A 230,686-nucleotide genomic window follows, 5' to 3' on the forward strand; every position below is an offset into this window, starting at 1 on the left:
TGCCCTGCATGCGGAGGCAGAGCAGATAAGATCGATACTGAGGAAAATGAAGGATAAAAAAGCAGCCTTTTCGGTAAAGGATCTTGTGGATATAAACCGAAGTGTAGAAGAGAAGATGAGGAATATAATCAAAGATGAGATCCTCCTTCATTTTAAGCTTGAAAATGCCATGGGACTACATAGTAAAAATCCTTCGGGCGATCAATGCCTATAATACGGGACACACTACTCATCTGCTATTTTTCAACGTGGTGTGTCCCTTATTTTGTACTGCTTATTCAAGGCTGCCAAACCCTGCCAGCAGCTTGGCATAGTACAGTCTCCCGGCTTTCAGAGAATAATACAGCTTCCAGTCATTGATATTTAGCGCTATAGTTGGATCCGGGTCCCGGTTATTGATTTCTATAAGCCATAGGTTACCCTGGCTGTCTATGCCCACATCCACTCCGAGATCTCCGCAGTTTATTCCATACTCATCCAGTGTGTTGCAGGTTCGTACTGCAAAATCCCGGATTTTTTCCTCCATGGACAGGACTTCATCTTCGGACGAAGACATGGCCCTTTTTAGAATCTCCACCGCAGGAAACGCTGTTCCTCCGCTGGAAATATTGCTTACAACACTTTCCCTGTCTCCACACCGTCCGATAATAGCTTTGCATACCCATTTCCCGGATTGATCCTTTTGCACAACACACCTGAAATCAATTATCCGGCCTCTGTATCTCAATAGGTCTATCCCCTGCTGAATAAGATATCTTCCCTGATAAAAACGCTTGGTTATGAAATCGATTATTTCATCCGGATCCTTCAGCTCAATTCTGTAATTTTCCCCCTGCTCGCGGTACTGGAAAACCATTGCTCCGTCTTCCCTGCTTATCCGGACAACTCCTCTTCCCTGGAGCCCTGAGACCGGCTTTACATATATCTTCCCGAATTTTTCAGTCAAATCCAGTACATCCTGGTAGGATTGGTATAGCTGAGTATATGGGATGTTTATATGGCTTTCATATCTACCCATATCCCCGGAAAACCATTGATACATCTCCCACTTGCTGAAATACCTGCTGTTGAACATTTTATCTCCTATGACCGACAAAAAGTGATTTTTCCATTTTTCGCTGAGTCCAATGCTGCGGTAAATTGCGGAAGGGTATGGAAATACTCCCCTCTGCCAGCAGTCTTTGACCGGGTTGAAGCAATATCCCTCCACCAGCCGGTTTGCTGTGTCTACGCGGTCCAGGGCAAAGACCACAATGGCTCCATGCACCCTGGAATATTCCCTGACATAGGTCATCATCTTATTCAGGCGCCCTTCCGTCAGGTTGGAATTCTTTGCGCTGGCCAGAAGCCCGATATATGGGCCTATGTTTATCTCATTTCCGTTGACGCGCACCTCATATACTGGATAATCAGGAATGCGCAGCTCCTCCATTAGTTTATGCGAGAGCAGGATGCTATCTTCGGACACCTCACTGCTCATTTTGATATCTGTATAATATTTATGGCTGCCAAAGCATGCATAGGCAAACTTCTTCCTACCAAGCCCTATTTGCTCTGCCGTTTCCGGATGTATAACCAGTTTTGCATTTTTATCTTCACATGCTTTTACTGTAAATACATTACTCATTTCTCACACCCCTGCTTAAAGTCCGTCGCCGAATTCTGTAAGGGAAAGAGCGTACAAAAGCGGAGTATAGCGTATGGATAGGTAAGTCTGCCGGTCCATTATTTTGAACCCTTTAAAACTGGGAAATACATTGGCTTCAATCAGCCATATATTTTTTTCCGTATCCACCGCGATATCCATGCCAAACTCTGCAAAATGCTCTCCCATTTTATCCATATATGAACAGAATTTTTGACAGAACTCGTTTATTTCCTGTGAAAGGAATTCACAATCTTCGGCAAATGCCCGGTACAACGCCTCTTCCAAGGTTAATGCATAACCTCCCCTGGATATGTTGGTAAGATGGCTGTTGCTGTTGGAGACCCTGCACTCAATGCCCGTGCATCCCCATGTATGATCAGGTCTTTTTTGCATCACGACCCTGATGTCAAAAAGGGAATTGCCTATCCTCGCCAGAGATAAGTACTTCTGGATCAGATACCTGTTGAACAGGTTCGGATTGTTGGCAAAAAATTCCCTCAACGATTCATTGTCATGGAGCACGGAAACCACAGGATTTTTATATCGGTAATCGGTAACTTTGTATGCATCGTCAATCTTTTCAATAATGCAAATACCCCTACCCCTGGACAAATCTATCGGTTTCAAAATCACCTTGGAATGGCTGTCAATAAATTTTTTCACCTGTTCAAAATTAAGAGACAGATCTGTTGGCGGAAGATATTTGCTCAGCTCATTGTTTTCTTTTACAGCCTCATACATCTGATACTTGGAAAAGCGGTAGGAATTAAACAGCCTACCTCCGGTAAAATCCATCAATTTATCTATATGTTTTGGACTGGAGTGAAAATCCCTCCTGTAAATCACGTCTGGAAGAGGAAAGCAGCCATACTCCCATGATGCCGTGGCGATATTATAATAAAGGCCGTAAGCTGAATTCCTATTCCAGTTGACCGATTTAGGCGAAAAGGCATAAATTAATCCGCCGACTTTGTTGTATATTCCAAGACGGTCGGAATATTTTTTCATATGCCTTGGATTGTACCGGTGGGTATGGACCCCCAGTAAAAGACCTATAACAGGTCCTATCGATATGCGGGTATCGGTGATAACAATCCGATAAACCAATGATTCCGGGATCAGCAGCTTATCCTTCAGTTTGTTTGACAGCCTGATTTTCCCGGGATTCTCAAAAGAGCCTTTCTCCAATTTCAAATCATCGGTATATAGAATTTTTGCTGTGGCAGTCTTTCCACCGAATTTAACCTCTATTGACCGGCTGCTGTCCGCTTCCGTTGATAATGATTCAGGTAAGTAAATAATCTCGCGATCCGAAGGTACAACCTCTATTTTAGCCCACATAACCCCACTCCTTTGCATTTTGACCGCTGTTAAATGTCCAGTTGTCCTGAAGTAAACATCTCAGCATATTCCAGTATATTCCTGCACAGAGCAATGCGTACTTTCCTGTTCTGCTTTTTGCTCAGCAATTTGCTGTCCCATCCGCCAAAACTCAAGAAGTACGAAATTCCGTGTCTGTCCAGCACAAAATCAACATATCCTATTCCCAGGTCAGGAATATAACATTCTATGCATTTGATTATCCTTTTGGCATATGCATCTATCTTTCTTCCAAGCTTGTCATAAACTCTTTCACCATGGGGAATTATCGTCCTTTGCAGGACCTTCCATTCTCCGTCATATGTTCTGAACAGGCAGGCCCTTATTATAAAAAGCCTGTTCCTATAAGCAACCAGATCGGGAGTCTTCAAAAGAAGCCATCTCTTACCCCGCATGGCCGGATGAATTACGCTCTGAATGTCAAACCTGTGACAGCGCATGCTGCCATGTTCTCCAAACAGATCAAAACCGACATCCGACTGTCTGCCGTAAATAATCCTGCCCGGACTTGCTCCCTTTTCAGGTTTTACCAGGAAATTTCCGACTTTTGTGAAATCAAAGTAAAGGTCTTCCTTATCATAATGGATATAAGGAAGAACATATTTTCTGGTTTTACGGCTGGAAATCAGCATCTCCATTATGGACCATTGATTATATTGATTTACCCCGTTAACTATGCGGATGCCTTCAACCTCCATCAGGCTTCTCATCTTTTTTATATCAGATCTGGTGCGCTGTCTGGCAAAATTAAAAATGAGAGAAGGCAGTGCGGTTTTCACAGGCGTAATTTTATCCTCCGTGATAATGCTTCCCACCGCTGTTCTTTCAGGAATACTGATGTTTCCCAGGCTCATTACCATTATCGATATGCCCTTGCCCTTTATCAGAGGCTTAAAAAGAGCATACAGGCGTTTGGTATAAGCCCTTTCCTTTTTAGCATTGCATAATATCCCCACCATATAAATTCATCCCCGCTTCGCCATTATATTTCGATCACTCTTCCAGTTCATCCATATCTTCTACTGCCCGAAGCAGTGCTTCTACATTTTCCAGCTCAAACTGGAGCAGCATCTGTAGTCTTGTTACGTTCCTCATAACACTGTTCACCGATTCATTTACATTTATGAACGCATCGGTATTTCCAGATATCCTCGTAGCCTTCTGCAGCATCTCTCCTTCGGCGTTAAGAATCCTGGAAAGGGCGGTGTCCTTCATTGCTATGGATTCCATGATATCTGCCAGCGCTTGCTCCGTGTCGATTATGGGAATAGAAAATTGCGGCTCATAAGATTGCATAATAAAACCTCCGTGTTTAATATTGACATTCATTATAAGGTATGCAGCGTTAACATAAGATGATACAAGGTTTAGAAATTCTTTCTTAAGGTTAAAACGCCTGTCTGCTGCCGTCATAAACTACCTCAGTTTAAGCCTGTACCTTTTCAAACTCAGCACCGGCCTGAATTTGTCCTTATAGGCGCGGAGTCCTCCCGGTCCCAAGTCGCTCCCGGTATTCATGTATTCAATTTTCGGGTTAATCTTATTAAGCTCTTGGGCAAATTTCACTATCATAAATTCTGACAACCCGTCATAATTCTTCATAAACTTAGTCAGGCATCCCCACGACTGACCGGTAGGCAGTTCACCCCCCGAAACCATCCCGATGATCTTGCCCTTCTCCTCCACCACCAGGATGATGTGGTTGAGCTCATCGCTGTGTTTGACTATTTCGCGGAAGTAAACCTTATCAAAAATGGTGGTGTATTTTTTACCGGACGTATCGCTCCAGTGTTCCCCCAGCTGCATCACCTGATCAAAATCATCCTTGGTGTATTTTCTTATGGATGCATCGGGATAATAATTGCAAAACCTGTTCACCTTTTCCCTTACCCTTCTGAAATCCTTACCTTTCAGAGAGACAAGCATCGGAACCGAAAAATGCTTCTCCAATCCTACCATAGGCACTCTTATAAAGTGCTTTTCAAATTCCGGTGTTTTTTTCAGAAAATCCAGCTGCATACTGTTAATTAATCTCACAACGGATTCTGAAGCGTCGTAATCATCAATTTTGTAGCAGAACCCGAGGCATTTTTTCAACACCTCCACCACCTTATCCGGGCCGCCTTTTCCAAAAGGCAGGCACATCAGATAAAGCTTGTTTTTATTGGTATAAGCAAAAGTGACCAGCATTCCGTCTATCTCCTTCCAGAGGATTTTTTTCCTGCTGGACTGGCCTGACGCCCACAGATAGTCAAAATTGGATGACCATAGATTTGCCGGATATTCGGTGACTTTTATATATTCAGAATACATGTCTTTATCTTTCAGATGGATTTCATTAAAGATCCAGTTGCCTATCTGAATATTGCCTGATGAGATCTCAAACAAAGGAATGCGCCTCCTGTTGCAAATATATTTCTAAAGGTAAATCTTTTATTTTTACAGCAAAACACAGCATGTTCCATCAGAAGCAGCACCGGTTGATTTTTATGTCCCGGCCGGTCACCGATGGAACGGCAATGATCAAGCTTCCTTAGGCGTATAGACATATGCAAGGTTTAGCTTTACATTTCCTTTATACATCTTATTAGTTATAGTCCCATACTGTGCATAATATGTTTACATAATTTTATTCCGTTAACACGAAAAGAAAGATGTTATTCACATTATTTGTTGCACTTTGAAGTATAAGAGTTTGTGCCACATAAAACTGGCACATAAAAAAGAACCTGGCATCTTATCCGCCAGGTTTTACATAAATATCTTAATTATTTTTCTATCACTATTTTGTCCACCAAATCATCAAAAGAAGACAACATGGATGTTTTGACGAGCACCACGGTATTCCCATCCAGGCTGTCCTTAAGAACTCTATAGGCTTCACCGGAATCCTTGCAAAAATGCACATGGTCCTCTTTCATGCCTTTTCGCAAAGCACCTTTGCCCAGCTCTCCGGCCCCTTCACCGATCACAATCAGCCTGTCAATACCCATATCGGCAATTTTCTCGCCTATTTTTCGATGGTATTCGCTGCTGCTTTTTCCCAGGAGGGACATCTTTCCCAGAACAGCTATGGTCTTCCTGCCGTTGGAAAAGTCCTTAAGAAGCTTTAAAGCTGCTTCTGTAGAAGTTGGATTGGTAGACCAGGTGTCATCTATCACGGTGCTTCCATTTATGCCTTCTTTTATTTCAAAATGCTTCTCCACATTTTTATATGAAGCAAGCCTATCTCCGGCTTCCTGCACATCATATCCCACCGCATGGGCGGCTGCGATGGCTGCAATGGCGTTGTACACATTGAAGTCGGCATACAGGGGAATATAAATATTATACCTCCTGCCTTCGTGCTCCAGCGTGAATTCCGTACCATGCCCGACATGTCTTAAGTTGGAAGCTTTGAAATGGGACCTGTCGCTAAAGCCAAAATAAACCACATCGCCTTTATATTTGCTCAGATCGATTTTTTTGATATTTTCATCATCGGCATTTAATACGAGGGTGCCTTCATAGCCAAGACCTTCTATAAATTCCGCTTTTGCCTTTATATAGGCATCCAATGTTCCAAAGGCCTGAAGGTGATCCACTCCGATATTGGTAATGACTCCTACCTGGGGTTTGAAATACCGGCATGTATATAATAAATCTCCGGGATAAGCAACGCCCATTTCCATGACTACCATTTGCGTATTATCATTTATATCCAGAAGATATCCGAAATTGCGAAACGATGCGTTGTAGCTTTTATAAGTGGCATTAACTCTATATTTGCCCGAAAGGATATGTTTGATCATTTCTTTTGTGGTCGTTTTACCACATGTGCCGGTAACCCCTATAACCGGGATGTCAAAAAGGCTACGGTAAAACTCAACGAATTTCCAATAGGCATCGTCTATATTCGCCACTTTTACTACTGCGACATTTTTACCCAGGGATGAAAAGTTCTCCGGGACATCGGTTATTATGCCAAAAGTGCCGTTTTTTAAGCCTGTCAGGAAGCTTTCATCCTTATCTCGGTATAAGTCAAAAAGCAGATAGCCCTGTCTTATTTTTCTGATTCTGGTCACCACATCATTGACAACCAGGTCACCGGTTCCCTGTATTATTTTCCCTCCGGTTTTTTCCGCTATTACAGACAAAGGTAAACTCTTCATGGCATCATCACTCTTTCTAAAATAATCTGTTATTATATTATGTTAATGATGCCCTTTGTGTTAAATATCATCAGGTCCTACGCTTGAATTATAAGTATAGTAAGGCACAAAAGCCGACGTTCCGGTTATCCGGATTCCTTCTAATCCGAATCAATGGTCCTATTATGCTACCATCTCCAGGAATCTTTTCATGCAGATGGAGTACTGGATCTCCCGGGCAAGTTCCCTGTCCCTTGTGAAACCTACTTTTTCAAATGCTTTTATGGAGCGCACATTATCATATCTTATCTTGGCAATAACCTCATTGACCCTCCACTCAAAAAATGCGTGCTTCAGCCCTTCAATGATGGCATTAGGCCCTAAGCCCTTGCCCCATATCTCCTTTTCACCAATAACCACCACTATTTCCGCTCCTCTTTCCTTGGGAACAAGCCTTAAAAATCCAATGGACTCTTCCTGGTTTGTAGTTATCATAAAAAAACTTCCGTTCTGGTTGAACACATGGGTAAGAATAGGCATATTCAGCCGGTATATGACCTGTCGGATGCTTTTTCCAACGTTTTGCCTTTCATTCAGGTACTTCGTTACTTCCTCATCCTCCATCCAGTCAATAATTTTATATGCATCAGATTGGAACACTTCCTGACGCAGTTTTACACTACTGAGCTTCATAAGCAAAAATCCTCCCGGAATAATATGATAACGCCTTTATATCAAACAGCAAAAACAATCCTGGAAATTCCTTCATCATGAAATATGCTGATTCATTTTTCCAGTTAATTCTACTTTGCTGATGTGGTATTGCATGGAAAACAATTGCCGGAAGGCTTGCTTCACCTTAAGGGCGGTATATTGGGGCGTAAATATACCTGTGCTATTTTGGTGCTTCAGCAGGTGAATTTTGTGTAGCCAGGGAAAGTTAAAGAAGCCTTAACAGCAAAGTTTTCCAATTAGCAATGTTGTATCAACACAAATATAGAATTATCAGATTATATCTAATCTTTAATTTTAAGCTTTTTAAAAAAAATCAAAGAAATCCAAACTAAGGAAGAGCTCTTATTTTCTCTTCATAAAAAAAGCCTGAAAATGTGCGTAAATCGCCCATAATTAACAGGTTTTCTTTGCTCATGCCTATGATACCATCGGCACCCATTTAAATCAAATGCTGTAAGCTGATTTAAATGAGTTTAATTGAGTTTACGACGTGAAACCTGCAAAAAGGGGTGCTTTCCTCAATTTATCTATATGACTGGTTTTTTAGCTATGAAAGGATGAATTTTTGAGATCAAAGCTTAAAAAGCTTTTTCCGCGGCATGTTAATGTTGGTGACATATTATTAATTTTCATGGAAGGCAGACATCGAAACTATGAAAATCATCAGGGGAGATATTGCTCTTGGCATACTCCCCTGCATGTTTCAGTTTGAAATGATCAGTTCGTTTTTTCTTTGCTCAACAACCGTCAGCCGATTTTTTATATCGGTCTTGTTTTTCTCAAGACGGCTTATTATGCTTTGAATTTTGCCGGACAAACTCCTTAGCTGTTCCATATCGTCACGAATCCTGTTTCGGACGTTTAAATCGGTAAAAATATTGTCAAACCAGAAGTCGACCGCCCTTGTGGCCGAATCAATTTTTCCTATTTCCGGATCTATATACAAGCTTACGTCCGAAAGCTCCTTCTGCAAATCCTTCATCTGCGAATGCAGCCTGTGGAAATCCGCTTCGGCATCATCAATATGTCCATATTTGGCCATATGGCTGATTATGCCTCCTTTAAACCATACATCATATGTAGCCCAGCCTTCAGCACTATCCAGATGTTTCATCGCGCTGTTTATTGTACTTTTTACCCTGGCTGCGGCCTTAAGGGCTTCTTCCGTTTCCACCATCTGCTTCATCAGGGCTTCTCTTTCTTTTTCCAGCTGCTGATATTCAGCATAGATTTCGGCGTTGACATTGTTCTTTATGGCCTCCTCACGCTTTCTTATCTCATCCTCATAAGACCGCTTTTCCCGGCGCAGCTCCGAAATCCTCCTGGCCAAATCGTCCCGCTCGTTTTTCAGCTCACTGACTCTTTGGCAGGCTTTATCATATTCCACTTTTGCTTTCAGCACTTCCTGGGTTTCCTTGTTGAGCCTTCCTTCGTATATCCCTATCAGCTTCATTAGAGTTGCCGAAAGGGATTTCTTTTTCAACTCTTCCACATCCATGGATTCCGCTTCATATTTACGCAATAATGAACGAACTTCAGCTTCAGCATCATAAATGCGCCGGCCAATCTCCTCCAAACGCTTCTCCAATGTCGGCAGTGCTGCTACCCGGTATTTTATTTCCAACAACCTTTCGTTATCCATAATATCACTCCCTTCTAGATATTCCCTGGTAATTCATACGCTTATTGTATCATAAATAATTCTTATAAAAGAACTCCTGTAAAAGAAAAAGCCTTGAACTAATTGTCTCAAGGCTCTTAAAGGATAAATATAAAGAGGTTATTGCCCTTATCCCCGTTTACTCTTCAAAACTGTCTTCATCCAGACCGGCAAGGATTTTCTTAAGCTCTGCCACTTCACTTGCCGTAAGGGTGATTCCCTTACTCATCTTTTCATGGTTTTCATCCCATTCACGGATATCCAGCTTAGGTTTCCGGCCATTCCAACTGACCAGATTTACTTCCTTCTTCCATCCGTCCTTCCCTTCACTTATAACTCCGAAGCTTTTCACAATATCGAACTTGATGTCTGCCATAAAATCCTCCTGTATGCACCGGGATTGTCCCTAACTCTAATGATTAATATCATTCTATCAGAACGCACGTTCGAAGTCAATACATTTTTGTAATTTTTTAGCATAATTTCTTTTATTATGAATATAAATGTTTGTGCCTTGCCATCAGGCTCCAAATTCCCTTTCCTGCATTTTTGTGCTGGTAAGGGTTTTCCTTTAATATTGGTGATTCTATCAAACCAGACCTTTACAGGGCTATCTTTTTCTGAATAACGCCGTCAGCTTTTCGAAAAAACCAGTTTCTACAGCCGGGCTGTCCTGTACCGGGGATTTTTCTTCAGGTGCTGCGATTCCGGGAGTCCTCAGCAGGAATTGCACCGAATTGACAGAAGCCTTCCGGGGTGAAACAAAGGAAACCAAGTTTTTTTCCTTTGATGCTCCTCCGGATATTTCCTTTATGGTCTGTTCGGCTTCAGCCACCCCGTCCTTAATCCTATTTTGACCGTCAATCAGCTTTTGTATACCCTCCGGCACTGCCTTTGCCTCCTCATTTAAAGCCGACATGCCGGACTTTAAGGAAGACAGCCCTCCTATAAATTGCTTGTTCCCCTCCAGCAGGGAAGAATATCCCTTTGACAGCTCTTCTGCAGCTTCCGGAAGCCGGCTTATGCCGCTGTCGAAATCTCCGTAATTGTCGGCAATCTCCGAGACTCCGGATGTATATTGATCAAGTCCGCTGTTTAATGTGCTTATGGCATTATAAAGCTGTTCGATTCCTTCTATCTGCTCCAGCATGGATAAAGCCATACTTCCCATCCGCGCTGCAGCTTCATCGGAGCTGTCTGCAAATTGAGCCACCCATTTCAGCTGTTCCTTTTCCTCCCGGGTTGGAAGCTTTGCCTTCAGGGTCTCCTCAATTTGCCTGTATCCGTCGGTCAAAGCTTTGCCTTTTGGAGCTATCTGAGAAAGGCCGCTTTTGATTTCCTTGGAGCCTCCTGCCAGGGAAGCCAGGGACGAGCTAAATTCCCCCAGCCCGTTTTTATAATCCTCCATCCCATTTATAATAGCCGAACCGTTATGAGACAGGCGTTCATGCCCGTCCAACATCTCTCCGATCCCGCCTGCAAGCTTTTCCATTCCGTCTTTTAGTTTCGAAGTTCCGCTTATCATCTCGCCCATGCCGTCGCTCAAGGAGGCAAAGCCTTTTGAAATATCTCCGGTATCTATAACGGAGGAATAGTCCGCTGCCAAAATCCCGATGTTTATGCCGTCCATTTCAAAGCATTCCGTCTCCAGGGTGATGCTATATGTTCCGGATGTTCCCGGCAAAACGGTATATGTAAGAGTCTCCGTACTGCCGGTAACAACTCGGGTAGCTCCATCGGCATTAATGACGGTGCTGCTGCTGAGATTGACAGGCACCTGCATCTGTATGGCATAATTATCCCTGAAATAAGCTTCAGACTTCTCATCCGGCGATACGGTGATGATAATACCGACCTTTCCTTTTTTTCCTGCCAGATCCTCTGCTGAAATCTCCGATCCATCCAGCGTATAACGGATATCAAAATCCCATGGCAGCTCCTTGGTCTTGAGAACACCTTTATAATAAAAGCCTCCCGAAGACTTTTTGAGATTCCATTGAATAGCATCTCCTGAAATCTCAGGCTTCTCTCCATCAGTAAGGTTCTCTATTTCGGCATAATCGCCAAAATCCGTATACACTCCACCTTTTAGCACATTAAAACGATTGACCACATAAAGGGAGTCCACCGTTCCGTCATGGTTTAAAATTCCATAAACCGTTTCGTCCTTTAAAGCTTCTGCCTTTTCAACCGGCTCACCGGAGCTTTCCTTCTGGGCTGCAAAGGATCCGGATGTATTAGAGCCCGGAACCGTAAGGACGCACATTATGGAAAAAGCAGTAATGACTGCTGCCAGCAATAATGGGCGCAAACATATTCTTTTCATGACCATTTTCCTTTCTCTCCCGCTAATTTTGCTCAACTTAGTTATTTTGATATTATATAGAAAGCATATGCCGGAAGGCTTGCTTCACCCGAAGTGGCGCACATTGGCCTGAATCAACCCGCCATGTTCTTGCAGCCTGAACAGGTTGATTCAAGCGCCGCCTGGGGAAGTTGAAGGAGCCATAAAGCCATCGCTTTCCAATGAAGCAATTTGCTATTAACATATTTTCAGGCAATATGTTACTGACAATTTTTTATATGTGATTGTTATATTCTCCTGCAGTAGAATTTGTAAAATATCTGCCGCTTCCGGTAGTCTTCCTTATAAGCCTGTCAAAAACCACCAGAAGCTGAGGTATGACCAAAAAAGCCATGGCTCCGCTCAATGCCGCTCCCCTACCCACAAGCAGCCCCAGTTCCGCAACGCCTTTGATGGATGATACTATGCTCATTCCCATCCCTGCCACAAATAAAATGAGGGCTGAAGTTATTACCGACCATCCGGAATCACACAGGGCCTTAACAGCAGCTTCCCTTTTCCCCATGCTTCTCCTGTTGTCGACATACCGATTGGTAAGGAGTATGGCATAGTCAATGGTTGCCCCCAACTGGATCGCGCTCACAATCATGTAGCCGATAAAAGAAAGGGATGAATCCATAAAATAAGGTATCGCCATATTTAACCATATGGCCGCCTCAATTGCCATAACCAGAAGCACCGGCAGGGACAGGGAACGGAAGGTGAATAGTATAATCAATGCGACGGCTGCTATGGAAATCCAGTTTACCACAGCGAAATCCCTGTCCACAACCCTCTTGATATCCGAAACGCTGGTGGATGAACCTAGAAGATAATAGTCCTCCCCATAGTATTTGGCGACGGTATCCTGGATGTCCTCCACCGCTTCAAAGGTTATTTCGCTTTCCACCGGGATGTTCAAAGTCAAAATCATCCTGCTGTAGTTTTCCGACGTGAAGTTCTCCAGCACTTCCGTAGGCAACATCTCCTGCGGTATCGAAGGATCGGCCAGAGTTACCAAACCCTGCACACCGGATATGTACCCTTTGCCCGCAAATTCTTCGGAAAGCGCCGTTTCATTGGCGATGCTGCCCTTTGGCACAAGCAATACCACCGGATTGTTGATTCCGAACTTCTCTTCTATCTTTTTCGCCTGACGTCCGGCATTAGTATCCTCACCCGAAGTTAATGCCGTCTCCCCGTAAAGGAATTTATTGGACTTCTGGGCAAGATAGGCCGGAACAAGCAGCAGGCAAACGATTATAAGGAAAACAACCCTTGCCTTGATTATACCTTTGCCCAACTTCTTATGGGAAAACAAAAATGATGAATGGCGCATGCGTTCTATCAGTTTATATGCGCACAGGGTTATACTGGGAAGGAGAAACAGCACGCTTATCAAGCTCAGCAAAATTCCCTTTCCCAGAACAAGGCCCATATCCAGCCCAATCCTGTATCGCATGAACATCAGAGCCGCAAAACCCGCCAATGTGGTAAGGCTGCTGGCCAACAGGGAGGAAAAGGAGCTCACGATGGCCGATACCATAGCTTCATTGGCATCCATGCCCTTTTGCCGTTCTTCAATGAACCTGTGCAGCAAAAACAGAGAATAGTCCATGGATAGGGCAAACTGCAGAATAGCGGCGCTGGATTGGGTGATAAAGGATATATCTCCAATCATGATATTTGTGCCCATATTGATAAGGACCGATATGCCTATGACCAATAGATATATGACCGGTTCAAACCAGGATTGGGAGGTGAGCAGCAGTATTATGATAAAGATGGGCACTACCAGCGCTGTAACGGTTAATACCTCTTTAAAGGTGCTTTCACGCATAACCTTGGTATTTACAGCGGTTCCCGCCATGGCTCCCCTGTCGCCTACTATCTCCTTTATTCTATCCAAGGCACTTCCGGTTTTGAGGCTGTAATCGTCCTCACAAAACTCTATTTGAAAAAGTGCCGCCTTATCCTTGTAATAGTTTTCTACGGTCTTTTTATCAAAAAACTCCACGGGCTGGTGCAGATCTACCACGTCATCCAGCCATACGACGCTTTTTACCCCATCAACGCTTTCGATTTCCCTTTTAAGCTTTTGGGCTTCAGGAATAGTCACATTCTCTACCATAACCTGGGCGGTGCCGGCCAGGGTAAATTCCTCCTTCATGACATCCATAGCCTTCTTGGTGCTCATATCCTCCGGCAGATAGGTGCTAAGGCTGTAATTTACTTTGACCAACGGAATGCAAAGAAGGCTCGCAAGAGCTAATAAAGCAAAAACAACTATGATTCCCTTTCTTTTTTCAACTATAAACCGGGCAAAACTTTTCATCGTTTCAATCCTTTCAAATCTGACATCTGCATTATTGAACATAAATTAACATGTGTTCATTATTGAATTTAAAACAAAAGCTATTACGAACACATCCATAATAGCTACAGTCTATGATAGAGATCCTTTGCAAAGACAGTTATCATTTGCTTGGTCAAAGCTTCAACTCTTACATAGTCATCACCACACTCCTTCATTATTAAATATATGCTTTCCACCACAGCGTTAGAAATTATATTAAATATGAATGTATCCTTTACCTCTCTGTTGTCCGCCTTGAAAAAAGGTGCCATTTCGTCCTCAAGCCGTTTTGAGATCAGGCTTACAAGCCTTTCCTTGACATTTTCATATTTTGAGCCCTTGCTGTTATTAAGAAGTATGAAAAGCTCAGCATTAAACCTCTTATATATATACATGATGGAATTGATAATTTCCGTTATGGGAAAAAAATCCTCGGTATACTCATAATTATCGAATATGATCCTCGTAACATCCTTCCATACCGGATCCATTATATAGTTAAACAAGTCATCCTTGCTTTGAAAATATCTGTATATATTGCCTGCGGTAATTCCCGCATTTTTTGCAATCGTCCTCATGGATGCCTCAAGATAGCTTTTACTCTTAAACTCCATCAAAGCAGATCTGACTATAGCTTCTTTTACATCATCCTTCAAATACTGCATTAGTAAACTCCTGTTCATTATTTATCATAGATTATACAGGTATAAATTTCAAATGTCAACAACAATCTGGAAAAGCAAGGAATATAACCGTACAGCTCTGATCCCGCAAGATCCATTTAAGCACCCTTAAAAGGTCCCTCCAAAAGCGAACTGCCCTTTAGGAGATACGAAATTTCCCACTTTTACCCGTCGGTTTTTACCAACCCATCGGTCCTTACATCCAGTCTTAAGGCTGCCTTAGCGCATGGAAAGCCCGGTATAAAACCGATAATTGTCCTTGTCCTGTCATGTATAGTAATTTAGACTCATTTTGATCATGTACTAAAATAAATGCTTGATTTTCTATATATTGTGAAATATAATTAGTAATGCACAAGATATAGTGGTAAAATTATCTAACAACAGTATCATTATACATCAATGTTTCAGCAATTGCCATAGGTGCTGAGGGAATTGGCATCCTAAGTCTGCTTTGTTATTGTGGTATTTATGTGAAAACAATCGCTGGAAGGCTTGCTTCATCCGAAAGATATTAAATCGGCTTAAAATTCACCTGCCATGCTCTTGGTGCTCAGCAGGTTGATTTAAGTATCGCAAGGTGAAGTTAGAAAAGCCGTGAAGCCATTGTTTCCAATTAAGCAATGTGGTACTGACGGATAATTCCCAGAAATGACTTTTAGAAGCGGTATTGTAAAGCAACATAAGATAAATGTAATTGGATACTAACGAAATGAATAGAACCGGGGAGGTATTTTAATGATTACAATGATTAAAAAACGCGACGGAAGAGAAGTACCCTTCAATATTGAGAAGATAGCCAATGCCATATTTAAGGCCGCTACTGCCACCGGAGGCAAAGACTATAACACAGCCCTTAAATTGGCCGAAAAAACAGTAGAGTACATAGAAAAGAATTTGGACAAAAAAATACCCACCGTTGAAGATATTCAGGATGCAGTGGAAAAAATCCTCATAGAATCCGGCCATGCCCGGACTGCAAAGGAATACATCCTTTACAGGGCGGAAAGAACCCGCGTCAGGGAAATGAACACCCGCCTTATGAAGGTATATGAGGATCTGACTTTTAAAGAAGCAAAAGATAACGATACCAAACGTGAAAACGCCAACATAGACGGCGACACGGCCATGGGTACCATGCTCAAATATGGCTCCGAAGGGGCAAAGCAGTTTTATGAGATGTTCATTCTAAAGCCCGAGCATGCAGCCGCACACAAAAATGGTGACATTCACATCCACGACCTGGATTTTCTCACCCTCACCACCACCTGCTGCCAGATCGACATAATTAAGCTATTCAAAAACGGCTTCAGCACCGGGCACGGACACCTGAGAGAACCCAATGATGTTCAAAGCTATTCGGCACTTGCCTGCATAGCCATTCAATCCAACCAGAATGACCAGCACGGCGGCCAGAGCATACCCAATTTTGACTATGGAATAGCTCCCGGCGTTGCCAAAACCTATTCCAAGCTTTACAGGCAGAACCTTTCAAAAGCTCTGGAATTGATGACCGGAAATGACGATATGTCCGACCTGGTAAACGATGTATCCAAAAAGATTGCTGACATGCATGGAATGCGCCCGACCCTGTCGCCCAGTGAGGAATATGCAAATTTAGAGCGGGAATATCTGATGGAAGCCATAAGGGATGAGGATATCATACGCAAAGCTCAGACTTTCGCAGTACAAAAGGCCCATATTGAAACCGACAGGAGCACATACCAAGCGATGGAAGCCTTTGTTCACAACCTGAATACCATGCACAGCAGAGCAGGAGCCCAGGTGCCTTTCAGTTCCATCAACTACGGTACAGATACCTCTCCGGAGGGCAGAATGGTAATTAAAAATATATTGCTGGCAACAGAAGCGGGTCTTGGCAATGGAGAAACTCCGATTTTTCCGGTGCACATATTCAAGGTAAAGGAAGGTATAAATTATAACCCCGGAGATCCCAACTATGACATGTTCAAGCTTGCTTGCAGGGTCAGCGCCAAAAGGCTGTTCCCCAACTTCTCCTTCCTGGATGCGCCCTTCAACCTGAAATACTACAAGCCGGGACATCCTGAAACCGAAATAGCTTACATGGGCTGCAGAACCAGGGTGATAGGAAATGTGTACGATCCTTCCCGCGAAATAATATATGGAAGAGGAAACTTGAGCTTTACCTCCATAAACTTGCCGAGGATTGCCTTAAGAAGCAACAAGAATATAAATATTTTCTTTGAGGAACTGGATAAAAAAATAGATCTGGTGATCGATCAGCTTCTGGAAAGGTACGAAATACAAGCCCGTAAAAAGGTGAAAAACTTCCCCTTCCTCATGGGACAGGGCGTATGGATAGACTCGGAAAAACTGGGATGGGAGGATGAGGTAAGAGAGGTACTAAAGCACGGAACCCTCACCACCGGCTTTATCGGCCTGGCTGAATGCCTGAAGGCACTGACAGGCAAGCATCACGGCGAATCCGAGGAGTCCCAGAACCTTGGCCTTGAGATAGTGGGATATATGCGAAAGCGAATGGACGAAGCCAGCAAAAAATACAACATGAACTTCACACTGATTGCTACCCCCGCCGAAGGGCTTTCCGGCAGATTTGTGAGAATGGACCGCAAAATGTTCGGATCAATTGAAGGTGTCACCGACAGGGATTATTACACCAACGGCTTCCATGTGCCGGTATATTATGAGACCAGCGCCTTTGACAAGATAAGGATTGAAGCTCCCTATCATGAGCTGACCAACGCCGGACACATCACCTATGTGGAGGTGGACGGAGACCCGACTCAAAACCTGCAGGCTTTTGAGAAAATCATCAGAGCCATGAAGGAAGCAGGCATAGGCTATGGCTCCATAAACCACCCCGTAGACCGGGACCCTGTATGCGGCTTCACCGGAATAATAGGCAATACATGTCCATCCTGCGGCAGGGAGGAAGGAGACATCCCCTTTGAGAGGATAAGACGCATTACCGGCTATCTGGTGGGTACCCTAGACAGGTTTAATGACGCAAAAAGAGCTGAGGAGCATGACAGGGTCAAGCATATGGCTATTGCAAAATAAGCCGGCAAAACTCAAGCCATATCCCGCAAAATCTTCCGGGATATGGCTGTCCGGCAGATAGTCCGGAGCACATGCCATATAAATTCGGTTATGAAATATCTAATTGAATTGATGATTGCTGCAATTCACTTAAAGGTGAATAATCTCATAATCCGTGTTCCATAGCGCAATTTTCTTGAATTGGCTATACAGCTGCATAGATTCAGCATTTTCATCTTGGCAGCGCGATATTAACAGATATTTCAATTCATAAATTACATAATTAGTCACAAATAAAAAGGTTAACCAGGCGGATTTCATGCGATATACTTTGACTACCCTGCTCTTTCCGCCTGCCATACCCGTATAAGGTGGAATTTTTGTGGATACTCAAATCAGAATCGCAGGAATAATCAAAGAATCAATAGTGGACGGTCCGGGAATACGCATGGTGGTCTTTGCTCAAGGATGCAAACACAACTGTCCGGGCTGTCATAATCCCCAGACCCATTCCTTTGAAGGCGGTACCCTTGTGCCAATCGATCACATCCTGGAAATAGCAAGAAAAAACCCTCTGCTGGATGGCATAACCTTAAGCGGGGGCGAGCCTTTTGAGCAGGCGGAGGCCTTAGCTGTCCTTGCCCGGGAGGCAAAAAAGCTCCATCTGGATGTGATGACCTATACCGGTTATACCTACGAGTATCTCGTGGCAAAGGCATCAGACCATAAAGGCTGGAAAGACTTGCTGGATGAAAGCGACATACTGGTTGACGGCAGGTTTGAACTGGATAAAAGAAACCTGCTTTTAAAATTCAGAGGCTCGGAAAATCAGAGGATTATAGATTTGAAAAAAACCAGAGAAAGCGGCAAGGTTGTTGAAGTCAGTTGGAAATGAAGTTTTTATATCAGCATACATATCACAATCATTCCTGCTGCAGGTATCCCCGACAGCAGGAATGATTTTTTTATGTTAATGCATTCACGAAACCACTTTTTTAAGTGTCTCCCCTATCCTGTCTTTGATGAGAATATCCGCCTGACTGTCATATGGGGTGGGAGACTTATTTATCAGAACCAGATGCTTTCCTCTAAAATACTGCACCAATCCGGCTGCCGGATAAACCGTGAGGGACGTACCTCCCACTATCAGCACTTCAGCCTTGGTAATATATTCTGCCGATTTTTCCAAAACATAGGAATTTAGAGATTCTTCATACAGAACTACATCGGGCTTGATTATTCCGTTGCACCCGGTGCACCGGGGAATTCCTTTGCTGCTGACGACAGCCTCTACCGGATAGAACTTTCCACAGGACATGCAGTAATTTCTATGGACAGAACCGTGCAGCTCCAATACCTCTTTGCTGCCTGCCATCTGATGAAGGCCATCTATGTTCTGTGTGATCACAGCCTTCAGCTTCCCCCTTTGCTCCAGCTTTGCCAAGGCAATATGGGCATCATTGGGCTTTGCATCCAGATAAATCATCTTGCTCCTGTAAAAGTCGTAAAACTCCCCGGTATGGCTTACAAAAAAACTGTGGGACAATATCTCCTCCGGGCGATACCGGCTTTTGGTCTTTTCATTATAAAGCCCATCGGCACTCCTGAAATCGGGAATATTGCTTTCGGTAGATACCCCTGCTCCTCCGAAGAACACTATATTGTCCGAACTATCTATTACTTGCTTTAGCTTATCCAAACTCATGAACTCATCACCTCGTCATTTTTTATTATACTACTTCATGACAAGGAAATGCTCATGCATTCTATTTTTTTACAAAAAATTTCCCAAAAAATAATCTCCCCCTTGCATAAGGGGGAGATTTCCAAACTCATTGTATTATCTTGCAACAGCGCCCATTGCAATATCTTACGACAGCCGGTTTTTGAAATCCTCATAGCCGAACCTTCTTATAACCTTAATCCCTTCCTTTTCGCTGTTAAGAACTATTGAAGGCAGATTAACGCCATTGAAGGTGTTATTCTTAACCATGGTGTAATGAGCCATATCGCAGAATACCAGCCTATCTCCGGGCTTCAAAGGCTCCTTGAAGGAGTAGTCGCCGATCACGTCCCCGGCAAGGCATGTAAGCCCTCCGAGCCTGTAAGTGTACGGGTATTCGCCTGGCTGACCTGCATCAATAATATTGGGTCTGTACGGCATTTCCAGGACGTCGGGCATGTGGCATGCCGCTGAAGTATCCAGAATGGCAATTTTCATTCCGTTCTCCATTATATCAAGAACCTTTGCCACGAGGAATCCGGTGTTCAATGCCACTGCTTCCCCTGGCTCCAGATAAACATCCACCCCGTACTTATCCCTGAAGTACATGATGCAGCGGACAAGGGTTTCGATATCATAACCCGGACGGGTGATATGATGCCCACCGCCGAAATTGATCCATTTCATGTTCTTAATATATTTTCCGAACTTCTCATCCACTACTTTTATAGTACGCTCGAGGGTATCCGATCCCTGTTCGCACATCGTATGAAAATGCAGCCCGTCGATGCCGTCCAGCTCATCAGGCCGGAAATTTGCCAAAGTGACTCCCAGCCTGGAATTTTCATAACAGGGATTATATATGGGAGTTTCAATTTCCGAATACTCAGGATTTATCCGGATTCCGCATTCAATTTTCTTTTGTTTGTAATTCTTCACCCTGTCCTTATACTTGTTCCATTGGTTGAAGGAATTAAAAACAATATGGTCGCAGTATCTCAGGATTTCATCAAATTCCTCCTCGATATAGGCCGGTGAAAAGATATGGACTTCCTTTCCCATCTCCTCATAACCGAGCCTTGCCTCAAACAGCGAGCTGGCAGTTATACCTTTCAGGTATTTACCTATCAGCGGAAATACGGAGAACATGGAAAATCCCTTTTCTGCAAGCAGAATCTTGCATCCCGTGCGTTCCTGCACGGAATTCAATATCTCCAGATTTTTCCTAAGCAATTCTTCATCGACTATATAGCAAGGTGTTGGTAAGCTTTTAAAATCTATCTTCATATCATACCTCAATCCAACAGAGCCGGTGAAAAATCTTCATGCCATGGAAGTCCGTACTTGTTCAGCGCTTCCATGAATGGATCCGGATCAAACTCTTCGACATTGTAAACTCCGGGCTTCTTCCAGATACCTTTTAGCATCATCATGGCACCTATCATGGCCGGAACTCCCGTAGTGTAGGAAATTGCCTGGGATCCTACTTCCCTGTAGCATTCTTCATGATCACATACATTGTAAACATAATAAGTCCTCGGCTTTCCGTCCTTTACTCCCTGTATGATGCAGCCTATATTCGTCTTTCCCTTTGTCCTGGCTCCCAAGGTAGCCGGGTCCGGAAGCACGGCCTTCAGGAACTGCAAGGGTATTATCTCATGCCCTTCATAATTTATCGGCTCAATAGAAGTCATTCCGACATTCTGGAGCACTTTCAGATGGGTGAGATAATTGTCCGAAAACGTCATCCAGAACCTTATTCTTTTCAATCCTTTAATATTCTTAGCCAGCGATTCCAGCTCCTCATGATACATCAGGTAAATGTTCTTCGGGCCTATCTGAGGAAGATCGTAAACTTTTTTCACAGAAAGAGGATCTGTCTCTACCCATTCCCCATTCTCATAGTACCTTCCCTTTGCCGTCACTTCACGGATGTTTATTTCAGGGTTGAAATTCGTTGCAAAGGGATAACCATGATCTCCGGCATTGGCATCGACAATATCAATGGTATGGATTTCATCGAAATAGTGCTTTTGAGCATATGCTACAAAAACTCCGGTAACTCCCGGGTCAAATCCGCATCCGAGCAATGCCATTATGCCAGCCTTTTCATATTTTTCCTTGTATGCCCACTGCCACTTGTATTCAAACTTAGCCGTATCCGGTGGCTCATAATTGGCAGTATCAAGGTAATCAACCCCGGTGGCAAGGCATGCGTCCATTATGGACAAGTCCTGATAAGGAAGGGCGACATTAATCACAATATCCGGCTTAAAATCATTAATGAGTTTGATAACCTCATCAGTTTTATCAGCATCCACCTGGGCGGTACGGATTTTAGTGCTGGTTTTTCCGGTCAATTTATCTTTTAAAGCATCGCACTTCGATAAAGTCCTGCTGGCTATGCAGATTTCTTCAAAAACATCTGGGTTCTGGCAGCATTTATGAACAACAACACTTGCAACGCCGCCAGCACCAATAATCAAAGCTTTTCCCATATCAATACCCCCAATTCCTTCGTAAATTATTGATAATTCAATAAGGATGATTATACAAAAATTACCCCAAATAATCAAGAAAATCGGTAAATAACATAAAATCAATTGTTTTATGCAAATTATACGCATAAATTATTAAAAATACTATGCATGCTTTGGCGTTATATAGTATACTCTTTTATAGATTGCTGCTTAGATCTGCAAATTATACATAAGTGAGGAATGCGACATGGAAAACTGGATTACAAATTTTATGGAACGCTTTGGTTATATAGGCACCTTTCTCATGATTTTGATTGAGAATGTTTTTCCGCCCATACCTTCAGAAGTAATTCTTACCTTCGGGGGATTCATGACTACAAACACAAGCATGAATATTCCCGGTGTGATCTTATTCGCCACCGCCGGTTCTGTCTTAGGAGCAATTCTTCTTTATGGAATAGGAAGATTGGTCAATGTAAAACGCCTGGAAAAGATAATTGAACGGTGGGGCTATATCCTCCGGCTTAAGGTGGAAGATATAGAAAAAGCCAACGCCTGGTTCAACCGCCATGGCAATGGGGCTGTTTTCATCTGCAGAATGGTGCCTCTGATGCGAAGCCTTATCTCCATCCCTGCCGGCATGTCCGGAATGAATTTCAGCATTTTTTTGATTTATACCCTGGTGGGAACTTTGATTTGGAACACTGTGCTGGTGGTTGCCGGTTCAATCCTTGGAGAATCCTGGGGAAAGATCGTGGAATTTATGGATGTCTATTCCAACATAACGTATGTAATCCTGGGGCTGGCTGGAATAGCTGTAGTGGCCTTGTGGATTGTCAAGAAAAAGCCCTTTAGGAAGGAAAGCTGAGGAAGTTCAGAAAATTTATATTGCAAATACTTACAAAACAGGTACTGTCTTTGCAGTGCCTGTTTTTTCATGCCCTCATCTGTCTTTTTGAAATACCGTCCTGGATATTTTTTATAATAAAAGCAGAGAATATATTATGAATGGAAACGGTAAAGACTATGCTACCGCCAGATTTATGACCATAAAAACGGTGCAAAGCCTTTACCCCGCATAACATTTTTATATACATGGAGGAACTAGCATGAACTTAAAGGAAAAGCACTTTTTGAACAAACCGCCCCGGTCCTACTGGATGGCTTCAACAGAGAGCCAGGATTATCCGGCGCTGGACAGAGATATAAACGTGGATGTCCTGATAGTTGGAGGAGGATTAACGGGCATAACCTGCGCATATTTTCTGCAAAAAGAAGGCATGAGAGTTGCCATTCTCGAAGCCGACCGCATTGCCCAGGGCACTACAGGACATACCACCGCGAAGATTACTTCCCAGCATGATATCATCTACAGCAAAATTAAAAATCAGCTGGGGGACGAGCTGGCAAAGCAGTACGCCGACGCCAATGAGACTGCCATCCGGGAGATAAAAAAGCTCATTGATGATAACAAGATAGATTGCGAATATATCCCGCAGTCGGCATTCATATACACCCAGCAGGATGAGTACGTGCAAAAGATTGAAGATGAGACGGAAGCCGCCTCAAGCCTCGGGATAAAAGCATCCTATGAAGACAACATACCTTTGCCCATACCCGTCAAAGCAGCGGTGCGTTTCCATGACCAGGCCCAGTTCCACCCTTTGAAGTATGTACGGAGCCTGGCGGACATCATCCATAAAAACGGAGTGGCTATTTTTGAGCAAAGCCGGGCAGTGGCTTTGGATGAAGGCAGCAATTATACCATAACGACCGATCAGGGAAATAAGGTGGTTGCCAAAAAAGTTATAATAGCTTCCCATTATCCCTTCTATAACAAACATGGAATGTATTTTGCAAGGATTTATCCTGAAAGGTCTTATGTGCTTGCCATCAAGGCAAAAGAAAAATATCCCGGCGGAATGTATATAAATGCAGAAGATCCGGCCCGATCCCTCCGGCATCAGAGCTCGGGAGAAGGCGAACTCGTGCTGGTGGGAGGAGAGCACCATAAAACCGGGCAAAGCAAAGATACCGTAAAGCATTATGAAGCTTTGCTGGGCTTCGCCAAAGATGTGTTTACAGTGGAAGACATCCCCTACCGCTGGTCCACCCAGGACTGCATGACCCTTGACGGATTGCCCTATGTAGGTCACTATGCTTCCGACACCCCCAACCTGTATATTGCCACCGGTTTTGGAAAATGGGGCATGACCAACAGCATGGCTTCCGCAATGATTCTGAGGGATTTAATCGTCAAAGGAGAAAGCCCATGGCAGGATGTGTATAATCCTTCCCGCAAAACTATAGCAGCCTCAGCCAAAAATTTCGTGGTGGAAAACCTTAATGTGGCCGAGAAGCTCATTGAAGGAAAGCTTTCCACTCCCCCCGAGGATGTGGAAATTAAGCCCGGAGAGGCAAAAACAATACTGATTGACGGTGAAAGAACCGGAGCATACAGGGATGAACAGGGCACTCTCCACCTGGTGAACACAACCTGCACGCATATGGGGTGTGAACTCAACTGGAACTCAGCTGAAAAAACCTGGGACTGTCCCTGCCACGGTTCAAGATTTTCGTACGAAGGGGATATAATTGAAGGCCCGGCGGTTAAAAAGCTTAGTAAAAACAATAATGTAAATACCATCGGGAAATTGTTCACGGAAGATTTTTAAATAGTTCATATGAAGCCTATTCGACAATAAAGAATTTATTTACCTAAATAACTGCGTTGATTATTTTAGAAATAAAAAGTATAATCTTTATAATGATATAATGATGAGATTGCCATCGGCAGACGAACTGGTGTGGTATTTATGCCACCCATTGATAAATTCTTTGTGAGGAATAGGCTGGACATGGAGAAAATAGAGATAATCAAAACATATTATGAATCAAACATGGGAAAAGGTTTGCCTGAGTATGGCATACTTGGGTGGGAAAGTGCAGAGGCTCAGCGTTTGAGGTTTGAAGCGCTGGTATCTTCCGTAAACCTGCAGGGGAAAAGATTGCTGGATGTCGGCTGCGGCACAGGCAATCTTTACGAATATATCAGAGAAAAGGGCATCAATATCGAATATACGGGAGTCGACTTGCTCCAGAGCATGATCGATATCGCCAAAAGCAAAAAACTGGATGCGGAATTTCAGTGCGTGGATATATTCAAAAACAACCCCTTTGAGGAAAATTCTTTTGATATCGTATATTCCTCAGGGATTTTCAACCTGAATCTGGGTAACAATAAGGAATTTTTGACAAAAGCGATACGGCTGTTCGTCAGTCTTGCAAAGGAGACGGTGGCTTTCAATCTGCTGGATATCGCCTCTCCGGACAGGGAAGACCCGTACTTTTATTTTGACCCCGATGAAGTGCCGAAAATAATAGAAAAGGCTACGGACAAAATCGCCAAAATCAACATCGTAAAACAGTATCTCCAAAATGATTTTACGGTGATATGCCATAAAAATCCGAAATGAGCTTATAACCTTATTTGGGACCATGACTGCCCGGCCTGTTGCGACATGCTCCTTTCATAGGATGAACAGCTTTTTATTTGACTGCCATAAAGAAAAAATATGAATATGGGTTATTTACCCTGCGGAACTATACTATTAGGGATAAATCCTGATTATTAGGTATAGATACTGCTAATAAGAATCGTTGATTATGCAGAAAGGAGCTGCAATCCTTCATTCAATTAGCTGGAACCAGGCCTGTTTTATATCAGGTTTTCCATGCCGTGTTCTGCTGTCTGAATACAGCCGGGCTCACAAACACATATCTTTTAAAAAGCTTGAAGAAATGGGATTCATTTTCGAAACCGCATTCATACTGGATTTCCTTGATGCTTTTTTCTGTTTCAACAAGCAGCCTCTTGGCTTTATTAACTTTGCACCTATTGACATAATTAATCGGTGACTCCCCCAGTATCTTCTTGAAAGTTCTACAGAAGAAATACCGGCTTAGTCCGGACATTTCTGCAAGTTCATCCAAATTGAAATTTTGATGCACATTCCTGTCTATATATTCTTTTACCGACAGAATTTTGTTATGGTTCTGGCGTAATGACCTTCCAAGCATTTCAAAACGGCTCTTCGACATCCACTGCCTATACATATAAAGCAATATTTGCATCAGATATGTCCTTATAATAAATTCCCCGATATCCCGCTGGCATATATATTCATTATATAATTGGAAAAAAAGGTCTTCTATATAGTTATGGCTGTCAATATTCATGACTGCTGGGAATTCAATCCTTTGCCCGTTCTTCATGCCAGCATCGTCCCTGTGCATTTTAAACACAACATAATAGCAATGATAGGGGGAAATGCCTTCAACAACCATACCCGGTTTTCTAAAAAACAAACTCCCCTTTTTGGCAGGAATCTTCTGCCCATCCGTAACAATATAGCCTTCACCCCAGGTTATATAGTCCAACTCGTAATTCATGACGGTCCTTTTTCCCATGCTTGCTCCAGGCGGAGGGCAGTTCAATTCATTGACATTCGCAACAGATATCAAGCAAGGTTCTACAGTATTTAAGCCTGTAAAATTCATAATACAACATCCCTTCGAATAATCCAATACTTTAATTGTATTTATTTTGAGCAATATAGTAAAGTAAAAAACAATATCATCTATTATCTGTTTTAAACAAAAAAGATATAATAGAGCTATGCAAACGATGTCTTAAGAATGCAATCTTAAATTTGAATCGGGAGTTGATTTTGTGAGTTATGAAGCATTGACCAGAGAACAGATGATATCTGTTATTGAAGGAAAGGGCTGTGCCAGCAGGATACCGATGATATACCATTTTTGGACGCATGCGGACACGTTCGGTGAAAGAAAACAGGAAGCAGCTCTTTTGCTGGACGAATATCCCAACGATGCTCTGACCATCCCCTTTAATATGCCAGCAGTGTTCGATGCCCCGGAAGATGATCCGGAATACAGATGGGTTAATTTTTCAGACCCATATAAAGACCAAAATGTGGCCCTCGATGCCAAAACAGCCATTACCGACTGGTCACTTCTGGATGGAGTAATGGAAAACTTTCCAAATCCTTATTATCCCGGATTATTTCCTCACAATCCTGCGGAAAATGGCAAATACAGGCTTGGCACCTTCTGGTATTTCTATTTTGAACGGCTCTGGTCCCTCCGCGGCATGACCAACTCCTTGATGGACTTTTATACAGACCCGGAAAGCGTACACAGGCTTTTCAGAGGATTTACCGATTTTTACAAGGTTGTGCTGGAGCGCTCAAAAAAGGAATTAAATCTGGACGGCATATTAACAAGCGACGATATAGGCACCCAGACAGGCCCCTTCTTTTCTCTTGCTATTTTTAGAGAGTTCTTCAAACCATATTACAAAGAAATAATCGATAAAGCCCATTCCCTCGGCATGCATTTCTGGCTGCATGCCTGCGGAAATATAGAGCTTTTCCTGCCGGACCTTATAGAGTTAGGCATTGATGTTATCCATCCCATCCAGAAATACACCATGGATGAAAAGAAAATAGCGGAAAAGTACGGCAAAGACATATGCATATGGGCAGGCTTTGATGTCCAGCAAACAATACCTTATGGAACACCCGATGAAGTAAGGAAAGAAGTAAGATTCATGATTGATACCTATTTCCGTCCCGATGGCAGATTAATGCTTACCGCCGGCAACGGCATCACAAGCGACTGCAAGGTTGAAAGCCTTGAAGCCCTTTTGGATGAAACCTACCATTATGGAATTGAAAAGGTAAGGGATGCAAAACTGCTGTAGCAGCTTGACTTACACAAAACAGCATTAGCCGCCTTTTTGCCTATTAAAGACCGGTTTGAATCCATCTAATTAATCAAGTGATTATTGCCCCTGTAGGATTTAAATCACTTATTATTAGATGGATTCATTCCTTAAAAAGCCGGACAGTCCTTAAGTTCAACGTTATCCCACATTTATGGAAGCCTCGGCATTATTTTATTCAACCACTTCAAATCCGGATATCTTAAATTTGATGCCGAGATAATTGCCGGTTCTGACCGCTTCAAATCCGCCTTCCGTATTAAAGCTCAACTTAACTTCATTATAGATACCCTTTTCATAATCAAAGGTTGTCCCATCATCCTCGAACAAAGTAAAATTCCTGCAATTGTACCCATAACATTTTACTGTTATTTCAAACGACGTATCCGGAGTCACATACTGGACAGGCTTTGCCAATGGCAGCAGCGTGCCGGCCTTAACAAAAATTGGAATCTCATCCAATGCTGCATTGATATTATAAGTCTTGCTGCCTTCAAACTTTTTATCCGACCAAAAATAATACCAGTCTCCTTCCGGTAGGTATACCTCTCTGCCCATTTGCCCGGCAATTACCGGTGCTATCATCAGCGAATCGCCCATCATATATTGGTCGTCAATACCGTAAGTGTTTTCATCTTCAGGATATTCCATTACGAGCGCTCTGAAAGGCGGGAGCCCCTCAAACCGGTATCGGGCGAAGCTGGAATAAAGGTACGGGATCAAGCTCATCCTCAGCTCAAGAAATTTACGGCATAAATCCTGTACTTCAGTATAGTTTTCAAGGATCTCTCCCCTTAGATTTTTATCATAATCATATTGAAGCCATGGCGGGTTGGGAATCATCCATGCATTAATGCAGGACTGGGGCGATAATACGGACAGTTGAATCCGTCGGACAAGATCCTCTACCGAAGAGCACTGCCTGACCTCGGGATTCCACAAAATCCCGCTGAACCCGGAATTTACAAGGCCGCGGATGAAGTCCTTATGATCATAAAGATCACTGTATAATACATACGGAAAAGATGCCGCCAACGCGTGGGATGAACGCACCTGCCCGTATGTTCTTATATTCTTCTCCCTATATATGGAGAGTAAAGTATCCTGATAAAACATACCAAGAAGGCTATGCATCAACTCCCCGTCCAGGCCTGAAGGAAATTCGGCGCAATTTGGGAAAGACCATCCTCCGGTATAGTCGGAACTGTCGCATTCATCCAGCTTGAATCCTGCAATGCCTTTTTCCACCAAAGCCTTTCTGTGGTATTCAGCAAATGTTTTCTTTGCATCCTGAATGGATAAATCAGGCACAAGCCCGTTCCATACCTCGTAGTCCCCTGAATACTGCTTCAATTCGTCATAAATTGGGGACGTCGGATGAACAAAGACATGTTCCCAAAGATTGATATTTAAATGCATATCCCGCATTTTCCCGATAAATTCCTCCGGCGCGCTGAAATTTTCCTTATGCCAGGTATAGGAGCAGGAGTATTTTTGACTCTGCCAGCCTGGCTCTACGCCAAACACATCACAAGGCAAGTCTGCAGCCCTGATTTTTTCAGCGAGTGCCAGCACATCCTCCGCATCCGCTCCGGTATATGACCTGTACCAGTTTCCCAGGCCCCAAAGCGGAGGCAGGCATCCGCCTCCGGAAAAAAGGTTATACCTTTGTACTGCGGTTCTCATGTCGGGGCCGGCAAAAAGATATATCTCTACTCCCGATGCATGTGGGATTTCAATAGTCATTACGCCGGCTGTATCCATATCCCGGACAGCATACAGATCCCGGACATTATTCGCAACGGTCTTGTTTGCATCATCTTTGCTTGTCTTTGCCGTTCTTAGCTTCCTGCTGCTTCCGCAATAAAATGAAACATAACGGGCCGTATCCACCAGAACGCCATATCCTTTAGTCGATACATAAAAAGGTACCGGCGCATGGGTATCCCCTGTGTCTGCAACCGGATCCGCATTTGTCCGCAAGTGTTTTTTCCTTCCCGTTTGGTTGAAGGATTTCAACTGCAGTCCAAAACCATATATCTTTTCACAATCATCCAGAGGAAGCTCAAGCACAAATCCCCTTTTCGTCGATTTATATAGAATCCGATCCGTTTCGATCGGAGCTTCGTCCGAATGGGGCAGCTGACTTAATAATTCCAGCCTGTCCTCATGTTTTACCATCTTGACCGGTGTGTAATCTTCCGGTTCGCCAAACTTGATTTTCCATATTCCCGGCGCAACAATATTCATAAAACACCTCTTATAACTTATTTGCATCTAACTTAACTCATTGTGCTAGTGTTTACATCTTTTTTATTATATCCAAACTCCACAACCCTGTCTATTTCCAGGCAGAGATGCGTTTTAATACTTCGTCCGCCGTATAGCGGTCATTGATGCCTGTTATGCTGGAAAACCATATACCCTCCGGTTTCAGTGTCTCAAATACCAGGGGCAGTTCCTTTACCGAAATAGTGTGAAGCTGTACAGATTTGCCTGCAGCCTGAATTTTCGTGTAGATATGAGCCCATTGGGCAAAACCTTCCTGTCCTGCGGTGGGAACCCACTGGACGGCATCCAGCTCCTTGATCGAAAGAATAGAATCCAAATGCCTTATGGCTCCCGGGCCATCCAGGTGATAAATGGACCGGTCATAGAATCGGCATTCTTCGATAATTCCCGGAATAAAAAACTCTTCAAACATCTCAGTGCTTATCATGCAGGAAAAATCGTTGCTCGGTATATAAAACCGCTTGTCGTGAATCAGTGGTGTCCAGGAAGTAATCGGCATTCCGGCACTCTTAAGCATATTGTAGAAAAAATCATATACATGGAAAAAATCATCCTGTGTGTTTTTGAGCTGTGTTTTCACCTCTTCAGGATGTTCTATCAAGTCTACAGCCAGATTCTCCGCGCCCCTCAAAGCAGCAAGGTGGTCTCCCCCCGGGTGGAAATCCGTCAATCCGACAATGAAATTGCCTTTTCCAAGCTCCAGCAGCCTTTTAGTATATTCGACAGTTGCTTTAAACAGAGGATGTTCTTCAGAGAAGGATACTTTTGGGGCATCCGTGCTCCAATCCCGGATACAGGGTTCACTCCAGGCGGTATCTTCCCCGAAATGATATCCGCATCCACACCAGGCGCTGAAAATTCCAGGTCCCATGTTAGGCCATACTATTGGCAGTGCGTCCGCATAATATTCATAATTTCTCACTCTGATAGCGTCTGCTTCTGCCCTGATATCAATATCAAGCCAGCGTTCCTGCTGACTTGGATATTCTTTTTTAGGAACTTCCATGGGTTTTTCCACGGGAAGCAGTATGCACACCGGCGGACGATCAATCACCTCCCTCTCCCAGAAAGCCTCATATCTTTTAAAGGATTGCTCATAATCAGGTTTCAGGCTGAAAGACATGTTTCATAATCCTCCATTTTTTATATTACTCAATGCTTCTACACAGATGCAAATATTTAACAGCTTTTATCCCTTAATTTCGGGAAATAGAACTCATTATAAGAATAAAGTCAAGTCCTTGAAGGAGCCTCCTCAAAATATAGATCGGGAAATTGTTAATCGGTCTATAGCAGGCTCCAAAGGAAATATTCCTACTTTTTATCAGCATTACCTCTCCCGGAGTAAATGACCCTGCCGCTCGCTGCGCAAAAGATTGCCGCAAAACGGACTATGAGTTACAGGGATTTGGGAATGATATCAAGGCAGCTACGCATTGTATCCGAAGGATGTAAATAGTATAAAGGGGTTCAGGAAACTCCGGTTTCGTGAACCCCTTATGACATTTTATAGACCCCATCTTAGTTAAATTTGTCTTTTGCAGGTAGTTTTTTTCATTTATCATTTGTAAGAGCATCTTGTCAAAAATTCTTATGAGCCTATAAAATATTACAAAGCATACTCTTAAGTCTTTAAGATATACTTGTACAACGACATAGAAGGAAAATCAGTTGGCATGAAATCCTTTACGCTTCTGTCAAATTCATGGTTTTTTGTTCAAGCCTCGAGATTTTTGTCCACTGATGATCCCACTTCTACTCTTACAATTTTAATAACCAATCTTTATAGTCTTAATCTCAAACGGCCGGAAAACCAGTTCAAAGGTCTGAGCAGCGTCCATTGATTCCAATGTTTCTTCCAGCATGTTTGTTATTTCAACAGACACAGGCACTCTGTCCAAAGTTACTTTTGTGCGTGTAAAGGTGCCTTCGGATTCATATAACCTCATGACAAAGGCTCTCTGGTTTTCTTCACAGCATTTAACCGTTTCGATGATGATATTGCTGCTGTCCACTTTGGCAAAGGATTCAAAATCTGCCCTGCCGGCTTTTACGATTGGCCTGGAATTAAGGCTGTAAGCCGGAAGCACTACATTTTCGGCACTGAAACCTCCAATATGGGGCAGGAAGGAATATACACATTCGTGCACGCCCTCATCCCCTCTGGGATCAGGCCTGCATCCGCCTTTATGCAAAGACAACCGCATATCCGATCCTTCCACCGAAATACCATACTTGCAGTCATTTAGCAGAGCCACTCCGTAGCGTGTCTCCGAAAGGTCGGTGAACTTATGGTTCAGCACTTCAAACATAGCCTGCTCAAGGCTGTTATTGCGTGTTGTCGGTTTCAGGCTGTGTCCGAATTGTATTTCATGCCTTGCAAAGTTGGTCATGATAGTGGTATCAAAATCCACTTTGAGGAAACGGTGCTTGTCCTTCCAGTCTATAATTGTTTCAAAATCGACCCTTGGGGTTGTGGAGTAAAACACCATGTCCTGTACTATGGTGGATTTTTCTGAAAGCTTATAGGTACTGCGGATGCGGAATTGCACCTTTCCGTCAGATACCACTTCCCGTTTGACAAGCTTTGCACAGGCTTTAAACTTCATCTGGCAGTCCGCATCTATATCCCAGTTATCCCATGATGAAGGCACATCCTCTGCCATCAAAAAGGTGTTAAGAGGCAGCCCTTTTCCCCTAAGCTCACGGTTTACGCGGGTATCTATGAAGGATTCTATAGTTCCGTCCGCTGCAAAGGTGACCTTGGCAAAAGGCGTGGTCAGAACATCGCCTTCGTAGGTGAAGGCGGAACCGCCATTATCAGACGGCATTTCTCCCTCTTCAAACTCAATGGTTCTTGCTCCCATGGAAGGAAGGTGAAGATTTGCAATGCAAAGCTGGTCCTTTCCATGGACATTTTGTACGCGCTGGATGATCAGATTCTTATCAACAGGCACTTTTCCCTGGAAACCGTCAATATATATTATCTCATCCCTGTCGAAGCCCAATGTGTTTACCACTGTCAATGCATTTTCTTCAGGGGTCGTGCTGACGGTATCATCAATCATCTCACCGGCTTTTTCCAGTAAATCCTCCATTTCGCTGTAGCACTGATCATGAGCTTTCGCTATGCATGTGCCCGGCAGGATGTCATGGAACTGGTTGACCAGCAGGGTTTCCATAAGCGGCCTGATATTTGCATCTTCCGCAACAGCACCCTCTGCTACAGCTTTGCGCACCGTGAGGAATTCCAGATCCCTCAAAGCCAGCTCAGCCTTGCGGTTGTTGCGTTTTATCCTATGCTGGTTGGTGAGGGTAGCGCGATGCAACTCCAGATAGAGCTCTCCCTTATACACAGGAGGATTTATACATTCTTTCTCCAGCTCCGTCATGAATTGCCCCACATTCACATGTTCAGCCCTGGGGCATCCGTCAAGATCCTTTACGCGCCTTGCCATCTCTATCATCTTCGCTTCCGGGCCACCACCCCCGTCACCGAAACCATAAGCCACCAGGCGTTTTTTGGATACATTCTTGTTCTGAAGATAATTGCCGCTTCCCCTTCCCTCCAGCTGCTCAATAAGAGCTTTTGGTTCAGGCCAGCAATGGGTCGTGTTGAAATGCGCAAATACCCTTGTTCCGTCTATTCCTTCCCAGTAGAAAGTCTCATAGGGAAATCTGTTGGTATCATTCCAGGATATTTTTGTCGTGAGGAAATAATCCACCCGGCAGCCTTTCATGATCTGAGGAATGGCGGCACTATACCCGAAGGTATCGGGCAGCCAGAAGCAATTGGACGTATACCCGAAGTGCTTCTGCGTGTATTTCTGGCCCCAGACAAACTGGCGGATCATGGATTCCCCGGACGTAATATTGCAATCACATTCAACCCATACCGCTCCGTTGGGCTCATAACGGCCTTCTGCAATCTTTTCCCGTATCCTTTCAAACAGCTCAGGATAATTGCGGCGAATTATTTCAGTATGATAAGCCGAGCTTTGCATGAAGCGGTATTCAGGATATTGATCCATCAGGCTTATAACATTGGAATAAGTTCTCGCGCATTTTTTTACAGTTTCAGGAATATGCCACAGCCATGCCGTATCCATATGAGAATGGCCTACAATGCCGGCAAAGGGAGCAGATTCCGCATTTTGGGCCTCCAGCACCGGCTTCATGATCTGCCTTGCTTCTTTCAGTGCAGAGCGCCATACTTCCTCTTCCACATTCTCAACGGAATAATAAACTGTTTTATGCACTTCCATAAGGCAGTTTATGATGTCAGCACGCCTGAAACTCAAAGGGTCCATTTTTTCCACCATTTGGTTTAATGCGCGCAGATCCAGGATGAAGTCCAGAACATCCTGGTTCTTCAGGCAGGTGTAAATAGAATCAAAGGTATAGCGGAAATCAGGTTTAATCTCTGTTTCAAAGGGCTGCGTTCCAATAACATAATGTCCCGCATAGAATTCCAGAGCTATATCTATTTCCCTGGCAGGATCAAACTTATCCACCAGCAAGCAGCAGTAATGGTTTCCGCTTATGGCTGTAGTGGCATATTTGCTGGTAAATATTCCGCAGGGAATCCCGTTTACCCACAGCATTCCCTCATAGCCTCCGACTTTAGGCATTATGTAGATGCTTTGCCCGCGATACTCATCAGGAAGGCTGAGTTTGCCTTTGAACCAGCAGTAAACTCCTTCTCCTCCCCATGTATCCCCCTTTGCTGTATCCACAAAAAGGCTGTCATCCTGAGGTATCTTATGATATTGCTCTGTTGTCTCAAACCTTTTTACCTCTACCTCGCCAATGCGAGTAAAAATGTAAGGTTCAAGGGTCTGTTCCAGGCGGACAAGCTTTTGCAACATGCGTTTAATTTGCGGCTCGTTCATTATCAGGTTATCCTCCTTAAATTTATCCTTTTATTCTTAATTTATTGTGCACCCCTACGATCAAAATCGCAGGTTTTCCACGCTTCATCAACTTCGCAAACCGGCATCTCTGCAGTATTTAATTCGGACAGTTCCTGCCCTATTGCGTCCTTGCCCGTGGCTAAAGTCATGAGCTTATGGGCACCGATACTTCAATAATAAAGGGTTTCTTTTTTAAAAGCAAGCTTCATGAACAGATATGAAGCACCAAACCATAACAGCGTTCTCATATACCCCGCGGCATTGCATCCAGTGCCCATCATCACAGCCGCCTTCGTTCCATCTTTTGTATAGCATCTTCACTTTTACAGCATTCCCTCATCTTTTACATAGCATTTCCTTTATCTTTTGTACAGTGTTTCTTCATCTTTTGCATAGCACTTCCTCATCTTTTGTATATTATTTCTTCATCTTTTGCGTAGCATTTCCTCATTTTTTGTATAGTGTTTCTTTACCTTTTAACATAGCATTTCCTCATCTTTTGCACAGTGTTTCTTCACCTTTTGCATAGCGTTTCATCATCTTTTACATAGTATTTCTTCATCTCTTGTATAATATTTCTTCACCTTTATTTTTCTGAACTTTGTGCTCTGGTCACATGCCTTAAGCTGGTCTCGTTCATTAACCCAATAATGTACTCAAAATGCCAATGGACTGAATTTAATTTACGAAAACCATCATATTATTCTCAGCACTGTGTCAGGCGTAATCTCAATTTTTTTGCCAAAATCTATTATGGTGCATTTTGGTTCTTCCTCCACCTTAAAGCTCACTGCTCTGTCGCCTGCGAATACCTGGCCGACATCTTTTTCGATATTGATAATAAGTTTGCTGAAGCTGATGCTGCCATATGTGCATACCAGCACAAATTCCTTTTGGTTCTTCCGATAGTAACCAAACCCGGAAGGCGAAAACCACGGCCCTGTTATGCTTTCCACCGGTGGAATAAACTCAAGGATACCTCTGGGGACATCAAGCCTGAACCCCGTTATGGATAGCAGGAGGGACCAGCTTGACATTGCCCTGTAATAGTAATTGCCGCATTCTTCATGGTTGAACATCCTTCCCGCTTTGAAATATCTCCGGTCAACGTTCCTCGTGATTTCCGTCGCCTCTTTGACCATTCCATTCTCCAGCAAGGCTGAAGCAAAAGCGAACTCAATTCCCGACCAGTTGCTCTCCGCCTGGACATTTCGGTACGTGTGCAGAGTCGGCTTGGTATGCTTCGGATAGGCGGCATTTATAAGTCCCGTCTCCGGATGGTAATTATATTTGATAACAGCTTCTAAGGCGCCCAAAAGAAGCTCTTCCGGTATGAAATTTCCCAATCCCAGGAGCTGTGCATACCACTGTCCGTCAATCTGATCCGTCATACAGCATTCATCCCTTGCTTCCTCATCCACCCACAAGCTGAAATATTCATTATTCCATAGCTTTGCTTTAAAGCTTTCCTTGCCTTTTTCCAGTATGGCCTGCCATTTTTGCTTTAGATGCTGTTCGCCCAAATCTTCGGCCATGCGTGAAGCTGCCAGCACCGCTGCCAGCCACAAGCTGGATATATATGAAGAAGTGCCTCTGAAAGACCATGCATCATAAGTATTCCTTTTGGTTTCTCTGTCGGGAAGTCCGTCGTTGTTTCCGTCCAGCTTTTCTATGCTTTCCATGGCCTTTACCACATGACTCCACATTTTTTTCAGATAATCCTTATTTCCTGTCCATAAATAATCGCGGCACACCAGCAGGACAAACTGCGGATTCATGTCCACCCTGTCAAAGCCATTATCTACAGAGTAAAAATCGGGGGTGAAAAAGTGATGAACCCTTCCGTCTTCTCTTTGAAATCTGGCACCCATCTTCATTTGTCTCAGCTGTAAATCCGGAAACAGCGCCAATATTCCAAAGGAACCCTGATAGGTGATGTCCGTTGTATGAAAGCCACAGCTCCCGTAGCCCTCCCAAAGGGCAAAATCACCCTCTTTGGACCACCATGAGCACTTTAGCAGCGTATTTAATTGGTTTCTCCAGCTGTTTACAAAAGAAGCATCAACATCCGTATGCCCCAACACGCTGGAGAAGGCTCCCACCTTGCTTAAAATTTCCTGGGAATGAGCATACATAAAATCATTTACTTCCCTGGCATCCTTAAACCAATTGGAGTACATATGCCCTACAAAGCGGCCGGCATCGCTTATATGATGAGGAAAGTACCAGGAAACAATGAACTGCACCTTCTTCCTCTCCCCGGGACTCAGTACAAAACTGGAGCACAGGGCAGCATCTCCCCATGCTTCCTGCCCTTTCTCATCTATCGCCAATGACTTCATTTTTTTTATAACTGAGAGTATAAACGCGATTTTTCCTTTACGGCAGGAAAATATATCTCCGTCAATTTCAGTTATACGCCGGAAGGGACGGTTTACACTTGCCATCTTAAGAAGCTGCTCCATTACACTGTCCACTTCTCTATCCCCCAGAAGCTCTATTTCTTCAGCGGATAAATTTAAAATCCATTGGGGCAGCGTCTCGACGCCCAGGTCGGGCAGCACTCCCTTATCCCGGAAGTCGAAGAGGTAAGATTCCTCCGTAGTTCCAAAATCAGTGTACAGAACATAGTTGGCAAAGAAGAGCGAGAAATCGCTTTGAATAAAACTGGTCCTTGTATTTTCACCGCTTACGGAAAAGCAAATGCTGCCGTTTTGCGGATGCGGCTCAAGGCTATCGCTTTTCATATGCAAGACAATACGGTCACCGTCTTTTTGAAGAATGTTTCTCAACTGGCGGTTCATCAATCCTCTGTTAACAGGGTTTTTAAGCTTACCGAGCAGTGAGACCTCCACGTCCTGATTAGATATGTTTTCCACAAAAAAAGATGCAAAGAAACCTGGCGTTCCGCTTATTCTTGAATCCAGAGGCACAAAAGGCGATGTAAATTCGGAGCAAATATTGACAGGCAGGCTGTCATCGATATATTTAAGCTTGCAAACAGGAAAGGAAGGATCATAATGAATTTCTGAAACCTCCTTGTGCCATGAATACATCATGGAGCGGAATTCCCCACCATCCACATCATGGGATAGCTTCCTGACCTTGGGCAGATCATTCCCCTGTTTTGTCCTGATATAGAAAGGCATCACATTCTTTTCATAATCATATAGATTTTGCATTTGCCTCTTTGGATCTGCGCTTGCCCATTTACCAAGATTAAAAATATGCCAGTCTGTCAAGGTTCCGTTCTGATTGATTTCCACGGTGCCGGTCCCTATCCCGCCAAGCGCCATACCATGCTGTTGGATTTTTTTATCTATAATCGTCGGCATAGCCTGTTACCCCCTTTGATCGTCAACAATCTTTAAAAGCGCGTGTCTTTCATAAACTCAAGCTGCACATACATTTAAGTATATCATCCTTTCAGAGAACCTACCATTATTCCCTTCACAAAATATTTCTGGAGAAACGGGTATATGAATAAAACCGGCACAGTGGCTATAACGATGGTCGTATACTGCACCAGCTGGCGATACAAATCCTCTGTCTGGGCTGTGATGCCATTCAATACCTGGAGCATATCCCCCTTGTCATTTGTAATAAGTATCTCCCGGAGGATCAACTGAATAGGATAATACCTCCTGTCACTTAAGAATATGGATGCATTAAACCAGGAATTCCACATACCTACTGAATAGAAAAGAATCATTACTGCCATTATAGCTTTTGACAATGGTATGATAATTCTGAACAGTATGGTGAAATCATTGGCTCCATCTATCTTTGCCGATTCTTCAAAACTTTCGGGGATCTCCATGAAGGAGGTCCGCATAACAATCAGATTCCATGTGCTTATGGCACTGGGAATAATGATGGCCCACCGGGTATTAAATAACCCCAGGTTTTTGACCGTCAAATAAAAAGGGATAAGACCTCCGCTAAAAAACATCGTTATCGTAATAAAAACCAGTACATATTTTGCAAAGAAAACTCGCTTCCTGGACAGAGCATATGCACCGAAGCAAGTCAGAAGCATGCTGACAGCCGTTCCGGCTATAACATAATAAACCGTATTCAGAAATCCAACTTTTATATTGGGATTTTTCAAAACCAGATCATACCCTTTTAATGTGAATCCCTTGGGCAAAAGCAGTAGCCCCTCATGCTGCATCAACAGCCTTGGATCGCTGAAGGAAGCAAAAACCACATACATCAGAGGATATACACATACCAGGGCAAGCAGGGATAAAAAAATTGCATTTACTATACTAAATATTCTTTCTGAAAATGTATACCTGGTTACCATAAAAACCACCCCTCACCATAAGCTGCTTTCGGTATATCTTCTTGAAAGCCAGTTAGATACCACGAGAAAAAGGAAGTTGATGACGGAATTCATGAGTCCGATTGCCGTGCTATAGCTGTAATCCGCATTTAACAAACCCTTCCTGTACACATAGGACGCGATTACATCGGCGGTTTCGTAAGTGAGCGGATTATAAAGCAGTATGATTTTCTCAAACCCTACGCTCATTATTGAACCCATTCTGAGTATCAACAGCACTATTATAGTAGAAGCAATACCTGGTAAAGTAATGTGGATCAGCTGTTTCCACCTTCCTGCACCATCTATTACAGCTGATTCATACAGCTCTGGACTAATATTTGTAAGAGCTGCCAAATATATAATGCTACCCCAACCCACATTCTGCCATATTCCACTGCTGATATATACTGTCCTGAAAAATTCGCTTTTACTCAGCAGATTTACCTTTTCAAAGCCGAAATTGGAAAGCAGCTGGTTAATAATTCCGTTTGTGGACGTGAAATCAACAATAATGCCACACACCACAACCATCGAGATAAAGTAAGGCAAATAAGACAAAGTCTGTATAGTCTTTTTGAAATATTGATTTCTGACTTCATTTAAAAGCAATGCCATAATAATCGGAGCCGGGAACCCCCACAAAATATCGTATATGTTGATCAGGAAAGTGTTTCTTACAACACGCATGAAGTTTATGTCGCTAAAGAATGAAACAAAGTGTTTGAAACCAACCCATGGGCTGTTAAAAATACCCTTGCCTATGGAATAATCCTTGAAAGCAATAATCGCTCCATACATGGGCACATAGCAAAAGATCACATACCATGCTACAACTACCAGCAGCATGATGTATATGTATTTATTTCTTTTTATATCCAACAAAATGTAATTACCTTTTCGAGGCTTTGTCATATCCTTCAAAAGGGATCATCCTTCCACAAAAAATTAATATATGAGGAGGATTTTCACCTCCCCATATTACTAGTTGTCAGGAACTCTAATCGGTCCTATCTGTTCAAGTATCTGTTCAGCTGATCCTGTCTGGCTTTAATAACCTTATCTATATTCAGCTTCTTGATTTGTTCCACATATTTTTCAAAATTGCTTAAGGGTTCTGCTCCTATAATGAATTTCATCATCATTTCATCTTTGTAAGTGGTAATTTGCGACATGTAGTCACCTTCCACCTGTGCTTCTTCACTGGTTACCGAAAGAGGAGGCAGTATATAGTCCTTGCCGGGTTTGCTCCAAACATCCATAGCTTCATATACCGCGTCGGACAATGCAAATGACAACGGATTCCTCAGTTGGGCTACATAAGGTCCTTTATACTTGTCGGCAGCAGTATTGGTATCGACTCCGTCAGGATTATTTACCATCAAATCCGTATATTCCGGATGCATTGTCTTAATCTTTTCCTGAAGCTCAGGATGGAAGAAGGCAGAACCATACTTGGGGTCCAGCGGGCCTTCCACCCAATTATATGTAACACCTTCAACGCCATAGTTGAAAAGCATGAATCCTTCAGCTGAATAACGGTAATCTATCCACTTAACTGCCGCTTCGACATTCTGGCACTTTGTGCTGATGGCCAGGTCGCAGCCTTTGGAATACCAGTTCTTATTTCCAATATGCAGAGCTTTCGAAACATCGTCTCCTTTATTCAATACCGGATAGGGAGCCGGCACAAGGTTGAAATTGGGGTCTGTGGCCTTTCCTGCCATATCATAGGAGCTGAAGCTTCCATAGAAGGTAACGGCGCATGCCCCAGCCTTTCCTGAAGTAATCTGGGCGTCAAGGCTCTTATCATCTCTTGTAACAAAATCCTTGTCAATAAGTCCTTCCTCATACCACTGATGCATCAATGTAAGAAAATCCTTAAATCCCGGCTCAATCGGTCCGTAAACCACTGTGCCGTCCTTATTCAGGAACTCACCGGTGGAGGCGCCATATGTTCCCGCAAAAGCATCGCAGGCATAAAACCTTCCTAACGGAAGCAGCATCGGTGTCTCAACATTTCCCTTCTCCTTGAAAGCCGTCAGTACTGTATGCCATTCTTCAATTGTCTCAGGCATCTGCAAACCCAGTTTATCAAGATAGTCCTTCCTTATAACGGGACCTGCCCAGGATGGCTCCTCAGCTATCTGAATTGATTTGAAGCTCCATATGGTTCCGTCGTCTTCCTTTACCTGTCTTGCTATATCAGGATTTATCTCCATAACCGCTGTGTAGTTCGGAGCATACTGCGCGATAAGATCATTCAGTTTCAAATACACACCGTCTTCTACCGCTTTAATACCTCCCCCTCTGTATGCCCTGCTGTTTATCAGGTCGGGATAGTCACCGGAGGCTATCATAAGGTTAAACGCCTCATCTTCCTGTCCGGCAGGCGGTGTTATGAATTCTACCTTGATTCCGGTTATCTTTTCCATTTCCTGCATTACTATGTTTTCATCCAATGATTTAATATAAGATGAGCTGAAGGGATGCCAGTAAGTCAATTTCACTCCTTTAAATTTAGCAAAAGGGGAATCTTCGCTGGATCCGGCAGTTGTTTCATTAGTGGTGTCACTGGCAGTTGTACCGGTTTTGTCTGCCGCTGTTCCTTCTTTATCATTACCACAGGCTGTAAAAGAAAGGATCATTAACAGTGCTAATATAAAGCAAATATATTTGGACTGACGCTTCATTGTACTACCTCCTTTAAGAATATAGATGATTCTTTTTTTGCTGATTTCGGGTACCCAGTCAAGATTATATGGACGGTGGAATGTGCTTGTAAATCATCATTTTGAAACAGAATCATCTATAATATACCTTTTGCTTTCAGCCTTAGGTATCAAAGCATTCCCAGCAGTTAACACATTATTGGAACCGGATGATTGGAACAGTCAATAATCACTTTTTTAATGCATCGACTAAATTTAACTATTATTCTGAGCATCCAATAACTCCCGATATTTTCCCGGGGTTATGCCTTCATACTTTTTAAAGGTACGAATAAAGATGGTACTGTTCAGGAAGCCTACCATTTCCGATATGTCTTTGATTTTAAGGTCAAAATCCTTCAAAAAGACTTTTGCCTTTTCAAGGCGGATTTTATTAATGGTATTCAAAATCCCATCCCCGGTATGTTCCTTATAGAATCTGGAAAGATACACAGGGTTTAGGTCAAATTCCGATGCAATAGAAGCTACACTCAAGTTGTGGTCAAAATAATGGGATTCGATATATGCATTTATATCTTTGATTTTACTTGAACAGGTTGTCTTTTTCTTTGCGTGGTTGTAGCTCTCTATCTCCCCAAGTATGAACTCCATCTGCTTCTGCATTTCAAACACGGTTTTACATTGAATCAGCCTCTGCATGGGGTTGAGGTTTTCAAGGAAGCTGCTGTCAACTTCGGTATAAATGTCATCAATAGCGTTCACCATGGTATTGATAATGGCAAACAACAGACACCTGGCCATATCCAGCGAAATATTGGAATTTAAAATGTTGCGTTTGAAAATCTGGTCCATGACCTGTTTTGCCTGTATAAAATCGTTAGCCCTGATAGAATTAATAAATTGCTGCTGTATTTCTATAGGATATGCGTTGGAAAAGCTTCTGTTTTCATATGCATGAATATCCCTGAAAAGAATTATATTGTTGCTTCCTACGATAAGCTTGTACTCCGCCGCCTCAAGGCACTCCCTGTATGCGTTCGGTATTTCATCCAGCGGATGGATGTTGCTGACCGAAGCTGTAAAAATGATGTGGAACTTGTCCATTATAAATTCTTTTCCGGAGATGATAATGTTTTTGATTTCATCCAGGACATCTACCGACCTGTCACTTGATTTTGCAGGATTTACAAGGCATGCGACAGCCTGATCCACTTCGAAAAATGAGCTGTTATATTCCTTGCTGATCAACTCCTCCATTATGTTGCTAATGATAAAATTGGCCAGCTCTATGGCATTTTCCTCATTGTCATCCTCTTCAGGAGAGTATACACACCCCAGCTCCTCCAGATAAAACAATATAAGAACAAAGTTTTCACCTTTGAACTCAATGCCATAGCTCATACATATATCATCCAGAGATATACGGTTCATAATATAGCCTTTTACAAGCTTGTTTAAAAAGTCGTTTTTGAGGATCGGTTTCTGCTTTTCCAGAGTTGATGCAATACTTCTGTTTTCGTTTATTATATCAAGCATGGAATCTTCTATTATTTTAAGCTCATTTAGCTTATTATCAAACTTAAGCTTGCCTGACTTTGAAAAAAGCTGAAGCAGATTGTCGATGGGGTTATAATTCTTTCTCGCAAACAGAAAAGCTGCAATAATCCCACCAGCTATGCATACTGTAGTACACAACAGTATTATATTGATTACATCCTTGGCCTTCCCTGAGAATACCGAGCGAGGTATGATGGTTATATACCTCCAATCCACAACATCGGATTTGATATACACCAGTTCAGCCTCCAAGCTGTTGCTTCTGAAAGGCTTAATACCATAATTATTTTCAACGATAAGGTCTGAGACATCGAAATCGATATCCTTCTTTAAAGCAGCCACAATCTCATTGCTGCCGTTTATTATAATGGAATTGCTCTCCGGTATACCGTTGAAGCTGCTCAGCGAATTCTCTAAAAATGTGCTGCTCAAGACTATCCCCAGTACGGCATAATCCTTTTGCCGGGTGTCATAGGTAATAGATTGAAGAAAGACAATGCCTCCCATATCCGGCTTATCGATATTTATCGATGACATGGGACAGAACTCCTTGACATGCTTACCCTTCAAGAAGTTTTTCCATTCCTGCATATCCTTAATCTTGCCGGGATAGTATATGTTGAAATATTCATCGGCTTCACAGGTGCCATTTCCCGACGCTACTATATTCCTGTTGGGATAGTAGATAAATATGTCTGATATATGGCTGTTTGCAATCTCACAGGCTTTAATGGTGTTAATGCCATAATACAAAGAGAGATGATATATCGGGTTACCGCTTTGTGAGTTTATATTTTTGTCCAGCATGATTGTTGTCTTGATTTTTTCAATATCGCTGAGCTTTGCATCCACAGTTTGCCGAAGCTGCTTCAGCATCGCGAGATACGATTCATCGATTTCTGTTTTTATCACGTTTATAGACTGAATATACGCCACAGAACTTATAAGCAATGATATGAGTATAATTAGCAGATATGAATACAGCCATGAAAAAAACAGTCTTCTTTTCTCTTTAAGATATTTAATGATCATGCTCATTTCAATCTCCTAAATAGCTAAATAGTAAAAGCTGGTATTTAGATGAATTAATTTAAATCCAGGACCAGTTTATGGCAAATAAACGGAGTGCAGTTTTACCCTTACCTTTGCAGTAAAGCTTAACACCACTTTGTAAAACTTCACTATATAAACTTGAATAATGTTTAGAAGTTTCCAAGCAAAAAACATCGCCCTTTGCTTGTATAAAAATTATATCATATAAAATACATTCGTGGAATATGAGCAATTCTTTAAATCATATGATTATTTTCAGGCTTCCGGATAATAAGAAAGGCCGGAAATTCAGCTTTACCAAACTTCCGACCCGTCGATCCAAAACCTTTTCTTACGCTTTATTCTATTTATGTTTGCGCTTATCCAGCGCTTCATCCCTTATTTCTGCCCTCATGGCATTTAAGGCATCTCTTCTTCTTTTATTCTTTTCTTCCAGCGTTTTCTTCATCTTTTGGTCATCGGTTTTTGCGATCATATCCTCTGCCAGCTCAATATTCTCAATAGTCTTGTTGATATTGAACTGGATCCTGTCCACATTGTCCCTTCTGTCATCCGGTTTGGGCTTATTTTTCATGTGCCGCATCTCCTTTTTTAACTGGTTGTGCTTTTATATAATTCAGGATGACCCCGGCTGATATCAATTTCCAGGAGTAATGTACTTAAAGAATGCTATAAGCGGATATTCATCCAAAACATGTTTTAGGGGGCGTAAAGACTTGACAGGCATTATGTTTATATTAGTCACCTTCCGCTACTGGCGCGGCGCCTGCAAATCTTTACTGCCTGCTGGTTAGTTTGTGCCTTTTTATTATGCCCCGATATATTTTTAGTAAACTGAAAGAGAATAGTTTTATTGCTAGTAGAAGGGGATGAATTTCATGAGAGCTTTATTTAGCCCTCATATAAGCAACGAAATTATTATTTTTGATTTGGTTATTATTCTAATAAATAATTATTTTAGTTCATAAAACATTTTGCTTCTTTAGATGAGTAATTTCAAAAGAGTAATTTTTACAATTTAAAAAAAGATACACCTAACCTATATAATTACATCAATTTTTAGATGTTCATACCAAAGCATTATGTGGAGCAGGTCATGCAGCTGCCTTGTCATAAAAAATTAACAAGCAATATTTAAAGATAAAAATGCCACCTATACATTAAAAACCTGTACTCCGGCACAAAACCAGAAAACAGGTTTATCTGCATAATAGTCTCAACTGTCAAATTTTCTTATGAATTCTTCATAATAACGCTTTCTATAACATTGGAAACTTCCTCACACGCGTCGCAGCACCTTTCCAGATAGTGGAACAGCTGATCCCATGCTATTACTTCCAGAGGGTCCTTGCAGCTTACATACAGATCCCTTGTCGCTTCTGTAAACAGCTTATCCCCTTCTTCCTCAAGGAAATTGATCTCAACTATCAGTTGATGCAGTTTCTGAGATTTGCGGAAATTATGAAATTCGTCCAATGCAAGCTTCAACGCGTTGCAGCATTTCACGATAATTTCCGTCATCTTTAGCGCATGCTGCCGGACGCTTTTAATATTAAACATGTACATACGCATCAGCACATCTTCTATGGTGTCAGTAACATCATCAATTTGATCCGCCATTGCCATTATGTCTTCTCTCTCAATAGGAGTGATGAATTCCCTGGCCAGCTTTTTCACCATAGCATGCCTTGCCAAGTCTCCATCATGCTCTATAGCATGCATCTCTTTCATTTTGGCTTCCAAATCTTGTGCTTGGAAGTTGTTCATAATTTCATTTAATAAGTTTGCAGCCTTGCAGGAATACCCCGCTAATTCCACAAAGGTATTGAAATAATTTACATCCTTTTTATGAGCCATAATTCCTTTCCTCTCTTAACTAATGATATTATTATGAGATGAATTTTAAGTTTAACTCCTACAGGTTAAAATATTCTCATAAACAACAACGCCATCAGAAAACCTATCAGCCCGCATCCTGGGAAGGTCAACACCCAGGCGAGCACCATTTCCTTTACCACTCCCCAGTTTACGGACGACACACGCTTTGCAGCGCCTACACCCATGATGGCAGTAGTCTTGGTATGGGTTGTGCTTACCGGTAAACCCAAAACCGATGCTGTGAACAGAGAAATAACTCCTGCCATATCGGCGGAAAAACCTTGGTAAGTCTCTAACTTTACCATATCCATTCCTACTGATTTTATGATTCGGTAACCTCCTATGGAAGTTCCCAAAGCCATTACCACAGAGCAAAGGATAATCAGCCAGATTGGGATTGTAAATTCCGTTGCCTCTGCTTGTCCCTGAGCCAAAAATACGCTCAGCATGAATATTCCCATGAATTTTTGCCCATCCTGAGCGCCGTGCATGAATGCCATGCCTGCACCGCCCAAAATCTGAGCATTCTTAAAAAACACACGGGTTTTTCTTCTGTCAAAGCCTCTGAAAATCAGTTCTATTACTTTTACCACGAGTACGCCCATTCCAAAGCCCATTACTGTGGAAAGCACCAACCCGTATAATACTTTCACCCATTCATTGGGATTGATTCCGCCTATACCCCTCTGGAGGGCAATAGCGGCACCGGAGACTCCCGCAATCAGCGCGTGACTTTCGCTGGTCGGGATACCAAACCACCAAGCTGCGGTAGCCCAAATAACAATAGCAAAAAGAGCTGCACATAGAGCTACGAGAGCTTCGTGGGGATCTCCTCCGAAGTCCACCATCTTGTAAATTGTCTGTGCTACTGTCGCATTGATTACAGTCATGACAAAAACACCAAAAAAATTGAAAAAGGCTGCCATTAGGATAGCCATGCGTGGACTCATTGAACGGGTGGAAATACAGGTAGCAATAGCATTGGGGGCATCTGTCCAGCCATTTACAAAAACAACGGCTAGAGTTAAGGTAGTTATCACCATCAATGCCGGATTAGTTATAAATTGATTTAAAAAATCGACTAATGAAAGAGTCATCAAGTACCTCCATTTCCACTAATACTCTCACTTTCCTTGTCCAGTGAGTATTTTCCCAAACGTAATTATCATAGCATTTTTTCGGGAAATATACAATTCTTTTTTAAGATTATGTCGTCCGCATATATCTGTTCATAGTATTACCGGAATTTGACGCAAAATGTCTATCCTTCTTTCTGCAATATCTATTTTGCATGCGTAGGCATCCAAGTCCACACCGGCTTGTCGGGCTTTTCTCAAGGCATCCCCAAAATCCCTGTCTGTTCTGTCATTGGGTCTCATAACATCGACATCTTCCCTTTGAATGATGAAAATTACTCCAGCTCCGTTTCCCTCCTGTTTTATATGGATTAAATCTTCAATATGCCTGGTTCCCCTTGTGGTAGGAGCATCAGGGAAATATGCCTGCCTGTCCTCTACCAGAGTGACGCCCTTAACTTCTATGTAGTACTCATAACTTCCCGAGAACAGCCCGAAATCCAGGCGGCTGCCGCCTATTGTCACTTCGCGGCGAATTTCATTGTAATCGGTAAATTTATCAAATTTCTTCTGCTTGAGCAGTTCATATGCTATCCTGTTGGGAACATTGGCCGAATCGATGGATACCCATATTTCGCCTTTTTTGACCAGAATCAAACCAAACTTGGTTGAACGGTTGGGATTATCATATTTCCTTACCATCACCGTTGCCCCTTCTGTCAGCAATTCCCTCAGCCTTCCGGTATTGGGAACATGGGTAAACTGCTGCTCTCCGTCAATTTCAACAACCGCCACAAAGCGGTTTAACCGTTTTACAAACCTTGCCTCCACTAAATCTCCTTCAATTTTCATGGGGACGCTCCTTTTTTTAATTTAAAAATTTCGCATTATAGTTTGCTTAAATTTGCAGTAGCAACTTTGGATAATATGCTATTTCCCCTAATTCGGGGGAACTCATTATCTTTATCGTCCAAAGCATAAAATTTATGAAAGCAAATACTCAAACACCGAACTAATTCAGGATATAACTAGCGATTTTGATTAAGATTATGATTTGTTAAGAATTTTGATTTTATTTAATTCCTTATTTTGACCCTATGAATTACACGTCAATTCAGAAGTAGCAAAATAACCTAGCTCTTTATACAAGACATATGAAGAGTGTTTCTACAAGCTTTCAATATTACTGCTATGCAATTACTTGTAACTTCTGTGATTTTCTTCTATTCTTTCTTTTGAGGCTACGTAAAAGCCATTTCACATGCCAAGGCATGTCCCTAGCCCATATGAATTAAAGAATTGAAAATATTTCTGTATCGCATGTCCTCTTTTGTAAGCCTGAACCCTTCATTGGTAAGCCTTGATATCCCGGACAGCGACATGTTGCCTATATATTCACATAGACTTTTATATGTATACCCACATATCGATCTCATTACATATGTCGTGAATGCCCTGATTTTACTTGCTTCCCTGCTATATTTCGCCCTTAGTTCTTCAAATACTTTCCTTCCTAATAAGTGGCCCATCTTATAGATTAATTCCTCTGGAACTCTGTTCCTCACTATGTACTGTTTTTCGCTGCTATACACATTTTCAGTGTAGGCTTTTACTATGCTGTCGTCTACTTCCTTCATTATGCCTGTTTCTTTCATGGATTGTGTAAACGCCTTGTACTTCTGCCGCGCAGTCTTCCCATCCCTTCCGAAGTGACTAAGTATAAATTCCGTATCCACTATACCGTCGGTGTCCTTCCGGCATCCTGTGTAAATACCATAGGACGAATAGCGGTAATATTCCTCCCTGCCGGCAAACCCGGGCAAATCCTTAGGATTGTTGTGGATATAGGCCGACAGGGTAAGGCTGTAAGTATCATTGTCTACTATCGTACTGGCAAAACGCCCCTGAAAAAGGTGTCCATGGCGGCCATACTTCCTGTTGAAATAAGCAACGTAAGCATTGTTCAGACAGCGCATGAACATGGAAATATCAAAGCCGCAGGGGTTGATGTAAATGTGAACGTGGTTGCTCATCAGGGCATAGCAATATATCTTGCAGTGGTACTTTTCTTTATAGCGCTTCAGCAGCGACAAATAATAATCCTTGTCCTCATCACACTGGAAAAGATCCACTTCGCTGATGCTCCTGGACATCACATGATACATGGATTCTTCTGACTTTTTCCTGGCTGCTCTTGGCATGATAAACCACCTCTGGATATCATTTGTGGTTATATCATACCATATAATACATTAATTGTAAAGAACAAATGTTCTATGCGAAGGAGCGTCCCCTATTTGTATTTCTTCTTAAAGAATATTGCGGTGATGATCGCTCCGAAGGTCCAGGCCACCAAAAGAGAAATAAAGGTGGATTCCGGCCTGCCGGTAGGATAAGCTTCACTTCGTGTAAAGTAAGCAATGCCATAAGCAACCGGTACGCGCAACACGATGGTGGTAATAAGGGAAATCCACATGGGTGTCATAGTGTCGCCCAAGCCACGCATTACGCCAGCTAGGCTCTGTGTCACAGCCATTGCAATATAACCGACTGCGAGTATCCTCATCATGTGCATGCTTAAGTCCACCAATTCAGCCGTGTCGGTAAAAATGCTCATGAGATACCTACCAAAGAGCAGAATGATAACCGTTATGGCAGCTGATACTCCTACAGCTATCTTCACACCGTCCCGAGTACCCTTTTTCACCCTGTCCATCAAGCCCGCTCCAATGTTTTGCCCGGCATAGGTCGTCATCGCGCTTCCGAAAGTGAAATTAGGCATCATAGCAAATCCATCCACACGCATGACAATTACGTTGCATGCGATGACCATCTCCCCAAAGCTGTTGGTCAAGGACTGCACTGCAACCATCGCCAGGGAGAATATAGCCTGGGTCAAACCTGACGGCATCCCTAGTTTTAAAAGCTTAACAGAGTATTCCTTCTCTGGTTTCATCATTTTTAAATTAAAATCAAAGATATCCTTCATCCTCATCAACTTAATTGCGCACAAAACTGATGATATACCCTGGGCCAACACGGTTGCCAGCGCCACACCGGCTACCCCCATATTGAATCCCGCTACGAACCAGATATCCAGCCCCACATTGAGAGCTGTCGAAATCAGCAGAAATACCAGTGCCGACAAGGAATCCCCCAATCCGCGCAGAACACCTGACAGAATATTATAGTAAAAGAAGCCTGCAACGCCGACAAAAAAGATAATAAGATACTCCTCACACCAACCGATGATGGATTCCGGCGTATTAAGAAGCTCAAGCATCGGGCGGGTTGCAAGCGGTCCTATTATCATGATTATTATCGATGCAACTGCTGTCAGTGTAATGCTTACACCAATAGTGCGGGAGAGCTTTTCCCTGTCTTTCGCCCCGAAATACTGGGAAACCATGATGCCCGCCCCTGTAGCAATACCTACAAAGAGCACAAGCAAAAGATTCAATATGGGAAATGCGCTGCCTACCGCAGCCAGAGCATTGTCGCCCACATATTTGCCGACAACAATGGAATCTGCAGTATTATAAAGCTGTTGAGCGACATTACCAATCAACATTGGTACTGCAAATTCAACGATACGTTTCCAGGGCGCTCCCTCTGTCATGTCCCTTGGAGCAAATAACTTCATTAATTTTGTCATGCTAATATCTCCTGTGATTTTAGTGATTTTTTTAGAAATTTAATTTTACATCATTGCTTGTCCTAAATTTAAACGATTAGCCTCGAGCAAATTGACCTTATAAATTATACTAATAAAATCCTCAGGAATCAATAATAGATTTGTTGGAACGCTCTTAAAAACACGGTCAGAAGCTTTGTACCCAGAAAGCAAAAATAGAATTCATCCATGAGTCGATTACCACCTTTCAGTAAATACAAGCCTTTTGGCAATTGACTCCCACGCTATAACACGAAAGAAAACAAGTTTCTTTTGCGATCCAACTTGCCGCATCTCGGCTAAAGCAAGCTTTCTAATGATTGTGTCCCTCGCTATAACCATGAAATAAATTCATTTGTGAACTAATTTGCTGCATTTCAGGTAAAACAAGGCTTCCCATGTTTATAATAATAACTAAGAAAAATAGAAAATCAAAAAAGGGCTTTACGCACAAAACAGGAGCAGATTGCTGCTCCTGTCGGCAATGGGCACAAACACTTAAAATCCAGCACCAGCAAGTTTATACGATGGATTTGACTACCTCCACACCGTTAATCATCATATTATATAACGCCATCACGTTCACCAGATCGGCATCATGTACTCCTAAATCATAGGTTTCAACGGCATTCACCGGGACAATAATCCTGGATTTCATATTCTGCTTGTTAAACCAGGTCTTCAGCGTTATCGAAAACTGCTGTACGCAAATGTCCGTACAATCACCGGTAATTATGAAAGTGTTTATATGGCGGTTTTCCGAAAGCCATTTTTGAAATCCTTCTTCCAGAAAACCATTGGTAGAATTTTTAGGTATCAGCGTATACCCCCCTACTTCCTTAATCTCATCCACAATTTCGCTCTCATGGGTTCCCGTCATGCAGTGAGGCGGATAGGAATCAAATTCCGGGGAAATCTCTGTATGGCAGTCGGCAAAGGCGATTTTGGCAATCCCCAATTTATCGCACATCTTGGACAGTTCTACAATTTCAGGGATGAGCTCCTCGATTCTGGGGCTTTTCAATGCGCCTTCTCTGACAAAGCCGTTTATCATGTCAACTATCACAAGAGCAGCCTGATTGGCCTGTAAATCCCTCAACTCCACTGTAGGGAGCTTTGCCAGCATATCATGAATTTCTCCGAGAGTTTTGACGCTCCTATTCAGAAAATCATTTTTATTTGTGAGTTTCATGTGATACTCCCCTTTCCTTATTATTAATCGACCTTTTCAATGGCCTTCGATACCGGTCACAGTCTTTCCTTCATGACTTCAAAAGATGCTTCTGCCCCTGATATTATCAGTATATCATTTTTTAATCTTCCCTGCCTGTCAAAATATCTTTCATCAAAACTATCGGATCTCATGCAGGTTAAAAGGTATCGACGGATATACCGCTAATTAACCTATTATGCTTTAAATAACCTGTTATTACTTATTTGACCCATTATGCAGATGATTTATTATAATCATTTCCCCAAGTTGGCAGACATTTAAACGGATGGGAATACTTTTTCATAAGGAGTATACAGGCAAATTCTATTCTTAGCAATATATGGCTTTGAACCCCATCCCAACATCCACCACCCGCTCAATTAGATGATTCAATACGAATTTTTGTAGTTAAGCAATATAGCCCACAAACACACATATTTGCATTGCGTTTATAGTTCTTATTTATTTTTGCAAACAGGCAAAACTATAATATAATGTAAGCAGATATTGATAGCAGAGGTGAGCTTTTATGAGTCTGCAAGGCTTTTATTTACTCCCCCATCCCCCTATTGTTTTGCCTGAAGTGGGAAAGGGAGAAGAAAAAAAGATTCAAAAAACGATGGACAGTTTTCATGCCATAGGAAAAGATATTTCTCAGAAAGCTCCGGGCACCATTATCCTGATTACTCCCCATGGCACAATGTTTCAGGATGTAATTGCCTTAAGCTATGAGGATGAAATCGCAGGAAGCATGAAAAACTTCAGAGCCCCCGATGTCTCAATGAAGCTTGTGATAAATAAGTCCCTCACCCGAAGGATTTATGAACTGGCTTCGAAAGAGGACATCCCTTCCGTATTGGTGACCAACTCACTGCTGAAAAATTACAAGGCTTCCCTTTATCTCGACCACGGGGCCATGGTTCCGCTGTATTTCATAAACCAGTACTATAAGGATTACAAATTCATACACGTCACCTATGCCCCGTTAAGCGATATGGACTTATATAAATTCGGAATCATAATCAACAGAGCAGTGGATGAATCAGAGGAAACCGCCGTCCTTATCGCCAGCGGAGATTTATCCCACAGGTTGCGGGAAGACGGACCCTACGATTACAGCCCCTTCGGTACGAAATTCGATACCGAATTCCTTCATAATCTGGAGCGAGGCGATGTGGCCGGCGTATTCGGCATGGATAAAGAGACGGTGATTAATGCCGGCGAATGCGGAAGGCGGTCGGTTGCTATTTTGCTCGGAGCACTGGACGGTAAAAAGTTTAATGGAAGTTTATACAGCTACGAAGGAACCTTCGGAGTCGGTTATGGTGTCATGAAGTTTAATGTCCTTTCCCACAGCACCTCCATGCTGGGACAACTGGAAGCGATTAAGAAGGCTGCCTATGAGAAAAAGCAACGACAGACAGACCCCTACGTGAAGCTTGCCCGGGAGAGCTTAACTAAATATCTAACCGAAGGGAAGAAAATCAAGGAGTTGCCCGACTATGTAACGGATGAAATGAAAAACAGCCGAAGGGGAGTTTTTGTATCTCTTAAAAAGTTCGGAGAATTGAGGGGATGTATTGGAACCATATTTCCTACCACAGGTAGCATCGCGGAGGAAATCATCCGAAACGCTCTGGAAGCAGGGCTCAATGACCCCAGATTTGATGAGGTAGAAAAGGAAGAGCTTCCGGATATAGATTTTTCGGTGGACATTCTGACCGAGCCCGAGCCCGCCTCCAAAGAAGACCTGAATCCCAAGGAATACGGCGTAATCGTAAAATCCAATGGAAAAACCGGGCTTTTACTACCAGACCTGGAGGGTGTAAATACAATCGATGAACAGCTGTCCATTGCTTGCAGGAAGGCAGGCATCAGACCCAATGAAGAGTATTCGATACAGAGATTTAAAGTGATACGGCACAAAGAAGATTAATTGATAAACTCAAAACTTGTTATGCGAGGATTGATGCCATGAAAACCCAGGCCATGTTTTATGAAAAAATCAAGGACAAGGTTCACTGCTATCTCTGTCCCCACAATTGCGTGATGGAGGACGGTCATTTTGGGAAATGCAACGTGAGGGTGCATCAAAAAGGTGAGCTTTTTACCATAAACTACGGAGAGATAACTTCAGCAGCCCTGGACCCCATAGAAAAAAAGCCTCTTTACTATTTCAGGCCCGGTACTCATATTCTGTCGGTGGGAAGCTTCGGCTGCAACTTCACTTGCAGTTTCTGCCAGAACCATGGCATCTCCCAGTTTAATCCCGTATATGCAAATGAGTACAGGGATAACAGTGGCAAACCCCAAAAGGCTCTGAACAGTTCCTTACATGAAAGGGATTTTGCGGCAATCAGCGACTTTGTGCCCAAGGAGGATCTGGTTAAGACCGCCCTGGCGACAAAAAATAACATAGGGATAGCCTTTACCTATAACGAGCCCAGCATATGGTTCGAATATGTGTATGACTGTGCAAGGCTCCTGAAGGAAAAGGATTCAAAAGCGTCCGTAGTGCTGGTGACCAACGGATATATCAGTGAAGAGCCTCTTAAGATGCTCCTTCCTTATACCGATGCAATGAACATCGATTTAAAAAGCTTTAGAAATGCCTATTACAGGAATCTTTGCGGAGGCACCCTTAAACCTGTTCTCAAAACTATTGAAATCGCAGCAAAATCCTGCCATGTGGAGGTCACCACTTTATTGGTTACCGGTGAAAATGACAACCTGGATGAGGTGGAGGAAATAGCGGAATACCTCAGCACGATAAAAAGCGATATCCCCCTGCACCTTACCAGGTACTTCCCGAGATATCGCCACATGAGTCCTCCCACCGATATTGATTTTATGAAAAAAGCGGGGGAAGTCGCCGGCAGGTATCTCAGCAGAGTGGTTTTAGGCAATTTGTGAGCAAAAACCTGCCGGTTCCATCCTCTTCCACTTATTACTCCGCAGTTTTCTTGTCCGTAAGCTCCGCCAGAGATGTTGCCAACCCTGCCAGGCCTTGAATCTCTGAGGGAATTATAATCTTGGTTGACTTTCCTTCGGCAACCTTCTGCAGAGCTTCAAGACTCTTGATGGCAATGACGGCTTTGTTCGGATTTGAGTCGTTGAGCATTCTCAGACCCTGGGCCGTAGCCTCCTGTATCCTGAGGATAGCTGCCGCCTGTCCTTCCGCCTCTCTAATAGCCGCTTCTTTTTTGGCTTCGGCTCTAAGGATGGTGGCCTGCTTTTCAGCTTCTGCTTCCAAAATTGCCGCTTCCTTTTTACCCTCTGCAATCAGTATGGCAGATTTCTTTTCACCCTCCGCCTTTAAAATGGCTTCTCTTCTTTCTCTTTCCGCTTTCATCTGCTTTTCCATAGCATCCTGGATCTCTTTTGGAGGAATGATGTTCTTGAGCTCAACACGATTGATTTTTATGCCCCAGGGGTCCGTGGCTTCATCCAATATAGCCCTCATTCTTGAGTTGATCGTGTCCCTCGATGTCAAGGTTTCATCCAGCTCCAGATCTCCTATAATATTCCTCAAGGTGGTAGCTGTGAGATTTTCTATTGCCGACATGGGATTGCTCACCCCATACGCATACATTTTAGGGTCAGTTATCTGGAAATAGATAACAGTATCGATCTGTATTGTTACATTATCTTTGGTTATAACCGGCTGAGGCGCAAAATCCCATATCTGCTCTTTCAGCAGCACAACCTTTGCAACCCTGTCAATCAACGGAATCTTAATGTGAGGCCCTACGTCCCAGGTAGTCAGATAAGCCCCCAGCCTCTCAATGACATAAGCATTGGCCTGAGGTACAATCCTGATGCTTGTGATTGCCAGAAGAATTAAAATTACGGCTAAAATTATAAAAATCCAAGGCATTGCTTACTCCTCCTTTAAATCCAAATCATTCCCAACTCTCTCAACTATCAGCTTAACACCTGTGATGCTCTTTATTTCCACCATTTCTCCAGCTTCAATATCCTGGTTATCTGCAGATCTTGCAGACCATATCTGTCCGAAAATCTTTACCTGACCGGTTCCGTTAATCACATCAATCCTTTCGGTTACCAGCCCCTTTTCTCCTATAAGTCTATCTGCATTGGTGCGAACGATTCCAATTCTTCCATACTTTTCTAATATCGGTTTGGTGAAAAAAAGCAGGATTAAAGACGATGCAAAAAAAACTATGATTTGTATTGGAACAGGCAGCTCGAACATTGAAATGAGCATGGCAATCAGAGCTCCTGCGGCAAACCATATCGTAGTTAATCCTAAAGTCACAGCTTCGATAATCCCCAGCACAATTGCGATAATAAGCCAAACATAAGTGGCAGAAATATTCAGGAAGCACACCCCCTCTGTTAATACCTATCGGTACCTCTTCACTATTACCTATTATACATTATACTAATATAAAGTTATTCCTTCAATGGATATACCAGTCATCGGTGTAAATATGCAAATATTCCGGCAAATCAACAAAGCCTTCTGTGGGTGTGCGATGGGATCATAGGCCGAAAAACTTACTGCGTTGCAAGCCTTGGTGATAAAATTCAAGCCATAAAAAATTAACTCTTTTTATTAAGCATTTTCTGAGAATAAGTTCCATGTTAAAGAGACAGAGATGGTTTGTAAACCTTTAGTTGTTAGTATGGTTCGATGCTTTAAATTAGTATGGTTCGATGCTTTAAAATAGAGTAATTTTAACAACGGAGTCAAAAACCATTAAAACAGGTTATGGAATTAGCAAAAGCTTTAGTCCGGCACAGATGCCCTTAATCTTTTGAGCAATTCCCTGCCTTCTTCAATGGAACCTGCCTGAGCCTCTATGATAATATTCCTTTTCTTTGGCCAGTCTCCTTTAAGCAACCTTTCAACCGTTGACTGCTGCGCTTCCGGCGGGTCTCCCCATTGTAAAAGGGTTATGTTTTTAGGTATCTTGTCGCATATGTCCCAGAGGTTATGATGGTTTGCATCATAATCAAAACCCGCCAAGTCATCTATTTTAAACATTTGATCCATAACCTTATCACTGGTACCGCAATAATGTATTCTTCCTCCACCAATAGCCTTCAAAAGCTTCTTATCCCTGGGCAGTATGTGCTTCGTATAAAATTCAGGACTTATCATGTGCAATGAACAATTGCTGATGCGCGCAGCTCCTTTCCACATGGCTCCCCAGTCAAAAAACCATTCTCTGTCATCACTGATCATATTTTTCAGATAAGGTACCAGTTCAATCATATAGTCAGTTACTACATCCAGCAGATAACCTACCGCATCAGCATCGTCATAAAAGTCCAGAAATATATCATTACCCCTTATCATATATGCATTATTAAACGGGCTCTGTATGTCAGGATGCTGTATATGCACCCCCGGGGGAAGATTCTCCTTAAATATTTCGGTAAATTCCTTAAGTTTTCCGTACCATCCGCTGTCCAGTGCTGGCTTTCTAAGCTTATAAATGTCTTCAATGCTTTTAACTACATGATTGCCTGCAGCAGGCAGGCTATTTTCAAAAACATGCATCCGGCAGCCGAAGGCTGCTGCTACCTGAGCGGTACCAAACTGTACTCTGACGGAAGGTACTCTGTCATCCCCTATTTCAATATGGGACCTTAAAATGTCCAGCTCCGCTTTCAGCATTGCAATGGGGTCCTCTACTCTTTCCCTGACTGTAGAGCTTAACTTGACAGGTGTTCTGATGATAAATTTGGGAGAACAGTTGTCAGGATCCTCATACATTCTTTTATAATCCCTGTACAATTCATCAAACCTGGCCAGATTTTTGTCATCAATGAGAAGATAATTTTTTAGCATCATATGTTCTCCTTTCAATACGAATGTACGCTTGTAGAGCAGGATATATGCTTAAATGTACAAAAAACAAGAGGACTTGCAGCATCTCACCGACCGGAAGCTTGGCTTCGAAATGCTGCAAGCATAAAAGCTTATATGGTTAGGATATGGATCATCCGGTATCGGATATGTTGATTGAGATGAAAATGAGAATGTCATTTTCATTATTGACTGTGCTTTGCAGGCATGAGTGGCTGTGCAGAAATGAATTTCCGCTTGAGCCAAAAGCATCCCTTTCAACAACCGAATCCAGACAGCTCTTTCTAAATACCTACTCTATACTTTTAGCTAACCATTGATTTATAATTACTCCCGCATCGTACCTCAGGACTGCCTCTCCTTCTTCCGGTATCCACCCCTTATGCGAGCTTTTATCAATAAAGCTGATAAATTGCTCCATGTGTTTTATTGCCTGCTTTATGTGTCCTTTTGCGTAATGGTCCTGCGCCTGGACAAGCTTCTGCTTCATGGCATTCGCAAAGGGCCCGTCGAGCATGCCGTTATCGAGATAACGATCTATGATTCTCGTCATTGATTCCGTGCTTGTCGTAACGGTAAAAGTCTTTGCCTCCTCCATGCTGTTTCCCGCATTGTCTGTTACCAAAACATTAATATAGTGTGTTCCGGTCATGCCCGCCAGATCAATTTCAGAATCATTAACATACGGTACCCCGTCAATGGTCAATTCTGCCTTATTCACTCCCGATGCACTGTCCAATGCCGATAAATTAAAGCTGATTACCCTGTAATCCTCAAAGCTCATAGAATCACCATATATAGCCTGATTTACACTAAGGCAGCAGGTTGGTGCAGTCTTGTCAATGCTGATTACTATTTCTTTGCATTCTTCCGTGTTGCCTGCCATATCTATGGAACGGTACAGCATTGAATTCACTCCTTCCGATGATATGATCACCGGAGCCGTATATTCGTTCCAGGTCATTCCGCCATCCATGCTGTATTCTGTGAGCTTAACCTCCGATATGCCATCAGAAGCATTCAAAGTAACCGTCACATCTGAATTGAACCATCCGTTGATGGGAGTTTTATCGATAAAAGCAGTTGTAACGGGTGGTGTATTGTCTGCATCCACAACCTGATAGAGGGTAATATCATCAAAGTATATATTTTGTGAATACCTTCCGTCACTCCACAAATCACCTATCATGAAGTTCTTCAATCCATAACCCGGATATTGCCCTACGAGGGTTCCGTCAATATATGCATTGATTTTGCCTGGAACACTGTAATTATCCAGTATTACCTTGTGCCAGCCTTTAGTCCTTTCAACGGCAGTTGTAAAATAGGAGTATATATTTCTTACCATGTAATGGGCCGGATTATCAATGATGCCCACCATCAGCACAGAAGTTCCGGTATTTGAAGGGTCGGCAGAATTCTTCCTGTCAGTTGAAAATACATTTCCATTAGTGGTCACGCCATCATCATAAAACCATCCTTCGATGATTCCTACATACGGTTCATCCAGGCCAAATTCCATGGACAGCACCGTATAATCTTTGTTAACTTTGAGACTGTATATGCCGCTTCTTGGATTTTCCGTGTTAATGGTATTGGAATCCCCCTGGAGACCCCACCGGGTCAAGGTTTCTTCCGGATTCTCAAAGGTTTCCCTTACAACATAACCATTGTGTACGACAAAGGTGTTTTCCTTGGTTTTGGTGGCTCCACCCATGGATACCTCTACCTTTATAACGGTAACGCCCAAACCCACCGGAGCAATCCGGCCATTGCTGTCAATGACCGCTACATCAGGATTGCTGCTGGTGAATTTCACTTCGGCATTATAAAGACTCTTAAGCTGCTCTATAGAGTAAGTTTGATTATTATTCAGTGTGCCCAATACTTCATATAAAACTGGTTGGTCATAAATCCCCATGCTGCCTATACTCCGGCTTACATCAAGGGATTCAAGGCTTAATGGTTCAACATGGATCTCCATTGCGTCAGTATAAACCCTTCCGTTCAAATGCACACTGACAGTAATGGTTGCAGTCCCAGCCTTTACTCCATGGACCACGCCGTTGTCATCCACTACCGCAACTGCCGGATCACTGCTGCTGTAGAATATCATTATACCCTCAATACTTTCAATATCTACATTACCGGGCATTCCTGATACTTTAAGAGGTATATCGGCTCCTTCACCGATCCTGTCTTTGCCGGCTGAAAGCTCAATGGATAAGAAAGGTGCTTCCAGCAGGTATAATGAGTTAAACACTGCCTTGCTTGCTTTTGTGTTGTCATGGGATGTAACGGCCAGGCCGACATAGGCCTCGTTGCTGAAACCGTTGATATTAGCTGTGCCAACAGGGGTCCAATTCACACAGTCCGGTGAAACATATCCTGTCATGGTATCTCCCCACCTTTCCAGCTTAAGCCAGTAAGGTGCCGTGATACCGGATAATCCTACACTGGTCGCATTGGTACCTTGTGCAGTTCTCCTCTGGAAAGTGGCCCCGTTGGATGGTGTGACCAGCATAGCTGCATACCGGGCATCGCTGGTTAAGGCTTCACGGATCATAACTCCTGCTTTTGCCCAGGAATTGGTATTTTGCTGGCTTACTACATGCGCTATGAAAACACCGTTTCCTGTCATGGGCCTGTAAGCATAATGGAAGGCATCGTTTGCATACCATATGTCCGACCCGGAGCCAATCACTGTATAAAATCCGTCTTGTTCACCATAGCTGCCCGGTACCCCTGTATTGCCAATATCCATGCCCGAAAACTCCAACCGGGATACTGCATTGATGATGACTGAATTATTAAATTCAACTCCGTTTATCACAACGGTTGCAGTAATAATAGATGCTCCGGCACTCTTGGCTGTCACAACGCCGTTTGGATCTACCGATATAACATTCTCATCGCTGCTTGTAAATGCAATCTCAGCATGCTGGGGCAAATTGCAGAGTATTCCGCCGGCCATGCCCTTTAATACCAAAGTGGTGCTGTCTCCTATATTAGGAAGAAAAGTCCTGTCCGTTGTCATGGTAACAGCAGTGATGGGAAGGTCTTCATACTCGATGGATACATCGGAAAAGACGGCTTCTGTCATTCCGTTATTTTTCCCTGCCATGACTGCAAGGCCGATCATGATTTCATCGTCCATGTCCAGGGTTTTTGAATTCGGGAACCTCTTCCACTCACCATTGATCATATAATAACCGATGACTTCCGTTCCGTTAATGACCATCCTTATATAACTCGGGAATTCCGGCTTGTCATCCAGGGATCTTGTATAAGTTGTTTCTCCGCCGTCCACTTTGCGTTCTGTAAAGAATACTTCTTTTTGGCTGGCACTCTGTCTTAGGTATATATGCCTTGAATCGGGACTGTCATTTACCCTCACATCGATTCCAAACTGGGTGCCAGGTGTGGTGGTATCGGTGATATCCAGTTTTGCTGTAATGGCGATTTTCCTCGGGTTATCTTCCAAATTCACTTTCTGATATACATACAACGTTTCATCGACTGTTCCCCAGGCATCAGCTGCATCGGTAAAGAATGTAAAGGTACCGCTGTCAAAGGAGACATAACCGTCCGCATCCCCATAATGCCTTATTTCCCATGGAGACGGCAGCCGCTGCACATCCGAAGGATAAACGAACTGGGTATAGCTGGCTGAAACTTCTTTGCCATCTATGACTGCTTTTACATTAATATAGGCCTTTCCATAGGAGATTGCCGTGATTTCTCCGTTTTCGTCCACAACAGCAACCTCAGGATTGGATGATGTCATTTCAAGCTGATCAGGCTCAACGGTTACCACCGTACCATCCGACATGGTAACTTCTGCTTTCAGCCTGTTGGTTTCTCCCGGGTACAGCCCCTGCTTTTCGGCCGTAACCTGAAGGGAACTGGCCACCATTTCCCGGACTTTGATGGGCAGCTGGGCGGATTTTTCATTGCCCTTGTTGTCTTTTACCAACACCGATACGATGACTTCGCCCTGGGATACGGCTGTCATATTTCCGCCGGCATCAACGGTCAACACGAATGGATTGCTGCTTTCAAACAGCGTATTGCTCGGATTTAGCTCCAGGTTTTGCCAAAGCTCGGATACCGCACTTACATGCAAGGGGATATTGGTCTCGCCGGTCAAAAGAACCTCTTTTTTTGTCTTGAATTGAATATCCCTGATACTGTCGTCAACAATGACATAGACGTCCTTGAATTTAATCAAAGCACCGTTTTTGCTTACGTCCACTGTAATTTTGGCAATTCCCCGCCCTTTGGCGGTGATAAAACCGGTACTGCTTACTTTCGCGACAGATGCATCATCGCTCCTATAAGCAATGTCATATCCCTCAAGGTCTGTGAAAAATCCTGTTTTCGTCCTTCCTGTCACCGTCAGCTGAGCTGTGGAATTTTCTGAAGCATCCAGGTTGATATTTGCTCTGATACCAGCTATATCGGATTCTATGTAAATTCTGTCCAGGTCCTCATATTTGTCAGTAAACTTAAAGTCAGGCTTAAGTCCGGCTTTTTGTACATCAATGTCCTCAATCCCAAGGGTATAGGCCGGGGAGTTATACATGAACCGGTAATCGTCCTCTTCTTGATTCACAAATAAAGGATCCGCGGTGATGGAATACTGGTCATAGCTTTTATCCCGCCATTCCCTCCACTGATTCAGATCCTGCACCTCTGGATGGCCTGTGAACTGATAAATATCCGATGCGTTTTTATACAGGTTGGACTCGAAACTTGAGAACCTGTCTTCCGAGAAATCATTAAACTGGATGATTTTCGGGTTTTTCGTGCTGTAAAATACATTTCTGTTCACAACCTGCTCCCGGATGATATGTCCCATGGCATGAGACAAAATATAGGGAGTGTTGTTGTCAGTAACGACGATATTGTTTATGCAATCCACCTTCATTCCTTTCAGGATGAAAGGAAATGCCGTTACATTGGAAGCCACATTATTGCGGAAAATGGTATAGTCGGACATATCATCATTATAAAAAGCCATTCCGCGGGTATCATGAACCCAGTTGTTTTCAATGATATTGTTTTTTCCATTTCCCCACAGGTTTATGGCTCCTGAATCATTGGCTTCCGTCACCACATTGGTCACTTCGTTGTATTTGATCACATTATCTCTCGAATAGATATAATCCCAATGATTCAGGTATTTTATGGCTTCCGGGATATAATCCACCACATATCTGTCCCCAAGCAGAGCGATACCGCTCCTTCTCATATCGGATACCCTGTTATAGGACATTTCATTCCCGCCGCTCATAAGAATTTCTATGCCGGCGCCGTGTAAAATCAGTTGGCCTCCGCGCCTCACCAGATTATTGGAAATCAGATTGTTTTTGTTGATATAACCTGCTTTGTTGGGGCCCAGCGCCACCAGATAAATGCCATGATAACCGAAATCTTCAACCAGATTGCCATAAATGGTATTATTCTGGGAATATTTATTGAGCACTACGGCCGATAATCCCGAAAGGAGGATTTTGCAATTCCTGACCGTAATATTGACCGCATTTTCCATAAATACGGTACCGTCCCTGCAGTCATCCCTTTCAAGGCCACCGTTGCCGGCTGTTTTGCTGGAAAGATAAAGACGTCCCATGTCCGTGCATTTTATGGTCAACCCGTCAAATATGATGTTTTCTACAAGCTTGGTGCTGTCAGAGCCTACAAGGTTTAGAATCCGCTTTGTAGCAGGAGCGATGATTTCCTGCTCCCCTATCGGAGTGGTTGAGTCTTCAGGCCAGTAATATAAATATCCACTGGTCCTGTCGTAATAATATTCTCCGGGCATGTCAAGAAAAGACCGGGAACCCGTCAGGTAATACCCGTTTTGACCTGCCGTCATTCCTCCATAGGGACTGTGGTCCACTTTGATGATATTTTCCACATAGTCTATATCCACAACGGATGAAACGGTTGTAACGGTGAAAGCCTGCCCCGGCATGCAAAATGCCCTTACATTCGTCAGATCATCCAATGGCTCGGGAATCTGGCCTTCCACATAATGAATATTTGTGTTATTGGACGATACTGCCGGGAAAAAATATCCCTGATTGGGAATTCTCGCTTCCGTTGCCCTTTTTCCGTTTGCATACATGGTATAAAACTCATAGCCTACGTATGCTTTATAGATATTTCCGGAATCCGGCTCCCATCCGGTTATTTTTTTACCGCCTACAATAACAGGCTCTTCACCAGGGTAATTTCTGTATGTCACAGTAAATCCATTCCTGCCGGAGTCCCTTTCATCAAAATCGATGGATGATTCCACATAGTAGTCGCCTCCGCGCAGATACACGGTGATATTACCGTTCATACCTTCAGCGATGATTTTTCTAACTTCATCCCTTGCTCTGCCAATGGTGGCAAAAGGAGCATCCATTGAACCGTCATTATTATCGTTGCCATCGGGAGCTATATACAAGGAGATTTCACCGGACGCTTCTACCTTATCTGGGCTTGCCGCAAGCATGCCCATGATTAATCCTAAACACACAACAATTGATACGAACTTCCTGATTATTGGCATAATATTACCTCCATCGCATTTTTACCGACAGGCACACTGATTCAGTTATAAAAAATCTGAACAGGCAACGATAAAGATTTTCAATTATGACAGTACAAATTAGTTCCGGCAAGTATACTCTATATAAAAATCTCTATCGCTTTTAAATCCAATAGGTGAAATCAATAATCAGCGGGTTATTTAGAAAAAAGGGTTCATGCAAAAGTACAAGAAGTAATCTTTGTATGAACCCTTTCATTTTTATCCCTTGTGTTTATACAGCGGGATAATACTGTATTATTCTGAAGTTTATTTCAGTAGGTTTTTCATATACTCTTTATTGTAATTTTCACTGTATTCCCTGTTTATCTCTTCCAGAAGCTTATCATCCATACCGCAGGTTGTCTCAGCTATCTTGATAAATTCGTCGTACAGTTTTTCAAATTCCTCTTCCGATGTTGCAGCCAATACCTTAAGCATTGCATCCTCAAAGGTCTTTCTGGAAGCTGTCTGCTTCTTCACCCCTTCCAGTTCGGGGAAGTTCCAGATAGCGCACGGGAGGGATTCTACACGTTTAATGGGATCCACAATGCCGGTGTATTGATTAAATTTATTGAAGCCGTCGGATGCCTTGACTTCTTTGTCATACATAAAGTCAGCTCTGAATTTGTTCAGGTCGGGTCTTACAATCCACGGCCATGAAATCAGGCTGGTATTGTAGAAGTTCGCAATACCATAGTACAGTCCCTTTTCATTGGCCTTGCCATAAGCCATGCAGTCTTCCAGATCCTTGTCTACATATTTACGTTTTCCGTTTGCATCTTCAGTAAACAGGCCTGCACTTCTCGGACCCCATACTGAAGCCTTCATTCCGGCTTCAGTCCACAGGTAGTTGAAATATGTCAATATCTGAGGCACATCCTCCTCTTTGACCGAATCCTTGAAAATATAATAGGTATGGGAACCTGAACCTGCGGCTCCGGTCATCTGGACAAACCTGCCTTCCGTGTCGCCTTTGAAGTTGAAGTACACTCTTCTGTACACAGGTTTGCCCGCACTTTCCAGCTTGGCTCTGTCCGGTGCCAGCCATGCATAAGATGTTGCATACATTCCCGTATCTCTCTTCTGGTTGAAGGCCGCAGCATTATCAATGAAGCATTCTTTAGGCACTATACCATCTCTGACCAGTTTGTTCCATGTATGCAGAGCTTCCTTGAAGAAAGGCTGCTTGAACATGTATTCAACTTTCTTGGTGATATTATCCCAGTACGTAAAATAGTTGTTTTCAGGGAACCATCCATACAGGCCTCCGGTAAGCACTGACATCAACGGCCAGTTGTCACCGCCCGAGAAAAGGAACAGAGGCTCTACATCTTTTCCGTCTTCCTTAATTCCCAGCTTCTTAATTTCATAGAAGAACTGAATCACATCTTCCCTGCTGTTTAAAGGAACATCATACAGGTCTTCCTTTGTAAACTTGCCACCTCTCTGCACATACAGCTCTTCAATCTCCTGTACGGTTTTAGCCTGAGGATAAATTTTCTTCAGGATATCCTCTCTGACCCATAAGAAGGGAGTATTGTCTCCAAAGGGGATTTCGTTTTCTTTGGCAAATTCAGGGTCCAGGATATTGAACCATTTTGGATCCACCCTCATGGGCAATCCATAAATTTTCCCTTCAATTCCGCCGTTAATACCGGGCTGATCCCATAATCCGGGCAGTTTGTCCGCCGGCAATGCCTTGATTATATCCGGACAGTATTTTTCCACCAAATCCGTCAAATCATAAAGCAAATCTCCCCTAACAACTTTTGATATATCAGGTACGTTATATACGATATCCGGAAAATCCTTGGAGGCAATAATCATAGCCAGCTTCTGCTCCCCTGTCTGCCCTGAGTTGTCAAAGGAGCCCTCAGGATCAAGCTCAATGCCGGTAACCCTCTTAACTTCAGCTCTGAAAACATCTTGGGCGGAAGTCTTTCGCGCGTCACCACCGCTACCATGGGCATACCATACTTTAAGTTTCAGTTGTTTTCCCGTCCAGTCAGGCAAATCGGATGAATCCTTCGCAGTGCTAAGACCAGGTATCAACTCATCGGACTTGACTTCCTCAGTCTTAACCTCACTGGTTGCTGTTTGCTGAGTTTGCTTACTGTCTTCCTTTGAATTGACCTTCTCCTCGGTTTTTTTATCGCATCCTGCAAACGAGGACATTAGAAGTGTAGCTGATAGCAACAGTGCTGCCAATTTTTTGTGAGATTTCAACATTTTCTCGATCCTCCTTTTTTTGATTTTATCACTATTGATAAACACTTCAAGACCATTCTTAAAGTGTATTACCCTTTGATGGCGCCTATCATGACTCCTTTGACAAAATACTTCTGGAAGAACGGGTATACAAGAATTATTGGGACGCTGGTTATAATAATTTGCGCTGATATGAGCGACTCAGGAGTAGTCTTTATCTGCTGCTGCAGATCATTCATATCACGGCCTTCCTTGACAGCTTCAGCAATCATATTGAGCACTGCTTCGCTTTCCCTGATAACTCTCATTAGCATATACTGCAGAGTGAAGAGCCTGTTTCTGGTTACATAATACAGTGTGGTTATCCAATCATTCCATAATCCCACAGCAACCCAGAGGGATACGGTTGCCAGAATCGGTTTTGATAATGGCAGAAATATACGCAGCAAAACCGTGATTTCGTTAGCCCCATCCATTTTGGCGGACTCTTCCAGGCTGTCGGGGATAGTGCTCTTTATATATGTCCTGATGATTATCATGTTGTAGAAGCTGAACAGCCCGGGAAGTATATAAACCAGGAAATTATTTATCAATCCCAATCTGTGGTATAGCATAAAGGTCGGTATCAATCCTGCATTTATAAAGTTGGGAATTATCAGGAACAACAGCAGCACCGTTTTTCCTATAAAATCCTTTTTGGCCATGACATATGCCGCACAGTACTGGACTATCAAGGACAGCAGTGTTCCAATTACCACCCTTGCTATCGTAATGGTAGCCGCATTGAAAATATTTTTGTCCCCTAAAACGGTCTTATAATTATCCCATGTAAAAACCCTTGGAAATATAGTTATACCGCCCCTTGAGGCATCTATTCCTTCATTGAGGGATTTAGCCAACACATGGAGATAAGGAAATAGTGTAATTACTATGATCACAAGCATGAATAATACATTGAATACCCGGAAAATCTTGTACCTTGTACTGGTATGTTTCATAGTTAACCCCCTTACAATGTCCTACCATATTGAGATTTCGCTGACCTTTTTGGAAACCTTGTTAGCTCCCCATGTCAAAAGAAATGAAACCAGGCCAAGGGTAAGGCCAAATGCGGTTGCCATTGAATATTGGCTTTGCTGCAACCCCTGCTTGTACACTATTGTGCTTATTACTTCATAATCAATAAAAGCATTTTGCAGGCCATAAACCAGTTGGAAATTGTCATTCAGAATGCCGCCGCAGGCCAATATCAGCAGCATGATGACTGTTTGCTTAATCCCCGGTATAGTGATGTATATTATCTGTTTTAGCCTTCCTGCACCATCGATATAAGATGCTTCATATAGTTCAGGGTCTATTGACGTTAGTGCAGCCAGATATATTATTGTATTCCAGCCTAAGTTTTTCCAGATTTGCAACAGAAGCACATTGGGAACGAAAAAACCCTGTTCCCCAAGAAAGAGAATTCTGCTGTTGTCATCACCGGTTATCCATACCAGCAAATCATTGATCGGTCCATATTTCGAATATATCGTATAAGCTATTCCAATAACTGTTGCCCAGGATAAGAAGTGAGGCAGATAGCTTATAGTTTGTACGGTTCGTTTGAATATGCCGTTTTTCAGTTCATTCAGCATAAGGGCAAAAATTATAGGCAGCGGAAATCCGGTTATCAGCGATAAAACTCCCAGCTTCAAAGTATTGAAAGCTGCTTCCTTAAGCTGCGGAATGGTGACGATTTCCTGAAAATGCTTAAACCCTGCCCAGGGACTATTGAACTGGTCTATGATATCAAAATCCATAAATGCTATGGAAATGCCCGGTAGAGGAACATAGTTAAATACAAATACGCTCAATAGGGCCGGCAGTATTAGTAAATACAGCGAAAAATCCTTTTTTAGCCTGAGCAGTTTTGATTTCTTTGAACCTTTCCCTGTTGACATGTTTACATAAGCTCCAGCCACGAACTATTCCCTCCCTGTACGCCGTTAATTGCTGTATTTGGCTGAATCAAAATAGGAACTTGACTTTCATGTATTTATTCTAAAATTAAAAGACCTGATTTTGTAGTTCGGATATGAAACAAATATAACGTTTTATCAAACACTTTTGGGTTTTATATAACTTGACTAAAAATTGTAAAAGCTATAGAATTTAAATTAGTAGATAAATTCTCTTGCATGTATTTCTTTTATTCTTTTAATCCACGGAGGTCAATATATGTACAAAATGCTTATTGTCGACGATAACCCCCGTCACAGAAGAAATGCCGCCAATATAACAAACTGGGATGCCCTTGAAATAAGTATAGTTGGTGAATACGCCAATGGCAAATTGGCTTTAGACAATATTGATACCTCCAACCCTGATATCATCCTTGCCGATGTGTCAATGCCCGTCATGGATGGTATTGAAATGGCGAGACTTCTTAAAGAAAGCCACCCAAACATAAAAATCATTTTTATGAGCTGTTATGATGAATTTGAATATGTAAGGTCGGCCATTGATCTCGATGCTTATGGATATATTCTCAAGCCCTTCAAGGCGGAAGAGCTTATAAGGGTCATCAAAAAAGTCCTGAATATATATAAAGTCGAAGATGCTCTTCAGAAAGAGCGGGAAGAAATGGCACAGTATATTAATCAGTCCCTTCCCCTTCTCCAGGAGCAGTTTTTAAGGGAGCTTTTATACGGAACCTGCAGCGCCAACGAAGACATTTTAAAAAGATGGCGCTTTCTTAAGATGGAGCTCCCGCAAAATTACAAGGTGAGAGTGATTGTATTTCATTTGAATATAGATCCGGCGGAGCAAACCAGGGATGATATGGATTATAAATATCTGACCTCCTACACAATAAAGAGAATTATAGACAATATGAGCTGCAACTGTAAGCTTTATTCTCTCCAGTCATCAAGCATGGAATACAGCATTATAGCCATTAAGGATGATGCTGTACCGGAAAGTCCCGAAAAGGACAGCAATGATTTCTGGAATATAGTTGTTAAGTTAAAGGAAGATATAAAGGCTAAATTAAATATTGACATTGTTATAGGAATAAGCAATACATCTGATAACATCAGGGATATTTATATTCTTAATCAACAGGCTTTAAGCGCTCTTAACACAAAAGTTTATACCAACGGCAGCCAGATGATTCTGTACCAGGAAATAGAAGATGCCCAGAACGCATCCTTCGAAGAGAAGGTCAACCTGCAGGAGTTATTCATGGAGGTAAAGCAGCTGCTGTCCCGGGGCGGTACCGGTGATATACTTAAATTTATCGACAAGTACCTGAGCGAAGATACAATACTGCAAAGCGACAATTACATAAAAAGCCTGTCCTTCTCCATTGTAAACTCAATTCAAATTATTCTGATGGAAAACGATGAGTCTTTTGACAACATTTTTAATGAAAAGCTCATCGTATGGAACAAGCTTGATAATTTCAACACTATCAAGGACGTGAGGAACTGGCTGTTCAATTTAATTAATACCTGCAGACAATACCTGTCCAATAAGGATACCCAGGGTTACGGACTTGTAGTGCAAAAAATCAAGGATTACATACATAACCATTACCACGAGCGCATCACCCTTGATGACTTTGCCAGGCTGACCAACTACAGCGGCACACACCTGACAAATGTGTTTCGTGAGGCTACCGGCAAAACAGTTTTTGATTATTTGATAGATTACAGGATGGAAAAAGCAAAGGAGATGCTGAAATCCCGTTCCAGCAAAATTTATCTCGTAGCAGAACAGGTAGGCTATACCAACATATCCCACTTCTGCCTGCAGTTTAAAAAGCATACAGGCCTGAGCCCCACGGAGTTCAAAAACAGTTAGCATGTTTATAGCAGGGGGAGGATTTTATGCATGCCTGATAAAGCAAAATTAAACATACCAAGGCTGCCGCACCTTAAATACAGGCAGAAAATTGCTTTTACCATTCTTGTTTTCTCGCTGTTACCCTTGATATTTTTCGGCTCCAGCCAGTTTGTGAGCTCATGGGAAAACAGGCTCAAAGACATATTATATATCTATGACAGCCAGATAAACAACAGTGTTGAAAAAATCAATGACACCTTTAAGTCCTATATGGACAAAACAATTTTCATCAACAGCACTCCCAAAATAACCAACTTCCTTGACAAGAGCTATTCCGGTGATCTCGTATCATATATTGACGAATACAGAGCTCTGGAAGATATAATCAACGCCCTGATCATCAATGACAAAAAGGAAAATTTCAACCTTTACGCACTGAATGATACACTTTTTGGCAATGGTTATTACGTCAGGAGGGTGCTGGAACTTTCCGAGGCTCAGAAAAAGAAGTATATGAATGCCTTTGCCGAGTCCTCAGATTTTATATGGGAGTATGTGCCTTCCAACGAGACAGGCCCTGAAGGTTGCTTTGACATTCACATGTATGGAAGAATCCAGCCTGCAGTGAACCTGGTGGCAATATCCGAAACCAAGTTTACTTATAGCAGCATAGCCAGGGAATTCGAATTCAACATCCCGGCAAATAGTTTTATTGCATATGTGTCGGCAAGCGATAAAATAATGCTTCTGAAAAACAACATGCAGAATGGCAATAATCCTGTTGAAATTGTAGAAAATTATCTGGATACTCCTTCGTCCGGCAGCTTTTATGTAATAGAAGCGAAAATAGAAAGCAATTCAGACCGTGTGTTTATGTTCCTGCCCAAATCGTATGTTACAGGACAGGTCCTTAGCTCCATGTCCTTTATGATTTTGCTTTCACTGGTACTTATAATAATTACGTTTCTCTCCGTGATCATGACTTCGAAGCTTTTGACCCGGCGCCTCACAAATCTTGTCGCCCAAGTAAACACCGATATTGAGTCCCTTTTGGATAAGCCAGACCTTATGGTATTCAAAGGGCATGATGAGTTCAGTATACTAAACTACAAATTCTGGGATCTTATATTAAAGATTAAGCAATATTATAAGAATATTTCAGAATATGAACTGGAAAGAAAAAACTATGAGCTGGAAAAGAAGAAGCTGGAATTAAAACTGCTTCAGGAAAGAATAAATCCCCATTTCCTCTACAACTCCCTTTCCTGCATCAAACTTGCCTTCCCCAATAAGGAGCTTGAAGACATCATCGATGCATTGATAAGGTATTACAGGATTGCATTAAACCGTGGCAATGAAATCCTTTCAGTGTCCGAAGAGGTGGACATGGTCGAAAAGTATATCAAAATACAAAAGTTTGCTTTTGATTCAGATTTTAATTACTATATAAGCATGGATGAAAGCATATTGAACTGCAAAATGCTCAAGCATATACTTCAACCAATTGTTGAGAATGCCATAATCCATGGAATCTTAGGCCTTCAATCCGGCGGCTTTCTAAAAATCACAGGAAAGAACGCTGGTGACAGCATGATTTTTCAGGTAACTGACAATGGTGTAGGCATGAGCCAGGATAAAATCGATAAACTGCTGGGTGATAATATTGATACCCAGGAAAGCTTCAACAGCAGCGGCTATGGAATTAAAAATGTAAAAAACAGGCTTGACCTCAGATTTGGCAGCAACTATTCCCTTCATATCGATAGCGCCATCGATGTCGGCACAACCGTGACTCTTAAAATACCTAAACTACTCAGTGCATAACGTCAAGCATGAGGAATTGCATCAGCCGGCCCCCTACCCGGCTTTGGATGCGGCTTGCCTGCATGCAGGCAAGCCTTTTTTAAACAACAGTGCTAAAACGTGGACAAACCATCAGCCTGCATCCGTTCCGGCTATATTGAAATCGTTAAATATTAAGCATCACAATTTGTATAAAACCGGTTTGAATCCAGCTAATTGAAATGGACGCTTATTGCTCCGAAAGGATTCAAAGCGCATAACAAACAATACATCCATTATTAGCAGAATTCATTCCTAAGTTGTATAGCATTGGAATGAGTATACTTCAGATTTGGTTATATCAATCATTATCCGGGCATTCCTATATTCCCAGCATTTCGTAAGTTAAATCCCTGATCTTTGGATGAACCACAGCATAAGCATAACCACAGCCTAAAACATGCATTGCATAAAAGATTGCCAGGTGATTTTCCACATCAATTAATGCATAAGCTCCGGCGGCTCCGTCCCATCCGAATTCTCCCAAAGGACTTTTTGCTCCGGATTTATCCTTATCAACCATAGTGCGTACACCCAAGCCATAGCTATACCCGACTTTTCCCATCATGTCGAAATCTTTTCGGGAAACTTCATGCAGCTGGTCCTCCCGCATCAGGTCTATAGTTTCTTTTGACAGAAGCTTGTATCCGTCGGCGCTGACGCCTTCATTGCACATGGCATCCAAAAACAGTATGTAATCATCGACGGTGGATATTAAACCCGCACCACCGCTTTCATACTTATCCGACAGGATATAAACGTTTTTGTTTTGTACGGGCACAGGGGTCATGGTATCTGCATTGTACTGGAACTGGTCTACCATATTGGCTTTCCGGTCGGCTGTCAATTGGAAACCGGTGTTTTTCATACCCAGCGGTCCAAAAATATTCTCTTCCATATATTCACCCAGTTTGCGGCCTGATACCACTTCAATGACTGCCCCCAGCACATCATGGCTTAAACTGTATTGATAGCGCGTCCCCGGTTCAAAATCCAAAGGCTCCTCAGCCAAAGCTTTTATTATCTGCCGGGTGGAAGCCTGCCTGTTTGTATCCTCCAGGAGTTTTGTTATGGATGGAGCTGCCAGATTGTAATTCAATCCGCTCTGCATGGAAAGAAGGTGCCTTATTGTCATGATGTTTTTAGCCGGCTCGATACCAGTATCTTTTCTTACTTTTAGGTTCTCATATTCCGGCAGGTATTTATAAACCGGGTCATCGAGATGGATACTTCCCTTTTCCACAAGCTGCATGACTGCAGTGCAGGTGATGACCTTCGTTGCCGAATAGAGCAAATATGTATTGCCCTCTGTCAAAGGCTTTGTTTTAGCAGCATCAGCAAAACCTGCCCTGTGGCGGAAAACAGGCTTGTGATCTTTGTACACCACGCAATCACAGGCTGGTATGCCGTGCCCTTCCAATGAATCCAGAAAACCCTTCAGTATCTTTTGATTCATCTTTTTATCCTCCTCTGTCCCATTTCCTGTCTGATGGCAGGATCTTCTCCGGCGATAATCCCGTATTTTGAAACATCCAACTGAACAAAGGATTGCCTTTCCAAAAGAATTCAAAAGCCATGCCAAATTCCCTATTGATGGGAATAGGCGCCGATGCTTCGAAGTCTGACGGAGAGTCACTCCTGTCGTTCATATAACCTTATCGCCCCGCAGCATGGCATTAAAAAGAAGCTTTCTCCACAACCAGCAAAATCATGCAGGATGTTTCAATTCATAAATTACATAAGTGCCATGCCTGTCGCATACCATCATTTTATACCAATATATCTGCAATGGGAATAGTTACAGGTAAAATTTATCCAATGCCCCATTCTCCCCTCAATATACCACCACAGTAGTATTCAGCGGGATATAATATGCCAGCCAATCGATGTCCTCCTGTTTAAGCCGGACACATCCCTGGGAAACAGGCTTGCCCAAGGTCGGGTCCAAAATGCTTCCATCCGGTTTGTAAGTCCTGGAATGGAGCGCAGCACCACCATGGAACCTCATGACAGGTGCCACATAATACTTACCGAAATCCCATCTTTTCTCATACTGGAAATACTTAAACACACCGCTGATGGTTGGTGTGGTATTCTTTCCCGTAGAGCACGGCATACTGCTTCTCACCAGCTTCCAGTTTCCTTTTTCGCCGAGGAAAACATTGACCTCCTGGAACTTCAGGCTGATCCAGACCAGGTATTTTGTCTCGCTCTCATAGCCGTTTTCATTCACAAATATCTCCTTAAGCTCATCATCTGGACTACCTTTGCTGTCCACATAATCCTTCGTGGAAATTGAAATATTCCTGTAGGGAACCCATCCAACAGTACCGTCGGAGAAGCTCACCTTGGCAGAATAGGTGCCTGTGAAATCCACGTAGATTCCTTTTGATCCTTTTTCTTTGTAGCTGATCTTATTTTTCAGATTGGCATCCTTATACACATTAGAAGCTCTTATAAGCTCGCATTCGATTTCCACCGTCTTAATGGTGTTCCTCATCTCTTCAACTTTACGCTGGTAGATAACTTCAGGCGGGTAATCCATGACATCTATCTCAATATCTCGCGAAATCTTCTCAATGCCATTGTCCAGTACAAAGGTGACCTTGATTTTTTTCCCTAAAAAGTCGCTCAAGGTTATGGGGCAGGCGGAGGAAGCTGTCTCTCCCACTGAAAAATGCTTGTTTTCGTATCCTTTGATCTTTTGTCCGTTCAACTCCCAATGGGCTTTATATTCAAAATATCTTCCGGTATCATTTCCCAACTGCACCGAAGCTTTTACCTTCTCATAGAAATAAGCTTTTGTCTTATCTGTGGTGGACAGGATGGATACGGGTATTTTCTTATTTACCTTAAAAGTCTTCTTAGCCGATGAGATTAGCTGTTCCTTCTCATCATACAGGAGAAAGGATACCGACATTTTTGACAATCCTTCCTGAGGCGGCACGATATAGTTAAGTTCTGACTGCATACCGTTTTGCAGGACAAAAACTTCATCAGAAATTTCCTGCACCGGCACTCCGTTTACCATCCATACCGCTTTTACCCTTGCGCCGTCATTCTCAGAGTTGACAGTTGCAGTAATCTTTATCTTTTCGCCCACATACACCTCATCATATTCACTATATAACGTGATGCTGGCCTTCATATCAGGAATTTCTTCGGAATGCTCTTCAGCAAACACTTGTATCACATTTAGCGCCGTTAACAAAACGGCAAGCATAATGATGCTTATTACTTTTTTCATTTTGACCTCCCGATTTGATCCAATGCTTTTATTGCTGCTGAAATAAACACCATATAATCATAGCTTTGAAGCATCTGACTGTATAAAGGATCATCGTTTCCTAGGGACTCAAAGTCCATGTTTGGCGCTTATTCAGCGCTTATAAGGAATAACAGCCTGCATATTTTTAGAGTCCTGCCAAAAAATTTTCCAAGCCTTCCTTATAATCCAAAACCCTCACAGTCCGGCTTTTAAAAGCAGAACCCTCCTATCCCGTACCCTTTATATCAGCTTTTCAAATTTATAATTTTATGTCTACAAATGAGCAGCCTTAATATGTTAACATAATATGCCATTATTTTCAATAGTCATTGATAGCTCCCCCCTTGATAATATTGAGGATATGGCAGATTTCCAAGCTTCGTAGTTCAGCAGCCATTGCCAAATATATTCCGGAATTTTATACATTATTCCTTATGAAATTGACGAAAAGAACAACTCTTATTCAGAATGTAGAAAAGAACGCTGTTTTAGGCATAAGAAGGCACTAAACAGTAGATTTTATGTTAATAATACCAGTTCATGTGCATGCCGCCTCAAGCATTAAAAGGGACTGAACCTATCAAGGTCCAGCCCCTTTTAATACCTAAACTTCCACAATAATTTTGCCTACCAAAAGGCGTGTCTGCTTTAAAAAGGAGGAAAGAATGTATTTTAGTATCCATTGCCCCGGCTATCCGGGATTTTTATCATCATGCTGTAAAATGCTTGTACATTTCCTTTTTAGCTCCGCATACAGGACATACATCAGGCAGATGGTCCTTTATTGTGTGTCCGCACACAGGGCAAACATACACAGGGCCCAACTCCATGTCCTTTCCTTGCTTTGCAGCTACCTGAGCCTCCTGGAACAGCTTGACATGAATCTTTTCAGCTTCCAACGCAAAGCGGAAAGCTCTCTCTGCATCTTTTTCCTGCTGAAAAATCGCTGCATTCAGATAAACAGGATACATCTGCTCCACTTCATGCAGTTCTCCATCGATGGCCCCCTGAAGATTGTCTGCAGTCTTTCCGGCTCCAAATACGGCGCCTGCTGTGACACTGGCACCTCCTACTTTTTCTTTCAGCACTTTAAAATGATTATCGGCATGAGCCCACTCAGCGTAAGCTATTGCCCTAAACAGCCTGCCTATATTAGGCATTCCTTCTTTCTCCGCCATATCTCCCCATATAAGATACCTCATATGGGCCATGCTTTCTCCTCCGTAAGCAGAACGAAGAAAATCCGCAGTCATATCATTTCTTACCGGCATATCAAACTATCCTTTCAATATCATATTTTTTCCCATTCATAGTATAGTAAATATGCCGGTTTTATATTCGTTCAATTTCAAATTTTAACATTGATATGCCTGCTACCCACGATGACCATGAAATCCCTGATGAATATCTTCTGAGCCTGCTTTTTTGACCTTAAATCCCCTTATGGGATGTTCATTTTTGATGAACGTGATAAAATTCTGATTGCCCGCTGGACTTCTATAGCCGCTTCACGCGGATCACCGGAGGAACAGCAAAGCATAATTTATCACAGTGAAAAGCATCAGGCTCAAAGCATTGTACATGCTGAATTGGACCATATATTTCCCGCTGCTTCCGGGGTTCTCCTTTGCATATATCTTATAGGATATCACACTCGCCAGGGAAGCGATGATTGTGCCCATCCCGCCGATATTTACCCCGAGGAGCAGCTCCCTCCAGTCGGAATTGAATTTCGACAGAAAGATCGCGCAGGGTACATTGCTGACGACCTGACTTAAAATAATTGAACTGAAATAGGTGCGTCCGGCGCTGCTGAGGTATCCTTCCATGAATCCGGCTATTGCAGGTATGCTGGATACATTGCCTATGAAAATGAAAAAACATATAAAAGTAGCCAGCAGCAAATAATCTACTTTTTTAAACAGCTTCTTATTGATAATAAATGTCAAGACCACTGTCACCAGAAAGACCAGCTGATAGCTCACCACATCAAATATGGACAGGACTATGATTATGAATAACACAGCCCATATTGCAGCCTTCATGCCTTCTTTGATTTCTATGGGCTCCAGGGTGATATCAAAATCAATTTTGGTGCTGCTTAAGTTAAGAATACACAGCCACGCCAAACCCAGGAGGGCAAACAAGCCGACAACCGGGAAAAATTGGGCGGCAGTAAGCTCATAATATGAGAATATGTATAGATTCTGTGGATTGCCTATAGGGGTCAAACTGCTTCCGATATTAGCCGCCAGAGTCTGCAGGATCACCGTACCCATGACATTCATATCCGATTTCCTGCTGATCACCAGCGTAAGCGGCACTAAGGTGATCAGTGCTATGTCATTGGTTATAACCATTGATGAAAAGAAGCTCAGCAGTATCATGATCAGGGACACTCTGCGGCTATTGGTACACCTGTTTAATATACCGACCGCAAATTTATCCAGCAGCCTCAACTCCTCAAAAGCTTTTACCACTATCATGAGATTAAACAGGCATGCCAGAACCTCAAAATTTATATATTCTATTTCCGGTCTTGCAAAAAAACAGCTCAATATAGCCAGTGCAAAGGATAGTGCAAATACAGGATCGTTTTTTAAAAATGTTAAGGCAAGCTGTAGTGTTTCTTTGCCCGGTCTTAAAGTTTGTGTATTCGTAGTCTTCGCCATAAAACCTTCCTCGTTTGCTATTTTGTCTTTGCTATTTCGTTTTAACTAACAGCTTCTCCCAGTTGTCCATCCCATCAAACCTGAGCACGGTCAACCACCTTCTTAGGAATACTTCCTGTCGCCCTCTGTTTTGACCTCTTCTGTCTGCTTAAAGCTCAGGAGAGTACCCCTTTGCTTTTATTTTCATGCGTAAGCTCATTTAATTCGCTGTCACGTCAGATGAGTCCACCCGGTACACCCTAAAGCCATAGTCTATATCCGCACCGGTCTCTTCCTTTATCTTTGCCGCAGCCCTGCGGATACGTTCCTTTCCTATTTCACAGATATTCTTATATCCGTCTCTGTTAGCTGCAGAGTTGGGTTCTGTCGGTTCGGGCAGTTGGACCATAATGAACTTCCGTCTGCCGCCGTCTTCTGCATTGAGCTTCATAACTGCATGGGCAGTTGTTGCAGAACCGGAAAAGAAATCGAGGATTATGTCGTCCTTGCCGGTAGTACAGCATTTCACCAACTCATATATAAAGGCAACCGGTTTCGGATAATCAAAATAACTCTCATTAAATAAACCTTTTAGCTCCATCGTCGCACTTTGATTCATAAAATCATTCTCTGTCGCGAATAAACTGCTAACCGGATTGTTACGGTTTATAGCTTCATTTTTATACCGCTTGAAAATAAAGCCCCGCTCATTCTCCCCATGGTCAACTTTAAATTTTATCTTTCCCCTATTTATATATTCCTTCAATGTTTTCTCTGAAAAAGCCCAGAATCTGCCTTTGGGAGGATAGTCGACCTTGCCTGTATAGGGATTTTTTATCGGGAAATAAGTGGAATCCCCTCCTCTTTTTGCGCTGGGATCGCCAGGGCACCAGTCCCCGTAAGGATCGTTGTCCGGATTTGAATAATTGGCAAAGCTCTTTTCCTTACCTACAAGATGAACAGCGCTTTTTTTCTTTGAATATATTAATAAATTTTCATGCTGCAAATTAAATCCGTTTCCGTCGTCGCCGGTCATAGACTTTGTCTTTCGGATGACCTCGCCGATAAAATTGCTGCTGCCAAAAATTTCGTCGCAGATTTTCCTCAAATTATGATGCTCATGGTCATCAACACTTATAAAAATCACTCCGTCATCCTTCAACAGGACTCTGGCAAGCTTTAACCTTGAGTACATCATAGTCAGCCAACCGCTGTGAAAGCGCCCGTTCAACTCATTATCCTGAGACAGCCTTTTGCCTTCTTCGTCAAGCTGCCCCGACTTTTTGAGATAGTCGGCGGCTGCCAGCCTATAATCATCTTTATATGTAAAATCCTTGCCGGTATTGTAAGGCGGGTCGATATATATGCATTTTATCCTATTCACATAGGACTCCTGAAGCAGCTTCAACACATCCAGGTTATCCCCTTCTATGTAAAGGTTTTGGGTGTTGTCCCAGTCCACACTATCTTCCTTGACAGGCTTTAGCGTCTTGTCAGCAGGGGTGTTTGCAAGCAAAATGGCCTCTTTTTTCCCCGGCCATGTCAGCTGATATCTTTCCTTGCCTCCCTCAACAATCCCATAGGACAGCTCCTGCTTTAAAAGCTCAAAGTCAACGGCCTTTTTAAGATTTCCGTTTTCATCCCTTATTTCCGTAATAACATTGGGGAAAATTCCTGCTATCTTTTCTATATTTAATTGAACATTATCAGCCGGTTTCTTTGTAAGCTTATCCATACCATCCTCCCGTCAACTCCGAATGATTCATCCCAACTCCTTAGAAAATTGCAGCTTTGACAGAGCTGCTTATATCTCTAAAGTGTCCGTAAAATCATATCCGATTAACCGGTACAATATTCAATATAATGTATTCTCACCCTTTTTCAGTATAATTTTCTCTGGAATAATGAAGATAATTATAAAGCAGCCTGTCGCGGCAAAAGCTCTTCATTCCAAAAGGTTGAAAATAAAAGCCTACTGTGCCGCCAGTAATTTTCACATCTGAAGGGATGATTCCACATCCACCAGCTCGGCTTCCTGCTCAGCACTCTTGCGGATTCTGTGCCGGGCATAGAAGAAGCAGCCCACCTGGCCCAAACCTGCCAGAGACCATGTTACCGGATAGCAGGCAAAGAGCATAATCACTGTGGGATACCAGGCGAAGAATGTAGCCAGCCATACGATTCTCATGAGGCATGCGCCTACCAGGGTGCAAAGCATAGGCATGACGGAAAAGCCCATACCGCGGGTCAATCCCGGATATACATTCATCACACCGCAGGTGAAGTATACAACCATCATGACTTTCATGCGCAGCATCCCCAGCTCAATAACCTCCGGATCAGAGGTATAGAATCCGAGAAGCGGTTTTCCGAAAATCACTGTTGCACCACCCAGGATAATCCATGTGATGAAGATCAATGCGGTACACACTTTTGCAACGGTGTCAATCCTATCATACTTCTTTGCTCCCATATTCTGCCCGGTAAAGGTGATAGCCGCATTATAATAGGCATTCATAGTGGTACCAACAAAGCCTTCCACATTGCTTGCGGCGGAGCTGGCAGCCACCATGGTGGAGCCAAAAGAATTGACGGCTGACTGGATCAGCACGTTGGAAATGGAGAACAGCAAGCCCTGAAGTCCTGCGGGCAGGCCAATCTTCACAATGTCCTTAAGCTTCTTGGCGTCAATGCGCATCTGCCGGGGCATGAAGCGTATACTCCCATCGCTCCTGTAAAGGCAGATCATGATCAGCAGCAATGAGAGATACTGGGAAATGACGGTAGCCCATGCTACCCCTGCCACACCCATACGCAGCACGATCACGAAGAACAGGTTGAATATCACGTTTACAATACCACTGACGATGAGGTAGTACATCGGACGGCGGCTGTCTCCTACAGCACGCAGAATGGCCGCACCGAAATTATATACCATGGCGGCTGGAATACCGATGAAATAGATTTTCATATATAGCACCGACAGGTCGATTATATCCCCTGGAGTTCCCATCATCTCCAAAAGCGGCTCGCAAAGGATAAGGCCCAATATCATTACAACCAGCCCGCTGATGATACTGACAGCGATGGAAGTATGAACAGACCGGCTTACGGCGCCCGGTTGTCCGGCACCGTAATCCTGCGCCACGACAACGCTCGTACCCACCGACAAGCCCATGAACAAGTTGACTATAAGATTAATTAGAGAACCCGTCGCACCCACCGCAGCCAGCGCCTCTCTGCCTGTAAACTGCCCGACGATCACCATGTCGGCAGCATTGAACAATAGCTGCAGTATGTTCATTGCCATGATAGGCAAAGCGAAAATCAATATTTTGCTAAAAAGCGGTCCGTTACACATATCCATGTCACGGCTTTGTGAAATCATAAGGGCATTCGCTTCCTTTTCTTTTGTTACCTCAAGCTAATTCAAATTATCAGCCTGAAAAACAGTCAAGCTTCGGATGAAAACATTAAATTTCTCACCAAAGCTTAACTTATATTTGAGATTTTTACAATGTAATTTTTTATTATATGCATGTATTATTTAAGCATGTATTATTATAAGCTATTTGACCCAGCAAGGGAAGCTTTGCAGCCAAAATCCACTTTATTTGGGCTTAATCGCGATATAATCCTGCAAGTGTGCAGAATAATCCCCCAACACAATCCTATACCGCCGGAAATGCCCATTATTGAACATTTACTCCCGAATCGCCGGCCTTACCTCGTAAATTTATTCTAAAGTAATACCGGAAAAGATGAAGAAAACTTTACTTAAATTTAGCTATTACATTCCGATTACATTTCACCTGTACTTTGAAATAATATCAATTCTTGTGATATCGTATAACAATGCTGTTAAAAATGAGAAAGGACCCTGTGCAGGTTTTACCTACATCAGGGCCTTTTCTACTGGATGCTTCTATTCAAAATTACCGTATAACCATGAATCTATGCTACCGGTCAGCCGGTAATTCAACTTAAGGAAATCCTGGTCACTCCATGTGCCGTTTGCATATCTTCCCAGGCTAATCACAAAGTGGCCCCAGGCTCCATTTGCAGGAGACCCGATTTCCGATCTCGGAATAACGATTTCTATTCCACCGGTGCTTGTATCCCATTGAGGTTCGATCACAGAGGTGATATTCTTATTGAACACCCAGTTTCCGTTGTTTACAGCATATTTGCTGTATCCCGTATCGCTGTTCCTTCTGGTGAACATATATGTCAAATTTCTTCCAAGATTCGTGCCATATCTAGAATTGGTGGTGGTTGATACATTGCCTGCATTGAAATCGGTATACACCGTCATCTCAAAGTTATCGCTTCCAAACCCGGGAAGTGTACCGGCAACATTATTAATGCGTATATAAATATTGTCGTTGTCATTGCAGATGTATACCTTCTGTATGTCCGTCTGCGGATCGGAAACCACTCCATCTCTTGGTGAGTCTACATAATACGGAACATACTGATACTGGCTCCAATCGCTGCTTGCCCCCGGAGTCACATTAATACTCTTGTAGCAGCCGGCATTTGACTCCGAAGCATATACCCGTGTATCATAATTGTTTGCATAAGCAAGGCAAGCCAATATATACGCTGCTGCCGTTACCGGTTCCGAAGCTGTACTGACGCAAGGTGCCTTGGTAACATTGCTTATACATTCCCCTGTAACCATAAATCCGGTAGCAGTCCTATTCTTAAACCATTTCAGCATTTCATAAGCCTTTGCGGTATTACCGGTATAAATTTGGTAAATGGCATTCCACATCGTCATCTGAGGCCATGAAGGAGCGGCTTCCAATGCTTCATTTCCGCCGGGACTCCACGGGGAGGTATAGTAGAAAGTATCACCAGCGTAACGCGGTAGTCCATAAGTATCCGCGGTCATTGTCTCCATCTTGGCGATATGGCTTCTTGCCCGTGAAGAATTCACATCAATAACACCCAATGCAAACAGGATGTTGGTTGACGTATCCATTAAAGTATTAGCTGTGTTATCTGTATTTATGCACCGGTTATAATAGCCGTTGTTTACGTTCCATAACCCCTTATAGATGTCGGTATCATCCCTGTTAATCGCAGTCATTATAGTGCTGCTTGCACCATTATAGCTATCGGCAAGCGCCGGTTCGCCCTTTATTTGTGCCAGCCACGCAGCAGCTCTTAAACCGGCCGCATAAGCAGCTTGGGTATAGGTATAATACTGTGAATAATCTCCTTCTTCCCAGATGCTTTTATCTTCGGGACCAAATCCATTATTTAGGTTGATATTATTCATAATGAAATTCGCAGTCTTTTTAACTGCATTATATACGCTGTCCAAAAACGCATTGTCATTGGTGGCTAAATAGTGTCTATACACTCCTACCAGAAAGATTCCCATGGAATCATATTCCGGTTCTACAAAGTTTGCATCCGTATTGTCCCAAAGCCAATAGCAAGTTTCAAAGGTTCCATTGGCGGCTTGTCTTGCAGCCAGCCACTTCCAGTAAGTTCCAGCTTCCGCAGTGAATCCTGCTGCATCCAATGCCAGGGCTGTCACAGCTGAATCCCTAGCCCACACTTTACTGCTGTAATTATACGGATTGGTCGTGGCAGGGAATGCCCCATCCTCTGTGGTGTTTCCGGGCCTGATACAGTTTTTTATCATGACCAAGTTTCTCTTAATAACCGTCGTCAGATCTGCGTCATTAAATTCCGGAATGGTTTTACCGCTAAACCAGTTATTATAGATGTTTTTAGTGTAGTCAAACCAGTAGCTTCCAGTATTTGCCCTTACAGTATCAATGATGCTCTGGATATTGGATTGGCTTGTCCCTAAAGCGAGGTAAAAATACACATAACTGGTATTGTTAGCAGCCACAGTGACATTCTGCACAAACCCCACCGACGGGTCCTTGGTAGTTACACTGGAATTATTCTTCAGCGTTCCATCGTTGTCAAATGTATACCAAGGGGAACATGTGGAACTGGATAAGTTGCTATCTGCGTCATTTGCCACCTGATAGTAGGTAGGAGTTTCAAATGCCCCCAATGCCAGATATGGCTGCCCTGAGGCACTCATATCGACGATCAGCGCTTTTCTGGCGGAATCATAATATGCTGTTACATTATTAGAGGTGGTGTTATTGGGATGAAGCATGTCCAATATGCTGTAATTTAAGCTTGTATTGCCCGTATTAGTCAACGAATATCTTACAACGATGAAATTTTGATTTGGCACCATGACATAATCCTTGGATATTTCCAAATTAGGAATGTAACTGCCATTATATTTCAGATAATTGTTGTGCAGCACTCCATCCTCTGTAAAATACCCTTCGGAATCGAAATCATGCACTTGGTTGTATTTTACTCCATCCGTTTCGTTTCTAAAAAAGCTGGAGTAATCGTGAATCTGATTTACAGTCCACTTGCCTGAATACCTCAGCTCCGAAAGGCGTGGACCTTTTGTGCTGATCGTATCATTGCCTGCCAAATGGCTGGCCTGCCACAAAGCCATCATATTACTCCAGTTGGAAAGATAAAGGCTCCTCACTGAAACATGTTTAGGAGTAACCACCAGATTGTCCAGGTTTATAAACCCGTCTGAGCTGCTCTCAACCAGAACTCTGACCGTATGAGTGCCTGCTGATAAGGTTGTTCCCACATCAGTAGTGCTCCATGAATCCCAGCTTCCGTTATCTGGAAAATATGCATTACTGATTTTCACGCCGTCCACAAGGACAGATCTTTTATTATAGTTTCCCGTATTGTTTGAATACCGTAACCGCAACGTGTAATCCCCTTCGGTGGCTACTGTAATATTAAACTGGACGTAGTCACCGATTTCTCCATATCCGTCTACAAAACCCGTACCTGTGTATCCTGGATGGTTTGTATTCACGGTAACATTGTTGAGGGTTGCTGTTTCCGCCTCATAGGTGTTTTCCGGATAGGTTACCGCATATGCAGATATGGTATTGAAAGCATTTGTTGATGCCAGTATGAATACAAGAAGCGTCACGGTAAGTATCCTAGCTGTTATTTTGCATTTTTTAATGTTCATAACAAAACCTCCATTCATTCTTAAATTCTGACCTTCCTGAACTCTTAAGCTGCAAAAAGGTTTGCTGTTGATCTTATGCCAGTACAAGTCCTAATGCAAAAGGCAAAATGCTATGAAGTTAATCACCCCCTTTAAGAGTGGCCGCTCTGATAAATCTAATACTCAGGATATATTCAAAATACAGTATAGCTTTACAGAAAGAATATAGTGAAAAGGTATTACGCAATATTCCTCAGCATTATGTGCAGTTCCTCAATATACTGTCAGATTGTCCAAGTTGATAGCATGTGCGCAGGTATTATCATAATATATACAAACCGTATGGATGCCGGGAGTAAGATATGTATTTACCGAAGCCGTACTCCATGTATCCCAGTTTGCAAGGTCAGGCATATATAGTGTACCTACATGGACTCCATCTACGTAGATTTGCCGTGTGGAAGTATACCCGGTATCGTTCGCATACCGGAAGGTCAGGGTATGATTACCGGCGGTACTGATATTCACCTGGAATGTAACTTCGTCCCCCTGCTCAGCAAATCCATCCACAAAGCCGCTTCCTGTATATCCTGCATGATTATTATTGGTGGAGACGTTAGTCTTGATGGCATCTTCTGCTTCGTACCTGTTGTCCTTTGGAACTGGTATTGTCCTTTTGATATAAATCATATCCCAGTACTCAAGGCTGGGAACGGTGAAAGATACATAAAATCCTACACTGTCCGTCCCGGTAGTATAATTTAATGCATGCGTAATTCCATGATCGAGATCCGGAGATGCAACATACACTCCAGTAACATCAGCCTCCGGAGACATATAATACTTGACTGCCAAATTGGACTGTTTGACAGGGGTATTCGTCCAGTTCCTCCATCTTGCATCATTTTCGCTTTTCAGATTTATCAAATGAAGTATATCATAGTCTACCGTCATCCTTGTAATATGCCATATTGTTCCAGGGCTTCCATCACCGGAAATTGGCTGATTAGCAATGCTTATATATTGATTTCCCTGATCGCTGTAATTAATATTAGAATCGAATAATAAGTTTTCATATGCAGTAATGAACTTGTAATGCTCCTTCATGCTGGTTTTTAAAGATTCTGACATCACTTTGCTGGTATTGGGATAGTATTCATGGGGCAGCATTGTAACATCATCCAGTCCGGCACCTAATTCAATATGGGTTGCACCGCTGGCTGCAAATGCTGCATTTGCCAGCCGGACAGAAGCTTCATTGAATTCCCCCAACGTCATACAGTCCAAATTGATGGCACCGGTATCACCTCTGTCATAAGCCACCCTTATTGTGTGATTTCCAGCGGTCAGGAACACATTAATATATGCATCATGGACAAATGCATCCCATGTACCCTGAGGATGGAACCCCACTACTCCAATTTTACTTCCATCAACATAAATAGACCTCGTAGCATGATCGCTTCTATTTCCATATTGAAATACCAGTGCGTAATACCTGGACTCGCTTACATTTATATCAAACTGGACATAGTCCCCTTCATGAGCAAAATTTTGGAGAAAACCGGTGCCGCTGTATCCGGGATGATTGGATTCCACATCTACACCGTAATATACGGCATTTTCCGCTTCATATCTATCTCCCGTATTTTCATTGTAGTTCATGTACGCCGCCAATACTAAAGCCTTTTTGCCACTTTTACTCCTCACCTGTTCGATGTAGTTTCTTATGTCATTGTAGTTGTTTGCCTTCCACCAAATCTCACTGTAGTTAAAATCAGTATTCGCGTTGGAGCTAACATCATTTACTGCCCATCCATTCACTGCGCCGTCTACTATATTGAAATCCACATAACTTCTGGAAGGATTATTATTGACCAGGCGAGTTTTTATAGCATTTATCAAGCTGGAAAAGGAATTTTGCAAATCGTATCTGTTTCCAAAATAATCATATACATTGTCCCTCTGCCCCATCTGGTCCATTTGGATGCCATCAAATCCCCCTGCATTAATGCATTCAACATATGCATTTCCGATATAATTCTGCCAGTTGGCATTAGTTGGAGCAAAAAGCCAGAGATATTTACCGTTACCAAAATCCACATTGAGCTGGCTAGCATGATTGGTATCCCAGAAAACTCCCCATGTGGGACTCACACCATAATTGTCATATCCTTCCCTAGCCGCATAAGACATCATATACGCCATGGCCTTGGCATTTTTACTATGGATTGCCGAAATATAGCTCTGCACTGTATTCCATACAATTCTTCTTCCGAATAAATCCTCCCAACTGGCATCAATATTTATGCCATCCGAGCGTGAAATAGGAACTTCATGCCTCCACATCCAATCATAGAATTGGAAGGAATTTATGTAGAAATCCTGCGTCAAAGTATTGATTTGCGTGTCAATGGTGTTTTGAGTGATGTCGCCAAAATCCTGGATGTAACCGTAACGCGGGTATTTAGTCCAATCACTGGATACGTCTACGGCACCTGTTTGATAATCACCGGCATTTGTATATACTTTTATAAGATACCCTTGGTGGTCAATTATTGGTGTCACCCATGAAAATGTAGTAGTTATGTCTTGGCCACTATTTATGGATACTGTCTTGCTGGAAGAATAAACAACAGTCTCGAGATGTGTAATCAATAAATTGAGTGTACCACTCCAATCTCCTATGCCGGTATTGGACAAATCCACGGATATTGTTACGGTATCACCGGGATTATACCTGGCTTTATCGGTATAAACCCTATTCACATGAATATCTGATGCATAAGAGGCATAGCAGTTGATACAATTTGCAAGCAGAATAATAGCAAGTATTGCTATGGCTATCTTACCATGCTCATGAATTTTCATTACCATAAACATCCGATTTTTCTCCTTTCATACCTTTCATTTTCCTTCATTCCGAAAATTCAGGTCCTAATCGCATGATGCAATTTTACTCATAGGGATTTTAAATGTAATTAATTCTTCAAACTTTTCACTCTGACAGAGTTGGATACCAGTAACTTAAGAAAGGAGTATATTATGTAAAGAATACTATATATTATATCTCCATACTTTTTATTCCTTATTATTCCTTTTTATTCCTTTTCAGTTACATTATATCCATTTTCACACAAAAAAAAATGGTCTATTACGAGCATTTTTATACAAAGCCTACTTTTTTATATAATTTTCAATTTAATTGTTGCCTTTACTTATTTAAAATGCATGCATTATCTTTATATTGTTTAGAGGTAAACCGATTATATTTCCTATCATATCTGTATCAAAATTAAAACTTAAGCATCAACTACTGGATTCCATGTTACCTATATCCTTGATATGGTTATATAGATATTCTGTTTCTTATTTTAATTATCCCCACAAAAATCCGATCATCAATAAGACCTTCGAAATGCACAAGGTTATCCGTGCACTACTTCCCTATCGGTTTTTCATGTTTGCTTCTTTTTACACCGTATTTATATCCGTTTCAACAACTCTGATATAAACCATATCCCATACATGTAAGTTAGGTATAGTGAATTTTAATGCTCTACCCCTGGCAAAATTCTCATATTCATATTCCAGCTTTTGCGGAAAACCATTATTTATATCCGGTGATGCCACAAATACATCCTCAACCTCTTCTTCCACCAATGCCCTTACAATGATATTTTTAATCTCCGTGGGCTTGTTCTCTTTAGCCTCATTCCATCTTGGGCTCTTTATTCCGGTAAGATTAACCAAATTAATGATCTTATATCCCGGCTTCTCTTTTATGATGGTCCATATCTTATCGGGCTCTCCGAAGGAAGAAAATGCTCCGTTCTCAAAACGATATTCTTCATTTATCCCGTTTGCATGCGTCATGGACAAATCCTTTAGCAGAGGATCATAAAGAAGGTTGGCGTATCGCACTATAAAGTCATAGTAATTCCTTACTGTCCTTTCAAACCCAGGTCTTAGCTTTCCATACAACACAAAATAAGGATCTGCCAATACGCCATTATTTTCTCCCAAAAGAATACGGTATCCACCACTTGCGAAAATTACGGCTGAAGACAGGAGTAAACTATTTTCAGCATGTTCTGGCTTTATACCGGTATTTTCCAAATATGCGGGTAGATATGCCGCCAATGTCACAGGTTTTTGCCCTAATTCCTTCGCCCTGCTGATTAGTTCATATAGATGAATATAGTTTTCATAGGGGGCCCAGACTTCTATATATATAATATCCTGTCGCGACGGAGCTACAGTTTCAATTGACCAGTTGCCTACCGCATTAAAGCTCAGTCCCAAATCCTCCCTGACAGGCTCCAGTTCTTCCCTTACCTTATTGATAAACATACGGAACTGCTGATCGAGATTCTCCAATTTTCTACGCCCTCCCAGCAGGGAATACGCTTTTTTGGGAAAACCGTATGTATCCATATGTATTCCGTCAAAATCCAACCTGCTTAATGTATCCTTATATTCATTTATTATATGCTTTACCCAGGGGGATTCCGGTGCTATATTCATTATAAACAGCCACTCACCACCCAGGCTGTGGGCATTTCCTGCATTGTCATACAGCGCCCAGTCCTTATGCTCATCAAAAAAATCTTTACTGCCCGCATATATGGCACTATAAGCCAATGCCTTCATCCCATACTTATGGCATAATCTTATTTTTTCTTTAATTGCCTTCAGTGATAATTTTCTTGACAGAGGATCGATGAAATATTCCTCCTCAGGCATCAGTTTATCATGTCTATACATCCAGTCGTAAAACTGTATTACGTTTAAATGGTATTTTGCCATTTGCCTAATATCCTCAGGATCCTGTTCGTCCCCTATGGAAAAATCACTCAAAAACCCGTACCTCGGAGCATATTTCCAACTGGCAACAACATCAAAAGCGGTAGAAAGCGCATGATATCCTTCACCGCCTGCTATCATAACAACGTCTGCTCCATATCCCTGCCATTCGCTCTCTATCTGCTCAAAGCAAAAAACATGTTCTGTCACACATCCAGCCTTTAATACTATATTTGCCGACTGTTCCGCAATTATTTCATCCAAAGCCCTTATGGTGATCTCAAGGACCGCATCTATGTTTTTCTCAGTTTCATTAAACGCTTCTACATATATTTTAATTTCATCCCCGGACAAATACTGTGCTTTTTCCGGATAAACATCTTTAATGTATATTGTTTCTTTTCCTCGCATAAAATCGCCCCTAACTGTTTCATATATTGTTTTCTATCCTTTGATTCCGCCTTCCGAAATGCCTCCGACAACAAAATACTTCTGTGATATCACATAGAGTATTATTACAGGAATAAGCATTAAAATAGATGCTGCAAATACTAGCCCCCATTTTGTGGCATGTTGTCCATGAAGCCTCTGAATCATGATTGGCATAGTAAAAAGTTTTTCATTAGAACCCAAAATCACCTTTGCTGTAAAATAATCATCCCATGTGCCTTGCATCATCATCACGGAAATGGTTGCCAGTGCAGGTTTTGATAAAGGAAGCAATATTTTTGAAAAAATCGTCCAGTGGGAACCTCCATCCATAACAACTGATTCATCCAGTTCCTTGGGGACAGATTCCATAAACCCTCTCAAGAAAAATGTCGTACCGCAAATACCTGTACCTACATACAGCAGGATCAACCCTTGATGTGTAGAGATTAAGTGCAGGCTGTTTAATATTGCAAACTGGGGTATTATGTTTAGCACTCCCGGAACCATTAAAGTAAAAAGATAAATCTTGAATAATGGTTCTCTTCCCTTAAAATTGATTCTGGCAAATCCATAGGCAGATAACGCTGCCAGCGTAACTCCGAAAAAGGTGGTTAAAACCGTCACAACTACACTATTAAAAAAATACCTGCATATCTTCTGCTTGTTTAAAATCTCCAAATAATTATCCCAGACAAATTCCTTCGGGAATAATCGAGGTGGAAAAGGCAGAGAGAAAGTGAATTTTTCAAAGGAATTGCTGACCATGAAAATGAACGGCACAGCAAATATAAACAGACCAAGGACTAAAATAATCATTAATACTATTTGACTTACACTTTTTCTCACGTTCATCTTCTCTTCATATCCTTCCTTAATATTGTTCACTTCTTAAGAATTTATTCAGAATGACAGTCACAATAAATATGCTTATACCGGTAACAAGTCCTATGGCAGCACCCTGGCCAAATTCAAAAAGTGAAAACGACCTGTCATACAATAAATACTGCAGCACACTGGTTCTGCCCTGCGGATCTCCCCCTGTAAGCACAAGCACCTGCAAAAATACATTAAAAGAGCCTATCAGCAACTGCACAATTAAAAAGAAGTGGGTAGGCCTTAAGAGAAGAAATGTAATCTTAGTAAACTTTTGAAAAGCATTTGCCCCTTCTATTTCTGCCGATTCATATAACTCATTAGGTATTCCTTGCAATCCAGCTAGGTAAATAACCATAGCCCAGCCAATATTCTTCCATATTCCAAGGAGCCATATCACAAAGTTACCCGTCCACTCATGTTTTAGCCAGTTTATGTAATCGGGAGCCAGGTGAAGTACATCAACAATGAAATAATTTACCATTCCCCGATTGCCCCCATTAAATAAATACTTAAACACCAGCCCTACGATAATCCATGATGTAATAACCGGAAGATAGTACATGGTCCTGAAAAAGACTTGATTTTTTTTCATCGAATTGATCATAGCCGCAAAAATAAGCCCGAAAAGCATAATGGCAGGCGTTGTTACTACAGCATACAAAATATTATTTCTATAAGCATACCAGAATCTCCGCTGGGGTTCTGTAAAAAGCTCTTTGTAGTTGTCAAACCCGACAAAGTCCATTTTTCCTTCCACAATTTTATATTCAGATAAACTGATCTGAATATTTTTAAGCATGGGATATAAAATGAATACGCATACAAGTATTAACCCCGGCAAAACAAAAGGTAAGGCCTGAGCGACTGTCCTAAGTTCTTGTCGGGTTCGCCTTCTGCCATATCTCATGTTTGTTGATTCAGCATAACTGAGTTTCTCCAATATATTTACCCCCCATCAGGATAGTAAGGGACATTTCTTGTCCCTTACCTCCATTAAAGTATCCTGCAAGACAATTATCAAAGCGCTATTGAATTCTACACTATAAAAGCCTTGCAGCTTTCCCTGTTTCATCCCGTGAGACTTTCTCTCATCTTAGTTTTTTCTATCTCATGCTTTGCTTATCTTATCTCATATGCATATGGTATCTCTTGTAATTCGTTACAGGTTATTTGGTCAGCTCCTGATCTATTAAAACCGCATATTTCTTGAGGCTTTCCTCAGCACTGATTTCTCCCCTTAATACCGGATCGAAAGCATCCTTAATGTACTGCTCAATTACCGATTTCTGTGGGCTTGGTATTCTCGTCATAGCATTATCCAGTTGCTTTAAGTATACGCTCCATACTTCGTTTTCCCTGAACTGCTGGTTTTCCGCTGCTGACTTCAATACAGGCATTTGCCCCATATTTACACCCATAAGCACTTGAACCTCTTCCGATAGCAGGAATTTCATAAATTCAAAAGCTGCTTTTTGATTTTTAGTGCTATTGAACATCACTATACTTTCTCCGCCGGTAATGCTCGCGGACTTTCCATTATATGTGGGAATAAGGGCGGGCACCAAGCCTGTCTCTTTCCAGTCAGCATTGAAAGCGAAAAACCAAGGTCCTTCAAAAAACATCGCATATTCGTCTGTCTTTATGCCATCCCATGCATCAGCCGTCCCGTCAATGTCTTTAACAGTCAGTATTTTATCATTATGAAGCTCTACAATTTTATTAAGTGCGTCAATACTTTGCTGACTGTCAAAATATCCACTAGCTTTGGTATATCCATCATCAGTTAAGACTCCGCCAAACAGCCAGAAATACGGAAGCATATCCCATTCTCCAGCACTGGATACGCTTATTGCATATTTGCCGGGGCTGTTTTTCCTAATAGCCTCAATAAGATCTTCCATTCTCTCCGGTGGGTTGCTTAAGCCTAGCTTTGATAAGTTATTCAGATTGAATACGGCAGCTTTACAGTTGGTGTCCAGTGGCAGCCCATAGTATTTTCCCTGATAAAAATTGCTGTCCAATGTGCTTTGAAAAACTTTGTCTTTCAGCTCTGCGAAACCTTCCATATCATCAAGAGCCACCAAAGCACCCTGCTTTGCAAAACCTGCCAAATGGGTAAGGTCTATCCTTGCCACATCCGGAGTTGTATTTGTACCCATCGCTGTCACAATAAGCTGCTGATACTGGTCATTTCCTTGCGCAACGGCCTCAACTTCGATGTTGGGGAACTTTTCGTGGAACAAGGGTAAAATTGTTTCGTTAAAATAAGGGGTTTCCTTGTCTGCACCATAGTTGTGCCAGAAAGTGATTTTCACTTTTTCTTTCGTTTCGTCATCAGTATTGCTGTCAGGTGAATCTTTGTCCTCAGAAATTCCTTCATCCTGTGTTTTTTCATCGTCCTTCGCAGATGAAGGCTCCTGGGACCGGCAACCTGCCAATACTACTGCCGCCATTAGCATTGCAGCCATAAAAAACGTAATTAATCTTAAATACTTTTTTCTCATACTTTTTCCTCCTTATTTAATTTTATAATTTAGTACACTTGTGGAAAACGAATATGAGCTAGGTTATACTTGCAATGATGGTCTAATTTTGCAAATATGCATATTGCTTGACTAAATTATAACCAGTGGATATAATAGTAGTAAATGTTATATCTAGACTATTTTTGCGCGATATCGACTATTTGGAGATGAAAATATGGTATTAATCTTCGACACTGATATACTCCCAAAAGTTAGATTTATCGGCAGTGTTTCTTATAAAACGCCTTGGGTACACTTTCACAGAAAAATTGACGAATATGTATTATACATCATAAAAAGCGGAGAACTATATATTAAAGAAGCCGATGTAAAATATATACTCAAAAAAGGAGATGTATTGCTTCTTCAATCCAACATACCCCATGAAGGTTATAAATCCTCCTGTTGTGATTACTACTTTGTGCATTTTAAGCACCCGGGCATTGAAGAAGCCGATAACACACTCTCCGATATGCTAGCAAAAGAAATTCTACAGAACAGAAACCTTTTCCTAACCAGCGACTCTCTCTCCGAATCAGATAATTTAAGCAGTATTTGCTATATACCGAAATACTACCACATTAAAAACGAAAGCGTTCTGTTTCATATATTTCATATTTTAGATGAATCCATAGCTGATTATATTAAAAAATATGAGTGTTATAAGAAGATTATCTCATGTAACTTACTAAGGCTGTTTATAACTATATCAAGGGAATACACCTCCACTGAAGTGGAAAACAGCAAAATACACTATTCAAAAACCTACATAAAAGTTAAAAATCTGATAGATTATATTAACACGCACTACAGCGAAAAGCTAACCAGTCAGGATATAGAATCCACGTTTAAGTCCAATTATGACTACTTAAACAGGATTTTCCATTCCATGACAGGCTATACAATTCTGCATTATATTAACAACGTGCGAATAATCAAAGCCAAGGAGCTCATTGAATCCTCATCCATGAACTTTTCTGAGATAGGGTATTTGGTGGGCATCGAAAGCCCATATTACTTCAGCAAGTTATTCAAAAAATATACAGGCTCTACCCCTACGCAATATCTTAAAAAGGTGATGCTCGAAGTACCTGGCAAAACTTAAGGACACCTTTTCCTTTACCGTTTTATATACATAGCTTCCAGAGTAACCAAGAAGAATGTTGCTGTTTTATGCCGGGAACTTGTGACAATAAATCGCTCTGAATTGCCATGCTTTCCCGCAATCCCTTAAACTACAGTACCTTGCAGTACATGAATGTAGGCTGAAACCCTCAGCGACAATCTTTTTGATAGTATATATGGACATAAAAACCTTACTTTTGGATCACTTCTTTAAGCCTGCCAGGCCTCATTATTAATCAGCTTTTGCTTTCATCAATTCTGCATATTTTAATATGTTTTCTCCCAATACCCTTGCCTGCCTCAATCTGTTTTCCTGCATTTTAATATCGCCAGGTTTATCCGCTTTTGCAGACAGGCCATTGATTTCACAAGGGACACAGAGTGCACCTGAGGATAAATAGTAATTGTGTATTATTGAAAGTGCAAGGCTTTGTCCTCCGCCTTCCCCTCTACCGACGGCGATAGCTCCTCCCAACTTTCCTGCCAGCAGTTTTCTGTTATTAAACACAAAGCTTCTGTCAAATAAAGCCTTGAGCTGTGCCGTTACGTTCCTGTAATACACAGGAGTACCAATAATCAAAGCATCACAGTGTTCAAACTCCCTCAGTAGAAATTCCATATCATCGCCTTCAATGACACATTTCCCGGTTTCGATGCAGGTTTCACAGCCTATACAGGGATTTATGGTTTTGCTGCTTAAGAAGAACTCTGATACCTCCCACCCTTTTTCATAAAAAGGCTGTAATGCCTGCCTGACTAAAACCTCTGTATTGCCGTCCTTTCTAGGACTGCCTGATATTCCTACAACTTTCATATCACTTCATCCCCCTTTATATGAACTAAACTAAACGCTGTTTATTGCTCAAGCTATTGAACATTGGTAATTATCCAGAACATATTAATATGTTTCACCTAATAAAAGTTACGACTACAATGCCATAAAGCGCCACTTCACTATTGTAAAATACTTAAATTTTAGTTTTGGGTTTTTCATCACACATATAAAATCAAAGCCATTATAGCATGATCAATAATCATTTTCTCTTGACTTCTCCAATCATCCGATAATTTCTGGCTTGAAAAATTCCTCTCAAAATTCTAAAAGCCATCGGTATTTCTTTTGTCTTTCAGACGCCTCAACTCTTCTTCGAATTCTGTTTTGAAGCATGGAAATCTGGAAAGAAGAAAACAGACCTTATGCAGTTCAGAAAAGCTGTTATTTAAGCCTTGATTTAATACAACACTTGTGGAAGTCCCACCTTCCCACTATGATGCAGCCATTTCAGATATTTGGGCTTTAGCTAATCACTTATTTCTGCCTGCATGTTGCCAAAAAACTCAAAAAGATAGATTTAATGGAGTGCAATATAGCTTCCGTCAATATCGCACCCCAATTATTCTTTGGATATTCTATTTGATCTATCCGCGTTATATTCGCCATCCGCAAAGTCTTCCTTCAAAATGGTATGACAACAATTGAATATTTCAGTTGAAAACCGGATAAAGCCTAGAAAAGGCTTTATGTAAAATTATTAATTGACAATGGGTCAAAATACTCCTTGAAATTTGAACCAAATTAATCACAAAATTTGTGCAACAGCGGACAGTATTTTCCATTTCATTACATTAGCATCGCCTTATGTATTCTATGAGCGCGGTTTCAACTTCCGGTTTCCATAAACCAAACTGCACAACTCTTAAGCAATTACCGCTTTTATTTTAATTTGTAATCAATATTTATCTATACCTTTTTTTGTCTGTCAACTTAAGCAAAACTCCAAGAGAAGCAGCTATCATAAGCACAATAAGCGTTACAATAACCGGATTATGCTTAAATGCTTCAAACAGCTGCATGGTTACCTCGTAATGCAAATTACTCCACCCCATTTCCATATACTTAGAATACTTTATCCATTTGTGCCTTTTATTCTATGGCTTACTGATGCCGCAATTATAATATTGCTTTTTACATATTATACATCTTATGGATAAATTTCCAACAGAAAATATAATATCATATATTATAAAAATGTAAAATGCCAATTATATTACCCCGAAGATGAAAGACCGCAAAACCTGTCGTTATCTTTCAAACATCCAATATAAACAGATTATTTCCTACCTAATACAATTAATTGTCGCAAAACAAGCATTTTGAAATTTATATCGATGTAATACTCTAGAATATTTATAAGCAGCAAACAACCTGAAAGATATGATGGTAAAAAACGCCTATTTTAGAACGAGGTTGATATGAAAATATACCGGCATAATAGAAAAAAACAGCAGGGTATCTCTCTTTTTCCCTGCTTTAATACATACTCCCTTATCCGGCTATATAAAAAACATATATCCCTGATCTTTTTTATGTTTCTCTGCTTCTGTCAGCAAATCATACAGGGTTATTTGCTTCAAAGCTTTTAAAACTGCGTTATCAAGCGCATCAAACACGCACATGCGCATAGCTGCTTCGATTTCAGGGGCTTTATCCGGCACTGTCTCCTCCGCAGGCTCAAAAAGGGAAAGCTCAACAGCGGACAACACATCAAACACAGTTATTTTCTGGGGCATTTGGGTCAATTGATAACCACCCTGCGCTCCTTTTACGGAGTTTACAATGCCTCCTCTTTTCAAAAGGGAAAAAACCTGCTCCAGATAGATTTTGGATATCCCCAGTTTTTCTGAAATACTGATCACGGTAATATACTCGCCACTATTGTAATCCTCTGCCATGCTTATCATGGCAGCCAGCGCGTAACGCCCTTTTGCGGATATTCTCATAGGTTTTTCATTCCTTTTCTAAGACACACAGTAAAATTCATACTAATAATATACGCAATAAATGATATGGTAAAACAGAATTATTGTCAACATACTATTGTTCCTTTTACAGAGACAAAAGACCTCCCGGCATTATGCCAAAATCACATATATTGCATGATCAATGGGGCTTAAAGAAAGGAATCACACACTTTCTGAAATTTACAATAAGGCGTCGGCTTGACCAGAAAAGTATTTCCCGACATCATTAAAAGCCTAAAATATACAATAAGGCAAATTACCTGAACGGAAAAGCATTTCCCGGCTTCATAAAAAAAAGAAGAGGTATTTTCCGCATGAAATATCTCTTCTTTCGCCTAAGTGAAATTTCATATACATGTTTGGTCATGGATAAATTCAATTTTTTTAGAGATTGGCAGAGTATTCAGGCTTCACGCTTCCGGTTTCCAATGCCAGCAAATAATCACCCCATCTTGAGGCCCATTCGCGCAAATCCTGCACGCTGAGAGGCTCAGGTGTTTTGGAGTCTTTGTGTTCGGCAATTTTTTCTGCAAGACTGAAATAAACTTTCGCCTGCGCTGAATCCGGTGCTGCCTCAATCGTCGTTTTTCCCTGAAGCTCGCATTGTGTCACCGTTACAGACCGGGGTATATATTCCACCACCCGGGTCTTTGTCCTGCTCACGAAGTCATCTATGATCTCCCGGGCATAGGGCGCGTTGATGGAATTGGCAATAACCCCTCCTAAAAGTGCGCCGCCCGCATTGGAATATTTTTTGATACCCCTGAAAAGATTGTTTGCCGCATATATGGCCATGAAATCAGCCGAGGAAACGGTGAACACATGCTCCGCGATGCCTTCGCGGATTGGCACGGCAAAACCGCCGCACACGACATCTCCAAGAACATCATAAATTACAAAGTCCAGATCCAATTCTTCAAAAATGCGCTGCTGCTTGAACAGCTCCACTGCAGTGATGATGCCGCGTCCGGCACAGCCTACTCCCGGAGCAGGACCCCCGGCTTCTACGCAGTATACTCCGTTGAATCCTTCAAATATCACTTCATGAGCGTTGACTGTGCTTTTCTCCCGAAGCGTGTCAAGAACAGTGGGAATATAGCTTCCATTGCGAAGGGTGTTGGTCGAATCGCTTTTGGGATCGCAACCAAACTGCATCACCTTATATCCAAGCTTTGACAAGGCGGCGGTGAGATTGGAAGTGGTTGTGGACTTTCCGATGCCGCCCTTTCCGTAAATTGCGATTTGTGTTGTTTTTTTTGCCATGGTTTTATTCCTCCGGTACTGTGAAATTAGTTTTTGCAAAATATTTAGCCAGCTTTGATAGTGCGCTGTCAATTAAATCGGGCTGCTCAAAAACCGATATCCTGTTTTTCTCCAATGCCCTTTTTGCTGTAATTCCGATGCGTGAGACCAATACGGCGGCACAGTCACCAAGCGCGCTGACGGTGGCCTCCAATGATTCCTGTGAATGATCTCCGCTCATGCAAAGACGGGCAACAGGACGTTTTTCCAAAAAGGTATATGTCCCATCCGGTGCTATGTCTACAATTAAAAACTCCTTTGCTCTTCCGAAATGCTCATTTACAACCTTTCCATCCAGGCTCGCTACGGCAACTCGCCAGTTCCCTTTCATATCAATTTCCCTCCACCGCCATTTTAAGTTTATCTATCCACCATAGGCGTTATGAAACGCCAGGTTGCATGCCGATATCCAAAGCTTGCTCATCTGCCTGCGCTTAGAATAATTGCTTGGCCTGATCATTCGTAAGGTATGTTGTCCAACAGAATAAAGCTGTTTTCCTGTAAAGCTTTGACGTCCACGTCGGAATCCAGCATACCGACTTTCTGAAGCTGGGGAGCAACGATTCCGAATATTTCGTAAGCTTTGCTATAAGAAGGAATGTAGTTGAAGGTCTTTAGCACTTCGGCATTCACCTTGGCATCACCCGCAACCCATTTATTTTCGACCTGGATGTGTGCGACCTCATCCTTGTTTTCCTGCACCCATGCGCTGGCTTTCTGCATGGCACGGGTATACTTGGCAGCTATTTCAGGATGCTCCCGTGCGATGTTTTCACGCACAAAGGCGGAGCAGCAGTATTGATCCTTGTAAGGTTCATCTAAGGCAGAATCGAAGATCACCTCAAGATCATTTTCTCTTGCTGCGATGGTGGCAGAAGGATCATTCATCGCAATGGCATCCACTGCGCCGTTTTCAAGGGCAAGCGGCAGATCCGCGCTGGAGTAAACTACAAACTCCACCTCCGGGTTCTTGACGGTGACATTGACTCCGTTGTCGGCAAGCACACGCTTGGCATAAATATACGGACTTGCGGTATAGCTGGATACACCTACCTTTTTACCGATAAAGTCCTTCGGACTTTTGATGCCCGAGTCCTTTTTGACTAAGACCTTGTCGCAGCCAGTATGAAGCCCTGTGGTTATTTTGACGGGAAGTCCGTTGGAGAGAGGTTGTATCATGCTGGCAAGCAGCGAGAACCCGGCATCGATCTGTCCTGCCGTAACTGCATCAAACGTGGTTCCGGAAGCCAGTTTGATAAGCTCCACCTTCAAGCCTTCCTGCTCGAAAAATCCCTTTTCCACTGCCATATGCAAAGGTGCTTCGCACAAACTTCCACCCCATCCGATCTTTAAAACGAAATCCTGATCGGGGTCAGCCTTCTGCTGTCCGCTCGTCGATGACGTCGCCAGAGATTCCGTCGCCCCGGCTTGTTCTTTCGTGGATTCAGGAGTATTCGACGGAGTTTTTTGTGAGGAGCAGGCTGAGATAATAAAAGCCAACATTAATAAAGCCAAAATTGAAGATAAAATTCGTATGCTTTTTTTAGATATTTTCATAATATCCATCCTTTCCATTCATTTATTTTCAGCAAGCTGCAGTACATATCGCCTTAAACTCTAAAGTTGGGCTTTATGGAATCAACATATATGAGTTTTTATTGAAATCAGCGGCAAAACATCTTAAATCCCGCTTAAACCCATAGCAAATTCATATCCAAATCAATAAAAGTCCTTTAGCTGCAAATCAGTACAATGTCACAGGTAATATTGAATTTCTTCGTGTTTTCCTGCGTAGTCCAGAATTTTAAGTATCCTGGCGCGCAGCTGCAGGAAATCGGGCAGATCCCTTGCCCGCGGGCGTCCTATCCCCACCGTGATGATGCTCTCGATCCTTGCCGGCCGAGGTGACATTACAAAGATCCTATCGCTTAAGTAAATCGCTTCATCCACGTCATGGGTCACCATTACCGTGGTTGTCCCGCGTTCCTGCCATATCTTGATCAACTCGTCCTGCATATTCATACGGGTAAAGGCGTCAAGAGCTCCGAAAGGTTCATCGAGCAGGAGGACCTTGGGATGGTTCACCAATGCCCTGGCCAAAGCCGCCCTCTGTGCCATTCCACCAGAAAGCTGGTGCGGATAGGCCTTTTCAAAGCCTTCCAGGCCGACAAGGCGTATGAAATCATGCACTTCCTTTTTCTTCTCATGATAAATGTTGCGGATCTTTAATCCAAAAGCTATGTTGTCATACACGGTCAACCAAGGGAAAAGAGTCGGGTCCTGGAACACGAGTCCCCTTTCATAGCCAGCACCTGTGATGGGAACGCCGTCGATGAAAAATGAACCCTCATCCGGTGCGATAAGCCCTGCCAACAGCCTTAGAAATGTGGATTTTCCGCAGCCGGAAGGACCGATCAGCGAGACGAATTCTCCCGCCTTTATTTCTACGTTTACATTGTTCAGGGCGACGACGGTCTCACCATCCGGCCGGATGAATTCCTTTCTCAAATTTTCAGCCCGGATGTGGCCTGTTGCATGTTCTACCATTTGATGACCCCCTTCTGCCAACCCAGTACCCGGTCACGCACTTTAAACAAAAGGGTGACAATCAGGGAAAAGGTCAAGGCTATTACTATAAGTCCCGCATAGACGTTGGGGTAGGAGAGCATATCCTTTTGCCAGTTGATATACCAGCCTATTCCGAACTTCACACCCATCATTTCGGCCGTCATCAGGGTGATGAATGACGCACTCGTTCCGTTGAATATGCCTATGAAAATGCTGGGCATCGCTGCAGGCAGCGCAACTTTGAAGATTTTATGCCTCACTTTTGCCCCCAATGTGCTGGAAACTTCAAAATATGAGTTCTTAACATTCGATATGCCGGAGCTTGTCAGAACCGTTGTCGGGAACCATACGGCAAGGGAGATTAAGAAAGCGCTTGCGGCAAAGGAGGTGGGAAAGGTTACGAGGGCTATGGGAACCCACGCCGTTGACGGAATTGGACCTATGATTTTTATCAGAGGATTTACCCAATAGCTCCATTTTTTGCTCCAGCCCACCAGTATACCGGTCGTCATGCCTGCCAGGGCACCGATAGCATAGCCCGTCGCCAGGAGTCTCAGGGAATATCCCAGGCATTTCAGCATGAACAGCCCATCGTCTACAAAAACTTTTAATATGCGGTCGGGGCTGGGAAAGTAAATGGGCTGCAGCAGCATCAGCTTGAGTGTCGCGATGTTCAACAGGTTCAATAACAGCAGGAATGCTGCGATAAACCACGCCTTGTGGGCATATTTCTCCCGCACCTTCTTTACCCGCAGCGACAACACTGCGATGCCCAGTGTAACCGCAAGAATAGCGGTAAGCACTATTGTGAAATAAGGAAACGGCTTCAGTGTATATTTAGGGCTATTCGGGATAAGCAGATGGGCCAGCAGAGCGCAAACAGCACTTATGGACGGAACCAGGGTTCTAAAGTCAAATGCTGCTTGGCTCCTTCTCTCCATATGCTTATCCGAGTGCTCAACCGGCTTATTTGATTGCTCTGTTATCTCATATATCCTATCAACATTTTGCACAGTAACACCTCCTCCATATTACACTGCATCCGGATTTTTTATATAGGTAAACGGATCCTTTTGATACCATTCCTTCTTAAAGGGAAGTCTGGTATATTGAGAAAGCTTTTTGTTAAATTGATAGTTCCTTACAACCATATTCAGACGCCTTGCCACTTCATAAACGCCCGAATAGCCCATATAATTGTAGCTTGGCCCGAAGAGCGGCAGTATTGGAATACCGTGCTTCGCAGCTATGTTGTTTCCGCCCACATGGGCAATCAGCACATCCGGCTTCAATCGGTTCAAAAGGTTTGACTGTTCAAACGGCTGGTTGGTAGCGACATCGATGAGTACATCATCTATATTTTCAAGAGCATCAAAGATAGGCTCGATAAACTGGTCAAAGTGGTGAGCCTTAAAGCCAATCACTTTCATTCCAAGATCCTGCAAAATTTCAGCGGTGGCGATGATCCGGACCTCACCCCCCGCAAGGAATGCACTTTTGCCTGAAAGGGTTCTGCGAAAAGGCTCCAGGCTTTCGTCCAGCAGCTTGTTCTCCAACTCGATAAGCCGTCTTGCTTCCTCCTCAAAGCCAAAATGTTCAGCAATCTTTAGTATCCAGCGGTCGGTGTTTTTTCTTCCGATGGGTATGGTATCCACCAGAAAAGGAATGTTATATTTTTCTTTCAAATGCTCGACAAAATAATCGTCATGGGTGCCGCAGATGCTCACATTGAGCGAACTCTCCAAGGAGTACTCAAAATCTTCAGGCTCTGCATAGCAAGGAATAAAGGTTACATTGAGGCCGATGGCGTTAAGAAGCCTTTGAAGCTCCAACTCATCCTGCCGGCTCATCGAACCGACATTCAGCACGTTTACATTGCGGCTGATGCGATACTGCTCCTTGATTTTCTCAATATCCGGCTCGGCAATATACTCCCGCCTGTCGGGCTTTTTTACATATTTTTTCAGGATACCGTGATATACTGCGTCATATGCCGTCGCCATCACCTTTGTCTTAAAACCTTCACAGTGGATGGGCACAATGCTGGCAGCAGTCTGTGCATCCAGGTCGGCAAGGATGCTGTCGATGTCGTCGCCGATCAAAGCCGGAACGCATCCGTTTGCCACGATGATGGTCTCCGGCCGGAACTCACGGTCGGCAAAGAGGACGGCTTCCCGAAGCTTGCGCTCTCCGCCGGTTATGACATCGGCCTCATCAAGGTTGGTTGAGAGCCATATAACACCCTCAGCCAAAGGATCGCGCAAACGCTTGAGGGTTTGATTTACTCCTACATTGTTGATACTGCAAGCGCCGCATCCTATCGGTGCATGCATGATAATCACTGCGTTTCTCAGCGTATTCAATATTGCCAGGCTTAAGGTGAACTGGCAGCCCTGTGTCTGGGTAAACCTCCTGTCGGCTAGATTCAGGCAGCCTTTTCCCGAAAAGCATCCTTCCTTTATACGGTTTTTTATATCCGCGCAGGTACCGCCAAAGGCGATATTTGCTTTCAGCCTGTCTTCACGCGCGGGCGCTGATTTAGCGTTCAAATAATTCATTCTATAACCTCCTATCTTCCTGCCACGAGGATACTGAGCAAATCTTCCACCATGCTTAATGCGCCGTTTATACCGGCATATGCTCTGTTGAGCACCACACGGTTTGTTACCGGATAGGAAACCGTTAGAAGAGGGAATCCGAACTCTGCCGCAAGATCACGCTCATACACGCTGCCGACAATCACGGTGGGATTCAGTGCATTGTAGTAACGTTCATTGCGGTTCCAAGGCCATATTTCGGAAATGTACTTTTTCACCGATGAAGTATCGGTATCAAACCTCACGGAAGGCGACAGCCCGGACTCATAATTTTCAAAGCGCCGCGCAAGGGACTGCTTCTGGGCTTCATCCAAACAGTCCGTTATCACGGCAAGCTCCGGAAGCCATCCGAGCTCATCAGCCAGAAAACGGGTAACCGCCGGTGCGTAATTGGAATCGCCCACCACCATCACATAGCGCTGCAGGCCTATGTCGTTGTATGAATCGGCGAGCCGTTCCAGATAGTCGTAATAAACTCTTCTCTCCTCCTCAATAACGGCGTCGGTCAGAGATACGTCGATGTTCAGCGCCTTGGATACCTCATGCAGGAATTCTGCAGTTGCATCGGCGCCGATAGGAAAAACGGTATTTATATAAGGAATGCCGTGCACGGTCTCGAATTTTTTTGCGGCTTCAATGCCGTACACATCAGAAACAACAATATTCAGTGAAGCCTTTGCTGAGTTCCTGATATCTTCAAGAGTCTCCCCTTCTCCAAAAAATGTATTGACTTGAAGACCTAATTTTTTGAGCAGCCTCTTGATTTCCTTTAGGTTCCCTTTCCAGAAAACGTCCTGTGCCGGCACAATTCCGAGTACATTTACCATACCCGGTGTTTTTTCCGGTTCCCTCTTTATATATTTCCGGATCAGTGCATCAAAAACCAACTCATATCCGGTGTACGAGTTGCCCCGAAAGCTCGGTGTATGCACAGCTATAACCGGATATTCGCTATCTTTAAATTCGGATACTACTGCATCCAGGTCGTCGCCTATCATTTCAACCATACAGCCGGTCAACACCAGAAAGAGATCTCCGTCCATAATTTCAAGAGTGCTCCCTATCTGCTCCCGAAGCCTGGCCTCTCCTCCAAATACGATATCTCTTTCCGCAACATTGCTGCTGGGCAAAGAAAGCCCACCGCAGTAGCCACCACCCAAATATCCGGCACCGGGATTGATGGCGTTTTGCAGATTGTGTCCGCAGCCGGCTGAAGCGTGAATGATAGGTATGGTGCGCGGTATGGCCCGTAACGTGGCAAGAGCTCCCCCAAGGGCGCAAGTATACCGTGGTCTGTCAACAAATTTACTCATGTTCATCTCCTCCATCTATGTTCAACTTTATGTAAAGATGTCTGTTATTCGATTGATTAAGGCTGTTTTTGCAGAATCTGCGCCATATGTTGCAGGACAACCTGATCGAGACCTCCCGGGGAGTATAATTTTTTGACTTAATCAAATATGAGCGCAGATATGGGATACTTTAATAAGAAAGGCGGCTTTGCCCAAAAGTATTTCCTTCGCAAACCTCTTTTGAACTTCTCTTTTTAATCATTAAAGTGTCTTTTTGACATTTGCAGCATAAGTCCTGGGTTAAAGTACAATAAATTGAATCTCGTCTGGAGCTTGCAGGTTTGTATATTTCATGATCCAAGCCATATAATCATCTTTCAGGACTATCGAACAAAGGAGTGGAAAGGTAACGCTCTCCGGTATCGGGAAGCAGTACCACTACGATTTTTCCTTCAAATTCCGGACGCTTGGCTATCTGGGTTCCCGCAAAAGCTGCAGCCCCGGAAGAAATTCCGACAAGCAGTCCCTCGGTCCTGGATAGCACCTGTGCCGTTTCATACGCTTCCTCTGTTCTTACCTTGTAGATTTCATCTATAATGTCGGTATTGAGGACGGAGGGAATAAATCCCGCGCCAATGCCCTGGATTTTATGCGGTCCCGGCGCTGAACCGGAAAGGACAGCAGAATCGTAAGGTTCTACTGCAATGATTTTGATATCAGGATTTTTTTCTTTGAGCACTTCCCCTACGCCGGTTATGGTGCCGCCGGTGCCGACACCCGCAACAAAGGCGGCTATCTCGCCGTTGGTGTCCCGCCAGATCTCTTCTGCAGTGGTTTCTCTGTGGATTTGAGGGTTTGCAGGGTTATTGAACTGCTGCGGCATAAAAGAATTCTTTATCTGTGCTGAAAGCTCTTCAGCTTTGCGAATGGCTCCCTTCATGCCATCTTTTCCCGGAGTGAGCACCAGCTCGGCATTCAGAGCCTTTAAAAGATTTCTACGCTCGATGCTCATCGTATCCGGCATCGTGAGGATCAACCGGTATCCTTTCGAAGCTGCCACAAAGGCAAGCCCTATACCGGTATTGCCGCTGGTGGGTTCGATGATGACCGTATCCTTATTGATTATTCCGCGCTTTTCAGCATCGTTTATCATCGCCAGAGCAATCCTGTCCTTTACGCTCCCCAGCGGATTGAAATATTCAAGCTTTGCTACAAGGCGTCCCCTTAAGCCTTGTTCCCTGTTATAATCCGTCAATTCCAAAAGCGGAGTGTTTCCGATGAGCTCCGTAAGCTTGTGTAATATACCAGCCATTAATTTTACCTCCATTTATAAATTATTATTATTCATATATGTTTACTATGTTTTAATTAAAATGTATTATATTCTACAGCCCAAAAAATGTCAATACTTAACAATAAAATCCAGATAATCAAATCTCAGATATGCCGTTATAGGTCAGCGTTGTCAGCCATGAGAAAAAGTGGTTTCCAATCTTACAGGACGAGCGTATAACTCTCGGGATATATCTTTACCCCCGGGTATTCCTGCCGCATCTGCGCGGCATCGCTGACAGTGACGGAACACATTGATATAGGTCTCAGCTTCCGCTCGTGTCTTGCTGATCAAGTCGCATCCGGGTGCACTGCACCAGCTTAGGTTATGTTGCGGAATGAGTGGTATGATATTAAATAAGCAAGCTCCGTGCGCCGCAACGGTTTTAGCCACTACCGGCACGTGGTCGGCATTGATCTCTGGAATCAGCACAGTGTTGACCTTTACGTTAGTGCCTGCTCGAGATACCTTCTCAATGCCCGCCAGCTGGTTTTTGATGAGGATTTCCGCTGCTTCATACCCCTCATAGAGTTTGCCGTGATAAACTATACTCTTGCATATCTGTGCCTGTATCTCCGGGTCAATCGCATTGACGGTGACGGTCAGGCTGTCAATTCCCACATCGGCAATCTCATCGGCATAGTCCAAAAGCAAAAGTCCATTAGTGCTCATGCACGTAATAATATCAGGGAATTCTTTTTTTATAAGGCGGAAGGTTTTCAGAGCATGCGGTGTGGCCAGCGCATCTCCCGGCCCTGCTACGCCTGCAACGGTAATGTCTGCATACAAAGCGATTGCTTTTCGAATAACTTCAACGGCTTCCTCCGGAGATATGATTTCCCTTGCCACGCCAGGATGGTTATCAACGTCATTGATACTGCGCTGGCAGAAATTGCAAGCGATATTACAGCCAGGGGATACCGGTAGATGAATACGTCCTTTATTGTTCTTTGCCCCCACTGCAAAACAGGGATGATTTTTTTGCAAGCTTTCAAAGGTTGCTACCATGATATTCCTCCTTTCTTTCAGTCCCAACAGCAAATCACACCCCATTAAATGTCACTTGCATATATGCCAGGTATGCTTTGTTGGCTTAACTTCCCGTCATCCATTCTATAAACGCCGTTTCCATAACCGATTGCATCCAAGTCGTGGGTGACCAGCAACACCGCTGTGCCGCTTTTTGCGATTTCAGTAAATAGTCTCATGATGTGATCTGTCGTTTTTATGTCAAGGTCATTTGTAGGTTCATCGGCCAACAGGAGCTTTGGGTTATTGATAAGGGCGCGGGCTATGGAAACTCGCCGTAGCTCTCCACCCGACAAATGATGTGGATAAGCGTTCGCTAAGTGGGCTATGCCTAACCCTTCCAGTAGCTGTAAGGCTCTTTCAGTGGCATCGCCTTCTCGGCGCCATAGAAAATACGGAATGCGGACATTATCCAGCACAGTGAGGCAGGAAAGCATACTTTGCTCCTGGGGAATATAACCGATTGTGGAATTTCGGAGCAGCGAGGCTTCGTTATCATTGAGTGAGAGCATGTTTTTACCATCAATGCGTATCTCTCCGGCCGTGGGGGTCAGCAATCCGGCGATCAGGTTCAACAAAGTGCTCTTTCCGCTCCCAGAGCGACCGACAATGGTAAAATGATCTCCCTCGTTCATTTGTAGATTAACATCTCTAACCGCGTAGAAAGGTTTATTGCTCTGCCTGTATTTCCTATCCAGGCCCTTAACTTCAAGAAGCATCCTACTCACCCTCCCTTAATGTGATATAGGTTTCGGCACGGCTGATTTTTGCGGCAGATTTTGCTAAAGCAATCGGACCGATTGCAATCGATAAAGTCAATGTGCCCGCCAGAATCACAACAATCAAAGGTACGGACGGCTGTATATAGGGAAGCTTCAAGGTGTTTTCAATAAAAACATTGAAGGTGAATATGAATAGGACAGACAGCGCTATGCCGATGATTCCGCCCGTCACACTGATATACAGGGATTCGCGGAGCAGTATTCCGGCGAGTTTTTTACGAGTTGCGCCAAGAATACGCAGGGTGGCAAATTCCTTTTTGCGTTCGTTAGCCGTAACAGAAAACACCAGCGTCAATATAACAAGGGTTAAGACCAAAAAGGCAGCGGAAAACATGTGCAAAAACATATCTAAACTGCCAAGGCTTTTTGTGATTCCAGCAATTATGTTCTGGGTTCTTATAATCTGTATGCCTTCTACTGTCTTAAGAATATTGGATATAACCTGCTCTATCGCATAGCCGTCTTCCACCTTGATCAAGATCGACGAAATCGATGCATCCGGGTTTGCATCGGATAAAAAATTCATACCTTTTTCTTTTGCACGGGTGAACAAATCTTTGATGGTTTCTGTTGTGGCAAATACCGATTGATCAAGTCCTGTCCCGGTTTCATCGAGCTTTGCGGCCACGGGATATTCTTTGCCGTAAAATTTAACGGAATAATGATCTCCAATATGAATATCGCTGCCAACTATCAATGCACCATCTTCTATCTTCCCGCCGATGGTTTCTCGTATCCATGGCTGAATAGAAAAATCTGTAGCCGGGTCAAAGCCGATAATCTGTACAGGAAGGTCGCAGCACGCCTCACCTAAGGTGGTGAGATAAAACTGCGCAGTCAGTTTTGATATTCCTTCGGCATCTTTAATCCTGTCTAAAACTGACTTTTTAAAATAGAAGCAGGATGGCTCTCCGGTCAAAAGGATGGACTCCTGGGCACCTTCATACCCCGTCGGCACCACAATCAAATCCGCTCCAAAGCGTGCTTTTACATTGTTGAGGCCGTTTTTCAAGCTTACAGATAATACCATTCCGCTAAAAAGTACAAAGGAAAGCGCTACCACCACCAGCACCAGCGCAACAGTACGAAAAGGCTTCCGTTTTAGATTCATATAGGAAAGCTTACTCATGCTTAACGCTTGTGCCATTCGACATTACCTCACTGTTTACAGCTTTCCAGAGATACAGCGCATTCAAGCCTGCAAAGACTATAATAAGGATGCTGACAACACTAATGGCAGGAAGTGCCAGTGCTCGGCAGGTCATGTGTTTACTGCCGCAAACACCGATTAAGACGTTTGGGAGCAGTAAAGCGAGAAGGCCTAAAGCTCCTCCGGCAATGCTAATCCCTATTCTAAGTTTACGATCTTTGAACAACGCCACCGATACACCGATTACTGCAGTCAATGTTCCAACGGCGCGCTCTGCTTTTGCTGTGTTCTGGCATCTCATGACCATCATCCCATCCTGGCAAACCGGAAAAATCGTATACGGCCCAATTGCCAACAATGCACCCAACACGATAAAGATAACACATGATAGTATTCTGTTTCCCATTTTGATAACCCCTCTTTTAATGATTTTTAGAAAAATGTGTCTAAGCCGATCGGCTAGAGTTGAAATATAGTAATGCATATAGTAATGCTGTTTATCCAAGCTGTCCTGCTCATATAAGCAAAGATTTGAAAAAAGTCCCATTGACCTCACTGGTCCGGCGTTATCTGCGATGATATCTTAAGATAACTGCTGATTCTTTCAAGTGCAGTATGACATATGGATAATTCTTCTACAAATCTAAAATAAAAAGCGCTTGGATATCGAGATCTCACGAACCGACAACCAAACGCTTTTACATCTTAGCCTTTCTCCTATCCCTTAGATTATAAGGCCATATAGTTTATAGACGCAGTTTGGAGACCGGAACCGCAAGCTACAACATGCACAATTGTGACAACAGCACATTTCTACTGTGTGAGCATTTAACGTACACTTGTAACACATAGTTCCCCCTCCTTCAAGACTGAATTCATACTAATAATATATGTTTAGTATGTTACCATTATATTCTATTTAATCCATATTGTCAAAGGTTTTTTGAAAATATTTTACAACTTATTTTTCGCGTTCAAGAATATTGATTTTTATATGAAACCGCCAATTTATAAATCCAATAAAAAAAAGCATTCCGAAAACACTCCTTCGAGATCCTGCGAATGTTTCAGAACACCTTAAACTCTTACCCATTGGCAATGATTAAGATATTGTATAAATTTCCTTGGACTTAAATACCCCTTTGCCATTAAGCAATTTTAGCTCTCTTTCCCGCTTCCAACGACCATAAGCAGCCATAAGGTTTTAAGGAAAGCAGAATAAACACAATAATATACCGATATCCTCCATGAATATCATCCATTCGCGTCCGAAGCCTGGGCAAGGCTTTGGCTGAGACCAAGAGTTTTCTTTACCGGCAAAGTGAAACATATAATATGGACCTCAGATTTGAATTCAGTATTTTGCTTTATATCATCCATAATTATGTCAGCGGTTTCACTGCTGGTAAGGGTTAATATCACTTCTTTTTTCGAATAATTGATAAATTATCAACCGATTTCCAAAAATAAGCCTGTTAATAATTTTACTGTTTTATCTCACAAACTATTGAATCAAAAATCCTTTATTTTCTACCCTTGATAAAATCCTTTATCATTTCAGCAAAGATATTGTTTCCATTGCTGTCGGTAGCATGTGTGTATTCTACGTGGTTATAGCCCTTCATCAGCTTAAAGGTAAGCTTCTTCTCATCATATCCAAAATTCTTTAATGTGGAGCAAAACAGATATGTCTGCTCCAGGCGGTTTGGCAAGTCATGGTCGGCAACTAAAACCATCAGCGGTGGTTCAATTGAATTTTCACCAATATGATAAATCGGAGCCGCATCATCGATAATAACCCTGCGGGTATCCAAGCCGCGCTCTCTGAGTACATTGAAATGGGTTGTAGGCTGCGCTGCATCAAAGATATAACCCGATATTTCGTTAGGATCAATTCCATGCTTGCCCAGGTACTTTTTATCAAAACAGAGCATCATGGAAAGGTATGCACCTGCTGATGAACCGGCGACATAAATTTCTTTGCAGTTTCCATATTCTTTAATATGGTGGAGCACCCATTTAACAGCCGAAGCGGCGTCCTCAATAAACTCCGGATACTTTGCATCAGGATACATTCTATAATCTGCCGTTGCAACCGCAATACCGCTTTTAACAAGACTTTCATACACATCAACATCAGATAGTTTGTCCCCGCCTTCCAGGCCACCACCGTGAAAAAACACCATAATGGGAAATTCATTGCTTTCCGGCAAATATAGATCAAGCTTGCATGCTTCAAAGCAGTCATAAGAAATGTCTTTTATGATCTTCATGCTCTTTCTCTCCTTAGCTTGAATATTGTAATAAGTACGTCCATAAGCGCAATCTAATAATACGTTCATTCAAATTGTACCAATATATATTTAAAGATGCAAATCCGCCATATTATATTCATCGTTATTTTTATGGCAAATTTATGCCAGCAGACCTCCCGGCGTCATAACAACAAGGTCTGATTTTCTCAAAAAAAAGCATTTATATGTTCCTGTGATCAATGGCAGTAAATTTATAGTTTACATTTTCAATCACATTTGCTCTTTCTTTAATAGGTTTGCAAACCAATAAAAATTTTAAAATCGAAAGGGTGATAAAAATGTCTACAATCAAATCTAATTGCACGGCTTATTATGGACCTCATGAAGCACGTTACGTTGCGGCTGAATCCCTTGCAACTGGCACTGTAGTTACCGCTTTGTCTAAAGAAACCTATGCCACATCCAAGGGCTCTGAAGTATGGGTTTTTATTGAATGGGGAAGTGCTGGCAGTAAGAAAAGAGGTTATGTAAAATCAGATTGGCTTAACATAACAGAAAACATAAGCACCAAATCCCCATATACGGAATCTGGGACAGGTGCACGTTGGGTAAAACTAAATATATCACCAACAGTATATAGAGGACCTGATTCAGTTAGCACAACTACTAACACACAGTATTCCAGCGCAGGGTCATTAAATGCTAAGGAACAAGTCACATATCTGAATGAAAAAGTTAATAACTGGGCGCTTATTGAATATAGCACTTCGAATGGGAAAATGAAACGCGCTTATGTCAATGCTGATAATCTTACCGGTACGATTTCTTCTATATCTATAGCTTCTCCTGGTATAGCGTATACAGTTCGTGATAGAACCATTCCTGGGCATTTACCTTATGGAGGAGGCAGCCTTAATCAGGGCTTTAATGATACTAATACTACAATCTACAAGGGTCATTTAGGATATGATATAGGTGCTCCTAATGATTTCATCAAACCCTTATTCGAGGGTACCTATGTTTCAAACAAAACTTCCAACTCTGGTGGAAATGGCAGAACGATTACCCTTAAGCATGTTGTCAATAACGAAACCTTTTTTACCACATACTGCCATATGGCAAGTGTTGAGTCCTTTACTAATGGGCAAAAGGTTTTCCCAACAACAATCCTAGGCATGATGGGCGGATCTGGTAATGGGAAAGATGATTATTATAATCCGCATTTACACCTAGCTCTTTATACCGGTAAAGCACAAGACTCACCATACGGTTATTGCGATGAGACAGCTAAAAAACATTCGCTGAGGTTGTTGTAAGTCCGGGATCTACAGAAGGCTATTACTATGGAGCCGACACTACTTATTATCCGAGATGCGGAGGTGTACGATTCTATGATCCTTACCGAGTCTATACAAGTGGAGCAGCAATTATAACAGCAATGAAAAATAAAACCTAAGCAAATAAACGCATGCTAAAAAAGTTGACAACCGATGATATGTCGGTTGCCAACTTTTTGCATTCTGATATGGTATACTTGTATATTTCACCAATTTAATTTTTTCTTCACAGCTAATTAAAAAGTAGAATTGACAGCATAGCGTATAATTGTGCCATTCTCATCCAAGTAAATTCTATATCTAAGACCGTAATCTTGAACAACGAGCATGTCTAAATGGAAATATGGATCATCCAGCTCGATCCGCGCATATGAAAAGCGATCAACATAATATAAGTACTCGTATTCTTCCTCCCGCCATTCCTTTTCGGGTGTGTCATCGTTACTTAAGAAGCGGGAAGTGATATCTTCAAGCGTGTCCCCAATTTTTAGGTTGCGAAAAATGGGTATACCCACTCCCCATGCCTCTATACCAATAAGGCCTTGACTTTCATAAGGGGAACGCATCGGATCCCATCTGTAAATACTAATATCTTTATATGTGCGTATTTCAGTGTAATCATCACCTTCGCTCGGTACTGATTCAACAGAGATGGGGTTACCGAATAGTTCGTCCAATTTTGCTGTATCCTCCACAATTGATTCTATCTCGCAATAAAACTGTCCTTCTTCATTATATGAATAAGCTGTGTTGTATAGCTTTTGATCAAAAGGGGGAACTTCCAGCTTGGAACCATCAGTTTTATTGGTGTCCGTATCGTTTACAACGCTATCATGGTTTAAGGTTTGTTCGTTTTCATGAATAGTGGAAGCTTCCAGTTTGGAATCTTCAGTTATATTGGTATTCATATCACTTACAATACTATCATTGCTTGAGGTTTGCTCGTTTTTAGAAACATTTGAGCTGTCTTGTGAACATCCCGAAAATACCAGCATAGCAAAGATAATGAATAAAGATATAAGAATGCCGCTTATTAACTTTCTTATAGAAATACCTCCTTTTATCCCACTAGCAAATAAAAACTAAGGTGGATCATTGTCTCAATTTACAGTATATTATATACATATTTTTGTTGTATATAAATAACTGCTATAATAACCAATGTATGTAAAAATTTTAGCTTCTAATATGTTGCAGATTGCCATTAAAATTGTCTTTATTATATAGATTGATTTAAGCCTATTGGTGATACCAGAAAGCAAGATGGGCAAATGAAGGTAGGCTAAGATGAAATGGAATCATGGGAAGGAGGATTTCCATGAAACTAAAAATGACGAAAAAAATAGTTTGCTTCTAGAATTCTATTTCATGAATTTAATGTCTTCGGTCCCTTTAATGCCTCATCTAGTTGAATAAAAGTATCAAATAATCATGAAAGTCCGTCAATCATGATTTTATGCTTATCATAAAACATTTGAAATTTATAAACTTTCTAAATTTCTTGTTGCATCTTATCTTACTTGTTGTCTTTATTATATGAGAAATAAATATGTGCAATTCCGGTTATATTTCATCGTAAAAGAGAAGGGCAAAAAATAGGGCATCAGTAGCCTGGGGGTGACGCTGTACTGGCACGCATAATAAAAATATTTGGTAAATGTTGACAATTATCTTCTTCAAGTGTAGAATATTATTAGCTACTTCATTTGTAGAAGGAGAATTGATATGAATAAGAAGATAAAAAGATTGCCGGATTCGGAGCTTGATATAATGCTTGTGATATGGGAAGCAGGCAAGCCTGTTTCAAGAGCCTACATTGATGAGCGTCTGAGAGAGAAAAAGAATTTGGCAGTTACAACGGTATTGACCTTTCTTTCCCGTCTTATTGAAAAAGGTTTTGTGACCTGTGAAAGACAGGGCAAAATGAACATTTATTCTGCCGCTATAAAGGAGGAGGACTATTTGGCAAGCGAAAGCAAATATTTCCTGGAAAAGCTTTACAGGGGCTCACTTAAAACCTTTGTCGCAACACTCTATAATAATAACGACATAAATGATGACGAGATCTCTGAACTCCAAGAGTTCTTAGATAAGGCCAGGGAGGGGAGAAAAAATGATTGAAGCTTTATTTCGTAAGATTATTGAGATTACACTTACTGCATCTGTCATAATCACCGTTTTGCTCCTGATTTCTCCATTACTTAATAAGAAGAAATATACCGCAAAGTGGCGATACTTCGTATGGCTTATTCTTGCTGTCCGGCTGGTTATTCCTATTAATTTTACGCTGCCAAATCCACCCGTTGTCATTGAACCACATGCAATACAGACTATGTTCTCTCCAGCTCCTGCAATTTCCCCTTCTGCGGCAGTTGCTCCGTCAAATATAGACGCAGACGCAAATTTTGTAGAAAACACCGGAGAGATAACGCAGCATACTGTGGTAAGCTTAGAGCAAATCATTTCAATCCTTTGGCTTGCCGGCATCATTCTTTTTATCTCCTATCAATATATCGGCTATGCTCTTTTCAAAAAATCCGTTTTGCGTTGGAGTATACCCGTTCGTGACAAGAGAATAATCGAAATACGGAATCAATTACTTGCAGATATGAGTATTAAGAAAAGTATTAAGGTAATGACCTGTAAAAAAATATCTAGTCCTATGATGATGGGAGTTTACAGACCTGTAATTCTTCTTCCCCATGAGGATTTTTGCATTGACGATTTAAAGGTTATCCTGAAACACGAGTTAATTCACTATAAGCGTCATGATATCTGGTATAAGTTGTTTTTGATGTATGCCAACGCTGTCCACTGGTTTAATCCGCTGGTGTATCTTATGGTATGTGAAGCAAGCAAGGATATAGAAATTTCATGTGACGAAGAAGTTGTAAAAAATGCCAACATCAGATTCAGAGAGCAGTACTGTGAAGTTATTCTATCGGCAATGCATCGGAGACATGAGCGAAAAACTGTTTTCTCCACATTTTTTTATGGCAGTAAAAAGGTGATGAAGAAGCGACTTATCAATATATTGGATATGAGTAAAAAACGACATGGTATTGTTGCACTGTGCTCGGTTGTGCTTATAACAGTTTTTTCAGGATTGTTTGTCGCCTGTCAAAACGACAAAATAGCAAGTGCAGAGTTGATAGATAATATTTCGCTGCTTGATAGCGGGAACTCATATTCATTTACCAATGACAAGCTGGTGATTTTTTATAACAAAGGAGCGGTGTCGGCAGAAGTGCCTCTGACGATTGATCCAAGCGACCCGGCGGCTCAGAACCAAATAGGCATTTATATTTCAAAGGAAAAAACCGCTGTTGCATATCACAGCTTGAATAACCCGGGAAAGGTTGAAGTACTTATCAGCGATGATATGGGGCAGACTTGGAACACATATCCTGTTGAGGGGACAGAAACAAAGAAAGATTTTTTTTACGACAAATTGATTGGATTTACAACACGCAAAGATGGCTGGCTTGTCCTCGGCGGCTCGGTTTCAACTGGGCATCAGTACCATTATATCTATCTGACAGCAGACGGAGGCAAAACATGGACCGAAACGGGCAACCTCAACAAAATCTATGACCATGTTATCACTGGTGCCGGTTTTGCAAATAATAAGATCGGATTTATTTGCTTCCGTTACGTAAATGAAATTAATCCTGTTGTTTACCGCACTGAGGACGGCGGAAAAACATGGGAAAAGTGTGACATTTCCATACCCGAATCTTATAAATACACATATGCAACCCCGTTATCCCCTTCCTTCTATGGTGCTAACGGTGTGCTGCCGGTCATTCTGCGTGATAATGAACAAGACAGAGAGATCGCAATACGCTATACCACATCGGACTATGGTAGAACATGGGTATATGACAGTGAATATCAACCAATAATAGTTCAGTTATGAAAGGTATTATCATATTACCACGCATACTAGTGGTAATAGGTTTGTAGGTTAATCCGATCCAAGCTATAGAAAGTGCAGGAGAAGAAGCTATCATGGGGTATAGCATCGGTTTGAAAGTAGAGGCTCTATATGAATATAGCCTTAATAAAGGCGGTTAAACAATTTGGAGATAAAGTGGAAAAAGGTATACGGCTGATAGAAATAACATTATATGGAGCCAGCGGCTCTAGGCAGAGAGAACGTAAAAATATATGAGATAAATGGAAATACTGTAACGCCCGTATGGGATTATGACACTTTAAAGGCCTGTTCGCAACCCGTAGAAAGTAAAAATCTATTTTTATATGAAAGCAGTTTCTTTAGTTATTCCCTGTAGTATTATTCTAAACCTGGATACGATGAGAAAGATGCTATGCGGGATAATCATCGTAAATGAGACCAACGAAATTATAAATTAGAGCTAAACCTAAGTTAGTTCTGTTTATATCTGATCAGTGATTTTGTGAATCTTCAGCCTTATCCATGAACCATTAAAAATTAAATTTTATTGTTTACAAATAGCATAATTGCGTCTCTTTATATAGTGTACCCGGTAAACGGGACAAGGTGGTAGTTGTCAGTCGGCGCAGAAGAATTGGGCAATGCTTCTGCAGTCGATAACGCCCTTTACTGATAACAACCAATCATACTAAGAAAGGAGACGAATTTTATGGCAAATGGATTTGACTCTTATACACCGTTAACGCAGGCTACTCTTGATGCTGCAAAGAAAGCTGGCTACACTTTTGCAATACGCTATTACGCAACAAACACGTCCTTAGATAAGGTTATGACGCGTGATGAGGCACAACGCATTTCAGATAACGGCCTCTATGTAGTATCTGTTTTTCAAGACTTTAACAACGATTACAAGTATTTCAACACATCTTATGGTACTGCTGATGGCAAAGCTGCATACAACTATGCTAAAAACACCATAAAGCAGCCATCCGGCACTCCTATTTATTTCGCAGTGGATTATGATGCCGAAGATTCTGAGGTAAAAGGAGGTATCCTCGATTATTTCACCGCTATCAAACAGGTATTTACTAATCTTGGCGGAGAGTACAAGATCGGAGTATACGGCTCTGGCGCCGTGTGTCAATATATAAAAGATACCAAGAATCTTGCACAATTTTCATGGCTTTCCATGTCAACAGGATGGAGAGGGTATCAATCCTACCTTGATGGCAAGACATGGAACTTGCGCCAGATTAAAAGCATTACTATTAACGGCGTGAGCTGTGACTCCGATGAAAGTAGTTCATTGGGTGGTGGAGGTTGGAAGTTATAACAACTTCCCTTATAAAAAGGGGCTGTCTCAAAATAAAATTTGAGATTAGCCCCTTTTCTGTGCCATATAACACAAAAGACAGGTTCAGAGGACCTGTCAAATGCGGAAAAATATAGTTGTGAAAACAATATTATTGCAACAAGGTTATACCAAAAATAGCGGATCAATTCAATTAGTTCTGCCAATCGCAACAGGAATTCTTTCCCAGTGAATGATTCAGTGAGGCTGCCAAGCCAAATATTGGAGGAATTAGATTACACGAAGTTGTATAGGACGTACTCCCATAAAGGGAGAAATCCTGTTGTAAAAGGGTTAGCGTACTCTCTGTTTTTTTAATCTATTCAGATATCAACAGGCCTATTAATGTGACATGTAGAAAGATACCGTCTGGTAAAAACCTTTTTTATTATTCCATGCGAAGGTTTCTCCCAACAGGACAGCAGCAGAAGCTTTATTTAGTCATTTAGCTATAAAACTCCACTATAATATCAAAGACACCTAAATAGACAAATTGTCTCACCGTCTATAAAAGGGTAAATTTTTACTTTTAATGTTACAATATGTGCAAATGGTTGTCTTATTTTATAGAAGGAAACATTTGGAACTAAGTTCATGATAATTGACTACTCTACCATTATATAGATATAAGTCAAATGCAGGATTTGCAAATTAACTCTCGTGATTTCCTGCTTTGTTTTTAAAGATAAAGGTGGACAAGCATGAAGAAATATTAGATATAATCCACTTTCATGTTTACAAATTTTTACATCCCATCTCTTTAGTAATCGAAAGGTGGGATGATTAATGACTATTGACTTAATTACAAAATCACAGGAAGGCAATGAAAATGCAACTTTATTGCTGATAAAAAAGTTTGATCCCTTGCTCAGAAAATATGCTTATAAGCTATACTACGAGGACGCTTATAATGATCTTCTGGTTGATTTCATTGAACTAATCCATAACCTACAACTTGATCATATCTATAATAAAAGCGAAGGATGTATAGTATCTTACATCTGCACCTCCATCCGTGCCAGCTATATTAAAAAGCTAATTGGCATAAAAAAACTTAAAGTCTATATATCTTTTTCGGAGCTAAGCGATAATGAGCTTTATTATGCTGATGTTTTATCTTCAACATATGATGAATACTTCCATCACGAGTTGCCGGATATACACAACATGATGTTAACTGCTGCAGAGCTGTCGGTTATAAAAATGATTTTTTGCTTCGGTTATACCGTAAAGGAAGTTGCATCAGCTTATGGAATTTCTAGACAAGCTGTCAATCAAATGAAGAAGAGAGCCTTAGAAAAGTTAAAGCTGCTGTTTTCGAACGAGCTGAAATGGCAGGCGAGATCATGAACTCATTTTTAAACAATTACAAGATTACTTTTGCAACTCTAGGAGGTATATTAGGATGGCTATTTGGAGGGTTTGATTCCCTTATCTACGCGTTAATCTCTTTTGTCGCAATGGATTATATTACCGGAGTATTGCTTGCTATTCACAACAAAAAAGTGTCAAGTGAAATAGGCTTTAAGGGCATATGCAAAAAGATTCTGATATTCATACTTGTTTCAATGGGTAATATCATTGATCAATATATACTTGGTTCCGGAAGCGCTTTGAGAACGTTACTTATTATGTTCTATTTATCAAATGAAGGTATCAGCATCCTCGAAAATACAGGCAAAATGGGACTCCCATTTCCACAAAAAATAAAGGATGTCATAGAGAAACTAAAGGAAAATGATGAAAAGTAAGTTCCTTCAAAATCATTATTTTACGAGTTTGACACTTTCAGCCATTTTTACTGCCTCATCTTTGCTCACTTGACCCTGAATAATAAAAAGATGATCATCTGTTGTCCATACTACGGAAATTATGGAATCCTTGACTGACAGTATTCCGTCCTGGCCATTAATTCTAACCTTTTCTACAAATAAAGAATTCTCTGTATCAATAAATACACAATTTTTTGAATCGTATTGGATGTAAATAATGGAGGAATTATCTTCCTGTTTAATATACATGATTTTCCTTGCATAGTCAGAATAAGAAATACTGCTTACTTCATAACCCCCAGGTATATACATTGGGACATATGTATTTATCCAGTTTACTATCCATTGTCCATTGCCTTGATCACCACTATTCACATTTAGTTGAAGCGATGTAAAGTTAGGCTCAATACTTATCAAAAAATTCAAAACCTGAATACGCAATGCTTGGACGGTCAATATCATGGTAGCAAATATAATAACCAAAACCAACAATGCAACAGCTACGCCGGAAAATCTGTTCGATGTGCTTTGACTTTTTTGATCTTTTTTTGCTTTTTTTAAATATGAATCTAATCGCTTGGCAAATCTATCAACGTTCTCCTGAGAAGGCAGATTTTCCGGATCGCTTTTAAGCCGTTCGTTTTCTTCACACAGAATTTTCCCCTCTTTTTCAGCCACATCATTCATTACCAGGCGGAATAACCCGTCTTCATATAATTCATCAAGCTCTTTGATTTTATCTGTGTTGTTACTCGACATCATTACACACTCCCCTTTCCATGAGGCTTTTAGCATTACGTCGGGCGCGTGTAAGGTATTGTCGAACGCTGTTTGGAGCTATACCCAGTATTTGGGCTATATCTTGATCGCTCATATCAAGCATGTATTTAAAATATAGCAGGTCTTTTTGTCCTTGAGGGAGCTTGGTTATCGCATCAGCTAATAATTCTATTTCTTCCTGCCGAATAAGCCGTGCTTCGGATTCATTTTCATTATTGTCCAAGCCTTTTGTCACATCTGTATTTTCAATATAGTAAATATGCTTAGTTTCAACCTTTTTATGCTTAATATAGTTTATAGAAACGCTTCTCGTAGTATAGACAACATAACAAGTCATCTTGGGACAATCAAAAGAGCGAATTAATGATATTTTTTCTATTAACTTTATAAAAACATCGTTTATTAAATCTTCAATATCTTCGGTACTGTGTGTTATACTGAAAATCGTTTTCCAGACCAGGCTATAGTAGTTTTTGTATAAATCAAGCATGAAATTTTTATCGTCATCGTTAAGCTGTACTGATAAAAACCCTATCATAAGCAGTAGTACTCCTCTTTGTGCAGCTAAAAGGCACTCAGATAAAATGAGCTGCCTTCATGAATTTTTATATGCAATGATTTGTTTAATAAGATCAAGAAGCATCTTCTGCTCCGTAAGCGGCAAGCTGCTAATTAGGCTATAAGCTTCGGAAGCGAATGGGTTGTCCGTATTACCAGTGACAATGTTTTCAAATAGGACTTCAAGAGGCACCTGTAACGCATATGCAATTTTAGCAATGCTTTCAAGGGTGGCGTTTTTCTCTCCGCGTTCAATTTGTCCGATGTATGTATAATGCAATCCTGCTTTTTGTGCTAGTTCATCCTGGCTAAATCCGGCTTTGTTTCTATAGTGTCGCACTCTTTCTCCAACTATTATTGCAATATCTAACATAAATTTACACCTCCACTAATATACTACAGGCTTTCTTTAAGACGTAAAATAGACTATAAGTATTACTTTTTTCCGCCCGTATACTACAAATATTTATTTTGTAAAATGATGTATTATACATATAAATATTATCGATATAAAACATCAAGAACTGTTACTGCACCTGTAACTTTATAATATAAATATACGGCTCAAATAACGGAGGGGAGTGGTATGAAGACATCAATACATCAGCGTCAAATGTAGGCAAAAGAGATGCTTCCCTCGGACCGGTAACAAACTCTATCTGGTCTTGCAGCGGAGCAACTTCGGCTGGGCATGTTATTTTTATTGAGCTTGTCGATGGAAACGATGTTTATTACACTGAAGCCAATGTTGGCGGAATAGATGGCGTCGTCAAAAAACAACCAAGTCTAATTTCCCCGTTGGCAGAACGGCATATGGTTACATTGTATTATAATTAAATGATTAGCCTTAGTGTGAAAATCAAAAGTAGGGGGGAGAAAATCCCCCTGCTTTTGCGTAATTATTTTTTCGTTACCGCTAACAGATAATAACCAGTTTCATAGAAGCGAAAAACATATTCCTTAGTTTCAATAATCTTTTGGAAACTGCCGTCCTCATAAAAGTCAACAACTAACGTTAATTGATCATAATCAAACTTCTTATCCTTGACCTTGGTCCAGACATCCCCTCCAAATCCTGTTATCGTATTAGTAAGAACCGCATTTTCCGTTGCGGAATAACCATAGATTTTTGTAGGGTCCAAAGAGTAATGCTCAAAGTAGCAATCAAGATGAGCCTTTATATCTTTTATTGGTATATGAAACTTATTGTCATTTTCGTTATACCACAGCTTTTCGTACTCTTCATAATAGTTAGACGTATCCAGAGAATACAGGAAAAACATATATAAGGTTTCCGAGGGGATTTCATCCGGGTCTTCAAAGATCAGTTCACTTTCGCGTATCAATGCAACCTCTAGTCCATTGATGTAGTTGTACAACAGTTCTCCATCAGATAGATTTTTAATTTCCTCTATAAAAGCAGGCACTTGACTTTCTGAGTTCTCAACTGGTTGGGACGATCTGCCGGGAACATTGGTACTTTCAGATTTTGAAGTATCAGAAGCTTCAGTATCTTCGAGTTTCGAAGTATCGGGTATTGCTGCTGATTTCTTACCATCCGTACAACCGCATAATAACGTCATAGCCAAAAGCAGTACAATGCAAATGGATTTTTTAAAAATAGTAATCCCACCTTTCATCAGTTTTAATAATCTTTTGGAAACTACTTAAAACGTTTCATAATATAATAGACAACAAAATGTATAATATGCAACACTCAAACTATATAAAATCGGTTTGAATTCAACTAATTGAAAAGGATGATTGCTGTTTCGAAAAGATTCAAAACACATAACAATCAATACATGCATTATTAGCTGAATTCATTCTTAAACTATATAGCAATTATTGATTGGGACACTGCGATAAAATTACAGTTTTTAGACCTCGTAGGCCATTTCTTTCTTTTGCTTTGAGGAAACCTCCGCATAACCCAATGGGCCTTCGACGTTTTCAAGTACTCTTCTTTATATCATTAATCAGAATAAAAGCTTGAAATACAAAACCGATTATCAATTTATGTAAATATGCCATAAATAGACCATCTTTCATGATTTGCATTCTTATAATTTCAATATTTAAAAAATAAAGATATGAGATTTACAAATATAAATATTTCTACTCTTTAATAATTGAAGTTATTCGAAAGCATGAATCGGTATATCTGGTCCTAGACAAGCCTGTATATATCGTTACGTCCAGTTTATTCAGATTTGAGAATAACAAATATTATGAAATAAGGAGTGAGATTATGTCAACAATGAAATCTGCTCAGACCGTCTATTACGGTCCTAGCACCAGTATCTATCCCTCGGTGGGCAGCGTGTCTAGTGGTGAAACTGTAACCGCCTTATGGAAAGAAGGGGACTGGACTCATATCGAGTACAGTGTTACCGGTACCAGTAAAAAGAAAAGGGGATATGTTCGCACTGATACAGTAAATATTACCGAGTCGGTGTCAACAATCACCGTTCAGAATTATACCAGGTATGTGTTAACCAGCGCTACAACTTACACAGGGCCTGGGTCAACCGGATATGTGGAGGCCGGTTCAGTCTCCAGAGGGGAAACAGTCATCTATCTTGGTCAGAAGATTAACAACTATGCGTTTATTGAGTATACCATAACAGGTACTTCCCAAAAGAAGCGAGCATATTTTTACGCAGATTATTTAACTGCGACGCCTATTACACCACAATTGGTCGTTGGTGAGCGTCCGTCCGATATGAACATTTATGGAGAATGTTACTTTAGCAAGAACTGGTATTATCAGTCAGATCCTACTTTGGTAGGCCAATGCACTTGGTTTTGCTGGGGAAGAGCTCTAGAAAAGTGTGGTAGGTCCATAAGGTTTAATGGAGACAATAATGCCAAAAACTGGTACAGCAATGCTATCAGCGGATATTCAAGCAAACAACCCAGCACAGTATATCCTATGAAAAATGCGATAGCATGTTTTTCGGATAGCAAAAATGGACATGTTGTCTTCATTGAAGATGTCGTGGGATCCACCGTCTACTATACTGAGGCAAATGCGGATAGAAATAACGAGCTTTCGGATGATGATGGTATTGTTAAGATTGCTTCCACGACGGATTTTCCTAGCTTATACGGAAAAACCTTGGTTGGCTATATTGTACTGTAAATTACCATAAATAGCTTCCGGCGTATGCCGTAAGTTATTTATCTACTCGTTCGAGCCAATGATTTTTCCTGAAAAGCTCTCCGGCAATGTTTCAATTACACCTGTTTCCAAATTATAACGAAAATAATTCCTGTAATCAGAATAACCAGAGCCAACAATGTAAAGCCATCCGTTAGATATTTGCAGGTCAGAACCATGCTTAGGTATTATAGAGATTGAATTATTGCCATTTGAATCCATTTGGTATATATGATAATTATCATCAGGGTTTACATATAGGATTTTATCCTCGTAAGTTACACAAAATGTCGCTTTGGGCGATATAAGTGTGGATTTACCTGTGGTTCGGTCATAATGATACAGTAGTTTTTGTCCATTATCGTAAAAGCTATATATGCAGCCATCTTCAATTAATCCAATAATTCCAACCCCATCCCAGCTTACCAGTTTTTCATTTGTGTTATCCGCTAAGCGATAAGAATAAAGTCCCGATAGTTCCCGTTTCTCATATGAGTCGATTGAATAATATAAAAAATTTTCGTTGATTATATAATCATAAATATTTTTAGTTATAGGAGCTATGCGTTTGGTGTTTCCGGTTTTAGTATCGTATTTATAGATTCCGTCGCCATTAACCCAGTAGTACAAATTGCTGCCTTGCATATAGATTCTTGCTTCAATTCCATTGACTAAAGCAACCGGTTCTTTCTGTTCGGATGATACATCCATCATAAACAGCGTGAATATATTTTTATCAGGCTCACTATCCGGGTCATGCCCTGTATAATACACAATATTGTTGGAATAGTCTGCTATGACATGTGAAATCATATACACCCCGGTTGCCGTATAGGTTTGTATCAGTTCTCCGGTCGAGCTGTATTTCTTAATGGTTTCACGGTCATCGGAGAGGGTAAATATATTGTTTTTTTCGCTCGATTGGGACGAGTTGTCAGAAACATTGGTTCCTTCAGATTTTGAGTTGTTAGAAGCTTCAGTATTTTCTAGTTTCGAAGTGTCAGAAACATCAGTGCTTTCAAATTTTGAATTGTCTGGTATTGCTGCTGATTTCTCTCTGTCCGTACAACCGGACAATAACATAATAGCAAAAAGCAGGATGATGTAAATGAATTTTTTTATAATAGCAATCACACCTTTCTTCAGCTTTAATAATCTTTTGGCAACTGCATAAAAACATTTCCTAATATAAATAGACAACAAGGGGTATAATTTGCAACACTCAACTATATGTAGCGTCATAATTTACTGTATTATGAACACAACGTTCTTAGCTTTACATTGGGTGCCTTAAACAAAATAAACTCAAGTCTGGGATATTCATTACTCGCTCGTAATAAGCGTACTGCTTTTTTGTGCCATGGTGCGTTGTCAAGCACGATTAGTATCTTTTTATCACTTGGAACATATTCGGTAAATGATTTTACTGATTCTATGACAGTTTCGTAATTGAATTTATTGCATTCATTCGTAATCAGTTCACCAGTTAGCGGATTGATATACCCGATGAAAGCTACTTTTTCCTGTGTAGGAGCAGACTTAACTTTTGGCTGGCAACCGCGTTTTGCCCACATACGGCAAATAGTAGTACTACGATAAAAGTGAACTTCGTCTAAATACCAGATTTCATAATCGTCGTACAAACTCAGTTTTTTTTAAACTCTTCCTGTTCGACAGGATCGCCTCCGCTTGGTTTAGTCTGAGGGCGCTGCAATGTATAGCCCAACTGCCTCATGATCCGTTGAGATTGGCGAACTTGAATACTAACATCATAGTGGTCAGCTAAATGCCTGCTTAGTACCACCCCGTCCCACATATTGTACTCATAACCAAAGTCGGCAGGGGATTTGCGAAGGTCTTCATCCAATTGATGAAATTGCTCTGCAGTTAATCTGGGCTTCCTTCCGGTATGTTTACCTGACTTTAGGGATTCAATACCTTGCTCTACTGCTTTTTTGGTCCAATAACTTATTGTTGTGGGTGATTCGTTATATAAGGCTGCAATCTCTTTCACAGGCATACCATTTATTGCGAGCATCACAAGATCCAGACGATGATAGTATTTAGCTTCTTCATTCTCATTAAGTGCGTTTTGAATCGCCAGTATAAGCTCTATAATGCCCCCACTTGTCAAGACAATTTTTTAGCTTTTCTAAGTTAGGTTCTCCTTTCTTTAATTTTGTATAATTTTTACATTTATACACTCTGTTGGAGGATGTCAAGGACGAGTGTAAGCGAGTTCATCTTGACCTTTGACATCCAATGGATATACATCCTTTTGTTTTTCGGTCTGTTGTGACAGACCGGTTGCCTTACGGCAAGGACAGAAGTTTGGGGACAGAGTCCCTAGTTTTATATAACTGCCGGAAGCTGATTATATCCTCCGAGGTAATACTCTGCCGGCGTTTTGTAATCCAGCGATTGATAAGGCCTTCGGTTGTTATAATACTCCACATATTCTCTTGTTATCTGCCGAAGCTGTTGTCCTGTTTCGCAATCTTCAAGATAAAGTTTTTCCCACTTGTAGGTACGGAAGAAACGCTCTATCCGTTGATTATCCAATGCTCTTCCTTTTCCATCCATAGATATTTTAATACCATTATCTTTCAATAGATTTATGTATTCATCACTTGTAAATTGTGAACCTTGATCACTGTTCATGATTTCAGGCTTACCGTACCGTTTTATTGCCTTTTGTATTGCTTCTACGACAAATACCTTATCTAAAGTGTTTGATAACTCGAATCCAACTACATAGCGGGAATACCAGTCTATTATGGCTACCATATACATGAAACCGTGTTTCATCCGGCAGTAAGTAATATCTATGGACCATACCTGATTTGGACGATCAATGTTCAAGCCTCTCAGCAGATACGGATATGAGTACTTGTCATGTAGACGTTTGCTAAGGTTAGGTCCAGGACATAAGCCATGTATACCCATTTCCCTCATGTAACGCCGGGTTCGCTTTCGATTTATATGAATCTTATAATCCCGGTTCAGGATATTCGTCATCCTACGATAGCCATATTCCGGATGAGCCGTATAAATCTCATCAATAATCCGCTTTATCAGGTATTCTTCATCATTTACCGGTGTCGGCTTGTAGTAAAGGCTTGTACGGTTAATTCCCAACAGTTCGGCCTGCTTTGTGATGCTTAATTTCTTTTCATCTTTGTCAATCATTTTCATGCGGTCTTCACGGGATTTAGAGGAGGGTCGAGTAGAAGCACGCTTCACAGCGTGCAACCCTCAAAGATCCGTACGTACCCAATTAAGGCATACGGCTCCTCATATCACTTAACACTACTTGCGCCTACATAGTGCATACTTGCATATATTCTGGGTTTCGGCAGGGGATTAATTTTCAGATACAAATTAAACTTATCAAGGCTAAAGCTTTTCCTTTGACTTCTTCTGTTAAGCCATTTGTACAGTAGCTTCTGTATGTTGTACAGAAATTTCGAGAGCATTCTCATGTTATCTGTAATTCCATAATACTGATAGTGGCCTATGAGCTTTGAAGAGGTAGCTCTGAATATTTCGCTTATTTTCAGATTTCTTGAAGCTTTTATCCACTGCTTAAACTCCTGAACTTTTGCTTTGAATTTCTTCTTACTCGTCTTCCTCATTAACCTGAACTTACCATTGACGCTCCTGCCACAATAGTGCGTGAATCCCAGGAAATCAAAAGTCTCCGGTTTATTTAATCCTGCAGCTTTACAGCGCTCTTCTGCATATTTCCCAAAGATTATTATCTTAGTCTTTTCTTCCGCCACCTTCAACTTGAATTTCTCAAGCCTCTGAATTAATTCTTTATAGAACCATTCTGCATCCTCTTTGTATTGAAAGCAGAACACACTATCATCTGCATACCTTACTATTTCAGCTTGACCTTTACACCTTTTCTTCACAACTTTTACAAACCACAAATCCAGAACATAATGCAAGTATATGTTTCCAAGGGTTGGTGAAACAATCGACCCCTGAGGTGTGCCTACGTCGGTTGGTATCAACTGGCCTTCTTCCATACATCCTGATTTCATGAACTTTGTAATAAGTCTATTGATGTTCGGGTCTGCTATCCTTAACTTCAGAAATTTAATCATCCACTCGTGGTCTACAGTATCAAAGAACTTCCGGATATCAGCATCGACAATGTAGTTTATTTTCCCGGTATGGATTATCCTATTAAGTTCTCTTAATGCATCGTGGCAGCTTCTGTTTGGTCTAAAGCCATATGAGAACTCCATAAATTCTGTTTCATATATGGCTTGCAGTATTTTGTTCAACCCCATTTGCACAATTTTATCTTCATACGAAGGTATGCCTAATGGGCGCACTTCCTTGCCGTTTCCTTTAGGTATGTAGGTTCTGCGAACTGGCTGAGGTTTATAGCTATGGTTCTTGAGCCTGTTTACCAAGTTGGCAATGTTGCCGGCTAAGTTTTGTTCGTATTCTTCTTTGGTAATATGATCGATACCCGCTGCTTTGTTGCCTTTCAGCTCCCTGTGGCACTGTGTCAATAAGTTTTCGTTTAACAAATGGTAGAGCGAAGTAAATACTTCTTTTGGCCTTTGTTTGGCGATTTGTGCTATTCTTGTCAGTTTTGTTTCCATTAATTCACCTATCCCTGAGTATAGTTAACGTTTCACTGCCAATGGTGGTGATATGTAGTTCCCTTCTCTCCTACCGCATTACCAGTATTCATCAGTACAATATGGAACTATCCGACTCCCTGTCTATCATTTGATATTCTTCCGTGCTATTGGTTGTTTATCATACTCCTTTCGGAGAATAGGCAGGGTCTCCTGAGTTAACGAAGTGTCATTGTATAACGTGCCTGGCTCTTCGACTGCGGTAATGCTTATGAATGCTCGCCGGTAACGCATTCACCAGTTTTGTCTTCCGAAATCTGGAATTCGTCGACCATTACAATTTTAAAAAAATTTCGCAGCTCAATCACTTTCAGGCCCATTACCTAACTGTCAACGCTTAATGTACCCTATTACTATGATACATCCATGACTTGCTACTGTCTGCCCAGCTCAGGCATTAAACAGGTAGGAGTTCCACCCACTAAACATTTCGTCCTTTCTCAGCCGCACCCAGATTTTTTTTTAAGCCAGTTAACCTCATATGAGAGTTGACCAATTTGCTTAAGCAGTTCGTCCTTCTCCTTTTCATACGCCTGCTTGACTTTCTCTACTTCATCGGTTTCCTTGCTGAATACCCTACCTGCATTGCTTATGAATTCTGCCTTCCAGCGGCTTAGCTGATTCGGATGTATTTCATATTCGGCAGCAATCTCATTCAGCGTTTTTTCTTCCCTTAAGACCTCAATCACTATTTTTGCTTTTTCTTCCGGTGTAAAATTTCTTCTCTTTTCCATAATTCCATTCTAACTTATTTTTGCCGTTTTGTCTGTCTTAATTTCTGGTATCATTATACTCGTCTTTATTAGGTATCTTACGGTTGTTCATTAGAGTATACCCCCCTTATTTGTATACTCTAATTATACTATATACAGCAATGAAAACAATGCTCTAAATTACAATATATTATGACGTTTCATATAGCATAGCAAAGATAAATAATAGAGATATAAGAATACCGCTTATTAACTTTCTAATAGAAATACCTCCTTTTATCCCCCTAACAAATGAAAACTATAGTGGATTATTGTATCAATTTTAAGTATATATTATATACATGTTTTTGTTGCATATAAATAACTGCCATAATAACCAAACAATGTAAAGCTAGCAAAAAAATTTAACTTCATGTATGTTGCAGATTGCTTTTAAAATTGTCTTTATTATATGGATTGTATTAAGCCTATTGGTGATATCAGAAAGCAAGATGGACAAATGAAGGTAGGCTAAGATGGAATGGAATCACGGGAAGGAGGATTTTCATGAAACTAAATAAGAAAATTATGAATATTTTATTTATACTCCTATTAACAGGATTGCAGGTTATTGATGTTCAGCCGGCAGAAGCTAAAGATCAGGCAAGCACAGTTAATTCTTTTTGCATAAGTCTAAAGCCTGATAGCAAAGATATTTTATTAAACGGAGAGCCCAGAACCATCGAAAATGCACCATTCATTCAAGACGGCATTGTATATGTTCCATTAAGAGAAACCGTAGAGCTAGTTAACGGCATGGTAAAATATTTTCCAAAAGACAAAAGAATAATAATTGCTTTAAAGAATGACAAGAATTATGTTTACATCACTGAAATCTGGGTTGGTGATACAAGAGTACGGTCAGGTGGCTATTATGAGGTTCCTGTAAGCAGTAACAGGAAAAACAAAGTACCAATAATTAAAAATGGAGTTGTTTATATACCGGTAGAGTATTTTAGCTGCATCGGATTCGGAACTAACATAAATCCAGGTGAAAGAATCATTCTGACGACAATTACCAACGATTTTAAAATTGACGATTTTGTACTTGGCCAAGATTTCAATCTATTAAGTGATGATGCCAAAAACAGGTTTAAACCTACAGGTAAAATTGATTATGAAGACAATAACTATAAAGAAGAAGTATACTCTGACGGCGACATTGAAATATCCCTTGGGATTTATAAAAAGCCTCCTTACGATGGTTGGCAGGAAACCAGGAAAATACGGAAAATTGTCTTGCTTAATGATAAGTATCAGACTTTGAGGGGGCTAAAAGTAGGAGACAGTGTTGAGAAGTATATGGATTTATATGACGGGGATTCGCTTATGAATCACTTTAGTGTGGAAACAAGCGATGGTAGGATTTCTAAAGTAATTTTCAAAAGGCTTTTTGTTGATTAACTCTAAAATAATTATCAAGATAAATTTCTTAGAATGGCAGGCTGGTTAATGAAACCATTAAGCTTCTCCAGTGCTATTCTTATAGCTTGGTGGGCATCTTTCCCTGCTTGAATCCATATCTGCTGTCAGAAAATTCTCCATCGTAAATAGTAGAAAGTTATAAACATGCAGCGGCACGCAAAAGGAGAGTTGTAAAACTCTCCTCAGGCTACTGACATACATAAAATGACAGTAGCCTGTTTCATGTAATTACCAAAGAAAAATTAAATAACATATAGTACAATAAATCCTCGAAAGGGGATTTTTTAATGCTTAATGTTAGAGATAAAATGTTGATTTAACTGGATATGAGTTTGTTAGTATAGATAGCTTAGTTCCACAAGACCATATTTTAAGAAAAATAGATAAATATATAGATTTTTCATTCATAGATGATTTGGTAAAAGACCTTTACTGCCATGATAATGGTAGACCAGCTGTTGACCCGAAAATAATTGTAAAGATGCTTCTTCTGGGATACCTGTTTGGAATAAGGTCTGAAAGACAAATTGTGAGAGAAGTACAAGTAAACTTAGCATATAGATGGTTCTTAGGCTATGGTTTTACAGATAAAATCATTGATGCTTCTACTATTAGTCAAAATAGGAGACGTAGATTTAATGGGACAGATATTTTCCAGCAAATATTTGATAATATAGTTCTTCAAGCTATGGAGCACAAACTTATCAGTGGAAAAGTTCTGTACACTGATTCTACTCATTTAAAGGCAAATGCAAATAAAAGAAAATTCATTGAGCAACAAGTAGAGAGATCAGTAAAAGAATATGTAGAAGAACTTGATAAGGCTGTAGATGAGGATCGTGAAAAACATGAGAAAAGACCAACAAAAAAAGACCATCAACCTGAACTAGTAAAAACTAAAATCAGCACAACAGATTCTGAAAGTGGTTATATGGTCAGGGACGGAAAACCCAAGGGGTTTTTTTATCTTGATCATAGAACAGTAGATATAAAATACAATATCATTACCGGTGTTTTTGTTACTCCTGGGAATGTTAATGATGTTGACCCTTATCTTGACAGGCTTGACAGGCAAATTGAGAAATTTCATTTTGATGTAAAGTATACTGGAGCAGATGTAGGCTATTTCACAAATGTTATATGTAAAGGATTTGCAGATAGAAAAATACAAGGGGTCATCGGTTCACGACTTGGCCCCCATACGAAAGGTAAATATCATAAATATAATTTTCAATATGTTAAGGAACTAGATATATGTGTATGTCCTAATTTAAGAGCACTAGAATATAAAACTACTACAAGAGCCGGAAATAGAGAGTATGTAAGTAATCCTGAGCATTGTCAAAACTGCGATAAAAAAGATAGATGTCTTATAGGGAAAAATGATCGAAGAATAGTATATCGCCATATTTGGGAAGAGTATAAAGATCAGGTATATGCCTTTACCAAGACGGAAAAGGGAAAAAGAATATATAAAAAAAGAAAAGAAAGTATTGAGCGAAGCTTTGCAGATTCAAAAGAACTGCATGGACTTCGCTATTGTCGTTTGCGTGGATTATCTAAAGTAAGTGAACAATGTCTACTAACAGCAGCTGCTCAAAATATCAAGAAGATAGCAATGGTATTAGATAGGAGGTTTTCTCATAAAAAAATATGTTTGCATTCCTTAATTATCCATATTCTTCTAAATTGTTGTTTAACGAGAGTAATTATTACATATCATACCAATTATATATGTAAATAAAAGCAAAAACCTCCAAGTTGGTAACTTGGAGGTTAGTCAATAATCTGAGGAGAGTTGTAAAACTCTCCTTTTGCCAGCATCTCAAACCTGCATTACTTTAAATAAGGATATCCGTTGGTATAATTGTCAGCAACCCTCATTTTAACTGCGCCACCGCCATCCATGCTAACAGCATAGTCGCATCCCAAATCAACCATAAGTTTTGCTCCTGAACGCAAATCAATTCCTGATACGTCAAAACAAACCATGAAAAACGACCCGTCTGCCTTATGCCCAAGGAATGTTCTGTTGGCTGAGTAAGCCGCTGTACCACCGCAAATACCGTTATTGAAATGGTAATCAGTATTATCCAATTGGCTCCAATCAGCAATCCTTATGCCTTCCACATCGTCTTTGACTACGCTTTCGAACACAGACATACTATTGAATACTAGCGGATGGGCAGATCCAATTATAGAATTGCAATAAGGTAGAGCAGTAGCTAAATTGTCTTTTGTGAACCATCTTATATTTACAGTACCGTCAGTTTTTACACAAAAACATGGATAATAACGATGATGTAACTTGTTGAGCGCAGTATCCGAAGTTCCACTTAACTGTTTACCGTCCATATAAAGAGTACTGTTAACGTAATATAGCCCATAGAATGCATCGTTGTACTGCCCATATTCCATTGGATTACCATTTATTTTTGCAATTACCTTTGACGAACTAACTCCGGGAGGATTCATGTTTTCCATACGCTGCTTATTTCCATTTACATAGACCGCCGGAGCAATAGACTCATTTTTAGGATCAGTTTTAAATATCTTGATATCCTTATAAGTTTTTCCATCTAGAGTATAAGATACTTTGTTAAAATGATTTACAATAGATGCGCTTAAACTTCCATAGCTCATATTTATTACCCTCCTAATTGTTTTTTAAAGTGAATTCACTTTTTACAATAAAGAAAGAGAAAAACATTTATAAAATGTAAACAATTGCAGTAAAATTTTTTATATTTCATCTTGTAAAAGGATTCACGTATTGTATGTTTTTTTAATCTATTCAGATATCAACAGGCCTATTAAGGTGACATCTAGAAAGATACCGTCTGGTAAAAACCTTTTTTAATATTCCATGCGAAGGTTTCTCCCAACAGGACAGTAGCAGAAGCTTTATTTAGTCATTTAGCTATAAAACTCCACTATAATATCAAAGACACCCAAATAAACAGATTGTCTCACCGTCTATAAAAGGGTAAATGTTTACTTTTAATGTTACAATATGTGCAAATGGTTGTCTTATTTTATAGAAGGAAACATTTGGAACTAAGTTCATGATAATTGACTACTCTACCATTATATAGATATAAGTCAAATGCAGGATTTGCAAATTAACTCTCGTGATTTCCTGCTTTGTTTTTAAAGATAAAGGTGGACAAGCATGAAGAAATATTAGATATAATCCACTTTCATGTTTACAAATTTTTACATCCCATCTCTTTAGTAATCGAAAGGTGGGATGATTAATGACTATTGACTTAATTACAAAATCACAGGAAGGCAATGAAAATGCAACTTTATTGCTGATAAAAAAGTTTGATCCCTTGCTCAGAAAATATGCTTATAAGCTATACTACGAGGACGCTTATAATGATCTTCTGGTTGATTTCATTGAACTAATCCATAACCTACAACTTGATCATATCTATAATAAAAGCGAAGGATGTATAGTATCTTACATCTGCACCTCCATCCGTGCCAGCTATATTAAAAAGCTAATTGGCATAAAAAAACTTAAAGTCTATATATCTTTTTCGGAGCTAAGCGATAATGAGCTTTATTATGCTGATGTTTTATCTTCAACATATGATGAATACTTCCATCACGAGTTGCCGGATATACACAACATGATGTTAACTGCTGCAGAGCTGTCGGTTATAAAAATGATTTTTTGCTTCGGTTATACCGTAAAGGAAGTTGCATCAGCTTATGGAATTTCTAGACAAGCTGTCAATCAAATGAAGAAGAGAGCCTTAGAAAAGTTAAAGCTGCTGTTTTCGAACGAGCTGAAATGGCAGGCGAGATCATGAACTCATTTTTAAACAATTACAAGATTACTTTTGCAACTCTAGGAGGTATATTAGGATGGCTATTTGGAGGGTTTGATTCCCTTATCTACGCGTTAATCTCTTTTGTCGCAATGGATTATATTACCGGAGTATTGCTTGCTATTCACAACAAAAAAGTGTCAAGTGAAATAGGCTTTAAGGGCATATGCAAAAAGATTCTGATATTCATACTTGTTTCAATGGGTAATATCATTGATCAATATATACTTGGTTCCGGAAGCGCTTTGAGAACGTTACTTATTATGTTCTATTTATCAAATGAAGGTATCAGCATCCTCGAAAATACAGGCAAAATGGGACTCCCATTTCCCCGAAAAATAAAGGATGTCATAGAAAAGTTGAAAGAAAATGATGACAAGAAGTAAGTTGCCTTCAAAATCATTATTTTACGAGTTTAACACCTTCGGCCATTTTTACTGCCTCATCTGTGCTCACTTGACCTTGAATAATAAAAAGATGATCATCTATTGTCCATACTATGTAAGCGGTAAATAATACCCACATTTAAATGCAAACAGGCTTATGAGATAATCTCTCCAGAAAATATACTGGAGGTATAACTTTATGACCAAAGCAGATCTTTATCAAAAATGGGCATCCATAATTGCAGAGTACAAATCCAGCGGACAGACGCAAACTTCATTTTGCAAATCCGCGGGGATAAGTCTTCGTCAGTTAAGCTACTGGTTGAGAAAAGAAAGACAAAACGGAATCATACAATCAGAATCTCCCAAATGGATTCCGGTAGAAGTAGATCATAAAGAGCATACAGGCAAAGGCCAATCAATCGAAATCAAATTTGGCCCAGCTGAAGTTCAAGTCAAACCAGGCTTTGACCAGAAGCATCTGTTGGATGTGCTAATGGTGCTGAGGGAATTATGCTGAGCATAGCCGGCACCGACAAGGTCTACCTTGCCTGTGGAAGTACCGACATGCGTAAGTCTATCGATGGCCTGGCTGCCATCGTCCAGCAAAGCTTCGCATTAGACCCCTTCTCGTCTTGTCTATTTGTGTTCTGCAATAAAAAACGTGATAAGCTTAAAATCCTCCAATGGGAACATAATGGTTTCTGGCTATATTACCGGAGGCTTGAAAAAGGCAAATTCCAATGGCCTAAAGAAAGTTGCGGCACTCCAATGAAGGTTGGTGTCCGTGAACTGGGTTGGCTGCTGGATGGACTATCCTTGGAGCAGAAGCAGGCACACAAAAAAGTGACAGTAAGTGCAGTAATATGAATACTTTCAAGACAAAAATATTTATATTTTTTATCATTTTCCTGGAAAAAACCGTAGAAAAATGATATAATAAAATTATGGAAAACACAGTGAAATCAACGGTTACAATAGAAAAACTCCAAACAGAAATTGAAATATTGAAGCAGGAAAAAGCCGAGCTTGAAGCAAAACTCAAATGGTTTGAAGAACAATTCCGGCTGCATCAGCATAAGCTTTTTGGGCGTTCAAGTGAAAAGACGGAAGTCCCTGAACAGCTAAATCTTTTCAACGAGGCGGAATCAGAAGCCAAGCCTGCAGTTCCCGAACCAACATTAGAGGAAATTACATATAAACGTCGTAAAAAGCAGGGGCACAGAGAAGAAATGCTTAAAGACATTCCTGTAGAGACCATAGAGTATCGCTTGCCTGAAGAAGAGCAGGTTTGTGATTGCTGTGGCGGCAAACTGCATGAAATGAGCAAGGAAGTAAGGCGGGAAATAGAAATTATTCCGGCTCAGGTGCGTGTAAAGGAACATGTGCAGTATGTATATGGCTGCCGTAATTGCGAGAAGAATGAAATATCTACACCGATAGTAACAGCCCCAATGCCAAAGCCGGCACTTCCTGGAAGCCTGGCTTCGGCATCCGCCATAGCTCATGTAATGACGGAGAAATTTGTAAAAGGGCTTCCTCTTTATCGTCAAGAGCAGGACTGGGAGAGGATGGGGATTGAAATATCCAGGCAAACCATGGCGAACTGGATGATACAAAGCTCCGACAGGTGGCTGCGGCCGATATATGAACGAATGCGGGAACACTTGCAGCAAAGGGACATCCTCCATTCCGATGATACTACCCTCCAAGTACTCAAGGAACCCGGGCGAGCCGCAGATTCAACCTCCTACATGTGGCTATACCGGACCGGCCGGGAAGGGCCTCCGATTATTCTTTATGACTACCAAACTACCAGGGCTGGCAAACATCCTAAAAAATTTCTTGAAGGATTCAAAGGTTACCTTCATACGGATGGGTATGATGGTTATAGTGGCATGCCCGGAATCATCCAGGTTGGTTGCTGGGCACATGCAAGGCGTTATTTTGTCGACGCCTTAAAAGCCATGCCTCCAAAAAAAGATGACAAGCCCACAGTAACAGAAGAAGGTTTGGCATTTTGCAATAACTTGTTTGAGATAGAAAAAATGCTTCATGATGTTACACCGGAAGAAAGATATGAGGGCCGATTGAAACACAGCCGACCAGTGCTTGATAAATTCAAGGAATGGCTCAAATACTGGAGTCCAAGAGTAACTCCCAAAAGTTCATTAGGAAAAGCAATCCAATACTGCCGGAACCAGTGGGACAAGCTGGAGGCCTTTATGCTGGACGGCAGGCTAGAGATTGATAACAACCGAAGTGAACGGTCGATAAAGCCTTTTGTAATCGGGAGGAAGAATTGGCTGTTTAGCAACACGCCTAAAGGAGCCAATGCCAGCGCAACAATTTACAGTATTGTGGAGACGGCAAAAGAGAATGGGTTGAACCCGTTTGAATATCTTACTTATCTCTTTGAACGTCTACCGAATATAAATATCAAGGATCAACATGCATTAGACACCTTGTTGCCATGGTCAGCAAATCTTCTGGGTCATTGCAAAGTGCCCAATAAATAATATATATTATGCCCCTGCTAAATCAAAGGTGGGGGCTATTTGACGCTTACCCGAGAGCCACCGGTATTCTGCAAGAACATTAATACTTCCCATATAAATCCATAAAAGCAAACTACCAAACAGCAGGCAGAAAATCATTTGACTTCATAAACCGCTTATTAATCAGTGTTTTCACTATCCCCTATTTCTCCATCCTCGACATAAATATAATACCACTTATCCCCATAGATAGTGTTCACATCATTGATATCTGCATTTTTAGGCAATGTCAACTGATTTTTGAAAACATATCTGCCTATACAGTTAACTAAAAATTACAGCTTATTTGCTTCAGTATTTTTCATTTCGGCTTCTTTTTTAGCGTTTTAATTCTTCCATCTCTTTATAATAAGCATCTGTTTTAGCATGTGCTTCCTGCACGCGCTCAACCATACCGTCTTCGTAAATATCCTCTGCAAGGAAGTAAAGGATGTTGAGAGGCTCCCCTGGACGCTTGCCATCATTATTCTCATCCTTAGGCTTCTCCAATGTAAAGTCAATAGAATAGAAGGGCACATCAGCCTTATCAAATCTATTTTTGATATCAATTAGGATTTCTGCCGCTTTTTCTTCGGAAACTTCATCCGAATCCACATAGATTACAAGATGTCCGTATTTCCTGCCCATTTCCTTGATATCATATTCTTTGTCCAATTCTAAATCCGACATGCTCAAATAATTTATATTCTGAAAATAACTCGACCTGCTATCAATTACAAGCTCACCAAAAGCGATATTGCTTTTATACGGAAAGTCTCCAGCTTTTAAAACAGTGTTTACGAGTTTACGATAAGCTTCTTCTAATCGCATGGCAGTATTCCAACCGCTCATTACCTGGTTGGCATAGTCATCACGTTTGATACGACCGAATCCATCAGAATAGATGGCAAAGCGTGTATCAATGCTTTTTTTTGAAACCACATGGGCAAAATAGCTGTTGTTTTTAAAGTTATAGCCGACTCTATCAATATATAAGTCAGGATCATCAAAATTCTCTATAAGATATTTCTGAGAACTGTTTTTTACTATCAGCTTTGAAACCGGATTTCCAAACAGGGAGTTTGCTATCCAGAGGATGATGCCTAATATCAAAATAATCGGAAGTAAAATCAGTATAACGGTTTTTTTATTCATAATGCTATTCTCCGTCAAATAATATCTTTTTATCCTAAATATTATAACAAGATTCTTTTAGTAAAACAAAGAGTATTTCCATATATATGTCATTGTAATCAACATATATACTATGTAACTCCTATAATAAAGAGATATGCTGGTCTGAAGCCTGCATATCTCTTTATTCTTTACCAAAGCCATCCCAATTGCTCAACTAAATGGCTTCCCTATAATCAGCCAACAGCTAAACAGGTCAGTTCGTTAAGTTCTTTCAGCGATAACCTGGCGGGTGATTTCTCCGGCAATAGACTGAAGTTCGGGGAAAAGCACAATCCTCGTGATTCCATAGCGTTGCAGTTGTGCCTGAATTTCATCGAAATTTTCAGAAGCAATACAGATTTTAACCAGGAAAGTGCTGCTATCTGAAAACTGTTCCATAGGAATTAGATTTTTTTGGTGTGGAAACACGGTGAATACGCCTCTTTGAGCGACAATTCGGGTGCTGTTCAAAGGGCCAATGGCGGCAGCCGGTTTAGGATTACTAAGCGGTAGACTGTCTGGTCCAAAAATCGCATTAAATCCGGCCTCTTCCACATTCGGTATATATCCTGCCTGGGTAAACTCATTGAAATTATACGCCTTGTTTAACGTCACAGGATTCAGAACCCACACTGCCGCATCAATTCCTGGAGTCAAGGAGCGATCTTCAGGGTTGGTAGCAAAATATAACGCCACTAAAGCATCACGAGACCAGTCAAGAAGACGGGTCGGCACACCATAATGCTGCATCTGGAATAACCAACTCCAATAAGCTTCGACACCATTGGGCAAGAGAGGAGTCAGGAGGAAATCTATATATGGCGTAGCCAACGACTTAAATTTTGACAGAAACACTATTTCCAATTCAGGGTTCAGCGGTATGCCATCAATCGAACGTGAAATACTTGGCAGCAGTTGGAATCCTGTTTGCACCTGACCTCTATACTAAAGTTCACAATTTTGATTCGTACCGTACAAAGCACGCACCGCGGAATCCACCGCAGCCAAAAACTCTTGGACGCTGCGAACTCTTGCAAAACATCTGGCAACTGTAGACAATTTAAATCATCTCAACATGAATCATTCTACTACTTTATGATATGAATAATCGCTACAATTTGTACCGTTTTTAGTTTACTAAATTAAATTTTATGTCACCTTTGTTGAAGAGCGTCCAGCCTGCTTTATGACTAAGGCATTTTATACTCTTATTGAACTCCAGCTTTACCAACTTTAATCCATACTTCTTTTTTTCAGTCTGGTCCTAATCCATTCAATCTGAGAAGTGAAATCGCCGATAATTTTTATTATTTTTTCAACGGATCAATCATCCCTTGGGAGTTCTTACCATTATTCCTAAACACTTTATGCCGGAACGTTACACATGCTCCACCAGATTCCAAATTGCTTAACTTAATTGATCCATCAAGTTGTTCTAATAATTGCTTGACGATAAACAGCCCCAAGCCGGAATGTCCGCCTTTGCTTCTACGGGCTTCATCTCCCCGGTAAAACTTATCAAAAGCCTTTTCCAAATCTCTTTTACTGAAACCGCTGCCGGAGTCGCATATCTCATAAAATATGTTTTCCTTTTCAGCTTTTACAGATATGTTAATACTGCCTCCTATTGGAGTATATTGGAGACTATTGGATACGATATTATCAAGAATACGCTCCAGCCTATCTGTATCAATAAAAACTGAGCTATTTATTTCACCTTGCATATTTAAGATAATGGCAATCCCCTTTTGCTTAGCCTGTAATTCGTATTGATGCACCTTTTGTTCAAGAAATTCAGACAGCTTGACAGGAACAAGCTGCAATTTCACATCAGCTCTCTCCAGGCCCATTGTATATTGCATTTGCTGCACAAGAGCAGAGCATTTTTCAGCATTGCCTTTTATGACCTCCAGGTACTTACGCAATTTTTCTTCACCGTCAATATTTGCATCAATTAACGCTTCAGAATATCCCCTTATAATAGACAGGGGAGCTTTTAAATCATGAGCCAGTGCTTCAACCATTTCCACCCGTTCCTGTTCCATCTTCCATTGCGCAGATAAGGATTTTTTTAATTCATCTTTCATTTCGGAAAAAGCAACACAAAGTTTACCAAGCTCATTGTCCGAAAAATAGTCAATTTCAAAGTCCAAGTCTTTTTCTTTAATTTTCAGGGAGGCATCCATCAATAATTGCAATGGCCTATTTATATTATTTACGAAAATCCTGGAAAACAACATAGTAAATCCAAGGATGTATAGAAAAGGAGAAATCATGGCAACAGTAAGAACAGCAATCACCCACCAGCCACGACCTCCCGCATACGAAATTTTCAACTGATATAATAGAGCGACTGCGCCTAAAACTTTTCCACTATCATCAATAATGGGAACAGTGTGTATATAATAATTCTGCTTTTTAGCAGTAGTATTTAGCCGATAATACAATTCGGATTTATCGCTATAGATTTTTTCATTGCTCGTTCCATACAATATATTGCCTTCCCCATCAAGAACTTGGTAATATATACCGTCTCCGCTGATTATGCTTTGAAGTCCCTTTTCTCCCGACTGCAAGAGCAGAGCAGTATTTTTATCTCGGATATATGCATCAATATCAGGTATCTGTCTTTCATAATAATTTGCAGGATAGATGCTCTTGTACTGGGCTTTGAAGTATAAAACGGCAGCAAGCGCATAGGTGATAGCCGTTGCGGTTATGCTGGCAATAACAATCCAAGTAAATGCAAGTCTGAATTGAGTTACAAGCGGTCGGTTTTTCATCTTCCGTTTTCCCTCTTTTCTCAAAGTTTATTCCATTTGTACCCGATGCCCCAAACCGTGGAAATGTATTCTACGTTTGGTGTAACAGCAGCGAACTTCGCCCGTATCTTTTTTATATGCTCTACTACCGTCGCCGAATCACCCTCTGAATCATATCCCCACACCTTTTCATAGATATGTTCCCGCGAAAATACTTGCCCTGAATGAATCGCCAGCAGTTCAACAATATCGTATTCGCGTTTCGTCAACGCAATAGGCTCGTTATTGATCTTTACAACACGTTCTCTTATATCGAGGCTGAGTTCTCCAAAATAAAGTTTTGTGCGCTTGTATTCCGTGTTGATGTATTGTGACCGCTTTTCCCGCCGCAGATTTGCTTCTATTCTCGCCATGAGTTCCCGCAGTCCGAAGGGTTTTACCACATAATCATCCCCACCAAGAGTTAACCCCATGATTTTATCAGCCTCCGATTGTTTTGCACTCAAAAAGATTATGGGACACAATACTTCATCTCTGATTGTGCGGCAAACATCAAATCCATTGACTTCAGGCATCATAATGTCCAATATGATAAGGTCGGGCTGACATTTAGACAGTTTTATACCTTCTTGACCATCGAATGCCACCAGTACTTCATGCCCCCTAGCCTTCAGTTCATCTTCAAGAAGCATAACAAGTTCCTTTTCATCATCAATTATCAGTATCTTACTCAATATATCACCTCCATTCAATTTTCTCTATTTGCAATCTATCAATGCAGCTACCCATATTACTTGTTCACTTTCTTATGAGGCAAGCCTGGGATAATATATCTTATTATCCCACTCCCAGGCAGATAAACAAGGGTAATTGCTTCAAATGTACATGCGATTTATTCAGTCATAGGATTTTCTGCCCTCCCACCTATTAAACCAAATTATTCCCCCTATTAATGCCGCAGCAAGGCACAGCAATGACGCTGCAAGGCCCATTGCCAGCTGTTTTAACACAAAACCCGAAGAAATAACTGCCGGGGGAAATTGCATATCCTCAGAAAATTGCAAATATGCTCCAGAAAGCATTGCCAGCCTTACAGGCCATGTCCAGGGTATAAACTGCCATATTTTATCTCCAAGGTTCGTTGCTCCCATTAAAGCAGCCATCAGCAGGCCGCCGATACTAATTCCGATGGATGCACCCATTCCCCATCTAAAGCCTGCCCATAAATGCAAAGCCAATAACGGAATCGCCCCTATAATAGCAAGTATAGATGCAGCAATGAAAATTGGCCAGCTAATAGTAACACCAAGAAATAAATCCAAACCAACCCCAAGTGCAACAGCTGCAATTAAAGTGCTGGCTGTCATGGTTAAAACCAATAGAATGAATTTTGACCCATATAATCCATATCGGGAAACTTTGCTGCTCAGAAGGCCGTTAAAATTGCCAGCGAGCTCTTCTTGATGTACTATTAAGCCGGACAGGATGCCTATGCCTAATGGAATGATACACGCTGTCCATGCCTCAAAAAAGGTTTGGAAGACCAGTGTTTGTGTGTTTTTATCGATGCCTCTTAAAGCGACATATCCAATAATGAGTGCTGCATAAACCACAGGAAAACAAAATGTAAGCAGTCTTAAGGCTGTCCTTTTTGTTTTCAACCATTCTACGTATAATATTTTCATCATCTCACCTCCCTGTTGTTAAACCATACCGCAGTTATAAAAGTAAATATTACCAAGGCTGCAAGTGAAATTAATATGCCTTTTGGTATTACCGAAGCATTCAATAATGGGCTTGTTGATTCCAGAAGTGTCCCATTAGGGTGAACCCCAATTATAGGACACATTAGCCTTGTAGGCCAGCTCCATGGTACATATAGCCAGTATGGCCCTGCTGAAGCAATAACACCTGCAATTAAGCCTAAAAATCCCGTTGCCATGCTTGCAAATGTTCCTTTCCATGCAGCCATCCATAATTGCAGTGGTATTATGGCAAGTGACACAATCCAAGTAGTAAGGCCGCCGGCAAAAATTTTAAACCATGGAATGCTACCATCCCCGGTAATGAGACCTGATATAACAGTAGCACCAATTAGGACTAATGTGGATATCAGTGTATGAAAACCCATTATAACAACTTTTGCAACCCATAAATTAGCTGGTGAAACATCACGTGCTCGAAGGCTTCTGTAGCTGCCTGCCTTTTTCTCCTGCGATTCTGTCAAAGCAGCAAATAAGGCCAAGCCCATCGGAATAAATACCACTGGCCACCAATTGAATACCAAATCAAGAATAAGCTGCCATGACCTGAGATAGTTTGCTGGCATAAACAGCTTTTGCGGCAGTGCCATGAATATAAAAAACATAGGTGCAAGCAATATTAGTCGCCTGGTAAAAGTTCTTTTATACTTAAGGAACTCTGACTGTAATATATTCATCATTGCTTTTCCACTCCTCTTACTACTTTCATAAATAACGCTTCAAGATCCTCAGAAAGATTTATCTTACCTTGATATTTAAGTTCTCCCCCGCTTATGATACCAATATGGTCGACTATTTGGGAAACCTCTGCCAAAATATGACTCGAAAGTATAACTGTAATTCCTTTTCCAGGAAAGGAACGGATTAAATCTCTTAGTTCTTGAATCCCAATAGGATCAAGTCCGTTTGTAGGCTCATCAAGAATCAACAGCTCCGGACTGCCAAGTAGTGCTATTGCAATCCCCAGTCTCTGTTTCATTCCCATTGAAAAATGCGATGTAAGTTTTTTACCCACATCCTTTAGCTCAACTATTTCAAGAACATCATATATTCGTTCTTTTGGAAGGCCAAGTAATTTCGCATGAACTAAAAGATTTTCAAAGGCTGTTAGATTTCCATACAAAGCTGGTGACTCTATGAGTGTTCCCATGCGTCTCAGGTGCTTTCGCTCCCAAGGTTCTCCAAATGCAATTATTTCACCTGCGTTAGGGTACAACAACCCGGTTATCATCTTTAAAGTTGTCGACTTCCCTGCTCCATTCGGTCCAAGGAGTCCATATATAGAGCCTCTTGGTATTTGAAGCGAAATATTATTTACAGCAAGCTGCTTTCCAAAATATTTTTTAAGGCATCTGGTTTCAAGTATTAAATCTGTCATTTTGCATCATCCTTTCGACTAAAAGTACAAATCTATTTTCCGATTTATACATTAACAGCTAATTATAAAGAATCTATAAAACAGAAAAAAATTTTTATATATTTACCTGCTTCAGGCTATTTTTGTTATTTCTATTTATGGTAAACTTATCAGTTCACAATATATGTCTTTCGGCAGAAAATAAAGATGCCGCCAATAAAGAAGATTTTCCTCTCAACTGGCGGCAATTTTATCACAAGCCTCTTTCCTTAAACCTTGAAAGTATTGGCCCTTTTTGTTTAATTCTTCGATTTTCCATCAATTTCATATATATTAGCACAATAAACTTATCAAAAATACATATTTACTCTCATCAGCTCAACTGCTGTATCTTTGCCAGGTGTCAAATATTTCTGATCCATTCCCACCGGAAGTCAAACCTTTAACTACACATACAGCATAAGGCCAAATTTGAAAGGTTTCCATTCTGAGCATCGAAAAACTTTCGGATACAATTTCACCGAATATCTACCGGAAGTATTATACACAAAACTTGAGAATTCAATAACAATTTTGATTTCTCATATCTCTCAAACCCTGCAAAATGCCTGTTATCCGATCTGTCAATTCAATCATTTTTTATTTCCATCCTAATCTCAATCACAAAATATCAATATGCTCTCCTGCAAGGGCCTTGTTCATACTTCTTACTGCACAGAACTTTCCACACATGGAGCAAGTGTCTTCATATTCGGGTTTCCTTTCAGTACGTATTCTTTTTGCTGTTTCCGGGTCTATCGCGCACTTCCACTGGGTCTCCCAGTCAAACCTTCTCCTTGCATCTGCCATCCTGTCATCAATCTCCCTTGCCCCTCTTACTCCTTTGGCAATATCTGCTGCATGAGCAGCAATCTTCATGGCAATGATACCCTGCTTTACATCTTCCAAATTAGGCAGTGCCAAGTGCTCTGCAGGTGTCACATAGCATAAGAAAGCCGCACCGGCTGAGGCCGCAATAGCACCTCCGATCGCAGCTGTGATATGGTCATAGCCAGGCGCGATATCCGTCACCAATGGCCCTAATACGTAAAATGGCGCTCCATTGCAGATGGTCTGTTGGATTTTCATATTGGCTTCTATCTGGTCAATCGGCATATGGCCGGGCCCTTCCACCATTACCTGTACGTCCTTTTCCCAAGCTCTTTTGGTAAGCTCGCCGAGTCTTACAAGCTCCTCTATCTGACATACATCCGAGGCATCTGCAAGGCATCCCGGCCTGCAGGCATCTCCCAACGATATTGTCACATCATATTCACGGCATATATCAAGAATTTCGTCGAAGTACTCATAAAAAGGATTCTCTTCACCCGTCATGCACATCCATGCAAATACAAGAGAGCCTCCTCTGGATACAATATTCATTTTTCTTTTATATGTCTTAATCTGTTCTATAGTTTTTCTTATAATACCGCAGTGCAAGGTAACAAAATCCACCCCATCCTCGGCGTGAAGTCTTATAACATCAATGAAATCTTTTGCTGTAAGGGTGTCTAAATCTCTCTGATAGTGGATAACAGAATCATATACCGGCACAGTCCCTATCATAGCCGGACACTCTGATATCAGCTTCCTGCGAAACGGAATGGTATCTCCGTGGGAAGACAAATCCATGATTGCATGGGCACCCAATTTAACAGCTTCGATCACCTTTTTCATTTCCATATCATAATCCTTGCAATCCCTCGAAACTCCCAGATTTACATTTATCTTCGTTTTCAGCATTGAGCCAACTCCCTGCGGGTCAATGCATTTATGATTTTTATTTGCACATATTACAACTTTTCCGGATGCAACTAATGGCAGCAATTCCTCAACTGTCATAAGCTCTTTTTCTGCTACTTTTTTTAGTTCTTCTGTAATAATCCCTTTTCTTGCGGCTTCCATCTGGGTCGCATATTCCCTCATTGTCATTTTTCCTCCTTATATGTATTCCTCACAGGTTTAAATGGTCCGCTCCCTTTTCCCGGATCAAGCGTCATCTTCAAGGCACCCGCTATATGCTCCTTCGCTAAATGATAAGTGAAATAATCTTCAAAAGTATGCTGAAAGATCAATCCTTTTTCGAAGGCTCATTTTCTCCTCCTAAAATTTCGTTGATTTTATCGACTTTTGTCTTCATCATGTTAGTAAAACCCGGGCGAACATCAGCCTTCAAAACAACTTCTGTGCGGATACCCTTCTTGGCCAACACGAAGGTGGCCTCTTTCACCACCTGCATCACCTCATCCCAGGGGCCTTCAATCTCCGTAAACATTGAAGTCGTGCGGTTCGGTAGTCCCGACTCACGGATTACTCTCACCACTTCCGCAACTTCGGAGGCAAGCTCATCCCCAACACCAAAAGGCGCGATTGCCACTGCAACTAAAGTATTCATGTATTAAACCTCCTCAATTTCAAATGGATTGTTAGCAATATCTTCTGCGCTTGCTTTATAAAGTTCGTCCAAAAACTTAACCTGAAAGCTTCCTGGACCGTCCACCTTTTTTTCAGCTCTGGCTCCCGCCAGATTGTACACCGCAGTACCAGTAAGAGCTGCAATAAACGGCGATGCAGCCGTTGCATACACCGCGATGACTCCACCCAATGAACAGCCTGTGCCGGTAATTTTAGGCATAAAGTGCGATCCCCCATAAGAGTAGGCGATGATCTTTCCATCGGTGATTAAATCGGTTTTCCCGGATACAGCAACCGCTCCGCCTGTCCATTTGGCCAGTGAGACAGCGGCAGTTTTTGCCGCGTTTACAGAATCTGTGGAATCAACACCGCGCACCCTGGAAGTAGCCTCCCCACCGTTCAACTCCCACAAGCCAGCCAGGGCAATAATTTCCGAAGCGTTTCCTCGGATTACACCGGGTTTGTAATCTTTAAACTGTTTTAACAACTGAGTCCTAAGCGATCCAATCCCGACGGCGACGGGATCCAGCACCCACGGCTTGCCTGTTTCGTGCAATACTTTTGCCACATGAGGTAAAGTCTGTTCATAAATAGGAAACAGTGTGCCAACGTTTATATAGGTAGCTCCGCCGGCTTTTGCCAAAAATTCACCTTCGTCGGGTAGATAAACCATGGCAGCGGAACCCCCGACGGCCAATTGGGCATTGGCTACAAAATTGATTGTTACAGTATTGGTGATCGACCCTGCCATCGGGTTCGTCCGCCTTACGGTTTCCACTGTCTGAAAAATCTGCTTTTGGATTTCTTCTTTAATCATTGCCTCTTCTTCCTTTCGTTGATTATTAACAGAATATAATTTCATGGTATGGCAATCTCACCATACCTTCGTTCCTTCAAAGAACGGTAATGTGAAAAATGCCTGCCTAAACAGGCAAGCATCGTTCCAATCTGGTTGTGCTTCCCTACGACAGCATTAACTGACAGGTTCAAAGGGTCAGGTTCTACCTTCTCAACTCTTTCGAGTCCCCCCGCAATCTTTCTTATACAATATCACTTATACCATTTCATGTCAAGTCTCATTAGATTTTTGCAATGATGCTGTTTTCTAGAAAAATCAAACCTATATGCAATCTCTGAAAATTTTTCTTTAAAACAATGCTGATGATTTTAGCATAAACTTGCAACACTTAAAGCTCTTATCAGGCATTTTCCAAAAGCTCTTTTACATAATTCGGCAAAGCGAAGCAGCCCTTGTGCAGATCGGTGTTGTAGTACCTGGTCTTTAAGCCAAGGGTATCCCAATTTGCACTTAAATCAGAGATTGGATCAAGAGCTTTAGAAGAAAATCCAAAAAGCCAATGACCCGAAGGATAAGTTGGTATATGGGCCTGGTAAATCAAAGCCTTGGGGAAAATCGATTTTAACAGCCTATGAGCTTTTTGCATAGCCAAGGCATCATTTGGGTAATAAGGACTTTCATGCTGATTTATCATAATACCCGATGCCTTTAACGCTTTGAAGCAATTTCCGTAAAACTCTTTAGTGAACAGATCTTCACCTGGTCCAAAGGGATCTGTTGAGTCCACTATTATTAAATCGTACTCATTATCTTTTTTTCTGACGAATTCAACACCATTATCATAATATATATGTACCCGCGGATCATCAAGCTTGCATGAGGTTTGGGGCAAATATTCCCTGCAAACGTCCACAACGAGTTTATCTATCTCCACCATATCAATTCGTTTTATTGAATCATATCTTGTAAGCTCTCTTACCACCCCGCCATCGCCTGCTCCAATAACAAGAACATCACGAATTTCCGGGTTTACAGCCATAGGTACATGGGTCATCATCTCATGGTATATAAACTCGTCCTTTTCGGTGAGCATGAGATATCCGTCCAGCACCAAAACCCTGCCAAAGTCATAGGAATCAAACACATCTATACGCTGAAATTCACTTTCCACGCTTATTAACACTTTATCAAGCTTAAAGGAAAAACGAGCATTCTCTGTATGATATTCAGTAAACCATAAATCCATGTTATCCCTCCACAACCGAAACATTTTAAAGTTTCATATTCCGAGTGCCTCCTTGGAAAAGGTATAATTTCCCACTACGAGTCGTAAATATTCATACCGCTGAAGATCTCAGTCATCTCTCTCTGAAGCTTGTCTATGATTTCGAGTCTCTTATCAGGAGTCAGCTCGCATACATCCTGATTGAAAAGATAGTTTTGCAGTTCTATCTCCTTAATCAGCATTTTTGTATGGAATGTATTGGTCTGATACACATTCACATCAACAGTGTCATATTTTTTTAAAGTGCTATCATCTATATAATCCTGTATTGATTTTATATTATGGTCTATATAGAATTTTTTTCCGTGTATGTCCCGGGTAAATCCCCTTACACGGTAATCTATAGTAATTATATCCGAGTCAAAACTGTCTATTAGAAAATTTAATGCATTTAAGGGCGAAATCATCCCACAGGTAGATACATCTATGTCCACCCGAAATGTTGAAATAGTATTATCAGGGTGACATTCCGGATAGGTATGAACAGTTATATGGCTTTTGTCCAAATGGGCATGCACGGTTTCGTTATGTATAAGCATGCCGTTTAATTTGCCTTGATTGCAGGTTTCATCTATTTCATCGGGAGACAGCTGTCCTTCTGCTATCAATAAGTTTACAGAAGCCCCCTGAGGATCATAATCCTGTTTGGAGATATTTAATATATGGGCTCCTATTATATCAGCAACCTTGCATAGAATCTTTGTAAGTCTCTCTGAATTATATTGCTCGTCTATGTACTCAATATATTCACTTTTATCCTTTTCGGTTTCAGCATAGCATACATCGTAAATGTTAAAGCTGAGAGATTTTGTAAGGTTATTAAAACCATACAAGGTTAACTTCTTTTTCAACCCCAACACCACTACCTTTCTATTTCATTTTAAAAAAAGAATATCTTTTTAAAAAGCAAAAAGATTATTGCATATTTTATTCGTAAATGCAATAATATCATATTTTTGAATTTCTCTATTTTTAAATATAAGCTAAACTATAAATTTATGCAAACTAAAGTTGGATTATTTGGCTGCTTAAGACGATGGTCTTTGTATTTGGATAAAAGCTTTTTCAACATGCCTATCTATTACCCGGTCATTTTGTCCTTGTTCTACAGTTCATTTTGATACTTCGCAACCAATTGAACTAAAAACTTATAAAAAACCATCTTATTTAAAAACATTTTATTATAACTTACAACATACATTCAACATATTATATTTGAAATTAGAAAGTGTATGAGAGGATTAATAAAATTATGCAATAATTATTGAACATATCCGCATTCTAACTATCCTAACCGATTAATATATTTCACATTATATACATCCAAGTCAATATTGGCTTATCAGTCCAATTTATAATCCCGGCTTATCAGATACATATGGAAGAACAATGAAATAATTTAAGAAATATAGCGCTGATTAATATAATCCCGTGGACTTAAATACAGATCAATGAATTACTGATGGTTATGAAGGAATGCTACAGCATGTAAATGTATATGGAGATGCTACAGATGCCTTTAAAAAACAGACAATTTCCACAATTTAAATCTGAGGATTTTGTAATAGTATACGGCTCAAATCGTGATCAAACTGGAAAAGCAACATTATGCCAAAGCAGTTTCTATGAGGCAAAGCCTTAGAATGGGGTTGCCGGATCTTTGTATTCTGTTGAGTTTCTTAATTCTGCTAAGGACATTCGAATCACATACCAGCAAAATTATTTACATATCGATGATATCCCTCCTCCATCTCCTTTTATGGTCATTATTATCACTAAAACTCATACTGACGGATTAGAATACATAATTACTGTGTTTAAACCGGATGTTGAAGTAAGCTCAAGTTTACCATACAAGCAAATAGGTAATTGCCTATTATTTCTAAATCGTTTGTCAGGACCACCGGACTTGTTAACGTATTCCCATGTTTGTCCAACTACCTGTGAATCTCGCGGAACACCTTCGCTTTCAACAAAACGAGTTGTATGTGACGAGCTTGTAATATCCGTATAATTAAGTGCACCTATCTTGCTACCTTGTATTATAATCAATTTGTCAGGCAAAAAAAGCAACGTTTCTTTTCCTGCTTTGAAAGATGCAACTTTTAAATTTGCTTTGAATGGAAACGGAGCTTTTGTGTTAGTCTTACAAGCTGTTCTATTTACTGTATTGCTCGCTCCCGAAGCATATTTTCTATCAATTACTTTGCTTGTTTGCATTATTCTCCAAACCTTTGCACATTCTGCAATTTTTATCATAGGTTTCATCCGTTCTTCAACAATAGATTGCTGATCTGGATCGATATTATACTCCAAGTAAATTACTCCTTTTGTGCGAACAAAGATTTTCAGAATCAAAAATGCAGCAGCAGGCAAAAGTAAAACTGGAAAGCCAAATCCAAAAATGAAGGTCACCAAAAAGCCAATATTTGCGAGTTTATTCAATTTGAGGGCTTTGCTTGCCCTTGCCAGCATATCTTCTAATCCTTCAGACACCATTGCAGACGCAACATTGTTTTCTATGTTTTGAGTATCATAATGGTTATCATCAATCGCAGACATTTGATGGGGTGAAGCATGATTGACTCCTCTATTTGATCTTGCACCATTGTTTTTTCCGGTTTCGTGCACATAAGAAATTCCGGTGCCGGGAATAGATGCTGTTCTCCGTGTAGTTCCTTTAGCAGTCTTAGTTATTCGATAACCTTTAATACCCCAACTATAGCCTATTCCTGATTTACTTAGGTTAATCCTGAAGCCGCCACCTAAATTTATACTTTTCCTATACCTAAATCCCACTTCGTTTCCTCCTCAGTTACTTAATGTGAATAACATTTGATAAACTGCTATTAACATTGAAATCCATATTATGCGCAAATTGTGCAAATGTATCCGACGGATCTGTATATCAAACTTAACCTTTTTGATAGGTTTTCGTATCAAAGTTCATTGACATTGCTTTTATATTGATATCTATATACTTATTTTATCAAAACACCTAACAAATATTATTATTTAAAACTTTTTATGTACTATTAATTATTGTTTTTCTCCGAGTATCTTCCTGCTTCGAAAAACTGCCGCTGACCAGCGATTTGCCGCCAACTTCCTCCAGATTCCACCTCGCGATGGGCATCCCAGGTTGCATGAGCGAGCAGCAAACGAAATTTGCGACCAGCCCTTGTCTTAAGCTGTACACTTCCCACTACCAGGGCGTATTCGGGTCTTTCGCCCATTTGATTGCGCCCATGCCGGACGCACTAAAACACGTGCCGTCACCAATTAACTTCTTTTTGGTGACGGCACGTCCGCGTTACAGTTGTTATAGACTATTTATATTATATAAGAAATCAATATTCATTTATATCAACCCTGACTGCTGCAGCAATCTCCTGATAATTACCGCAGCCTCCGCTCTTGTGATATTCTCCTTTGGTGCAAGTGTTGTTTTGTTCCTTCCGAATATTATTCCGGTTTTCACGCAGGCGGCGATACCGGTTTTTGCATAGCCAGCGGCACTGTTTGCGTCAGTAAAACCTGCCAGTATTGTTCTGGTTTCATCTTCGCTAAGTTTGACCTCCAGCTTGGTTATATTCATTGCCCTTGCAACTATTGTCATAGCCTGTTCACGGGTAATCTTGTCCATAGCTTCGAACTGTCCATTTCCGTATCCGGCTATGAGATTGTATTCATAAGCAATTGTTACCGCATCATAATACCAGGCATCCTTTGATACATCGCTGAATACATCCTTGCCGGTTCCGGGCCGCATAAGCCCAAGAGCCCTGACAACGATGGCAGCAAATTCACCTCTGGTAATGTCCCTGTCCGGTTCAAATCTGTCTTCCCCTGCGCCGTTTACCACCAGTCTTGAAGCCATATCATCGACTGCTTCCCTTGCCCAATGCTTTTCAATATCCTTAAAGGTTTTTGGGCTGTAGATCAACAGGTAGGTGCTGTTGGTCAGGCTGTTGATTTTTGCATAGTATTTGCCGTCAATTATGGTAATGACCGTAGGTACATGGGAGAAGGACCCGTCGGGATTCACAATAACACCCGTTGTAATTTTGGATGAATCGATGCCTTCAGGTATGGCAATCATCCTTTCTACATATGCGTTGAATTTGGAAACCTCCACGGTTTTACTTCCACTTGAGCAGGTGATTTCAAACTCAACGGGCTCGACCGCAATCAGATAATTGTTTGCGTTGGCGGTGTCTTCCATTATCCTGACACTATCCGCAGCAGGTTCAGATATCTTTATGCTTACAGTAATATCTTTCAATTCCACATCTTCGCCTATCTGCTGGGATACAGCATCAATGTTTATTTGAGATGCAGGAATTGTATACATTACATTATCGGTTTTGATTTCAAGAACAGCTTCCAAATTTTCCATGTTCTTTACAGTCTGACCGTTTAATTGGCCAACCGCAACATCCGCACCATTGCTAAAAGGAATTGTCACAACTGTATTGCTGCCTTCCTGTGCAAGCCTTTGTCCCACTTTTTCATCATCCATAATAACAGTTGTGACAGTCTTATCCCCTTTCTGGGTGGTTGTTGCCGTAGCGGCGGTTTCTTTCTTTTCGTTTATAAATATGTCAACACCATCCTGGGAAGGGGAGGACGACGGTGTTGATGGTGTTGAGGGGCTATTGCTTCTGTCGGCGTCTCTGTCATCATCCGAGGAACGTCCGTCGCTGCCGGAGCCACCGCCGCTGGAGGATGTCCAATTGGCGGTTACAGTTATATTCTTCGCCGGCATGATAAATTTTGCAGTAGCTGTATACTTACTGCCATCTGTAAATACCAGGCTGTCTGTACTGCTCCATTCTTTAAACACATAACCGCTGTTGGGGATTGCAGTAAGCGTGATCTCCGTACCTTCCTCAGCAGATGTCGGACTGGCGCTTGCTGTACCATATCCGCCATTGTGTACAGTTACTGTAAATATTTGCTTCGAAATCACAAAGGATACCTTCGCTGTTATTTCGCTGTAATTTTCCGTTTCCGGAACGGTTGCCTTCGCATAGTATGTGCCTGCACTTGTCGGTACACTTTCAGTATATGTACCATCTTCGCTGTCTGAATATGTGAATTGTACAGTTCCGAATTTCGCAGCGGCAACCGGTGTTTTTGCAGCTTCACCAAATACCCAGCCTTCAATGGAAAGCGGTGTTGTCCATTCATTTGTTGCTTTTGCAATTGACCATGTCTTTGTTAAATTTGCTCCGCCTTCCAGTGTGTAGTTATTATTATCAACTGCTGTAACAGCTGCGTTATATGTACCCGCATCTGTTCCTGTTTCTCCTGAAAGTGTTACATTTACAGTATCGCCCATTACCTTATTGGATACATCTGCTGAAATCGTTGCGGGGCTTCCTGTGTAAACCAATCCTTCTGTCCCGCTCCATGTGATAACTACAGGCAGCTTTCTAATTTCAAGCCCATCAACGATTTCCTTGCTATATGCTGTATAATTTTCATCCTCTGCCCTTGTTATTCTTACCTTATACTTGCCTGCATTGATCGGTGCGGTAGTTGTATATGCACCATCTGCATAATATTCTACTGTAAAGCCTGTAAGTGATGTTCCGGTAACCTCAAAAGCTTTTCCTGTTCCGTCATAGGTATGGCTTTTGGCTGCTTCTGTTATCGTTACTGCGGACTTTTCTATCCACCTGGCATATACTGTGATATCTCCCGTCACAGGTGTTGCTGCCGTAAACTCATCTCCCCAGTCATCACCTGTTCCATTCTTTGTAAACCAACCGGCAAATTTATAACCAGATGCTGTTGGTTCCGTTGGCAATATGATTGTAGTATTTTTAACAGCATATTTTGCAGTTGGAGCGGTTCCATGTCCATTGGTATCAAAAGTTACCATACACCATTCAGTCTCTCCAAACACCGGATATCCATCCGAATCAGACTTCCACTGGTATAATGCCGGATCGCTTTTCTCGTTTACCCATGCATTTAACTTATCAATCAAGGCATTTTCTGCTCCAACCAACTTTTTCATATCACCTTCAGTCATAGATACCAAGTTTTCGTTCTGAGCAGATGGACTAACATAACCAACTTCATTATCTGAACTTCCAGATAACCAATAGCAATTTTTTGTTACGCCTGAGTTAGAACCAACTAAGCTTCCCGTTTTCGTTAAGCCTGATACTGTTCCTATATTATAACAATTTTCTATAACTCCGGTATTATTCCCAACCAAACCACCAATGTTGCTACCGCCAAATATTATCCCTTTATTATAGCAGTTTTGAATCGTGCCTTGATTTACACCTGCCAGGCCTCCTGCAGAACTACCATCAACTATAACATCGCCTTCAAAATAACAATTCTGCATGACACTACTGCCATACATACAGGCAACGATGCCACCGCCTATGCTCCAATAAGTTACTACTATATGTGAATCGATTACACCAAGATTTTTTATTGTTGCATTATTTATATGTGAAAACAGACCTCTCTCAGAATCATCAACTCGCCTATTATCACCCCTATTGATTTTTACACCGCTTATGGTATGGCCTTTTCCATCAAATGTTCCTTCAAAAGGCGTATATGCATCACTATAATAATCCCCTATCGGAATCCAACTGTTAGTTTCTGTAATACTTGAAAAGAATTCTTCATCAGGACAATCGTAACCTACTACTAAACCGCATTCCAAATCTATATCATTGGCAAGTTCAACGACCTTTCCTGTATACCTTTCTCTTTTATCATTTACATCATTAGCAAACCATGCAAGTCCTTTAGCTGTTTTAATAATAGTCGTATCTCCTATTACTTCATAATCTGTCCCTGCTACTGCAGCTATAGCAACTTCTTTCCAGGTCGTAAAGGGTGCATCGGTACTCGTAATTCCCACCGGACTACTCAAGAGAGCACCCGTCGTCATAGATGCCGTTTGAACCTCCACCGTCACTGTGATCTTTGGTAGTTCGCTTCTAACCGTATAGCCCTCAATCACCGGTGTAAATACATATTTGCCCACGGTATTCATGTCGTATTCCGGCTGGGAAGTCCATGTGACAGGAATGTCAACAAGGGTTCCTCCTTCAGAGCCGTATACGCTGCCTGTCACGGTGTCAGGATTTGTACGTACCGTAACTGTCAAGACTTCGGGCAGTTTTAAATCCTCAATGGGTGTGCCGGTCTCAACCTTTTTTTCTGTTTCGTCAAGGGATGAGAATGCAATAATCTCCATTTCTTCCGCCATTGCCGGAATGGACAGCATGGTTAAAAGCATGCTCAGCACAAGAAGTATGCTCAGTAGTTTTTTCATAGTAACCCCTTCTTTCATTGGTGATAATAATTAATAACTTTCTCTTGCACCAATTTATCAAAAACTTCCCTTTAAAAATCATTTTCTGTATGAAATATGCTTTTTTCTGCATGAAACATGCTTTTTTAAATTAAATTTAGACTTATATTGCGCCCATACCGGATAAACCAAAAAAAACGAATGATGATTTATATTCACCACTCGTTTTTAAATTATAACCGCTGTTTGTTGGGGGGTGCGGACGTTTTCTTGAGCAGCTTAAGAGGCTAATGTTAATGTCAATCAAAAATTAGGCCACTTGCTGGCCCAGTTTTAGGCCACCAAAGTATAAAAAATCAAGTTGTTTCTGTTTACATGGCAAGTGCCTGTTTGAAGCTGTAGCTGTCCCCGTTGATGTTCAGAATATGTGCTTTATGGTCTATTAAACATACATAACATAAAACTCCAGTTCTTAATATATCCAAATATCGGTAGGCGGGAACATATCGACTCTTAATAATTACACTATTTATTTAGTTAATAATTTCGCCTTTGTTTTTGGCTAATTTTTCACGCCATTCTCCCTGCTCATCAGTTGTCAATTTCGCCCACTCTGTTACTTCACCAATAATTTTTAAAGGTTCTTTCGAGCGATATGAACGTGTTAAGTTACCAGGAAACTTTTTATCAGTAACATTAGGGTCGTTTTCAAATTCACCAGTTGGTTCTACTATATAAATACGTTCTCTTCCTTCTCCTTTTGCTAATGATGCTGCAAGCCCTGCAACATTTATATTAGCAGTGAAATAAATGTGGTTCATTTTAAGGTCAGATTTGTAATTTGATGTTCCACCTGCTGTCAGTAAATCACCAACTTTTAAATCTGCCTTTGTCCCATGGTAAAATGGCCCTATATCAGAAGGTGCACCCTTGGCTGAATTTGACAATTCATAATTTCTTTTTGCATTCTCAGAATCACCCAACTCCTCATAACATTTGGCAATGTTTAAATATAAGGTTGGGTATGCACTTTTAACATTTTCATCATTTATCTTTATGGCACACTGTAGAGACGTCTCCATCCATTTTAGCTTGTCTATAGTACTCTTTTGTTGCCGAGCTAAATGATAAGCTGCAATAAATCTTTCATAGTCGTCAGTTGCTTCGTGCCATGCTTTGTGAAACATCGTGATTGCATCCTCACTGTTTCCACTGTCCTCCAATCCCATCCCAATCATGCAGAGTTTAATAACAGCGTTATTTGGATCAAATTTTATATTCATTTAATTAATCTTACCTCTCTTTTATTTTTCTTACAAACATGTTGAATAGTTCTTTATTTCTTTCCTTGATGTGATCTAATAAAGCCTTTTAATTGACTGTTTGATTCAACAAATATTCCGGCAAGATAGTTCCCACTTAATCCTGGAAATCCTTTAATATAGTTTTCTTCATAAATATATATTTTACTTCATATTCTGAATTTTTAATAACTGAACTTATACCACACATCCATCCTGCCTTCTCAACTCCTATAAAAAAACCCATTATCTAACTTGTAAACTCAACCCTACCTGATTTGGGGCTAAAATTTTATCCAAAAATATCCCTCGAAATATTCCCCTGTACGCATTTTGGCCCTTTAGGTTGGGTAGACAACTTGGATATAATTCCTGAAACCCGCTTAAATAAGCACTTACAACTTTGTGATCAAGACAACACACTCCACATGTTCAGTTCACTGAGACACATCAAACCTAAAACAATTCATAACCCTTTCAATTACTCCTCCGAACGACCTCGGAGAAATTTCAAAAACTAAAAGCACGTTCAAATATTGATTTCCTGCTTATTGCTCAATAATCTAAAGTTGTCAACAGAACCAAAATCCTCAATTTCAGTCCTTTTCCCCAGACACAAAAATACCTATATTAAAGTGGGAAGCAAAAATGTTTCCAGGATATCTATTCAAAGCATACCTGTAAACGGGATAGAGCTGTGGTTCAAGATTCCTCACCCAAAACGCCACGCAAAAGTGATAGCTGAGTTCTTGGAAAGTCATTATTAATTCAATATACTAAAACTGCCTAGATCAGCCTGGATATTTACATTTTTTTCAGAACACTTCTCGTGCTTTTTCATAATCTTTCCTACAACATGATATCAAAAATGAAAATAGCTGCATAGGCACCGGCTATTTGACGGTTACCATGCCACAGTTTATCACTTCCTTTGAAATGAAAAACCGCCGCAGAGGTGACGGTTTTAAAAATGCTATTTTTTCTCAATTGGTAACCAAATTTCAATAAACCTTTGACTATCATTTGGCTTTTTATACCAGTGCGTAACTGCTATTTCAGGCGAGTTGGCCAGTTGATAACCCGATGATGGAAGCCACTCTGAAACAATTTTCTTTCTTAAATCGCAATGCAAAAGAGTAGGATATTTTGCTTTTTCCGTTTCACAAACAACATAAGTGGCAGCGGGAATTTCGATTTTATAAAATCCTTGCGGTGGCTCTTTGTCGCTGGTCACCGCAATATAATGATCATAACCGTCGTCGCTGAAATTCACATTAATGTCATACCATATATTTTCGTCGGTATCCCTTAATGCCGCAATTATATCCTGCTCTTTTCTCGTATTTACCCAAAAATCCTTTTCTTGCTCAAATCGCTCTCCTGCATCACCTTTAAAACGCGCTTTATATCCTACTAAGGATAGTATCGGTTTTTGCTCAATTCTGTAATTCATAATACACCCGCCTTCCAATATAATTTTAATTGACAGTCGACTAAAAGATTTCAGTTGTACTTTTGATCTGCGTACTGATGAGGGTGCAACTCCATGGAAACGCGCAAATGCCTTGGCAAAGCTGTCAGGCGAATCATATCCATATTTTATTGCAACATCTACGACTTTTTTACCGGCAAGCAATTCATTCCCCGCTAATGTTAAGCGGCGCTTTCGAATATATTCGCCCAAAGTAAATCCACACATGATGCTAAAAGCACGCTGAAAATGATAACTTGATATAAACGTTTGTGCAGCAATCTGTTCATAGTCAAGCTTATCTGTGATGTGCTCCTCAATATAGTCAATTGCTTTTTGCATTCCCGCCACCCAGTCCATCTTCCAGCCTCCCATCTGCAGAAAGTTTATCATAGAAAGCGGTTGAAATCCCGACCATTTGTGCTAAGTTTTGTCTGAAATGATTATAACAATCTTACCAGGGGTCGTAAACATCAATGTTTCAAGCCAATCACGGTTCAAGAAACAAAATTTTCGGGCTATGCAGCAATGCTGCGGCCATCTCACAGCGCATACGCTGCCGTTTGTTGTATAGCGTTTTATTTATTTCTGATAAACGGTTATGCACATCTATATCCTAACCCTCAGGAAAATCATGCTATACAGGAAGTTTCGCAATCATTCATCCTGTTTTTGCAGCAATAACAGAAAGCAAAAAATGCTATTGATTTCAAAATGTTTTGTCTACAAATACAACTAAAACCAGTTCTTTTATTTATTTGTATTGACATCAAGACAAGGTAGAATACATCAGGAAAAATGATGTTCTCATATAAGTTTTTTTGTCAAAAAATAAACAATTTTATGAGCTAAAGTAGTGATTAAAAGCGACATTTCTGATATAATTGATACGTTTCCATGGTTATTTTTATCAAGTAAACTATATATCAGAAGAAGGAGTTTATCAATGAAAGCCATCACAAAAAACAAACGGATTAAAGTCATTGTTAACGGCCGGGAAATGGAAGTATATGATAACCTGACCATCCTCCAGGCTTTGCTTCAAGAGGATATACATATTCCCCATCTTTGCTATGATATCCGTCTTGAGCGTTCAAACGGAAACTGTGGATTGTGCGTGGTAGAGGTAGGCGAAGGCGACCAGAAAAGGGATGTCAAGGCATGCCAGACGCCTATCCAGGAAGGTATGGTCATAACCACCAACAGTCCCAAGCTAAAAAGCTATCGTAAGGTCCGCCTTGAGCAAATCTTGTCGGATCACAATGCGGACTGCGTTGCACCCTGTGTAATGACCTGTCCGGCAAATATCGACATCCAGGCTTATTTGCGTCATGCTGCCAACGGGAATTTCAGTGCGGCTCTGCAGGTTATAAAGGACCGCAATCCTTTTCCTGTTACCTGTGGCCGTGTATGCCCGCATCCATGTGAAGCTCAATGCCGCCGCAATCTGGTCGATTCCCCCGTTGCCATCAATCACGTCAAGCGATTCATCGCTGACTGGGATATGGCTCAGGAAGAGCCCTGGATGCCTAAAAAGAAAGCTTCCACCGGAAAGCGCATTGCCATTGTGGGTGCCGGTCCTTCAGGTCTTACGTGCGCTTATTATAGTGCCATCAACGGCCATGATGTTACAGTATTTGAACGCCAGCCCCATGCCGGTGGTATGATGCGTTATGGTATTCCCGAATATCGTCTGCCAAAGGCAACTCTTGACAAGGAAATTTGACATCATAAAGAACCTCGGTGTCAAGATTATGACCAAAAAGGCCTTGGGTACTCATATCCGTCTTGAAGACCTCCAGAAGGATTTTGATGCTGTCTATCTGGCAATTGGCTCATGGCGTGCTACACCCATGCATATTGAAGGAGAAAACCTCCCGGGCGTATGGCTGGGTATTCAGTTCCTTGAACAGGTAACCAAGCAGGCCGATGTTCAGATGGGTGACACTGTTATTGTTATAGGCGGAGGTAATACAGCCATTGACTGCGCCCGCACTGCTTTAAGAAAAGGCGCTAAGTCGGTTAAGCTCATCTACCGCAGAACCCGCGATGAAATGCCTGCTGAGCCCTATGAAGTTGAAGAAGCTCTTCATGAAGGCGTTGAAATGCTCTTCTTGATGGCTCCTACAAGTATTGTTCTAGAAAATGGCAAGAAGAAGCTGCAATGCATCAAAATGCAGCTGGGCGAGCCAGACCGCTCCGGCCGTCGTCGTCCTGTTCCCATAGAGGGCAGCAATTTTGAAATAGAGGCTGATACCATTATTGGCGCTATCGGTCAAAGCACCAATACCCAATTCCTCTACAATGATCTGCCTGTTAAACTGAATAAGTGGGGCGATATTGAAATTGACGGTAAGACCTCCCAGACATCGGAACCAAATATTTTCGCAGGTGGAGACTGTGTCACAGGTCCTGCCACAGTTATCCAGGCTGTTGCCGCAGGCCGCCGTGCTGCCGAAGCTATAGACAGCTTCCTCATGAAGGGATACGTTCAGGAGAGCCATGTGGACTACAGCTGCAGCAGAGGCTCTATGGAAGACCTTCCAAAATGGGATTTCGAGCACTTCCCCAAGCTCGAGCGTGCCAAGATGCCTTCCATTGGCATTAAAGAAAGAGAAGGTAACTTTAAGGAGGTTGAATTAGGGCTTTCTGAAGAAGCTGCTCGCGATGAAGCGCGCCGCTGCTTAAGATGCGGATGTAACCAGCGCTATGACTGTGATTTGAGAAAAGAGGCTTCTGCCCATGATGTTAAGTTTGAAAAACCGATTCATGACAGGCCATATATTCCAATTGTGGACGATCATCCTTTTATCGTTAGAGACCACAATAAGTGTATCTCCTGCGGCCGCTGTATTGCAGCCTGTGCAGAGGTTGAAGGACCCGATGTTCTTGCATTCTACATGAAGCATGGCCGTCAGCTGGTAGGAACAAGAAGTGGTCTTCCACTTAAGGAAACTGATTGTGTCAGCTGCGGACAATGTGTGAATGCTTGTCCCTGTGGAGCATTGGAAGCAAAAAGTGAAAAAGGCAAAGTCTTCAGAGCCATCAATGATCCTTCTAAGACTGTGGTTGCCTTTGTCGCTCCTGCCGTACGAAGCGTTGTTTCTTCCCACTACGGTATTCCTTTTGACAAGGCTTCCGGATTCATGGCAGGACTTCTCAAAAAGCTAGGCTTTGATAAGGTGTTCGACTTCTCCTTTGCTGCTGACTTAACCATTGTGGAGGAGACCACCGAATTTTTAAACCGTGTAGCTAATAAGGGTGTTATGCCCCAGTTTACCTCCTGCTGCCCAGGATGGGTCAATTTCGTTGAGCGGCGTTATCCGGAACTCATTCCCCACCTCTCTACCTGTAAATCACCGCAGCAGATGATGGGCGCCACCGTGAAGAACCATTACTCTAAACTGGCAGGCCTCAATAAAGAAGATCTGTATGTGGTTTCAATCGTTCCTTGTATCGCCAAGAAATATGAGGCTGCTCGTCCTGAATTTGCACCTGATGGAATCCGTGACGTGGATGCAGTGCTGACCTCCACCGAGATGATGCGTATGGCTGAGCTTAAGCGCATTGACACCTCGTCCATTGAACCTCAGGAATTTGATGAGCCTTACAGGCAAGTCACCGGGGCCGGAGTTCTTTTCGGAGCATCAGGCGGTGTTGCTGAAGCAGCTCTGCGTATGGCAGTTGAGAAATTGACAGGCAAGGTAATGACAGAGCACCTGGATTTCGAAGAAGTCAGAGGCTTTGAAGGCTTGAAGGAATCCACTGTTGAAGCCAATGGTACAACCGTTCGCGTAGCAGTCATCAGCGGCCTGCACAATGTGGAACCCATCGCGGAAAAGATTATTCAAGGTATAGATGTGGGTTATGACTTGATTGAAGTTATGGCCTGCCCTGGAGGCTGTATTTGCGGTGCCGGTCATCCTGTTCCGGAGAAGGTAGGAACCCTCGAACAGCGTCAGCAGGTTTTGATTAACATTGACAAGACCTCCACCTACCGCAAATCACAGGAAAACCCTGATATTCTGAACCTGTACAAGGATTTTTATGGGGAAGCTAATTCACCCTTGGCTCATAAACTGCTACATACCCATTATCATGCTGTCAATGGTGATATCCGCTGTGGCACTGTTCGCAAGAAGGCCAATTCTGCCTTTGTGACCCGGCAGATTACTATCTGCACCTGCGATGCATGTTCAGCCAAAGGAGCCAAAGAGCTTTATGCTTCCACCCTTGAGCAAGTGAAAAAGCTCAAAATGGATACTTTTGTTGAGGTTAATACCATCCGCCTTAAGGAAACCCATAACGGTCAGGACCTCTATATCACTCTGGATGGACAGCGTATTGACACCTCAATACTTGAAAATCTTGCACAAAGCCTGAGATAGTTCTATATTGCTTGGAAGTACCGCTTTAAATATTAAAGCCTGTTGGACTTATTCCAGCAGGCTTTTCTTCTTCCAGGCAGTCACCTTAAAGCATCAAAGCACAGTCTCGCGCTGCTCCTGGCTCAAGTCCTCCCTGTGTAAAAATACATGTAGTAGGATAAAATAGAAATATCTGATATGAAATGAAGCGTAACCAAATGGTTTCTCATCTTTCCCCTTGTTCATCATACACACGTCTTTCCCCTTGTTCATCATACACACGCTCGATTAGCTGCTTTTTCACAAAGGTGTGAAGAGCCACCAAGCCTTTATGTCGAAATGCCTATTAGGCAGGGTGGCATCTTACAACCCCCTGCATGCATTTATGTACTCATTTACCTGCTGGCGGTTTACTGTAATATTCATACGCTCGCCATAGCGTTCAAGTTCAGTATAAATCGCATCTGTAAGCGCAAAAAGATTGCTCCAAAGTGCATCTTGTGTAAAACTTGTAACAAGAGTTTTTTTGAGGACGGCCAGCTCAGCTTCGGGGAGTTTATCCACATCTCTGCCCCGTTTGGTTTCAAGGGAATACCGAAAGCCAAGCAGCTCAATGAACAGATTGCGCGCAATCTCAAGTTCGGCAACAGCCCGCCAGTACTGCCTTCGCTTTATTGCAACAGCAGAATGCATCAGATTATGCCAGACTACATCTGAACACTCTGCAAGTTTTTTGTCTAATTCATTGGTTTTAGGAGTCTTTTCATTTTTCTCCCAAGAAGTACGCATGGCTTCATCTACTGTTCCGGATTTATCAAAGAGCACCTTCCAATTCTTTCGGGTGGCAGCTGCATTGGTGTAGGCCCCATAACCGATGTCAATCTCGAGATAATTATCGGCTAGATATACTTGGAGCCTTCTTTGAGGCATTTGCTTAAAGTATATGAAGTTCAGGCGTTTATTAAGCTGCGAGGAAACATATTCCATAACAGTTTCCAGATTTTCATCACTGTCAATTGCTACTACCATATCCAAATCGGATAACTCGTCGATGTAGCCATATGAACCCGAACCAACGGCGATAAGCGCTACAATATGCTCGTTCTGTTCGGTGAAGGATATTATATAATCCATAACATTTTTTCGGTCGGTTATACTAAATAATGGCATTAATTCTCCCTCCCTCATATTTCATAGATACTTCCTTTTTTAAAAGACATTGTCATCGTGCAAGATCCAACGAGCTGGCGTTCTTATGCATTAAATCTTTTGCCATCCGGAAAACGTTATTAATTCGTCTGCTCCCTTTGCCCGATTTCCTTTATATTACATTTTTTATCTGGCATCGTCAACCAATTTTGGGTGGAGTTAAAATTATTCCGTTTTGTCGTATAGTTAAATAACAATGCTTAACACGGGACAGTTCTACTGTTAAAACTGTTAAGAATGTAACCATGTTAATAATAAAAGGCCTGTGCATTTGTCACAGACCTTTTAATGTTGGTGGAAGCAAACCATATACATTTAAAACCACAATTTCAAAAAAGTCTTATTCAGAATCAATATTTAATTGTTAAAAGAAGAGAATCAGTAGTATTACTATTTCTCCTCTTCATATAATGCTCGGGTTCTTAAATTAATGACTCCAAGCTATAAGTCCATCTTGATACCGTTATTTTTAAGCCATTCTTTTCTGACGCTGTAATCAGGCAACACAGCAGCAACAATGTCCCAAAACTTCTGTGAATGTCCATGTTCCAGCAAGTGGGCCATTTCGTGAACCACAATATAATCCAAAACAGGCGATGGAGCCATTATGCTTTTCCAATTGAATAGCAGCTCTCCCTTGCTCGTGCAGCTTGCCCAACGTTTTTTCTGATCTTTGACCCTTACTTGAGCCGGCTTAACATTAACTTTACTCTGATAATAATTGACTCTTTCTATGATTTTCTCCAGGGCTTTTTGCTTATACCATTGCTCAAGAGCATTATGTATTTCAGCTTCATTCCCGGTAGCCACCACAACCTGAAATTTTCCATTGATTAAGCCAACTCGTGATCGTTCAATTCCTGGCTCGACAGTAACCTGGAGGGAGTAGTTTCTTCCCAGGTACATGAATGACTCTCCATTAACCATTTCTCTCTTAATTGGAATATAAGCCATATCCCGCATTGCAAAAAGCCGCTGGACAATCCAGCTGGCTCTACTTCTTACCTTGTCCAAGATAGCCCTTTCGGATGCACCTTCAGGAGCCACAACATGCACTAAATCAGGGGGCTCAACACTAATCTCCATCGTCTTGCGTCTGGGGGAATATGCAACATCAAATATAATTGTCTTTGTACCGTACTGAAAGGACATTTGCATATATATCTACCTCAATCCAAAACAGCATAGTGCTTCTTTGCCAGCATCAACAGTGGCTGCACTAACTGTTTTCGTACATTCATCTTTATTTGCTTAAAGTATCGGGTGTTCAGCAGCATATAAATGGCCCGTTCAATATCCCCCGTTTTTGTCAGATTTGTCGTCCAATCCACAACATAATTCTGCCGTATGATCTCGGCCACATCTTTAGCGATCCTCTTTGAGAGCTCAATAATATCCTCGCTAATGTATACGGCGGAATCTTCTTTTATACTATTTGCCGCAGCTACGGATTCTTCCGGCTCACTTAAATATTTTTTTATGGTTTCAAAGAAAGCATATTCTTCAACAGACAGTCCCAAAGCATTCGCTTCATGTTGCTCACCCGTTTTTATATGCCCATTTATGAAATCTTCGAGTTTCTTTTTTCGTTCCACCCAGTTGTTCTTGGTCTCCTCCAGAAGCTGTTGCAGCTTTTCCAGCAGGCTAGTGTAATAGACCGGGTTGTCATCCATTTTGACATGGATGACATGCTTAATAGCATGTTCCATAGCTGAAGCAACAGCTTCATCTGACTTAAGCGTTTTCATCCTGGATGAAAAATCCGAATCAAACAGCGTCACTGGAGCAATCCACTGTTGGACTCCCAAAGACTCCAAATGATCCGAAATCAGTTTCCTGACCTTTTCTCCGCAGTCGGCAATATCAAGTTCTTTATCAGGCTCAAAGCGTGCTTTTGCTGCTGCCCGGATATAGCCCAGCCACCGCAGGTCATTGACATACTCTGTCGGTACATGGGCAGGCAGAATCTGTTCCATCGTTGACGCAAAACGCTTATAGGCCAATTCAAACTCGGCGCGCTTGTCTTCGGGCTCAATTTTTCGGACGAGATCATCCAGATTATTTTTCTCTACGCCAACAAACATTGCCATTACAGCTTCACGGTATGACAACATTTGCTTATATATAGAATCTAATGACTCCATAGGCTGACCCAGTTCTTCACGGTCAAAAATAGCCAGAGCCTCCTCCAGAAAATCTGTTACGCCATAATAATCAACAACATAGCCACATTTCTTCTTTTCACCACAAGTTCGGTTCACTCGGGCAATAGCTTGGAGCAAGCCATGCTCTTTAAGAGGCCTATCTAAATACATGACCTGCTCGACAGGGGCATCAAAGCCTGTCAGCAGCATATCCTTGACAATCAGGAAGGCCAGCTTGTCTTTATCAAGAGGTTTGATGAACCTCTTAATGATGGCATCCTGCTCTTCCTTGGTTGCAAAATGTTGCTTTAAGTGCGGCGGATCATTCAGATTGCCTGAGAAAATAATCTTTACATCGAGGTCCTCCCCTATTATAGCCTTCACGTGCTTTTTTAATGCATTGTAATACTTCACACAAGCTTCACGGGACACGCAGACCACCTGGGCCTTGAAGCCGTTAGGGTAAATTTGCTCTTTGTAATGCTGCAGCAAATCCTTGGCAATGTCCTCTATTCTGCTGTCAGCTTCAACAATGGTCCTTTTATTGGCATACTTTTGCTTAATAGCTTCCTTTTCTTCATCCGACTTGTCCTCAAAGGTTTGGTCAAACAATTCCTCCAACGTGTCTGCCTTAATATGTAAATCAGGACGGCGGCCTTCATAAACAATCCTCACAGTTGCTCCATCATCAACAGCCTGCTGGATTGAATATTTATCGATATAACTCCCAAAGGTGCGGGGAGTCGATTTATCTTCTCTGTCAATCGGGGTTCCGGTAAAACCGATAAAAGCAGCATTCGGCAGGGCATCCCTCATGTTTTTCGCCATCCCCGTATACTGGCTTCGATGAGCTTCATCGGCCAATACAATGACATTGGACTTGGTAGTCAGCACAGGGAATTCCTTCTCAAACACCAGAGCCTTACCTTGATTTTTATCATTTAGGATTATGGTATCTTCCTTTTCGGACTGGAATTTATGAATGGTCGTCATAATAATCTGAGGCTGTGCCTTGGACAGCAGATCCTTCAACTCGCTGACCGATTCAGCACGGACAGGGGTTGTGATGCTGGAAAGGGTCCGAACAAAGGTATTGTAAATCTGCTTATCCAAATCAATACGGTCGGTGACAACAACAATAGTAGCATCCATCAGTTCTGAAATCCGGCGGATTTTGCGTGCAAGGAAAACCATAGTCAGTGATTTGCCAGAGCCTTGCGTGTGCCAAACCACACCACCACGACTGATGGAATCTTTTCCATGAATCAACCGATCCAAAGCCTTGTTAACCGCCCGATACTGCTGATAACGGCAGAGCTTTTTTACCTTGGTGCCAGATTCACTGTCAGCTTCAAAAAGTATAAAGTTCCGCATCACATCTAAAAGATTATTCTTTTCCAGCAGCCCTTGCAGAAACAGATTCTGTCCGTTATTTTCAACGTCCTCAATGGATTCCTTTTTAAAAGGGTATGGGTCTTTCCATTCCAAATAATGCCCATACTTCGAGCTGATGGTTCCAGCATAAGCATGGTATTTATTCAGAATCCCAGTAAAAAAGTTGGTATAAAACAGCCTTGGTACACCTTCGACTTTTTCGGAACCACGGGCATCCATATACCGTCGAAGCTGCTCATATGCCTCATACTTGCCCATGTTTTCATTTTTACTCTTCTCCAGAAAAGGTGACTTGCACTCCAAGACGACCACAGGAATCCCATTGACGAACAGCACAATATCCGGAATGGCCTTTTCATTGGGACCCTGTATTTTAAACTGTCTCGTCACCAGAAACTCATTGTTGCTCGGATTCTCCCAGTCAATAAACTTAACGGTGTGATACTTCTTCTGACCACTCCCATCCAAGTCCTGCTCCAAAGCAAATGTCAGGTTGACAAGTACATCATAGATCTTCTCATTTATCTCCAGAAGATTAGTCCCCAGATTTTCAGGGCGAGTCAGTAGACGAACCGCTTTATTAACGTTGCTTTCATCCATCCAGGGATTCAGGCGTTTCAGGGAACGCTCCAGACGCTTTACCAGAATTACTTCCGTCATGGAATCCCTCTCACCCTGTTCAGGGGTTAGCTGATCTCCAGGGATGAATTCATAGCCCAGTTTTTCTTTTATATAATGTATGGCTGGCAACTCTACCAGTGTTTCTTCGTTACCGAGGTATGACATTTTTTCACCTCTATTTATTTTACTCGTATTGCTCCAGTGAGCAATTTCTGCATCAATTCTTTCTTTGTTTCAGATAGTTTCTGCTTTATTGCACATGTTTGATTTATCCTTTCATCAACAGCCGATAAGATTTTCGCAATCTTTATTTGCTCTTCAATAGTAGGAATGGGGATTTTAATCTTCATTACTTCATTTTTTGAGATATTATACCTTGTTGATCCTTGGCCTAATACACTCATAATTTTTCTAACTCTCGCTCCGCGAAATAAGTATTGTGCAAATTCAGGAATCAACACATTAAAATTAAATAGTCTATAACCAAAGCAAAAACTGTTAAGGTATAATTCTTCAACTCTATCAAGCATCACTGAACTCATGCCAACTTCTTCTGGTGTTTCAGACGAAGCTGTAAAAAGAATATCTCCATATTCTACTTTATTTTGCTTTTCTCCTTCTTTAATACTTACATACTCAAATCCGTTTATATCTATTTTTGAATTTTCAAAAACATTCCTATATGTTATGAATGGCTTACCTTTACCAAAATCTTCTTTGGCTTTACCAGACAATCCATTATATGTGCTACCTATTGTGCCTAAAGTTATTACTTCCCAATCTTTAGGAATCCGCCCTATCTCCGTATCCTTAAACTCTGTATGCCCAATTCCCTTTGTCAGAAGCCTCTGCATCAATCCTTTTTTGAGTTCTTTTGTTTTTTCGATCAATGTGTCGGTTTGTTCGATTTGTTTGTCTGCTGTTAAAAGGATGTCGGCAATTTTTTGTTGCTCCACAAATGGGGGAACTAGTACCTGCAATGCTTTTAAGTCTTCAAGTCTTATACCTTTTACAGTTGATCCTTTCCCCATAGATTCAATGGTTTTAGATTGGTTAAGATACCAAAATAATAAATATTTAGCATCTATATTTTCTTTAGGGAAAATCGCCTTTAAATCTTGATTTATTGCCATTGGAACAGTATTAATAAATCCTCTTCCTAAACCCATTCTGGTAGCGATTATGACATTCCCAGAATTTATTAAGTTTGTAGCACTATTCTTAATTGCATCTTCTGTAATATGTTCGATTGTATCTGATTTAAAAATTTTAGAGTCTAAATCTTTTACTGTAGCCCACGGAATATCACCTTCATAGTACTGTGCGTTTTCTCTTGATGGGGTTCCTCCACCAACAATTTTCTCCACACAACTTTCCAAACATTTTAATTCCCATTCCTGCGGTATCTCTCCAATCTCGGTCATTTTATATCCTTCTCTACCCATTATCTTTCATCCATTCTATGCCAGTAGTTTCCTTTAAAATTTGACATGCAGCTTCATTCTTATCCTCAACTTTACTGGTTCCTTCGAAAACATGTTCCCTTGTCTTCAAGTCACTGGAGCATTTAGTCCACGAAATCTTCCCAATCAGCGCCTTCTGGAATTGTAATGGCTACATTTATACTAAAAGAGTTATCGCTTACAAACATGATAGTCTTCCTCAAAAGTTTCTTTTCCAAAGCTCTCTTCACACTTTATCTTTATGCATACTATCAAATCCCCTCAAATCCTAGTTCTTCAAGATATCCATTGAGTTTTTCTTCCGTATCTGCAATCTGCACCTTTAAATCCCGGATGTCCTGCAGAACCTGCTCAATGTCGATCTCCTCTTCCTCCTCGGATGTATCCACATAGCGGCTGATATTGAGGTTATAATCATTCTCCTTGATGGTATCCAAGCTCACCACAGCAGAGAATTTCTCCTTGTCTTCAAAGTCATCAAATGCTTTGGTGATAGCTTTGATATCCTCATCCCGCAGCTTGTTCTTGTTCCCGTTCTTTACAAAACCCTGGCTGGCATCCACAAAAAGAATTTTACCCTTTCGATCCTGCGGTTTATTCTTGTTCATAATCAGCAGTGCCGCTGGAATGCCAGTTCCATAGAAAATATTGCCAGGCAGTCCGATGACCGCTTCAATCAAATCATCCTTTATAAAACCTTCACGGATTTTTCTTTCGGCTCCTCCACGAAATAATACGCCATGGGGAACTACTGTACCCATCTTACCTTTGGCATTCAAACTGGCCACCATGTGAGACACAAATGCCAGATCTCCGTAGCTATGTGGTGGTACACCGTAGACAAAACGATGGTATGGATCTGTCATGGCTTCTTCATAACCCCAGTTTTTCAGAGAGAAAGGAGGATTTGCCAATACCTTGTCAAAGGTCTTCAGTACGCCGCCTTCCAGATGCATCGGATTGCGGATGGTATCACCCTTGCGGATATCAGCCCCTTTCGCATTATGGAATATCATATTCATCTTACAAATCGCCCAGGTTGATAAATTTATTTCCTGTCCGAACAAAGACAGATTCCGAGGATTGCCGCCATGGTCACGAACATATTCGATACTCTTGATGAGCATACCGCCGCTGCCAACAGTCGGGTCGTAAATGCGGTCTCCTTCCTGGGGCTTCAAGATGTTTACAAGCACCTGAACCACTTCGGCTGGCGTATAGAATTCGCCGCCCTTGGCTCCGCCTTCATCTGCAAACTCTTTAATGAGATATTGGTAAGCATCTCCCAACATGTCGGAACTTTCCAAATTATCAGCATCCAGCTGCATGGTATCAAAGAGTAACAGCAACTGTGATAGCTTTTTATCACTAACACGTTCTTTGTCGTTAAAATTTGCAGTAGTCAGAACACCAATCAGTTCAACATTCTTTGGCTCGTCTTCAATGGCCTTGAACGCTTTATCCAGTTCTGGCCCGATATTCAGATTGAGATTTTTAAGATTGGCCCAGCGAGCCCGTTCAGGAACAAAAAACGATTCATAAATATGTGGATCTTCAAGAAGCTCTTCCACTTCATCAACCGGCATACCTTGTTTCAGAAATTCCTGTCTCTTTTTTTCTCTTTCCGCAAAGAACTCATCGTTCATGCGTTTAAGAAATAAAAGATCAAATATATAGTCCTTATACTGGGCAGCGTTTAACTCTCCACGAAGGATATCTGCCGCTTTCCAGAGCTTTGATTCCAATTCTTGCAATGTTAATTTAGACATTATTGTTTACCCCTTGTATATGTATAAATTCAATAATAGTCAATTGTTATTTTAGCACATTTCAACTAGCTTCTAAAGATAACAGCTAAAGTTGTTAACTTGATAGAAATTAAGAAACTGAAGGAATCAATGTAGGGGCTAATCCCTTTACTTTTTCAAATACAAAAAAACTGCACCTGATTTTATCAAAAATCCAGGGCAGTTTTTTTTTGAAATGCTGAAAATCTAATACAATCAGGCTTTTCAGACAAATTTACCTAAAGAGTACAATATTGATGCAATTTAATGATGCACCAAAACTTTGGCCTATGGTGGGGGTGCAACACCTTCCGGGAAGGTACATGGCTATCGTAACCATGTGTGGTAAACTTTTATAACAAGCTGCTTTGCAATCGTCGATCAGTCTGCCGAATTCAGCGTTCACTCACTATATTTATTATATTATTTTTCGCTTTCCCATGTATATGAAATCCAATTGAATAATATCCTCTCCCGTAAGGTAATGCTTTTCAAGAACATTTCCTTCGGGAAACGGAACATATCCGCATTTGTGCAACATTTTTTGACTTCCAATATTGTCAGCATACGCACCGGCATGAAGCTCATCGATTTTCAGTACTTCAATGGCATACTTCGTTGCAAGCGCAAATGCCGATGTCCCATATCCCTTTTGGCGAAAAGGCTTAAAAATCCATATCGCAAGATCCGGCACTGATTCCGGTGGAGATATTCCTACAGAACCGATTATCTCATTAGTTTCTATTAGCTGAATCATTGCGAAAAAACGCTGCTTTGTTTCACTTGCAGAAAACTCCTCGAACGATTCTTCTAGAATGAAATTATAACCTTTCTGGGTTTCGGCATCTTGCCAGTTTTCATATAAAACTCTATCATCGCACTTTTTGTATTCGACTAATCTCAAAATATCATTAGATGTATATATTTTTCTACTCATTATCACTTTCCCTCACTTCTCAGTCACTATTAAATGCTTCATATCTATTTCGTATAAACATAAAAGTTGCTTAGCAGAATTATAGCAAATTATTCCAATGACTTAAAGCCCTTTAGGAAAAGCGGCTAAAGCATTATTAGGTCCTATCGGTAACGCAATGGAAGAGCTGTTAATCTGGAAGATGTGGTACACACATTAGACAGCTTGCTAAATTAACTGAATACACGCAAAGCAGCAACAAAATAAAGATTTTAATTAAGGCTATACCTTTTAATGATTCTTATTGGTGCGATTTAGTGGAGGTGCATTTTTATCAACCAGACAACCTCTCAGTTTCCTGTAGCGCATTGGCAAGACATCAGAAAGCACAAAAAGGCTTCAAAATTAATGTCATGGCCTTGGAAGTTCTTGATTTTACACGATTTATTCAATCAAATACAATAAAGGCCAATCCTGATGGACTGGCCCTTATTGTATCAATCTCTGTTAATAGATATGGTGGAGGCGAGGGGAGTCGAACCCCTGTCCGAAACCGTATCCACAAGAGCTTCTACGGGTGTATCCGATAAATTGCGGCAACCGAGGAATGCCTCGGTGCCCTTTCCATCCCTGCCAAGTCTATCGGCAGACTCTGCAGTTCAGTATCCTTTTAGTTCCGGTTCAGCTCAAGGCTACCACTGAACCAGTGCTAGAGTTTAACCTTCCGACTCAAAAGGCCTGACTTAATGACGCCAGCTACCCAAGGTGCAGGAACCCCGGACTGACGGGCTGCCTATATTAGGCAGCAGCTAATGCGTAATCGTTTTTAGCGTTTATTTTTAATCTCTCGTTTTTTAAGAGGCCAACGAGAATCCTCTACCCGCTACTCAAGTCTCAACAATCCCGTCGAAACCATTACGCCCCCATGTATAAAATCAACGCACAACTAAAGTTGCACGGCTGATACCATGATAAAATATTCAGTTGTCAATATCCATCATATGTTTAAGCCATTCATAACTGCTTTCCAACTGAGCTTGCAATTCTCATCAGTTCGTTCTTTCCAAGCTGATTGCCCCACTACAGGTTATCTCATGCTTTCTTTCATCCTGCGGTCTATTTCCCGCTTGGCATCCCTTTCAGCTATATCTTCTCGCTTGTCATACAGCTTTTTGCCTCGTGCGACACCCAGCTCCAGTTTCACCCTGCCTTTTTTGAAGTAAAGCTGAACAGGAACCAGGGTCAATCCCTTCTGCTGCGTGTAGCCTATCAGCCTGTTTATTTCATACCTGTGGAGCAGAAGCTTTCTGTCCCTCAAAGGATCCTTATTAAATATATTCCCCTGCTCATAAGGACTGATATGCATGCCGCTCAAAATCACTTCACCGTTTTTATCGATGTAGGCATAACTGTCCCTTAAGTTTACCTTGCCCTGCCGGATGGATTTTACCTCCGTCCCCGACAGTACAATGCCTGCTTCCAGTGTCTGCTCTATAAAATAGTCATGCCTTGCTTTTTTATTTTGAGCTACTATCTTGATTTCATCCTTAACCATTCCAATTCCCGCCGTTCATCATACCAGTTCTTTTAAAGCAGATAAAAATAACCCTTCGGAAAATTGCAAAGGGTTTGAACATTTGTATATGTGCTTTACTGTATAATAATATTATATCACTTTGCCGGTTATGTCAAGAGGAAAAGACTGAAAAGATTGAGTCAATTTACTGTAGGGAATTGAAGATAAGACGACTTCCTAAAATAAGTCCACTCCGGTCACGCCCTTGACAACAAGCATCTCCCATATGGTTTGTCAGCCAGGGCGGCACCCCTTGTAACAGGGGAATGTCTCTGGAGCTTTTGGCTGCCACTTTAGCCCATTATACCATATGGGTCCCTCTTATTGTAAAGGGTTCGCTTCGCCGTTCCCTTCGTTCATTGTTACCCTACAAAGGCTCTTAGCGCTCTATAAAGCAGTGTTTTATGGCCTTTACTGATTATTGTTAGATTACTGTCCCAAACACCATCATATCTATTCCTATTTGTTCTCAATTCACGAATTAATTCATCTTGTAGCTGCTGTGCCTGCTCCCGTTGTTCTTTCTTCTTTTGAGCCATTACCAAGTCGTATACTTTTCCTCCGTTTTTCTTGAAAATTCTGAGTTGGGCCATCTTGTCCGCACCATTTTTTGACCAACCCATTGGCCTGCTGCTTAACCTATCGGATAGAATATGGCTTACATGCCCTTCAGCACTGCATCCTACAATTTCATAGTTATCTACCTTTATCTCTATTCCTGCCCAGTTATTCAATATATATCTTTTTGCATCGTTAACCGCTTTCCTCTTTGTCTCCGATTCTGTCTTTTCAAGAATTTTAGCAAATGCCTTCTTAAGCCCCGCCTTATCAGCTTCTTTCAAGGCATCATCTAATTCCTGTTCGATATCTTCGTCTTCCAAGTGTGCCGTTGCTACTTTTACGTATTTGCTCAAATGATACTTATCCAATACAAACTTGCTTTTACCAATCCAGTTTAATCCCTGTTTTATCCAAGCTGCTCCATCTCCAGATATATATACAGTTTCAATCTTATCCACATCATAAGTATCATCTATGTATTGGGAAACCTCTAGCCACAGTTCTTCACTATCTCTGATTCCTCCAAAATAACGGGGATTCTTCAATACTTTTCTCTTCTTCGTGCTTTTTTCATGGTCAATTCCCTCATGAACGTATACAAGCTTAGGCATTAGTGTGCTACTTGCTCCCCATTCATCTTCTGTCTTATGTCTCTTTTTCCCTTGCTGCGCTACATGGTCTTCATCAGCCTCAATATACAGAATCTTTGGTGTCTCATCCTTTCTCTTTTCCACCGATGGCTGAACAACTTCAAGTTCATGTACTTTATTCATTACAGCCTGTTTGCTTACCTCATCCATGTATGCAGCTTTTTCTCCACCTTTTCTATAACTGCTCTCCGCAGCCTCTTCCACAGCATTTATGACAACATCAGCACTTACTCGGTCATGAGGATTGATACCAACTATTCTATCCACAAGATATTGCCTTTTTCCGCCTTTCTTAGGCTTAAAATATGTTCGTTCATAACTGATGGGTCCAAAGCTTGTTAAAAGTCCTGTTCTATCCTTTCTTACAATTTCCCAGTTCTGCTTGCGAGAAGCCGATTCCCGCAGATAATCATCCATATCTTCAAGAACTTCTGTAACAATGTTTCTACCTAATTCAAGAAGTTCTTCATGCAATCCCAAAACAAGGTCAGCTAGGTCCGTAGGCTTTTCAACAAATTTTTTTACCTTTTCTTCAATCTTTTTTACACCAAAACCAATAAAATGTTGTATACTATTGTACATAGAAGATGCATCCTTTCGTTGAGTATTTTGATTTGGCGACTTATATCTTAACAGGATGTCATCTTCTTTTCAATTTTTTGGATATTTATTCCAATTGATTCCCTACAGTAATTTTACTCGAGCGACTGAAAAATCCACGTTTCCGCCCATTGCCTTTCGATACACTCTGTCTGATGCGAAAAAAATGTGGCCGGCAATAAAGACGGATAGATTTCAAGGAAAGCAGCCGACATTCTTTCAGCAAACCGGATATTTCCTGGCTTTACATGCGATGAGCAGTAATTTAGTCCTATTTTCGTGGTAATATATTACTATTTTTCAATTAACCTAATTATCTATTGCTTGAAATAGAGTGTTAATATAGTATAATATATAGGGTAGGTACATTTGTAATTGCCTACGAGTTTTGAGCCTTTACCGACACATGGATGCAATGAAAAAGGCGCAAAACTGGTTTACCCCCCTCCTCTCCTATCCTAAAAGGATAGGTTTTTTTTGTCAGATGCACCGAAGATTATCCAAAAGCTCATAAGGCACTTTAAGATTGCCATATCCGACGCCAATTTCAATCCTGCTTTTATAACTCCCATGAAAATCGCTTCCCCCGGTAACAATCAAGCCATGTTTATCAGCCAACCGCAGGAATTCTTCCGTCTCTTCGGGAGTATTATCAACATAATAAGCTTCAATGCCTTTTAATCCTTTTGCTTTTAAATCCTTTAACAGAACATCCAGGCTGGCCATATCCATGTAGAGATATTTTGGATGCGCCAGAACAGGGATTCCTTCAGCTTTCAGAATTTCCTGTATGCCCTGCTCCGGAGTGAGCTTGCCTTTTTTAAAATAAGCCGGACGTCCGTCGGCCAGATATTTCTCAAAAGCTTCTTCTATGCTGTTTACATAACCTTTCTCCACCATGACCCTGGCAATATGAGGCCGTCCTACAACCTTTCCTTTGGCTTCCTTTTTTACTTCATCCATTGTCAGGTTAAAGCCCATCTCATTAAGCTTTTTCACAATCCTGGGATTTCTTTCCTCTCTGTTTTTCCTCAGTTCATTAAGGACTCCTGCAATTTTTGCAAAGGTTTTACAGAGAAAATAGCCCAACATATGCATCTCAGGCTCAAAATCTACGCTTATTTCCACCCCCGGAATTACTTCAATCCCTGCCTTTTCTCCTTCAGACAAAGCCTCCTCCAGGCCGTCCACGGTATCATGGTCGGTAACAGCCACTGCCGCCAGCCCGCGGCTTTTTGCGTATCTCACCAGCTCTCCCGGGCTCATGCTGCCATCCGAAGCGGTTGTATGTGTGTGCAGATCTATAATTTTACTCATCATTTCCTCCTCATACGATTTTTATCTATAATACCCAATATTCTTCCTTCCTACAGATCTTAGGCGGAAAATTCCCTTCATATATTGTCTTTAATACATGATCCAGCTTCCTTAAAGCGCTTACTGCCTGCTCCTTTGTAATAAGCTCCTTTTCCAGCGCCTCTGCCAGTTCATCGGCATCCAGAACTAACAGGGTTCCGTCCGGCATCAGCTTGATATCCACCAGAAGATCTATGAGAGTTAAAACATCCAGTTTTTCATTGTATTCCACATCAATAATGTCACAGTACCAATATATGAACTTTCCGTCATTATCATAAAACCTTCCGATCTTGTAGCCTTCTTTAAGAAATGTGTAGGATATTCCCCCCGATATGTCATTTCTGGGCTTTATAGCTTTCCAACGGGTGATCAGAACATCATCGGTCCGAAGGAGAAGCTCATCTCCGGATATGTCAACTGTTTCAAACGGTATAAATCTCTTTCTGTATATAGTAGGTTTTCTCATGCCATCCATCCTTCTCTAATGAAATATTGTGATTCCTTTTCCAATAATTAATGTTCCAAAATCGAATCCTCTCCACCCAACCTATGCATGCTCTGCCAAAAATTCCTCTGTATATATGGAGTAAAATCCAGTTAATTTCACAGACCATCACGGCCTGCAATTTTTATTATGATTATACCTCATAGTATGCACGTTTAAAATGGATTTTCCCTTGAAATTGCAGGGCAATAATATTTCCCATTTTATTCCATTATACTCCGTATAATGATATAATTGATACGATTGGACAGATTAACAGTACTTTGTGGCTTTGTATTCAGTTGCAGATTAAAACCCATTCCGGGAAGGCATATTTCCTTTATTCATCCTAAGGAAATAACGCTTAAGGGGTATACCGCTACAAGACTGGCAGAGTGCCTTCCCGATGCTGTTGGAACCGTCCGGGAAGGTACTGATTTGACTTATATGGTTTAGGATTGGCGGCAGCTTATATCAAACCTTCGGTATAATGAACTTACAGCAATTAGCTGACACTTATCCTAAACTATATGAGGAACGCCTTTTTCCGGTCTTCCCAAACATAACAAAGTACAATTAAGCTTATGTAATGCGGGAGGAGAAGATATTGAAACATGAACGGTCATGCAAAAACTGCATTAAAGGTACTCTCATTTCTGTTAACGGCGATATTTTGTGCAGTATAAAAGGAGCCGTATCACCTGACTATGTATGCTCAAAACACAGGTTCATGCCTATTGTTCAGTTGTCCGGAGAAGGTAGAAATAAATGTGCTGATTGCGAATTTTTCATATTGATGTCTGAGAATAAAGAGGAACATAAATATATAGGTCTGTGCCAGCTTTTTACCGTGAGGCAGTTCAACGGCCTTGAAAAAAACGCCTGCTCCAAGTTTTCCAAACGAAATGAGCGGGAAGTGTCATAGCTTGTCTGCTCCCATATTTTTCTGTTATTGAACACGCTGTTTATACCGATATATATCATAACAGCCAATAACAGAAAATTTGGGGTGAAGCAATGAATATTCCGAGAATAAGCGATTTACTGGCGCAAAAAATTACTGAAATACAGGCAAAAGTACCCATAAAGCTAAAAGGATATGAAAATCGTAAGGAGATATCTTTTCGGAAATATCTGGAGGATGCTGTCAGCAATGCGGAAAAAGACTATGAAAGCAGCCTGACAAATAATTCGCTGGAAAATGATTCACCGGATACTTTGACAAGCATTCCGGAGTCAACTTCCCCTGCCATAGACAAGGAAGGCAACGACAGAAGCAAGGATGTTGCAAGAGCAATGCTTTCCAGATCGCTTAGCACCGCATACATACCTTCCAACAAAGGGGAGCTTATGGATTATATAAACAGAGCTATCGATGAAGCGTCAAGAAAGTACGGCGTTGATCCCAATCTCATAAGAGCTGTGATAAAGCAGGAATCCGGATACAATCCTTATGCCCTGTCCAAAACAGGAGCACAGGGGCTTATGCAGCTCATGCCTGGCACTGCTGATATACTTGGCATTTCAGATCCGTGGGATATATATCAGAATATTGATGGAGGCACCAGATATTTAAGGGATCAGATGGCAGCTTTTGGCGGAAATCTGGAGTTAGCTCTGGCTGCTTACAATGCCGGTCCATACAGCGTTCACAAATACAATGGAATACCTCCATATCGGGAAACACAAAATTATGTAGCAAAGGTGTTAAATTTCTACAAAAATTATTCAGTTTGACTTCTCAGGGTGATTTCTGGGGCACAATGTACAAAAGTTAATCCACAATATCCACAGCGTTATCCACATAATAAAATCCAACAAAATGCGCTCTCAGCAAGTTTTTCCACATTATTCACATGACATTTTTAAACATATTGTGCCTCTGTTCATCACCAAGTTATGGATTTCACTGTTATTTTGTGGCATTCATTCGACAATATAATATCTCTTTTTAAGATAGGGTTGTTACATAAAATTAGTCATCAAAAAATTTCAGCTTTCTGTGGATAAAATATCCAAGTTATCCACAGATCATCTTTCCCCCAGCTTCAAACCTGGTATTGCATTGAGGTCCAACTCCGAAGCGCTGCCGCTCCTGTATTCATAATATGCGGCACAAGCTATCATTGCAGCATTATCCGTGCACAGCACAGGTTTCGGGTAGCGCACGCTAAATCCGTATTCCTCTGCAGCAGCTTTCAGTCCGCTTCTCAAGGCTGAATTGGCTGCTACGCCCCCTGCCAGGGCAATATTCTTTACCCCTTTTTGCTTGCCTGCTTCGATTACATTCCTGACCAGGACATCAACAACCGCCTGCTGAAAGCTTGCGGCCACGTCCTCTACAATGATCTTTTCGCCTTTTTGCTCGGCTGTATTAAGATAATTCAATACTGCTGTCTTCAAGCCGCTAAAGCTGAAATCCAGGCTACCGTCCTCAAACAGCACCCTTGGAAAAGCGATGGCGTTTTTGTTTCCGGATTTTGCAGCTTTATCAATGAGCGGACCTCCCGGATATCCAAGGCCTATAGCTCTGGCTACCTTGTCGAAAGCTTCCCCGGCTGCATCATCCCTTGTCTGCCCCATGATTTCAAATTTATTATAATCCCCTACATAGACAATATGGCTGTGTCCTCCCGACGCCACAAGGCATACGAAAGGAGGCTCCAGATCCGGGTATTCCAGGTAGTTGGCCGCTATGTGCCCCTCAATATGGTGGACACCTACAAAAGGCTTATTGGCAGCAAAAGCCAGCGCCTTTGCTGCAGACAACCCGACCAGCAGAGCCCCCACCAGTCCCGGGCCATATGTAACTCCTATAACGTCCACATCTTCCAGCTTTATCCTCGCTTCCTCCAATGCCTGGTCAATCACAGGGATGACCAGCTCAACATGCTTACGGGAAGCAACCTCCGGTACTACTCCTCCGAACTTCTGATGTATGTCTATCTGAGATGATATCACATTGGATAAAACCTCCCTGCCGTTTCTTACCACGGCAGCAGCGGTTTCATCACAGCTCGATTCAACTCCCAGTACTATGATATCTTTCAATACTCCGCACCTACTTCATTAGTTTTAAAACAGCATCAAAACAGCTTTCCAAAATATTTGCCGCTGACCAGCTGCTCTATAATTATTATAATGCCTAAAGCAAATACATAATATGAAAAGACCTTTAAGCTTGTTTTGGAAAATACCTTCAGCATGAATCTAACCGACAGGTATCCGGACACCGCTGCCGTCAGCATTCCTATAACAAGCGGTAATACGTCCACACTTAAGGACCCTGCTTTTACCGTATCGTACACGTCCAGCACCGCAGCACCCAATATGGCAGGTATGGACATCAGGAATGAGAATTTCAGCGCAAACTCTCGGTTTAATCCCCGGGACAAGGCTCCGGCCAGAGTCAATCCTGAACGGGAAACCGCGGGAAGGATCGCTAAGCCCTGGGCAACACCCACAACGGTCGCATCCGTGTAGGTCATTTCCTTCAAACCTTTGTTTCTGCTTCTGACGCTCTCCGCATACCAGAGCACCAATCCTGTAATCAAAAACTCGAAGCCTAAGGTTACAGCTGAATTGAAAATCGAATCAAAAAAATCCTTGAGTAAAACTCCTATAAGAGCTGTAGGAATCGTTCCCACCACAATAAGCAGAGGAAGTTTTGAAAACGGCCTTTTCAATATCTCTATTATATCCTTCCACAATACCGCACAAACAGCCACAAGAGTGGCAAAGTGCACAGCTACATCAAAAGTGATCACGTCATGGAGACCAAACAGTCTTTGAAAAATCACAAGATGTCCGGAACTGCTAATGGGCAGAAACTCCGTAAGCCCCTGCACCAGACCCAATATAAATGCTTCTAAAGAATTCAAAATTATTTCTCCCCTTAAACTAAAATTAATATATATAAAAAAATATGCTTTCAAGACCGGCATTTATACGGTGCCAACTATTATATAATATTATTTTTCCATAGTTTTGTAAATAGCCTATGAATTAAAGGCGGATTTGGTGTGTCCCAAACCCGCCTTTATGTCCCGGACGCTGTCAGTACGTTCACTGTCTGGTTTTGTTGTATAGGTACCTCTTTTACCGGCTCCTGTTTCTTGTGGAATACGATTTCCATCACCTGATTTATATCTTCCACCGGAATTACATCTATCCCTATATCTTTAAACAGCTCCTGCCAGTTCTCAGCTGGTATCAGCACTTTTTTAATCCCCGCAGTCTTGGCTGCCTCCACTTTCGCTACCACTCCTCCGACAGGCTTGACTTTTCCGCGTATTGATATTTCACCCGTCATGGCAATATCGCTGCTTATCGGCATTCCGGTTATGGCAGAGTATATGGCCACCGCCATCGCGACACCTGCCGACGGTCCATCGATAGGTACACCGCCGGGGAAATTCAGGTGTATCTCATAGTCCCTGCACCTTATGTTCAGTATTCTCTCCAGGACGGTGATGACATTCTCCACGGAAGATCTGGCGGAACTGGTTCTTTTATATTTGTGCCCCTTCCCTTCCATCTCTTCTTCTTCCACAATACCTGTGATTTTTATATTGCCCTTGCCGCTTTCCGATTTTACAGCCGATACTTCTATATCTATCACCACGCCGGTGCTGTTCCCAAACACCGCCATTCCGTTAACACATCCTACCTGTTCTCCAGCGACTATCTTTTTCTCTATCCTCGGGCTGTAATGTCCGAATTCGATTACCCACTCTATATCTTTTCTTGTTATCAGCGTCCTGCCTTCAACCTGAGCCACGCCCGCTGCTATTTGTATTATGTTTACCGCATCCCTTCCATTTTGCGCATACTTGGAAATCAGCTCATCAATTCCTTCTTCGGTCTGGAAACCTCCTTTGGCTGCAGCATTCCGAGCAATCTGCGCTATCTCCGGCGGAGTCAGCGGCCTGAAATATATCTCCTGACACCTTGATCTTATGGCAGGAGGTATCTCATCGGCTGTTCTCGTAGTCGCTCCTACAAGACGGAAATCCGCAGGAAGACCTTTCTGGAATATCTCATGGATATGCTGGGGTATGTTGCTGTCTTCCGAACTGTAATAAGCGCTTTCCAGGAAAACCTTCCTGTCTTCCAGCACCTTTAAAAGCTTGTTCATCTGTATGGGATGCAGCTCTCCGATCTCGTCTATAAACAATATGCCGCCATGAGCCTTTGTAACAGCCCCTGGCTTTGGCTGCGGTATCCCTGCCACACCGTAAGCTCCGGCGCCCTGGTATATTGGATCGTGCACCGACCCCATCAAAGGGTCCGCAATCCCTCTTTCATCAAATCTTAAAGTGGTGGCATCCAGTTCTACAAACTTGGCATCTTTTCTGAAAGGAGAAATCGGGTTCTGCTTCGCTTCTTCCAGAATGACTCTTGCCGCTGCGGTTTTTCCCACGCCCGGAGGTCCATATATGATTACATGCTGAGGATTGGGACCACAAAGCGCGGCTCTTAATGCCTTGATTCCCTGTTCTTGACCCACTATATCCTTGAGGCTTGCAGGTCTTGTTTTCTCGGACAAAGGCTCCGTCAGTCTTATTTCCCTCAAACGCCTGAGTTTTTCCAGCTCCTTTTTTGCCTCCCTGTCTATAGCGGTTTTATTTCCCTGTTGTGATTTCAGGAGATTTAAAAAGTATATACCTATAATAATTGTAAAAAAGAATTGTATGATGAAAAGAGTGCTTGTTAGCATAACCTTCCTCCTTATTAAATCAAGCTGTCCGATAAATGGCACCGGCTGTCATGGATGCCGCACTAAAACAAGGATCAAAATTGGTGGCCTTGCATACATTTATTATTTACTATGATATTTTTTTTATCCTGTGGGATTACAAATGTAAATTTTACTAAACCATGGAACTGCCTGCATAACATGGCAGACGCGGTGGCAGGCGAAATGCAAAAACAGCAGGAAGTTTTATCTTCCTGCTGTTTTTATCCTGTTGGTTACTAAACTTATCGACTATATAAGGCTTCTTTTAATAACGCCGGTTATAATCCGTCATTTTCTGTTACGAAACTGATTCCTTTTTAGTCCTGGGCTTTTTTCCCGCTGTCTTCTTCAAGCTTTTTTTATTTTCATTTATTATTAATTCCGGCTGTTTTCCATTTAGCACCGTATCCTTGCTGATTATGCACTTCTCCACATTAACTGTAGATGGTATTTCATACATTACATCCAGCATGATTTCCTCAATTATTGCTCTCAACCCTCTGGCTCCGGTATTCCTTTCTATAGCTTTTTCAGCAATGCACTCCAGGGCCTCATCCTCAAACTCCAGTATCACATCATCCATCTCGAACAATTTCTTGTATTGCTTTACCAGAGCATTTTTGGGCTCAGTGAGTATCTGGACTAATGCCTGTTTGTCCAGTGAATGCAGAGTTGCTATTATGGGAAGCCTGCCCACAAATTCGGGAATCAGCCCGAATTTCAGCAAATCCTGCGGGAGTATATGCTTTAAGATCTCGCCAACATCCTTTTCCTTGGAACTCTCGATCTTGGCTCCAAAGCCTATGGACTTTTTGCCTATACGGTTTTGTATGATCTTCTCTATGCCGTCAAAAGCCCCACCGCATATAAACAGTATGTTGGTAGTGTCAATCTGTATGAACTCCTGATGCGGGTGCTTTCTCCCACCCTGGGGTGGTACCGAAGCAACAGTTCCTTCAAGGATCTTCAGCAAAGCTTGTTGCACACCTTCACCGCTCACATCTCGGGTTATGGATGGATTTTCGGATTTTCTGGCTATTTTGTCTATTTCATCGATGTATATAATTCCCTTTTCAGCTCTCTCAATATCATAATCAGCAGCCTGAATCAGCTTCAGGAGGATATTCTCCACGTCTTCTCCCACATATCCCGCTTCAGTAAGGGAAGTCGCGTCTGCTATCGCAAAGGGAACGTTTAAAATTCTTGCAAGAGTCTGAGCGAGCAAAGTTTTTCCTGAACCTGTCGGTCCAAGCATCACGATATTACTCTTTTGGAGTTCTACCTCTCCAGCCTTCACCTCTGAGTTTATCCTCTTATAATGATTATAAACCGCTACGGCCAGAGACTTTTTAGCAGCTTCCTGTCCTATTACGTACTGATCCAGTATTTCCTTTATCGCTTTGGGTTTCGGTATGTCGCTAAGTTCAGTATCGACCTTGGTCTCCTCAAATTCTTCCTCAATTATCTCCGAACAGAGCTCTATACATTCATCACATATATATACTCCAGGGCCAGCCACCAACCTCTTTACCTGCTCCTGGGGTTTGCCGCAAAAGGAGCATTTTAGCTGCTTCTTTTCATCATATCTGGCCATAAATACACCTCTTTATTTTCTTCTTATCATTACTTCATCCACTATTCCGTATGCTTTCGCCTCTTCAGCCGACATAAAGAAATCTCTGTCCGTGTCTCTCTCTATCTTCTCAAGAGGCTGACCGGTTCTTTCGCTTAATATTACATTCAAATTATGCTTTATTCTAAGTATCTGTTCTGCATGTATCTTTATGTCCGTAGCCTGACCTCTTGCGCCACCCAAAGGCTGATGTATCATTATCTCACTGTTGGGAAGGGCAAAACGCTTACCCTTGGCTCCGGCTGCCAGGAGAAAAGCTCCCATGCTTGCTGCCATACCTACACATATGGTCGAAACATCGGGCTTTACATACTGCATGGTATCATAAATGGCAAATCCAGCAGATACCGAACCGCCAGGGCTGTTTATGTAAAGCTGTATGTCCTTGTCAGGATCCTCGGCTTCCAGGAAAAGCATCTGCGCTACCACCAGGCTTGCTGTTACATCATTTATTTCGTCACTCAAAACAATTATCCTGTCTTTTAATAACCTTGAAAAAATATCATATGAGCGTTCACCACGGTTTGTTTGCTCTATAACATATGGAACAAGACTCATAAGACCGCCTCCTTATAATTAATGTTTATATTGATGCAAATGAGCAGGCATCAAGCATACCTTTGCTGTCCCCGCCCATGTACATCCCGACAGTATCACTTATACCACTGCGTAACAGTACATCACGGTGCATTTGTGATTCCCGTTCTGCATAATGATATTGATACCCATAATTACTTGAAAATAAACATATACAAATTTTCAAAAGAGCCCGGCTGTGCTTTACGCTCAACATCCGGTTGCCGGCCGGAAGTCCTCCATTATGGGAACAGCTCTGCAACATATAAAAAATTATGCTATCTTAGCGTTTTGCACAAGGAAATCCACTGTCTTCCTGAACGCCAAATTATCCTTTATATATTCTATATCATCTTCCCTCAAATGTTTCTTAAATTCTTCCACGTCCTGCCTATAATTTTCAGCCATTTTCTTTATTTCATCATTTACTTCGTCTTCAGAAGCCTCAATGTTTTCAACTTTGGATATCTTCTCCAGGACAAGACGGGTTTTAACCTCATTCTCAGCCCTCTGGGCAAACTGACCTCTGAAGGTTTCGGTATCCATGCCCATTATTTCCATGTATCTGTTAAGATCCAATCCCTGATATCTGAGTCTCATATCAAAATCATATATCAGGTCGTCGATATGCTTTTCAATCATAACTTGCGGTATATCTACCACAGCATTTTCAACTACTTTGGCTACAACATTGTCTTCCATCTCATGCTTAGCCCTGTGCTCAGCATTTTCAACGAGCTTTTTCCTTACATCTTCCTTGTAGGCTTCAAGAGTATCGAATTCGCTTACGTCCTTCGCAAACTCATCATCAATAGCAGGCAGTTCCTTTACTTTAATGCCGTTTATCTTTACTTTAAACAGCGCCGGCTTTCCTGCCACATCCTTGTTACCATAGTCCTCAGGGAAGGTTACATTAACGTCTACCTCTTCCCCTTTATTTTTGCCAATCAACTGGTCTTCAAAGCCTTGAATGAATGTTCCGGAACCGATAGTCAACTCATAGTTCTGAGCTTTTCCGCCTTCAAAAGGAACGCCGTCTATAAAACCTTCGAAATCGATAACAGCTATATCCTTCTCCTGCACAGGACGGTCATCAACATCTACAATCCTGGCATTTCTTTCAGCTGTCCTCTTTATTTCGTTGTCCACATCTTCATCGGTTACATTGACTTCGATCTTGCTGACTTCAATATCTTTGTACTGGCCCAGTTCAACCTCAGGCTTTACTGTCACCTTGGCAGTAAACACCAGGTTCTGGCCTTGCCCTATCTGCTTTATGTCTATCTCAGGCCTGTCTACAGGGTGTATATCATTGCTTTTTATAGCCTCTTCATAAGCTTCAGGGCAAACAATATTGAAAGCATCCTCATATAACACTTCCGGTCCGTAATACCTCTCGACTATTTTTCTGGGTGCTTTACCTTTTCTGAAGCCAGGCACATTGAATCTGCCGGCGTTTTTAGAAAAAGCTTTTTGCAATCCTTCCTCAAATTTCGCTGCGTCAACCTCTATCTCGAGCTGCACAACGTTCTTCTCAATATTTTCCACCTTAACGTTCATTTATTATGTATCCTCCTATATTATTCTTGATTAATATATAAACGGGCTAAAGGCTTTGTTATACAAGCCTTGGCACCAACTTAACCCGGTCTTGTCAAGCTCTCCGCCTAAAGTAGTTTTTCCACTGTCCGGCACTTATATATGCGTACCCAAAATTAACCCTTAAATTATACCATAACATTAACATAAATTCCAATATAAATACATAAAATTAATATTTTTTCTATGCCTTTCTATAAGTTTAGCTTAAGTGGCTTAAAACCCAAATGGTCGGCTGATATAAGCTTAAAATCTATTCCCTCTACCTCGCCTTCAACAGCGCTTCTGAAGTTCTCCCCGTGCAGATGTCCATACAGGCATATTCTCACATTGAACCTTTTCATAACCTCGATGAACTCCGAAGGCTGCCCTTTTGCATTAAAGGGAGGATAATGCAGAGCGGCTATTACTGCCCGGCCCTCTCCTGCTTTTACGCTTTTTAGCGATAGCTCGAGCCTCTGCAGCTCCCTGTTGAATATCTTCTGGTCTTCAGCGCTAAAATCGCTGTCACCGGGACATTTCCATCCCCGGGTGCCGCAAAGCACGGCTTCCCCTAGATCAAAGCTGTTGTTGTGCATAAATGAAATACTGGCAAAGTTGTTATCCCGCAAAAACTTCTCAAGCTTTGACAATGTGGTCCACCAATAATCATGATTTCCCTTGGAAATAATCTTTTTCCCCGGGAGCCGGTCAATAAAACTAAAATCCTCATAGGCCTGTTCGAGATAAGTAGCCCACGATACATCCCCCGGAATAATAACATAATCCTCCTGGGAAACCGTCTGCTCCCACTGATTGCTCAGCTTTTCCATATAGTTTTGCCACCTCTGGCCAAAAATATCCATTGGCTTATCGATACTTTTGGCAAGATGTAGATCCGAAATTGCGTATATGGCCATTGGCAAACTCCTTTTCAAGGCATGCAAGGCAGCGGCACCGCTTTTAATCATAGGAATATAAATCAGCCAAGCTGTCAAGGTTGGCTGCAATAAAGAACATTTCAGCATTCCTGAGCATTTATGCCGGTGCCGAATCCTTGCCAATGCTTCATATATCTCATGCCTTCCTGAAATACTCGTAAATTTTCTCCGCCACTGCTTTGCTGATGCCGTCAACAGCAGCGAGGTCATCAATTCCCGCTGTTTTTATTTTGCTTATCGATCCAAAGTGTTTAATGAGGGCTTTCCTTCTCTTTTCCCCCACTCCCTCGATCTCGTCCAAAACCGAGCCGGTATACCTTTTGTTTCTCAGCCTTCTGTTATATTCCACCGCAAAACGATGGGCTTCATCCTGTATTGCCGTTACAAATCTCAAGGCTGAAATATCCTTAGTCAAATCGATTTCCCGATCTTGTGCCACCAAGCCCCTGGTACGGTGCCTGTCATCCTTGACCATACCAAATACCGGTATCTGCATGCCCAGCTCCTGCATGACCTCCTTGACCGCATTTACATGTCCGAGGCCGCCGTCAACCAGAATAATATCCGGAAGCTTAGTAAATTTGCCGGCTTCAGCATTTATCCCTTCTCTCCTGAGCTCATCTCTTTCCTTCTCAGCATGCCTGAACCTTCTGGTTATCACTTCCTGCATGCTCCCATAGTCGTTTTGCCTGTCCAGGGACTTGATTTTAAACCTTCTGTATTCCCCAGGCGCCGGCAGTCCTTTTTCAAATACCACCATGGAAGCTACCATCTCTGTTGAACCCGTATTGGATATGTCATAGGCTTCAATCCTCGCAGGCTTTGCTTCAAGACCCAACAAGGTTTTAAGCTTGTCCAGCCCTTCACTGGCATAGGAGTCTTCCTTTCTTACCTTATCCCGGAAATGGTTCAGTTCGATGCGCGCATTGTTTGATACCATCTCCATAAGATGGTGCTTTTCCCCTCTCTGGGGGACTTTGATGCGCACCCTTCCACCTCTTTTTTCACTAAGCCAACTCTCGATAACCTCACCCTCATCAATACCCGTCTGAATCATTATCTCCGCTGGTATATGCGCAGCTTGAGCATAGAACTGCTTCAAAAATGAGGATATCAGCTCGCCGTCTTCCGTATCCCCGGAATCTTCGAAAATAAAGTGATCCCTGCCTATGAGCTTTCCGCTTCTTATAAAAAACACCTGCACGCATGAGTCGGTCTGATCCCTGGCAAACGCAACCACATCCTGGTCGTTCATGGATGTGGAAACGACTTTCTGCTTTTCGGCTATATGCTTAAGGCTGTTTATCTTATCCCTTATGCTGGCGGCTTTCTCAAAATCCAGGTTTTCCGCAGCCTGTGCCATTTCTTCCTCAAGCCTTTTTATTATATCATCCTGTTTACCATCCAGGAAATTGCATATATCCTTCATCAAATCCCTGTATCTTTCCTTGCTCACATTGCCCTGGCATGGTCCGAGACACTGATGGATATAGTAGTTGAGACACGGTCTTTCTTTACCTATGTCCCTTGGAAACACCTTGTTGCAGGTTTTTATTGGAAACAGCTTTTTAATAAGGTCAATAGTCTCCTTTACGGCCGTAGCATTGGAATAAGGCCCGAAATACCGGCCTCCGTCCCTCACCATTCTCCTGGTCATCAATACCCTGGGATACTCTTCATTCATTGTAACCTTTATATAGGGATAGCTCTTGTCATCCTTAAGCAATATGTTGAACTTGGGCTTATATTTCTTGATCAGGTTGCATTCCAATATAAGGGCCTCAAGCTCCGAATCCGTTACAATATATTCGAATTCCTTTATCCTTGACACCATTGCCCTGGTCTTGGGAGAATGGTTGGCTGAAGCCTGAAAATACTGCCTTACCCTGTTTTTTAATACTACAGCCTTACCTACATATATTATTTCCCTGTTTTCATCCCTCATTATATAAACGCCGGGTTTATCCGGCAATTTTTTAAGTTCTTCCTGTATATCGAATATTATGATCACTCCTATTATACATCCTGCTGATATACCCCTTGCAAAACCGATACCGCTCTCATATTTTGATTAAAGAATAGCTGCCATTGCAAGCAAGGCAGCTATTTCCAAAAACATATTGATTCAAGTTTGGTCAATGGCCTTCAGATATTCTTCCAGTTCATTGACAGCAAACTGCTCGTCTTCGCCTTCCGCAATAATTGTCACTTTATTGCCGTTTTCTATCCCCAAGGACAACAGCCCCAGAAGACTTTTCGCATTTACTCTTCTCTCGTTCTTTTCAATCCATATGCTGGACTTGTAATTTGAGGCCTTCTGTATAAATATGGCAGCTGGTTTTGATACCAATCCCTGCCGGCCTGTTAATGTAATTTCTCTGGTAATCATCTTTTCTATATACCTCCTAAACTTCCTGTGTATCGCGAATTATAGCATATATGAACATCCCACGACTAAAATCGCAGGTTTCCTGCTTCAAATAAATATGTGAGACTTACATTTATTATACCAGAAAAACCACATATAACGAACTCTAAAATAAAAAATCCATGACTAATGTTTGGAAAAAATCAAAAAGAGTCGGGCGGGTTAGGCTAGTGTTTTTCTATACCAGCCCACACCGCAGAAAACTTTTTGACAGGTTCTTCTCCGGAAGCGCACACCTAGAAGAAGCAGCCTCATTCCAAAAGCATAGTAAAAGCAAAAAGCCCGATGTACCACTTCGGATCAATTTCTATTTTCCACAATATTCACCGTCAATTTACCCTTTTTAAGGTAAGTCCGTATCATCACAGGGTGCTTTCTATTATTTACGAATCTAAAATCCATATAGCCATAAACCACCGTTGCATCCCTTCCCTTAGGCACATATTTCACTTTCTTGGAGTGGGTATGCCTTTCAGTGACTTTAAGGCCCTTGCATTCCCTAACGGCATTATATAATGTACTGGAAACCTGGCATATGCCTCCTCCTATTTCATATGCCTTTTTTGGACCATCCTTGGTCCTTTTTATTATGGGTGCCTTTTCATACCCTTTGCTTCTTGTTCTTTTTCCCAAAACCCCATTGAATGAAAATTCTTCTCCAGGCTGCACCTTTTCATAGTCCAGGCTTTCGCATGCTAACATTATGTTGTTTACCCTCGATTCCGACGCGTCCAGCAGCACCGTTGTATAGCTTCCTATAATTTTCACGTTCTTCTCTATTTGCTCTGAGGTGATGTCAGGCTTTACTTTATCCACCACAAGCTCCACCTTTTGCCCTGCTGGTGCATCCAAGAGCTTTTGGAGAGTCTTCTGTACATTTACTTTTTTGCCGTATACCTCTTCCTTTTCAACTGTCCACGTAACTTTGTCAAACACGGCGCTTGCCGGTTCCTTGTTGATCTTTGCTGCTTTATCCTCCAGACGTTTCTTCGCTTCCGATTCCGTTAAGCCTCCAAAATTCTCTTCTCCCAAATATACGTTTTCCTTTATGGTTTTCTCTATATTAACAGTATTTTCACCGGCAATGTTTTCAACTTTAATGCCCATATCATTACTGTTATTGCTGATATTGCTGAAATCTATATCTTGCTTCTCCAGGTTCTGATAAGATTTGTCCTCCTCCTGGTCATCAGGCTTTTCTACCCGGGATTTGCAGGATGCGAAGGCAAAGGAAAACAACAGCAATGGAATCACTAGCAGAGTTTTTTTGCCCATATCAGCTATACCTCCCTTCTGCTTCAATCATCTGGCATTCTTAAGTAGCTAAAGGCTGGGGGAAGATGCTTTTCTTCCCGACAGCCCTGTATTTTCAATACCCTCAATACTGCACCATATTGAAAAAGAAGCCTAGTACCATTCCTAATACTGCCAGAACTATATTGGTGACGACGATGGCATTTCCACGCCCTCTTGCTTCACGGTTTACCATTACTCCAAAAATCACTCCCGGTATTGCAAAAAGGGGCGATATTAAAAAGTTGAGAGCTGCGCATATCCAACCCAGTACTACCAATGCCCTTGTGTCGGCAAACACTGCCGCACCGCTTCTATCAGTACGCACATCTCCTCTGTTGTTCATGAAAAAACTATTGAGCCTGTTCTCACTTCTGTTAAGATTTACGCTGTTTCTTTCCGTCAAACCAGTATCGGCATTCTGTCCGGTAAAATTGTTCTGACGGACTTCACCTGTGCTCTGGGCTCCATTTACATTCTGTTCTCCGGAGGTATTTTGCACTTTGTTGGCGTCTTGGCCTCCATTTCCATTTTGCATTTGAGAATGTTCCTGTATTTCAACCGAACCTTGGATTTCATTGCTTATTGCATTATCGTTTTGTGCCTCTGCTGCCTGCTGAATTTTATTGTCTTCCTGGGCTTTGTCGGCCACCTGAGATTCATTGGCATTTTGTGCTTGTCCTGCCTGCTGCAAATCATGAGCTGCTGCCGTGCCAGAGTTTATATTTCCCTGGTTGCTTTCAGCATTTTTTTCAAATTTTTCGTCCATTTTATCACCTCCGCAAAAATATTGTTTGTGATAAAATAGCTTATATTCGATGTTTAATTTTCTAAGTGTAGCGCAAATTTTCTTAACTTTTAAATGTTTGATGGAGCAATCGGATAAATTAAAGGTGGAAATTTTATCAGGAAAAAATTACATAAAGACATGCCTCTTGCAAGGCAAAAGACCTGAATAAAACAAAAGACCCGGATTTCAGCCTTTTCAGGCATATCATCCGAAGTCTATTAGATTTTGCCAGTGCATAAACAATCCTTGAAATTACAGCAAATATAACCGATAAATTTTTTAAAACTGCTTTAAACCTGACAACATTTTTTAATCTCTTAAATGGTGCTTTTGCCAAACTTCGAGTCAACTAATATGCCGATTCCTAGTGAGTTTACAGCAATATTCAATAACCCGCCTGCTAATATGCTTTGTATCACGCGTTCCTGAGGAATCAGCATAAACAGTAAAATCTCTGCCAGCATAATTGCTATTGCTCCCGTGACGAACTCAATATATATGTTCAGGCGGGCATTGGACACCTTAAGTGCCATTTTCCCGATATACACGCAGGTCGCAACTTTTGCCAGCAGCATTAAAAGCAAAAAGACCAAGGGCACGATCAAAGTCCAGCAGAACAAAATTGTTATAATAAAGCTTGCAATAAGCCCCAGAAGGCCTATTACAAACTTCCTACCCGTTCCGTATTCTATCCCGGCTTCAATGACTATAAACCTCTGGGATGTAAAATAAATCACCACAAGTCCGAAAATCAAAAGCAGCACCAGTGAAAAAAACAGCACGACAAATCTAAGCATGGCCAGAAAGTTCATATCCGGGCTGTTTATATTGATATATCCAAATTTAATGAGGCTGTTCTCCCCTTCAATATAAGCTCCGTCAGCTTTATCCACAGAACCCAGTGTTACCACATCGCCCATAACCCTGGCTTTGTCTGTAAGCGTAACCTTGCCCATCAATGTGATTACATCGCCGGAAACCGCCGCATCCAGATTCAGATTGCCCATCACCACCACGACATCTCCGTCGACATCGGCCTCTACATCTACATTCCCCGCTATTACAATAACATCTCCCGATGTATTTTCATCAACCGTCGTATTACCCAATAAGTTTATCCTGTCCCTTCCGTCGATGAATTCCCATCCGTTGGCTGCCAGGACGGGAACATTCACAACCACCATAAAAAGAACAACCATTACGATGATAAACTTTTTCATTCCATTTTTCATTCCGCCGCTCTCCTCCAGCTCCTTTTTACAAGGGCCACAAACATCCATTCAACCACGAACAGCACTGCAATAAGACCAATTATAATTTCCTGGTTTGCCTTGATAAACCCCATGCCCAGCTGAATCATGGTTTTCTCCATCCTCGACGCAAGAATGCTTAATAAAGCAACTATTTTGTTTATCACATCTGAAGCTCCGGGATAGGGCAAAAGGTATTCAAAAGCATTGATTGCCATATCGAGGATGCGGCTTCCGGAAAACCTGAACAGCAGGATCGCAGGCAGGGAAATGATAATAAGTATCGGAATCCCGTAAATGAGAGCCTCTATATTTCTGTTTTTGTTCTGTTCCAGTGTCTTAATCCTTGTCATTACCTGACTTTCAAAATCCGATGGAGGCTCTGCAATTTCGCCTTCTTCAAGACTGTTCAGTATGCTTTCCAACTGCATAAATTCGCTCTTGCAGCTTGCGCAGGCGTTCATATGCTGTTTTAACCGGGCAAAATCCACATCATTTATATTCCCGTCAAAATGCATCATCATCAAATCCCTATATGCATCACAGTTCATAAAACCTCCTCCTCCCTAATGCTTGATAATTTTTCCCTCAGCATAAGCCTTGCGCGATAGAGCCTGTTTTTTACGATAGTCATGGGTTCATTGAGAACCTTAGTAATCTCCTCATAGGAAAGCCCATTCTGATGGAAAAGTATAATCGGAACACGATACTTTTCAGGAAGCTCTTCAATCGCTTTCCGTATTTGCCTGCTTCGCTCATTTTTTATATAATTGGCTTCAGGTGTATCAGTGCTGCTGGAAGTGTCCCCTATTTCCTCAATAGGTACCGAATTTATCTTTTTCTTCCGCAGCATATCCAGGCATAAGTTTGTAGCAATCCTGACCGACCAGGTGGAAAACTTATACTCAGGATTATACCGACCGAGGGACTTATAAATCCTTATAAATACTTCTTGAGCTATATCGTTTACTTCCTGCTTGTCAGGCATCATATTATAAACAACACTATATATCAATTTTTTATACCTGGCAATGATTTCCGAAAAGGCATCGCTATCACCTGAAAGACATTGCTGCACCAGCTCAAGATCGGACACTTCCAATTGCCTGTTCACCTCCATCCCAGTTCACTTACATTACATATTTATTTTACTTTAAAATCAGAAATATGTCTGAAAATTACGCGAATTAAACCGGGATATAAAGGTGACATATGGTTCCCTCCAGCAGAAATGAGGTCTTCTTGACTCTTTGTAAAAACTTGTTAGAATCAGATTAGGAGGTAAAAATGAAAATAATAAATGCCACAAAACAGCAGGTGATATGCACCGAAATCAGTATCGCTGATACTTTTATAAGACGCTTTTTGGGATTGATGGGCAAAAAGGAGATACCCCCCGGAAAAGGGTTAATTATCACTCCGTGCAATTCCATCCACACGTTTTTCATGCGGATGCCTCTGGATATCATCTTTATTGACAAAAACAATATTGCGCTTCATGTTATTGAGAATCTTCAGCCCTGGAGAATATCCCCCGTCATCCTCAATGCCCGCAGTGTCATAGAGGTGCCTTCCGGAACAGTCAAGAAAACAGGAACAACCCAGGGCGACAGGCTGGAAATAGTCTAAAGGTCATTTTTCCATAATATCAGGGCATCCTCTCCATTATCGGAGTAGTATCCCTTCCTTATTCCTTCCACCGTAAATCCATACTTGAAATACAGCCTTTGGGCGTTAATGTTTCCTTTCCGCACCTCAAGAGTCATGCTGGTAATGCCTTCTTTTTTGGCCATATCGATCAGCGTTTCCATAAGAAGGCTCCCTATGCCTGCATTTCTGAACTCCGGGTGCACTGCTATATTGGTGATGTGAGCTTCGTCAAGCACTTTCCACATTCCGGCATATCCCACAGCTCTTCCACCAACTTTTGCGGCAATATATACCGCAAACTTGTTGTTTTTTATCTCCTCGAGAAACGCATTCCTGGACCAAGGAACACTGAAGCTAAGGTTTTCTACTATCATGATGTCATCGATGAGTTCTTCGGTCATTTTAACTATCTCTACTTCCATCATACCTTCGACCCTTCCGCACTGCCTGTTCTCTTTTCATATTCCCTCTCGGCCTGGGATTTTCTTAAATAAAAGGGTACCATGTCAAAGCAGCTTTCGGTCAATCCCTCCGATGCTTTTATGAGAGCCGCCTGGGCTACGGAAGATGCTTTCTGCAGGAGCATACCGACAGGAGCCACCTCACAGTTTCCGTTTAATTCGCTGCTGAAAAAGTTCCTGTAAAGCAGGGCAGCATCTCCGTTAAACATCACTCTCCTGTTTTTTTGCTTGATAATTCCTACAAGCTCCTCCACAGGTATGCCCATATATTCCGTAAGCCTTTCAAGCCTGCCCTTTTCCCATGAATACAGAGCTGTATAGACCTGCCGGTTTCTCGCATCCATCACAGGGCATATCAATACCTCCGGCACCGGTATATTATATGCCAGAGCATCCAGCGTTGGCACACTGACAACGGGCTTATTTGCCGCATATGCCATTGCTTTTATAGTGGTGACACCAATCCGGAGACCGGTAAACGAACCCGGCCCGCTGGAAGCCGCATACAAATCTATATCGCCCGGCTTAAGCTCCAGGCTGTCCAATACTTCTTTTATCATGGGCATGAGCTTTTGGGAATGGGTCTTTTTCTGATTTATAATATATTCCCCCAAAAGCCGGGACTCCTCCATAACTGCCACAGCAGCCACTTCAGCTGATGTATCCACTGCCAGTACTTTCACAATGATCTTCCCTTCCGTCTAAACGGGCGGCAATCCCTTGCCGCCTATATTTCCAATTTGTACTTTTATATTTCCAGTTTGCTCTCGTATCCTTCAAAATCTTCTCCGATAAACTCCACTCGGATGAGCCTAGCATTGAGATCCTCCGGAGTCTTTCTTATCTCAACCCTCACATGCCTGGGAGGAATAATTTCCGATATCAGGTCGGACCATTCGATCACCACAATGCCATCACCGTTTAAATACTCCTCAAAACCTATCTCATACATTTCCTCAGGATCGGCAATCCTGTAGACATCAAAATGGTAAAGAGGTTTGAATCCATGATATTCATTAACTATAGTAAAGGTAGGACTGGTGATATATCCCTCCACCCCCAGGGCTTCAGCTATGCCTTTTGTAAATGCTGTTTTCCCCGCACCGAGATCACCATTCAGGCAAACAATATCACCAGGCTTTAAAATTCCTCCCAGCTTTCTGCCTAATTCAGCAGTTTCCCTCTCCGTCAAAGTTTTGAATTCCTTCATTTTCGCTCCTTCTATCCCATACTGCGCTATCTCTGGTATACGATTTTGCCATTGATTATCGTGGTAACCACATGTGTCCTAAGTTCAAAGGGATGTCCGTCAAATATGGCTATATCTGCATCCTTCCCAGGTTCAAGGCTTCCAACCCTATCAGCAATACCTGTTATCTTTGCTGCATTAATGGTTATGGCTTTCAAAGCTTCCTCCTCATCCATGCCCTCTCTGGACGCCAAAGCAGCGCACAGGCATAAATGCTGCACCGGCACACAAGGATGATCCGTCATTATGGCAACCGGAATTCCTGCTTTTGAAAGAATGCCTGGTGCTTTGAGGCTCTGGTTGCGCAGCTCTATTTTGGACCTGTCCGTAAGCAGAGGCCCGACGATGGCCGATACCCCTTCCTCCATCAGGATGTCGGTTATTAAATGTCCTTCAGTGCAGTGCTCTATCGATAATTTTACTCCGAACTCTTTGGCAATCCTTATAGCTGTCAGTATATCGTCCGCCCTGTGAGCATGCGCTTTTAAAGGAACTTCTCCATCCAGGACCTTTTTGAGAACTTCCATCTTTATATCAAACTCAGGCTTATCATAATTTTCCTTGTCGTTCTCATAATCTTCCAGCTGCTTCTTGTATTCCCGGGCTTTCATGAGATTTTCCCTGAGGATGGCTGCAATAGCCATTCTGGTTATCGGAGTCTGGCGCTTTTCATTATATACTGTTTTAGGGTTTTCTCCGAAAGCCACCTTGACAGCCACAGGGTCTTTCAGGATCATCTCTTCCACGCGCCTGCCATATGTTTTCAGAGCTGCAAACTGACCTCCGATTACATTGGCACTGCCTGGTCCGGTTACAACAGTGGTAACACCGCTTTCCCTGGCTTCCACAAATGCCCTGTCGGCATAATATACTCCGTCAATTGCCCGAAGCTGAGGCGTTACAGGATCGGTTGATTCATTGCCGTCATCGCCTTCAAATCCCACTGCATCTTCCCACATGCCCACATGGCAATGGGCGTCGATCAGCCCTGGCAGGACATATTTCCCCTCGGCATCTATCACCTCAGTATTTTCCTTATCTTTCAACAAATCCTCAATCTCTTTATAATCTCCGGTAACCTTGATTATTTTTCCCTCGTCGATTAAAACATATCCGTTATCGTAGCTGATTCCAGCCATGGTCAGCACTTTTCCGTTTTTTACAAGTAACATAATGACCCCCTGAATACTGTTAGTATAATTAAAACTTATAAAATAAAAGAGCACCTTTCAAGCGCTCTGAAAATACTCTGTTCTTTTGAGCGTTAAGCATAGGTTAAACGCTTCTGTCCAACTTAATATCAACGGAGGCGTATCAACGGTGGTGGTTTCTTGCCATCGCATCTCGCTATTTCCAAAAGGCAGATGATTTGCCCATCGCCTGCCGCCAAACAATCGGTACTGCCTTCTGTATGGCAGGAGACCCTTTTTAACTCGTAATAAATTATATCATAGGATTGGAAAAAATCAAAACAAAAAGTCCCGGTTGCCCACCAGTATGTGACAAGCTCTGATAACAGCATCATGAAGGAATTATTGCGAAAAATGAAATTTCCATAAGCTATGAGAATTTCATAAGCTATATTGTAATATTGCAAATGCAGTTTTTCGCATGAAAAAACGCCGGATTGCTTCCAACCCGACGCTTTGTTTCTCTGATAAGTAAACCTGCAATTTTGAACCGGCTTGCAGATAAATCGACAAAGATGTGTAGTTACAAATAAGTTTGCTCACGTAGTTACAAAGTTTGCTCGTGATGAAATGTAGTTGTTGCAATGCTTCTCGCCCATAAGTTACTTTGAGAGACAAAGTTTGCTCTCGGGTTTTATTACCTTAAAAAATATAAAAAAAGATATAAAAAATGAGAAAATTACAAGCGAGTTTGCTCGTGAGCAGTGAAGAATGACAAAGTTTGCTCGTGGAAGGTAATGAGTATTCATACGCAGGGTATAACCTACGGGAGGAAATATCGAAACCACCTACACATACGAATTATACAGGCTTACGAGGGATTACAACTGCGTCCGTTTAGCATATTTTTATTTATTTCTATATCTATTTTTGAACACAAAAAAACCGCCAAAGGTTTTTATACCTATGACGGTTTTGTAAACTCGCAAACAAACTTTGTAAGTTTGAACAAACTCGAGTGTAAATAAACAAAGAACATTTAATTGCATTATCAAAAGATATCATTATTCAGAAGAAGTACACTTAAAAATGATAATAACTTTTAATTGATGATTGCATTTATACCCTAATCCTTGTAGTAATAGTCTGTTCTATTCTTTCTTTTATTTTATTATATATTCTTAATTCTTCATCTTCACTCTCCAAAACTACAACTACAGCATATTTTTGAGGTTGATTTGACCAATTCATTTTTGAGTTTACCACTAAATATAAATTATCATTATTATTAAAATTTATATCTCTAGAAAATTCATAAACAGATTTTTGTAGTGTGCCTGCACTTCTTAAATTAGAACCAGGTTCTAAAGAACACACATATTTATCATCTATTAAAAACGGTTCATCTTTACCCTTTTGCGATTCATATGCTTTTATTACCTCATCTATACTTACACCTTTTATAAGCCTATATTCCATTGAAACCCCTATATAATCCAATCTTGTATTTCTAACTGGAGGATTAAATGCAAGAGATATAATTACCCTCTTCCTACCCGCTGCTTGTCTAAATTCTTTTGGTAATGGAATTTCAAATATATGCATATTATCAGGTTTTATCTTTTCATCATCGGATTTCATATCCGCTATAAGCACTACCCTATTCTCAAATGAATCTAAACATTTATCAATATTAGGGTATCCATAACCAACACTATAATATAAAACCTTATTAAAATTATTTCTGTTTTGGTGCAGAAACTCTTTTCCCAATTCATTTTCACTATTTACTACATTTTGGACTTGTTGTATTATTTCTTCTGGAATAGCCGCAGAACTTGCTACTATACACCTCAATAGATTATTAGATGCATCTGGATACCTATTTAAAATGCGGCCAAGTATATGAGAAATATATGGTGCAGCATAACTTGTCCCAATATTCCAAGTAAATAATCCTTCATTATCATTGTTAAACAACAATTTGGATATTCCTACATTTTTAGTAGGTTCATATCTATCAGAGAAATAAATTTCTACTCCCCTATCACCACCATAAGCAATAAAATCTGGCTTGATTGCATTCATAACTCCAGGGCCTATCCGGGTTATGCTTGATATTTCGTTTTTTCTAGTAATATTTAATTTAGTTAGTCTTTCAGGCGAGTTAATAATTTCATCGGATATTGAAATTGCACCTACAGTTATTGAACTAGCAGAATTTGCTGGTTCAATTAGTTTGCATTCTTTCATTTTATAAAAATAGTTCGGATAAGTTTCTTTTATATTTTTGTAATCATCATATAATTCATATGTAAAATTTCCAGTTGATACAACAAAAACAATATCGTATTTATTTTGTAACTCGTCTAAAACACAAGCCCAAGCCTTTGGTTTACCACCATTAAAAATATATTTACTATCTCCTTGTGATAAATTATATATTCTACAACCATACCCATTATAGAAATATTCTACTATATCTTTCATCTGATTAGGAATTAGTTTTTCATAGAAATTCGTATATTTACTGTATGTCATCTTAAGATAAGGGTGTTGCTCTTTTTGAAAATATGATAGTAATTCTTCAAAGGTAATTTCTTTATCACAAAATAACAATATTGCATCATTTATATTTGGAGATAAATCTCCTAATTCACTTTTTATTTCCTTAATCCATAAATCTAATGTGTCTTTATATCCGCCATCATGTATCTTCGCATTGAAGAGAAAAATTTCTGGAACAAAATCATCATTATATTGAAAGTCTCCATATTCACAAATTGATGCAACTGCTGTTCCATGTCCGTTATAGTCATTTGAATTGTCTATATAATCATCAGAACAATAAAATGTCTTAGAATCGCCAATTACTCCTCTAAACAATGGATGTTGCATAAAAATGCCACTATCAATAACACATATAGAACTTGACTTGCCTGGTTTTAAGTTACTAGTGTCAAAGTTTATATCATCTATAGACATTTCTTTTACTTCTTTAATCTTTTGATATTGAATATAAAACTTTGGTATATTCTCTACTTTATAAATAAGGGGATGCTCTAATATCTTCTCTAATATATCATTATTTAATTGAACCCTTGCTACTACAACGGATTCCCCAACATAAGTATCACAAGTCCTTGCACCGTTCGCAGATATAAAATTTTTAAACTCTTCCATTTTCTCTTTAGACTTGTCTACTGTATCAAAAACCCACAAATAACAATCTATGTAGTCTCCATTATTTAAATCTTCTAATATGACATTATCTCCTACTCTATCTTCTCTTGACCATCCACTTATACTTTTTATAATAGAGAACAAATCTTCATGTTGTATTTTAGTTTTAGCAATTATTCCTTTTTTGTAATTTTCTAATGCCTCCTTAAAATTAGCAAGTTTCAAGTCATCTGAGAATAACACTTGTATCTCTTTAGTTTCTTTGTTTATAATTTTAACGCCAAAATATTCTAACTTATCTTCATCTTTCTCTTGTAAAGTATATCCTGGTTCTAATTCTAATTTCATCACTAAGTAGGGCTGAAATTCAAACTTTTCACTTTTATCCAAAGTGTTTTTAATTTGAGAATCTAATGCGTTCTTAAGAAAGTCTGCTTGTTCAACATTATACTTTGTAGGCGGTGGAGGCCCATATCCACGTTTCTTTTTTCTTTCCCTATCTTCAATATTTACCTTAGTAAATCTTATATGATCCATTTTTCATCACCCTATTACAACAATTCATAACAATCAATTAACCCATTGATTTTTTTATCAATTCCCGTCTATCTCTTTCTTTTAGGATTATTTTTTCAAATAATGAATCATTAATTTTGTCCAAACCATCTAATACCATTTTTTTAATAGACTCATAACATATTCTTTCTATATCGGCATATGATAATCCAACTAGATTATTTAAATGACGTTCAATATTCAACTCTTTATGATAATAATTTCTAAGTTTTAATCTAATAAATTTCTCAATATCATCCTCTTTAGGCATACCAAAATATATTACTTCATCAAATCTTCTCCAAAGTGCTTTGTCAATTATAGTTTCGTAGTTAGTTGCAGCAATTACCATAGTGTTCTTAGAAAAATTATCCAATAACTGTAAAAAACTATTTACAACTCTTTTTAGTTCTCCATGTTCTGAATCAATTGATCTACTTTTACCTATTGAATCAAATTCATCGAAAAATAACACCCATTCTCCTTCTTTGGCAAAATCAAATACCTTTCTTAAATTAGTTGCAGTTTCACCTAAATATGATGATATAATACTATCAAATCTAGTATATAACAGCGGTAACTGTAATTCATTTGCTATTGACTCTGCTGTAACAGTTTTGCCGCATCCTGGTGGCCCACAAAATAAAATCTTAGTTTTTGGGTTTAATTTATATGTTTGAAGTAGTTCTTTTTGCTTAAATTCTAAAATTATATCTTTAATTTTCTCTTTATTATCAGAGGTGAGAATAATATCATCTAATAAAACTTTAGAAAACTTCATTTCTAGGAGTTGAAAGCCAGTTTCTTTATCTGTGGGCAATTGTCTGTTATTTATATTTCTGCTTTTATATATTGATAAAGTACAATTATCATCAAACAAAATTCTAGATAATTTGTCAGCAAGCAAGTAATGATTTTTTTTCTTTTCTTCCTCTATAATATCGTACGCTACTTTAGAAAACTCAACTTGATTATTTTCCTTAAAAGCCTTAAACAATTTTTCTAGATTTTCTCCTGACGCCATTACTCTCACCCCTTTCTTAGAAAATATGATTGTTTTTTCTTATGCAGTAATAAAAATAAATAATCTTCAATATCATTATGCCATCTTCTTACAAATATATAACCTAGCATCTACCTTATTAAGCAGACATCAGCAGTTTTTCTGAATAAATTAAATATATATTTATTTGTTTATTAATAGGACATCATTTTCAATAAGCACCACTAATATTTAGTATCGACTTATCTTTTAAAATATTATATAATACTTGTTTATATTTCGCTACATAAAAATATGCTATGTTTTAAACAATAGCATACTTTTATTCTATCTTATAATTGGTTAATTTTGTTTCTCATTGATTCTCTACTTGGGTTTAAATAAAGAAGAGTAGTATGAACATTACTATGACCTGCTAAATAAGCAACTTCATGTACTGACATCCCACTTTCTAAAGCAATTGTGCAGAAAAAATGCCGCAATGTATGAGGAGTGATCTTGTCGCTATACTTATTGAAAATCTTATTAATTGTTGACCTATGAATTACCTTACCATTACTATTTGCAAATAAATACGGACTTTCACTTTCTCTCACTCTTAAGAACTCACTTATACTATTAATAATCTTATCATTTAAATAAACAACTCTATCTTTATCTCCCTTACCCCTAACCTTTAACTCTCCAACTGTTAAATTGAAGTCTGTTAACTGAATATTAAGTGCTTCACTAATTCTTAAACCTGCATATGCTAATAATGTGGCCAAACAATAAATATCTCGATGCCCATTCTCTAATAGTTGTTGTCTAAAAGCATCTACTTCCTGTTTAGTTATATCCGAAGGGTTTGCATATGTCTGCTGTACATTAATATTATCTTTCTTTGAAACTACTTGGTCTTGCTGTATTCCTTTCTCAATCAAAAATTCATTATACTTTATCAATGCACTAATCTTGCAATTTATTGTTCTACCAGTATCTTTCTTAATATTACGAAGATAACTGATATAATCTAAGATGTTTTCCCGGTATAGCACCGAACATTCTCTGCCAAAGGACTCCAAATACCATTGATAGTAACCTTTAATATGCAGGTAGTAACTATTGATAGTATTCTCGCTTTTTCCTCGTAATGTTAAATAATCTTTGAATGCCTCTAACAAAATTTCACCTCCATAAATTATGTTGCCAATCATATTTCTAAATTCCCGTAAATTATGTTGAATTTATATATTGATGTTACCGCCTTTAGAAACAAAAGTCAGGACCTTCGGCAGCATAATTTATATTATGTTGAAAAAATTTTTAGCCCAATCTCCTTGTAAACTAAGTATTACAAATATTAATTAGTGTAATCTACAAAAGCAGTTGCAATTTAAAAAGGAGTCTAGGCTTATAGCCCGACTCCCTACATAACCCTTTATAACCTTTTCATTGCTCTGAAGTAGTTTCTGCCTCATCAATTTCTTCTAAATCACATAATTTCTCATACAGAGTTTTTAGTTCAGCAAATTTTTGCTCTTCTAATAGTTCCACATTACCTGACTCTAAAACTTCCTGTAGTGCCTCTTCTTTACTTACTATATAGGCATAGTCTTTTGAGCCTTGAATTTGAGAACCTATAATAATAACAAACCTGCCGTCTTTTAACTTGGTAATGCCTTTATGCATTCCTAAACCTCCATTACCCCAGTTACGTCCATTCCAGTAATCTAATTTTTCATTATATTTTACTCTGGCAACAATCTTATTGCAAAATTCACTTTCATAAACATTAACCCTTCTCATTAAAACATCTCTCCTTTCTAAATAAACAAAAAACTAACACGGCAAAACCCTCTTTTCCGGGCAAATTTGCTATGTTAGTTTACTTTGATTTAAGATTATTTTATTATCACTTATAATGATATTTCAAACTACTCATTCTGTCAAATTTTTTGGCAGCAATATTTTGAACAATTTCCTAAATCCCCTAATCTCATCTACTTATCAGATAATCTATTAGTTCCTTGTAATCCTCATCATATTCACTTTTTTCATGGTCATGGCCATATTCTTTTCTAATCTCCAATAAAGCATTTTTAATTTCACCTTCTTCATATGATTCCTTGACTTCAACAGATTTATGTGTTTTGTCAACTAGAAATGCATCAAAATGACAAGAAAAATGCAGCACCCAAGCAATCCAATTTTGTTAATATAAGGTATGAATTTTTATCGTACTTTCATCAAGGAGTTCTCTAAACGATTACTTGAACCTTCAAATACAATTAAGTGGCTGTGATGAATAATTCTATCAATGATTGCGCTTGTTAGCTTTTCATCGTAGAAAATACTGTTCCATTTACTGAATTCTAAATTAGTAGTAATAATTAGACTTTTGCGTTCGTAACAGTCTGATATAACCTGAAATAAAAGTTGCGCTCCCTCTTTTTCAAATGGAATGAAACCCCATTCATCGCAAATAATCAAATCTGCCTTATTCAATTGCTTCATAAAACGTTTAAGGCTTCCTTCAGCTTTGGCATCCAATAGTTGATTAACAAGTGAAGATGTGCGGAAAAACCTTACCCTTTTCCCACGGTTACAGGCTTCCACACCCATTGCCGTAGCCAGGTGAGTTTTCCCAAGCCCAACAGATCCATAGAGAATCAGGTTTTCCTTTTTGTCAACGAAAGAAGCTGTTTTAATAGCTTCTACATCGATAGTATTGGGTATACTCATCTTTTCAAACCGAAAGTCTCCAAAGGTTTTCAAGACATCAAATTGCGCTTGCTTCAGCAGGGCATTTTTACGATTGAGTTCTCTGGCCTCTATTTCCATAGCCAAAAGCTTAGCAAGAAATTCCTCATGGGTCTCGGCCTCAATCTGCGAATAATTCTTGGCAATTCTTGAGCCAAGTTTTAGAGTGTTACAGTAGGCAGCAATTAGTTCATGCATGAGGAAGCCCCCTCTCAAGCAGGTCGTCGTAGATTGAGTTATTCACCTCATATGACAGACAAGGGATTTCATCTTTCACAACAATATCAGGTATGGGAGCATTTGCGAAGACCATACTGTAATAACGGGCCCATATACTATCCAAGTCTTGTATACCTTTTTGAACACAGTAGTTAAAAGCATCCACTGCTGTTTCAAGCTCACTGTTAGCAACCATCTTCTTCAGCATTCTTAGGGTAGCTTTCTTTTGCTCGTAATCACAGCCAGAAAGGTACTCCTGCAATGTTTGGGGCAACTGCTGAAAAAAGCCGGTATATTTTATGGCATTTGGTCTGTTACTCATCAGTACCAGATAGGGTTCCCATTTCATAGATTCTTTTTGTTTTCCATATAATCGGTTATGCCATTGAACAACCTGATACTGATCATCAAGAATCCAGACATTGAAAGCATTGGCTTTCACAAAAAGCTCCCTTTGAGCATGCTCAGGACTGGCAGAGTATTTTCTGTTTTCAAAGTTCACTTTCCCGTATTTATCGGACTTCACTTTCTCAAGACGGTAGATCTCATACTCAGCTTTTGGCAAAGGTTTCATTGCTTTCTTATCCTGTTCAAACAGAGTTTTAATGAGGATATCTTTTAAGTAGTGCTTACGATGCATATCTTCATCACATTCGATCAGCAGGTTCTTATTAAATTCTTGAAGGTCTTTGAATTCCGGCACCGGAACCAGCATATTTCTTCTTGAATAGCCTACCTTGTTTTCCACATGCCCTTTTTCATGCCCACTGTCGGGATTGCAGAAATTACTCTCAAAACCATAATGCAGTCGAAATCTGTTGAATGCGTCTGTAACTTCCCTCTCACCGTTAGTCAATATCTTCTTTACAACAGCCTTATCGTTATCAAACCATATACAGGTGGGAACTCGTCCCATGTGATTGAATATATTTTGCATACCCTGGAGCAGGCATTCAATGTTGGTTCCCTTATAGGCCTGTATGTAACCGCCATTGCTGTATGGGAAAGACATGGCCACATAGCAGCCTTCATATCGAATCCCGTTTTCCACAAATTCTGCCATTCCAAAGTCTAACTGCGCCTCCCCGGCAGGATGATAAAGCGGGATATAGCTTTCATTGCTTCCATATAGTTTTCGTTTCTTTTCTGCTACATATCTGGCAACAGTTCGATATGATACAGTAAATTCATCTTTGTATAACTTACTAAGCCGATTATATATTCTTTTGGCTGTATGTCTCTGTTTCCTTGGTGCCTTTAAATCGGCTTCCAGCCATTCATCAATAGTTTTTGCAAATGAGTCAAGTACACTTTTGCTGTTCTTTTTTCTGGTTAATGGTTTTGACCAATCATCCTTATCCACATATTTCTGGACAGTTCTGAAGTTAAAACCGGTTATTCTTGAAATTTCTCGTAAGGATAAGCCTTTCTTATCCGATAAATCTTTGATATACTTAATATCAGCCATTGTTAGCATCCTTTCCGTACCCCCTTAGCATTGACAACTAAAGGGTACTATTTTTAATTGGGTGCTGGCAATGTTTTTTTCTTCTATCAAAATCATGAATAGCTAAATATGCCTGCCGTTGACGATAGAAATCAACCGCAGTGAAAGTTGTATTAATATTTACTGTAAAATATTCTCAAATTTGTTTGGCAAGCTGCTGCACTTTTACGTGGCAACTTGCTGTACTTTTATTTTACAATACACACAGATTTAAAAAGCCTGTGTTCATCAAGACTGTTCCTATGTTTATAGGCTAAATAATAATAATAATGTTTTGTTGGCATTAGTGATATAAAATGGCCATTAAATCCAAATCCATGAATACATTTATAAGTCTCTAAAAGTACTTTGGATATTTCTAAAGTGTCTAAATCCTTAATTTCATGCATAATATTCCCTCCTGTTCCTTAACTTTCTTATAGCGTGTACAGTGTACCATCACTTTCTTATAACTTCTAGACTTGAGATTTATTTATTACATATATATATCTATATTTTTTATCCTTTTATTTTACATCTACTGTTTCTGCCCCGGATAAATGTCCCGGAGTTGCTCAAGTTGCGTGACCGTTTGCACGTATGCTAATATCTTCCTGGAAGAAAAAAAGGAGGATATGATAAGAGCTTTGAATATATATGTTAAGTGTTCCAGCACCTAACCCTCAAAGCCCTTTAACACATTTGTAATATGATAATAGCATATCTGGGGCGGAATGTTAAGGAGTATCGCAGAAATTGTTTAAAATTTTTGGAAAGGCTGGAGTTGATATGCCCGAAATGCGGCGGGAAAACAACCTTTCATGACAGATATGCACGTCATGTGCATATGGGCGAGGAAATTGAATGGATTAACATATTCCGTGTAATCTGTAGCAAGTGTGGGAAGACACATGCAATCATACCGGATTTCATCAGGCCGTATAAGCATTACTCGGCTTGTGATAGCGAGCTGGTCCTTCGGGACCAGGAGGACGGTATACCTCTTGAGGAGATTGAGACTGCCGCCAGCATATCCACATTAAGGCGGTGGGTAGAAGAATTCAGGCAACGGGGGCGGCAAGCTGCAGGAGCATTAAGAGCTATACTGTACAGGTATTATGGCAAGTTTGTCAATGAGCTGGAGATGATAGAAACAAAGGTATTCCACATGATTGAGCGGCTGCTTGGGTTACTGCCGCAGATAGAAAGCAGCCATCTTGCCATAGGTGAAACGAATATGTGGCTAACAAATCATCTGGCAGGAGTATTTGTATAGAAAATTCCCACATAGTTTGCGTAGCTGTCCGGAGTTCCCTTCTGATAGGCTTTAGGAAAAAGCACAGGAGGGATCGAAATGATAAACAATGAAGTATTGGAAAAAGCATTAAAGAAACATGAGATCATATCGCCGCTATTGCAGCCGGATCTGGATGAGGCGGAAAAGCGGAGAATACGGCAGGAGATACTTGAGAGGGAAGGAATTTCGGAAAGGACACTTCGGAGGTATCTTGCAGCGTACCGGGAGAATGGTTACGAAGGGCTATTACCAAAGATACGAAAAGATACAGGGCAACAAAGAGCGATATCTCAGGAAATATTAGATCGGGCAATCGAAATAAAACAGGAACTGCCGGAGAGAAGTGTCAGGAGGATCATAAAGATCCTTGAAGGCGAAGGGATTGTCAAAAAAGGAAGTGTCTCCAGAAGCACCTTGTCCAGGCATCTTTTGAAGATGGGCTTTGGTGCAAAAGACTTCAGAAATGTTCGTATAGAAGGAACGACAGCCCGCCGGTTCGTCAAAAACGGAAGGAACACATTGTGGCAGGCAGATATCAAATACGGTCCGTACATACCGACTGCCGACGGCGGTAAGAAACGGACATACATGGTGGCATTTATTGACGATGCGACGAGGCTGGTGTGTCATGCAGAATTTTACGACAATCAGAGGCTTCCGATATTGGAAGACAGTTTTCGCAAGGCAATATTGAAATACGGCAAGCCGGAGGCAGTATACGTTGACAATGGCAAGGTATTTATCTCGAAATGGTTCAGAGTAGCATGTGCAAAGCTGGGAATCCGTCACATGAACACAAAGGCGTATTCTCCGGAGAGCAAAGGCAAGATTGAGAGGTTCAATGCCACAGTTGAAGAGTTTTTCCAGGAGATATCGCTGGAGAAAGCAAAAAGCCTGGAGGAACTTAACCGCAAATTTCGGGTATGGCTGGATGAAGGGTACAACGGGAAGCCTCATAGCAGTTTAAAAGGGGTTTCTCCATCGCAGGCGTATGCAAGTGATCCAAAGAAGGTGCGGTTTGCAACTCCTGAAGAATGCCGGGACGCATTTTTATGGGAAGATACAAGGAAAGTTGACAACACAGGCTGTTTCAAGCTGCAAGGGATAGAATATGAAGCCGGAATCGAATACATAGGCAAAAAAGTGGATGTGCGGTATGATCCTTTTGATATGAGCCTTCTGGAGATATGGTACAATGGTGAGCGCCGAAAGACAGCAACCCCGCTGAAGGTTGGGGAATACTGCTCAAAGGTTGAAAAAACACCAGCAACGAAATCGGCGACTCATTCACGGCTATTAAAAATATATGAGAGCGAGAATGAAAAGAGGCAAAAACGGCAGACCGGAGCATTAACCTTCAGGAGCATGAAGGGCGGTGACAGAAATGTTTGAGCAGTACTACAACTTTCTGCACACGCCGTTCACCCGGGATATACCGGAGAAGCATTTGTATAGCAATCCGGAGCTGGAAGAGGTCTGCAGCAGGCTTGAGTATGCGGCCCGGAACCGGTTGTTTGCAGTGATAACGGGAGATGTTGGTACAGGAAAGACCACAGCCATAAGGAAGTTTGTTGGGGCGCTGGACAGCAACCGGTACAAGGTAATGTACATAAGCGATTCGGCGTTGACACCGAGGAATTTTTACTGGGAAGTATTGAACCAGCTGGGATGTGAAGCGAAATTCTACAGGAGCGATGCAAAACGACAACTAACGAGAGAGATCAGCAACCTGATTGAAATACAGAGACGTATTCCTATAATCATCACAGATGAGGCACACCTACTTTCAAGGGAGATGCTGGAGGAAATCCGGTTTTTACTAAACTTCAGGATGGATTCGTATAACCCAATGAGTTTAATCCTGGTAGGCCAGAGTGAGTTGAAGGACATCCTGAAGAAGCAGATATATGAGGCAATATGCCAGCGAATAGATATCCGATATCATATGATGCCATATGATCGGCAAAGAACCGGTGAATACATAAGAAAGCACCTGGAGTATGCAGGAGAAAGCCGGGAGATATTTACGGATATGGCGGTAGACGAGATATATGAATATTCTCATGGAGTACCGCGAAAAATCAACCGGGCGTGTACAGCTTGCCTTTTACATGGGGCACAGGTACAGAAAAAAATCATAGACGATCATGTGGTAAGGCTTATTGTTGAGGAAGAATTGAACTGGTAGTTAATATGCCCTGTCCGTATACATCTGCGGACAGGGCTAATGAGCAAAACTAGCGGTCAAAAAGAATGAGCAGATTGCGGTCAAAGAGGCCGAACAGCGACAATCTACAATAAAAATAAAAAGCCAAGGGCTAAATCTGCCTTTGACTTTGATTTTTCATTATACTGCAATTAATTAATAATTACTGAACAATATTTATTCTATTACCATGGTAATCTCAATTTCTCTGCTACAATTTTTGCACTTTCCTTTATTTGAGGAAATAATTTCTATCTTTTGTGTCGATTTGCATACAGGACATTCATATTCAATTACTTTACCTATATTCTGCTCAAGTACAATTTTGGGATTTTTCTTTAAATAATTTTCTAAATCTTTTAAATTTTTAAATGTAGGCATGATAAATCCCCCTTTATTCTTAGTGGTTTTATAATTTATAACCTGTCATATAAATTCTCAATATTTATTTTAGATTCTTTTAATACTTTTACTGTGTTTTTTATATCTACTAACTCATATTTAAGAACTTCTATTTGTGCAAATCTAGGTAAATGTTTATAAAATTTAGAATGGCTTTCGAAATTAGAAGATATTAGTGCCTTCTCTATAATTTCTTCTAATTTATCTGTATCTGTTTTAAATCTATTGAATAAATCTAAAATATGTTTTTCACTAATATTTTTTTCCGCTTTTCTAACCTTAAGTTTATTATAAGAAACACTAAACTCAAGCCCAAACTCATGTTGAATTATTAATCCAAGAGTAAAATTCACCTTATGCCCTGCATATGTATATATATCAAATCCATCCTTGACCACATCTATAAGAATTTCATCTAAATCAATAGAGAGTGCGGAATGCTCTAATCTCACACTCTTCAATACCGATTTAGATTTCATATCGATGTATGGATAATCACTGCTACTATTAAGCACTTTTAGCATTTGTTTGGCTATTTCATAAGATACTACCATTCCGCTGCCAAGCCATACTGCAAGTCCACCGTCTTTAGATATTTGTACATATATTCTGTATTTATCATAGTCTATCTTATCTATTCGCCATGTATTTCCTGCCAATATAAAATTAGATGTCTTGTTTTCCTTTAGCAGTGAATAAACAAACCAAGATTGTAAAGTTCCTATCTCTTTATTTTTATATATTATTGAAAATTCAGGTATAGTTTCAAATATAGATATAAAGTTCATTAAAAAATTATAACCGTATTCTTTTTCAATTTCTTTGCCTAGTAAATATTCCCAATTGCTAAATTCTAAATACTCCTTTTCTATAAGGTATTGAATAAAGTTTAATAATTTCTCCTCATTTATATTTCTGAATGAATTTGATTTTTCTACTATCTCTTTTAGGTATGAATGCCTTAAACCAAATTTTTGTTGTATCATAGAAAATATTTGCTGAAATAATACAGTATATGCCGCTGATGGAATTAAAGCAGACTCCACCCATTTTTCTCTTGCTAATTCAACAATAGCAATAGCATTTATTAAATAAAATTCTTCATCCACACAAAACTCATAATGTGATATGGTTCCTTCCCTTCTGCCTGTTCTCCCCATTCTTTGTCTAAATGATGCCACTGTTGAAGGGCTGTTTAATTGCATAACTACATCTAGTTCACCTACATCTATACCTAATTCCATAGTAGAGGTGCAACATAAACACATTTCCCCCGGAGTATTTTTTAGTTTATCCTCTGATATTTCTCTTAAGTTCTTACTAACTGAAGAATGATGAACCTTTGCATTTATATTCAAATTCTTTAATATTCTAGACATCATTTCACTATTGGTTCTACTATTACAAAAAAATAATGCCTTTTTGCCTCTTAACTCAGGTAGGAGACAACTAACCGTATCTTCACTGAATTCATCGAAGTATCTAATTAATATTTTAGATTTTTTCCCTTTACTTTCTGGTTTAATAACAGATTTCTTTCTTTTGCTAGACCCAGAAATCCAATCTAAAATCTCATCTGGATTACCTACGGTCGCAGATAAGCCTATCCGCTGAATATCATACTTAGAGTAAGTTTGTATCCTTTCAATAATACTTAACAGTTGAGCCCCTCTATAGTTTTCTGCGAAATAATGTACCTCATCTATTACTATAAATCTTATATTTGAAAATAATTCTTCTGAAGCATAGGAATCTGACATGAGTATAACCTCTAGTGATTCCGGAGTCGTTGCTATTATATGCTTAGGTTCTATTTTAAATTTTCTCTTATCACTATAATCAACTTCTCCATGCCATTTAAATGCATCGATGTTTGCGATTTTACCAAGTCTTTTTAATCTAAATTCTTGATTATTAAGGAGTGCCCTAATAGGAGATATATAAATTACAGAAATTGGCTTTAATTTTTCTTGGTAGATTTCAGATATAATAGGCAAAAATGCTGCTTCTGTTTTTCCTCCAGCAGTTTGTGCTATTAAGATACAGTTATCTCCATTAAGAATGCATGGAATAGTCTCTTCTTGTATAGGTGTTAAACTCCCCCACTTTAGAATATCTTTGATTCCATTTTGAATTTTTTCATCTAATAAAAAATAACTAGATTCCATTATAACTCCATCTCCATAGCGACTTCCCTACCATATAATTCTATCTGCTTATTAACTTCTTCTACCTGCTCTTCACTAATATTTAAAAGTGCTTTTATTTTACTCATAGGTTCTTTTTTTGCTGCCTCTAAAATAAATACAAAATTTCGCAAAAAAGTCCTGGGCAATATACTTACTTCTCTTCCAAATGCATTGGTAAATCTTTGGACATATTCTTGGATAAACTCATCTGATATTTTATCCTCAGGGTTCCATTCATAAACAACTCCATGAATATACCTAACCTTCTTAGAAATTTCAATTAATTGACTTGTATTAAATCTTGTTAATTTAATAAGAGGTTGTTCTAGTATTCGGATATCACCTAATTTAATTGGTTCTATTCTTGTATATAAAGCGTCATGTTCTTTTATGCCCTTTTCTTCATCTTCTATTAATTCATCTGTACCGGTAAATAGAAGGTAGCAACCGGGTAGGTTATCTTTACTAACCATATCGATAAGCAATCTTAAATTTTCATAAGCCTGATACCTTATGTCTTTCCTTTCTTTTCTTACAGTCTCAACTTCATCTATTATTACAAACAAACCAGCATACCCTGATTTTTCTATTATATAAAGCAATGTTTTAAGAAATTCAAATACATTTCCCTTATCTACTATTCCTTTAACTCCTATACTCTTTTTAATATCAGAAGGTATATTTGTATCACCAGCAAACCAAGCAAGTGCTTTTTGTGCTAAATTATTATCACCGCTCAAAAGTCCTTCGCAAAATGAAACAATTGCATTAACAATTGAAACATTAGTTGTGTTCGCTTTTGCAAGTTCTAACGTTACCTTATCTTTAAGCCTTGCTATTAGTTTTTCTTCATCCTCTTCATTGTCATCTGGATTTAAATTATATTTTCTTATAATCTCAGATTTTTCTCTTTCGATCCAACTTTCAATTATTATTCTAAATGCAGAGAATTCTCTAAATTCATTTGTACGCATTCCAACCATTAATTTATTATATATAATTTCGAAATTATGTAATTGAGTATTTTTGGATATTACTATCTCTGAAACAACAAAATTGTACTTTAATGCTTCCTCTTTTAAGACTTCACATAAGAAAGACTTGCCACTTCCATATGGTCCATATATCATTTTGAATCCCGAATGTGCATTCCCATTCGGCTTGAATTTTATATAGTTCAAATCTTCTAATATTGCATCCCTTTCTTCTTCATGACCGCACATAATATATTTTGCACTTTCATATGCTGGGACACTACCATTGTGTAAGGCCCTTAAAATTTGTTGCCCTATGTTTATATCCATCTAATAACCTCCCTCTATTTCAGATAGTACTCATATGTTGACATACCGACAACTTTGAACCCTATCCAATCATATCCTTCTTTATTAAGTTTGGATATGAACTCCTGCATAAATGCCATTACTGATTGAGATACAAACTTAATACCGTCCTCTTTACATATTTCTTGTATCTCAGAATCTGTATAAGAAGATGCTTTTAAGAATAATTCCAAAACCTTTTTCTCTTTTTTATTTAAATTACTTTTATCTATATAGTCTTTTATTTGTTCTTTAACTGATATAGGAATATCTTTTACCTTATTTTGCGTAAAATCTATATCTAATCCAATATCCACTAAACTAATTTGTTCTATAACTTCAGGATTATATACCTCTATAACTTTTTCGTCTTTTTTCTCTATAACTATTACAGGTACTAACAATTCTTGAAGCGATATTCCTCCATGGTGAAATTTAATTCCCCCACTAACTGGAAATACATTTATTCCTCTTGGAAAATTAAAATAAAGATCTCCATTATAGTTTACAGAATAAGCACTTTTACTTATATAATTTCCTTCTACTCTATTTCTTGAAATAGTATATCTTCGTTTTTTCACAATATTGTCCAGATCTTTTGGAATATCGACTTTCATCCATTCTTCTAATCCAGAAGTTAATATGAAACCATGGTCAGCAACAACAACTATCTTTTCGATATCAATCTGCACTAACTTTTTTATTGCACTATTTATCTTATTGAGTAATCCAGGAAACATTTGGATACTGCAATCTTCAATGTGACCAGCCTCATCAATTTCATTCGAAAAGATTAATATTCTATCCTTATTTTCAAATTCACCCTTTAAACTATTCATTGGAATATCTATAATTTCATTTAATTTTTTAACTACTCCGTTGCCACAAGATATTTCTAGGAAAAACCTTATGCGTTCAGATTTATTATTTAATGGATAATTAAAGTTTCCATCCATTATTTTAATCGTGTCATTCTCTTCATTGATGATGAGTTTTGTATTGCCATTAGGTAATAAACTAGCCATCCCAAATTCTGTAACTGTTGGTATTGATGCAATAAGCGGTACAATTGTTTTATTCTCTATTTCATTAAGCATTGAGAACATCTCTTTACCCATTTCATATCTCATTGCATCGACTATGATTACTGCTGTTTTCTTATTGGAATTCGATACATATTTGGACCAAAAGTCTAGTTGTATATCTGTTTTAAACTCATAGTTGTGTCTGTTCTCAATAATATTAGATATCTCTTCATTTAAAGGTTTTAGATATTGATAATAATACTTCTTGTTCACAAAATTTAGAAGTCGTGAAATAAAATCATCAATCAAAGTGTAATCTTCTTGAACTTTTCTATACAATAAGTCTATCTTCCACCAATTATTAGTTTCATAAAGGGAAATTATATTATCCATGTTACTAGTTATTGTCTTAAACTCTTCTTCAAACTTATAAAGCATGTTTATTAACTGAAATATATTATTAAGGATATTCCATTTATTAAATATCCTTGATTTTGAAAAATAATATCTTCTTCTAATATCTATAAATACACTTAAATCTTTTAATTGCGTTTTTAGTGATTCTATATCTATACCTTTTTCGATATCACTGTATTGATAATTTTTTTTCTCTTCCTTTACATATTGGCCACTTAAATACTCCAATAGACTCTCTTTTATTAAATAAGAATCATGAACATCTTTAAATATCTGAATCTCTAATTTTTTATATAAAATTTCCTCTATACCATATAAATATTCAATAGCAAATAACTCGTCCAATTCCATTTCATTAAGTACATTAATCATATATTTTTCTGATACCCTTTTAGAGTATTCAATAAATTTTTCTCTATAGATATCATGATTAGCCCATGTTTCAAGAAGTTGCACACAATTCATTATTTTATTTGTATTTAGTTCAATTCCAAAAGGTCTAATATCTTTATTTCTACTTTTCTGTATTAACTCACTTTGAAATAAACTTTCTGCTATGTATTTAGCAATTTTATCTTTAGAATTAAAATCAGACACATTAATTCCATATTCCAAAGAAAGAAACTCAAAAAATTTATCTTTGATTTTTGCTTCTTCAAGTATTGAATCATACTTATCTGTTTCACAAATATATTTAAGTATTGTATACTCTTTACTAATATCAACATATCCAAAACCGTTAGTTAAGACAATATCATCTAACGTTTCTTGGCTTAAACTTCTAATAACATTTTCAGGGATTATATCCCATAGTCTTTTAAGTATATGTAAACGTTCTTCTAGTGTTGATATGTCGAATTGACCAAAATCTATCCTGTAATATCTTTCTAAAATATCTTTTACTGATGCAATATATGTATCTCCAAAAAATTCAAATTCGGTTAGAAATCCCTGTCGGTTCTCTACATTAGAATATATAAGCCATTTTTTCGATAATTCACTATCTGCCAATAGTATTTTATAGCGGAGTTCAATAAAACTACCTTCAAAGGCAATTTTATTGACTCCTTGCTCATCATATAAATTAAATTCCTGTAAGAATTCATTCTTACAATCATACCATATGACAATATTTGAGTTCTTAAATTTTTCGTTTATATCTGCTTGTATCAATTTATAAAATGGTGTTTTCATTGCTTTCCTACCTCTTTGTAGTAGTCTTCTCTTTCTTTCTTAGTTGATATAGGGCTTGCAAGTATAGGTTCTAAAGGTATTATATTATATAATACCCCTTTATCTATATCAGGCTTGTATGGCAATATCTCCATTATCTTTTTATCTAAAATATACAAGTCTTCTAACTTTGTTTCTAAATCGCTACATTTATTTTTGAAATCTTTTTCTTTACTCTTATCACCTTTAGTCCTTGCCTCAATTAACTGATTAGTATAATACTTTAGGTCCTCTTCATATCTATCTATCATCTGTTTAAGATAAATACTCTTAACTTTGTATAAGGTATCATTATCTAGTTTATGATAATATAAGAAGCAGTTAAATGTTTTTTTAGGACTGCAAATATGCCAATATATTGGTCGTTTTTTATATCTTAATACATGATCATTGAAAAATTCACCCATAAAATAACTATGGATTGAAGTCCCTAAGATTCTTTCAACTTCATCTATAACATTATCAGCATTTTCTTCACCAAATTCCAATATTATTAATCTGTATAATTTTTCAATAATGTCTTCTTCTAAATATATGGAACTATCTAATGGCAAAATCCCATCTGTATTTTCCTCAAAATTATCCCATCTATTAAAAATTACACCTACAAAATAAGAGATAACATCTTTAAGTTTCTTGTTTAATTGCACATTTGTATAAACTTTTTTACTAAGAAGATAATCATACAACCTTTTAATATCCAAGTTACATTTAAAAGCAATATCATAGATTGAGTATCCTTTAGTTAAATAATCCAATATTTTTTCGTGCAATTCTATATTTATATGTTCGTGGTTTGCTGATTCTTTTTTGAAATGACATAAATATTCTTCTTTGCACGGTAAACGCTTTAACTCAGATAATACCTTTTCTCTTAGTTTTTCAGAGACTTCATATAAATCAAATATATACTTATCAATAACAATAGAATTTATATCTAAAACTTCATTTAATAAATACTCTTCTAATATTTCATTTATTAAAACTTCAAATAGATTAACACTTTTATATTTATTTAAAAAAGGTCCTTCAAAAATAATAGATGTCTCATCGATAGATACTAATTTCTTTTGTATTTCTATACATGTTAAAGTCAAATTTTCTATTTCCTTCTTTTCGTCACTTTCAGGAATAGTGATTGGCAATTTTGATAAAGTACCTGGTGTAATGCTCAAGGTTGGATTAATTAGATTTAACATATATACTGATAAACTTGAATTCAATATTCCTAACAGTACATTAAAATTATCATAATTATAAGGAAATACATTAACACAGGTTACATTAAACAAATAGTTATCAGGTAAAATTCTAGCACTATAATTTAGACCACCTAAAAGTGATGAACTTATACCTCTTTTAAAATAAAAACTCTCATTTCTTATAACTGATCCCTTAAACTCCTTTAACTCTTTACCGTTATTTTCCCATAAAACAACTTCCGGTAGTGATTTATAGTACCTCCCAAATTCTCCTCCTTTAGCACAATGAAACCACCTATTTCCAATAGACTCTTCTTTTACTTCCCAGAAGTATCTAAAAAAGTATGCGTCTTTCCCTGATTGAAAACCAACAACTGGTTTTGCATATTCAATTAATGGCTTATATGTCTTAAATATATCCCTAATTTCACTATCCATCCAATAAACAAAACTTCTACCTTCTATTAAATCAAAATCACTTTGACTCATGTGAAATACTCTTTCATCTTTTTCTTTATTGACTGCCTCTTTTAAAACTTGCATTTTTCTACTAGATAACTTTATATCATCTAGTTTTATATATTTACCTATTTTATTTACGTTAGAAGTCCCCTTCTCTAATATAAACATTACTGTATTAACCTTTTCTCCACTAATATCCTCAAATGCCTTTGGTCCTAAATGTACTAACTCTCTAATACATGTATTATCTAAAATCAAATTTCTTACTTTTTTATATGTTGTTATAAACATAAATGTGTTTTGAGTTATCATCCCTATAAAGCCGTTCACACGTGTTAAAGAAATACATCTTTCAATAAATACGGAATATAAATCATTATTAGAATCTTTATAAACATTATCAATAAAATTTTTTAATTTATCATTCATACTTCTTTTCCCCATATAAGGTGGATTCGTTACAACTACATCATATTGTTTCATAAATATATCCACTAATTTAACTGATTTTTTTGCTTCACTAGCAAACAACTGCCTTGATATATCATTTGCTCTAATAGCCTCACTATAAATCGCATCTAAACTAATCATTAGTTCTCTTTCTTCTTTTGAAAAATTTCTTTGAGATTTATATTCTGAAAAAGTAATTTCATTTGTTTCTTCTAATAGATTTTGTTGCCCTTTAGTTTGATTTTTCTTAGTCTTCTTTACCTTACTTAATTCTCTCAAAGCAATCCTATTTTTATATTCTTCAAATAATGGAAATAACTTCTTCTCTGGTTGGATAAGGCTTCCCTTTAGTCTAACATCTTCAAATTCCTCATAAATAATTTCTATCATTTTTAATATAGGCTTATTATCTTTATGTTTTTCTTTTAACTCTTCTAGTCTCTTTCCATTTAATAGAATAGCATCAGCACATACTAAGTTAACCGAAAGTTTGCCCTTAGTGTTTGTATTGAATCCATTTTCTTTTAAGGATGATTTAACCTTTATAAATAATATTAAACTTGTCAACTGAACTGCTCTTAAATCTATATCTATTCCGTATAAATTATTTTCAAGTATTTTATAAGGTATCTCTTCTTTCGTATATAACCCTTCCTCTACATACATCTCATAAAACAAATCAAAAGCCTTTACTAAAAAATGACCACTTCCACAACAGGGATCTAATAGTTTAATATCTTCTACTTTTTTATTTTCTCTTTTACCTTGTTTTATTTCATCCCATAATGAACCTAATGAATTATCTACAATCCAATCAACTATCCAGTCTGGCGTAAATAATTGAGTTGCAGCAGGAATGTCTTCTACATAAATTTTTTGCTTTTTATTGTAAAGTCTATCAAATACATCATCTTTTTCTTTATCATTAAAATATTGGTAAATCCAACCTATAATTTCATCTTGTCTCCATGAATCCTCATCAATATTTGTACATAAAAGTTCTATTACTTTTAATAAACTTGCACTTGATGGGGTTATAAAAGAATATTCATCCTCTGTATTAAATAAGATCTTTATCTCCTCACTGATCTCATTAAACATTATATTTAATAGGTATCCTAATCCACCATCCGTTTCATACTTACAAAACTCTCTAGCAACCTCATAGAATCTTGAATTAATAAATGACTTATTACCATATTCAACTCGAGGTACTAAAATCTCATCAATAAGTCCTCTTACCTCCATAACTCTAAGTGCTGCTAGGCGATTTAGATAGGTATATGATACTTCCTTAATATATTCTATAACTGCTTTATCTCTCTTAAATCCACCTTTTTCAAGTTTTTCAATTGCCTTTTCTATATTCTTTCTATTATTCTCTTGTTCCTCAGTTAAGTTTTTCAAATCCCTTAAATTGACCCAGTCTTTGTTTATATAGATACCATAATTTATTAAAACCTGTTCTATATCTTTTTCTAATATATCCCGGCACTCTAATATAGTAGACTTAATAGCCTTTTTTTGTTCTGAATTCAATGAACCCACCCCTTATTCGATCATTATGCTGTTCCCAGCACTAATCTCTTCCATTAATTGTTTCTCAATTCTTTTTACATAACCTTTTACAGATTTTGGGTTTCTAAGAAGCACATTTTTAGGAAAACTGCTTGTACTAATATGCTTAATTACAGGTTGTGGATCTTCAACCTCACTCTCTTTTCTTTCTTCCTCAATTTGTTTATTAAGATATTCATATAACTTGTTCATGGCTTTTTCATAATAAACATCTACTGCATCAATACTTGTTTTCATATCCCTAATAAAGGTTCTACAATTAGGACATGGAACTTCAAATTTAGAAATACTATGAGAACATAGTTTATCAGTCAATACACTTAATATATATCCTTTTGCTATTTCACTTTTTAGGTTTAAGAAACTCTTATTTTTTCTCATTTCTTCAATTTTCTCATTGTAAACTTTATACAGAGTTTCATGCGTTTTTATATATTCTTTTACATATGGGTCGTAGAGTTTATAAAAATTATCTCTAACATTAGGCCATGAATCTACAAATGATTCACTCTTTAAATCATTCATTATTTGAGCAAATATTTTTTCTTTAGTTTCTATATTTTCATCATTACGGTCTAATTCAATTATCCATACATTAGTTAAGAAATACTTCATTTTCTTATATTCTTTTAAGTTTCCATTATCAATAAAATTCTTCAACTTTTTATACTTTGATAGTAAAGGTTCATATTCTGATGCTTTTTGTACAAAGTTATTTATGGTTTCACCTTGTGTCTTTGAATTCAATATGGTTTTAAAAATTTCATCTAACTTATCTATTGAATCTTTAAATGCTAAATCATTGCTAGATATTATTTCTTTCATTGCTGAGATATTATTTCTATAGTCTATCAATACATTTCTTGTATTTATATATAACTCAACAAGTGTATCTTCAGATTTCTTGTTAAACATACTCATCAAAATATCCTGACATTTTTGCCTAGTGGATGCATCAACTACTACTGCCAATTTAAAAATTGCCTTTCTAAAATTAGGTTCATTTTCAAATATATCTCTTACTCCTGATTGATTATAATCAAGAAAATCTTTGCCTTCATAATTAAGTTCTATGTTCCCATTTTTAAATAATAACGCTGTAAAAAGGCGTACTGCTTCCGAGGCCCAGCCATATGGCTCATTATCAAATACACTTAACAAATCTTTGCCTACACACTGTCCATACTTATTTTTTAGTGTTTTTATTTCATTTAAAACTTCTTTTAATACAGCAGACTCTGCATTTACATTGGTATCCTGTATAAGATTTAATCCACTTAAGTCAATAGACAATTGATTTCCCTTAAAAATACTCTGAATATCTTCTTTTGTTATCTTGACTCCTACCGCATCAAACCTATGATATACCTTTGGTATTGCTAGACTAGAAATATCTTCAAATATGGACTTTAAATCACTTTTATTTGGTATAGGGAATTCCTTTCCTTGATATATATAAGTCCCATTTATAAAAGACTTTTTAATCTTGTCTTTTATATCTTCATATAATTTTAAATTTTTTTGTTCTTCTTTTCTTAAGAAATAACTCTTATCTTCGTCTGACCCCCACTTCCTTCTATATTCATCTATTATTTTATTAAAGATTAAATATTGCTGCATGTCTTCGTCTATTGTGCTGTCATACTTTGCATACCAATAAATATTTCTGCTATCTCCAATACTTTTCAAAAGATGCTGCTGTTTTCTTAACTCATCCGAGGATTGCATCACACTATTCAAATTAAGGCATACTAAACCTCTGCTATTCCTAACCTCATCATCAATAGTTATTTGTATATCAAATGGTCTAATATTTTTGTAATTTATTCTTGTTATAGTAAATAATTCATCAATTACTTCTTTTATTTTTTTATTTACATCTCTAACACCAATTTCTTTTAGTCTTGAAATGGCTTCTTGTCTAAAACTCTGTTCCTCAGGTGATATAAACTTATAGTTTCCGTGTGCATCTCTTTCTACATAGCCATGCTTATATAAGATATCTAGACTCGATTTAACCCTTTCTAAAGTGTCAATAAAATCAGCATCTACATTGTTAATAAGTAATTTTGCAATAGTATCTACGTCCTTTTGTAATTTATCATCATTGTCTAATAAATAAAGCACTTTTAAAATCTTTACTAATAATTCTCCATTGTTTGGATCCAGTTGTTCTGCCTCTTTAATGCTTATCTGGATTTGATCGTCTATAAATTCTTTTGCTTGTTCGAAGAACATATCTAAAGTTACTAATTCACCAATATTCTTATCTTTCATATTAATATTACTGTCAATAAGAATACCTTGAGTTGCTTTAATCATGCTTCTATTAGTTCCGCCTAGTTTTTTGTTAACTTTTGAATTAGAGATAACATTATAGTAAATAGGCTGAATCAACCTTATATGGTAAGGCAGAAAAGGATAAGCATTTATAAAATCTTCTTTATTTAGTTTAGGCATATACTTTTTGAAATCTTTGAATTCTAAAATAGATGATAACTTTCCCTTATTTCTCTCATATAATCTGTCTATATCTTTTATTACTTCTGGCTTTTTCTTTAAAACTCTTTCATTTATAACCTTGTCTAAGTTTTCTGGAGTTAAATGTATTCTTACTTCAAATCTATCGATTACTTTGTTTACCTCATCCTCAGTCTTCAAATACTGCTCTGTTAATTGTTCCAACTTATTCTGTGAAGATACTGCAATCCAAAGTTTCCCTTTGCCCTTTCTAGCAAATGTACTTTCTATGGCTTGTAAATATCCTATTACCTCTGGGTTTGCTGATATATACTGCCCTATTTCATCTACGATTACAAACAATCTATTATTTAGTCCAGTTTGTTTATCTAGTTCTTCAACATACTTCAATAACTCATCTGCCAAAATTGACGCAGAAATACTCTTTCCTCTCTGAAGATCTTCAATATAATCCTTCGCTACTGATTCAGTAGGAATTTGTTCTGGTAATACCTTAACTAATGCTCTTTGAATATAGTTTTGGCCTATCCTTGTTGGCCTAATATCCTCCCATTTCCTATTACTTATTTCTTCAATGGTTTGTACAAATTCTTCATATTTTCCTTCATCTGATAATTCTTTCTCCATCTCCGCAACCCAAAGTTTTCCTGTATAAAATCCTCTTTTACTTAACCATTGTTTATAAATAGTTTGTTCTATAGGTTCAACTTTACCTTCTAGTTTTGCTGCTTCTTCTAAAATATCAAACATTACTACTGTAGTTTTATAAGACTCATTTATTTTTTCTATATATTTTTTTAAAGTATTAGTTTCGTCTCTTCTGATAAATATATCTGCAGCAGTACAATCATCAAATTGATGGTTTTCTAATAGATAACCAAAAATCTTTAAGAAATGTGATTTACCTGAACCAAACCATCCTGAAATCCAATATCCTACCTTGTTTTTATCATTAAGGTATTTGTCTAGACATTCCTTAAAATGCTCTCTTAACTGGTCTGTAATAACATACTCTTGTAGTTCCCGTTTAGCCACATTAATATCGTCTTCCTGTACTTTAATTACTGGATTTATGTATCTTTCTATAGAATCTCTAAATAGATCTTTAATCAACATGTTCTTAACCCCTTCCTATATTATTAAAGCCCTAAGGGCTGTTTCTTTATATTTGTCTAGTAAGGTTACTGAAAAACTGTCATAACTTCCTGGATAAAAGAAAACTATTGGAATATGTACCCTTCCCTCTAAATAAGAAAGTAATCTTATAAAATTAAAATATACTGCCGTTGCTCCTACCCTAGTTACCAATATTCTTCCTTTAGGACCTATTTCTTTTGCCTTAGATATAAAGTAATACCTTACTTTTTCTAATAAAAACTCACCTAATTCCTCAACCATGTCAATGTCTTCTTTTGACCTTTCTAATTCGATAACGCCATCTATGGTCTCATACTCTTCTATAAAGTCAAATATAAGTTGTTCCATATTTATTAATTCTATATGGTATGATTCTATTTCCTGTTGTAATTTGTTTATTATATATATAACATCTTTATGTTCTTCTTTTTTATATGGACAAATGACAAAAGGAACTCCCGAATGTCTCACCCAAGCAAGGTTATCATTGTTAATTAACTCTATTAATTTATTGTATTTCTCCATTAACATAGTCATCTATTATCTCCTTAATATCTTTATATTTATATATTAAAGTTCTAGATTCATCTCTACCAAAATCTAAGACTTCATTTCTATATGCCTCTTCAAGCAATATATTAATGTCATTTTCTAACAATAAAAATAAATGGAAATCCTTGCATCTATATACATCTTCAATAGTTTTAATGCTGTCTCTATTCATATATAAAACATAGTAAAAAATAATTGAAGGAATAAATGGCTTATTAAATCTAGGTCTTATCCTACTATTTATAAAACCAAATTCCTTTAATACTCCCATCATACCTGAACGAACATCATTTATGGTTCTTTCTGACCATTTAGATACATTCTCATCTTTTTTAGCAATATCTAAAATAAACTTTGTAGTATCTGCTGAACTTATCCCTAGAGAGCCATTATTATATTTTTCATATACTAAATTCACAATATATTCGTATATAATTCTTTCTTCTTTACACAAATAGTAATATAGAAGGAGATTAATAATACTATCTGAATCAATTTTTTTCAAAAAATAGATAAATGAATTCTCATTATATCCATCTAATTGATCATATAAATATCTCTTTCTTAACTCATAAAATATCGTTTCCGCTCGCCGTCTTGAAGTTTTTAATATTAAATTATTCTCAAGTACCTCTTTTCTTAAAAGTTCTAAATCTTTTAATTCAAGGTACTTTTTTAATATTAGTTTTGCATCTGGTAAAACAGTACCTACTACTTTAATGCTCGCTCTGTAATCCTTTGATATCATTATATAGCCATCCTTCTCTTATAGTATGGAATTACAACTCTTCCTATGGTACATAAATCATAGATTGATATAAATGATTTTATTGTATCATCAAAACTTTCTTTATTCCTATAAAAAGTTTCGCTTATGCTGCCTAATTCTACGGTCTTTTTATCATTAAGAGTATAAACTGGAAGTTTAGGTAGATTAAAAAACTCTCTAGCCCATGGACTTGTAAACTTTTCTTCCTTAATATTTTCAATCATATCTAGTACTTCTTGCCAACCATCAGAATTTGTAACTTCATTAATAAACGGAGTAAATATTTTGGATTCAAACTCGTATCCAAAATTAAACAACGTAATAAATCTTTTTTCAGGAATTTCTCTATTCTCTTTTTCAACAATAATTTTCCTTGCAATGTCATATCGCTGTTTATAGAAAGTATTAGGGAAGAATTTTTCTAAGTTTCTTCTGCCTACTTCACTTAATATACAAGATTCCCACCACATGTTATTATCCTCTTCTCCTAAGCGAATAATAGTTAATCTATAAAAAAGCGTATCTGCTAATATCTCTACATTAACTGCTGATTTATGTTTCTTCGCTAATTCATAAATTCTTCTTTTTATGTCTTGCATAAAAATCCCTCCAATCTGCAATGTACTAATTATGATTATACCCTTTTTAATAAAAAAATTCCAGCAATCTTTTTTTTATTGCTGGAATTTTTAAAATGACATTTTAATAATCACCAAAATTACTCTTCTTCATATAAATTCCTACGATTACAGAACATTAGATTTTTTACCTCCTTTATTCTATTTTTTTCTCCTTTTTCCTTATTAAATCTATTTTATTTATTTTTGTAGGTTTTTCATTGATTTAATTTTATATTTATTTTAGGAGCACATCGAAAATTGAGTAAAAAAAATAACCGTTTTACGTTTAAAAACAAAATGGTTATTTTAAAAAAGTCTATTTTAACCGATTTATACTGATTTAACCCTATATAACCCTGTTGTGATTTTATATCAATTTCTTTCTATTTCTTTTTATTTTATTCTTTTTATTTATTTTACTTATAGCATAGTCATCCTCTATGGCGATTTTTTTCGGCACGAATTAAATAATTTGGAAAATCAACTCCAATATGCTTCAGAAGATTAATAAATGTTAGTAATAGCCCTTAACAGTTTATGTCCATTAATAACCACTAACAATGGTTATTAACTATTGTTAGCAGTTATTAACCATTATTAACCGTTATGAAACATGTTTATATAAACTTATTAAGATTTAATAATGGTTAACAATCAGTAATAATGGTTAATAATGATTATTATTGGTTAATATCTGTTAATAATTGTGGATGCACAATACTATTACTTATCTGTTTTTTCACCTTCTAATGCTACTTTTATCAATCTAATTAATGATATAGTTGCCAGACCAAAAATTATTAAAGATTTATTTCCTAACATATTATAAAGTTGTATGGAAGCACTTACTATAAGGAAGATTGAAATAATAAACGTTATTATTAAAACCTTGAACTAATATCACCTCCTACAATCACACATGTTCTTGTTGATGTCGCTATTTTTACGATATGAACGCTTGTTTTGTCTTACATGCCTGATATGCCATAATCCTACTATCCTTTTTTAATTCAATGACTAAAAGTCTTCTCCAGTGTATAAATTAAACCATAAAATTCTCCAATATTTTAAATGGCTTGGTATAGTTTGTCCATTGGGGAATATTAGTATTTTATCCTTTTCTATAAACCATTTTTCTATTTTTCTCATCTCCTTTTTTTGCTCCATTATATCATGATCCTAATTGCTATTTCCGCTCCTAAATAAAAAAACCGGCCTGTTAATGGCCAGTTTTTAGATTCTGTCAAATATTTGGAAGACCTCATCAGGTATTTGACTTTCTTCTGTAAAATAACAATCCTTGTCTGCCGTAAGATTCATATCCTGCAAAACTTCTCTAAGTGCCCTTTTAATCCTTTTTAGTTCTTTCTCCTCTTGGGTGACGCCTTCA

The 230,686-nt window shown here is 40.3% G+C and carries 179 protein-coding genes, 1 other RNA gene and 2 pseudogenes (2 of these 182 running past the window's edge); 36 read left to right on the plus strand and 146 right to left on the minus strand.

The features are described 5' to 3' along the window. Window positions 1–214, plus strand: partial view of an alpha-helical endospore appendage domain-containing protein gene (locus CDO33_RS16755; RefSeq protein WP_103079786.1) — the 3' portion only. 113 nt of this gene lie to the left of the window's left edge; only the last 214 of its 327 coding nucleotides appear in the window; its start codon lies off the left edge, out of view; it ends in the stop codon at window positions 212–214. 60 nt (window positions 215–274) lie between these two features. Here CDO33_RS16755 and CDO33_RS16760 read toward each other — a convergent pair whose 3' ends face one another. The 12 genes from CDO33_RS16760 to CDO33_RS16815 form a co-directional block, all read right to left on the minus strand. Further along, the gene (locus CDO33_RS16760) at window positions 275–1,627 is read right to left on the minus strand and encodes a YheC/YheD family endospore coat-associated protein (protein ID WP_103079787.1); all 1,353 of its coding nucleotides are present in this window, start codon (window positions 1,625–1,627) and stop codon (window positions 275–277) included. Between the two features lie 15 nt (window positions 1,628–1,642). Continuing rightward, window positions 1,643–2,989 carry a YheC/YheD family endospore coat-associated protein gene (locus tag CDO33_RS16765; RefSeq protein WP_161496399.1) on the minus strand — a complete coding sequence of 449 codons (1,347 nt, stop codon included), beginning with the start codon at window positions 2,987–2,989 and terminating at the stop codon, window positions 1,643–1,645. Window positions 2,990–3,018: 29 nt separating this feature from the next. Then, window positions 3,019–3,987: a hypothetical protein gene (locus CDO33_RS16770; protein ID WP_103079789.1), complete on the minus strand. Its 969-nt coding sequence runs from the start codon at window positions 3,985–3,987 to the stop codon at window positions 3,019–3,021. Window positions 3,988–4,021: 34 nt separating this feature from the next. Continuing rightward, on the minus strand, window positions 4,022–4,324 hold the full coding sequence (locus tag CDO33_RS16775) for an alpha-helical endospore appendage domain-containing protein (protein ID WP_133158663.1): 303 nt from the start codon (window positions 4,322–4,324) through the stop codon (window positions 4,022–4,024). Window positions 4,325–4,444: 120 nt separating this feature from the next. After that, window positions 4,445–5,416 carry a phosphatidylglycerol lysyltransferase domain-containing protein gene (locus CDO33_RS16780; RefSeq protein WP_103079791.1) on the minus strand — a complete coding sequence of 324 codons (972 nt, stop codon included), beginning with the start codon at window positions 5,414–5,416 and terminating at the stop codon, window positions 4,445–4,447. Between the two features lie 380 nt (window positions 5,417–5,796). Next, window positions 5,797–7,179: a UDP-N-acetylmuramoyl-tripeptide--D-alanyl-D-alanine ligase gene (locus tag CDO33_RS16785; protein WP_103079792.1), complete on the minus strand. Its 1,383-nt coding sequence runs from the start codon at window positions 7,177–7,179 to the stop codon at window positions 5,797–5,799. Window positions 7,180–7,341: 162 nt separating this feature from the next. Continuing rightward, window positions 7,342–7,851: a GNAT family N-acetyltransferase gene (locus tag CDO33_RS16790; protein ID WP_103079793.1), complete on the minus strand. Its 510-nt coding sequence runs from the start codon at window positions 7,849–7,851 to the stop codon at window positions 7,342–7,344. 745 nt (window positions 7,852–8,596) lie between these two features. Then, window positions 8,597–9,535, minus strand: coding sequence for a hypothetical protein (locus CDO33_RS16795; RefSeq protein ID WP_103079794.1), 939 nt, complete (start codon window positions 9,533–9,535; stop codon window positions 8,597–8,599). Window positions 9,536–9,692: 157 nt separating this feature from the next. Continuing rightward, window positions 9,693–9,929: a YdbC family protein gene (locus tag CDO33_RS16800; protein WP_103079795.1), complete on the minus strand. Its 237-nt coding sequence runs from the start codon at window positions 9,927–9,929 to the stop codon at window positions 9,693–9,695. Between the two features lie 234 nt (window positions 9,930–10,163). Continuing rightward, complete coding sequence (locus CDO33_RS16805) at window positions 10,164–11,879, minus strand: YhgE/Pip domain-containing protein (protein WP_133158664.1); 1,716 nt, start codon at window positions 11,877–11,879, stop codon at window positions 10,164–10,166. Between the two features lie 253 nt (window positions 11,880–12,132). Beyond that, complete coding sequence (locus CDO33_RS16810; protein ID WP_161496400.1) at window positions 12,133–14,232, minus strand: efflux RND transporter permease subunit; 2,100 nt, start codon at window positions 14,230–14,232, stop codon at window positions 12,133–12,135. A gap of 104 nt (window positions 14,233–14,336) precedes the next feature. After that, window positions 14,337–14,918 (minus strand): TetR/AcrR family transcriptional regulator, encoded by a 582-nt coding sequence (locus tag CDO33_RS16815; protein ID WP_161496401.1) that lies wholly within the window; start codon window positions 14,916–14,918, stop codon window positions 14,337–14,339. Window positions 14,919–15,674: 756 nt separating this feature from the next. On the opposite strand from CDO33_RS16815, the gene CDO33_RS16820 reads away from it, so the two are divergent. Together CDO33_RS16820 and nrdG are read left to right on the plus strand one after the other, a co-directional pair. Then, window positions 15,675–17,999, plus strand: coding sequence for an anaerobic ribonucleoside triphosphate reductase (locus CDO33_RS16820; protein ID WP_103079799.1), 2,325 nt, complete (start codon window positions 15,675–15,677; stop codon window positions 17,997–17,999). Window positions 18,000–18,360: 361 nt separating this feature from the next. After that, complete coding sequence (gene nrdG / locus CDO33_RS16825) at window positions 18,361–18,873, plus strand: anaerobic ribonucleoside-triphosphate reductase activating protein (protein WP_103079800.1); 513 nt, start codon at window positions 18,361–18,363, stop codon at window positions 18,871–18,873. 84 nt (window positions 18,874–18,957) lie between these two features. On the opposite strand, the gene CDO33_RS16830 is transcribed toward nrdG, so the two are convergent. The 3 genes from CDO33_RS16830 to CDO33_RS16840 all read right to left on the minus strand — a co-directional run bounded on the left by CDO33_RS16830 (window position 18,958) and on the right by CDO33_RS16840 (window position 22,199). After that, window positions 18,958–19,683 (minus strand): NAD-dependent protein deacylase, encoded by a 726-nt coding sequence (locus CDO33_RS16830; protein ID WP_103079801.1) that lies wholly within the window; start codon window positions 19,681–19,683, stop codon window positions 18,958–18,960. Between the two features lie 165 nt (window positions 19,684–19,848). Next, the gene (gene nspC, locus CDO33_RS16835) at window positions 19,849–20,988 is read right to left on the minus strand and encodes a carboxynorspermidine decarboxylase (protein WP_192874987.1); all 1,140 of its coding nucleotides are present in this window, start codon (window positions 20,986–20,988) and stop codon (window positions 19,849–19,851) included. 8 nt (window positions 20,989–20,996) lie between these two features. Then, complete coding sequence (locus CDO33_RS16840) at window positions 20,997–22,199, minus strand: saccharopine dehydrogenase family protein (RefSeq protein WP_103079802.1); 1,203 nt, start codon at window positions 22,197–22,199, stop codon at window positions 20,997–20,999. 229 nt (window positions 22,200–22,428) lie between these two features. Here CDO33_RS16840 and CDO33_RS16845 point away from each other — a divergent pair, with 229 nt between their 5' ends. From CDO33_RS16845 to CDO33_RS16855, 3 genes are all read left to right on the plus strand, one after another. Next, window positions 22,429–23,049: a DedA family protein gene (locus CDO33_RS16845; protein WP_103079803.1), complete on the plus strand. Its 621-nt coding sequence runs from the start codon at window positions 22,429–22,431 to the stop codon at window positions 23,047–23,049. Window positions 23,050–23,290: 241 nt separating this feature from the next. Then, the gene (locus tag CDO33_RS16850) at window positions 23,291–24,856 is read left to right on the plus strand and encodes an FAD-dependent oxidoreductase (RefSeq protein ID WP_103079804.1); all 1,566 of its coding nucleotides are present in this window, start codon (window positions 23,291–23,293) and stop codon (window positions 24,854–24,856) included. A gap of 141 nt (window positions 24,857–24,997) precedes the next feature. Then, window positions 24,998–25,657, plus strand: coding sequence for a class I SAM-dependent methyltransferase (locus CDO33_RS16855; RefSeq protein WP_242973787.1), 660 nt, complete (start codon window positions 24,998–25,000; stop codon window positions 25,655–25,657). 247 nt (window positions 25,658–25,904) lie between these two features. Here CDO33_RS16855 and CDO33_RS16860 read toward each other — a convergent pair whose 3' ends face one another. Continuing rightward, on the minus strand, window positions 25,905–26,741 hold the full coding sequence (locus tag CDO33_RS16860) for a helix-turn-helix domain-containing protein (RefSeq protein WP_103079805.1): 837 nt from the start codon (window positions 26,739–26,741) through the stop codon (window positions 25,905–25,907). A 172-nt stretch (window positions 26,742–26,913) separates the two neighbouring features. On the opposite strand from CDO33_RS16860, the gene CDO33_RS16865 reads away from it, so the two are divergent. Then, window positions 26,914–27,966, plus strand: coding sequence for a uroporphyrinogen decarboxylase family protein (locus tag CDO33_RS16865; protein ID WP_103079806.1), 1,053 nt, complete (start codon window positions 26,914–26,916; stop codon window positions 27,964–27,966). A 195-nt stretch (window positions 27,967–28,161) separates the two neighbouring features. Here CDO33_RS16865 and CDO33_RS16870 read toward each other — a convergent pair whose 3' ends face one another. The 16 genes from CDO33_RS16870 to CDO33_RS16940 form a co-directional block, all read right to left on the minus strand. After that, window positions 28,162–30,237: a glycoside hydrolase family 31 protein gene (locus CDO33_RS16870; protein ID WP_103079807.1), complete on the minus strand. Its 2,076-nt coding sequence runs from the start codon at window positions 30,235–30,237 to the stop codon at window positions 28,162–28,164. 91 nt (window positions 30,238–30,328) lie between these two features. Further along, window positions 30,329–31,402 carry a hypothetical protein gene (locus CDO33_RS16875; RefSeq protein ID WP_103079808.1) on the minus strand — a complete coding sequence of 358 codons (1,074 nt, stop codon included), beginning with the start codon at window positions 31,400–31,402 and terminating at the stop codon, window positions 30,329–30,331. 646 nt (window positions 31,403–32,048) lie between these two features. Then, a complete protein-coding gene (locus tag CDO33_RS16880; RefSeq protein ID WP_103079809.1) occupies window positions 32,049–35,171 on the minus strand; it encodes an alpha-mannosidase in 3,123 nt (1,040 codons plus the stop codon). 41 nt (window positions 35,172–35,212) lie between these two features. Then, window positions 35,213–35,341 carry a hypothetical protein gene (locus CDO33_RS21525; RefSeq protein WP_274540214.1) on the minus strand — a complete coding sequence of 43 codons (129 nt, stop codon included), beginning with the start codon at window positions 35,339–35,341 and terminating at the stop codon, window positions 35,213–35,215. 546 nt (window positions 35,342–35,887) lie between these two features. Continuing rightward, window positions 35,888–38,527, minus strand: coding sequence for a GH116 family glycosyl hydrolase (locus tag CDO33_RS16885; protein WP_103079810.1), 2,640 nt, complete (start codon window positions 38,525–38,527; stop codon window positions 35,888–35,890). Between the two features lie 83 nt (window positions 38,528–38,610). Beyond that, window positions 38,611–39,501 (minus strand): carbohydrate ABC transporter permease, encoded by an 891-nt coding sequence (locus CDO33_RS16890; protein ID WP_103079811.1) that lies wholly within the window; start codon window positions 39,499–39,501, stop codon window positions 38,611–38,613. A gap of 12 nt (window positions 39,502–39,513) precedes the next feature. Next, window positions 39,514–40,434 carry an ABC transporter permease gene (locus tag CDO33_RS16895; protein ID WP_103079870.1) on the minus strand — a complete coding sequence of 307 codons (921 nt, stop codon included), beginning with the start codon at window positions 40,432–40,434 and terminating at the stop codon, window positions 39,514–39,516. 95 nt (window positions 40,435–40,529) lie between these two features. Continuing rightward, on the minus strand, window positions 40,530–42,212 hold the full coding sequence (locus CDO33_RS16900; RefSeq protein ID WP_103079812.1) for an extracellular solute-binding protein: 1,683 nt from the start codon (window positions 42,210–42,212) through the stop codon (window positions 40,530–40,532). A gap of 234 nt (window positions 42,213–42,446) precedes the next feature. Next, complete coding sequence (locus CDO33_RS16905; RefSeq protein WP_103079813.1) at window positions 42,447–44,786, minus strand: AraC family transcriptional regulator; 2,340 nt, start codon at window positions 44,784–44,786, stop codon at window positions 42,447–42,449. Between the two features lie 358 nt (window positions 44,787–45,144). Beyond that, window positions 45,145–45,375 carry a small acid-soluble spore protein Tlp gene (gene tlp, locus CDO33_RS16910; RefSeq protein WP_103079814.1) on the minus strand — a complete coding sequence of 77 codons (231 nt, stop codon included), beginning with the start codon at window positions 45,373–45,375 and terminating at the stop codon, window positions 45,145–45,147. 659 nt (window positions 45,376–46,034) lie between these two features. Beyond that, window positions 46,035–46,658 (minus strand): DUF47 domain-containing protein, encoded by a 624-nt coding sequence (locus CDO33_RS16915; protein ID WP_103079815.1) that lies wholly within the window; start codon window positions 46,656–46,658, stop codon window positions 46,035–46,037. Window positions 46,659–46,723: 65 nt separating this feature from the next. Then, on the minus strand, window positions 46,724–47,776 hold the full coding sequence (locus CDO33_RS16920) for an inorganic phosphate transporter (RefSeq protein ID WP_103079816.1): 1,053 nt from the start codon (window positions 47,774–47,776) through the stop codon (window positions 46,724–46,726). Window positions 47,777–47,908: 132 nt separating this feature from the next. Continuing rightward, entirely contained in the window at window positions 47,909–48,607 is a 699-nt protein-coding gene (gene sfsA, locus CDO33_RS16925; protein WP_103079817.1) for a DNA/RNA nuclease SfsA, read from the minus strand. Between the two features lie 425 nt (window positions 48,608–49,032). Further along, window positions 49,033–49,956, minus strand: a complete 924-nt coding sequence (locus CDO33_RS16930; protein WP_103079818.1) for a transposase — start codon at window positions 49,954–49,956, stop codon at window positions 49,033–49,035. A 92-nt stretch (window positions 49,957–50,048) separates the two neighbouring features. Beyond that, window positions 50,049–51,410, minus strand: coding sequence for an MATE family efflux transporter (locus CDO33_RS16935; protein ID WP_103079819.1), 1,362 nt, complete (start codon window positions 51,408–51,410; stop codon window positions 50,049–50,051). A 538-nt stretch (window positions 51,411–51,948) separates the two neighbouring features. Beyond that, the gene (locus CDO33_RS16940) at window positions 51,949–52,620 is read right to left on the minus strand and encodes a cysteine hydrolase family protein (protein WP_103079820.1); all 672 of its coding nucleotides are present in this window, start codon (window positions 52,618–52,620) and stop codon (window positions 51,949–51,951) included. 550 nt (window positions 52,621–53,170) lie between these two features. On the opposite strand from CDO33_RS16940, the gene amrA reads away from it, so the two are divergent. After that, window positions 53,171–54,577 carry an AmmeMemoRadiSam system protein A gene (gene amrA, locus CDO33_RS16945; RefSeq protein WP_103079821.1) on the plus strand — a complete coding sequence of 469 codons (1,407 nt, stop codon included), beginning with the start codon at window positions 53,171–53,173 and terminating at the stop codon, window positions 54,575–54,577. Between the two features lie 38 nt (window positions 54,578–54,615). Next, window positions 54,616–55,554 carry a radical SAM protein gene (locus CDO33_RS16950; RefSeq protein ID WP_103079822.1) on the plus strand — a complete coding sequence of 313 codons (939 nt, stop codon included), beginning with the start codon at window positions 54,616–54,618 and terminating at the stop codon, window positions 55,552–55,554. Window positions 55,555–55,588: 34 nt separating this feature from the next. Here the strand turns inward: CDO33_RS16950 and CDO33_RS16955 are convergent, their stop codons facing one another. The 7 genes from CDO33_RS16955 to CDO33_RS16985 all read right to left on the minus strand — a co-directional run bounded on the left by CDO33_RS16955 (window position 55,589) and on the right by CDO33_RS16985 (window position 69,238). Continuing rightward, window positions 55,589–56,518: an SPFH domain-containing protein gene (locus CDO33_RS16955; RefSeq protein WP_103079823.1), complete on the minus strand. Its 930-nt coding sequence runs from the start codon at window positions 56,516–56,518 to the stop codon at window positions 55,589–55,591. A gap of 3 nt (window positions 56,519–56,521) precedes the next feature. After that, entirely contained in the window at window positions 56,522–56,992 is a 471-nt protein-coding gene (locus tag CDO33_RS16960) for an NfeD family protein (RefSeq protein ID WP_103079824.1), read from the minus strand. Between the two features lie 402 nt (window positions 56,993–57,394). Then, window positions 57,395–58,465 (minus strand): uroporphyrinogen decarboxylase family protein, encoded by a 1,071-nt coding sequence (locus CDO33_RS16965; protein ID WP_103079825.1) that lies wholly within the window; start codon window positions 58,463–58,465, stop codon window positions 57,395–57,397. Between the two features lie 307 nt (window positions 58,466–58,772). After that, complete coding sequence (locus CDO33_RS16970; protein WP_103079826.1) at window positions 58,773–65,045, minus strand: Ig-like domain-containing protein; 6,273 nt, start codon at window positions 65,043–65,045, stop codon at window positions 58,773–58,775. 288 nt (window positions 65,046–65,333) lie between these two features. Continuing rightward, window positions 65,334–67,295 carry a type 2 periplasmic-binding domain-containing protein gene (locus CDO33_RS16975; RefSeq protein WP_103079827.1) on the minus strand — a complete coding sequence of 654 codons (1,962 nt, stop codon included), beginning with the start codon at window positions 67,293–67,295 and terminating at the stop codon, window positions 65,334–65,336. Window positions 67,296–67,363: 68 nt separating this feature from the next. Continuing rightward, window positions 67,364–68,272: a carbohydrate ABC transporter permease gene (locus tag CDO33_RS16980; protein ID WP_103079828.1), complete on the minus strand. Its 909-nt coding sequence runs from the start codon at window positions 68,270–68,272 to the stop codon at window positions 67,364–67,366. Between the two features lie 21 nt (window positions 68,273–68,293). After that, on the minus strand, window positions 68,294–69,238 hold the full coding sequence (locus tag CDO33_RS16985; RefSeq protein WP_103079829.1) for an ABC transporter permease: 945 nt from the start codon (window positions 69,236–69,238) through the stop codon (window positions 68,294–68,296). 256 nt (window positions 69,239–69,494) lie between these two features. Here CDO33_RS16985 and CDO33_RS16990 point away from each other — a divergent pair, with 256 nt between their 5' ends. Next, the gene (locus tag CDO33_RS16990) at window positions 69,495–71,120 is read left to right on the plus strand and encodes a response regulator (protein ID WP_103079830.1); all 1,626 of its coding nucleotides are present in this window, start codon (window positions 69,495–69,497) and stop codon (window positions 71,118–71,120) included. Between the two features lie 30 nt (window positions 71,121–71,150). Continuing rightward, the gene (locus CDO33_RS16995) at window positions 71,151–72,926 is read left to right on the plus strand and encodes a sensor histidine kinase (RefSeq protein ID WP_103079831.1); all 1,776 of its coding nucleotides are present in this window, start codon (window positions 71,151–71,153) and stop codon (window positions 72,924–72,926) included. 340 nt (window positions 72,927–73,266) lie between these two features. Here the strand turns inward: CDO33_RS16995 and CDO33_RS17005 are convergent, their stop codons facing one another. The 13 genes from CDO33_RS17005 to CDO33_RS17060 form a co-directional block, all read right to left on the minus strand. Further along, window positions 73,267–74,400 (minus strand): serine hydrolase domain-containing protein, encoded by a 1,134-nt coding sequence (locus CDO33_RS17005; protein WP_103079833.1) that lies wholly within the window; start codon window positions 74,398–74,400, stop codon window positions 73,267–73,269. Window positions 74,401–74,404: 4 nt separating this feature from the next. Further along, entirely contained in the window at window positions 74,405–74,593 is a 189-nt protein-coding gene (locus CDO33_RS20630) for a hypothetical protein (RefSeq protein WP_103079834.1), read from the minus strand. A gap of 185 nt (window positions 74,594–74,778) precedes the next feature. After that, window positions 74,779–76,191 carry a L,D-transpeptidase gene (locus tag CDO33_RS17010; protein ID WP_103079835.1) on the minus strand — a complete coding sequence of 471 codons (1,413 nt, stop codon included), beginning with the start codon at window positions 76,189–76,191 and terminating at the stop codon, window positions 74,779–74,781. Window positions 76,192–76,922: 731 nt separating this feature from the next. Beyond that, entirely contained in the window at window positions 76,923–77,483 is a 561-nt protein-coding gene (locus tag CDO33_RS17015; RefSeq protein WP_103079836.1) for a rubrerythrin family protein, read from the minus strand. A gap of 246 nt (window positions 77,484–77,729) precedes the next feature. Then, window positions 77,730–78,884, minus strand: a complete 1,155-nt coding sequence (locus CDO33_RS17020) for an SLC13 family permease (RefSeq protein ID WP_103079837.1) — start codon at window positions 78,882–78,884, stop codon at window positions 77,730–77,732. Window positions 78,885–79,083: 199 nt separating this feature from the next. Continuing rightward, a complete protein-coding gene (locus CDO33_RS17025; RefSeq protein ID WP_103079838.1) occupies window positions 79,084–80,598 on the minus strand; it encodes a site-specific DNA-methyltransferase in 1,515 nt (504 codons plus the stop codon). A 258-nt stretch (window positions 80,599–80,856) separates the two neighbouring features. Continuing rightward, entirely contained in the window at window positions 80,857–82,251 is a 1,395-nt protein-coding gene (locus tag CDO33_RS17030; RefSeq protein WP_103079839.1) for an MATE family efflux transporter, read from the minus strand. Window positions 82,252–82,788: 537 nt separating this feature from the next. Beyond that, window positions 82,789–85,920 (minus strand): CBM35 domain-containing protein, encoded by a 3,132-nt coding sequence (locus CDO33_RS17035; RefSeq protein WP_161496402.1) that lies wholly within the window; start codon window positions 85,918–85,920, stop codon window positions 82,789–82,791. Window positions 85,921–86,172: 252 nt separating this feature from the next. Continuing rightward, entirely contained in the window at window positions 86,173–88,782 is a 2,610-nt protein-coding gene (locus CDO33_RS17040) for a glycoside hydrolase family 66 protein (protein WP_103079841.1), read from the minus strand. A 591-nt stretch (window positions 88,783–89,373) separates the two neighbouring features. After that, window positions 89,374–91,116, minus strand: a complete 1,743-nt coding sequence (locus CDO33_RS17045; protein WP_103079842.1) for a glycoside hydrolase family 66 protein — start codon at window positions 91,114–91,116, stop codon at window positions 89,374–89,376. 33 nt (window positions 91,117–91,149) lie between these two features. After that, a complete protein-coding gene (locus tag CDO33_RS17050) occupies window positions 91,150–92,022 on the minus strand; it encodes a carbohydrate ABC transporter permease (RefSeq protein WP_202972407.1) in 873 nt (290 codons plus the stop codon). Then, window positions 92,009–92,953, minus strand: coding sequence for a carbohydrate ABC transporter permease (locus CDO33_RS17055; protein WP_103079843.1), 945 nt, complete (start codon window positions 92,951–92,953; stop codon window positions 92,009–92,011). The genes CDO33_RS17050 and CDO33_RS17055 overlap by 14 nt, the downstream gene beginning before the upstream one ends. A 226-nt stretch (window positions 92,954–93,179) precedes the next feature. Next, a complete protein-coding gene (locus CDO33_RS17060) occupies window positions 93,180–94,517 on the minus strand; it encodes an extracellular solute-binding protein (protein WP_103079844.1) in 1,338 nt (445 codons plus the stop codon). 196 nt (window positions 94,518–94,713) lie between these two features. Here CDO33_RS17060 and CDO33_RS17065 point away from each other — a divergent pair, with 196 nt between their 5' ends. Next, window positions 94,714–95,643, plus strand: coding sequence for an AraC family transcriptional regulator (locus tag CDO33_RS17065; protein ID WP_103079845.1), 930 nt, complete (start codon window positions 94,714–94,716; stop codon window positions 95,641–95,643). A 252-nt stretch (window positions 95,644–95,895) separates the two neighbouring features. On the opposite strand, the gene CDO33_RS17070 is transcribed toward CDO33_RS17065, so the two are convergent. The 16 genes from CDO33_RS17070 to CDO33_RS17140 all read right to left on the minus strand — a co-directional run bounded on the left by CDO33_RS17070 (window position 95,896) and on the right by CDO33_RS17140 (window position 112,791). Continuing rightward, the gene (locus tag CDO33_RS17070) at window positions 95,896–96,477 is read right to left on the minus strand and encodes a flavodoxin family protein (protein ID WP_103079846.1); all 582 of its coding nucleotides are present in this window, start codon (window positions 96,475–96,477) and stop codon (window positions 95,896–95,898) included. A gap of 923 nt (window positions 96,478–97,400) precedes the next feature. Continuing rightward, window positions 97,401–97,535: a hypothetical protein gene (locus CDO33_RS21530; RefSeq protein ID WP_274540070.1), complete on the minus strand. Its 135-nt coding sequence runs from the start codon at window positions 97,533–97,535 to the stop codon at window positions 97,401–97,403. Between the two features lie 462 nt (window positions 97,536–97,997). Continuing rightward, window positions 97,998–98,444, minus strand: coding sequence for an RrF2 family transcriptional regulator (locus CDO33_RS17075; protein WP_103079847.1), 447 nt, complete (start codon window positions 98,442–98,444; stop codon window positions 97,998–98,000). A 405-nt stretch (window positions 98,445–98,849) separates the two neighbouring features. Continuing rightward, window positions 98,850–99,728, minus strand: a complete 879-nt coding sequence (gene nifH, locus CDO33_RS17080; protein ID WP_103079848.1) for a nitrogenase iron protein — start codon at window positions 99,726–99,728, stop codon at window positions 98,850–98,852. A 4-nt stretch (window positions 99,729–99,732) separates the two neighbouring features. Continuing rightward, window positions 99,733–100,098 carry a NifB/NifX family molybdenum-iron cluster-binding protein gene (locus tag CDO33_RS17085; protein ID WP_103079849.1) on the minus strand — a complete coding sequence of 122 codons (366 nt, stop codon included), beginning with the start codon at window positions 100,096–100,098 and terminating at the stop codon, window positions 99,733–99,735. A gap of 125 nt (window positions 100,099–100,223) precedes the next feature. Further along, a complete protein-coding gene (locus CDO33_RS17090) occupies window positions 100,224–101,324 on the minus strand; it encodes an ABC transporter substrate-binding protein (RefSeq protein ID WP_202849461.1) in 1,101 nt (366 codons plus the stop codon). A gap of 198 nt (window positions 101,325–101,522) precedes the next feature. Further along, window positions 101,523–102,314 carry an ABC transporter ATP-binding protein gene (locus tag CDO33_RS17095; RefSeq protein ID WP_103079850.1) on the minus strand — a complete coding sequence of 264 codons (792 nt, stop codon included), beginning with the start codon at window positions 102,312–102,314 and terminating at the stop codon, window positions 101,523–101,525. Next, window positions 102,308–103,348 (minus strand): ABC transporter permease, encoded by a 1,041-nt coding sequence (locus CDO33_RS17100; protein WP_202849462.1) that lies wholly within the window; start codon window positions 103,346–103,348, stop codon window positions 102,308–102,310. The genes CDO33_RS17095 and CDO33_RS17100 overlap by 7 nt, the downstream gene beginning before the upstream one ends. Before the next feature lie 18 nt (window positions 103,349–103,366). After that, the gene (locus tag CDO33_RS17105; protein ID WP_103079851.1) at window positions 103,367–104,893 is read right to left on the minus strand and encodes a nitrogenase component 1; all 1,527 of its coding nucleotides are present in this window, start codon (window positions 104,891–104,893) and stop codon (window positions 103,367–103,369) included. Between the two features lie 11 nt (window positions 104,894–104,904). After that, the gene (locus CDO33_RS17110) at window positions 104,905–106,245 is read right to left on the minus strand and encodes a nitrogenase component 1 (RefSeq protein ID WP_103079852.1); all 1,341 of its coding nucleotides are present in this window, start codon (window positions 106,243–106,245) and stop codon (window positions 104,905–104,907) included. A gap of 349 nt (window positions 106,246–106,594) precedes the next feature. Continuing rightward, the gene (gene cysK, locus CDO33_RS17115; protein WP_103079853.1) at window positions 106,595–107,536 is read right to left on the minus strand and encodes a cysteine synthase A; all 942 of its coding nucleotides are present in this window, start codon (window positions 107,534–107,536) and stop codon (window positions 106,595–106,597) included. Between the two features lie 153 nt (window positions 107,537–107,689). Then, window positions 107,690–108,565, minus strand: a complete 876-nt coding sequence (locus tag CDO33_RS17120) for a radical SAM protein (RefSeq protein WP_103079854.1) — start codon at window positions 108,563–108,565, stop codon at window positions 107,690–107,692. 44 nt (window positions 108,566–108,609) lie between these two features. Continuing rightward, window positions 108,610–109,305, minus strand: coding sequence for an ABC transporter ATP-binding protein (locus CDO33_RS17125; RefSeq protein WP_103079855.1), 696 nt, complete (start codon window positions 109,303–109,305; stop codon window positions 108,610–108,612). 1 nt (window position 109,306) lies between these two features. After that, window positions 109,307–110,515: an ABC transporter permease gene (locus tag CDO33_RS17130; protein WP_103079856.1), complete on the minus strand. Its 1,209-nt coding sequence runs from the start codon at window positions 110,513–110,515 to the stop codon at window positions 109,307–109,309. Next, window positions 110,490–110,924, minus strand: a complete 435-nt coding sequence (locus CDO33_RS17135; protein WP_103079874.1) for a DUF4418 family protein — start codon at window positions 110,922–110,924, stop codon at window positions 110,490–110,492. The genes CDO33_RS17130 and CDO33_RS17135 overlap by 26 nt, the downstream gene beginning before the upstream one ends. A gap of 1,117 nt (window positions 110,925–112,041) precedes the next feature. Then, window positions 112,042–112,791: an alpha/beta hydrolase gene (locus CDO33_RS17140; RefSeq protein ID WP_161496403.1), complete on the minus strand. Its 750-nt coding sequence runs from the start codon at window positions 112,789–112,791 to the stop codon at window positions 112,042–112,044. A 320-nt stretch (window positions 112,792–113,111) separates the two neighbouring features. On the opposite strand from CDO33_RS17140, the gene CDO33_RS17145 reads away from it, so the two are divergent. Beyond that, window positions 113,112–114,089, plus strand: a complete 978-nt coding sequence (locus CDO33_RS17145) for a M23 family metallopeptidase (RefSeq protein WP_103079858.1) — start codon at window positions 113,112–113,114, stop codon at window positions 114,087–114,089. A gap of 257 nt (window positions 114,090–114,346) precedes the next feature. Here CDO33_RS17145 and CDO33_RS17150 read toward each other — a convergent pair whose 3' ends face one another. Then, entirely contained in the window at window positions 114,347–115,018 is a 672-nt protein-coding gene (locus CDO33_RS17150; protein WP_133158665.1) for a hypothetical protein, read from the minus strand. 817 nt (window positions 115,019–115,835) lie between these two features. Here CDO33_RS17150 and CDO33_RS17155 point away from each other — a divergent pair. The 6 genes from CDO33_RS17155 (at window position 115,836) to CDO33_RS17175 (ending at window position 121,131) form a co-directional block, all read left to right on the plus strand. Then, entirely contained in the window at window positions 115,836–116,231 is a 396-nt protein-coding gene (locus CDO33_RS17155) for a BlaI/MecI/CopY family transcriptional regulator (RefSeq protein WP_103079860.1), read from the plus strand. After that, window positions 116,224–118,029, plus strand: a complete 1,806-nt coding sequence (locus CDO33_RS17160; protein ID WP_103079861.1) for a M56 family metallopeptidase — start codon at window positions 116,224–116,226, stop codon at window positions 118,027–118,029. The genes CDO33_RS17155 and CDO33_RS17160 overlap by 8 nt, the downstream gene beginning before the upstream one ends. Before the next feature lie 129 nt (window positions 118,030–118,158). Next, window positions 118,159–118,284, plus strand: coding sequence for a hypothetical protein (locus CDO33_RS21535; RefSeq protein ID WP_274540215.1), 126 nt, complete (start codon window positions 118,159–118,161; stop codon window positions 118,282–118,284). Between the two features lie 454 nt (window positions 118,285–118,738). Beyond that, complete coding sequence (locus tag CDO33_RS17165) at window positions 118,739–119,362, plus strand: glycoside hydrolase domain-containing protein (protein ID WP_103079862.1); 624 nt, start codon at window positions 118,739–118,741, stop codon at window positions 119,360–119,362. An 804-nt stretch (window positions 119,363–120,166) separates the two neighbouring features. Further along, complete coding sequence (locus CDO33_RS17170; protein ID WP_103083338.1) at window positions 120,167–120,730, plus strand: sigma-70 family RNA polymerase sigma factor; 564 nt, start codon at window positions 120,167–120,169, stop codon at window positions 120,728–120,730. Then, window positions 120,727–121,131 (plus strand): phage holin family protein, encoded by a 405-nt coding sequence (locus tag CDO33_RS17175; protein WP_103090544.1) that lies wholly within the window; start codon window positions 120,727–120,729, stop codon window positions 121,129–121,131. Before CDO33_RS17170 ends, CDO33_RS17175 begins: the two co-directional genes overlap by 4 nt. Before the next feature lie 15 nt (window positions 121,132–121,146). Here CDO33_RS17175 and CDO33_RS17180 read toward each other — a convergent pair whose 3' ends face one another. The 4 genes from CDO33_RS17180 to CDO33_RS17195 all read right to left on the minus strand — a co-directional run bounded on the left by CDO33_RS17180 (window position 121,147) and on the right by CDO33_RS17195 (window position 124,130). After that, window positions 121,147–121,947 carry a DUF4367 domain-containing protein gene (locus tag CDO33_RS17180; protein WP_242973429.1) on the minus strand — a complete coding sequence of 267 codons (801 nt, stop codon included), beginning with the start codon at window positions 121,945–121,947 and terminating at the stop codon, window positions 121,147–121,149. Continuing rightward, window positions 121,901–122,470 (minus strand): RNA polymerase sigma factor, encoded by a 570-nt coding sequence (locus CDO33_RS17185; RefSeq protein ID WP_103083215.1) that lies wholly within the window; start codon window positions 122,468–122,470, stop codon window positions 121,901–121,903. Before CDO33_RS17185 ends, CDO33_RS17180 begins: the two co-directional genes overlap by 47 nt. Window positions 122,471–122,527: 57 nt before the next feature. Then, a complete protein-coding gene (locus tag CDO33_RS17190; protein ID WP_103083214.1) occupies window positions 122,528–122,863 on the minus strand; it encodes a helix-turn-helix domain-containing protein in 336 nt (111 codons plus the stop codon). A 526-nt stretch (window positions 122,864–123,389) separates the two neighbouring features. Beyond that, a complete protein-coding gene (locus tag CDO33_RS17195; protein WP_103083213.1) occupies window positions 123,390–124,130 on the minus strand; it encodes a hypothetical protein in 741 nt (246 codons plus the stop codon). 611 nt (window positions 124,131–124,741) lie between these two features. Here CDO33_RS17195 and CDO33_RS17200 point away from each other — a divergent pair. Continuing rightward, the gene (locus tag CDO33_RS17200; protein ID WP_103083212.1) at window positions 124,742–125,635 is read left to right on the plus strand and encodes a CHAP domain-containing protein; all 894 of its coding nucleotides are present in this window, start codon (window positions 124,742–124,744) and stop codon (window positions 125,633–125,635) included. 42 nt (window positions 125,636–125,677) lie between these two features. On the opposite strand, the gene CDO33_RS17205 is transcribed toward CDO33_RS17200, so the two are convergent. The 6 genes and pseudogenes from CDO33_RS17205 to CDO33_RS17230 form a co-directional block, all read right to left on the minus strand. Beyond that, on the minus strand, window positions 125,678–126,787 hold the full coding sequence (locus CDO33_RS17205) for a DUF5050 domain-containing protein (RefSeq protein ID WP_161496618.1): 1,110 nt from the start codon (window positions 126,785–126,787) through the stop codon (window positions 125,678–125,680). Window positions 126,788–126,906: 119 nt separating this feature from the next. Then, on the minus strand, window positions 126,907–127,296 hold the full coding sequence (locus CDO33_RS21725; RefSeq protein WP_161496617.1) for a transposase: 390 nt from the start codon (window positions 127,294–127,296) through the stop codon (window positions 126,907–126,909). Between the two features lie 2 nt (window positions 127,297–127,298). Continuing rightward, the gene (locus CDO33_RS17215; protein WP_103083209.1) at window positions 127,299–127,787 is read right to left on the minus strand and encodes a helix-turn-helix domain-containing protein; all 489 of its coding nucleotides are present in this window, start codon (window positions 127,785–127,787) and stop codon (window positions 127,299–127,301) included. A gap of 218 nt (window positions 127,788–128,005) precedes the next feature. After that, window positions 128,006–128,872, minus strand: a pseudogene (locus CDO33_RS17220) (IS3 family transposase); the annotation flags it as partial. Window positions 128,873–128,952: 80 nt separating this feature from the next. Beyond that, window positions 128,953–130,275 carry a group II intron reverse transcriptase/maturase gene (ltrA, locus tag CDO33_RS17225; protein WP_103083307.1) on the minus strand — a complete coding sequence of 441 codons (1,323 nt, stop codon included), beginning with the start codon at window positions 130,273–130,275 and terminating at the stop codon, window positions 128,953–128,955. Window positions 130,276–130,766: 491 nt separating this feature from the next. Beyond that, window positions 130,767–131,048, minus strand: a pseudogene (locus tag CDO33_RS17230) (transposase); the annotation flags it as partial. A 525-nt stretch (window positions 131,049–131,573) separates the two neighbouring features. Here CDO33_RS17230 and CDO33_RS17235 point away from each other — a divergent pair. Next, the gene (locus CDO33_RS17235; RefSeq protein ID WP_103102808.1) at window positions 131,574–132,470 is read left to right on the plus strand and encodes a stalk domain-containing protein; all 897 of its coding nucleotides are present in this window, start codon (window positions 131,574–131,576) and stop codon (window positions 132,468–132,470) included. A 361-nt stretch (window positions 132,471–132,831) separates the two neighbouring features. Continuing rightward, on the plus strand, window positions 132,832–134,235 hold the full coding sequence (locus tag CDO33_RS17240; RefSeq protein WP_242974866.1) for an IS1182 family transposase: 1,404 nt from the start codon (window positions 132,832–132,834) through the stop codon (window positions 134,233–134,235). A gap of 92 nt (window positions 134,236–134,327) precedes the next feature. Here CDO33_RS17240 and CDO33_RS17245 read toward each other — a convergent pair whose 3' ends face one another. Beyond that, on the minus strand, window positions 134,328–135,134 hold the full coding sequence (locus CDO33_RS17245) for a phosphodiester glycosidase family protein (protein WP_103083224.1): 807 nt from the start codon (window positions 135,132–135,134) through the stop codon (window positions 134,328–134,330). A gap of 614 nt (window positions 135,135–135,748) precedes the next feature. Between CDO33_RS17245 and CDO33_RS17250 the strand changes: the two genes are divergently transcribed. Together CDO33_RS17250 and CDO33_RS17255 are read left to right on the plus strand one after the other, a co-directional pair. Continuing rightward, window positions 135,749–136,312, plus strand: a complete 564-nt coding sequence (locus tag CDO33_RS17250; protein WP_103083338.1) for a sigma-70 family RNA polymerase sigma factor — start codon at window positions 135,749–135,751, stop codon at window positions 136,310–136,312. Further along, the gene (locus CDO33_RS17255) at window positions 136,309–136,716 is read left to right on the plus strand and encodes a phage holin family protein (RefSeq protein ID WP_103102809.1); all 408 of its coding nucleotides are present in this window, start codon (window positions 136,309–136,311) and stop codon (window positions 136,714–136,716) included. The genes CDO33_RS17250 and CDO33_RS17255 overlap by 4 nt, the downstream gene beginning before the upstream one ends. Window positions 136,717–136,732: 16 nt before the next feature. On the opposite strand, the gene CDO33_RS21620 is transcribed toward CDO33_RS17255, so the two are convergent. Further along, window positions 136,733–136,855 (minus strand): DUF4367 domain-containing protein, encoded by a 123-nt coding sequence (locus CDO33_RS21620; protein WP_338053234.1) that lies wholly within the window; start codon window positions 136,853–136,855, stop codon window positions 136,733–136,735. Between the two features lie 60 nt (window positions 136,856–136,915). Between CDO33_RS21620 and tnpA the strand changes: the two genes are divergently transcribed. The 3 genes from tnpA to tnpC all read left to right on the plus strand — a co-directional run bounded on the left by tnpA (window position 136,916) and on the right by tnpC (window position 139,235). Beyond that, entirely contained in the window at window positions 136,916–137,236 is a 321-nt protein-coding gene (gene tnpA / locus CDO33_RS17260; RefSeq protein WP_028992632.1) for an IS66 family insertion sequence element accessory protein TnpA, read from the plus strand. Next, a complete protein-coding gene (gene tnpB, locus CDO33_RS17265) occupies window positions 137,230–137,586 on the plus strand; it encodes an IS66 family insertion sequence element accessory protein TnpB (RefSeq protein WP_028992631.1) in 357 nt (118 codons plus the stop codon). Before tnpA ends, tnpB begins: the two co-directional genes overlap by 7 nt. A gap of 77 nt (window positions 137,587–137,663) precedes the next feature. Then, window positions 137,664–139,235 (plus strand): IS66 family transposase, encoded by a 1,572-nt coding sequence (gene tnpC / locus CDO33_RS17270; protein ID WP_103102810.1) that lies wholly within the window; start codon window positions 137,664–137,666, stop codon window positions 139,233–139,235. Between the two features lie 357 nt (window positions 139,236–139,592). Here the strand turns inward: tnpC and CDO33_RS17275 are convergent, their stop codons facing one another. The 17 genes from CDO33_RS17275 to CDO33_RS17355 form a co-directional block, all read right to left on the minus strand. Beyond that, window positions 139,593–140,408 carry a YfjL-like protein gene (locus CDO33_RS17275; RefSeq protein WP_103082404.1) on the minus strand — a complete coding sequence of 272 codons (816 nt, stop codon included), beginning with the start codon at window positions 140,406–140,408 and terminating at the stop codon, window positions 139,593–139,595. A 243-nt stretch (window positions 140,409–140,651) separates the two neighbouring features. Then, window positions 140,652–141,362, minus strand: a complete 711-nt coding sequence (locus CDO33_RS17280; RefSeq protein WP_103082403.1) for an FRG domain-containing protein — start codon at window positions 141,360–141,362, stop codon at window positions 140,652–140,654. A 374-nt stretch (window positions 141,363–141,736) separates the two neighbouring features. Further along, window positions 141,737–143,212, minus strand: coding sequence for a HAMP domain-containing sensor histidine kinase (locus CDO33_RS17285; protein WP_103082402.1), 1,476 nt, complete (start codon window positions 143,210–143,212; stop codon window positions 141,737–141,739). A 20-nt stretch (window positions 143,213–143,232) separates the two neighbouring features. Next, entirely contained in the window at window positions 143,233–143,928 is a 696-nt protein-coding gene (locus CDO33_RS17290; protein ID WP_338053271.1) for a response regulator, read from the minus strand. Window positions 143,929–144,087: 159 nt separating this feature from the next. Next, window positions 144,088–144,879, minus strand: coding sequence for a lantibiotic immunity ABC transporter MutG family permease subunit (locus tag CDO33_RS17295; protein ID WP_170045788.1), 792 nt, complete (start codon window positions 144,877–144,879; stop codon window positions 144,088–144,090). Continuing rightward, complete coding sequence (locus CDO33_RS17300) at window positions 144,876–145,634, minus strand: lantibiotic immunity ABC transporter MutE/EpiE family permease subunit (RefSeq protein WP_103082399.1); 759 nt, start codon at window positions 145,632–145,634, stop codon at window positions 144,876–144,878. The genes CDO33_RS17295 and CDO33_RS17300 overlap by 4 nt, the downstream gene beginning before the upstream one ends. Next, window positions 145,631–146,332: a lantibiotic protection ABC transporter ATP-binding protein gene (locus tag CDO33_RS17305; RefSeq protein WP_103082398.1), complete on the minus strand. Its 702-nt coding sequence runs from the start codon at window positions 146,330–146,332 to the stop codon at window positions 145,631–145,633. Before CDO33_RS17305 ends, CDO33_RS17300 begins: the two co-directional genes overlap by 4 nt. 639 nt (window positions 146,333–146,971) lie before the next feature. Continuing rightward, window positions 146,972–148,276: a phosphomethylpyrimidine synthase ThiC gene (gene thiC / locus CDO33_RS17310; protein WP_103082397.1), complete on the minus strand. Its 1,305-nt coding sequence runs from the start codon at window positions 148,274–148,276 to the stop codon at window positions 146,972–146,974. Between the two features lie 145 nt (window positions 148,277–148,421). After that, on the minus strand, window positions 148,422–148,745 hold the full coding sequence (locus CDO33_RS17315; protein ID WP_103082396.1) for a thiamine-binding protein: 324 nt from the start codon (window positions 148,743–148,745) through the stop codon (window positions 148,422–148,424). 3 nt (window positions 148,746–148,748) lie between these two features. Beyond that, window positions 148,749–149,627: a hydroxyethylthiazole kinase gene (gene thiM / locus CDO33_RS17320; RefSeq protein WP_242973938.1), complete on the minus strand. Its 879-nt coding sequence runs from the start codon at window positions 149,625–149,627 to the stop codon at window positions 148,749–148,751. 337 nt (window positions 149,628–149,964) lie between these two features. Then, complete coding sequence (gene speE, locus CDO33_RS17325; RefSeq protein WP_103082394.1) at window positions 149,965–150,810, minus strand: polyamine aminopropyltransferase; 846 nt, start codon at window positions 150,808–150,810, stop codon at window positions 149,965–149,967. Window positions 150,811–150,884: 74 nt separating this feature from the next. Next, the gene (gene speD / locus CDO33_RS17330; RefSeq protein ID WP_192875018.1) at window positions 150,885–151,712 is read right to left on the minus strand and encodes an adenosylmethionine decarboxylase; all 828 of its coding nucleotides are present in this window, start codon (window positions 151,710–151,712) and stop codon (window positions 150,885–150,887) included. Window positions 151,713–152,631: 919 nt separating this feature from the next. Beyond that, complete coding sequence (locus CDO33_RS17335) at window positions 152,632–153,648, minus strand: DUF4236 domain-containing protein (protein WP_103082392.1); 1,017 nt, start codon at window positions 153,646–153,648, stop codon at window positions 152,632–152,634. A 236-nt stretch (window positions 153,649–153,884) separates the two neighbouring features. After that, complete coding sequence (locus tag CDO33_RS17340; protein ID WP_103082391.1) at window positions 153,885–154,085, minus strand: hypothetical protein; 201 nt, start codon at window positions 154,083–154,085, stop codon at window positions 153,885–153,887. Between the two features lie 125 nt (window positions 154,086–154,210). After that, window positions 154,211–158,164, minus strand: a complete 3,954-nt coding sequence (locus CDO33_RS17345) for an S-layer homology domain-containing protein (RefSeq protein WP_161496564.1) — start codon at window positions 158,162–158,164, stop codon at window positions 154,211–154,213. Window positions 158,165–158,676: 512 nt separating this feature from the next. Beyond that, on the minus strand, window positions 158,677–159,090 hold the full coding sequence (arr, locus tag CDO33_RS21540; protein WP_274540098.1) for an NAD(+)--rifampin ADP-ribosyltransferase: 414 nt from the start codon (window positions 159,088–159,090) through the stop codon (window positions 158,677–158,679). A gap of 1,327 nt (window positions 159,091–160,417) precedes the next feature. Continuing rightward, window positions 160,418–161,275 carry an AraC family transcriptional regulator gene (locus CDO33_RS17355; protein WP_161496563.1) on the minus strand — a complete coding sequence of 286 codons (858 nt, stop codon included), beginning with the start codon at window positions 161,273–161,275 and terminating at the stop codon, window positions 160,418–160,420. A 586-nt stretch (window positions 161,276–161,861) separates the two neighbouring features. On the opposite strand from CDO33_RS17355, the gene CDO33_RS21745 reads away from it, so the two are divergent. Further along, window positions 161,862–162,641: an FAD-dependent oxidoreductase gene (locus CDO33_RS21745; RefSeq protein ID WP_242973937.1), complete on the plus strand. Its 780-nt coding sequence runs from the start codon at window positions 161,862–161,864 to the stop codon at window positions 162,639–162,641. After that, complete coding sequence (locus CDO33_RS17360; protein WP_242973936.1) at window positions 162,625–165,303, plus strand: [FeFe] hydrogenase, group A; 2,679 nt, start codon at window positions 162,625–162,627, stop codon at window positions 165,301–165,303. The genes CDO33_RS21745 and CDO33_RS17360 overlap by 17 nt, the downstream gene beginning before the upstream one ends. A 342-nt stretch (window positions 165,304–165,645) precedes the next feature. Here CDO33_RS17360 and CDO33_RS17365 read toward each other — a convergent pair whose 3' ends face one another. From CDO33_RS17365 to CDO33_RS17415, 11 genes are all read right to left on the minus strand, one after another. Then, complete coding sequence (locus CDO33_RS17365; protein WP_103082387.1) at window positions 165,646–166,452, minus strand: hypothetical protein; 807 nt, start codon at window positions 166,450–166,452, stop codon at window positions 165,646–165,648. 480 nt (window positions 166,453–166,932) lie between these two features. After that, window positions 166,933–167,649, minus strand: a complete 717-nt coding sequence (locus CDO33_RS17370) for a M48 family metallopeptidase (protein ID WP_103082386.1) — start codon at window positions 167,647–167,649, stop codon at window positions 166,933–166,935. A gap of 11 nt (window positions 167,650–167,660) precedes the next feature. Further along, on the minus strand, window positions 167,661–170,816 hold the full coding sequence (locus CDO33_RS17375; RefSeq protein ID WP_103082385.1) for a type I restriction endonuclease subunit R: 3,156 nt from the start codon (window positions 170,814–170,816) through the stop codon (window positions 167,661–167,663). Window positions 170,817–170,830: 14 nt separating this feature from the next. Further along, window positions 170,831–172,096, minus strand: a complete 1,266-nt coding sequence (locus CDO33_RS17380; protein WP_103082384.1) for a restriction endonuclease subunit S — start codon at window positions 172,094–172,096, stop codon at window positions 170,831–170,833. Between the two features lie 269 nt (window positions 172,097–172,365). Then, complete coding sequence (locus tag CDO33_RS17385; protein ID WP_103082383.1) at window positions 172,366–173,883, minus strand: type I restriction-modification system subunit M; 1,518 nt, start codon at window positions 173,881–173,883, stop codon at window positions 172,366–172,368. Between the two features lie 436 nt (window positions 173,884–174,319). Next, window positions 174,320–174,838, minus strand: coding sequence for a GNAT family N-acetyltransferase (locus CDO33_RS17390; protein ID WP_103082382.1), 519 nt, complete (start codon window positions 174,836–174,838; stop codon window positions 174,320–174,322). Window positions 174,839–175,334: 496 nt separating this feature from the next. Next, window positions 175,335–175,742, minus strand: a transfer-messenger RNA (tmRNA) gene (gene ssrA / locus CDO33_RS17395). 162 nt (window positions 175,743–175,904) lie between these two features. Beyond that, window positions 175,905–176,372, minus strand: a complete 468-nt coding sequence (gene smpB, locus CDO33_RS17400) for an SsrA-binding protein SmpB (protein ID WP_103082381.1) — start codon at window positions 176,370–176,372, stop codon at window positions 175,905–175,907. A 383-nt stretch (window positions 176,373–176,755) separates the two neighbouring features. Then, on the minus strand, window positions 176,756–178,186 hold the full coding sequence (locus CDO33_RS17405) for an ISLre2 family transposase (RefSeq protein ID WP_103089282.1): 1,431 nt from the start codon (window positions 178,184–178,186) through the stop codon (window positions 176,756–176,758). A gap of 498 nt (window positions 178,187–178,684) precedes the next feature. Further along, complete coding sequence (locus tag CDO33_RS17410; RefSeq protein WP_479690735.1) at window positions 178,685–179,524, minus strand: PHP domain-containing protein; 840 nt, start codon at window positions 179,522–179,524, stop codon at window positions 178,685–178,687. 22 nt (window positions 179,525–179,546) lie between these two features. Further along, window positions 179,547–180,029 (minus strand): ribonuclease FAU-1 family protein, encoded by a 483-nt coding sequence (locus CDO33_RS17415; RefSeq protein WP_103082658.1) that lies wholly within the window; start codon window positions 180,027–180,029, stop codon window positions 179,547–179,549. 282 nt (window positions 180,030–180,311) lie between these two features. Between CDO33_RS17415 and CDO33_RS20985 the strand changes: the two genes are divergently transcribed. The 3 genes from CDO33_RS20985 (at window position 180,312) to CDO33_RS17425 (ending at window position 181,784) form a co-directional block, all read left to right on the plus strand. Continuing rightward, window positions 180,312–180,503: a hypothetical protein gene (locus CDO33_RS20985; RefSeq protein WP_161496728.1), complete on the plus strand. Its 192-nt coding sequence runs from the start codon at window positions 180,312–180,314 to the stop codon at window positions 180,501–180,503. A gap of 151 nt (window positions 180,504–180,654) precedes the next feature. Next, the gene (locus CDO33_RS17420) at window positions 180,655–180,972 is read left to right on the plus strand and encodes a hypothetical protein (RefSeq protein WP_242973470.1); all 318 of its coding nucleotides are present in this window, start codon (window positions 180,655–180,657) and stop codon (window positions 180,970–180,972) included. A 92-nt stretch (window positions 180,973–181,064) separates the two neighbouring features. Then, window positions 181,065–181,784 carry a lytic transglycosylase domain-containing protein gene (locus CDO33_RS17425; RefSeq protein ID WP_103082656.1) on the plus strand — a complete coding sequence of 240 codons (720 nt, stop codon included), beginning with the start codon at window positions 181,065–181,067 and terminating at the stop codon, window positions 181,782–181,784. Window positions 181,785–182,078: 294 nt separating this feature from the next. Here the strand turns inward: CDO33_RS17425 and tsaD are convergent, their stop codons facing one another. From tsaD to CDO33_RS17505, 14 genes are all read right to left on the minus strand, one after another. Next, window positions 182,079–183,098 (minus strand): tRNA (adenosine(37)-N6)-threonylcarbamoyltransferase complex transferase subunit TsaD, encoded by a 1,020-nt coding sequence (tsaD, locus tag CDO33_RS17430; protein ID WP_103082655.1) that lies wholly within the window; start codon window positions 183,096–183,098, stop codon window positions 182,079–182,081. Window positions 183,099–183,133: 35 nt separating this feature from the next. Further along, window positions 183,134–183,928 (minus strand): undecaprenyl-diphosphate phosphatase, encoded by a 795-nt coding sequence (locus CDO33_RS17435; RefSeq protein ID WP_202849533.1) that lies wholly within the window; start codon window positions 183,926–183,928, stop codon window positions 183,134–183,136. A 158-nt stretch (window positions 183,929–184,086) separates the two neighbouring features. Then, window positions 184,087–185,766, minus strand: coding sequence for an ATP-dependent protease LonB (gene lonB, locus CDO33_RS17440; protein ID WP_103082654.1), 1,680 nt, complete (start codon window positions 185,764–185,766; stop codon window positions 184,087–184,089). Between the two features lie 319 nt (window positions 185,767–186,085). Continuing rightward, entirely contained in the window at window positions 186,086–187,381 is a 1,296-nt protein-coding gene (gene clpX / locus CDO33_RS17445) for an ATP-dependent Clp protease ATP-binding subunit ClpX (RefSeq protein ID WP_103082653.1), read from the minus strand. 12 nt (window positions 187,382–187,393) lie between these two features. Beyond that, window positions 187,394–187,978 (minus strand): ATP-dependent Clp endopeptidase proteolytic subunit ClpP, encoded by a 585-nt coding sequence (clpP, locus tag CDO33_RS17450; protein WP_103082652.1) that lies wholly within the window; start codon window positions 187,976–187,978, stop codon window positions 187,394–187,396. A gap of 291 nt (window positions 187,979–188,269) precedes the next feature. Then, the gene (gene tig / locus CDO33_RS17460; protein ID WP_103082651.1) at window positions 188,270–189,556 is read right to left on the minus strand and encodes a trigger factor; all 1,287 of its coding nucleotides are present in this window, start codon (window positions 189,554–189,556) and stop codon (window positions 188,270–188,272) included. A gap of 233 nt (window positions 189,557–189,789) precedes the next feature. After that, the gene (locus CDO33_RS17465; protein ID WP_479690736.1) at window positions 189,790–190,545 is read right to left on the minus strand and encodes a metallophosphoesterase; all 756 of its coding nucleotides are present in this window, start codon (window positions 190,543–190,545) and stop codon (window positions 189,790–189,792) included. Between the two features lie 106 nt (window positions 190,546–190,651). Next, on the minus strand, window positions 190,652–192,517 hold the full coding sequence (gene uvrC / locus CDO33_RS17470) for an excinuclease ABC subunit UvrC (RefSeq protein ID WP_103082661.1): 1,866 nt from the start codon (window positions 192,515–192,517) through the stop codon (window positions 190,652–190,654). A 123-nt stretch (window positions 192,518–192,640) separates the two neighbouring features. Further along, a complete protein-coding gene (locus tag CDO33_RS17475) occupies window positions 192,641–192,904 on the minus strand; it encodes an HPr family phosphocarrier protein (protein ID WP_103082649.1) in 264 nt (87 codons plus the stop codon). Window positions 192,905–193,243: 339 nt separating this feature from the next. Next, window positions 193,244–194,218, minus strand: a complete 975-nt coding sequence (locus tag CDO33_RS17480; protein WP_103082648.1) for a VanW family protein — start codon at window positions 194,216–194,218, stop codon at window positions 193,244–193,246. Between the two features lie 103 nt (window positions 194,219–194,321). After that, the gene (locus CDO33_RS17485) at window positions 194,322–195,005 is read right to left on the minus strand and encodes a DUF4190 domain-containing protein (RefSeq protein ID WP_103082647.1); all 684 of its coding nucleotides are present in this window, start codon (window positions 195,003–195,005) and stop codon (window positions 194,322–194,324) included. 338 nt (window positions 195,006–195,343) lie between these two features. Beyond that, entirely contained in the window at window positions 195,344–196,258 is a 915-nt protein-coding gene (locus CDO33_RS17495; protein ID WP_103082646.1) for a hypothetical protein, read from the minus strand. After that, a complete protein-coding gene (locus CDO33_RS17500) occupies window positions 196,255–196,827 on the minus strand; it encodes an anti-sigma factor family protein (RefSeq protein ID WP_103082645.1) in 573 nt (190 codons plus the stop codon). The genes CDO33_RS17495 and CDO33_RS17500 overlap by 4 nt, the downstream gene beginning before the upstream one ends. Further along, window positions 196,824–197,372, minus strand: a complete 549-nt coding sequence (locus CDO33_RS17505) for an RNA polymerase sigma factor (protein WP_242973947.1) — start codon at window positions 197,370–197,372, stop codon at window positions 196,824–196,826. Before CDO33_RS17505 ends, CDO33_RS17500 begins: the two co-directional genes overlap by 4 nt. 191 nt (window positions 197,373–197,563) lie before the next feature. Between CDO33_RS17505 and CDO33_RS17510 the strand changes: the two genes are divergently transcribed. Continuing rightward, window positions 197,564–197,905 carry a DUF192 domain-containing protein gene (locus CDO33_RS17510; protein ID WP_103082643.1) on the plus strand — a complete coding sequence of 114 codons (342 nt, stop codon included), beginning with the start codon at window positions 197,564–197,566 and terminating at the stop codon, window positions 197,903–197,905. Here CDO33_RS17510 and rimI read toward each other — a convergent pair. The 12 genes from rimI to CDO33_RS17575 all read right to left on the minus strand — a co-directional run bounded on the left by rimI (window position 197,902) and on the right by CDO33_RS17575 (window position 210,364). Further along, window positions 197,902–198,351, minus strand: a complete 450-nt coding sequence (rimI, locus tag CDO33_RS17515; protein ID WP_202849532.1) for a ribosomal protein S18-alanine N-acetyltransferase — start codon at window positions 198,349–198,351, stop codon at window positions 197,902–197,904. The two genes, CDO33_RS17510 and rimI, sit on opposite strands and share 4 nt — an antisense overlap. Continuing rightward, window positions 198,348–199,070, minus strand: coding sequence for a tRNA (adenosine(37)-N6)-threonylcarbamoyltransferase complex dimerization subunit type 1 TsaB (gene tsaB, locus CDO33_RS17520; RefSeq protein ID WP_103082642.1), 723 nt, complete (start codon window positions 199,068–199,070; stop codon window positions 198,348–198,350). Before tsaB ends, rimI begins: the two co-directional genes overlap by 4 nt. 65 nt (window positions 199,071–199,135) lie before the next feature. Continuing rightward, a complete protein-coding gene (tsaE, locus tag CDO33_RS17525; RefSeq protein ID WP_103082641.1) occupies window positions 199,136–199,597 on the minus strand; it encodes a tRNA (adenosine(37)-N6)-threonylcarbamoyltransferase complex ATPase subunit type 1 TsaE in 462 nt (153 codons plus the stop codon). Between the two features lie 26 nt (window positions 199,598–199,623). Beyond that, window positions 199,624–200,808, minus strand: coding sequence for an amidohydrolase (locus CDO33_RS17530; protein WP_103082640.1), 1,185 nt, complete (start codon window positions 200,806–200,808; stop codon window positions 199,624–199,626). Between the two features lie 1,077 nt (window positions 200,809–201,885). Further along, window positions 201,886–204,486 carry a S8 family peptidase gene (locus tag CDO33_RS17540; protein ID WP_103082639.1) on the minus strand — a complete coding sequence of 867 codons (2,601 nt, stop codon included), beginning with the start codon at window positions 204,484–204,486 and terminating at the stop codon, window positions 201,886–201,888. A 37-nt stretch (window positions 204,487–204,523) separates the two neighbouring features. Continuing rightward, the gene (locus CDO33_RS17545) at window positions 204,524–205,528 is read right to left on the minus strand and encodes an AAA family ATPase (RefSeq protein ID WP_103082638.1); all 1,005 of its coding nucleotides are present in this window, start codon (window positions 205,526–205,528) and stop codon (window positions 204,524–204,526) included. 311 nt (window positions 205,529–205,839) lie between these two features. Continuing rightward, entirely contained in the window at window positions 205,840–206,703 is an 864-nt protein-coding gene (locus CDO33_RS17550) for a tyrosine-type recombinase/integrase (RefSeq protein WP_242973946.1), read from the minus strand. Window positions 206,704–206,938: 235 nt separating this feature from the next. After that, entirely contained in the window at window positions 206,939–207,295 is a 357-nt protein-coding gene (locus CDO33_RS17555; protein ID WP_101299031.1) for a hypothetical protein, read from the minus strand. Window positions 207,296–207,485: 190 nt separating this feature from the next. Beyond that, window positions 207,486–207,683: a hypothetical protein gene (locus CDO33_RS17560; protein ID WP_103102814.1), complete on the minus strand. Its 198-nt coding sequence runs from the start codon at window positions 207,681–207,683 to the stop codon at window positions 207,486–207,488. Window positions 207,684–207,721: 38 nt separating this feature from the next. Next, window positions 207,722–208,447, minus strand: coding sequence for an IS21-like element helper ATPase IstB (gene istB / locus CDO33_RS17565; RefSeq protein ID WP_103083303.1), 726 nt, complete (start codon window positions 208,445–208,447; stop codon window positions 207,722–207,724). After that, window positions 208,440–209,945, minus strand: coding sequence for an IS21 family transposase (gene istA / locus CDO33_RS17570; protein WP_103083304.1), 1,506 nt, complete (start codon window positions 209,943–209,945; stop codon window positions 208,440–208,442). The genes istB and istA overlap by 8 nt, the downstream gene beginning before the upstream one ends. Before the next feature lie 218 nt (window positions 209,946–210,163). Continuing rightward, window positions 210,164–210,364, minus strand: a complete 201-nt coding sequence (locus CDO33_RS17575) for a hypothetical protein (protein ID WP_103083356.1) — start codon at window positions 210,362–210,364, stop codon at window positions 210,164–210,166. A 299-nt stretch (window positions 210,365–210,663) separates the two neighbouring features. On the opposite strand from CDO33_RS17575, the gene CDO33_RS17580 reads away from it, so the two are divergent. The 3 genes from CDO33_RS17580 to CDO33_RS17590 all read left to right on the plus strand — a co-directional run bounded on the left by CDO33_RS17580 (window position 210,664) and on the right by CDO33_RS17590 (window position 213,439). Next, complete coding sequence (locus CDO33_RS17580; RefSeq protein WP_103083291.1) at window positions 210,664–211,230, plus strand: DUF6431 domain-containing protein; 567 nt, start codon at window positions 210,664–210,666, stop codon at window positions 211,228–211,230. A 78-nt stretch (window positions 211,231–211,308) separates the two neighbouring features. Beyond that, complete coding sequence (locus tag CDO33_RS17585) at window positions 211,309–212,643, plus strand: DDE-type integrase/transposase/recombinase (RefSeq protein WP_103083290.1); 1,335 nt, start codon at window positions 211,309–211,311, stop codon at window positions 212,641–212,643. Next, complete coding sequence (locus CDO33_RS17590) at window positions 212,636–213,439, plus strand: ExeA family protein (RefSeq protein ID WP_103083289.1); 804 nt, start codon at window positions 212,636–212,638, stop codon at window positions 213,437–213,439. The genes CDO33_RS17585 and CDO33_RS17590 overlap by 8 nt, the downstream gene beginning before the upstream one ends. Window positions 213,440–213,634: 195 nt before the next feature. On the opposite strand, the gene CDO33_RS17595 is transcribed toward CDO33_RS17590, so the two are convergent. The 11 genes from CDO33_RS17595 to CDO33_RS17640 form a co-directional block, all read right to left on the minus strand. Then, entirely contained in the window at window positions 213,635–213,838 is a 204-nt protein-coding gene (locus tag CDO33_RS17595) for a hypothetical protein (protein WP_103082714.1), read from the minus strand. Window positions 213,839–213,873: 35 nt separating this feature from the next. Then, entirely contained in the window at window positions 213,874–216,027 is a 2,154-nt protein-coding gene (locus tag CDO33_RS17600; protein WP_103082715.1) for a DEAD/DEAH box helicase, read from the minus strand. Next, entirely contained in the window at window positions 216,027–217,352 is a 1,326-nt protein-coding gene (locus tag CDO33_RS17605; protein WP_103082716.1) for a BREX system ATP-binding domain-containing protein, read from the minus strand. The genes CDO33_RS17600 and CDO33_RS17605 overlap by 1 nt, the downstream gene beginning before the upstream one ends. Window positions 217,353–217,366: 14 nt before the next feature. Then, window positions 217,367–220,006 (minus strand): PglZ domain-containing protein, encoded by a 2,640-nt coding sequence (locus CDO33_RS17610; protein WP_103082717.1) that lies wholly within the window; start codon window positions 220,004–220,006, stop codon window positions 217,367–217,369. Then, entirely contained in the window at window positions 220,003–223,698 is a 3,696-nt protein-coding gene (gene pglX / locus CDO33_RS17615) for a BREX-1 system adenine-specific DNA-methyltransferase PglX (protein ID WP_161496589.1), read from the minus strand. Before pglX ends, CDO33_RS17610 begins: the two co-directional genes overlap by 4 nt. A 12-nt stretch (window positions 223,699–223,710) precedes the next feature. Beyond that, window positions 223,711–227,334 carry a BREX system P-loop protein BrxC gene (brxC, locus tag CDO33_RS17620; RefSeq protein ID WP_103082719.1) on the minus strand — a complete coding sequence of 1,208 codons (3,624 nt, stop codon included), beginning with the start codon at window positions 227,332–227,334 and terminating at the stop codon, window positions 223,711–223,713. Window positions 227,335–227,349: 15 nt separating this feature from the next. Continuing rightward, a complete protein-coding gene (locus CDO33_RS17625) occupies window positions 227,350–227,886 on the minus strand; it encodes a BREX protein BrxB domain-containing protein (protein WP_161496590.1) in 537 nt (178 codons plus the stop codon). Then, on the minus strand, window positions 227,864–228,655 hold the full coding sequence (locus tag CDO33_RS17630) for a BrxA family protein (protein WP_103082721.1): 792 nt from the start codon (window positions 228,653–228,655) through the stop codon (window positions 227,864–227,866). Before CDO33_RS17630 ends, CDO33_RS17625 begins: the two co-directional genes overlap by 23 nt. Further along, a complete protein-coding gene (locus tag CDO33_RS17635) occupies window positions 228,655–229,275 on the minus strand; it encodes a BrxE family protein (protein WP_103082722.1) in 621 nt (206 codons plus the stop codon). The genes CDO33_RS17630 and CDO33_RS17635 overlap by 1 nt, the downstream gene beginning before the upstream one ends. 1,038 nt (window positions 229,276–230,313) lie before the next feature. Further along, window positions 230,314–230,445 carry a hypothetical protein gene (locus tag CDO33_RS21545; RefSeq protein ID WP_274540216.1) on the minus strand — a complete coding sequence of 44 codons (132 nt, stop codon included), beginning with the start codon at window positions 230,443–230,445 and terminating at the stop codon, window positions 230,314–230,316. A gap of 84 nt (window positions 230,446–230,529) precedes the next feature. Then, a protein-coding gene (locus CDO33_RS17640; protein WP_133158701.1) for a hypothetical protein crosses the window boundary here: on the minus strand, window positions 230,530–230,686 show its 3' portion. 125 nt of this gene lie beyond the right edge of the window; the window shows 157 of its 282 coding nt (coding positions 126–282); its start codon lies off the right edge, out of view; the stop codon is at window positions 230,530–230,532.

The organism is Clostridium thermosuccinogenes, from assembly GCF_002896855.1.
Lineage (GTDB): Bacteria > Bacillota > Clostridia > Acetivibrionales > DSM-5807 > Pseudoclostridium > Pseudoclostridium thermosuccinogenes.

Excerpts from the sequence above, each read along its gene's own strand:
- CDO33_RS16760 (WP_103079787.1), bottom strand. The coding sequence starts at position 1,627 with ATGAGTAATGTATTTACAGTAAAAGCATGTGAAGATAAAAATGCAAAA.
- CDO33_RS16765 (WP_161496399.1), bottom strand. The coding sequence starts at position 2,989 with ATGTGGGCTAAAATAGAGGTTGTACCTTCGGATCGCGAGATTATTTAC.
- CDO33_RS16770 (WP_103079789.1), bottom strand. The coding sequence starts at position 3,987 with ATGGTGGGGATATTATGCAATGCTAAAAAGGAAAGGGCTTATACCAAA.
- CDO33_RS16775 (WP_133158663.1), bottom strand. The coding sequence starts at position 4,324 with ATGCAATCTTATGAGCCGCAATTTTCTATTCCCATAATCGACACGGAG.
- CDO33_RS16785 (WP_103079792.1), bottom strand. The coding sequence starts at position 7,179 with ATGAAGAGTTTACCTTTGTCTGTAATAGCGGAAAAAACCGGAGGGAAA.
- CDO33_RS16790 (WP_103079793.1), bottom strand. The coding sequence starts at position 7,851 with ATGAAGCTCAGTAGTGTAAAACTGCGTCAGGAAGTGTTCCAATCTGAT.
- CDO33_RS16795 (WP_103079794.1), bottom strand. The coding sequence starts at position 9,535 with ATGGATAACGAAAGGTTGTTGGAAATAAAATACCGGGTAGCAGCACTG.
- CDO33_RS16800 (WP_103079795.1), bottom strand. The coding sequence starts at position 9,929 with ATGGCAGACATCAAGTTCGATATTGTGAAAAGCTTCGGAGTTATAAGT.
- CDO33_RS16805 (WP_133158664.1), bottom strand. The coding sequence starts at position 11,879 with ATGAAAAGAATATGTTTGCGCCCATTATTGCTGGCAGCAGTCATTACT.
- CDO33_RS16810 (WP_161496400.1), bottom strand. The coding sequence starts at position 14,232 with ATGAAAAGTTTTGCCCGGTTTATAGTTGAAAAAAGAAAGGGAATCATA.
- CDO33_RS16815 (WP_161496401.1), bottom strand. The coding sequence starts at position 14,918 with ATGCAGTATTTGAAGGATGATGTAAAAGAAGCTATAGTCAGATCTGCT.
- CDO33_RS16820 (WP_103079799.1), top strand. The coding sequence starts at position 15,675 with ATGATTACAATGATTAAAAAACGCGACGGAAGAGAAGTACCCTTCAAT.
- CDO33_RS16830 (WP_103079801.1), bottom strand. The coding sequence starts at position 19,683 with ATGAGTTTGGATAAGCTAAAGCAAGTAATAGATAGTTCGGACAATATA.
- nspC (WP_192874987.1), bottom strand. The coding sequence starts at position 20,988 with ATGAAGATAGATTTTAAAAGCTTACCAACACCTTGCTATATAGTCGAT.
- CDO33_RS16840 (WP_103079802.1), bottom strand. The coding sequence starts at position 22,199 with ATGGGAAAAGCTTTGATTATTGGTGCTGGCGGCGTTGCAAGTGTTGTT.
- CDO33_RS16845 (WP_103079803.1), top strand. The coding sequence starts at position 22,429 with ATGGAAAACTGGATTACAAATTTTATGGAACGCTTTGGTTATATAGGC.
- CDO33_RS16850 (WP_103079804.1), top strand. The coding sequence starts at position 23,291 with ATGAACTTAAAGGAAAAGCACTTTTTGAACAAACCGCCCCGGTCCTAC.
- CDO33_RS16855 (WP_242973787.1), top strand. The coding sequence starts at position 24,998 with ATGCCACCCATTGATAAATTCTTTGTGAGGAATAGGCTGGACATGGAG.
- CDO33_RS16860 (WP_103079805.1), bottom strand. The coding sequence starts at position 26,741 with ATGAATTTTACAGGCTTAAATACTGTAGAACCTTGCTTGATATCTGTT.
- CDO33_RS16870 (WP_103079807.1), bottom strand. The coding sequence starts at position 30,237 with ATGAATATTGTTGCGCCGGGAATATGGAAAATCAAGTTTGGCGAACCG.
- CDO33_RS16875 (WP_103079808.1), bottom strand. The coding sequence starts at position 31,402 with ATGTCTTTCAGCCTGAAACCTGATTATGAGCAATCCTTTAAAAGATAT.
- CDO33_RS16880 (WP_103079809.1), bottom strand. The coding sequence starts at position 35,171 with ATGAACGAGCCGCAAATTAAACGCATGTTGCAAAAGCTTGTCCGCCTG.
- CDO33_RS21525 (WP_274540214.1), bottom strand. The coding sequence starts at position 35,341 with ATGACTTTAGCCACGGGCAAGGACGCAATAGGGCAGGAACTGTCCGAA.
- CDO33_RS16885 (WP_103079810.1), bottom strand. The coding sequence starts at position 38,527 with ATGCCGACGATTATAGATAAAAAAATCCAACAGCATGGTATGGCGCTT.
- CDO33_RS16890 (WP_103079811.1), bottom strand. The coding sequence starts at position 39,501 with ATGGTAACCAGGTATACATTTTCAGAAAGAATATTTAGTATAGTAAAT.
- CDO33_RS16895 (WP_103079870.1), bottom strand. The coding sequence starts at position 40,434 with ATGACAAAGCCTCGAAAAGGTAATTACATTTTGTTGGATATAAAAAGA.
- CDO33_RS16900 (WP_103079812.1), bottom strand. The coding sequence starts at position 42,212 with ATGAAGCGTCAGTCCAAATATATTTGCTTTATATTAGCACTGTTAATG.
- CDO33_RS16905 (WP_103079813.1), bottom strand. The coding sequence starts at position 44,786 with ATGAGCATGATCATTAAATATCTTAAAGAGAAAAGAAGACTGTTTTTT.
- tlp (WP_103079814.1), bottom strand. The coding sequence starts at position 45,375 with ATGAAAAATAAGCCCAAACCGGATGACAGAAGGGACAATGTGGACAGG.
- CDO33_RS16915 (WP_103079815.1), bottom strand. The coding sequence starts at position 46,658 with ATGGCTCATAAAAAGGATGTAAATTATTTCAATACCTTTGTGGAATTA.
- CDO33_RS16920 (WP_103079816.1), bottom strand. The coding sequence starts at position 47,776 with ATGACTCTTTCATTAGTCGATTTTTTAAATCAATTTATAACTAATCCG.
- sfsA (WP_103079817.1), bottom strand. The coding sequence starts at position 48,607 with ATGAAAATTGAAGGAGATTTAGTGGAGGCAAGGTTTGTAAAACGGTTA.
- CDO33_RS16930 (WP_103079818.1), bottom strand. The coding sequence starts at position 49,956 with ATGCCAAGAGCAGCCAGGAAAAAGTCAGAAGAATCCATGTATCATGTG.
- CDO33_RS16935 (WP_103079819.1), bottom strand. The coding sequence starts at position 51,410 with ATGACAAAATTAATGAAGTTATTTGCTCCAAGGGACATGACAGAGGGA.
- CDO33_RS16940 (WP_103079820.1), bottom strand. The coding sequence starts at position 52,620 with ATGAAACTCACAAATAAAAATGATTTTCTGAATAGGAGCGTCAAAACT.
- amrA (WP_103079821.1), top strand. The coding sequence starts at position 53,171 with ATGAGTCTGCAAGGCTTTTATTTACTCCCCCATCCCCCTATTGTTTTG.
- CDO33_RS16950 (WP_103079822.1), top strand. The coding sequence starts at position 54,616 with ATGAAAACCCAGGCCATGTTTTATGAAAAAATCAAGGACAAGGTTCAC.
- CDO33_RS16955 (WP_103079823.1), bottom strand. The coding sequence starts at position 56,518 with ATGCCTTGGATTTTTATAATTTTAGCCGTAATTTTAATTCTTCTGGCA.
- CDO33_RS16965 (WP_103079825.1), bottom strand. The coding sequence starts at position 58,465 with ATGATGCTAAAAAATTATCTTCTCATTGATGACAAAAATCTGGCCAGG.
- CDO33_RS16970 (WP_103079826.1), bottom strand. The coding sequence starts at position 65,045 with ATGCCAATAATCAGGAAGTTCGTATCAATTGTTGTGTGTTTAGGATTA.
- CDO33_RS16975 (WP_103079827.1), bottom strand. The coding sequence starts at position 67,295 with ATGTTGAAATCTCACAAAAAATTGGCAGCACTGTTGCTATCAGCTACA.
- CDO33_RS16980 (WP_103079828.1), bottom strand. The coding sequence starts at position 68,272 with ATGAAACATACCAGTACAAGGTACAAGATTTTCCGGGTATTCAATGTA.
- CDO33_RS16990 (WP_103079830.1), top strand. The coding sequence starts at position 69,495 with ATGTACAAAATGCTTATTGTCGACGATAACCCCCGTCACAGAAGAAAT.
- CDO33_RS16995 (WP_103079831.1), top strand. The coding sequence starts at position 71,151 with ATGCCTGATAAAGCAAAATTAAACATACCAAGGCTGCCGCACCTTAAA.
- CDO33_RS17005 (WP_103079833.1), bottom strand. The coding sequence starts at position 74,400 with ATGAATCAAAAGATACTGAAGGGTTTTCTGGATTCATTGGAAGGGCAC.
- CDO33_RS20630 (WP_103079834.1), bottom strand. The coding sequence starts at position 74,593 with ATGAACGACAGGAGTGACTCTCCGTCAGACTTCGAAGCATCGGCGCCT.
- CDO33_RS17010 (WP_103079835.1), bottom strand. The coding sequence starts at position 76,191 with ATGAAAAAAGTAATAAGCATCATTATGCTTGCCGTTTTGTTAACGGCG.
- CDO33_RS17015 (WP_103079836.1), bottom strand. The coding sequence starts at position 77,483 with ATGCCGGTAAGAAATGATATGACTGCGGATTTTCTTCGTTCTGCTTAC.
- CDO33_RS17020 (WP_103079837.1), bottom strand. The coding sequence starts at position 78,884 with ATGGCGAAGACTACGAATACACAAACTTTAAGACCGGGCAAAGAAACA.
- CDO33_RS17025 (WP_103079838.1), bottom strand. The coding sequence starts at position 80,598 with ATGGATAAGCTTACAAAGAAACCGGCTGATAATGTTCAATTAAATATA.
- CDO33_RS17030 (WP_103079839.1), bottom strand. The coding sequence starts at position 82,251 with ATGATTTCACAAAGCCGTGACATGGATATGTGTAACGGACCGCTTTTT.
- CDO33_RS17035 (WP_161496402.1), bottom strand. The coding sequence starts at position 85,920 with ATGAACATTAAAAAATGCAAAATAACAGCTAGGATACTTACCGTGACG.
- CDO33_RS17040 (WP_103079841.1), bottom strand. The coding sequence starts at position 88,782 with ATGTTTATGGTAATGAAAATTCATGAGCATGGTAAGATAGCCATAGCA.
- CDO33_RS17045 (WP_103079842.1), bottom strand. The coding sequence starts at position 91,116 with ATGCGAGGAAAAGAAACAATATACATTAAAGATGTTTATCCGGAAAAA.
- CDO33_RS17060 (WP_103079844.1), bottom strand. The coding sequence starts at position 94,517 with ATGAGAAAAAAGTATTTAAGATTAATTACGTTTTTTATGGCTGCAATG.
- CDO33_RS17065 (WP_103079845.1), top strand. The coding sequence starts at position 94,714 with ATGGTATTAATCTTCGACACTGATATACTCCCAAAAGTTAGATTTATC.
- CDO33_RS17070 (WP_103079846.1), bottom strand. The coding sequence starts at position 96,477 with ATGAAAGTTGTAGGAATATCAGGCAGTCCTAGAAAGGACGGCAATACA.
- CDO33_RS17075 (WP_103079847.1), bottom strand. The coding sequence starts at position 98,444 with ATGAGAATATCCGCAAAAGGGCGTTACGCGCTGGCTGCCATGATAAGC.
- nifH (WP_103079848.1), bottom strand. The coding sequence starts at position 99,728 with ATGGCAAAAAAAACAACACAAATCGCAATTTACGGAAAGGGCGGCATC.
- CDO33_RS17085 (WP_103079849.1), bottom strand. The coding sequence starts at position 100,098 with ATGAAAGGGAACTGGCGAGTTGCCGTAGCGAGCCTGGATGGAAAGGTT.
- CDO33_RS17090 (WP_202849461.1), bottom strand. The coding sequence starts at position 101,324 with ATGAAAATATCTAAAAAAAGCATACGAATTTTATCTTCAATTTTGGCT.
- CDO33_RS17095 (WP_103079850.1), bottom strand. The coding sequence starts at position 102,314 with ATGGTAGAACATGCAACAGGCCACATCCGGGCTGAAAATTTGAGAAAG.
- CDO33_RS17105 (WP_103079851.1), bottom strand. The coding sequence starts at position 104,893 with ATGAATTATTTGAACGCTAAATCAGCGCCCGCGCGTGAAGACAGGCTG.
- CDO33_RS17110 (WP_103079852.1), bottom strand. The coding sequence starts at position 106,245 with ATGAGTAAATTTGTTGACAGACCACGGTATACTTGCGCCCTTGGGGGA.
- cysK (WP_103079853.1), bottom strand. The coding sequence starts at position 107,536 with ATGGCTGGTATATTACACAAGCTTACGGAGCTCATCGGAAACACTCCG.
- CDO33_RS17120 (WP_103079854.1), bottom strand. The coding sequence starts at position 108,565 with ATGGTAGCAACCTTTGAAAGCTTGCAAAAAAATCATCCCTGTTTTGCA.
- CDO33_RS17125 (WP_103079855.1), bottom strand. The coding sequence starts at position 109,305 with ATGCTTCTTGAAGTTAAGGGCCTGGATAGGAAATACAGGCAGAGCAAT.
- CDO33_RS17130 (WP_103079856.1), bottom strand. The coding sequence starts at position 110,515 with ATGGCACAAGCGTTAAGCATGAGTAAGCTTTCCTATATGAATCTAAAA.
- CDO33_RS17135 (WP_103079874.1), bottom strand. The coding sequence starts at position 110,924 with ATGGGAAACAGAATACTATCATGTGTTATCTTTATCGTGTTGGGTGCA.
- CDO33_RS17140 (WP_161496403.1), bottom strand. The coding sequence starts at position 112,791 with ATGAAGATCATAAAAGACATTTCTTATGACTGCTTTGAAGCATGCAAG.
- CDO33_RS17145 (WP_103079858.1), top strand. The coding sequence starts at position 113,112 with ATGTCTACAATCAAATCTAATTGCACGGCTTATTATGGACCTCATGAA.
- CDO33_RS17150 (WP_133158665.1), bottom strand. The coding sequence starts at position 115,018 with ATGAATACCAATATAACTGAAGATTCCAAACTGGAAGCTTCCACTATT.
- CDO33_RS17155 (WP_103079860.1), top strand. The coding sequence starts at position 115,836 with ATGAATAAGAAGATAAAAAGATTGCCGGATTCGGAGCTTGATATAATG.
- CDO33_RS17160 (WP_103079861.1), top strand. The coding sequence starts at position 116,224 with ATGATTGAAGCTTTATTTCGTAAGATTATTGAGATTACACTTACTGCA.
- CDO33_RS21535 (WP_274540215.1), top strand. The coding sequence starts at position 118,159 with ATGAATATAGCCTTAATAAAGGCGGTTAAACAATTTGGAGATAAAGTG.
- CDO33_RS17165 (WP_103079862.1), top strand. The coding sequence starts at position 118,739 with ATGGCAAATGGATTTGACTCTTATACACCGTTAACGCAGGCTACTCTT.
- CDO33_RS17170 (WP_103083338.1), top strand. The coding sequence starts at position 120,167 with ATGACTATTGACTTAATTACAAAATCACAGGAAGGCAATGAAAATGCA.
- CDO33_RS17175 (WP_103090544.1), top strand. The coding sequence starts at position 120,727 with ATGAACTCATTTTTAAACAATTACAAGATTACTTTTGCAACTCTAGGA.
- CDO33_RS17180 (WP_242973429.1), bottom strand. The coding sequence starts at position 121,947 with ATGCTAAAAGCCTCATGGAAAGGGGAGTGTGTAATGATGTCGAGTAAC.
- CDO33_RS17185 (WP_103083215.1), bottom strand. The coding sequence starts at position 122,470 with ATGATAGGGTTTTTATCAGTACAGCTTAACGATGACGATAAAAATTTC.
- CDO33_RS17190 (WP_103083214.1), bottom strand. The coding sequence starts at position 122,863 with ATGTTAGATATTGCAATAATAGTTGGAGAAAGAGTGCGACACTATAGA.
- CDO33_RS17195 (WP_103083213.1), bottom strand. The coding sequence starts at position 124,130 with ATGAAAGGTGGGATTACTATTTTTAAAAAATCCATTTGCATTGTACTG.
- CDO33_RS17200 (WP_103083212.1), top strand. The coding sequence starts at position 124,742 with ATGTCAACAATGAAATCTGCTCAGACCGTCTATTACGGTCCTAGCACC.
- ltrA (WP_103083307.1), bottom strand. The coding sequence starts at position 130,275 with ATGGAAACAAAACTGACAAGAATAGCACAAATCGCCAAACAAAGGCCA.
- CDO33_RS17235 (WP_103102808.1), top strand. The coding sequence starts at position 131,574 with ATGAAACTAAATAAGAAAATTATGAATATTTTATTTATACTCCTATTA.
- CDO33_RS17245 (WP_103083224.1), bottom strand. The coding sequence starts at position 135,134 with ATGAGCTATGGAAGTTTAAGCGCATCTATTGTAAATCATTTTAACAAA.
- CDO33_RS17250 (WP_103083338.1), top strand. The coding sequence starts at position 135,749 with ATGACTATTGACTTAATTACAAAATCACAGGAAGGCAATGAAAATGCA.
- CDO33_RS17255 (WP_103102809.1), top strand. The coding sequence starts at position 136,309 with ATGAACTCATTTTTAAACAATTACAAGATTACTTTTGCAACTCTAGGA.
- CDO33_RS21620 (WP_338053234.1), bottom strand. The coding sequence starts at position 136,855 with ATGTGGGTATTATTTACCGCTTACATAGTATGGACAATAGATGATCAT.
- tnpA (WP_028992632.1), top strand. The coding sequence starts at position 136,916 with ATGACCAAAGCAGATCTTTATCAAAAATGGGCATCCATAATTGCAGAG.
- tnpB (WP_028992631.1), top strand. The coding sequence starts at position 137,230 with ATGCTGAGCATAGCCGGCACCGACAAGGTCTACCTTGCCTGTGGAAGT.
- tnpC (WP_103102810.1), top strand. The coding sequence starts at position 137,664 with ATGGAAAACACAGTGAAATCAACGGTTACAATAGAAAAACTCCAAACA.
- CDO33_RS17275 (WP_103082404.1), bottom strand. The coding sequence starts at position 140,408 with ATGAATAAAAAAACCGTTATACTGATTTTACTTCCGATTATTTTGATA.
- CDO33_RS17285 (WP_103082402.1), bottom strand. The coding sequence starts at position 143,212 with ATGAAAAACCGACCGCTTGTAACTCAATTCAGACTTGCATTTACTTGG.
- CDO33_RS17295 (WP_170045788.1), bottom strand. The coding sequence starts at position 144,879 with ATGATGAAAATATTATACGTAGAATGGTTGAAAACAAAAAGGACAGCC.
- CDO33_RS17300 (WP_103082399.1), bottom strand. The coding sequence starts at position 145,634 with ATGATGAATATATTACAGTCAGAGTTCCTTAAGTATAAAAGAACTTTT.
- CDO33_RS17305 (WP_103082398.1), bottom strand. The coding sequence starts at position 146,332 with ATGACAGATTTAATACTTGAAACCAGATGCCTTAAAAAATATTTTGGA.
- thiC (WP_103082397.1), bottom strand. The coding sequence starts at position 148,276 with ATGAGGGAATATGCGACCCAGATGGAAGCCGCAAGAAAAGGGATTATT.
- CDO33_RS17315 (WP_103082396.1), bottom strand. The coding sequence starts at position 148,745 with ATGAATACTTTAGTTGCAGTGGCAATCGCGCCTTTTGGTGTTGGGGAT.
- thiM (WP_242973938.1), bottom strand. The coding sequence starts at position 149,627 with ATGAAATTATATTCTGTTAATAATCAACGAAAGGAAGAAGAGGCAATG.
- speE (WP_103082394.1), bottom strand. The coding sequence starts at position 150,810 with ATGGATTTATGGTTTACTGAATATCATACAGAGAATGCTCGTTTTTCC.
- CDO33_RS17340 (WP_103082391.1), bottom strand. The coding sequence starts at position 154,085 with ATGGGCGAAAGACCCGAATACGCCCTGGTAGTGGGAAGTGTACAGCTT.
- CDO33_RS17345 (WP_161496564.1), bottom strand. The coding sequence starts at position 158,164 with ATGAAAAAACTACTGAGCATACTTCTTGTGCTGAGCATGCTTTTAACC.
- CDO33_RS17355 (WP_161496563.1), bottom strand. The coding sequence starts at position 161,275 with ATGGACTGGGTGGCGGGAATGCAAAAAGCAATTGACTATATTGAGGAG.
- CDO33_RS21745 (WP_242973937.1), top strand. The coding sequence starts at position 161,862 with ATGAAAGCCATCACAAAAAACAAACGGATTAAAGTCATTGTTAACGGC.
- CDO33_RS17365 (WP_103082387.1), bottom strand. The coding sequence starts at position 166,452 with ATGCCATTATTTAGTATAACCGACCGAAAAAATGTTATGGATTATATA.
- CDO33_RS17370 (WP_103082386.1), bottom strand. The coding sequence starts at position 167,649 with ATGCAAATGTCCTTTCAGTACGGTACAAAGACAATTATATTTGATGTT.
- CDO33_RS17375 (WP_103082385.1), bottom strand. The coding sequence starts at position 170,816 with ATGTCATACCTCGGTAACGAAGAAACACTGGTAGAGTTGCCAGCCATA.
- CDO33_RS17380 (WP_103082384.1), bottom strand. The coding sequence starts at position 172,096 with ATGGGTAGAGAAGGATATAAAATGACCGAGATTGGAGAGATACCGCAG.
- CDO33_RS17385 (WP_103082383.1), bottom strand. The coding sequence starts at position 173,883 with ATGTCTAAATTAACATTGCAAGAATTGGAATCAAAGCTCTGGAAAGCG.
- CDO33_RS17390 (WP_103082382.1), bottom strand. The coding sequence starts at position 174,838 with ATGAGTAGAAAAATATATACATCTAATGATATTTTGAGATTAGTCGAA.
- smpB (WP_103082381.1), bottom strand. The coding sequence starts at position 176,372 with ATGGTTAAGGATGAAATCAAGATAGTAGCTCAAAATAAAAAAGCAAGG.
- CDO33_RS17405 (WP_103089282.1), bottom strand. The coding sequence starts at position 178,186 with ATGTACAATAGTATACAACATTTTATTGGTTTTGGTGTAAAAAAGATT.
- CDO33_RS17410 (WP_479690735.1), bottom strand. The coding sequence starts at position 179,524 with ATGATGAGTAAAATTATAGATCTGCACACACATACAACCGCTTCGGAT.
- CDO33_RS17415 (WP_103082658.1), bottom strand. The coding sequence starts at position 180,029 with ATGAGAAAACCTACTATATACAGAAAGAGATTTATACCGTTTGAAACA.
- CDO33_RS17425 (WP_103082656.1), top strand. The coding sequence starts at position 181,065 with ATGAATATTCCGAGAATAAGCGATTTACTGGCGCAAAAAATTACTGAA.
- lonB (WP_103082654.1), bottom strand. The coding sequence starts at position 185,766 with ATGCTAACAAGCACTCTTTTCATCATACAATTCTTTTTTACAATTATT.
- clpX (WP_103082653.1), bottom strand. The coding sequence starts at position 187,381 with ATGGCCAGATATGATGAAAAGAAGCAGCTAAAATGCTCCTTTTGCGGC.
- clpP (WP_103082652.1), bottom strand. The coding sequence starts at position 187,978 with ATGAGTCTTGTTCCATATGTTATAGAGCAAACAAACCGTGGTGAACGC.
- tig (WP_103082651.1), bottom strand. The coding sequence starts at position 189,556 with ATGAACGTTAAGGTGGAAAATATTGAGAAGAACGTTGTGCAGCTCGAG.
- CDO33_RS17465 (WP_479690736.1), bottom strand. The coding sequence starts at position 190,545 with ATGATTAAAAGCGGTGCCGCTGCCTTGCATGCCTTGAAAAGGAGTTTG.
- CDO33_RS17475 (WP_103082649.1), bottom strand. The coding sequence starts at position 192,904 with ATGATTACCAGAGAAATTACATTAACAGGCCGGCAGGGATTGGTATCA.
- CDO33_RS17480 (WP_103082648.1), bottom strand. The coding sequence starts at position 194,218 with ATGGGCAAAAAAACTCTGCTAGTGATTCCATTGCTGTTGTTTTCCTTT.
- CDO33_RS17485 (WP_103082647.1), bottom strand. The coding sequence starts at position 195,005 with ATGGACGAAAAATTTGAAAAAAATGCTGAAAGCAACCAGGGAAATATA.
- CDO33_RS17495 (WP_103082646.1), bottom strand. The coding sequence starts at position 196,258 with ATGAAAAATGGAATGAAAAAGTTTATCATCGTAATGGTTGTTCTTTTT.
- CDO33_RS17500 (WP_103082645.1), bottom strand. The coding sequence starts at position 196,827 with ATGAACTGTGATGCATATAGGGATTTGATGATGATGCATTTTGACGGG.
- CDO33_RS17510 (WP_103082643.1), top strand. The coding sequence starts at position 197,564 with ATGAAAATAATAAATGCCACAAAACAGCAGGTGATATGCACCGAAATC.
- rimI (WP_202849532.1), bottom strand. The coding sequence starts at position 198,351 with ATGATGGAAGTAGAGATAGTTAAAATGACCGAAGAACTCATCGATGAC.
- tsaE (WP_103082641.1), bottom strand. The coding sequence starts at position 199,597 with ATGAAGGAATTCAAAACTTTGACGGAGAGGGAAACTGCTGAATTAGGC.
- CDO33_RS17530 (WP_103082640.1), bottom strand. The coding sequence starts at position 200,808 with ATGTTACTTGTAAAAAACGGAAAAGTGCTGACCATGGCTGGAATCAGC.
- CDO33_RS17540 (WP_103082639.1), bottom strand. The coding sequence starts at position 204,486 with ATGGATCATATAAGATTTACTAAGGTAAATATTGAAGATAGGGAAAGA.
- CDO33_RS17545 (WP_103082638.1), bottom strand. The coding sequence starts at position 205,528 with ATGGCGTCAGGAGAAAATCTAGAAAAATTGTTTAAGGCTTTTAAGGAA.
- CDO33_RS17550 (WP_242973946.1), bottom strand. The coding sequence starts at position 206,703 with ATGATTGGCAACATAATTTATGGAGGTGAAATTTTGTTAGAGGCATTC.
- CDO33_RS17555 (WP_101299031.1), bottom strand. The coding sequence starts at position 207,295 with ATGAGAAGGGTTAATGTTTATGAAAGTGAATTTTGCAATAAGATTGTT.
- istB (WP_103083303.1), bottom strand. The coding sequence starts at position 208,447 with ATGCATGAACTAATTGCTGCCTACTGTAACACTCTAAAACTTGGCTCA.
- istA (WP_103083304.1), bottom strand. The coding sequence starts at position 209,945 with ATGCTAACAATGGCTGATATTAAGTATATCAAAGATTTATCGGATAAG.
- CDO33_RS17575 (WP_103083356.1), bottom strand. The coding sequence starts at position 210,364 with ATGCATGAAATTAAGGATTTAGACACTTTAGAAATATCCAAAGTACTT.
- CDO33_RS17580 (WP_103083291.1), top strand. The coding sequence starts at position 210,664 with ATGATAATAGCATATCTGGGGCGGAATGTTAAGGAGTATCGCAGAAAT.
- CDO33_RS17585 (WP_103083290.1), top strand. The coding sequence starts at position 211,309 with ATGATAAACAATGAAGTATTGGAAAAAGCATTAAAGAAACATGAGATC.
- CDO33_RS17590 (WP_103083289.1), top strand. The coding sequence starts at position 212,636 with ATGTTTGAGCAGTACTACAACTTTCTGCACACGCCGTTCACCCGGGAT.
- CDO33_RS17595 (WP_103082714.1), bottom strand. The coding sequence starts at position 213,838 with ATGCCTACATTTAAAAATTTAAAAGATTTAGAAAATTATTTAAAGAAA.
- CDO33_RS17600 (WP_103082715.1), bottom strand. The coding sequence starts at position 216,027 with ATGGAATCTAGTTATTTTTTATTAGATGAAAAAATTCAAAATGGAATC.
- CDO33_RS17605 (WP_103082716.1), bottom strand. The coding sequence starts at position 217,352 with ATGGATATAAACATAGGGCAACAAATTTTAAGGGCCTTACACAATGGT.
- CDO33_RS17610 (WP_103082717.1), bottom strand. The coding sequence starts at position 220,006 with ATGAAAACACCATTTTATAAATTGATACAAGCAGATATAAACGAAAAA.
- brxC (WP_103082719.1), bottom strand. The coding sequence starts at position 227,334 with ATGTTGATTAAAGATCTATTTAGAGATTCTATAGAAAGATACATAAAT.
- CDO33_RS17625 (WP_161496590.1), bottom strand. The coding sequence starts at position 227,886 with ATGTTAATGGAGAAATACAATAAATTAATAGAGTTAATTAACAATGAT.
- CDO33_RS17630 (WP_103082721.1), bottom strand. The coding sequence starts at position 228,655 with ATGATATCAAAGGATTACAGAGCGAGCATTAAAGTAGTAGGTACTGTT.
- CDO33_RS17635 (WP_103082722.1), bottom strand. The coding sequence starts at position 229,275 with ATGCAAGACATAAAAAGAAGAATTTATGAATTAGCGAAGAAACATAAA.
- CDO33_RS21545 (WP_274540216.1), bottom strand. The coding sequence starts at position 230,445 with ATGAGAAAAATAGAAAAATGGTTTATAGAAAAGGATAAAATACTAATA.